This is a genomic window from Burkholderia sp. 567, from assembly GCF_040545115.1.
Classification (GTDB): Bacteria; Pseudomonadota; Gammaproteobacteria; order Burkholderiales; family Burkholderiaceae; genus Burkholderia; species Burkholderia ambifaria.
Genome location: NZ_JBEPLG010000011.1, coordinates 1 through 226,886 on the forward strand (window position 1 = coordinate 1; position 226,886 = coordinate 226,886).

Genomic DNA, 226,886 nt, shown 5'->3' on the forward strand with positions numbered 1-226,886 from the left:
CTTCCCATCCCGAACAGGACCGTGAAACGACTCTACGCCGATGATAGTGCGGATTCCCGTGTGAAAGTAGGTAATCGTCAGGCTCCCTAAGCCAAAAACCCCCGCCCGAAAGGCGGGGGTTTTTGCATTGGCGCGGCGGAAAGGGCCAAGGCAGCACCACAAGGATCTCATCGCCGTTGATCCTGCCCTCATCGCCCACGCAGGAACGAAATCACGCGATTTGATACGATCGAAGTGTCGTCGGCTGCTTCGTGCGTCGACGTTCGTGTTCGACCAGAGCTTGACGGAGAGAGGGCAGGGATGAATATCGGCGACGCGTCGCGCGAATCCGGCGTCAGCGCAAAAATGATCCGGTACTACGAACAGGTCGGCCTCCTTGCGCCGAGCAAGCGTAGCGACGCCGGATACCGGATCTACGGTTCGGACGAAATCCATATCCTGCGTTTCATCCGCCAAGCGCGGCGGCTCGGCTTTCTCGTCGAGGACATCCGCAAGTTGCTGATGCTCTGGCAAGACCGCTCCCGCGCCAGTGCCGAAGTGAAGTCGATCGCCCTCGAACACGTGGCCGAACTCGACAAGCGGATCGCGGAGTTGAGCGACATGCGCAATACGCTCGCCGATCTCGCCGCGCACTGCCATGGTGACGGACGCCCGGAATGCCCGATCTTGGCGCGTCTCGCCGACCCCGTCGGTGAACCAGATTAGTGCACGTCCTCGAGGTCGAAGAGGGGCCTCAATTCAATATCCTTATAAATCAATGTGTTGACGAAGATGGTTCACGAATCATTCCGAATTGGAATGGCTTCCATGCAAGCATTTCACTAGCATCTTGATGCGACATCGCTATAATTCGGGATAACCCTTACGGGAAATCCCCGAATCTCGAATTCGCCAGGGTTCCCCTTCCTTGGAGAAAGTCATGATCGCCTACATCGTCGAAAAGCTGAGCAACTGGTTCGAATCCGCAGAGCGCGAGCGCCGTGAGGCTTACCTCGCTACGTCGTCGGATATCGTCCAGCTCGAGAGCCGCATCCGTTCGCTCGAAACGAACGGCTACTCGCTGTAATCGGAGTACCGTCAGGTGCCGTGTGGCACCGAGCGAAAAAGCAAGCCCCGTATTGACGGGGCTTTGTTTTTTTGTGCGCCGGATCTGGCGAAATCGTCAGCGTGGCGCTATGGTATGCACCTGCTTTTCCATAGGAAGATTACGACCATGCGCTTGCGTCTCGATGTACGTCACGTTTCCCGTGTGCGTCTCGTTCTGGGCGCCGCGGTGCTCGTTCACGGCATCGCGGCCGGTGCGGCGACTTCGTCCAAGCCGTTGATTCTCGATACGCAACGGGGGATCCAGGATGGCCAGGGCGGCCTTGTGTTGCAAACGGCGCCGTTATCGTCCGAGCCGATTGTCGAACCCGCGGGCATGCGAATGCCGGCCGGGCAGGGACCGAATTCGTCGGTCCCGTTGTTCGTCGCGCCGTATATCAATGTGCCGGGCTGGGGTGCGTCGCGTGCGAATCAGGCAAGACCCGCCCCGAGACTGCAACCGTAACGGCACGCCTCCGCTCAGTTCCCGCGGTGCTCGATCTCGCATCGGGCGCCGCTGTCCTGTCCCAGGCGTTCGACGAGGTAGAGCAGCGCTTCGTTCATGCTCTGTGCGAGCGTGTACGGCGGATTCAGGATGAACATTCCGCTGCCGTAAAGTCCCAGGCCATCTGCCGGCGGATTCGATACCGTCAACGTCAGGTGCAGCCAGTTGTTCGGCTGCAGGCGCTTGAGCTGTTCAGGAAAACGCTGCGACTCCACCCGCGCAACCTGCGGATACCAGATCGCATAACACCCGGTGGCGAAACGCTTCAGGCATTCCGTTACGCAGGTCACCGTGCGCGCGTAATCTTTCTTGTCCTCATAGGACGGATCGATCAGCACGAGCGCGCGTCGCGGCGGCGGCGGCAGCAGCGCCTTGATGCCTTCGAAGCCGTCACCGGCGTAAATCATCGCGCGTCGCCCGGCGTCGCGGAAGTTGTGACGCAGCACGTCGATTTCCGTCGTGTGCATCTCGAACAGGCGCATCCGGTCCTGCTCGCGCATCGCGCGCCATGCGAGATACGGCGAGCCCGGATAGTAATGCAGCTCGCCGTCGTCGTTCAGCGCGCGCACCTCGTCGATGTAATCGCCGAGCGCCTCCGGCAGGTTCTTGTCGTTCCACAGCGGGCCGATGCCGGTGTCGAATTCCCCCGTCTTGGCCGCATAACCCTCGCGCAGCGAATACACGCCGGCGCCTGCGTGCGTGTCGATGTACCAGTACGACTTGTCTTTCTTGTTCAGGTAGCGCAGCAGCTGGACGACGACGGCGTGCTTGAGCACATCCGCGTGGTTGCCTGCGTGAAAACCGTGACGATAACTGAGCATGGCTGGCTGCCTGAAACGAAGGATGAATCGATGAAAACGGACGATCGCGCGCGGCCGTCGGGCCGCACGCTAATGCGGCCGCGTATTGTACGCGAGTGGACGTGAGTCGCCTTACTCGTATGCGTCGCCGACGGCCTCCTCGATGCGTTGCCTGACCTCCGGCGTCAGCTTGGCGGCGACGTCGAGCGCGCGCATGTTGTCGCCGATTTGCTCGATCCGGGAGGCGCCCGTAATGACCGAACTCACGCGCGGATTCGCGAGCACCCACGCGATCGCGAGCTGGGCGGTGCTGCAACCGAGTTCGGCCGCGATTCCGCCGAGCCGTTCGACCACATCGTTGCTGGTCGGGTCCGTCAGCCGGTCGCGGAGCCAGTCGTAGCCCTGCAGTTCCGCGCGGCTGCCCGGCGGTACGCCATTGCGGTACTTGCCGGTGAGCAGCCCCGATGCAAGCGGGCTCCAGGTCGTCAGGCCGAGGCCGTAGTCGTCGTAGAGCCGCGCGTATTCGCGTTCGACCCGGGTACGGTGGAACAGGTTGTACTGCGGCTGCTCGACGACCGGTTTGTGCAGATGGTGCCGCTCGGCAATCTCATACGCGGCGCGGATCTCGTCGGCGCTCCATTCGGACGTGCCCCAGTACAGCGCCTTGCCGCGCACGATCATGTCGCTCATCGCCCACACCGTTTCCTCGATCGGCGTGTTCGGATCCGGGCGATGGCAGTAGACGAGATCGACATAGTCGAGCTGCAGCCGGCGCAGCGAGCCGTCGATCGCGTTCAGCAGATATTTCCGGTTCAGCGTGTGGTACTGATTCGGGGCTTCCGCGAGCCCCCAGAAGAACTTCGTGGATACGAGGTAGCTGATGCGCGGCCAGCCGAGCGACTTGAGCGCCTGGCCCATGATTTCCTCGGATTTGCCGCCCGCATAGACCTCGGCGTTGTCGAAGAAATTGACGCCCGCATCGCGGGCCGCCGCGAGGCATTCGCGTGCGGCCCGCTGATCGACCTGGTTGCCGTAGGTGACCCACGAGCCGAGCGAAAGCTCGCTGATCTGGAGGCCGGAGCGGCCTAGCCGTCGATAGTGCATGAAAATCTCCCGCGACTCGGAACCGACCTTAAGCTTAGACGTTTTGCGCGCGAACGGCGGGGCCGATCGTGCACAATAGCGGCTGACCCGCCGGCACGAGCCCGCGACGAAAGCGGATGCGGCGGGGGCGCGCTTTTTCGATCCGATAACGGAAGGAGACGGACATGGCAGCAGATCTGAGCGGCAAGACCGCAGTCGTCACGGGCGCCGCAAGCGGCATCGGCAAGGAAATCGCACTGGAGCTGGCCAAGGCGGGTGCGGCCGTCGCGATCGCCGACCTGAACCAGGACGGCGCGAACGCGGTTGCCGACGAGATCAACAAGGCAGGCGGCAAGGCGATCGGCGTCGCGATGGACGTGACCAACGAGGACGCCGTGAACAGCGGCATCGACAAGGTCGCCGAAGCGTTCGGCTCGGTCGACATCCTCGTGTCGAACGCCGGCATCCAGATCGTCAATCCGATCGAGAACTATTCGTTCTCCGACTGGAAGAAGATGCAGGCGATCCACGTCGACGGCGCATTCCTGACGACGAAGGCCGCGCTCAAGCACATGTACAAGGATGATCGCGGCGGCGTCGTGATCTACATGGGTTCGGTGCACTCGCACGAAGCGTCGCCGCTGAAGTCGGCCTACGTGACGGCCAAGCACGGGCTGCTCGGCCTCGCGCGCGTGCTGGCGAAGGAAGGCGCGAAGCACAACGTGCGCTCGCACGTCGTGTGTCCGGGCTTCGTGCGCACGCCGCTCGTCGACAAGCAGATTCCGGAGCAGGCGAAGGAACTCGGAATCAGCGAAGAGGAAGTGATCAAGAAGGTGATGCTCGGCAACACGGTCGACGGGGTGTTCACGACGGTGCAGGACGTCGCGCAGACGGTGCTGTTCCTGTCGGCGTTCCCGACCGCCGCGCTCACGGGGCAGTCGGTCGTCGTCAGCCACGGCTGGTTCATGAAGTAACGGAGTCCGGCACGGGCGGTCGCCACGCGTACCGTTCGTGGCGAGCCCTCGACGGCAATGCACGAAGCCATAAAAAAACGCGCTCCGGGGGAGCGCGTTTTTTGTTTCGGCAGGGCGGGCCGGTGACGGCTGCCGCCCGCGGATGCCGACTTACTTCAGGACTGCTGCGACCGCGTTTGCGACTGCGTCGAGGTTGCGCGTGTTCAGCGCTGCCACGCAGATGCGGCCCGTGCCGACTGCGTAGATGCCGAACTCTTCGCGCAGACGATCGACTTGCGCCGAAGTCAGGCCCGAATACGAGAACATCCCGCGCTGCGCGTTGATGAAGCTGAAGTCGCGATCCACGCCGCTCGCCTTCAGGCGCTCGACGAGGCCATTGCGCATCGCACGGATGCGGTCGCGCATTTCGCCGAGTTCCTGCACCCATGCAGCATGCAGTTCCGGCGACGCGAGCACGGCTGCGACGACGGCGCCGCCATGGGTCGGCGGGTTCGAGTAGTTCGTGCGGATCACGCGCTTCAGTTGCGACAGCACACGCGTCGCTTCTTCCTTGCTCGACGTGATGATCGACAGCGCGCCGACGCGCTCGCCGTACAGCGAGAACGACTTCGAGAACGACGACGACACGAATGCATTCAGGTCGGCCGCGGCAAACAGGCGCACCGCCGCTGCATCTGCCTCGATGTTCTCGCCGAAGCCCTGATAGGCCATGTCGAGGAACGGCACGAGGTTGCGCGCCTTGACGACGTCGACGACCTGCTGCCATTGCGCTTCGGTCAGGTCCACGCCGGTCGGGTTGTGGCAGCACGCGTGCAGCACGACGATCGTGCCAGCCGCATAGCCGTTCAGCGCCGACAGCATGCCGTCGAAGTTCACGCCGTTGGTGGCGGCGTCGTAGTACGGATACGCGACGACTTCGAAGCCGGCGGCTTCGAACAGCGCGCGGTGGTTTTCCCAGCTCGGGTCGCTGATCGCGACCTTCGCGTTCGGGTTCACGGTGCGGAGGAAATCGGCGCCGATCTTCAGCGCGCCCGTGCCGCCCAGTGCCTGCGCGGTGACCACGCGGCCTGCGGCGATCAGCGGCGAATCGTTGCCGAGCAGCAGCTTCTGCACCGCTGCGTCGTAGGCGGCGATCCCGTCGATCGGCAGGTAGCCGCGCGGCAGGCCGGCGTCGACACGCGCCTTTTCTGCTTCGCGAACGGCGCGCAGCAGCGGAATCTTGCCTTCTTCGTTCGTGTACACACCGACGCCGAGATTGACCTTGGTCGGACGCGCATCGGCGTTGAAGGCTTCGTTCAGGCCCAGGATCGGGTCGCGGGGAGCAAGCTGGACAGCGGAGAAGAGCGACATGATGATTCGGCAGTTGTGAAAAGAGGGTCAGGCTTTCAGCCGGCGGGGCGGGCGCAGCGGACCGCGCGCCAGCGGGCACGGCGCCGGAAAGCGCAGCAGCCTGATATTGTAGCGAATTCATGCTGCCGGGGGCGGCGATTGCGCGGCGAATTGCGATTTCGGCCGGTGCCGCGCGTCAGGAGCCGTCAGCGGTCCGCAACGCCGCGAAGCGCTAGAATAGTCTTTTGCCCTCGCTCCGGCCGCACTCCATGTCCGAACATCACGCCGAAGTCGGCGACGCGCTCGACGAATCGAAATTCGTGACCTTCGAAGGGTCGCCATTTCAGCTATACCAGCCGTATCCGCCCGCAGGCGACCAGCCGACCGCGATCGAAACGCTCGTCGAAGGTGTCGGCGACGGCCTCGCGTTCCAGACGCTGCTCGGCGTGACGGGTTCGGGCAAGACCTTCACGATGGCGAACACGATCGCGCGGCTCGGCCGCCCGGCAATCGTATTCGCACCGAACAAGACGCTCGCGGCGCAGCTGTACGCGGAGTTCCGCGAGTTCTTCCCGCGCAACGCGGTCGAGTACTTCGTCTCGTACTACGACTATTACCAGCCGGAAGCGTACGTGCCGCAGCGCGACCTGTTCATCGAGAAGGACTCGTCGATCAACGAGCACATCGAGCAGATGCGGCTGTCGGCGACGAAGAGCCTGATGGAGCGCCGCGACGTGGTGATCGTCGCGACGGTGTCGGCGATCTACGGTATCGGCAACCCGTCCGAGTACCACAAGATGATCCTGACGCTGCGCGCCGGCGACAAGCTCGGCCAGCGCGACGTGATCGCGCGGCTGATCGCGATGCAGTACTCGCGCAACGATCAGGACTTCCAGCGCGGCACGTTCCGCGTGCGCGGCGACACGATCGACATCTTCCCGGCCGAGCATGCGGAGATGGCCGTGCGCGTCGAGCTGTTCGACGACGAGGTCGAGACGCTGCAGCTGTTCGATCCGCTGACGGGCCGCGTGCGGCAGAAGATTCCGCGCTTCACGGTGTATCCGTCATCGCACTACGTGACGCCGCGCGACACCGTGATGCGTGCGGTCGAGACGATCAAGGACGAATTGCGCGAGCGCCTCGAGTTCTTCCACCGCGACGGCAAGCTTGTCGAGGCGCAGCGCCTCGAGCAGCGCACGCGCTTCGATCTCGAGATGCTGCAGGAGCTCGGCTTCTGCAAGGGCATCGAGAACTACTCGCGGCACTTCTCGGGCGCCGCGCCCGGCGAGCCGCCGCCGACGCTCGTCGACTACCTGCCGCCCGACGCGCTGATGCTGCTCGACGAATCGCACGTGCTGATCGGCCAGCTGAACGGCATGTACAACGGCGACCGCGCGCGCAAGGAGAACCTCGTCAACTACGGATTCCGGTTGCCGTCGGCGCTGGACAACCGGCCGCTCAAGTTCCCGGAGTTCGAACGCAAGATGCGCCAGGTGGTGTTCGTGTCGGCCACGCCTGCCGACTACGAGAAGCGCGTGACGGGGCAGATCGCCGAGCAGGTGGTGCGGCCGACCGGGCTCGTCGATCCGGAAATCGAAGTGCGCCCGGCCAGCTCGCAGGTCGACGACGTGCTGACCGAGATCAACGCGCGCGTGAATGCCGGCGAGCGCGTGCTGATCACCGTGCTGACGAAGCGGATGGCCGAGCAGCTCACCGAGTTTCTCGCCGACCACGGCGTCAAGGTGCGCTACCTGCACAGCGACATCGACACGGTGGAGCGGGTCGAGATCATCCGCGACCTGCGACTCGGCACGTTCGACGTGCTGGTCGGGATCAACCTGCTGCGCGAAGGCCTGGACATTCCGGAAGTGTCGCTCGTCGCGATTCTGGACGCGGACAAGGAAGGCTTCCTGCGCGCCGAGCGCTCGCTGATCCAGACGATCGGCCGCGCGGCGCGCAACGTGAACGGCAAGGCGATCCTCTACGCCGACACGATGACCGAATCGATGAAGCGCGCGATCGGCGAGACCGAGCGGCGCCGTGCGAAGCAGATCGCGCACAACGAGAAGATGGGCATCACGCCGCGCGGCGTCGTGAAGCGCATCAAGGACATCATCGACGGCGTCTACAACGCCGACGACGCACGCGCCGAGCTGAAGGAAGCGCAGCAACGCGCGAAGTTCGAGGACATGTCGGAAAAGCAGATCGCGAAAGAAATCAAGCGACTCGAAAAGCAGATGGCCGACTACGCGAAGAACCTCGAATTCGAAAAGGCCGCGGCCACCCGCGACCAGCTGGCGCTGCTGCGCGAACGCGTGTTCGGCGCGAATGTGGGCGACCACATCAGCGGCGGCCGGTAAACCTTTCCAAAACGTCACTGAAACCTCCCGGTAACTCGGTTGTAAGCCTTGTCGCATCAGGGGTTTAGCGGGGGTCTCGTTTGTTCCAGAGCCGGTTCGGTGCTACACTTCGCAAGTATTGAGAATAGTTCGCATTAACGTTCTTCATTGCGTTAGTGTTTCCGGCGAGCCGTCCAGGAGGGCGGTTGGCAGCGTGTCAGACAAATAACAAGGAGTGTCCATGTTGGGTTCTTCGTTCATCCGCACGTCGGTTGCGGTAGCGGCGGCGCTGGCCGCGATGTCGGCCTCGGCGGCCGAATATCCGATCGGCAAGCAGCAGATCCAGGGCGGCATGGAAATCGGCGCGGTATACCTGCAGCCGATCACGATGGATCCGGAAGGGATGATGCGCAAGGCGTCGGATTCGGACATCCACCTCGAGGCGGACATCCACGCGGTCAAGAACAACCCGACGGGTTTCGCGGAAGGCGACTGGATGCCGTACCTGCAGGTCACGTACAAGCTGACGAAGCAGGGCGACACGAAGTGGAAGGCCGAAGGCGACCTGATGGGCATGGTCGCGAGCGACGGCCCGCACTACGGCGACAACGTGAAGCTGGCCGGCCCGGGCAAGTACCACCTGACGATGATCGTCAAGCCGCCGATGCAATCGGGCCACATGGCGTTCGGCCGTCACGTCGACAAGGAAACCGGTGTGGGTCCGTGGTTCAAGCCCGTCACCCTCGAATACGACTTCCCGTTCGCCGGCATCGGCAAGAAGGGCGGGTACTGATCGGTGGCATCACGGACGGCGCGCTTCGGCGCGCCGTCAGCGTAGAGAACCCAGAATGAAATTTCCCCAGAAAATCGCCGCTGCAGCCGCCGCGCTGTGGCTCGCCGGCACGGCGCATGCCGCCGATCTGCCGACGTTCAAGCTCGAGATGACGGACGGCAAGCTGAATCCCGCCCGCATCGAAGTGCCGGCCGGTCAGCGCTTCAAGATCGAGATCCGGAATACCGGCAAGGGCGCCGCCGAATTCGAGAGCGTGCAGTTGCGCAAGGAGAAGGTGCTCGCGCCGGGCGCCGATTCGTTCGTGGTCGTCGCCCCGCTGTCGCCGGGCGAGTACAAGTTTTTCGACGATTTCCACCAGCAGGCACAGGGCGTGATCGTCGCGAAGTAATGCGTTTTATCTGCGTACGGGCGCACGAGTGCCGTGCCCCGCACGTCAGGAGGATTCAATGGGTCAGATCTTGTTCATCGTCTGGCGGGAGAGCGTCGAAGCGCTGCTCGTCGTCGGCATCCTCTATGCGTGGCTGAAGAACGGCGACGACGACGCGCGCCGCGGCCTGCCCTTTCTGTGGACGGGTGTGGCAGTCGGCCTGCTGATGGCCGTCGGTCTCGGCGCCGCACTCGTCGGCTTCACCGAAGTGCTGTCCGGCGACGCACAGGACTATTTCCAGACCGCGATGGTGCTGATCGCCTGCGTGCTGATCGTGCAGATGGTGCTGTGGATGCGCCGGCACGGCCGCACGCTGAAGCGCGACATGGAGCAGTCGCTGCAGCAGAGCACGCGCGATTCGAACTGGTGGGGCGTTGCCGTGCTGGTCGCGCTCGCGATCGCCCGCGAAGGCAGCGAGACGGTGATCTTCCTGTACGGCCTCGGTTTCGGCCAGTCGGGGCACGTGGACGCGAGCCAGATGCTCGCGGTCGTGATCGGCCTCGGCCTCGCGTTCCTCACGTTCTATCTGCTGCAGCTCGGCGGCAAGTACTTCTCGTGGCGGCATTTCTTCCGCGTCACCGAAGTGATGCTGCTGTTCCTCGGCGCGGGCCTGTTCCAGACCGGCGTCGACAAGCTGATCGACAAGGAAATCCTGCCGCTCGGCATCTCGCAGCTGTGGGACACGTCCGCGATCCTCGATGATTCCGGCACGTTCGGTTCGCTCGTCGCGACGCTGACCGGCTATCGCGCGCATCCGGCACTGACCAACCTGGTCGCCTATGCGGTGTACTGGGCGGTCGTCTGGCTGCTGATGAAGCGCGCGAGCCGCCGTCCGGCCGTCACAGCGGGTCGCACGGCATGAGCGTGGCCGCCGCAGCCAAGCCGGGCTGGCTCGCACAGGCCGGCCAGTGGATGCAGCGCCACGGCGCGGTGATCCGCGGTATCCAGTGGGTCGTCGTCGCCGTCTATGCATTCCTGATCATCGTGCCGGCGGTGTTGCCGCTGCCGGACGATTCCGCGCACCTGTGGAACAACCTCACGCTGATCGCGCAGTTCGTGTTCTGGGGCATCTGGTGGCCGTTCGTGCTGCTGTCGATGGTGATGCTCGGCCGCGTCTGGTGCGGCGTGCTGTGCCCGGAAGGCGCGCTCACCGAATACGCGAGCCGGTTCGGCCGCGGCGGCGCGATTCCGCGCTGGATGCGGTGGGGCGGCTGGCCGTTCGTCGCGTTCGGGCTCACGACGATCTATGGGCAGATGGTCAGCGTGTACCAGTACCCGCTCGCCGTGCTGTTCGTGCTCGGCGGCTCGACCGTCGGCGCGATCGTGATCGGCCTGCTGTACGGCCGCGAGAAGCGCGTGTGGTGCAAGTACCTGTGCCCGGTCAACGGCGTGTTCGGATTGCTGTCGCGGCTCGCGCCGATGCGCTACAAGGTCGACGAGGATGCGTGGCGCCGCTCGTACAAGAACGGCGAGCACGGACATCGCGTGATTCCGATCAACTGCGCGCCGCTCGTGCCGTTGCGCAACATGAAGGGCGCCGCCGCATGCCACATGTGCGGCCGCTGCAGCGGGCATCGCGATGCGATCGAACTGTCGTGGCGCTCGCCGTCCGACGAGGTCGTGAACCTCGGCGCGCAACAGGCGAACCCGTGGGACACGGCGCTGATCCTGTACGGCCTGCTCGGCGTCGCGATCGGCGCGTTCCACTGGACCGTCAGCCCGTGGTTCGTGCAGATCAAGCAATTCCTCGCGGGCTGGCTGATCGACCGCGACATCACGTGGCCGCTCGAGACCAATGCACCGTGGTTCCTGCTCACGCATTACCCGGATCGCAACGACGTGTTCTCGTGGCTCGACGGCGGTTTGGTCGTCGGCTATATCGTCGGCACGGGGCTCGTGTACGGTACCGCGCTGCTCGTGCTGCTGGCCGGCGCGACGCTGATGCTCGGCCGTTTCGATCGCGTGCGTCTTCATCATCTCGCGCAGGCGCTGATCCCGATCGCGGGTGCGGGCGTGTTCCTCGGGCTGTCGGCGACGACGTTGTCGCTGCTGCGGGCCGAGCATGTGCCGCTCGGCTGGGCGACGGATGTGCGCATCGCGATTCTGGTTTGCGCGAACGCGTGGAGCGCGTGGCTTGCTTGGAAGGTGACGGGGCGCTATGCCGCGTGGCCGCGCCGGCTGGCTGCATTCGCGTGGTTCGCGGCCGGCCTGGCCGTGATCGATAGCGCGTGGTGGTTGATGTTCTGGGGGTTCTGATGCGGGATTGAAGGCCTTGCGGCCGCGCGCCGGAGTAGCAGGCGAGGTATTCTGTCGCCGGGCTCCGGAGTGCGGTGAAACTGCAGCGCCGATAGCCGCGATGCCTGTTCCGTTGTCTGCGGACGCACAAACAAAAAGCGACACGTCTTTCGACGTGTCGCTTTTTTTCTTCCATGTGCGAGAACCAAAAAAGTGGCTTGGCTTGCTGCAACGGCTGCTTGAGTGTATTTGCACGAAGGGGTCTAGATCTCGCGTGCAAGCCGTTACGCTGGCTACTGCCCAACACCTCTCAGGGAGGTGGTCCCCACAATACTCTGTCGTTACTTCGTCAGGATCAGTTTGCCGAGCCGCGTGGCACGCAACTGATAGGTTTCTCCGTTATGCGCGATGCTGATGTGGCTGTGACCTTGCAGCAGCGCATCGCTGCTGAGGGTCCGTGTGCCGGCATCGCGGCTTCCGGCGGGTTTCGCCGGCGTCGTGACCGCTGCCGTCTTCTGACGGTTGCCGCTTGCGGTGCCGGTCGTGCGGCGCAAGGTCAGCGTGGTCGGGCGCGTGGTGTCGGTCATTCGGTTGATCGGTAACAGTCGATGCGATGGAATGAATTCTAAATGATAACTATTCCCATTTACAAAAACTCTTTATCGATCGATGCAACAACCCCGATAGCGTGAGTCAAAGAGGCGGCCCGCAGGCCGCCGCCGACTTCAGTGGAGCGGATCCGGGTCCTTGCGCCCTTGTGCGTATTCGCGGATCAGGCGCACCGTGTCGATGTCCGACGTGCGATACGCTTCCTTGACGATACCGTGCGTGTGACGCGCTTCCTCGCTGTCGTCCGTGACGGTCAGCGTCGTGCGGTATTCGAAACGCAGGAACAGCTCGTGATCGTCGCGCTCCTCGATCGTCATCGTCAGCGAGCCGCCGATTTCACCGCCGGCCGCATGGATGTCGTAGCGCACTTGCTCGTTCGGGATGAACGTCACGCGGTCGCGCACGATCGCATGCCCGTAGTGCAGCTCGCGTTCGAGCGTCGTGTCCGTCCGTTCGAGGACGACACAGCTGTCGAGACCGATCAGGAACAGCTGCGGCTGTTCGGCGCGCAGCACGAGGCCTTCCCAGAGCTGGTCGCGGGTCAGGGACGGCACGGCCGGATCGTCGGAGTTGATCTGGATCAGATGTTCGAAGTTCAAGGGGACGGGTTCCTTCTGGTGGCGGGCAGCCACATGGATCAAGAAGTTATTGTGACGCAAAACAAGCCGTTTCGCGGCAGCTGCGGCCCCGATTGCACGTCACGCTTCGATGCGGCCCATGCGGCCCGTCTGGTAGTCGACGACGGCCTGCCGGATCTCTTCCTCGGTATTCATCACGAACGGGCCATAGCGGACGATCGGCTCGTTGAGCGGGACGCCGCCGATCAGCAGCAGGTCGAGCGGCGTATCGCCGGCTTCGAAGGTTACCGCGTCGCCATCGTCACCGTAGACGACCATCTGCCGTGCGTCGACGGGTTGCCTGTCGGGCCCGTAGCGGCCCGCTCCGTCGAGCGGGTAGGCGAACACGCGATAACCTGGCGGCACCGGCTGCGTGACCATTGCGCCCGGTTGCAGCGTGAAATGCTGGTAGAGGATCGGCGTGCGCGTCTCGATCGCCGCACGCACACCGAACGCTTCGCCGGCAATCACGCGGACCTGCGCACGGCCGTCCGGCGACGTGGCGATCGGGATGCGGTCGGCCGGGATTTCCTGGTAGCGCGGTGCGATCAGCTTGTCGCGGCGCGGCAGGTTCACCCACAGCTGGAAGCCGTGCGAGCGGCCGCCCGCCTGCGCGAATTCGGGGTCCGGCATTTCGCTGTGCACGACGCCCGCGCCGGCCGTCATCCACTGCACGTCGCCGGGCCCGAGCGTGCCGGCATGGCCGGCCGAGTCGCGATGGCGAAAGCGCCCGTCGAGCACGTAGGTCACCGTCTCGAAGCCGCGATGCGGATGGTCGGGCGCGCCCTTGGCTTCGCCGGGCGCATAGTCGACGGGGCCCATTTCATCGAGCAGCAGGAACGGATCGAAATCCATCAGCAGCCGGGTCGGGAACGGGCGGTGAACCACGAAGCCGCCGCCTTCGGTCGTGCGAAGCGCGGGGTAGGTGCGGTCAAGCGAGCGAGCGGTCGTCATGCAGAAGCCCTCGAAATCATCGGAATAGCGTTATTTTTGAAACATAGCGCTATTATATTGGGCGTTTTGCGGTCCGATTTGCGGCGGTTCGCAATGGATTGTTCTGAAATTGGAACGATGAAATGAACATCGATGCACACAACCTGAACGACCTGATGTACTTTTCGCAGGTCGTCGAACACGGCGGGTTCTCGGCTGCGGAGCGCGTGCTGGGTATCTCGAAATCGCGCCTGTCGCGGCGCCTGACGGAACTCGAAGCGGCGCTCGGCGTGCGGCTGCTGCAGCGTTCGACGCGCAAGCTCGCGCTGACCGAGGCGGGGGAGCTGTTCTACCAGCATTGCCAGGCGATGCTCGCCGAAGCCCAGGCCGCGATGAACGCCGTGCAGCAGTTGCGCTCGTCGCCGCGCGGCTCGGTGCGCGTGAGTGTCCCGGTCACGCTGTCGCAGACGATGCTGTCGCGCATCCTGCCCGAATTCCTGCACCGCTATCCCGAGGTGAAGGTGCACATCCGCGTGACGAACCGCGTGATCGACCTGTTCGAGGATTCGGTCGATGTCGCGTTGCGCGTGCGCTCGGAGCCGCCGCAGAACGCGAACATCGTCGTGCGGCCGTTGTGGCGGACCGAGCAGATGCTGGTCGGCGCGCCGAGCCTGTTGAGCCAGAATGCGCCGCCGCTCGTGCCGGACGATCTGGCGCGCTTCGAGACGCTCGATACGCCGAGCGTCGACGGACGGCACGTGTTCAACCTGATCGCGCCGGACGGCACGCGTCACTTGCACGAGCACGATCCGAGGCTCGTGACGGCGGACCTGATGACGATCCGCGAGGCCGTGCTCGACGGCCTCGGCATCGCGGCGCTGCCGGAGATGATGTACGGCAATGCATTGCGCGCCGGACAGTTGTCGCCCGTGATGCCGGGCTGGACGCTGCCGGTGCCGCAACTCTATGCGGTGTTCGTGTCGCGGCAGGGGATGCCGCCCGCGGTCCGAGCGTTCGTCGACTATTTGGTCGAGAAGCTCGATCACGGCGATTACAAGCAGCCGAGCTGCCCGGAGCGCGACAAGAAGGAAGCCGCGGCGGCCGATGCTTCGTCCACCTGAATGCAAACTGCGCGTCGTGGCAAATTTGTTTTGTCATTGAAGTGCCGCCGGCAATCGCAAGTTTCAATCGCAGGGGCCTTGAATGCGTTCGCGCGCGGGCCTATATTGAAATCCCATTTCGCGAAGGAAGTTCTGAGCGGAATCAGGTGGCCGCATATATTGCGAGCCAGATAGGGCAGAACGCGCAGTCCGTGCAGACCACGGTAGCCGCATTGCGTTGCTCGAGGCGCAACCGATACCGCCGAAGAGCCCGCCGCCCGAAGGCGCCCGCGTGCGCATGAAAAAAGGCCTTCATCTGGCGATGAAGGCCTTTTACTTTGTGGGGCCGGCGAGGCGCGGCCGCCGACCGGCCAAACGCGCGTGCGTTACTTCGCCTTCGCGCTCGGCTCGGTCACGAAGCCGAGCTTCGTCAGGCCGCCGGCCTGCGCATCGGACATCACTTCCGCCACACGCTCATAGGCAACCTTGCGATCGGCGCGCAGGTGCAACTCCGGTTGCGGCTGATGCTGTGCCGCTTCCGCGATGTGTGCCTGCAGCTGCTCGCGCGTGACCGTCTGGTCGTTCCACAGGATCGTGCCGTTGCCCTGGATCGCGACGTCGACCGTTTGCGGCTTTTCGTCGACGGGCTGGCTGCTCGCGTGCGGCAGGTCGATCTTCACCGCGTGCTGCATCGCCGGGATCGTCACGAGAAAGATGATCAGGAGTACGAGCATGACGTCGACGAGCGGCGTCATGTTGATCTCGCTCATCACGCCATCGTCGTCGTCATCGCTGAAGCCGGTGTTCATTGCCATGGTTCACCTCGTCTCAGCTGGCGCGCGTCGCGAGACGCAGGCCGTCGCGGGGCGACGACGACGCGAGGCGCGCGCCCGTCACGAAGTAGGCGTGCAGACCGTGTGCGAAGCGGCGCAGCTTGCTGACGACACCCTTGTTCGCGCGCGTCAGTGCGTTGTAGCCGAGCACGGCGGGAATTGCGACGAACAGGCCGAAGGCCGTCATGATCAGCGATTCGCCGACCGGACCCGCGACCTGGTCGATCGACGTCTGGCCGGTTGCGCCGATCACGAGCAGTGCGTGATAGATGCCCCAGACCGTGCCGAAGAGGCCGACGAACGGCGCCGTGCTGCCGATCGACGCGAGAATCGCGAGGCCGGCCTGCATGCGCGAGATGCCTTCGTCCATCGTGTCCTTCAGGCAGCGCGTGACCCAGTCGGACACGTCCATGCGGTCGTGCAGGTGCGGCTGCGTCTGATGGTGGTGATCGGCGGCTTCCTTGCCCGACAGCGCGAGCGCGAGGAACGGGTTGTCGCTCGGCGTCGATGCGGTGAGACCGAGCTTCTTGATGCCGTCGTCGAAGTCGTCCGAATGCCAGAACGCCTGTTCCGCGTTCTTCGTGAGGCGGTTCAAGCGAATCACGTTCCAGCCCTTGACGATGATCACGATCCACGACAGGACCGACATCACGAGCAGCGTGATCGCAATGGCGCGCGTGACGAAATCACCTTGCGCCCAGACGTGCGCGATACCGTAGCTTTGCATTTTTGTTTCCTTTGAATCTTCCGGATGAGGCAGGTTAGTCGGTGAGCCCGAAGTTGTAGGGCTGTGTGCGGGCGGCGCGGATCGCCTGGCCGTTCTCGATATACGGACGGCAGGTAGTCGAGCGCATCGCGTCGAGTGCGGCATCGTCGAGGCGCGGATAACCGCTGCTTTTCTGCAGCTCGACGCTTTCGATCTTGCCGGTCACGCCGACGACGAAGTGAACATAGGCGGTGCCCGATTCGCCGCGGCGACGCGACATCGACGGGTAGTCGGGTTTCACGAAGTTGCATTGAAGCGTCGGCACGTTCTTCGGCGCGCTGACCTGCATCGTTTCGCGAGCCGGGCTGGGCGTTGCGGCCGGCGCTGCAGCGGCGGGCGCGGCGGGCGCCGGCGTCGGATCGGCAGCCGGCGCGGGCGTCGGCGATGGGGCAGGCGATTGCGCAACCGGCTGAGGCGCGGGCTTGGCCGCCTTCTGCACCGGCTTCGGCTCGACCTTCGGTTTGACGCGCGGGGTGGGCTTCGGCGGCGCGGGTTGCGGGATCGATTCGGCCGCGACCTGCTGGGCGATCGGCGCAGGCGTGATGAGCTGCGCGGTGATCGACTGCACTTCGACCGATTTCGGCGGCGGCGCGTTGCGATGGAGCCACGCAGCCGTCAGCATGATCGCGTGTGCGGCAAGCACACCGACCGCGACCGTGATGACCCGGGGATTCATACGTGGAGCAGCCGGCAGGATGCCGGCAGGAGCGGATTGCGAAGCCTGCATGTTAGCTTGAAAGAACGACGTCGCACCCGGGGCGCGGCGGGTGAATCGGCACTACTTGCGGAAGATCAGCAGCGAGATGCAAACGGTGGTCACAAATCCGATCAGCAATTCCATGACAGGCTCCTTGGCAGGTAAGCCGCTGGCTCGCGTGGAAAATGGCTTGCTGACGGTTGGACATAAAATGCGGCGGCGGCCGCATGCGCACGCTCGGCGCCGCTCAGGCGGCCTTGCGGTCGTAGAACGTGACCGGGATCGGATGAGCGTGGTGCTCGACGCCGCACCGGCTCGCGCAGACGCCTTGCTCGGCCATGAGGTCGCGTACGGACTCCTCGCACTTGCCGCAGCACGTGGCCACGCCGAGCTCGAACTGGAGTTCGTCGAAAGAACCCACGCCCTCGGCGAGGGACGCGCGAATCTTGCGATCCGAAACTGACTTGCACACGCAGACGATCATGATGAGTTGCGATAGCTAACGGTAATGCGAATTATTATCATTAAATTTGCGGAGGTTGACAAGCCTGGGTTCGGCTTTTTTTAAGGTCATCGGACCCTTCAAACGGCGGGATAGCAGGAGAGGGCGTGCCGGCGGTGTGCCGGCGCGCGTCAGGCGGTCGCGCAGGCGCGCGCGTTCGGCGAGGAAATGGTGACGGATTCGACCGGCGCGTCGAGGCCGAGCAGCGTCGACGCGAGTGCGTGCAGTTGCAGGCCGTCGCCAGTCGAGCAAAAGCGCGGCGGCGCGGCACGCGTGCCGGCCGGCGCGCGCAGGCCGCGTTCGTCGAGCACCCGCGCGAGCTGGCGGGCGATGGCATCGCTCGTGTCGACGATCGTCAGGCGGTCGCCAACAATGTCACGAATCGTTTCTGTGAAGAACGGATAGTGCGTGCAGCCGAGCACCAGCGTATCGGCACCGTCGTCGAGCATCGGCTGCAGATAACGCTCGAGCAACGTGCGCAATGCGGGCGAGTTCGTGTCGCCGCGTTCGATCGCTTCGACGAGCCCGTGGCCCGGCTGGCAGATGAAGCGGCGGCCGGCGCCGTAGCGGTCGAGCAGCGCCTGGAAGCGCGGACTGTTCAGCGTCGATTGCGTCGCGAGGACGCCCGCGACGCCGGTCGTGGACAGCGCGGCGGCCGGTTTGATGCCCGGTTCGACACCGACCAGAGGTATCGACAGGCGTTCGCGGATCGCCGCGATCGCTCGCGCCGTTGCCGTGTTGCACGCGATCACGAGCGCTTTCGCCCCTTCGCGGGCGAGCCACTCGCCGATGGCCAGCGTGCGTTCCGTAATGAACGCCTCGTCGCGCGGCCCGTACGGCGCGTGCTGCGAATCGGCGACGTAGACGAACGACTCGCCGGGCAGGTGCGCGCGCACGGCGCGCAGCACCGACAGGCCGCCGAGCCCCGAATCGAAGATCCCGACGGGGGTGGCGGGGCTGGCCCCGGAAGCGGCTGGCTGGTGCGTCATCGTCATGCGGACGGCGAGGTAGCGGGCGTGGCGGCGGTGGCCGTGATGGCGCTTACTCGGGCGAACCCATCATCGTCTGCTGGTAGTTCTGCAGGCCGACCTTGCCGATCAGGTCGATCTGCGTTTCCAGCCAGTCGATGTGCTCTTCGGTGTCGTCGAGAATCTTTTCGAAGATCTCGCGCGACACGTAGTCACGCACCGATTCGCAGTAGGCGATCGCTTCCTTGCAGGTGTTCTGCGAGATCTGCTCGAGCTTCAGGTCGCACTTCAGGATCTCCTCGGTTTCCTCGCCGACGAGCAGCTTGTGCAGGTCCTGCAGGTTCGGCAGGCCGTCGAGCATGAACACGCGCTCGATCAGCCAGTCGGCGTGCTTCATTTCGCCGATCGATTCGTCGTATTCATGCTTGCCGAGCTTGTCGAGGCCCCAGTGCTTGTACATGCGCGCATGCAGGAAGTACTGGTTGATTGCCGTGAGTTCGTTCTTCAGTTGGGCGTTCAGATATTCGATGACTTTCTTGTCGCCTTGCATGGCTGTTCCTTGTTCAGTGGGGCTTCAGAAACCGAACGATAATCGCTCGACCGAGAAAAGCCAAGCCTCGAAGCCTTGCCGGGCCTGCCTTTTGCGTGTAATGAGAATCAGCCTTGCGTAACCGGCCGCGCGCGAGAATGAGAATGGGAAGTAAAAAGGCCGGACGCTTGTCCGGCCTTTCGTTCGATCGCGCTTAAGCGGTTGCGACCGGGATCTTGCCGATCTTTGCCTGCCATTCCTTCGGACCGGTCTGGTGCACCGACGTGCCCGACGAATCGACGGCCACCGTCACCGGCATGTCCTGCACGTCGAACTCGTAGATCGCCTCCATGCCGAGGTCTTCGAATGCGAGCACCTTCGCGCCGCGGATCGCCTTCGACACGAGGTACGCCGCACCGCCGACCGCCATCAGGTAGGCCGCCTTGTGCTTCTTGATCGCATCGATCGCGACCGGGCCGCGTTCGGCCTTGCCGACCATCGAGATCAGACCCGTCTGAGCGAGCATCGTCTCGGTGAACTTGTCCATCCGCGTGGCCGTCGTCGGGCCTGCCGGGCCGACCACTTCGTCACGCACCGGATCGACCGGACCCACGTAGTAGATCACGCGGTTCGTGAAGTCGACCGGCAGCTTCTCGCCCTTCGCGAGCATGTCGGCGATGCGCTTGTGCGCGGCGTCGCGGCCCGTGAGCATCTTGCCCGACAGCAGCAGCGTCTGACCCGGTGCCCAGCTCGCGACTTCTTCCGGCGTCAGCGTGTTCAGGTCGACGCGCTTGCTGGTTTCCGTGTTCGGTTCCCACTGGACCTTCGGCCACGCGTCGAGCGACGGCGCTTCCAGCTTGGCCGGGCCGGAGCCGTCGAGCACGAAGTGCGCGTGGCGCGTGGCCGCGCAGTTCGGGATCAGCGCGACCGGCTTCGACGCCGCGTGCGTCGGAGCAGCCATGATCTTCACGTCAAGCACGGTCGCGAGGCCGCCGAGGCCCTGCGCGCCGATGCCGAGCGCGTTGACTTTCTCGTGCAGCTCGACGCGCAGTTCCTCGACCCAGTCCTTCGGACCGCGCGCGATGATTTCCTGAATGTCGATCGGCTCCATCAGCGATTCCTTCGCCATCAGCATCGCCTTTTCAGCGGTGCCGCCGATGCCGATCCCGAGCATGCCCGGCGGGCACCAGCCGGCGCCCATCGTCGGGACCGTCTTCAGCACCCAGTCGACGATCGAATCCGACGGGTTCAGCATCACGAACTTCGACTTGTTCTCCGAGCCGCCGCCCTTCGCCGCGACCTGCACGTCGACCTTGTCGCCCGGTACGATCTCGTAGTGGATCACGGCCGGCGTGTTGTCCTTCGTGTTCTTGCGGGCGCCTTCCGGCGGGTTGACGATCGATGCGCGCAGCACGTTGTCCGGGTGTGTGTAACCGCGGCGCACGCCTTCGTTGATCATGTCGGTGAGGCCCATCGTCGCGCCGTCCCAGCGCACGTCCATGCCGACCTTCACGAAGATCGTGACGATGCCGGTGTCCTGGCAGATCGGGCGGCGGCCTTCCGCGCACATGCGGCTGTTCGTGAGGATCTGCGCGATCGCGTCCTTCGCGGCCGGGCTCTCTTCCAGCTCGTACGCGCGGCCGAGGGCCTGGATGTAGTCGAGCGGGTGGTAGTAGCTGATGTACTGCAGCGAATCCGCGATGCTCTGGATCAGGTCTTCCTGTTTGATGACGGTCATGGCTGAGACTCTGTGGGGACAGTGGGGAATGCGTTTATGCGTTGACGGCTGCTTCGGCCGGCTTGCGGGACTCGTTCGCTGCCGGCGCGTGCGTCTCGTGGAAATGGGCCGGGTGCGTATGGGTCGTCAGGCGGTCGACCCACGCCATCACGAGCGCCGATACGAGGAACGACACGTGGATGATCACCTGCCACATGATCGCGTGCGTCGTGTGCTGGTCCGGGTTGATGAAGGTCTTCAGCAGGTGGATCGACGAAATGCTGATCAGCGCCATCGACAGCTTGACCTTCAGCACGCCCGCGTTCACGTGGTCGAGCCACTCGGGCTCGTCCGGATGGCCCTCGATGCCGAGGCGCGACACGAACGTTTCGTAGCCGCCGACGATCACCATGATCAGCAGGTTCGAGATCATCACGACGTCGATCAGGCCCAGCACCGCGAGCATCACGCTGATCTCGTCGAGGCTGGTCGCGTGCGACAGCAGATGCCAGACTTCTTTCAGGAACAGGAATACATAGACGGCCTGCGCGACGATCAGGCCCAGATAAAGCGGAACCTGGAGCCAGCGGCTCATGAAGATCAGCGCGGGAAGGGGGCGTAGCGAGCGACGGGTGTGGCCGGGCGAATGCGAGGCAGACATGATGGAGGTACGGGGGCGCTGTGCGCAGGTATCGGGGGTAATCTTGAAAAGGCGCGCTATTGTAACGCGTCGGCCGGCGCGACTGCAGCGACGCGCCGGGAGAGCAGGGGACGGATCAGGAAGCCGCGGCCGGCGCGCGTTTGACGCGCAGGCTCGCGAGCACGATGCCGGTGACGACGCACGCGAGCGCGACGCCGTGGGCGAGCGTCGGGCGTTCGCCGAGGAACGCGATGCCGTATGCGGCGGCCGCGACCGGCAGCACCGCGCTGAACACGCCGGCGAGGCTGCCCGGCACGTGCCGGATGCCCTTCATCCATAGCCAGAACGAGAAGATGCTGGCCGACAGCCCGTACCAGACGACGAGCGCCCACGTACCGGCCGGCACGCTCGCGTAATCGAACTGCCACAACGCCGACGCGCCGAGCGGCAGCATCAGGAACAGGCCGAACAGGTGCGTGTACGCGCAGATGTCGATCGGCGCGAGCGTCTGCGTGAGCCGGCGCGACAGGATCACGTAGATCGATTCGCAGCAGACGGCGCCGAGGATCAGCAGGTTGCCGGTCAGCGAGCCTGACGAGGCGGCGCCGGCGTCATGCGCGGACGCGCCGCCGTTCGCGAGATTGATCGTCACGACGCCGGCGATCGCGAGTGCGATCGACACGAGCGCACGGCCGTTCGGTTTTTCACGCAGGATCAGCCACGCGAACAGCGCGACGATGGCGGGGATCGTGCTGGTGATCACGCCGGCCGCGACCGCGCTCGTGCGCTGCACGCCGTTGAGCATCAGCAACGTGAACATGAAGGTGCCGAAGAACGCCTGCAGGAACAGGTTCAGCCATTCCGCGCGCCGGACCGCGCGCATCTTCACCGGGCTGAACAGCGGCCACAGGACGGCGATCGCGATCACGAAGCGCAGCGTGGCGAGGATGGCGACCGGGACGAAGACGACGATGGATTTACCGATACCGACGTTGCTGCCGACGAACAGCATCGACAGAATGAGGAAGAGGGCGTAGCGATTCAAGCTGGAGTCCGGGGGGCGAGTTCAGTTACGATTGTAGGGTCGCAGTTGTAACAGCGTAAAGCCGACGGCCAAGCGCCGACCGTGGCGCGGCGGCGTGCGAAACGGCGAGGCCGCGTAAGTGATGGGTAAGTTCGAGCGCTTATCGTGGAAATCGCCGGGCCGTACGCTCACCGTCGCGTGACGTGGTGCGGCGCAGCATCGTGCGGGCCTTCGAGGCGCGCGCAGGTGGTGGGAGACAGCGGCGCACGCGTGCGCCGGCCAAGACGCGGTGCGCACGATCGCGCCGCCATGCAGAGGATTCATGTTCACCAAGGGGTAGTCGATGTCTGCGATTGAATCGGTTCTTCACGAAACCCGTCAGTTTGCGCCGCCCGAGGCGCTTGCGAAGGCGGCAACCATTTCCGGCATGCCGGCCTATCAGGCGCTGGCTGCCGAAGCCGAGCGCGATTACGAAGGCTTCTGGGCGCGTCTCGCCCGCGAAGGCCTTTCGTGGCACAAGCCATTCACGAAGGTGCTCGACGAGAGCGACGCGCCGTTCTACAAATGGTTCGACGACGGCGAACTCAACGCGTCGTACAACTGCCTCGACCGTCACGTCGAAGCCGGCAACGGCGAGCGCGTCGCGGTGATCTTCGAGGCCGACGACGGCACCGTCACGCGCGTCACCTACGCCGATCTCCTCGCACGCGTGTCGCGCTTCGCGAATGCGCTGAAGAAACGCGGGATCGCGAAGGGAGACCGCGTCGTCATCTACATGCCGATGTCGATCGAAGGCATCGTCGCGATGCAGGCCTGCGCGCGCATCGGCGCGACGCACTCGGTCGTGTTCGGCGGCTTCTCCGCGAAATCGCTGAACGAGCGGCTCGTCGACGTCGGCGCGGTCGCGCTCGTCACCGCCGACGAGCAGGCGCGCGGCGGCAAGACGCTGCCGCTCAAGAGCATCGCCGACGAGGCGATCGCGATGGGCGGCTGCGAGGCGGTGAAGAGCGTGATCGTCTATCGCCGCACCGGCGGCAAGGTCGACTGGCACGCCGGGCGCGACCTGTGGATGCACGAACTCGCGGACGCCGAGTCCGACACGTGCGCGCCGGAATGGGTCGGCGCCGAGCATCCGTTGTTCATCCTGTATACGTCCGGCTCGACCGGCAAGCCGAAAGGCGTGCAGCACAGCACGGGCGGCTACCTGCTGTGGGCCGCGCAGACGATGAAGTGGACCTTCGACTGGAAGCCCACCGACGTCTTCTGGTGCACGGCCGACATCGGCTGGGTCACGGGCCACACGTACATCACGTACGGCCCGCTCGCGTGCGGCGGCACGCAGGTCGTGTTCGAGGGCGTGCCGACCTATCCGGACGCCGGCCGCTTCTGGAAGATGATCGGCGATCACAAGGTCAGCGTGTTCTACACCGCGCCGACCGCGATCCGCTCGCTGATCAAGGCCGCCGAAGCCGACGACAAGGTCCACCCGAAGAGCTACGACCTGTCGAGCCTGCGCATCATCGGCACCGTCGGCGAGCCGATCAATCCGGAAGCGTGGATGTGGTACCACAAGCACGTGGGCCAGGAGCGCTGCCCGATCGTCGACACGTGGTGGCAGACCGAAACCGGCGGCCACATGATCACGCCGCTGCCGGGCGCGACGCCGACGGTGCCGGGTTCGTGCACGCTGCCGCTGCCGGGCATCATGGCCGCGGTGGTCGACGAGACCGGCCAGGACGTGCCGAACGGGCAAGGCGGGATCCTGGTCGTCAAGCGGCCGTGGCCGGCAATGATCCGCACGATCTGGGGCGATCCGGAGCGGTTCAAGAAGAGCTATTACCCGGAGGAACTCGGCGGCCGGTTGTATCTCGCCGGCGACGGCACGGTGCGCGACAAGGACACCGGCTACTTCACGATCATGGGCCGCATCGACGACGTGCTGAACGTGTCAGGCCACCGGCTCGGCACGATGGAGATCGAGTCGGCGCTGGTCTCGCATGAGCTGGTGGCGGAAGCGGCGGTGGTCGGCCGTCCGGACGACACGACGGGCGAGGCGGTGGTCGCGTTCGTGGTGCTGAAGCGTTCGCGTCCGGAAGGCGAGGAAGCGGCGGCGCTCGCGAAGACTTTGCGCGACTGGGTCGGCAAGCAGATCGGGCCGATCGCGAAGCCGAAGGACATCCGCTTCGGCGACAACCTGCCGAAGACGCGCTCGGGCAAGATCATGCGGCGCCTGCTGCGCTCGCTCGCGAAGGGCGAGGCGATCACGCAGGACACGTCCACGCTCGAGAACCCGGCGATCCTCGATCAGCTCGCCGAAGTGCGCTGATCGAACCCGTTGCGCACATCGTGCGCACGAGCCCCCGCGCGGCAGTCCCGATTGTCCGCGCAGGGGCTTTTTGCTAAATAACGGCATGACCGTTCCGTCCCGTCCGGCGCGTGCCGCGCCGCCGCCCGTTCCCGAGCCGCTCGCGCGCGCTCATGCCCGCTATTGGCGCTTCAACGTCGCGCTGATCCTGGTGCTGATGGCGATCGGTTTCTCGGTGTCGTTCGTCGTGCCGTTCTTCGCGCCCGCGCTCGCGGGCATCCGCTTCGCCGGTTTCAGCCTGCCGTTCTATGTCGGCGCGCAGGGCGCGATTCTTGTGTATCTCGTGTTGATCGTCGTCTATATCGGCCTGATGCAGCGCGCGGACCGCGCGCTGCGGCGTGCGTACGACGAGCATGCCGCGCACGCGGGCAATCCGAACCATGCCCGCTGAGCCATGCTGACGCATCGACTGATTCGCGCGTACGCGCTCTACACGCTCGGCTTTCTGGGCTTCGTGCTGCTGCTGTGGCGCATCGAGCGCGCGGCCGGCTCCGGCGTCTGGATCGGCTATGTATTCCTGTTCGTGCCGATCGCCGTGTATGCGGTGATCGGGCTGCTGTCGCGCACGTCCGATCTCGTCGAATACTACGTGGCCGGGCGGCGCGTGCCGTCCGCGTTCAACGGGATGGCGACCGCGGCCGACTGGCTGTCGGCGGCGTCGTTCATCGGTCTCGCCGGCTCGCTTTACGCAACCGGCTACGATGCGCTCGCCTACGTGATGGGGTGGACGGGCGGGTTCTGCCTCGTCGCGTTCCTGCTCGCGCCGTACGTGCGCAAGCTCGCGCGCTACACGATTCCCGATTTTCTCGGCACGCGCTTTTCGAGTACGGCCGTGCGCGCGCTGGCGGCCGGTGCGGCGATCCTGTGCTCGTTCGTTTATCTGGTCGCGCAGATCCAGGGGATCGGGCTGATCGCGACGCGCTTCATCGGCGTCGACTTCGCGATCGGCATCTTCTGCGGGCTCGCGGGCATTCTCGTGTGCTCGTTTCTCGGCGGCATGCGCGCGGTCACGTGGACGCAGGTCGCGCAGTACATCATCCTGATCAGCGCGATCCTGATCCCCGTGTCGCTGATCGCGATGAAGAACGGGCTCGGGCCGGTGCCGCAGTTCAATTACGGCAAGCTGATGGAGCGCGTGGCGGCGCGCGAGGCGCAGGTGCGCGACGCGGCCGAGGAGCAGCAGGTGCGCGATGCGTATCGGCGGCAGGCCGCGCTCGTCCAGGCGCAGCTCGATCGCTTGCCCGGATCGTATGCGGACGCACGCCGGCAACTCGTCGACCAGCTTGCGGACCTGCGGCGCCACAACGGGCCGCTGCGCGAGATCAACCAGCGCGAGCGCGAGCTGGCCGACTTCCCGCGCGACCCGACGGGCGCGCGCGTGATCTGGACGCAGGCGCGCGACGACCTGCTGGCACGCGCCGAGCCGCCCGTACCGATGCACGAGCCGTTTCCTGCCGCGAGCGATGACGAGCGCAAGCCGCGCGAGCGGAATTTCCTGGCGCTGCTGCTGTGCCTGTCGCTCGGCACCGCGAGCCTGCCGCACATCCTCACGCGCTACAACACGACGACGTCGGTGGCGTCCGCGCGGCGCTCGGTCGGCTGGACGCTGTTCTTCATTGCGTTGTTCTACCTGAGCGTGCCGGTGCTCGCGGTGATGATCAAGTACGAGATTCTCACCAGCCTCGTGGGGCGGCCGATCGCCGAACTGCCCGCGTGGGTCACGCAGTGGCATCACTTCGAACCGGATCTGATTAGCGTCGTCGAGGTGATTCGCGACGGCATCGTCCACTGGTCGGAAATCCAGATGCAGCCGGACATGGTCGTGCTGGCCGCGCCGGAGATCGCGGGGCTGCCGTATGTCGTGTCGGGGTTGATCGCGGCCGGTGCGCTGGCCGCGGCGCTGTCGACCGCGGACGGATTGCTGCTGACGATCGCGAATGCGTTGTCGCACGACGTCTATTACTGCATGGTCGCGCCCGATGCATCGAGCCAGCGGCGCGTGACCGTGTCGAAGGTGCTGCTGCTCGGCGTCGCGCTGTTCGCGTCGTATGTCGCGTCGCTCAATACGGGGAAGATTCTGTTTCTCGTCGGTGCTGCGTTTTCGCTCGCGGCGTCCAGTTTCTTTCCGGTGCTCGTGCTGGGGGTGTTCTGGAAACGGACGACGACGCGCGGCGCGATCGCCGGGATGGTGACGGGGCTTGCGGTGTGCGTGTACTACATCGTGTCGACGTATCCGTATTTCACGCAGTTGACGGGATTTGCGGGGCGGACGTGGTTCGGGATCGAGCCGATCAGTTCAGGTGTGTTCGGGGTGCCGGCGGGGTTTGTGGTGGCGATCGTGGTCAGTCTGGTCGATCGGGAGCCGGATGAATATACAAGGGCGTTGGTGGATTATATTCGGCATCCGTGAGGGGAGTCGCTTGGGACGGCCAACCGGGGGCGGTTTGGGAGGGGCGGGGTGGCGGGCCACAAACGAAAATGCCCGCTTGCGCGGGCATTTGAATTCTGGCGGAAAGAGGGGCCGCCGTTGCGGGCGACATACCGGCCGTCGAATCGCATCGTCGTAAAACCAGTGTCGACTTTGCCTCCGTGGTCGGTGCCATCTCCTACGCGAATTGAATTCATCATATCAGCCCACTATTTCACGAGAAGTGTTTTCAAATAATCGACTCGTTGTTTGGTTATCGTGGCTAGACAATCTTTCGTAATTAGACCGGGGCCGGCACCTTGGGATTGCGATGCCTCGGCTGCGATATATCCGTTACACTGCTTGTCCCGGTAATTGAGCCAAGCCCTCTGAGATTGCTCAAACTCGTTTTTGTACTGTGTGGAAGAGTACAATTTTTGATAGATTGTATTGAGTTCTTTTTTTTGAATTATCCAGGGTTTGATTGGTGCACGACAAGTCGTCGTATACGTTTCCGCTATTGGCGCACGCATCGGCAAAAGCGGTGAGGGGTAAGAGAAAAAATACGAGTGGGATGATTTTTTTCATGGCTCTATTAAAAATTACTGATTTTCTGATTCCGGCAGTGCTATGGTGAAACGGTCCGGTCAAAAAGGAATTAGACCTTGGATTGTTCCATGCACGTGAATCGCGCGTCCCTTTCCGTACCTGTATCCAGTGATGCTTGCTTGACGAACAACATCCTCAACCCATGCTCTTGTTGCGTCCGTTGCCTCGTCTAAGACATAGGGATTTGCATAGCTCCGATTGTTGCCCACGAGGGACGGGTCGCCGTTTGCCCTATCTTGCAAATGAGCGATAACCATGGCCCTTACCCTTGCAGGGACTCTACTCTCGGGAACATCTTGTACGCATCCGTAAGCGCCTACCCTTCTGGTATTAATGTCTGAAAACTGCCGTCTATCATTAATTACGCCCCTAAAGATACTCTAATTTTTGATGCCCGACATCGCTCGATTTATGATGGTATCGACAACTGCACCAAACGGCGGACGCACGCCGGTCAACTGACTCCACCAGTCCAAGGTAGTTGGCAAGAACAACGAAGCTCCGGGCCCTATCCGAACGCGAGCACGGGCCTGGATCGCGTCCCATCGCCTGATAGAGGTTGCACGCATAGCCGGCAACGTGCTAACACCCTAAGCTTGTGAAGCTTGCCGATTCCATTGCAATGGCGTTGGTGCGGGCAAGCTGATCAAAAGGAACATGACATGAATAAGACGGGGATCTATGTGACGCTCGCGGCGGCAATTCTGCTGACCGGTTGCGCGACGAAGAACTACGGCCGCGAGGGGCAATTGACCGGCTTCGAGAAATCCACCATGACCTGCCGAGAAATTGACCTTGAAACCGCCAAGGTCGACGGCTTTGTTCAGCACGTTGACGAGGAAAGTCGTTTCGACGGTCGGTCGATCTTGTCGTTTCTTGGCGACTTTGGGATCGGCAATGTGATGGAGAAGGACGCGGCGCTCAAAAGCGCGAACGATCGTCGTGCTGCTCTTTCCAACCTGCGTGCGTCGAAGAACTGTGGCGTCCACACCGATTCTGCGGCCGCAACGCAATAGGGGAGTGACGATCTGTGCGTTTGCAAGTGTCCGGTGCCGCCATTGCTCATCGCGTCGCAGCACGTCATGTCGGTCGATGTGTGACGGCGGCGTGATTCACGAATCAGATGCGATGGGGATAGCAGATGCAGTTCGCGATCGTTGAAAATCAGCGCCGAGAGGCGTTTCCAGGCGGCCACGGCGTGTGTCCGACATGCGGAGCAGCAACCATTGCGAAATGCGGCCCGCGGGTCATGCATCATTGGGCGCACGCTAGCCGCCGCGACTGTGATCCGTGGTGGGAGAATGAAACGCCGTGGCATCGCGAGTGGAAAAACCTGTTTCCAGCGGCCTGCCGAGAAATTTCACACGTCGCACCTGACGGTGAAATCCATCGGGCAGATATCAAGACACCGACAGGCATTGTTATCGAAGTTCAACATTCCGCCATGACCGGCGCCGAGCGAACTTCCCGCGAATCGTTCTACGGCAACCTCGTGTGGGTTATCGACGGGCGCGGATTTCGGCAGAATTTTGACATTTACCACGCGCTGCCCGACCCGGCGTCGGAGCTGGCTCGCGATCTGGTTTGGGCGAAGGCTCGGCGAGAGTTGCGCGGTGCAGCGGGCGGGATGTTTTTTAGGCTAACAGAGTGCCACGTACACAATCCGAACGCGACCAAGGCGGATTTGGGCGACGGCTTGCATCGAATTCACTGGATCGACGAAATCGATGCGGACCTAGCGCGCGCGTACAGTGGGCACCACCAATACGATTGGGTCCGGCCGCGAAGTACGTGGCTTGATGCAGCGTGCCCGGTCTACATCGACTTCGGCGAGGACTGGCTTGCACAACTCATGACGTACGATGAATCGGGGCTGCGCTGCATGCGGTACGTTGCAAAGAGGAAATTTGTCCACGATGTCATGGTCGAGACGGATGCCCGCGCTATCGCAACGAGTTTCTATCCGATCCGTTAGATGCTTGCAGGCCGGATATGCCGAGCGACGCATGTTGACGGCTGCGCAACGCGGAAATTAAAGCGAAGTCGGCGTCAGGTGTTACGGCGCGCGGGGCCCTGCTGCGACCGCTCGACGTGGCCCGGCCTTCGGAATTGAAAACTTCGTTCCTTACAAGCCAAGCCCCCCGGACCTTGGGGTCGCAAATTGCTCCGGCTCCTTGCCGAGCGGAAAGGCGACTACGTACAGCACGTTGATGGGCATCGGCTTGCTGTTCTCGTCTGCCCCGAACTTCACCTGCATCTTCCGTTCTGCGTAGCGTAGCGAGACACCGAGTGTCTTGAGCGCGTCGATGTGAGACTGCAACTCGTCGTACACATCAAATTTTTGGGTTTCGCTGAATGCATCGGCGCAATCCCGGAAATCTCGTAAATAGTCCACAAGCATGGCAAAAGTCTCATCTGCTTCGCGGGTCAACTCGAAAGCCGGTTCAGATAAGTCCGCGTGGCAGGTTTCCGCGAGCTTCGCCAATTGCTTGCCCGTGGTCAAGGGAAGTGCCGTCAAGGTGACATGCTCCCGGTCAAACTTTTCCTTCTCTGCCTTGAATTCTTCTTCGGATGGGATCGAGAACGGCTTGTTGAGCGCATCGATATCTTCGAACTCGAATGCACTGGCGAGCGCGCGCCGGGTATCGAGGCTGGCGGACAAGCCTTGCTCGACACGCTGGACCGTGCGCACGCTCAGTCCCGAAATCGCCGCCAGTTGTTCTTGTGACCATTGCCGTGTCTCCCGGAACAACTTGATGCACACGGCCAGTTCGGCCGGGGTGAGCATGCGGCTTTGTTGAGAGTTTCCGGTACCGTTCATTTCGTAGCTCCATCGTGTTGATTGATGTAGCGAAGTATGGGGAGCGAAACGCCGACGCAACACGACAGGAACCCGACAGTCCACCGACAGACGCAAGCAGTCTGATGTCACATGGCCGTCAAGGCCGATGTCCGGCGTACCACCAACCGAAGCTTGCGGGTCGGAGATCGGAGAAAGTTTTTCGGTCGCGATGAATTGGGCTAGGCGCGCGTGAGCCGACGCTACCACGTGGGCGGTCGTGCTCGCGAGTCGCTGATCGTGCATCAGTAGGATGTGCTCGACAGCAGCGCGACCACTGGCCAGAATTTCGAACGCTTCAGCTTTCTTTCCTGCTTCTAGACGACGGCGGCCCGACAACGCCGCGTTTCATGGACCGATGTGTACAACTGTCGATGCCGTTATGAAATCTGTATCGGGCTTGCCGTGTTCGTCGAGCGTGCCGTTATGGGCTTCCATGTCGGCCGTCAGCGCTCCGGTACTGCCGACTTTCAGGACAATAGTGCGCATGTCGTCCATTTCTGCATTGGGTGCGAACTCATACTCACCTCCAGTGTCTGCCAGCAGGTCTATATCGAGTTTGCGCTGCGCACCGAACCTGACGGTGAGCCGTGGTTCATTGCGCGTGACGTAGTGGGAACGGACAACTACTGTGGGTATGAGAAGCAGCGAAGTTCAGTGACCCGGCTGGGTTTTGGCCGGATGATGGGTCAAAAAAGAAAAAGCCCCGCAGATCATTGATCTTGCGGGGCTTTCGCACTGATTCTGGCGGAGAGAGGGGCCGCCATGAAATCACCTCGCCAGTTCCGAGCGATTCTTAAATCACGCACTGAATCAATGGGTTGTAAGTCATCTTGGTCTATAATCGTCCACTTGGTTCCGGGTCAAGCCGGATATTTTTGATGGGCTGGATGATGGGCTGAAAATGGCGCTGACCGACAGACAAGCTAGAGCGTTGCAGCCGGGGGATAAACCGGTGTTTGACGGCAAGATTACGGGGTTGTTGCTGACCCCGACCAGAAATGGATGTAAGTGGACGCTCCGCTTCACGAGCCCGGTATCGGGCAAGCGCCGGGACGCGGGACTCGGCACTTACCCACAGACGACGATCGCCGAGGCTCGCGACAAAGCGCAGACGATGCGAAAGTTGATCGAAAGCGGGATCGATCCCATCGATCATCGGAACAGTGAACGAGAAGCAGCGGCGCTAGGCATCGGCACGCTGACATTCGAGAAAGCCGCGCGCAAGGTTCACGACGAACTGAAGCCTGGCTGGAAGAATGCGAAACATGCCGCCCAATGGATCAACACGCTCGAAACCTACGTGTTTCCCAGCATCGGAAACAAGAAACTCGATGCGATCACCCCCAGAGATTGCGCGGACGCGCTGCGGCCAATCTGGATCGAGAAACCTGAAACCGCCAGCCGGACGAAGCAGCGCATGCACGCCGTCATGCAATGGGCGTGGGCACACGGTCACGTGACCGCTAACCCCGTTGCCGTTGTCGACCACTTACTTCCCAAGCAAAACGCAAAGAAAGAGCACCAGCCAGCAATGCCGTGGCGCGATATCCCGAAGTTTGTGCAAGCGCATCTGATCGAACGACTTCCGGCCGATTGCACGCGCGCCGCGCTCGAAATCGCCATCCTAACAGCGGTCCGTAGCGGCGAGGTTCGTGGAGCAACGTGGGACGAACTCGATCTGCGTGAAAAAATCTGGAGCATCCCCGCAGAACGCATGAAGGCGAAAGACCCTCATCGCATCCCTCTGTCCGATCGCGCAGTCGAAATCATCAGGGACTTGCAATCGCAAAATCTCCACGAAACGCTCGTGTTCCCATCGCCGCGGGGCAAGATTCTCAGCGACATGACGTTGACTGCCTTGCTCCGTCGAGCAAAAGCACCTAGCGATACTCCGGGACGGATTGCAACTGCGCACGGCTTTCGATCAAGCTTTCGCGACTGGGCCAGCGAAAACGGGTATGCGCGTGATCTCGCGGAGCGGGCACTGGCGCATACGATCGCGAATCAGGTCGAAGCCGCCTATCATCGCACTGACTTGCTAGAGCAGCGTCGTCCAATGATGCAGGCGTGGGCCAATTTCCTGCAAGCGCCGCCATCAGCATGACGGGGACGGTGGGGGCACATCGACATCTTCTGTCTGATAACAACGGAGAATGTCGCTTTCGTACGGGGTACACATCCTATGGCAACAACTCAACAACCGAAAAAGCGGCGACTTCCCAATGGTCACGAAGAAGTTGACTACAAGGGCTTTGACGAATGGAGCCTCCACCGCTGGGCCTGGGAATTCTTGTGCCGAAACGAAGAATTTGCCAATGCTTGCCGTAATCCTGCTAGGACACCGGGCGAAGAGCTTTCGGCGCGAACGCGCATCGCGCGTCAATTTCATCTGAAGAAGTTCAAGCATTGCGACGAACCTTATCAGGTCGGCGCGAAGCCGTCGTTCAATGTCATAGGGATATGGCGTTGCACGGAACGGCAGCGAGGAATTAATTGTGAGGGTGTGTCGATACGACAGGGGGAAGTTCTCATCCGCTTCAACCCCGAAGCTGCGTTGCATAGCAGTAACGCCCTTGCGGCACAGCTTCTGATGGCAGAGAAGACTCTGAAAGAGCATGCACGCATGCTTGCTCGTCTGCAAAATACTAGGCTACCGAGAAACAAAGCCAGGATCGGCACGGTAGGCGAGCGAATTCGCTGGCTTCGCATGCTGGACGCCAAGCGTCACGCGCAGTCTGCCGAGGCACGATCTCAAGGCGAAGCATGGTCGCAGCCGGAAATTTATCGAAATCTATTTCCGACCGTCGCGAAGCGACTGGGACGTGACGAACTCCGGGCCAAGTTCAAAAACGCTCTCCGAACGGCGGAAAAATACGCTCAGCATACCTACCTTGAAATGGCACTCGCCGGGCAGAAAGAGAACGCCAGCCGCAATGTCAGGGCTGGCGCAGCTGCCGAACTGTAGCTCTCTGCACTCGAACCGACACAACGTCTTTTCCTTTCCCAAGTTGGCCTGTCTGCCGTGGGAGGGTTCACGAGTCCCGCCCGACTCGTGAACCCTGTTGCACGAGTCATCTTCCAATATTGCTCCTTACAGCATTTGCGTCGTTATGGTCTTATGTTCATGCAGGATTTCACTGCACAAACATGGGAGAGTTGGGATGTACGCAAAGAATCACCGCGCCGACCCGTCGACGGCAAAGAACCACAACTTGCCGATGGACGGCAAGGCGAGTGCACTAGTCGTATTCCTCCGCCGCAAGGTAGTCGAGAAGCGCACGGGTCTGTCCCGTTCGTCGCTGTATGCTGCTATCGCCAAGAACGAGTTCCCGAAGCCGGTTCCGATCGGTGCAAAGTCGGTCGCGTGGGTGGAAGCCGAAGTCTCGGCATGGATGCTCGAGAAAATCAGCCAGCGCGTGTAGTCGACAAATTGGCAGAAGGAGGAGCGAGAGGTTTTCCCACTCTCGTCTTCCCGCCGTCGTGTAATTACATACTATTAATACTCAATATGACACCCTCCTAGTTACGTAGGTCTACTAATGGAAAATGCCTTGATTCATGTACAACCGTCGAAAGACAAATTGGCATACCGCGCGGACGCTCTCATCCCCCAATTGTTGGTTTCACCTACTGAGCATGCCTGATGAAGATTCGTCCGAGCCAAATTGTCAGCCCGCCCCTGAAAGCGACTACCAAGACGCTCGCGCAGATCGGCATGGCGTTCCGCCCGGTTGACTGCGTGAACGTCGATACGGTCGAGTTCACGGTCACCGGCATCGAGTGGGACGTGTCCAATCAGACACGCTGCTTGGTTAGCAACGCCGATGGCGAGGTCCTTTTCAACAGCACGAATCGCTTGCCGGTAATCGGCAAGTACGGCATGCATAACTTGCAGGTTCGATACAACCCGATCACCAAGACGTTGCGCGTGGAGGGCTCGCTCTTCGGGTTCATCCTCGGTCAGAACGTGTTCACGTCGCAGCGCTTGGCGAAAGGACTGATCTGGGTAATCTCGCACCTCAAAAAGAAGTTGGGCTTCTCGTTTGCCGTGCCGATGCAGAAACTGATCGACGAGCATGTGACGTTGCACCGCGTCGATCTGGCCGTGAATCTGCAGTTCGGCTCGGGTCGTTTCGTGAAGACGTGTTTGCGTCAGATCGCCCGGCAACTGATCGAACAGGATTGCATGGTGCGGAAGGCGTTCACCTCGGTCTACTGGACGCCGCAGGACGGCCGCTACTACAGCATCATCTTTTACGACAAGGGCGAAGCCGTACGCCGTAAGTGTCTCTCGAAGGTGAAGCGCGCGGGCAACGATGAGCAGGATTTCTTCGAAACCCTGTGCAACGAGTGTGATGGCCTGCTGCGCATCGAAGTTCGCTTGAAGAGCTCGGAATTGAAGAAGAAGGGTTTGCAGAGCGTCAAGGCTTGGAGCGGCGAAGCACCGAAGGAGATTTTCAACCGCTACTACCGCAACGTGCCGGTCCTCAATGTTGTGTCGTCGGGGATGAGCCGTGCCGACTTCGATGGCGTGCCGGATCGCCTTCGACCCGTCGTCGCGCTGCACAAGCTGAACGCGCCGATGCAACTGGTGTATTCCGAGCGCACTATGGCTCGGCATCGCACGACGTTCCGCAAGCAGAAGATCGACCTGAAGTCCCCCGCGCGCGCCAAAGTCGTGCCGCTGGCGAAAGTGCTGACCGCTTCGCGTATCAAACCGACACCGACGCGGTTGATCGATGCACGGTTCGCACCGCTGCCCTGTGAAGCAAGCGCATTTCCGTCTCCCGTAAAGGGGCGTGTGTCTAGCATCGCGTAGAACTGTACGAATAGGCATGACGCAATTTTCAACTGCGGCCCGCGCTATCACGAGGCAGCGCGGGCGGCAAATGGAACACCAAACAATATGAACCTTACTGACGTTGAAAGTGTGGCGCTCAACGCGCCCCCTGACGTGTGGAAGTTGCCGTGCTCGGAAATGAGGTACATCGCCAAAGTAGTCAATGCGGACGGCGGCCACCCCGCGTACCTGGTGGAAATCAAGGGCACGGGTGACGCCTGGAAGGAGGTCGAGATTCCGGTCACCTTGATCCTGAGCCCGATGCAGCTTGCGCGTCACCTGATCGAACACGGTGTCGATCTGCACTCGAACGATGCGCCGAAGCACGTTGCGGATTTCCTGCGCACCTGCCGCGGCGGCACGACGATTCTGCGTGTAGAGCGCGACGGATGGATCGACCACGGCCAAGAGCTGAGCTACGTCTTCGGCAACGAACGTTTTTCCGATCGTGTCGAGCGCGTAGTCCGTGTTCAGGCGAACGTGCGCCCATCGGCGGGTACGCTCGCGGACTGGAACGCTGTGACAGCCCTGTGCAGAGGCAATGCACTCATGATCGTCGCACTTTGCTTCGCCTTCGCGTCGGCGCTCCTGAAGCTGTTCGGTCAGAGCGGCGTTTGCGTGAATCTGGTCGGCAGCTCCAGCACTGGAAAATCGACAATCCTGCGCCTCGTGCAAGCACTGACTGGTTCTCCGGAGTTCCTTGCTAACTGGGAGGCGACCGCGAACGGTTTGGAAGCGTACGCGGCGCAGCACAAGGATTTGCCGCTCATCATTGACGAACTGGGCCAGTCAGATATCGCGTCTTTCGGGCAGTCGATGTATCGTTTGACGAACGGAAGCGGCAGACTGCGCGCGAAGACGAACGGCGGTCTTGCGGACCAGGCTCAGTTGTCAACCGTGATTATCTCGGCGGGCGAAGAAAGCCCGGCTGAGCGTATTCGTCGTAGCGGCGAGCAAGTTGTGGCTGGTCAATTCGCACGCTTCATTACGCTACCGATCAGAAGCGAGCACGGTGCGTTCGATAACCTGCACGGTGAAAGGAACGGCGCGGCGTTCTCGGCAGTGGTTCGGTCGAAACTGCGTGAAGTACATGGGGTCGCATGGCGGTCGTTCGGCCAGTACGTGGCTGCGAACATTCCGGCGGTTCGTCAAAGGCGCGAAGACTACTATGCCGGTCTGAAGGGGGCCATTAGCGAGGGCTGCAACGTCGATGCTGCAGACGGTGTTCAGGAGCGCGTGCTTGAGCACTTCGCGTTTGCAGCCGTTGCGGGCTTCGTTGCTATCGATGCGGGCGTGGTTGGCGTTACAACGGGGGACGTCGCCTCCGCCATGTGCTCCTGTTTCGCCGACTGGTTGCGGCAATATCGCGCGGACACGCACGCGCCGGAAGACGAAATTGCAGAGGCGGTACGCGACCTCGTGTTGAAACACCGGAATCGCTTGCCGCCGTACTCGGCGTTTTGCGATGCCGATCGCGACACGCAGATCGGGTTCACGCATACTGCAAAGGGCATCGATCTGGTGCTGCTGCTCCCCGATGCCTTGCGTAAGATCAACGAGAAGTACGGCAAGAAGGCGGTAAAGAGTGCTCTGGTTCGCAAGGGGCTGCTGATCCTCGGGTTAGAAGGCAGGCCGACGAATCAGTTCGTCGTGCCCAATCATTCCAACGTGAAGCCAAGCACGTATGCGTTGCACAAGAATGCAATTTTTGTAGAGTAGGCACGATTAGGCCGCAGTATGATGCTGCGGCCTTCGATCTACAAATCTGCAAATCTACGTAGCCTTGAACTAAATGACGGAACGGAGGCTTCGATGGCGATCAGCATGAGGTCTTCGGAGACGATCAACCTGTATATGAACGTGGTCACGACTGGTTGCGGAGACGGTTCGGCACTACGCCATGCGCCATCATGAGGCGACCGATTTCAAATACGGCAGCAATGCGTGGATTGCTGACTGGAGCGATTTTGCGGCCAGTCGTAACCTCATGATAGTTCCGTCCATCACAGTGGACCCTGTCCAACATGGCAGACATGTCATAGACGGCTTCCGGTACCAGCTCACCTTCACCAGACACAATCCCCGCTGTCAGTGAATGATTGCCGCCTGCGACAAACGCAATGCCCCACGGCAGCCAGAGCAACACACAGTGATTGTTGAAATCCTGTTCCCATGGACCTGCCGCTTTGCCGGTGCCGATTGATGAGAGCGTATTTGCAATGCGCTGACGATTCCACGGCCAAGGGAGCACAACGTCTGTCGACAGCCGTATGCGAAACTGCTCATTGGGTAGCTCGCGCTCGTAAAGTTCACCGGTTCGAAAATTATTGTCGGTGAAGAAAAACGTCGGGCCTTCAATGTCAGCCGGTGCCTCATGCTCGGCATTCTCCGCGACACCAAGCATTGCCTCAGCCTGAATTGGTCGGAGAATCAATTTGACAAGATCGTATAGCGCGTCCGGATTTTTATCTGCGACAGCATGGGCCATGTCGATAATATTTTCGAAGGGCGTTTTGCGCTTTATGCGCTTGCGGGGCCTGAGTTGTCGAAGTATTTTGAAACGCCAGCGTTCCAAGAGGCTCATTCCAATGGTTTGTGGGTCCACCACCTTCAAATCGCCCAGATTTCCCGACATCGTTGTTCCTTTTTTCTTTGTTCCTATGAGGCACCGAACTTGATGGAGGCGCCGTCGCTGCGATGGCACAGGCGCCTCGATTATCGATCAACCGGACTGCATCTACCCTTATGTCAGTTGTCGCGAGGGGTGCGCCTATGTGTTTCGTCAAGCGTTAGAGGCTGACTTGGGTTGGTAAATGGTGCCGTCGCGCAGCATGGCGAACAGAACGCCGCAGCGTCGCTGTGCGAGCACGATGAGCGCATGGTTGTGGCGCTTATTCGCGCTGGCATATCACGATTTGCGCGCTTGAAATGAAAACTTGAGTGCGCCGATTGCTTTAAGCTTGGCCTCGATGGCTGCGTGAAACTCTGGGTCCGATTCACGGTGATCCACCATTACCTGCTGAATGTGCCGGGCGGTCGTTATACGCCCGGCAAAATTCCAGAGGTCTTGGTTTTCGACGGTTAGTTCTGTGCTTTTGACTCGTTCGACGACCTTGCTCAATGCCTCCTGATAAGCTTGACCGATCAACTTCATCGCTTCACTGAAGGTCCCCCAGAACAGCAAGGAATCACCGTTCCATAAACCCGAGTTGCGCATGTACCAGTCATCAAGCGACGGAAGTTCGTCGTTCGAGAGGCCGACTTCGAGGCGCAAACGAAGGGCATGACGATAGAAAAGGCGAAAATCTCCGTCCTCTGCTTCTGCTAGTTCAGACCATGCATCGTAGTGGTCAACATCGGATTTGAGCCTTTCGTACATGGCATGGAACGGAGGAATCTCTCGCAACATTGCATCACCGGCGCGAGCTGTGAACCAAGAATCGAGGTAAGCACGAAGGGGTGAGAGACCGTGCCGAAGGTCATTCGATTCATCGAATTTAACGGAAAATGAAGATGCTCCCGGTCTAGGGTGATGTGCCAGCGCAGGGGTCCAGTAAGCGGTTCCAGAGGAGGTGTCAACGTGGAACAAAATTGTAATAGTTGGGGTCGCTTTCCATAGGTTGTACGTCGAAGTTTTGACGGACACTGACGACTCGCCATCCTTAAACGTGATCATCTTGCTAGATTTGACCTGACATTTCGCGATGCGCCCGGTGACCTTGTTGCGTTCAACAATTTCGATTTCGCCGTCAATGCCAAAATCGTCGTCCCCCGCTTGACGTCGAAAAATCCAACCCTCTTTCTCGAAGATGACCTGAAGCTGGCTTACACCTAGGCGGCCCGTTTGATTATTTTCGTCGGAAGTAGGAAGGTTAGAGTCCATAGGGAGGTATGTAAAGAGTTCGAATAACGTTGCATCGCTCCTCGCTTCCATTGCGCGGTAGCGAACGCGCCACTGGCGATATTTCAGTGCTTGTGCAGGCCAAGCTTGTCGAAGAGTACTCTATTCCGTCGTTTGGCATCTCGAAGTAGCTTATCGTACGAGATAATTTCGATCGAGCCATTCCCACCGGGCAGGGTGTAGAAGTACCCTTCGTTGTCAGCGGTCCTGTGGTAACGCATAGCGACCTGCCGTTGCAGCGTCGGGGTCAAATCGGCTATGAGGTAACCCGTATATCTCAAGCGTTCGGAATTTATCGGTCGGCCGTCGATGTCTTTAACCCCGCCTTGGTCGATCTCTACGAAACGCTGGATGATTTGGTCGGCAGGGTCTTTGTCATAGTTGTCCCGGCCTGGCCGTTTGAACTCGACGATTACGACTCCGCCACCGGGCAGATTGTCTGGTTCAGCAACTCCAATGGGGGTGTCGTAGAAGAATGCAAATATATCTGGCTCCTTGCCGGACGTCTGGCCTAGGCCGGGCACCTTGTTCAGTTTCTTGTCGGAAGTCAACAGCGTATGAAAGCACAGACGTTCGTCAATGAGCCAAAGATTTTGCTGGTCGAGAAAGATGTCTTTTGACGAAACGCCCATTGGGAAGATCATTTTGTGCAACACCTTCTCGAAGGGGTACTTCTCGTCGTTTTGTACTCGCTTAAGGCTTTGATCAACCAAGTCCAGGATTGTGCGCCGATGCGCAACATAGTCGGCCAGTTTAGCTTTGCCAACATCATTCATTTCTTCCATCAGGCCTTTGATGCGCTCCTGATACGCATCAAACGATTCCTTTTCGATAAGCGCCGCGACATGGCGCTCTTCGACCCGAATACTGTCTTCAATTTCGCGGCGAATATGAAGGAGGGCTTCGTCAAGTTGTTCATCCTTGAGGCCAGGCTGCACTCGCTGCTCAAGGATCGGACGATATTTTTCATGAGTGAGAACTCGGTACTCAGGTGCTCGCTCAACGAAGCGACCGATTTGAGCGATCTTCTCCTCGTTGGTAACCTTGAGATCGGCGGCAAGGACAGACCGTAGCGCTGCCGCAAGTCCTTTGTTAAGCGCCTGACGCGAAACCAGGGTTTCCTCAAGTTCGGGCTCTTCCTCGGATTGAAATGCAATCTTTGTACGTTCCTGATTGGCGTGGTCGTCGAGATACTTCCCCGTCACAAGCACTATCAGTGTGTAGGCTTCCTGCGCGTCGTCCACCAGTCGCTCCGGAAGTTCGGGGAGCAGATCGCGCAACTTGTACGTCATCACGTCGCGGCCGTTCGCGCACAAGTGATAGTCGTGACGCGAGCGACCGTCACGGTGTCGGAATGCTTGGAGCGCGAACGTGTGTCCATGCACGTCAAAGAAACGATCTTCAATGTGCGGCTGCACGGTGGATTGGAAAAGCTTATGGAGGTCTATTGGTTCGTGCCTGGGAGCTTCAAGCGTCATGCGGGGGCAAGAGCGCGCAGCAAAGCGAATGAGAAAATGTGCAACGATACGTGCGGCAAGTATCGCGGGATCGGTCGGCCACGCCGCGCGGTATCGGTCTGCTAAACCGCGCACACGAACCGTCGTGCCAGTCGGAGCGCTGGTCGGGGTGACCTTGTCCGCCCCATTAAGCTCTTCTGTGATCGAGAAACTGAAGTTGCGTGCGAAATGCTTGCCGTCGCGCTCGTAGACGCTACGTATTTCGCAATGGTTGAAGACCTTGAGGAAGGTGAATCTGCCGACGCCCTTGCCGCCGAGCTTAACCTTCGAGAGTGTGTATGCCTCTCCGAAAGAAGCGATGTTGAGTTCATTGAACCCGACGCCATCATCAACTACGTCGAAGCCGTCCGTAATCAGCGTGTCGTCACCGCCTTTCTGAGCAAGGTCGTCGGACGGGAGCAGCTTGATTTTAATTGAACCGGCTGCAGAGCTGCCATGCTTATCCTCGATCGCGTCCATCGCGTTCGATACCGCCTCAAAGAGCGGCATGAGACCGCGCGACGGCGCTAAATCGAGTCTATCGACAAGTCCCCGGATGTTGGTAAGCATGGCATCCCTCGTTCTGTATTTTTTGTCGCACTGGTACGAGTCACCTCGTCACGGAATCTCGATTCTAATGCACGCTTGAGCATTTGCACCGACCGGCTTGCATGTCGGAAACTGACGGAGCGGGGCACCCCGTCATGTTCAATTGCCGTCCGCGCACGCTCGCTTGACCGTCGCAGTGCCGACCCCGAAGTGCTCTGCCGTCCCTCGAATGCTCGCGCCGTTCTCAGCGCGCCACTCCTTGATCGCTGCGTAGTCGTTCGATCGCGCTCGCCCCTTGTACTTTCCATCGGCCTTGGCAATTGCGATGCCCCGACGCTGCATCTCGGCGCGGTTCAGGTAGTCGGCTTCGCCCTGCGCGGCCATGAATGCAAGGATCGCGTCGCGCGTTGCTTTCTCGATGGGGTCCTTTGCTTTCCCATCGAACACCATCCCGTTGAGCGTGCATTCGACACGCACGCCCAGTTGCATGAGTCGGCGCATGGTCGCGTGTAGCTCGTCGTAGCGGCGGCTGATCCGGTCCAGCCAGCGCACGATGAGAATGCCTCCGTGACGCAGATCGTGTTCGGCTCTGCCCCACTGTTCCCGTGCGTCAGGAGCCACGTGATAGCCGCTCACGCCCTCGTCAATGAAAACGTCCTTGTCCTGCACGCCGTGGGCTCTGGCGTCCTCGTACTGGCTCGCGGATGACTGGCCGTCCGTGGTGGAAATTCGCCCGTAGTAGAGCTTGCGCATGATATTTGGGTGGATCGTTTGAATTAATGGATCAATTTTACCATGGATCAAACAACCGGTTGACCCTGTTGATCCACGTCCAGATGATCCGGTGCATGGCCCGTTACGGTCTACCCATTTGATCCAATGCATAGTCGCAATGGCGATCGCCGCATGGGTCAGCGTTCACCGTCCGAGTACCAACCGATCGCTTGAGACGAGTGACATAAATTGGCGGTCCGAGCTCGCTACTACCGACTTTGGTCCACGATTTTTGCGCGAACCTTTGAGTGTCGGCCACAACAACCGAACATCGGGTGTTCATGTACATACTCGGCCGAGCAAGTCGTCCGCCATCGTGGAATTTCGTGCCGCTCTATTCGATATCGCGTTCAACCGGAGCGGACATGTCAATCAAAGTGTTGGCATCACAAAGGATTTCTGCTCGAACAGTGGCGAGTCCAGAGCACGGTTGCTTCGGCATAGACCTTCGATGAAGGCTGGTGTAGATTGCCAGGCTATTCAATGATGCGAAGCTTGCCTAATCGACCATGTTTGAGATCACGGGTGACGACATTGCCGCGCTGAACGACGAAGACTTGCGCACGCTGGTGGGCCGTCTTTGTGAAGCGGAACTGCGCCGGCGGAACTTGTCTCCGTCGGCGGTGACATGGGGTGGCAATCAAACCGCGAAGGATGGTGGTCTTGACGTTCGGGTGGCGCTTCCGCTTGGAACGGCAATAGACGGTTTCATTCCCAAGACAGCCACGGGTTTTCAGGTCAAAAAGCCTGATATGCCGCGTGCAGCGATCATCGACGAGATGAGGCCGAAGCCGAGCGGTGCGCTGCGTCCTGTAATCATAGAATTGGCTAAGGCATCCGGCGCCTACATTATCGTAAGCGCGACTGGCTCGACGTCGGACTCTGCGCTCACGAACAGGAAAGAGGGAATGGCAGAAGCGGTGCGGGATATTTCCGACGCTGCGAGCATTACCTTGGATTTCTACGACCGCAATCGCGTTGCAACTTGGGTGCGCGATCACGCAGCCTTAATCCCGTGGGTCCGCTCAAGGATCGGTAGGTCGATTCCGGGTTGGTTCTCCTATGGTGCTTGGTCCCATCCGCCCGAAGACTCGGATCGAGCCTATCTCGTCGATGACGCGGCGCGCATCAAAACGGGCTCCAAAGATGAAGAAGACGGACTTTCGGTAACGGACGGAATTAACAGGATTCGAGATGTGCTTCGGACGCCGGGCCATGTGGTACGCCTTGTCGGACTATCGGGCGTCGGCAAGACCCGGCTTGTCGAGGCGCTCTTTGATCCGGAGGTTGGCGTGAACAGTCTCGATCCGGCACTCGCAATCTACACCAATGTGGCTGAAGGACCCGACCCGCAGCCTGCTGGCCTAGCCTCTGATTTGATTGCGGCGCGAGTTCGCGCGATCTTGGTCATCGACAATTGTCCGCCGGACGTCCACCGGCAATTGTCGGACATTGCCCGCTCGGCTGAATCAACTGTAAGTATCGTCACGATCGAATACGACATTCGGGAAGATCAGCCGGAAGGCACAGACGTGTTCGTGCTGGATACGTCATCGCTGGCGCTGATTGAAAGGCTCGTCTCGAATCGATTTCGCAACCTTTCGCAGATTGATGCACGAACGATTGCGGAGTTCTCGGGCGGTAACGCGCGCATCGCCTTGGCGCTCGCTGGTACCGTCCAGAAAAACGATACGGTCGCGGGCCTAAGCGATGCGGAGCTATTTCGGCGACTCTTTCATCAGCGCCACGATCACGATGCATCGCTACTGTCGATCGCGCAAGCATGCTCACTCTTGTATTCGTTCGAGGGTGAAAAGCTCTCCGGGGAAGGTGCCGAGTTATCAATACTCGGCGGCCTTATTGGGAAGTCGGGCGAAGAAGTGTTCGGAGGCGTTGCGGAGTTGAAGCGGCGCGATCTGCTACAGGAGCGCGGACCATGGCGAGCGGTTCTTCCGCATGCTATTGCGAACCGACTAGCTGTCACGGCGCTTCAAAATATTCCCCGCTCGAAGTTGTTGTCGGGACTTGTTGAGAACGCATCGACGCGCGTTCTCCGGTCATTCTCGCGGCGGCTCGGCTATCTCGATGGTAGCAAGGAAGCACGGGCCATTGTTCAGAGCTGGCTTGCCTCCGATGGGTTGCTGGCCGATATCCCTAACCTCAACGAGCTCGGCCGAGCAATGCTCGGCAACGTAGCGCCTGTCGTGCCGGAAGGGGTGCTCTTTGCGCTTGAGAATGCTCTCGCGGCGGTCGGCGAGGACGTACTCGCGAAGTGCAATCATTTCATCCGTCTACTGCGTTCGCTTGCCTACGATGAGGCGTACTTTGAACGAGCCGTTTCGCTTCTCGTGAAGTTTGCTCGAATTCCAGGCAAGAAGCAGTCGGACGGAGATGCGGGGAATGTTGTTGAATCACTCTTTCATATAGTTTTGTCCGGCACTCACGCGCCGCTTGAATTGCGTCTGAAAGTCGTCGATGGGCTTCTGCGGTCAACCGATGCCGCCGAACAGGACATCGGCGTTAACGCGCTGCGAGCGACGCTTAAGACGGGGCATTTTGCATCTACGTACGGCTTTGAATTTGGCGCGCGCTCGCGCGACTATGGATATCATCCGAGGACAGACCAGGACGTGCGCGACTGGTTTTTGGCAGCATTGAGTTTGGCCGAGCCATTTGCGCTCTTGGAGACAGGTCTTGGCGAACGGGTGCGAGAAGCGATCGCGGCGGAGTTTCGTGGATTGTGGGCCGAGGCGACAGTGGTGGACGAACTGGATAGGCTCTCCCGCGCAATTGCCGCACAGCGGTTTTGGCGTGAAGGCTGGATCGCTGTGCGCCGCACACGCATCTACGATGGTGCTGGGCTGCCAGCGGAAATACGCACGCGGCTGATCGATTTGGAGGAGTTCCTCCGGCCGAAGGATTTGATCGATAAGGTTCGTGGTGTCGTATTGGACTCTAACGGCGACAGCGTCGATCTTGACGATCCAAACGATTTTGAGAGTGACCGGTATGCGGAGGCGGCGGCACGCGCAGCCGCCGCGGTCGAACATCTTGGACGGGATGTTGCTGCGGATGAGGGAGCGTTCCGGGCACTCCTACCTGACTTGATTGGGAAGAATAGTCACAAGGTTGCTGGTTTCGGTCGCGGCCTAGCGCTTGCTGCGGACAAGCCGAGCGAGGTATGGAGCGCCATGGCCGACCATGTGGCAATTACGGAGAAGCCCAGCATAGGTCTCCTTTGCGGCTTTCTTGATGCAGTTCAGCGCCGTGATCGAGCGGAGGCGGACGCCATCCTTGATGAGGCACTGGATGATCCGCGGCTCGCTGAGTGGTTTCCGGCTCTTCAAGCCAGTGCCATAATCGACGATAAAGCGCTGGTGCGACTGCACCGCGCGCTGCAGGATAGTAAGGCGCCGATCGAACGGTTTTTTAACCTAGCGTACGGGCGGACTTGTGACGTAATCCCGGGGCCAGCATTGAAACACCTTGTGCTTGCGATCGGAGCGAGACCGGGTGGCACTGCCGTTGCCATAGAAATTCTATCTATGCGGCTGCATTCCGACCATAGCGAAAGGAAAACGTCCGTGCCAGAAGTTGCTGAAGCAGGCAGGGAACTGTTGGCAGCCTACCGGTTTCATCGTGGGAACGGCCGTGCAACAATGGAAGATCACGAACTGGCTGTCGTTGTGCGAGAGGCGCTTGTCGACGACAAAGGAAAGTCGACTGCGCGGCAATTGTGCCGCGATTTATTGGCTGCAATCGCGAGCTATGAAACGGATATCCACGAGCACAGCGAGTTGGTGGGTGCTCTCTTTCAGGTACGCCCAGTAGACGTGCTTGACGAGTTTTTCTCGGGCGATGATAAGTCGAACACCAGTAGCATTCGACTGTTGAGAGACCTTCCGCGTTTCCATAAAAACCCGATGAATGTAGTGCCGGACGACGTCGTTCTCGGATGGTGCGATAGGGACCCAGCAACCCGCTACCCATTGGTGGCGGCTTTCGCGCTCTTGTTCAGGCGGCCAGATGAGAAGGAGCCGCATGAATGGACAAATTTGACTCGCCAGCTTCTCCTTAGGGCTCCCGATCCAGAGGCGGTACTGAACGAAATTGTTAGTCGCCTACATTCATCGAGCTATAGCGGATCACTTGCAACTAAACTGGAGTCCCGCCTTACGCTCCTCAATCAGCTTGATTCCAGTGCGGTTCCTGCGCTGGCTGCTCCGCTTGGCAAGGCGAAGGGGGAGTTGGAGAAAAGAATCCAAATGGAGCGCCGTCGAGAGACCGAAGAAGGTCGGGCGCTTAGCGGACGTTTTGAGTAGCATGTAGTCAACCACATCTCCCAATTCTCATCCCGACGCGCTGATATTCTGCGTGCAGAGTCTGCGGTCGAATCACGCAGCCGCCAATCACCCAAAGGGGCTCGCCGAATTCCCGATGCACATTGGAAGCGGCCATTGATGTAGCACAAGGCCGATGTCCGCCATCCGCGCGCCGCTGAACCTAGCCGAAAACACAAAAAACGGGAACTCATATGACTGAGGCAATATTCGACCAGCGCATACTCGACGAGTTAAGGGCAGCCGCGTCTGAACACATCGCGTCTGGGCGATTACCCGCACCAAACTGGATCGACGAGGAGACTAAGCTATTCCGCGACACCTTCGGCCCGGACATCTTGCAGCAGCTCGATGGCGCTGCGTTATTGCAACTGATGCACGGGCGTCAGGGCAACGATACCCGTTGCCTAGCATATTGGCTCGAATTCAAGAACGACGATGAATTTGCCAGCAATCAGTTCGGCGGAATTCGTGGCGGCTCCGCCCTAAAATTCGGTATTTTTCAGCGGGACAGTGACGGCGCTTGGATGGCGGGTTCCCCGCAGCAACAAGTCACTCTCTCGCTCGACGATGCCATCGCAATCGCACAAAGCCAGCGGGATGAACTAGTGGCCGGAGCAGGTGTTCTTGCCGCCTTTGATCCAACCGAGGCGTCAGACGCGGCCTATGCGCAACTCCAGGACGCAATGCGAAACGCGGCACCCAAGCTCTTCAGCTTTGGCTGGTCGCACAAATACTGGTTTCTGAACTTCCCTGATCGACTCGACGGTTATCACAATCCGCGTTATCAGCGTTTCCACCTGCTTAAACTGTTGCAATTGCCGCCCGATAACGTAGGCATTCGCGATACGTATTCGCCGACGTTCGTCTGCGCTGGCCGCTTCGTCAAGATTAGCCGGCAGCTCTCGCTGCCGGTTGCCGCACTCTGTGTGATGCTGCATCAGAGGAATGGGACCGTTCACCGCTATTGGAAGGTCGGTACGACAGCGGGCAGTGATGGGGACAGTGAATGGGCAACGATGCGAGATGGCAACTTCGTTTCGATTGGATGGCCGAAGCAGGTGCCGAACCTGTCAGGTCTGCTGGCTGAAGACAAATCGGCAATAAAGGACCAGATTAAGCGATGGTTGTTGCCGTCGTACGCGACCAATGTTGCGTCTCGCAAGGCAGGCGAGATCACGAACTTCGCACATGAAATCTCTGAGAACGATATCGTGCTCGCGTGCGAGGGGCAATCAGTGCTCGGCATCGGCCGGATCACGGGGTCATACGAATACGAAGCCGGGCTTGAGTTTCCGCATAAGCGACCTGTCGAGTGGCTTTCGCTTGCTGCGTGGAGCATGCCGGAATTGGAAGGTCCACGCACGACCGTCTTCGAACTTGGAAAGAGCGCGAAAAATATTCTCGCGATTGAGCAGGTGTTGGCCGGAAATTCGCTTCCCGAACCTCAGATTGCGACGGGGGTTAGGGAACAGCCTGCTGACAAGAGCTACGCATTGCCTCCTCTCGATCCCTTTGCATCTAGAGTCGACAACATTCTTCGTCGCAAGGGGCAAATCGTGCTGTACGGCCCACCGGGAACTGGCAAAACATATCGTGCGCTTCAGGTCGCTCGTGAACTGGCGGCACGCCACACCTTCCGCAAAAGCTACTCGGCGCTGAGCGAGACCGAACTGGCACAAGTCAACGGGGCCGACGGTCTCGTGCGCATTTGCACATTTCATCCGGGATGGGGCTACGAGGACTTCGTCGAAGGGCTACGGCCGAAGACTAACGGCAACGGGCTGATGGTGTTCGAGCCGCAAGATGGTACATTCAAGCGCCTCTGTCAGAGCGCGACCGACAAACCAGAGCGGCAATTTTTCCTCATCATCGACGAAATCAATCGAGGAGATTTGCCTCGCATTTTCGGGGAGCTGCTCACGACAATCGAAATCGACAAACGAGACACGCCCGTAACGTTGCCCGTGACCCGCGCGCCTTTCGCCGTGCCGCGCAACGTGTTCATACTCGGGACCATGAACACTGCCGACCGCTCGATTTCGCTGATGGATGTGGCGCTACGCCGTCGCTTCGGATTTATTGAGCTGATGCCGGACAGCTCACTATTAGCAAACCGCCGTGTCGGCGGACTCTCGCTCGGCGCCTGGCTCGATGCGCTTAATGCTCGGCTGCGTCAGTCCCTGAAGCGTGATGCCCGAAACCTGCAAATCGGGCATGCGTATCTCCTGCCGTCTACACCGATCACCTCGATTGCCGATTTTGCTCGCGTGCTACGTGACGACATCATTCCGCTTCTCGAAGAATACTGTTACGACGACTTCGGAACACTAAGGGACATCTTGGGCAGCGAACTGGTTGATGTGGATGCGTGCCGTATCCGTGAGGAGATGTTCCTGCCGAACCGAGATAACGATCTTATCGAGGCAGTCTCGTTCAAGGAAATGCAGCCCTTGGTGTTGTATCAGGATAACGACGATGCCCTCGACAGCGCCGAGGATGAAGACGATGCAGTTCGTTCCCAGTGAAGACTCGGCACGCCTGACTATCCGGCTCTCCGAGTGGGACTGGACTGACCCATCGCGCGATCCACGCTTGAAGGATATGTCACTTGCGGGTGACGCCGCATGGCGTCGGCTTGCCGACAGTCTGCGCGGGAGGATTGATATACACGAGCGCTACGATGGCGTTACGATCGAAACTTCATCATTTGTCGGCCGCGTCGATGTCGGGCCGTTGCGCATAGTGGTTCAGCCGAAGTTACCTGCCATGCCGCTCACACGGCTATTGCGCTATGCCTACGGATTGCGTGACTTGACGTCGATGGCTGAAACGCGCTCCCCGATGGACGAACGCGGCATGCATGATTTGCTGATCGCATTGCTGGCCGGGGAGGTCGAAGAGCTGTTGCATCGCGGTCTACCACGTCACTACGTCGCACGGGAAGGAAGGCTCGACAGCCCGCGCGGCCAGATTCTGATCGACCAGATCATCCGACGGGGAGGCGTGCTTGAGCCAACGCTTCCGTGTCGGCAATACGAACGTCGCGCCGACTGGAGCCTGAACCGTGTGCTGCGCGCTGGGCTCGATCACGCTGCACGATTGACTGAGGACCGCGAGTTGCGCCGACACGTGCAAAAGCTTTCAACGATGTTTGGCGACGTCCGCGGAATGCCCCGACTGCGCACTGACGATATCGACTTAGCTACACGAAACTTGACCCGGCTCACGACTGCCTGCCGACCTGCTCTCACGCTGATCCGATTGCTGCACGAGATGCAGGGAGTTGAACTCGAGACGGACATCACACCGAGTAGGACGCCTGGATTCCTGTTCGACATGAATCTCTTTTTCCAGCGCCTGCTGTCACGGTTTCTTCGCGAGAATCTCGTCGATGCTCGGATCGTCGACGAGCACTCCATTCGGGGTATGTTTGCGTTTGCTTCTGGCTCGAATCTTAAGCGGCGCAGAGCACCCTCACCGCGGCCTGACTATGCTCTATTTCACGGAAGGCGTCTAAATCGCTTCCTCGACGCAAAATACCGCGATTTGTGGCGGAAAAGCCTACCGGTCGAATGGCTTTATCAGCTAACCATCTATGCGCTCGCGTCGCCAGACGAGGTTAGCGTACTTCTATACGCGTCGATGTCCGAGTCGGCACATGATGAAGAAGTTGAAATTCGGCAACCGGTGCCGTGGTCGAATAGAGCGCCCGCGTCGGTCATTTTACGTCCAGTACCACTCGGAATGCTCGCGGCGCTCGTCGGTTCTGGTGCGACCACTGAGGTAGTTGGACGGAGGCAGCAATTGGCACAGCGACTTGTCGCGAGTCGCACGAATAGGGCCTACCTTAGGGACACCTCAACTACAGGTTTCGCAGTGCCAAGCACATAAAATGCTCCAATTTGCTTAAAAAATGAGCAAAATGCGCCGATCCGGCCCCCGAAACGCCCCGGGAATGTCGATTATTGCGGCGCATCACACATTACAAAACTTACTATTCGAGAAATGCGGCCCTGATACCGGCCGACGGGTCCGGGCCATCAATTGACCCCCACCCCTTTGGTCGAAGCCGCCAGCGGGCCGGAAAACGGACAGGAAAGGGATTCCCGGTGTCGGAAGAGCGGGCGAAAGTCACTGAAGGGGGCAAAGATGGTAAAAATTGCCGATTCGCATGATTTCGGTCTTCCCCCTTTGGCTCGTTCGGCCGATCTATGCTACATTTTTTCTGCCAGACCAGCGCTTTCGGGTGATTTCTGCCCATTTTCGGATCAAACTCCGCTCCCGACACGTCGACCTGACCGTTGCCTGCGTGATTTTCTCCGCGGCATGAGTGGTACGCACCTACGCGCCTTGAGAATCACACCCGCAGCATCTTCACGTTCCTGAAACGCACCGCAGTAGCCTCGCGCTTCAGCTTTTTTACCCGCTGAGCTTTCTACCGGATATCCATCCGGGGATGGACTTCGCCTGAATAATTTAGGACGCCTGATCATGAACGGAAAAAATCCTACACCGCTTTTCTCTCTCGGCCAAACGGTAGCGACGCCCGGCGCGCTCGACCTTCTGGATCGAACCGGTACCGATGGCACCGACCTGTTGAACCGGCATATGTGCGGCGATTGGGGCGTCGTCTGTCCTGCCGATGCGGAGTCAAATGATAGGGCGATTACCGACGGAACTCGCATTCTCAGCGCCTATGAACTTGGCGCTAGACGTGAGCAGTTGTGGATCATCACCGAGGCTGATCGGCGCGTAACCACTTTGCTGTTGCCGAGCGAATACTGATGGAATTCACCGTGCAGAAACTTCTTCCTAAATTGCGGTCCGGTCGGCGCCTCACGATTGTTGGCTCAAATGTTCCCGCGTTTAGTTTTCAGGGAGCTTGGGACGGCGGTTGCGCTCTCCACGCCACTGCGATGGCAATTGCGATGCTTGGCCGCCTTTCCGATCCCCTTCGCGTGTCGTCACGTCGACGCGGCCCGGAAGCAGCATTCTGGGAACTTGCCTGGCCATTCTATCTATCGGGCGTCACGTTGGAGGAACTGGAAAACCTGATTTTGGAGCTTGGCTGGGGACTCCGGCCAACGCTATTCGAAGGAGCACATGCAAATGTCTTTCGTTTCTGCGAACAAGAGGTTTTGTGCGGTCGGCCGGTGATTGTGACGTGGCGACAATTGCGGCGTGCGGCGCTGCACGCGACGCTTATCGTTGGCATCGAAGGACGACAAGTCGGCCGAGACTTCGAAGGGCACACGCTGCTGGTGATTGATTCTGCAGAGACCGAACCGCTGTTGGCCGCCCACAACGCACGATTGACGTGGTCAACGGAACGGCACAGCAGGCAAAGCGGATATGCGCGATACGTCACGGCATTCGATGAGCGGAAGATCGTGCTCGTAGGGGCGATGTCGATTCGAGCAGGAAAGCCGCCGTAGTTTCCGCGGTGAGTTGCATCTCGGTCTTGGCGCGCGAGCGTCAGTAAAGACTCAGGGGCGCTCAAACAATCGAGCTGGATCAACATCAAGGGCAATCGCTAAACGTTCGATGTTATCGATTGATACGTTGACTCGCGCACGCTCGACCTGGCTAATGAAAGTACGGTCCAATCCAGCAGCAAAGCCTAGCTCTTCCTGAGACAGCGACTTCTCGACCCGATTGGCGCGGACGTTGTAAGCCAGCACGTCTCGAAGTGAGACGAGTTTGGCTTTGGGATCGGGGCCTCGGAGCGGTGCGGACATGCCCTGATCATTACGATATGATGCGTTTCCATCTACGGACTTTGCATCACATATCAGACGTCAACGCTCCCGCTGCAAATGCAAAGTCTGACTGTACTGATCAACCCTACATCGAAATTTCTCAAACCCGACGTGCGGTCAGCCGGAGATACCCACCGCACGCGCAAACCGCAAGGAACAAAAACCATGAAAATCATCGCGCATCCGCGCTACCTTCTCGCGCTGTCCGCCGTCACGTTGTTAACCCTCGGCGCATGCTCAAAACAGTCGTCGCAAACGGACACCAGCCCGGCAAGTGCGCCGGGAGCTGTTGCATCATCTCCGGCAGCGCAGCAACCAGCTTCAGCCGACAAAGCGATGGATAAGCCTGATGAAGCTGGCGAGAACGGGGGAGCCAAGCCTCAGCCTCAGCAATCGGCAGCCAGTTCCTATGGTCCACGGATCAAGGGCATTGCCCTCGGGGAGTCGCCAGACGAAGTGCGTCAGGCACTGGGCGCATTACTTCCGGTAGGCAATCCGTGCCAAGTCAGCACCGATGCTGTCCGTGTAGTTTGCGAAGGCACTGCGCAACGTCTACAGGGTAGCTTCACCTACGAATCCGGCAAACTGTCCAGCTTCAAGTTCTATTCCGCCCTGACAAGTCTGGCATTCGGCCAGATGCCGTTCAATGACTTTACGCAGAACTTCATGAAGGCGTACGACATCCCGCGCATGGACACAGTGCAGGACAACCCGGCGCTGAGTCAGTACCTGCGATATCGCGACGATAGTGGATGGGAAGCTGGCATCTATCCCGACAACACGTTCTACGTTAAGGGCGTTGCGACGGCGAGCCAGCAGGCGAAGAGCTTCAACTAGCGGTACGGCACACTCTGACAATCCACTGAGTCCGGAGCCTACCAAGTGGCTCCGGTATCAGGATACCTCGCTACACTTGTTGGAAGTTCGCGCTTTTATGCCTTCGTGCCCGTGAACTTGCTTCTAGAAAGGACCGTAATCTGATCGACGAAGGTACTCGGAGCGGTGTTGGCGATGATGATCTTACCTTTCCGCAATGCAACACAAGATATGGATCAACAAATACACATCAACACCACATATTGTGTGGTAGATTCCTCGTAACCTAGGGGAGGTCTCCACATGGACGAGATCGATCGAGAAGCAATCGCCAAAGAGTGCTGGCGTTTCCAGTATGAAGTCTGGCAACGCGCGGGGCGGACACACAACACCATTCCGCACTTGTTGCAATTGTTCCGGCCAGACCATGCCGCAAGCGTTCATGGTTACGAATACGAAGTCGCCGCCGGATCACTCGGGGTCCACGGCGTCGGGAAGGAGCAATACCAGGTTGCGGGACTTGTCGATGTGGAGCGCGGCATCATCAAGGTCGCCGGTAACTTCTCGTACGAGGTCCAACGCTTCACGGGCTCACACGAACTCGGACACATGGTCCTGCACCCGGGGTTGACACTGCATCGGGACCGCCCGCTATTGGGCGAAACGACGTCGCTCGATAAGCGCGAGCGGGAGGCGAATTACTTTGCGGCATGTTTCCTTGCCCCTGAAAAGCTGGTCCGCAAGGCGTTCAAGCAGCGCTTTGGTACAGACATCCTGCACCTTGATGACAATGTGGCGTTCGCCCTCGTGGGCAGCAACATGATGCAGGACCTTCTTCGCGCAAAGACCGGTTCGATGGAGTTTCCTCGAGCGGTCGCGACGGCAAAGAAGTTCGGCCCCGGCAACAACTTCAAGTCGCTTGCGAACGAATTTGGCATGTCACCGACGGCGATGGCGATCCGCATCAAGGAGCTGGGCCTCGTCAACTACTAGCTCCGTATCCGTATCGAGTGGCACTAGCACCAACTAGATGGGGCCGCTTGAATCAACGATGTGCGCCATCCGTATGAACAGCTCGACGTGATGGGCTGAGCGATGGGCCACAAAACAAAAGCCCCGCAAACCATTGATTTTGCGGGGCTTTTATAGCACGTCTGGCGGAGAGAGGGGGATTCGAACCCCCGATAGGCGATTAACCTATACACGCTTTCCAGGCGTGCGACTTAAACCACTCATCCATCTCTCCGGAAGACCGAGAGTATAGCAAACTCCCGCGGCCTCCCGCCAGCCCCTTCGACGAGCGGCTGTAAGCTGCCGGAAATCCGGTTTCCGTGGCCCGCGCGTCCGTGCCGCCGTGCGCGATCGTTGCGGCGATCGACGCGCTCGCCGCGTTCGACGTGACCGGGGATGACCGCCCCCGCCCCCGAGTCTGCTATCTTCCCCCGCATCTCATCGCTTCCCCACCTCTCCATGACTGACCGTATCGTCGCCGCGTTCGATTTCGATGGCACCATCACGACCACCGACAGCTTCCGCCATTTCGTCCGCTACGCGGTCGGCACGCCGCGCTTCGCGTGGGCCGGGCTGCGCGCGCTGCCGTGGATAGTCGCGATGAAAGCCGGGCTGCTGTCGCGCGGCGATGCGAAGGCGAAGTTCGCATGGTTTGCATTCGGCCCGATGGGCGACGACGCGCTCGATGCGCTCGCGCGCCGGTTCGTCGACGGCTATCTGCCGAACCTCGTGCGTCCGGACATGCTGGAACGGGTGCGCGAGCATCGCGCGCGCGGGCACGAAGTCGTGCTGGTCAGCGCATCGCCGTCGCTGTATCTGGAGAAGTGGGCGAAGACGGCGGGCATCGACACGGTGCTCGCGACGCACCTTGCGTTCGAGCGCGGCAGGTTCACCGGGCGGCTGAACGGCGAGAACTGCTGGGGCCCGCAGAAAGTCGTGCGCTTGCGCGGCTGGTGGGGAAATCGGACGCCCGCGAAACTGTTCGCCTACGGCGACAGCCGCGGCGACAAGGAAATGGCCGAACTCGCGAACTGGGCATGGATCCGCGGGCACGGACCGATGCCGCCGATCGGCGATTGATGAACTGACGGGGGCGCCGAGCCGCGCCGGCACGCCGCCGTCACGCGTCGGCCCGCTGCACGCTGCGCATCCCGTGATTCGGACGATACGCGCCCCAGCGATTCGCCCGCCTGAACGTGCCGACATCGTTGAATCGCACGCCGACTTCACGCAGCGCCGCATGCGCGGTGCGCGCGGTCAACTGCCGGATGTAGAACGGGTCGCGCACCACGAAGTGATGGATCGCGTGCGTGCTGCCGAAGTTGAAGCAGAACAGCTGGAACGGCAGCATCCACCACGGGTTGAGCACCTGAGTCTGCTGGATCACGTTGCGCGAATCGATGTCGCCGAAGTAATGCATGTTCGAGCTGACGAAGTTGATGCAGAAGCTGCGCACGAAGTTCGGCCCGAGCCACACGACCGCAAGGAAATCGACGGCGTGCATCGCACGCTCGACGACGCCCGGCGCGGTGATCGGATGGCCGAACGCATGCAGTGCGAACAGCCCGACGTGATAGACGATGAACGCGTGCCACAGCGCGTAGTACGCGTGACCGATCGGCATGTAGGACGACACCTGCTCGACGCGCAATTGCGCGCGTTCGGACGTATCCTGCACCGGCTGCGCGGCGACGTACTGCCTGACCTTGCGGCGCATCGCATCCGGCCGCAACACGACGGCGAGCATCCCGTCCGCGATCATCAGCAGCCGCTTCACGCCCCAGCGTTCACCGTTGGTGATACCGAATTCCTCGAGATCCGATTCGCCGCCCGATACCTTGTGGTGATGCAGGTGCATGCGTCGGCGCGTCCACGGGTTGATCGTGCCCGGCCGCGTGAGCCAGCACAGCGCCATCATCAGGTGATAGGCCCACGGCGTCTTCTTGAAGTACATCAGGTGGATCAGGTCGTGCTCGAGTTCGTGGATCAGCGACGTGACGAACGCGGCGAGCGGCAGCGCGACGTACCACGCGATTGCGCCGTGCGCATACAGCCACGCGATCGCGAGCATCGCGCTGACCGACACGGCCATCACGCTCGCGCCGACGAGGTTCTGGTTGTCGAGCAGCGGAAAGCGCGCGCGGATCGCGTCGCTCGCGGCGTTCACCTCGCGGCGGACATACGCGACCTTGTCGGCGTCGTGTCGAAAGACGGTTGGTGCGGGTTGGCTCATCGACCGGAATCCGTGCGGAAAGAGTGGGGCGCAATGCCGATGTGACAAGCATAGGTGCACGCCGTCGCGCACACGAGGGCCGCCGGTGCCAATCATGGTGTCATTTCGGGCCACGGTCGCCGGCGCGACAGCGCCCGATGCGGCCCCGCGCGGCTAGAGCGCCGCCGTGGTGTCATTGCGGGCCAGCGACGCTACAATCCGCCGAAACCGCACCGGAGTCCGCCGCATGGCCCTGTCCGTCCCGGATGCCGCGGCCAGCTGAACAAGGCGACGGTATCGTCCGCGTATGCGCTGTTCATGCTGATGCTCGCCGAGGAGCGCGGCATCGACGGCGAGCGCATTCTCGCCGGCTCGGGCGTCGCGCGCGAGCGGCTCGCGCAGCCTGACGCGCGCATCACGCCTCTGCAGCAGGCGGCGATTGTCTTCAACCTGCTCGACGCGACGAACGATCCGTCGATCGCGATCGAGATCGGCCTGCGCAGCAGCCTGACGAAATCCGGGCTGATCGGCTTCGGGCTGATGAGTTGCGCGACGCTCGGCGAAGCGATCGCGCTCGGCATCCGCTACCTGCCGACGCGCGTGCCGTTCTTTTCGGTGCGGCTCACGCAGCGCGACGGGATCGTCGACATCGACGTGCTCGAGGCGTTTGCGCTCGGCCGGCTGCGCCAGTTCGCGGTGGAAAACTTCCTGGTCGAGACGGCGATCCTGTTCAACTCGCTGCTCGATCCCGCGCCGGGGCGCACGCTGCAGTCGCGTGCGGAGCTGCATTTCGAATGGCCGGAGCCGCCGTGGTTCGAGCGCTATCGCGCGCGGCTGCCGCGCTGTCATTTCGACGCGAGCGCGAACCGCATCCGCTGCGACGCCGCGCTGCTCGACGAGCCGATCGGTACCGCGAACGCGCAGACCGCGCAGATGATCGTCCAGCAGTGCGAGGCCGAACTCGCGCGGCTCGGCTATGCGGAAAGCATCGTCGAGCGCGTGCGCAACCTGCTGATCTGCGGTGACGCCGGCTATCCGTCGGTGGACGACGTCGCGCGCGAACTGCACGTATCGGCGCGTACGTTGAAACGCAAGCTCGCGGAATTCGGTGCGACGTATTCGGCGCTGCTCGACGAGATCCGGCTGCGCGATGCGCTCCGGTTGCTGGAGGGCACGCGCCTGCCGGTCGACGAGATCGCGGCGCGGGTCGGCTATACCGACCGCGCGAATTTCACGCGCGCGTTCAAGCGCTGGACCGGCGTCGCGCCGAGCGAGCGGCGCTGACGGCGCGCCGGGCGGCGCGATCCGATGCCGGCCATGCGCACGGCATCGATCCATCGGTCATTCGACAATCAGAATCAGACGATCGCAACCCAGTTCGCGCCGCGCCCACCGGGCACGCGCGCATGCAACGCCAGCGTGCCGTCGTCCGGCGCGATCGCGTAGACCGACACGTGTTCCGACTGTTCGCCGCACGCGACGAGCCAGCGTCCCAACGGATCGATCGCGAAGCCGCGTGGCTGCGTTTCGGTGAGCGTCGCGTGCGCGGGTTCGAAGCTGCCGTTCGCGGCGCGGCGATAGCAGAGCAACTGGCTCGACGTGCGTTCGCTGACATACGCGAAGCGCTCGTCGGGCGTGAGATGAAGATCGGCGGCCCACACGGCGGGCCCGGTCGGCGCGGGCGGGCGCGCATGGCCTGGCGGCAGGTCGGCGACGGCCGGGTGCCGCGCGCTGACCTGCGCGTCGCCGAGGCGGCCGCTGTCGGTGTCGCGTGCGAAGGTCGCGAGCGTGGCCTGGAATTCGCTGACCGCGACGAGCGCGCGGCCGTCGCGCGCGAAGCGCAGGTGACGCGGCCCGAAGCCGCCCGGCACGCGCGTTTCGCCGTGTTCGAGCGCACGCAGGCCGCCGGCATCCTCGACCAGCGCGAACGTGAAGATCCGGTCCGAGCCGAGCGAACTCACATACGCGAAGCGGTTGTCGGGCGACACGACGACGGCATGCGCGTTCGCGATGCCGTGCGCGACCTGCAGCGGCGCGCCGTCGCCGTCACGCACGCGTGCGGCGTCGTAGAGGCTCAGCGAATTGCCGCCGTACGACGCGCCGAGCAGCCAGCGGCCGCTGCGGTCGAGCGACAGGTACGCAAGGCTAGCGTCGATCGCGGTCGCGCCGATGCGGGCGAACGCGCCGGTGCCCGCCGCGACGCGGAACGCGACGATCGTCGGCTGCTCGCCGCGCGTCGCGACGTACAGCCGCGCGCGATCGGGCTGCACGGCGATGGGCATCGCGGCGTCGCCGGCCGGGTAGCGGGCGAGCGGCGCGAGCGCGCCGTCGGACGTGAGCGAGAACGTGGCGAGGTCGCCGTCGACGGCATTCGAGACGACGACGGTCAGGCGATCAGTGTTCGGCATGGCGGAGCATCGCGGTGTTCGTGAAGGACTCGTCGGCCGGCAGGCCGCGCGGCGGATCGCTGCGCCGGTGCGTGCGCGCGAACAGCGCGGCGACCGCCGCGACGAGGGACGCAATCGCGAGCGCATACAGGCCGCCCGTGATCGAACCCGTATGTTGCTTCAGATAGCCGAATGCCGTCGGCGCGACGAAGCCGCCGAGGTTGCCGATCGAGTTGATCAGCGCGATCACGGCCGCGGCCACGCGCGTGTCGAGGTAGCCCTGCGGGATCGGCCAGAACAGCGCCGACGCGGCCTTGAAGCCGAGCGCGGCGAAGCAGATCGACGCGAACGACCAGACGGGATCGTGCGACGTCGACGCGAACAGCCCGCAGGCGGCCAGCACCAGCGCGAACGACAGCCAGCGCTGCGGATGCTTCCACTTCGCGGACAGCACCGCGAAGCCGTACATCGCGCCGATCGCGATCATCCACGGAATCGTGTTGTAGAGGCCGACCTGGAAGTCGGTGAGGCCGCCCATCTTGCGGATGATCGTCGGCAGCCAGAAGGTGGCCGCGTAGATCGTCAGCTGGATCGCGAAATACAGGAAGCAGAACAGCATGATCTGCGGATCGCGCAGCAGCGTGGTGGCCGACACGTGCACCTTCGAGCGCACGTCGCGTGTCGCGCGTTCTTCGTCGAGGGCGTTCTGCAGCGCCGCGCGTTCGTCGGCGGTGAGCCACGTCGCGTCGCGGATGTGCGATTTCAGCAGCAGCCAGCTCGCGCCGCACAGCGCGACCGAGAACATCCCTTCGATCAGGAACATCCACTGCCAGCCCTGCAGGCCGAAGCCGTGGATCGACAGCAGCGCGCCGGTGACGGGCCCGGACAGGACCGACGCGAACGCGGAACCGCCGAGGAAGATCGCCATCGCCTTGCCGCGTTCCTGCGGCGGCAGCCATTGCGACAGATACAGCACGACGCCGGGGAAGAAGCCGGCCTCGGCCGCGCCGAGCAGGAAGCGCAGCGCATAGAACGACGTGTCGTTCCACACGAACGCCATCGCGGCCGCGACGACGCCCCACGTCGCCATGATCCGCGCAAGCCAGATGCGTGCGCCGTAGCGCTGCATCAGCAGGTTCGACGGCACTTCGAACAGCGCGTAGCCGACGAAGAACAGGCCGGCGCCGAGCCCGTAAGCGGCCGCGCCGATTCCGATCGACGCTTCGAGGTGGCGGTCGACGAAGCCGACGTTCACGCGGTCGATGTAGTTCGCGATGAACATGATCAGCACGAGCGGCAGCACGTGCCACTTCACTTTCGAAACGGCGGACGCGAGCGGGTCGCGGCCGGGCAGGGCGGGTGAGGTCAAGGGTGTGTCTCCGGTCGGGCGGCGAACGGGGGCGGCGGCCCGCGTCGGCGTCGGGATGGTGGTTTAAGTAGTATGTCGTCGTATGACATGGTACGCCGGAGCTCCGGGCGTGGCGTCGCGGGTTTAACCGGAATACGCCCAAATATTGGGGAATATCACGAGGATGCCGCTCCGTTCGACCACATCTGATGACGTATGACGTGGGATGGCGAGCGCCGGCTGACCACTGGCGGCGTCTCATGCGACGTGCTGAAGGTGGCGTACCGCCATCGCCGAGCGCGCGTAATGCCGGCAGCTCGCGCCGCAGGCGATCGAGCGCTTCGGCCGGAATCGACGCGCTCGTGAACAGCGCGTTCGTGCACGGCACGTTTCCGGAGGCCGTCGAGGACGCCGATCTCGACGGCTGGCGCGCGGTGTTCGACACCAACGTGTTCGGCAACGATGACGCTCACGCAGGAAATCGTGCCGCACATGAAGCTGCAGAAGCGCGGCGCGATCGTGATGATCAACACGCAGGCGACGCGCAAGCCATTTGCAGGGGAATCGGGCTACGCTGTATCGAAGGGGGCGCTCGCGGTTGCGGCAAAATATCTGGCGCGCGAGCTCGGCGTGCACGGGATCCGCGCGAACAGCATCCACATGGGGTGGATGTGGAGCGTGCCGACGCAGACGTATTTCCGGCAAGCGGCAGCCGAGTACGGGATGACGGAGGCGGAGATCATCGCGCCGATCGCGTCGAACATCGCGCTCGCGAAGCTGCCGACCGACGACGACTGCGCGCGCGCGGCGCTGTTCCTTGCGTCGGATTACGCGAACGCGGTGACCGGCGCGACGCTGGATGCGAACGGCGGCGATTTCATGCCCTGAGGAGGGAGCAGCGAATCATGCAGGAAACTCGACAGGCACGGCATTTCTTCGCGTTCAACGGCGACGCGGACGGCCTCTGCGCGCTGCAGCAGCTGCGGCTCGCGGAGGGCGCGGGCGGCACGCTCGTGACCGGCGTGAAGCGCGACATCAAGCTGCTCGAGCGAATCGACGCGCGGGCCGGCGATCGCGTGACCGTGCTCGACGTGTCGCACGACCAGAACCGCGACGCATGCGCGCGGCTGCTGCGCGACGGCGCGGTGGTTCGCTACTTCGATCATCACTTCGCGGGCGCGTTGCCCGGCGATCCGCGTTTCGATGCGTATATCGACACGGCCGCCGACATCTGCACGAGCGCGCTCGTGAACCGCTATCTCGGCGGGCGGCACGTGCGCTGGGCGATCGTCGCGGCGTTCGGCGACGAACTGCCGGCGCTCGGCGACGCGCTCGCCCGCGAATACGGAATCGATGAAGCCGAGCGCTGCACGCTGGCCGAGCTCGGGCTCTACCTGAACTACAACGCATACGGCGACTGCGTCGGCGACCTGCATTTCGATCCGGCGGTGCTGGCCGATGCGATGCTGCCGTGCGCCGATCCGCTCGACTTCGTGCGCGACACGCCGGTGTTCGCCGCGCTGCGCGACGGCTATCGCGACGACATGGCGCGGGCATGCGCGCTCGTGCCGCTGCGCGACGTTCCGGGCGCGACGCTGATCAGGATGCCGGATCAACCGTGGGCGCGGCGCGTGTCGGGGATGCTTGCGAACGAACGGATGCGCAATGCGCCGCATGCGGCGCTCGCGGTGCTGTCGCCGCGTGCGCAAGGCGGGTTCGTGGTCAGCGTACGTGTGCCCGACGGCAGGCCGCTTTGCGCGGACGAGTTCTGCCGCGGTTTCCCGACCGGCGGCGGACGCAAGCGCGCGGGTGGCATCAATCATCTGCCGGAAGCCGAGTTCGACGCGTTCGCCGAGCGGTTCGAAGCGGCGTTCCGGCTGGACTGAGCCGCGGCCCGTGCGCCGCGCGCGTGGCGCCGCTCCGGCCGGTTGCGTCGGCGAGCCCGGCACGCGCGAGTCGATCGCGTCACGCGTGAACCTCGACGAAGAATCGTCGGAATGGACTAAGGCGTTTCACCGGGCCGGCGATCCGGCGATCCGGCGTCGGCACCCGATGCGCGCGCACGCGCCGCTGCGTGGCGAGCGTCGACATCGCGCGAGCCTGCCGCGACAATACGCATCACTTTTCCGTTTCCTGCCGCGAGGTGCCCGTGTCAGCCAAGTCGTCCGTTGCTCCTGCCGTCGTGTGGTTCCGCGACGATCTGCGCGTGACCGACCAGCCCGCGCTGACGCGCGCAGTCGCGTCGGGCCGGCCGCTCGTGTGCGTGTATGTCGACGACACGGGCGAGGGTGCGGGACGTGCGCTCGGCGGCGCGGCGCGCTGGTGGCTGCACGGCTCGCTCGCCGCACTCGACGCGGCGCTCGCGCGTCATGGCGGACGCCTGCTGCTGTTGCGCGGCGATGCGCAGCGTGAGATCGAGCGCGTCGTGCACGACACGGGCGCGGCGGCCGTGTACTGGAACCGCCGCTACGCGCAGCCGCAGCGCGATGCCGATGCGGCGTTGAAGGCGACGCTGAAGGCGCGCGGTCTCGAGGTCGAGAGTAGCAACGGCAGCCTGCTGAACGAACCGTGGGAAGTGATGACGGGCGCCGGTACGCCGTTCCAGGTGTTCACCGCATACTGGCGCGCGGTGCGGCGCGATCGCACGGTGACGGCGCCGCTGCCCGAACCGGAGCGGATCGCGTTTCATCCGTGGCCGGCCGCCGTGCGCGAACGCGCGCTGGCGCTCGACACACTCGCGTTGCGCCCGCACGCGCCGGACTGGGCGGGCGGTCTGCGCGACGCGTGGCCGGCACCCGACGAAGCCGGCGCGCATGCGCGGCTCGACGCGTTCGTGCACGCGTCGCTGGCCGGCTACGCCGACACACGCGATCGACCCGGCGAGCCCGCGACGAGCCGGCTGTCGCCGTTCCTGCGCTTCGGCAACGTGTCGCCGCGACAGGTGTGGCATGCGGTGCAGGGTGCGGCACAGGCGGGCGGCGCGGCGTGCGCGGCCAGCGCCGAGAAATTCCTCAGCGAGCTCGGCTGGCGCGAATTCAGCCACGTGCTGCTGTATCACTTCCCGGCGCTCGCGACCGACAACTTCCGCGCGCAGTTCGACGCGATGCCGTGGCGCGACGATCCCGCTGCGCTGCGCGCGTGGCAGCGCGGCCTGACCGGCTATCCGCTCGTCGACGCGGGAATGCGCGAGCTGTGGACGACCGGCTGGATGCACAACCGCGTGCGGATGGTCGTCGCGTCGTTCCTCGTCAAGCATCTGCTGATCGACTGGCGGGCGGGCGAGCGCTGGTTCCACGACACGCTCGTCGATGCGGACGCCGCGAACAACCCGGCGAACTGGCAATGGGTGGCTGGCTGCGGGGCCGACGCCGCGCCGTATTTCCGCATCTTCAATCCGGTGACGCAGGGCCGCAAGTTCGACCCGCAGGGTGAGTACGTGCGCCGCTGGGTGCCGGAACTCGCGGGCCTCGACGCGGCGGCGATCCACGCGCCGTGGGAGGCATCCGCGGCGCAGTTGGCGGCGGCCGGCGTGCGGCTCGGGCTCGACTATCCGGCGCCGATCGTCGATCACGACGGCGCGCGCCGTCGTGCGCTCGATGCGCTGGCCACGTTGCCGAAGCCGGGTGCCGCCGGCCGTTCGCGCGCGGTGTAACTTGCCGCGTCAGTTGCAGAACGCCGCGTGCTCGAGCAGCGCGAGCGCGATGCCCGAATCGAAGTAGGTCGCGCCGCACCACGCGACGAACGCAAGCACGCCGGCGGCCAGCGCCGCACGGATCATGCCCATGCGGCCTTGGCCGAGCCGGGGCGCGCGATGCGCGCGTCGTCGATCGGCAGGTGCAGCAGCGCGGCCAGCACGCCGAGCGCGATCGAGCCGATCCATAGCGGCAGGTACGAATGCGTCGCGTCGTACACGAGCGCGCCGAGCCACACGCCGAAGAAGCTGCCGAGCTGGTGCCCGAAGAACACGAAGCCGAACAGCGTCGCGATGTAGCGCACACCGAACACCTGTGAGATCACGCCGTTGGTCAGCGGCACCGTGCCGAGCCACGTGAAGCCCATCACGGCCGCGAACACGTAGACGCTCACGGGTGACAACGGCGCGGCAACGAACGCGGCCATCGCCAGCGCGCGCACGAGGTACAGCACGGACAGCACGTACTTGCGCCGCAGCAGGCCGCCGAGATGACCGCACGCGTAGGTGCCGGCCACGTTGGTCAGCGCGATCAGCGCGAGCGCGACGCTGGCATGGCGCGCGGCCAACCCATGATCGAGCAGGTAGGCCGGCAGGTGGGTCGCGATGAACGCGAGCTGGAACCCGCATGCGAAGAACCCGGCGTTCAGCAGCCAGAAGCCGCGGTGCGCGAACGCTTCGCGCACGGCCGCCGCGATCGACTGGTCGGTGCCGTCGGCACGGCTCGCGGCCTGCGCGGGCCGGTCGCGCACCAACGCGGCGAGCGGCGCGAGCAGCGCGGCGACGAGCGCGAGCGCGACGAATGCATGCTGCCAGCCGATGCCGCCGATCAGGACCTGCGCGACCGGCACCATGCAGAACTGGCCGAGCCCGCCGATCGCGCCGGCGACGCCGAGCGCCCAGCCGCGCCGGTCGGGCGGAAACAGCCGGCTCAACGCGCCGTAGATCGACGCGAACGCCGACCCCGACAGCGCGATGCCGATCACGAGCCCCGCACCGGCCGTGAACACGCCGATCGACGCCGCCAGCGCCATCGTGACGAGCCCGGCCGCGTACAGCAGCATGCCGGCGACGATCACGCGCACCGACCCGAAGCGGTCGGCGATCATCCCGGTCAACGGCTGCGCGATGCCCCAGACCAGGTTCTGCAGCGCGAGCGCGAGACCGAACGCTTCGCGCGACCAGCCGTGGTCGAGCGTGACCGGCGCGAGGAACAATCCCTGCACGTGGCGGATGCCGAGTGCGGCGCCCATGATCAGGCCGCCTGCGAGTACCGGCAGCCAGCGCCGCCGGGCGTCTCGTTCGATCGGGGTCATGCATGTCTCCGGATGAATGCGTGCGGCGCGACGGCCGCGTTCGATCCGATTAGACGATCCGGTCGCGGTGTCGCTCAAGCGATCATTCGGTCGGGTTCGCATGCGTGCAGGGAATGCGACGTGAGGTCGGGAGGGATGTCGGCGAGAAGGGTGAGGGGGCGAGGGGGCGAGAACGGCGAGAAGGGTGAGAAGGGTGAGAAGGGTGAGAAGGGTGAGAAGGGTGAGAAGGGGGAGAAGGGGGAGAAGGGGAGAAGGGGGAGAAGGGCGAGAAGGGCGAGGACGGCGGCGCGGGCCGGGTGCGCGGAGTCGCTGCCGCGCAGGCTCCCGGCGTGACACGTGGCCGATGCACTGTTACGTCGTCGGTCCATCGTCTGCAGTGGCGCGATCCGTCGCGCAACGATCGCCGCTGCGCGCAGGCACCGGCATCGGCTCAACGCGAAAAATCGCGCGCGGCTACCGCTGCTCCACGTCGTACGCGCGCATCGCCGCGTCGCACTCGGCCGCTTCGGCGAGAATCCAGTCGCGCACGTCGGCGACTTCGCGGCGCGGTGCCGGATCGTGCCGGAACAGCCAGTAGCCATAGGCATCCGACGCCGCCTGCGAGCGCGGGCCGAGCACCGCGAGCCGGCCGTCGGCGAGCATCGGCGCGACGAGCGCGAGCCGTCCGAGCGCGACGCCCTGGCCGGCGATCGCCGCGTGGATCACCTGGTCGTACTGGTTGAAGCGCAGCACGCCCTTGGGGCGCGCGTCGCCGAGCCCGGCCGCGTGCAGGTGCGCACGCCATTGCAGCTGCGTTTGCGGCGGCCCGTCGAATTCGAGCAGCACGTGGTCCGCGATCGCGGCCGCGTCGGTGACGGGCCGGGCGGCCAGCGCGGGGTGCGCGACCGGCACGACGATCTCGTCGAACAGCCGCACCGCGCCAGCCGGCGCGCGCTCGCGCGGGCAGTAGCGGATCCCGAGGTCGATGCCTTCCGCGCGCAAATCGAGTACCTTGTCGTTCGCGGCGACGCGCAAGTCGACCTCGGGCAGGCGCGCCTGCAGGCGTCCGAGTCGCGGCAGCAGCCACAAGGCGGTCACGCCGATGCTCGCGGTAATCGTGACGGGCTGGCGCTCGCGCGCGGCGGCGAGCGACGCGACGGTGTCCTGCAGGCTGAGCAGCGCCGCATCCGCGGCGCGGAACAGCCGCTCGCCTTCGGGCGTGAACGCGATTTTCCGATAGCCGCGCTGCAGCAGCGCGACGCCGAGATGCGCTTCGAGCGCATGCACCTGGCGGCTGACGGCCGACTGCGTGACGCACAAGTCCTGCGCGGCGAGCGTGATGCTCATGCGCCGGCCGACGGCGACGAAGCCGCGCACGAGATCCAGCGACGGGAGACGGACGAGCGGCGTTGACATGCGTAGGGCTCATGCGAACGGAGCAGCAAGATTGGTTGAGAACGCCGGGCGCGTCAAGTTCAATGGAGGCTGGCCGACGGGCAGGCGCCGGCTCGGGTGATGCCGCACAGGAGACAGGATGACGATTTCGAACGAAGCAGGCGGGACGGCTCGCGCGGCCGAGCAAGCGCCCGCGCGAGCGGCGGACGCATTGCCGCCGCAGCCCGTGACGCTGACCGCGGCCGACGGCTACGCGTTGCGCGGCTACGTGTGGCGCCATCGCGGCGGCGGCGGTGGCACCCCGCGGCCCGTGACGGTCATCAATTGCGCGACGTCGGTGCGCTGCGACTATTACTTCCGATTCGCCGCGTGGCTGTTCGCGCAGGGGCGCGACGTGCTCGTCTACGACTATCGCGGCATCGGCGGATCGCGCCCCGCGCGGCTCGCGACGCTGCGCGCGAACTGGCTCGACTGGGGGCGGCTCGATTGCGAGGCCGCACTGCAGTACGCGCGCGACGCGTTTGCGGGCCAGCCGCTCGACGTCGTCGCGCACAGCATCGGCGGCTGCGTGCTCGGGCTCGCGGCGTCGAACGCGTGCGTGCGTCATGTGGTGACCGTCGGCGCGCAGTATGCGTACTGGCGCGACTATCGGCCGCAAGAGCGGCGGCGCATGTGGTTGAAGTGGCACGTCGCGATGCCGGCGCTCGCGGCCGTGTTCGGCTATGTCCCCGCGAAACGGCTCGGCTGGATGGAAGACACGCCGCGCGGCGTCGCGCTGTCGTGGGTGCGCGCGCAACCGCGCTTCGAGGATGCGTACACGCACGGCCCGCTCGCCGAAACCGCGGCGAGCCGCGCCGCGTTGCCGGCCCGCTTCGCGCGGCTGTCGGCGCCGATGCTGGCGATCGGCCTCGAAGACGACGGCTTCGGCACGATCGCCGCGATCGAACGGCTGGCCGGCTACTACACGGGCAGCGACGTCACGCATCTGCGGATCGCGCCGCGCGACATCGGCGTCGATGCGATTGGCCACTTCGCGTTCTTCCACAGCCGCTTCACCGACACGCTGTGGCCCGTCGCGTTGTACTGGCTGCAGCACGGCGCGCTGCCAGCCGATGCGCCGGGCCACGTCCACGCGCGCCATCCGGCGCAGCGTGCGCGGCGGGCGGAAAGCGGCGTCCCGGGTGCCGTCGCGCAAGGCTGACCGCGCCTGCAACCAAGCCGTTGCGTCGATCAGGCGGCCGCGCCGGCTGCCGCTGCCGACGATGCCCGTCGCGACACATCGATCCGCGTGCCACGCGATCGATTAACATCGGACGTTTGATTCGACTGCCTGCTGCGTGCCGATGTCCGTTCCGCCCGATTCCGAGATTTCCGCCGACCTGTCGCGCGCATGGCGCGTGCACCTGCTCGACCTGCCGCCTGCCGCGTCGCGTGCCGGCGTGCAGGTTGCGCGCATCGATTTCGACTGGCGCGTGCCGCTCGCGTCGCCCGCCTATGCGGCATTGAGCGACGCCGAGCGCGCGCGTGCCGCGCGCTATCTCCGACACGAGGATGCGGTGCGTAGCGCCGCGACGCGCGCCGCGCTGCGCGACGTGCTCGGCGCGGCGCTCGACATCGCGCCGAACGATATCGCGATCGTCGTCGATGCAACGGGGCGGCCGTCGCTGGATCCCGCGCATCGCGCATCGCTCGATTTCAACGTGTCGCACGCGGGCGATCACGCGCTCATCGCATGGGCAGGGACGGGGCGCGTCGGCGTCGATATCGAAAGCTGCAACCGCACAACCGACTGGCGCGCGCTCACGGCCGAAGTGTGCGCGGCCGCCGAAGCCGCGTATCTCGACGGCCTGCCGCCCGGCGCGCGTGCCGACGCATTCATGCGCGTGTGGTCCGCGAAGGAGGCGCTGCTCAAGGCGCTCGGCATCGGCATCGGCGGTGGGCTGCGCGCGTTCGCCGTCGTGCCGCCGCGCGATGCGGCGACGCCTGCGACGACGATCATCGAGCCGGCCGCGCCGGCGGCCGGCGTGGACGCGTTCGACGCGCGCTGGCTCGACGCGGCGCCCGGCTACGCGGCGTGCGTCGCGTGGACGCGCGCATGAGCCGATGTCACCGCGCGATGCTCACTCGAGCGGCGCGTCGTTCGGCGCCGCGTAGCGCGTCCTGATCACGTCGCTCATCGGGAAGTCGAACGCGAGCCCCTTCGGCGGCACCGGCTTCATGAACCACTTGTCGTACAGCGCATTGATCTCGCCGCTCTTCATCAACTGCACGAGCACGCCGTCGACGAGCGCCTTGAACTGCGGATCGTCCTTGCGCAGCATGAACCCGTACGCTTCCGACGACTGCGGCGTGCCGACGATCGCCCAGTCGGCCGGTTTCGCCGCGAGCTGGCGCACGCCGGCGAGCAGCACGTCGTCCATCATGTAGGCGGCCGCGCGGCCCGATTCGAGCGTGAGGCGTCCTTCGCCGTAATCCTTCGCGCTGATGATCTGCATGTTCAGCTTCTTTTCCTCGTTCATCTTGCGCAGCAGGCGTTCGGACGTCGTGCCCTGGTTCGTCACGACCGTCTTGCCGGCGAGATCGGGGAAGTCGCGGATGCCCGAGCTCGTGCGCGTGAGCAGGCGCGTCGTCGCGACGAAGAAGGTGGTCGAGAACGCGACCTGCGCGTGGCGCGCGGCGAGGTTGGTGGTCACCCCGCATTCGAGATCGACGGTGCCGTTCTGCACGAGCGGGATGCGGTTCTGCGACGTGACCGGGATGAAGCGCACCTGCAGGTCGGGCTTGCCGGTGCGCACCTTCACGGCGGCGATCACGCGATCGCACAGGTCCTGCGAGAAGCCGATCACCTTGCCGCTCGCGTCGACATAGGAGAACGGCACCGACGTTTCGCTGTGGCCGATCGAGATCAGGCCGGTCTGCCGGATCTTCTCGAGCGTGCCGGACAGCGGCTGGGCGGCGAGCGACGCGCCGCACGCGAGCGCGCAGGCGACGACGAGCAGGCTGCGGCCGAAAAGGGCGGTCAACCGGGGCGGGATGGTCATGGCAGGTCTCCGAATGCGGATGGCGGGAAGGTGCGGATCCGTATGTTGCCAAAAACAAAATAATTGCAACATATGTTAATTCACGGGCCTGGCCGGCTACTCCCGCGGGGCGCGCCCGACATCAGGGAAACTCCCGAGTCGAAATCATTAAAAACGGGGTTGTCTAGACAAGTTCCGATGGCTACACTGCAATCCATCCCGAACTTGTCTAGACAGGATTGCTCACATGATTACGTTGACCCCCGGCCACCTGACCCTTCCGCAACTGCGCAAGATCGCTCGCGAATCCGTGCAGCTCACGCTCGATCCGGCGAGCTTCGCGAAGATCGACGCCGGCGCGAAGGCCGTCGCCGACATCGCGGCGAAGGGCGAGCCGGCATACGGTATCAACACGGGCTTCGGCCGCCTGGCCAGCACGCACATCCCGCACGACCAGCTCGAGCTGCTGCAGAAGAACCTGGTGCTGTCGCACGCGGTCGGCGTGGGCGAGCCGATGGCGCGCTCGTCGGTGCGCCTGCTGATGGCGCTGAAGCTGTCGAGCCTCGGCCGCGGCCACTCGGGCATCCGCCGCGAGGTGATGGATGCGCTGATCACGCTGTTCAACGCCGACGTGCTGCCGCTGATCCCGGTGAAGGGCTCGGTCGGCGCATCGGGCGACCTCGCACCGCTCGCGCACATGTCGGCCGTGCTGCTCGGCGTCGGTGAAGTGTTCATCCGCGGCGAGCGCGCGAGCGCGCTGGACGGTCTGCGCGTCGCGGGCCTCGCGCCGCTGACGCTGCAGGCGAAGGAAGGCCTCGCGCTGCTGAACGGCACGCAGGCGTCGACGGCGCTGGCGCTCGACAACATGTTCTCGATCGAAGACCTGTACCGCACCGCGCTCGTCGCGGGTGCACTGTCGGTCGATGCGGCGGCCGGCTCGGTGAAGCCGTTCGACGCACGCATCCACGAGCTGCGCGGCCATCGCGGCCAGATCGACGCGGCCGCGGCGTACCGCGACCTGCTCGACGGCTCGCCGATCAACCAGTCGCACCGCGACTGCGACAAGGTGCAGGATCCGTACAGCCTGCGCTGCCAGCCGCAGGTGATGGGTGCGTGTCTGGACCAGATGCGCCACGCGGCCGACGTGCTGCTGATCGAAGCGAACGCCGTGTCGGACAACCCGCTGATCTTCCCGGATACCGGCGAAGTGCTGTCGGGCGGCAACTTCCACGCTGAACCCGTCGCATTCGCGGCCGACAACCTCGCGCTCGCCGCAGCGGAAATCGGCGCGCTGGCCGAGCGCCGCATCGCGCTGCTGATCGACGCGACGCTGTCGGGCCTGCCCCCGTTCCTCGTGAAGGACGGCGGCGTGAACTCGGGCTTCATGATCGCCCACGTGACGGCTGCCGCGCTGGCCTCGGAAAACAAGACGCTCGCGCACCCGGCATCGGTCGACTCGCTGCCGACCTCGGCGAACCAGGAAGACCACGTGTCGATGGCGACGTTCGCCGCGCGCAAGCTCGCCGACATCGCGGACAACACGAAGTACATCCTCGCGATCGAACTGCTGGCCGCCGCGCAGGGCGTCGACCTGCGCGCGCCGTACCACACGAGCCCGAAGCTTGCGCCCGTGATGGAAACGATCCGCGGCCATGTTGCGCACTACGAGCTCGACCACTACTTCGCACCGGACATCGCGGTGATCGCGAAGCTCGTCAGCGAGCGCGCGTTCGCGAAGGTCGCGCCGTTCTCGTTCGCATCGGAACAGTAAGCCCATGAGCGCGCCGGTCTACCAGGAGATCAAGGATTTCATCCTGGGCCGCATTCACGCCGGCGAGTGGGCGGAGGGCGACCAGGTGCCCTCCGAGAACGAACTGGCCCGCGAGTTCAAGGTCGCGCGCATGACCGTCAACCGCGCGTTGCGCGAGTTGACGGCCGAGCAGGTGCTCACGCGCATGAAGGGCGCGGGCACCTACGTCGCGCGGCCGAAGTACGAGTCGACGCTCGTCGCGATCCGCAGCATTTCGGAAGAGGTCGACGCGCGCGGGCATGCGTACCGCGCCAGCGTGCTCGGCCTCGACACGATCCGCGCCGACGAGGCGCTCGCCGACGAGATGCAGATGGCCGTGCGCGCCACGCTGTTTTATTCGCAGGTGTTGCACTTCGAGAATGACGAACCCGTCCAGCTCGAAGAACGATGGGTGAATCCGGCGGTCGCGCCGGATTATGCCGAGCAGGATTTCACGAACACGACGCCGAACCTGTACCTGATGCGCGCGGCCCCGCTGCAGCGCGTCGAGTACCGGATCGAAGCGGCGGCTCCGGCGCCCGAGCGGCGCGAGCAGCTGCGAATGGACGACGTCGAGCCGTGTCTGGTTTTACATCGGCGTACCTGGTCGCAGGGCGTCGTCGCCTCGGTGGCGAACTTGTGGCACCCGGGCAGTCGTTATCGCTTCACCGGGCATTTCTGATTCCAATTGATCTTCACTTTCCTTCGGGAGCAGTTGTCATGAACCATCCGAAACACATCGATCCCCGTCTCGATCCGACGCGCACGATCCGCGCACCGCGCGGCAGCGAGAAGGTCTGCAAGACCTGGCTGGCCGAAGCGGCCTACCGGATGATCCAGAACAACCTGGATCCGGAAGTCGCCGAGCATCCGCACGCGCTCGTCGTGTACGGCGGCATCGGCCGCGCGGCGCGCAACTGGGAATGCTACGACCAGATCCTCGCGTCGCTGAAGGATCTCGAGGACAACGAAACGCTGCTGATCCAGTCGGGCAAGCCAGTCGGCGTGTTCCGCACGCACCCGGATGCGCCGCGCGTGCTGCTCGCGAACTCGAACCTCGTGCCGCACTGGGCGAACTGGGATCACTTCCACGAGCTCGACCGCAAGGGCCTGATGATGTACGGCCAGATGACGGCCGGCAGCTGGATCTACATCGGCAGCCAGGGGATCGTGCAGGGCACCTATGAAACGTTCTTCTCGGTCGCGAACCAGCACTTCAACGGCGACCCGTCGGGCCGCTGGATCCTGACGGGCGGCCTGGGCGGCATGGGCGGCGCACAGCCGCTGGCCGCGACGATGGCGGGTTTCTCGATGATCGCGGTCGAATGCGACGAGACGCGCATCGACTTCCGCCTGAAGACCCGCTACGTCGACAAGAAGGCGACGACGCTCGACGAAGCGCTCGGCATGATCGACGAAGCGAAGCGCACCGGCAAGCCGGTCTCGGTCGGCCTGCTCGGCAACGCGGCCGACGTGTTCGCGGAACTCGTCAAGCGCGGCGTCACGCCGGATTGCGTGACCGACCAGACGAGCGCGCACGACCCGATCAACGGCTACCTGCCGCAAGGCTGGACCGTCGCGCAATGGCGCGAGGCGCAGAAGGTCGATCCGCAAAGCATCGTGAAGGTCGCGAAGCAGTCGATGGCCGAGCAGGTGCGCGCGATGCTGACGCTGCAGGAACGCGGCGCGGCCACGCTCGACTACGGCAACAACATCCGCCAGATGGCGCTGGAAATGGGCGTCGAGAACGCGTTCGACTTCCCGGGCTTCGTGCCGGCCTATATCCGCCCGCTGTTCTGCGAAGGCAAGGGTCCGTTCCGCTGGGTCGCGCTGTCGGGCGATCCGGAAGACATCTACAAGACCGACCAGAAGGTGAAGGAGCTGATCCCCGACGACGCGCACCTGCACAACTGGCTCGACATGGCACGTGAGCGCATCGCGTTCCAGGGCCTGCCGGCGCGGATCTGCTGGGTCGGCGTGAAGGATCGCTATCGCCTCGGCCAGGCGTTCAACGAGATGGTGAAGAACGGCGAACTGAAGGCGCCGATCGTGATCGGCCGCGACCACCTCGACACCGGTTCGGTCGCGAGCCCGAACCGCGAGACGGAATCGATGAAGGACGGTTCGGACGCCGTGAGCGACTGGCCGCTGCTGAACGCACTGCTGAACACCGCGGGCGGCGCATCGTGGGTGTCGCTGCACCATGGCGGTGGCGTCGGGATGGGCTTCTCGCAGCACTCGGGCGTCGTGATCGTCGCCGACGGTACCGCCGAAGCGCACGAGCGTCTCGGCCGCGTGCTGCTGAACGATCCGGCGACGGGCGTGATGCGCCATGCGGATGCCGGCTACGAACTCGCGCAGCAGACGGCCCGCGAAGTCGGCCTGAAGCTGCCGATGCTCGGCCGCTGAGCATGACGGCGCTCGACCAGGCGCCGGTGCACGCAACGCTGGCCGCCGCGATGATTCGCGCAGCGGATCTCGTTGCGTCGCCGTGGAAGAACGGCGGCGGCGTGACGCGCGAAATCGCGGCATTTTCTCCGCGGGGAACGTCCGCCGGGGCGCCGCCCGGCGCCGCGCTCGATGCGTTCGCATGGCGCGTGAGCGTCGCGGACGTCGACGCGGCCGGGCCGTTCTCGCGTTTCGACGGCATCGATCGCACGCTGGTGCTGCTGTCCGGCGCGGGCATGACGCTCACGGAAGCGGGCGGCGCGCGCCGTGTGCTCGATGCGCCGCTCGCCCGTGCGGATTTCGCCGGCGAAACGGCGATCGACGCGACGCTGCACGACGGCCCGACCCGCGACTTCAACCTGATGACGCGCCGCTCGGCCGCGCGCGGGACCGTCGACGTGTGGCGCGCAGGCACGCACCGCGTCGAGCGCGCCGATACCGTGCTGCTGTTCTGCGCGAGCGGCACGGTCGGCGTCGAGATCGACGGCGCGCATTACGCGCTGCACGAAATGGACACGCTGCGGCTCGACGGGCCGCGGCGTGCGTTTGACGTCGTCGTGAGCGGAGGCGGCGCGCTGCTCGCCGTGTCGCTCGCCGTCGGCGCACGAGACTGAACGCATGAAACCGACTGTCTGGCATCACCTGAGGCTGTGTCCGCACGGCCACCCCGACGAAACCCTCGACGACGCGGCGATCGCCGTCGACGAAACCGGCACGATCGTGTGGCTCGGCGCGTTCTCCGCGCTGCCGCACGGTTACGCGCACTGGCAGCGGGAAGACCTGCACGGCGCGTGGGTGACGCCCGGCCTCGTCGACTGCCACACGCACCTCGTGTACGGCGGGACGCGCGCCGACGAGTTCGCGCAGCGCCTCGCCGGCGTCAGCTACGAGGAGATCGCGCGGCAGGGCGGCGGGATCGTGTCGACGGTGCGCGCGACGCGCGCGGCCGACGAGACGACGCTGTTCGTGCAGGCCGCCGCGCGTCTGCAGCCGCTGCTCGCGGAAGGCGTGAGCGCGATCGAGATCAAGTCGGGCTACGGGCTCGACCTCGCGAGCGAGCGCAAGATGCTGCGCGTCGCGCGCCAGCTCGGCGAGCGCTTCCCGGTCAGCGTCTACACGACGTTCCTCGGCGCGCACGCGCTGCCGCCGGAATATGCGGGCCGCGCGGACGCATACATCGACGAAGTGTGCGAACGGATGCTGCCGACGCTGGCCGACGAAGGTCTCGTCGATGCGGTCGACGTGTTCTGCGAGCGCATCGGCTTTTCGCTAGCGCAGACCGAGCGCGTGTTCGAAGCCGCGACGCGGCGCGGCCTGCCGGTGAAGCTGCACGCGGAGCAGTTGTCGAACGCGGGCGGCACCGCGCTCGCCGCGCGTTATCGCGCGCTGTCCGCCGATCACCTCGAATTTCTCGACGAAGCCGGCATCGAGGCGATGAAGGCGGCCGGCACGGTCGCCGTGCTGTTGCCCGGCGCGTACTACTTCATCCGCGAAACGCAATTGCCGCCGATCGAGCTGCTGCGCAAGCATGGCGTGCCGATCGCGCTCGCGACCGATCACAACCCCGGCACGTCGCCGCTCGAATCGCTGCTGCTGACGCTGAACATGGGCTGCACGCTGTTCCGGATGACGGTGCCCGAGGTGGTGCAGGCCGTGACGCGCCATGCGGCCGCGGCGCTCGGCCGTGCTGATCGTCACGGTGCGCTCGAGATCGGTCGCCAGGCCGATTTCGCGGTCTGGTCGGTCGGCTCGCTGGCGGAGCTCGCTTACTGGATCGGCCGCCCGCTGTGCGAGCAGGTCGTGCGCGGCGGTGCGACGGTGTTTCGCCGGATGAACGGCTAGCCTTGCAGGAGACGAGACTCACCATGACCGAAATGACGTTGTTCGCGGACCATGCCTACCTGCCCGACGGCTGGCGCCGCAACGTGCTGCTACGCTGGGACGCGGCCGGCACGCTGACCGACGTGACGCCCGACACCGATGCGCCGGCGGGCGTTGCGCGCGCGGCCGGGCCCGTGCTGCCCGGCATGCCGAACCTGCATTCGCACGCGTTCCAGCGCGCGATGGCGGGGCTCACCGAATACCGCGCGAATCCCGCCGACAGCTTCTGGAGCTGGCGCGACCTGATGTACCGCTTCGCGCTGAAGATCACGCCCGACGCGCTCGCGGCGATCGCGCGCTGGCTGTACGTCGAGATGCTCAAGTGCGGCTATACGTCGGTGTGCGAATTTCACTACGTGCATCACGCGCAGGACGGCTCGCGCTATCCGCAGCTCGCGGAGCTCGGCACGCGCGTGATCGACGCGGCGCGCTCGGCCGGCATCGGCATCACGATGCTGCCCGTGTCGTACCAGTTCGCCGGCTTCGGCAACAAGCCGCCGCGCGACGACCAGCGCCGCTTCATCAACACGCCGGACGGCCTGCTCGAACTGCTCGACGCGATGCGCCGCGTCGCGCCCGAGCATGGCGGGCTGCGCTACGGCGTCGCGCCGCACTCGTTGCGCGCGGTGTCCGAGAACGGGCTGCGCGTGCTGCTCGACGGCCTGCCCGACGACGCGCCGGTGCATATCCACATCGCCGAGCAAACAGCCGAAGTCGACGACTGCGTGCGTGCGTACGGCGCGCGGCCCGTGCAATGGCTGCTCGATCGCTTCGACGTCGACGCGCGCTGGTGCCTCGTGCACGCGACGCACGTCGATGCGGCCGAAACGGCGGCGCTCGCGCAGCGTCGCGCGGTGGCGGGCCTCTGCCTGACCACCGAAGCGAACCTTGGCGACGGCGTGTTCCCGGCCGTCGACTATCTCGCGCAGGGCGGCGTGATCGGTGTAGGCTCGGACAGCCATGCGTCGGTCGACTGGCGCTCGGAGCTGCGCTTGCTCGAATACGGGCAGCGGCTCGTGCATCGCGCGCGCAACGTGCTCGCGAGCGACACGCACGCGCATGTCGCCGACCGGCTGTTCGACGCGTCGCTCGCCGGCGGCGCGCAGGCAAGCGGGCGGCGCATCGGTGCGCTGCGCGAAGGCTGCCGCGCCGACTGGCTCGTGCTCGATCCCGATCATCCCGCGATTGCCGAACACGGCAGCGCGTCCTGGCTGTCGGGCGCGGTGTTCGCCGAGCATGGCGACACGCCGGTGCTCGACGTGTACACCGGCGGCGAACGCGTCGTGAGCGGCCGCCGCCATCGCGACGAAACCGCTGCTTATGCCGACTACCGCGCCGCGCTGGCGCAACTGCTGCGCTGACGCGCGGCGTCCGGCGCACGCCGCGCGCGTGCGCCGGCAGACTTTTACGGTGAGGCGACATGACTGAACAACCGGCTGTATTCACGCTGAAGCAGGGCACGCTGCCGCTGCTGATCTCGATCCCGCACGCAGGCACCCGCATCCCCGACGACATCGCCGCGACGATGACGCCCGATGCGCGCTTCGTCGACGATTGCGACTGGCATCTCGAGCGGCTGTACGGGTTCGCGGCGACGCTCGGCGCATCGATCCTCGTGCCGTCGCATGCGCGTTACGTGATCGACCTGAACCGTCCGCCCGACAACGAGAACCTGTACCCGGGGCAGGATACGACCGGGCTCGTGCCGGTCGACACGTTCGACAAGGCGCCGCTGTATCCGCCGAATGCGCTGCCCGGCAACGACGAGATCATGCGCCGTCGCGATCGCTACTGGCGCCCGTATCACGACGCGCTGCAGGGAGAGATCGCGCGCCTGAAGCGCGAGCATGGCCGCGTGCTCGTGTGGGAAGCGCATTCGATCCGCTCGCACGTGCCGCGTTTCTTCGAAGGCCGCCTGCCGGACTTCAACTTCGGCACGTCGAGCGGCGCGAGCGCCGCGCCCGGCCTCGCCGAGGCGCTCGCCGCATGCGTGAACGCGCACGGCGGTTATACGGCGGTCGCGAACGGCCGGTTCAAGGGCGGCTACATCACGCGTCACTACGGCGTGCCGGCCACCGGCGTCGAAGCCGTGCAGCTCGAACTGTCGCAGATCACCTACATGGAAGAGACGCGTCCATACGCATACGACGAAGCGCGCGCCGCGCGGATCGTGCCGCTGCTGCACACGCTCGTCGAAACCGCGCTCGCGCATCGTTGATCCGTCGGCATGCTGCGTGCGGCGGTGCGGTGATACTTTCCGCGCCGGCTTGACGGCACGCGGTGCGGGCACGCTGATGCAGCGCACAAAAACGGCATCGATCCGAACGGTCGATGCCGTTTTTTTTGTCTGATCGATGTCGGGGATCGGCACCTGGAAATTTGACGCAATTTTTAGGTGATATAAGCTGAATGTCAGGAAGTCGTCACGCGCGCACCGGCGACGACGGCGTCGATTGGCGCCGTACCAAGCCGGAATCCGTCGCGAGACACCTTCCCGACGTGTCGCCGCACGGCCTTGCCGCCTGCGCTTCACCGCGACACGTGTCCTGTCTTCATCAGTCAGTCGAGTACGATCGTGAAAGCCGCCAGCCCTTCGATACGCCGGACCCGAAGTCCGTCGGCGGGCGCGCCGCCTCAGGCCGGGCCGATCCGGCATGCTGATCGCGGCACGCGCGCCGCCCTCATACGCGAGCCTGGTTTCTTCGCTGTGTCCCATCGCGGCCTGCGCCGCTTCAACCTCGTGACCGCGCACCTGTTCAGCGCGGTGCAGCGCGACGGCAGCGCTTCATTGTTGCCCTAGTGTCCTTTTCCGTTTTCGCTTCGGGTCACACTGCCGGTTGCCGCATCGTGCGCGCGGCATGATCGCGCACGCGCGCAATCCACGCCACGGCGGGCTTCCATCGTCCTGCGCGTCCGCACGCGTCGCGCGCTTATCGCGGAGGCGATCATGCGAGCGCGCCCGATCGTAGCCGTCACCGCCGACCGCATCCTGCGCGGCGCCCATCCGAACCACACGGCCGGCGAGAAGTACCTCGTCGCGCTGGTCGACGGCGCCGGCGCGCTGGCGTTCGTGCTGCCCGCGCTGGGTGAGCGGCAGCCGGTCGACGCGATCGTCGCGTCCGTCGACGGGCTGCTGCTGACCGGCAGCTATTCGAACGTCGAGCCGCATCACTACGGCGGCCCGGCGAGTGCGCCCGACACGCTGCACGACCCCGCGCGCGATGCGACCGCGCTGCCGCTGATCCGCGCGGCGATCGATGCCGGCGTGCCGGTGCTCGCGATCTGCCGCGGCATGCAGGAGTTGAACGTCGCGTACGGCGGCACGCTGCATCAGCGGCTGCATGCGAGCCCCGGCTTTCACGACCATCGCGAGCGCGACGGCGATCCGCTCGAGCGACAGTACGGCCCCGCACACCGCATCCAGCTTGCGCCGGGCGGCCTGCTGCAGCGGATCGCGCGCGGCGCGCACGACGCGATGGTCAATTCGCTGCACGACCAGGGCATCGCGCGGCTCGGCGCCGGGCTCGCGGTCGAAGCGAGCGCGCCCGACGGGCTGATCGAGGCCGTCAGCGTGCGCGGCGCGCGCGCGTTCGCGCTCGGCGTGCAGTGGCATCCCGAATGGCGTTTCGCGGAACAGCCACTGTCGCGCGACATCTTCGCGGCATTCGGCGCGGCGTGCCGCGCGCGCATGACCCACCGCATTCGTGCGACCGGCGGCACCATGCCGTCGCCGGCCGCATCCGACATCGACTGAACGAGGCCGATCATGCAACCCGAACTGAGCGAATTCCTGCGTCAGCACCGCATCACCGAAGTCGAGGCGATCATTCCCGACATGGCCGGCATCGCGCGCGGCAAGATCATTCCGCGCAACAAATTCGAATCCGGCGAATCGATGCGCCTGCCTCAGGCCGTGATGGTGCAGACCGTCACCGGGGACTATCCGGAGGACGGCACGCTGACTGGCGTGACCGATCCCGACATGGTGTGCGTGCCCGATCCATCGACGATCTGCCTGGTTCCGTGGGCCGTCGATCCGACCGCGCAGGTGATCCACGATTGCGTGCATTTCGATGGCTCGCCGGTCGAGATCTCGCCGCGCTACGTGCTGCGCCGCGTGCTCGACCTGTACAAGGCGAAGGGCTGGCAGCCCGTCGTCGCGCCCGAGCTCGAGTTCTACCTCGTCGACATGAACGCGGATCCCGACCTGCCGCTGCGTCCGCCGATCGGGCGCACCGGCCGCGCCGAAACCGGCCGGCAGTCGTATTCGATCGAGGCGGTCAACGAGTTCGATCCGCTGTTCGAGGACATCTACGAATACTGCGAGATGCAGGGGCTCGACATCGAGACGCTGATCCACGAAGTCGGCGCCGCGCAGATGGAGATCAACTTCGTGCACGGCGACGCGCTGTCGCTGGCCGACCAGGTGTTCCTGTTCAAGCGCACGGTGCGCGAGGCGGCGCTGCGCCACAACATGTACGCGACGTTCATGGCCAAGCCGATGGAAGGCGAGCCGGGCTCCGCGATGCACATCCACCAGAGCCTCGCCGATGTGCACACCGGTCGCAACCTGTTCGCCGAAGAAGACGGGGTCGTGTCGCCGATGTTCCACAGCTATCTCGCGGGGCTGCAGAAGTACACGCCCGCGCTGATGCCGATCTTCGCGCCGTACATCAACTCGTATCGCCGTCTGTCGCGTTTCATGGCTGCACCGATCAACGTGCAGTGGGGCTACGACAACCGCACGGTCGGCTTCCGCATCCCGCAGTCGACGCCGGTCGCGCGGCGCATCGAGAACCGGATTCCGGGCGTCGACTGCAATCCGTACCTCGCGTTCGCGGCGACGCTCGCGGCCGGCTATCTCGGCCTCACGCAGCAGCTCGCGCCGACCGAACCGATCGCGTCCGACGGCTACGACCTGCCGTATCAGCTGCCGCGCAATCTCGAGGAGGGCATCTCGCTGATGGCCGCGTGCACGCCGCTCGCCGGCATTCTCGGCGACAAGTTCGTGAAGGCGTACCTGGCGCTGAAGGAAACCGAATACGAAGCGTTCTTCCGCGTGATCAGCTCGTGGGAACGCCGCCATCTGCTGCTGCATGTGTAAGCGCGCGGCGCTGCTTTACGGAGGAAACATGACCGAACGAAACGAAGCCTTCCCGCCGCACTCGACCGCCGAATACCGCGCGCTCGACGCCGCGCACCATATTCACCCGTTCTCGGACATGGGCGCGCTCAATCGCGCGGGCAGCCGCGTGATCGTGAAGGCCGACGGCGTCTACCTGTGGGACTCCGACGGCAACAAGGTGATCGACGGGATGGCCGGACTCTGGTGCGTAAACGTCGGCTACGGCCGCAAGGAGCTCGCCGACGCCGCGTATCGCCAGTTGCAGGAACTGCCGTTCTACAACACGTTCTTCAAGACCACGCACCCGCCGGTGATCGAACTGTCGGCGCTGCTTGCCGAAGTCACGCCCGCGGGCTTCAATCACTTCTTCTATTGCAACAGCGGCTCGGAAGGCAACGACACCGTGCTGCGCGTCGTGCACCAGTACTGGCGCGTGCAGGGCCAGCCGCAGAAGAAGTTCGTGATCTCGCGCAAGAACGGTTACCACGGCTCGACGATCGCGGGCGGCACGCTCGGCGGGATGGGCTACATGCACGAGCAGATGCCGTCGAAGGTCGAGCACATCGTGCACATCGACCAACCGTATTTCTTCGGCGAAGCGCAAGCCGGCGAGACGCCCGAAGCGTTCGGTCTGGCACGCGCGCAGCAGCTCGAGGCGAAGATTCTCGAACTCGGCGCGGAGAACGTCGCCGCGTTCATCGGCGAGCCGTTCCAGGGCGCGGGCGGCGTGATCTTCCCGCCGTCGACGTACTGGCCGGAAATCCAGCGAATCTGCCGCAAGTACGACATCCTGCTCGTCGCCGACGAAGTGATCGGCGGCTTCGGGCGCACCGGCGAATGGTTCGCGCACCAGCACTTCGGCTTCGAGCCGGACCTGATCACGATGGCCAAGGGCCTGACGTCGGGTTACGTGCCGATGGGTGCGGTCGGCATTCACGAGCGCGTCGCGCGGCCGATCATCGACAACGGCGAATTCAATCACGGCCTCACGTACTCGGGGCACCCGGTGGCGGCAGCCGTGGCGGTCGCGAACCTGAAGCTGCTGCGCGACGAAGGAATCGTCGAGCGCGTGAAGCGCGACATCGGGCCGTATTTCCAGCGTCGGCTGCGGGAAGCGCTCGGAGATCATCCGATCGTCGGCGAGATCGCGGGAGCGGGGCTGGTCGCGGGTGTTCAGCTGGCGCGCGATCGGAGCCGGCGCGAGCGATTCGGCGCGGACGTCGATATCGGCACGATCTGCCGCGACTTCTGCTTCAACGGCAACCTGATCATGCGCGCGACCGGCGACCGGATGTTGCTGTCGCCGCCGCTCGTGATCCGGGAGGCGGAAGTCGACGAGATCGTCGACAAGGCGCGGCGTGCGTTTGATGCGACGGCGGAGCGGGTGAAGTGAGCGGTCGCGGCGCTTCGATCAGTGCCGTCGAAGCGCCGACTCGTGAACGCGCTGGGCGAGCCCGAAGCATGCAGCAGCAGAGGAGGGGCGCGGAAAAGCGACCGCAAAACGAAAAGGGCCTGCGTCGTGAGACGCAGGCCCTTGAATTCTTTGGTGGGCGGTACTGGGATCGAACCAGTGACCCCTGCCGTGTGAAGGCAGTGCTCTACCGCTGAGCTAACCGCCCAAAGAAGCTGAAATTATGTCAGAGCTTTTGGGGTTCGTAAAGCCCTTTCTGCAAATATTTTTCAGGTGCGTGCACAGGTCGATCAGTCGGCCGTCAACGGCTCGACGAAGTCGACTACTGCTTCCGGCGGCGTCGCGCGGCGCTCGGCCTGCCGGCGCCGGCGTTCCGGATGCGCGGCTTTCCGCTGCTGGCGCTGCTCTGCGCCGCGCTGATGCTCGCGGTGATGGTGACGACCTACTTCACTGCCGAATTCCACATGACGCTGATCTTCGGCATTCCGTTCCTGATCGCGCTGTCGGTCGTATACGCGGGTACCGGCGCGCGCAGCCGGTGCTGCAGCCGGACGCGAAGTAGCGGTGCCTGCTCACCCCGCGAGCGCAGGCAGCGCGTCGATCGACGCGCGCACGTAGTCGGCGAAGCGCAGCGCGACCGGTTCGGCGGTGCCGCTGCGCTTCAGTTCCAGCGTGCGCGATTCGAGCGACGCATCCTTCAGCGGCCGGAACGCGAGCCGGTCGCTCTTCACCTGCTGCAGCACGCGCGGCACCAGCGCGATGCCCATCCCGAACTCGATCATCGACAGGATCGTCTGCCACAGCCGCGCCTCGTGACGGATCAGCGGGCTGAAGCCGGCGTTTACGCATTGCGCGATGATCAGGTCGTGATAGTGCGGCGCCGCGTCGCGCGGAAACAGGATGAACGGTTCCGCGGCCAGCGCGGCGAGCGCGACCTGCCGGCGCCGCGCGAGCGGATGCGCGGCCGGCAGGCAGCACACGAACGGTTCCGCGTAGACGGGCGTCGATTCGACCTCGGGCGGGCAGTGGCCCCAGTGCGCGTAACCGAGATCGATCTGGCCGCGCTGGACCGCCTGCACCTGCGCGTGCGTGTTCATCTCGCTCAGCACGATCTCCACGCCCGGATAGTCGGCCTCGAAGCGCTGCACCGCATCGGGCAGCCCGCGATACAGCATCGAATGGACGAAGCCGATCCGCAGCCGACCCGCGAGGCCGGACGCCGAGCGCACCGTGAGACGCTCGGCCTCGCTCGCCTGCAGCAGCAGCCGGCGCGCTTCGCCGAGCAGCACCGCGCCCGCGTTGGTCAGCGCGACCGTCTTGTTGGTGCGTGAAAAGAGCTGCACGCCGAGCGCTTCCTCGAACTTGCGGATATCGAAGCTCAGCGCCGGCTGTGAGATGAACAGGCGCTTCGCCGCGCGCCCGAAATGCAGTTCCTCGGCGACCGCCACGAAGTAACGCAACTGCCGCAGTTCCATGGTGTCTCCTCCCGGCTTCGGCATCGATAAGTGCCGTCTATCGTACCGGACAAATCCTGTATTGGACGCTTATCGATCACGCGCCTAGTCTCTGCGTAACGCCTGGCATCGGCCGCCGCGCCGCCACGCTGCGGGCGCCGGCCGGCAGCCGGGCCACCATGGAGACGCATGCATGAACGACACCGCTCGCACGCCGGACGCCGGCGCATCCGGCAACATCCCCGACAGCCGGGGCATCAATTTCTTCACGGCCGATCCCGATCTCGGCGCGTTGCTGAAGCTGCATCTCGGCGCCGACCAATACGCACGACTCGAACCGCAACTGCATGCACTCGGCGCGCGCGTGTCCGGCGAGCTCGACGAATGGGCGTCGCGCGCGGACAAGCATCCGCCCGTGCTCGAACATCGCAACCGGCGCGGCGAGGCGGTGCAGCGGATCGACAAGGACCCCGCGTATGTCGCGCTCGAACGCGTCGCGTATGCGGAACTCGGGCTCGCGGCGCTGAGCCACCAGCGCGACGCGGTGGCGCCGCTCGTCAAGTACGCGCTGACGTTCCTGTTCGTGCAGGCGGAATTCGGGCTGTGCTGCCCGGTCAGCATGACCGACTCGCTCACGCGCACGCTGCGCCGTTTCGGCGAACCGGCGCTCGTCGAGCACTACCTGCCGAGGCTCGCGTCGCGCGATTTCGACACGCTGTTCCAGGGCGCGATGTTCATGACCGAGCAGGCGGCCGGCTCCGACGTCGGCCGCATCGCGACGCGCGCGGTGCGCGAAACGCACGCGCCGGGCGAAGCGGTGTGGCGCCTGTACGGCGACAAGTGGTTCTGCTCGAACGCCGACGCCGATCTGGCGATGGTGCTCGCGCGGCCCGACGGCGCGCCGGACGGCATCAAGGGGCTCGCGCTGTTCCTGCTGCCGAAGACGCTGCCGGACGGCACGCGCAACCGCTACCGGATCGTGCGGCTGAAGGACAAGCTCGGCAGCCGGTCGATGGCGAGCGGCGAGATCGCGCTCGAAGGCGCGCAGGCCTACCTGATCGGCGAGATCGGCCGCGGTTTTCACCAGATGGCCGACATGATCAACATGTCGCGGCTGTCGAACGGCGTGCGCGCGGCGGGGCTGATGCAGCGTGCGCTGAACGAGTCGCTGCACGTGGCCGCGCACCGCACGGCGTTCGGCCGGACGCTGATCGAGATGCCGCTGATGCAGCGCCAGTTGATGAAGATGCTGCTGCCCGCCGAGGCCGCGCGGGCGATGTTCATGCAGATCGCGCTGTTGCTGCCGCAGGCGGATGCGGGCGACGAGCAGGCCGCGCGCTGCGTGCGCATCCTGACGCCGCTGATCAAGTTCCGCGCGTGCCGCGATGCGCGCCGCGTGACGGGCGACGCGATGGAGGTGCGCGGCGGCACCGGCTACATCGAGGAATGGAGCGATGCGCGCATCGTGCGCGACGCGCATCTCGGCTCGATCTGGGAAGGCACCAGCAACATCGTCGCGCTCGACGTCGCGCGCGCAGCGCAGCGCGAGCAGGCGCTGGACGCGCTGCGCACGTTCCTCGGCGATCGGCTCGGCGCGGCGCCGCTGCCCGACGCGAGTCGCGCGGCGCTGCGGCGCATTCTCGCGCGCGCGTGCGATGCGCTCGCCCGGGTTGCGGCGGCAGGCGACGACGCGTGCGTGCGGCAGGCCGCGTCGTCGCTGTACTACGCGAGCGCGGCCGTGCTGATGGCGTGCGAGGGCGTGGGGCTCGCACCCGACTACCGGCGCCTCGCGCTTGCGCACCTGATCGTGCGTCACAAGCTGCTGCCGATCGATCCGTTCGCGCCGGCGTCGCGCGACGACGAAGCGATGGCGTTCGACGCGCTGGTGCGCGGCACGCCGGTGCCGCTCGACATGGCGCTCGACCTGCTGCCGGAGGTCGAACGATGAACGAGACGAACGCGACTAACCCGACGAAAGCGACACGCGGCGCACTGGACGGCCTGAAGGTCGTCGACCTGAGCCGTGTGCTCGGCGGCCCGTACTGCACGCAGGCGCTCGCCGACCACGGCGCGACGGTGATCAAGATCGAGCCGCCGGACGGCGACGAGACGCGGGGCTGGGGGCCGCCGTTCCTCGGCGACACCGCGTGGTATTTCATGGGCGTGAACCGCAACAAGGAAGGGCTCGCGCTCGATCTGTCGCGCGACGAAGGGCGCGCGATCCTGTGGCGCCTGCTCGCCGATGCCGACGTGCTCGTCGAGAACTTCAAGCCCGGCACGCTCGGGCGCTGGGGGATGGACTACGCGCGCGACCTGCGGCCGCGCTTTCCGCGCCTGATCCACTGCGCGGTGACCGGCTTCGGCGCAGACGGTCCGCTCGGCGGGCTGCCCGGCTACGACGCGGTGATCCAGGCGATGGCCGGGCTGATGAGCGTCAACGGCGAGCGCGACGGCGACGCGATGCGCATCGGCTTGCCGATCGTCGACATGGTGACGGGGCTCAACGCGCTTGCCGGCATCCTGCTCGCGCTCGCGGAGCGCGAGAAGAGCGGACAGGGCCAGTCGATCGACATCGCGCTGTACGACTGCGGCGTGTCGCTGCTGCATCCGCACCTGCCGAATTTCTTCGGCTCGGGGCGCGTGCCCGGGCGCAGCGGCAACGCGCATCCGAACATCGCGCCGTACGACAGCTACCGCACGGCGACGGTGCCGATCTTCCTCGCGGTCGGCAACGACCGGCAGTTCGCACGGGTCGTCGCGCATCTCGGTGCACCGGCGCTCGCCGGCGATCCGCGCTTCGTCGACAACCGCAGCCGCTGCGCGCACCGGCCCGAGCTGAAGGCCGAGCTCGAGGCGCGGCTCGCCGCCCATCCGTGCGAGCCGCTCGCGCGCGACCTGATGGCGGCGGGCGTGCCGTGCGGGCCGGTGCGCACGGTCGCCGATGTCGCGCGCGACCCGCATGCGCTGCACCGCGAGCTGTTCGTCGAGATCGGCGCATATCGCGGCACCGCATCGCCGGTGAAGCTGTCGCGCACGCCGGCGACCTATCGCTCGCCGCCACCGGCGCTCGGCCGCGACACGCGCGCGGTGCTCGATCGCCTCGGCGTCGATCCCGCGCTCCGGCAGCAACTGCTCGACGCTGGCGTGCTGAAGGTCGCGCCCGATGAGACGTGAACGGCAGACGTGGCGCGCGGGTGAGCATCCGCGGCCGACGAAGCGGAACGTAAAGCAGCAGAACGCAAAGCAGCAGAACGTAAAGCCGTAAAACAACCCGCCAGCCGGCGGCGCAAGGCCGGCCATCCGGCAAGGCGCGCGACAGTCGCGCCGCCGATCACGAACATGGAGACATCGATGAGCCGTCCGCAATCCCCGTCCGCCGTGCCGCCGAGGCCCGGCCGCGCCGCTCTCGCGGCCTTCGTCGGCACCACGATCGAGTGGTACGACTTCTATATCTACGGCACCGCCGCCGCGCTCGTGTTCGGCAAGGTGTTCTTTTCCAGCACGATGGATCCCGGCGTCGCGACGCTGCTCGCATTCGTCACGTTCTGGGCCGGTTTCGCCGCGCGGCCGCTCGGCGGGATCGTGTTCGGGCATCTCGGCGATCGCGTCGGTCGCAAGACCGCGCTCGTGATCACGCTGATCATGATGGGCCTTGCCACGACCGGCATCGGCCTGTTGCCCGGCTATGCGTCGATCGGCGTGTGGGCGCCGGCGGGCCTCGTCGTGCTGCGCGTGCTGCAGGGCATCGCGGTCGGCGGCGAGTGGGGCGGTGCGGTGCTGATCGCGAGCGAGAACGCGCCGAAGCACCGCAGCATCCTGTATGCGGCCTTCGCTCAGCAGGGCTCGCCCACCGGCAACCTGCTCGCGACGATCGCCTTCTTCGCGTTGAGCGCGTTGCCGACGCCGTCGTTCCTGATGTGGGGCTGGCGCATTCCGTTCCTGCTGTCGGCGGTGCTCGTGATCATCGGGATGGTGATCCGGCTGCGGCTCGAGGAATCGCTCGACATGCAGCTGGTGCTCGCGCGCAAGCGGACGGTGAAGCTGCCGCTGCGCGACGTCGTGCGCGACCACTGGCCCGTCGTGCTGCTCGCGGCCGGCACGCTGCCGGTGATCAACGTCACGTATTTCCGCAGCACGTTCGCGCTGTCGTGGGCGACCAAGGAACTCGGCTACGCGCAGGGCACGTTCCTCGGCATCCTGTCGATCTCGCTCGTCGTGCAGTTCCTGATGCAGCCGATCGGCGCGTGGTTCGTGTCGAAGATCGACATGCGCCGCGCGATGTGCTGGATCCTGATTCCCGAGATCGTGCTGATGCCGGTGATGTTCCATGCGCTCGCGACGCGGTCGTACTGGGTCGCCGTCGTGGGAATGTGCATCTCGACGATCCCGTCGGCGATGTTCTACGGTGCGGTCGGCGGCGTGCTCGCGCGCGTGTTTCCGGCCAACATCCGCTACACGGGCCTGTCGCTCGCGTATCAGCTGAGCGCGCTCGTCGTCGGCGGCGGCACGCCGGTGCTCGCGCAGGCGATCCTGAACGCGACCGGCAGCATCGTCGGCGTCGCGATCGCGTCGGGGCTGTACGCGCTCGTGTCGCTCGCCTGCATGCTCGCGCTGCTCAATCGCACTGGCTACCGTGCGGATGAGCTGTCGAGCGCCGAGCGCAGCGATGCGGCCGAATGGGGCACCGCAAGCGCGAGTGTCGACGCCGCGGCCGGCGAGTCCGCGCAGCCGGACGAGCGCGGCACGTTGAAACCGGCGGGGCAGGCCGGCGCGACCTGACCTGGCGGCATCGAACGCGCCGGGCCGCCTCGCATCGGCTCGATTTGCCCGCCCCAAAAGCAAACGGCACCGTGCGATGCACGGTGCCGTTTGCGTTGCTTCGCGCGAGGCCGGTACGACCGGCCCGCGCGATCCGCGATGCTCAGCCTTCCGTCGGCGGCACGAAGCCGGACGCCTGGTCCGCGCCGTCGCCGAAGAAGTACTTCTCGGTCTGCTTCATCAGGTACTGGCGTGCGCGCGGGTCGGCCATGTTCAGGCGGTTCTCGTTGATCAGCATCGTCTGCTGCTTGAGCCAGCCTTGCCACGCTTCCTTCGACACGCTTTCGTAAATGCGCTTGCCGAGTTCGCCCGGCAGCGGCGGGAAATCGAGAGCCTCGGCTTCCTTGCCGAGCTTCGCGCATTGAATCATTCGAGCCATCGTGTACTTCTCCTGTAATCGGACTGGGGGAGGGCAGTCGTGCCTGCGCTCAGAGCTGCTTCATCAGCACGAGCGACTTGCGCTGCCAGTTATAGAGTTTGCGGCGGTCTTCCGGCAGGTCGTCGACGCTGACCTTGACGAAACCGCGCTTGAGGAACCAGTGCTCGGTGCGCGTCGTGAGCACGAAGATATGCGTGAGGCCGCGCGCGCGGGCGCGCTGCTCGATGCGCTTGAGCAGGCGTTCGCCGTCGCCCGAGCCCTGCGCTTCCGGCGCGACCGTCAGGCACGCCATCTCGCCGATCTTTTCCTGCTGGTACGGATACAGCGCCGCGCAGCCGAACAGCACGCCATCGTGCTCGATCACCGAGAAGTGGTCGATGTCGCGTTCGATCTGGTGACGGCCGCGCCGCACCAGCGTGCCGTCCGACTCGAGCGGCTCGATCAGCGACAGGATGCCGCCGACGTCGTCCGGCGTCGCTTCGCGCAGGCTCTCGAGATTCTCGTACGAGATCATCGTGCCGACGCCGTCGTGCAGGAACAGTTCGAGCAGCATGCTGCCGTCGAGCGATTGCGGGATCAGGTGGGCACGGGTCACGCCGCCGCGGCACGCGCGGATCGAGTGCTTCAGGAAGAACGCGTCGTCGCCCTGGACGTTGCCGGAATCGAGCAGCTCGGCGGCCGCGTCGAGCGACATTTCACGGACCAGCGCGCCTTCGTCGTCGACGATGCCGGGCGCTTCGGTCAGGAAGATGATCTTGTCGGCGCGCAGCGCGATCGCGGCCGCCGACGCGACGTCTTCCATCGACAGGTTGAATGCTTCACCGGTCGGCGAGAAACCGAGCGGCGACAGCAGCACGAGCTTGCGGCTCGCGAGCGAATGACGGATCGATTCGGCGTCGATCTTGCGCACGATGCCCGTGTGCGCGAAATCGACCCCGTCGAGAATCCCCACCGGCCGTGCGGTCACGAAGTTGCCGGACACGACGCTGATGTGCGCGTGCGCCATCGGCGAGTTCGGCAGACCCTGGCTGATCGCGGCCTCGATGTCGAGACGCACTTCGCCGGCCGCTTCCTTCGCGGATTCGAGCGCGCGCGCATCGGTGATGCGCAGCCCGTGCGAAAACTCGGATTCGACACCATGCAGGCTCAGCTGCTCCTCGACCTGCGGGCGCGAGCCGTGCACCAGCACGATCTGGATGCCCATCGCCTGAAGCAGCGCGATGTCGGACACGAGCGCGTTCAGGAGCCCCTGCTGCACCACCTCGCCGCCGAACCCCACGACGAACGTGCTGTTGCGGAACTTGTGGATATAGGGCGCGACGGAGCGCATCCAGTCGACGAACTGCGCGTGGCTGGCGGCCGAATCGTCGGCAGCCGGCGGCGTCGCGGCGCCGGTCTGGGCGGGAGGGAGGTCGGTTTGGGAATTCATGGGCGGGATTATAATGCGCCCCCATGTCGAATGTACCTAAAAGTCCCGCGCCGACGCGGGCCAAAGCGCCGTCGGCCCGGCACCCGGATGGTGCGGCCGACGCGCGCGAGCAGCAAGGCCAGCCGCAGCAACAGCCGCCGCGCCAGCCGCAGCAACAGCAGGCGGGCAAGCCGCCGCGCGGTGAAGAGCGGCGCAGCGAGGCGCGCCAGCCGGCCGCGGCGACGGACGCACCGCGGGCGGAGGCGCGCACCCCGCGCCGCGAGCGTGCGCCGCGCGCGGTCGTCGCCCCGAATCCCGTTCCGCCGATCACGTATCCCGAAAGCCTGCCCGTATCGGGCAAGCGCGACGAAATCGCGCGCGCGATCGCCGATCATCAGGTCGTCATCGTCTGCGGCGAAACGGGGTCGGGCAAGACCACCCAGCTGCCGAAGATCTGTCTCGATCTCGGCCGCGGCCTCGGCGCCGGCGGCACAGGCCTGATCGGCCATACGCAGCCGCGGCGCCTCGCCGCGTCGTCGACCGGCCGGCGGATCGCCGAGGAACTCGGCACGCCGTTCGGCGAGGTGGTCGGCTACAAGGTGCGCTTCACCGACAATCTCGCGCCGGGCGCGTCCGTGAAGCTGATGACGGACGGCATCCTGCTCGCCGAGACGCAGACCGACCCGCTGCTGAAGGCGTACGACACGCTGATCATCGACGAGGCGCACGAGCGCAGCCTGAACATCGACTTCCTGCTCGGCTACCTGAAGGAGATCCTGCCGAGGCGGCCGGACCTGAAGCTGATCGTCACGTCCGCGACGATCGACGCCGACCGCTTCGCGCGCCATTTCGGCAGCGACGCGCGTCCGGCGCCGGTGATCGAGGTGAGCGGGCGGCTGTATCCGGTCGAGATGCGCTACCGCCCGGTGGCCGAGGATCGCCCGGCCGTGAAGAACGCCGAGGGCACGGGCGGGCGCGATCGCGTGAAGACCGCGCGCGAGGCCGAACGCGACCTGATGGACGCGATCGTCGACGCGGTCGACGAACTGTGCCGCGAAGGCCCCGGCGACGTGCTGGTGTTCCTGCCCGGCGAGCGCGAGATTCGCGAGGCGGCCGAGGCGCTGCGCAAGCACCATCCGCCGCATACCGAGATCCTGCCGCTGTTCGCGCGACTCTCGGCGGCCGACCAGGACAAGGTGTTCAAGGCGTCGAACGCGCGCCGCATCGTGCTCGCCACCAACGTGGCCGAAACGTCGCTGACGGTGCCGGGTATCCGCTACGTCGTCGACACCGGTCTCGCGCGCGTGAAGCGCTATTCGTACCGGAACAAGGTCGAGCAGCTGCAGGTGGAGTCGATCTCGCAGGCCGCCGCGAATCAGCGCGCGGGTCGCTGCGGCCGGGTGGCCGATGGGGTCTGCATCCGCTTGTACGAGGAAAGCGACTACCAGGCGCGCGCACGCTTCACCGATCCGGAAATCCTGCGCTCGTCGCTCGCGTCCGTGATTCTGCGGATGAAGTCGCTGCACCTGACCGAAATCGAATCGTTCCCGTTCCTCGAGCCGCCGCCCGGCCGCGCGATCGCGGACGGCTACCAGTTGCTCAACGAACTCGGCGCGGTCGACGACGACAACGCGCTGACCCCGCTCGGCCGCGAGCTCGCGCGACTGCCGCTCGATCCGCGCGTCGGCCGGATGATCCTCGCCGCGCGCGACCAGCAGTCGCTGCGCGAGGTGCTGATCATCGCGAGCGCGCTGTCCGTGCAGGACCCGCGCGACCGTCCGATCGAAGCGCAGGAGCAGGCCGACCAGGCGCACCGCCGGTTCGCCGACGAGCGCTCCGAATTTCTGCAGTGGCTGAAGATCTGGGCGTGGTTCGAAGAGGCCGTCGCGCACAAGAAATCGAACCGTCAGCTGATCGACGCGTGCCGGCAGAACTTCCTGTCGCATCTGCGGCTGCGCGAATGGCGCGACGTCCATTCGCAACTGCTGACGGTCGTGCGCGAGCATGGCTGGCGGCTCAACGAAGTCGAGGCGACCTACGAGCAGATCCATCTGGCCCTGTTGACGGGCCTGCTCGGCAACCTCGGCATGAAGGCCGACGACGATCCGCACTATCTCGGCGCGCGCGGGATCAAGTTCTACCTGTGGCCGGGCTCCGCGCTCGCGAAGAAGGCCGGCCGCTGGGTGATGGCGGCCGAACTCGTCGAGACGAGCCGGCTGTACGCGCGCTGCCTCGCGAAGATCGAGCCGGAGTGGATCGAGAAGGTCGGCGCGCACCTGCTGAAGAAGTCGCTGTCGGAGCCGCACTGGGAAAAGCGTCCCGCGCAGGTCAGCGCGTTCGAGCGCGCGACGCTGTACGGGCTGCCGATCTACCACCGCCGGCGCGTCGCGTTCGGCCGGCAGGATCCGGCGCGCGCGCGCGAGCTGTTCATCCGCGGCGCGCTGGTCGAGGGCGAGTTCGACACGAAGCTGCCGTTCTTCGCGCACAACCGCAAGCTGCTCGCCGACATCGAGCAGCTCGAGCACAAGTCGCGCCGGCAGGACGTGCTGGTCGACGACGAACTGATCTACGCGTACTACGACCAGGCGATTCCGGAGGGCATCCACACGGGCGCCGCGTTCGAGCGCTGGTATCGCGACGAGGTGAGCAAGGGCGGCCGGGCGGAGGACAAGCAGCGGCTGCTGTACCTGTCGCGCGACGACCTGATGCGCCACGAGGCGGCCGGCGTGACGACCGAGCTGTTCCCGAAGCGCGCGACGATGGCCGGCGTCGAGATGGCGCTCACGTACCACTTCGAGCCCGGCACGCCGCGCGACGGCGTGACGCTCGCGGTGCCGCTGTATGCGCTGAACCAGGTCGACGCGCGCCGCTGCGAATGGCTCGTGCCGGGGATGCTGAAGGAGAAGGTGCAGCTGCTCCTGAAGTCGCTGCCGCAGAAGCTGCGCCGGCACTGCGTGCCGCTGCCCGAGTACGCGGCCGGCTTCGTCGAGCGCATGGGGCGCGAGCGCTTTGGCGCGGGTGGCCTCGTCGAGGCGCTGATCGCCGACGTGCGCGGCGAGACGCAGGTCGCGATGAAGACGGCCGACTTCAAGCTCGAGACGCTGCCCGCGCACCTGTTCATGAACTTCAAGGTGATCGACGAGCACGGCCGCCAGCTCGCGATGGGGCGCAATCTCGCGCAGCTTCGACAGGAGCTGGGCGCGCAGGCGCAGCAGCAGTTCCAGAAGATCGCGGCGGCGTCGACGATCGCGCCCGGCGGCAACGCTGGCGCGGGCGACGCGGGCAATGCTGGCGACACGCCGGCGCCCGCTGCCGCACCGGGTTCGGCGGTGAAGGGCGGCAAGGCCGGCAAGGGCGCGGCGCCGCACACGGGCGCCGCGGCGGAAGCCGGCGCGACCGCGCTGTACGAGAACCTGACGACGTGGAACTTCGGCAAGCTCCCCGAGCTGCTGGAGATCCGCCGGCGCGGCCAGACGCTGTACGGCTATCCGGCGCTCGTCGATCGCGGCACGCATTGCGACGTCGAGGTGTTCGACTCGCCGGAGGAGGCCGCGCGGATTCACCGGGCCGGCCTGCGGCGGCTGTTCGCGCTGCAACTGAAGGAGCCGATCAAGTTCCTCGAGAAGAACCTGCCGGGGCTGCGCGAGATGGCGATGCAGTACATGTCGCTCGGCACGCAGGACGAGCTGCGCGACCAGCTGATCGACACGGCGCTCGACCGCGCGTGCCTGCAGGATCCGCTGCCCGACGACGACGCGAGCTTCCATGCGCGCCGCGACGAGGGCCGCAGCCGCCTGAACCTGCTCGCGCAGGAGATCGCGCGGCTGGTCGGGCAGATCCTCGCCGAATACGCCGGGCTCGTGAAGAAGCTCGCGCAGGCGAAGCCGTTCGCGCAGGCCCACGCGGATCTCCAGCAGCAGCTCGGGGCGCTGGTCGGCAGGCGCTTCGTGATCGACACGCCTTACACGCAGCTTGCGCACTTCCCGCGCTATCTGAAGGGCATCGCGTTGCGGATCGACAAGCTGAAGGCCGACCCGGCGCGCGACGCGAAGCAGTCCGGCGAGCTGCTGCCGCTCGTGCAGCAGTACCAGCGCGCGGTGTCGCAGCGCGGCGGCGTGGCCGATCCGCGGCTCGCGGAATTCCGCTGGTTGCTGGAAGAATTGCGAATTTCGCTGTTCGCGCAGGAACTGCGCACGCCGATGCCTGTCTCTGTCAAGCGTCTGCACAAGGTGTGGGAGTCGATGCAGCGCTAGCGCCACGGCGGGCTCGCCGGCCCCGCGCCGGCGGTCGGCCGCGGCCGCCCCGTGGCGCCTGCCGCAGTCGGCCGCCCGGCCGCCGCGGCGTGCGTCAATGTGGCGCAACCCGGGCTTGCGTCAACCGGCGGGGCCGGTCGAACGTTCTACAATGACTGCTGTTCCACGACGTGAGTCTTCATGCGCACTTTCCTTTCCCTCGGCCGAGCACTCGCGCTGGCCGCCGCCGTGCTGGCGCCGGCCGCACACGCGAATAACGTGATCATCCTCAACTCGGCCGAAGCGACGCTTTCCCTGATCGATCAGCAGACCCGCGAGGTCGTCTCCACGCTGCCGACCGGCAAGGAGCCGCACCATCTGATGGCGACGCCCGACAATTCGTCGCTGATCGTCGCAAATTCGATCTCGAACAGCCTGATGTTCCTCGATCCGAAGACGGGCAAGCTGCAGCGCACCGTCGAGGGGATCGACGATCCGTACCAGCTCGGCTTCTCGCCCGACCGCAAGTGGTTCGCGGCGGCGGGGCTGCGGCTCGACCGCGTCGACATCTACAGCTACGACGGCCACGACGTGCACCTCGCGAAGCGCGTGCCGCTCGCGGTGATGCCGAGCCACCTCGCGTTCACGAAGGACAGCAAGACGCTGCTCGTGTCGCTGCAGGTGTCCGGCGAGATCGCGGCGATCGACCTGCCGACGCAGACGGTCAAGTGGAAGATGAAGGTCGGCAAGGTGCCGGCCGGCCTGTGGCTCACGCCGGACGACAAGTTCCTGCTGGTCGGCATGACCGGCGCGGATTATGTCGCGGTCGTCGACTGGCGCAACCAGAAGGTCGTCAAGCAGATCTACACGGGCAAGGGTGCGCACAACTTCCGCTCGCTCGCCGACGGCACGCACGTCGCCGTCACGAACCGGGTCGCGAACACGATCAGCATCCTCGACGAGAACACCCTCACCAACGTCGGCGACATCACCGGCCTGCTGCCGGGGCCGGACGACATGGAGCTGTCGGCCGACAAGAAGACGCTGTGGGTGACGTTCCGCTTCGCGAAGAAGGTCGGTATCATCGATCTGGCATCGCGCAAGCTGGTGCAGACGATCGCCGTCGGCCGTTCGCCGCACGGGATCTACTTCTACGACCGCGCGCCGTGGAAGGCCGCGAACGGCGCGTGACGGGCGGAGGCGAACGATGCTGCACCTGATCGATGCGTTCGTGTCGGACATCCAGACCTGGCTGTACGTCGACGTCGTGCAGCCGCTCCTCTTCAAGTTCAACCTGATGGACTATGACGAGGACACCTACGACGCACTGTACTGGGTGATCATCGGCGCGCTGCAGATGGTGCTGATGTTCGCGCTGCTGCGCCCGCTCGAGGCGCTCGCGCCCGTCGAGCGCTGGAAGAACCGCCGCGCGGTGCGGGTCGACGTGATCTACACGGCGATCTCGAAGCTCGGCATCTATGCGCTGTTCTTCTTCTTCGCGCTGCAGCCGGTGTTCGACCAGTTCCAGTCGTGGCTGCGCCTGCACGGCATCGCGAACTTCAACCTCGACTATCTGTGGCCCGGCGTGACCTCGCAGCCGATCGTCGCGTTCGCGATCTACCTCGTCGTGCTCGACTTCGCCGGCTACTGGTATCACCGCTGGCAGCACAAGTTCGGGATCTGGTGGGAGCTGCACGCGGTCCATCACAGCCAGCGGCAGATGTCGCTGTGGTGCGACGACCGCAACCATCTGCTCGACGACGTGCTCCAGTCGTGCTTCTTCGCGGCGATCGCGCTCGTGATCGGCGTGACGCCGTCGCAGTTCGTCGTGCTGACCGCGGTCACCAACTTCCTGCAGAGCATCCAGCATACGAATGCGCGACTATCGTTCGGCCGGCTCGGCGAGCGCCTGCTCGTGAGCCCGACCTTCCACCGGCGCCACCACGCGGTCGGCTACGGCCATGAAGGCACCAAGTACGGCTGCAACTTCGGCGTGCTGTTCCCGTGGTGGGACGTCATGTTCGGCACCGCGTCGTGGAACCGCACGGTCGAGCCGACCGGCATCCGCGAGCAGGTCGACGGCGTGTCCTACGGCGACGGCTTCTGGGCGCAGCACGGCCTCGCGTTCGTGCGGATCTTCCGGCGCCTCGTTCCCGCGAAGCGCGGCGCGGCGTCGGCCTGAGCTCGTCACCGTCCCGTTGAACCGCTTCCTCACACGGCCCGCATGCGCTTTGGCGCATGCGGGCCGTGTGGTTTATCCTTTCCCCGTTTTTCTCCGTCGATACAGGTTCGCATGAACGACTTGCTGCGCTCCTTCATCCGGGCGCTCGCCAGCGCGCTGCACCCGCGCATGCTGTGGCTGACCCTGATGCCGTTCGTCGTCTCGGCGCTGCTGTGGGGCGTGTTGCTGTGGTTCTCGTGGCAGACGCTGATCGATGCCGCGCGCGGCGCGCTCGACGGCTTCGTGCTGACCGCCGCGCTGTACCGCGCGTTCGACGCGATCGGGATGTCGCAGCTGCATGCGGTCGTCGCGCCGTTCGTCGTCGTGTCGCTCGCGATCCCGCTGATCGTGCTGACCGTGCTGCTGCTGATCGCGACGATCTCGATGCCGGTCGTGATCAAGCACCTGTCGAACCGCCAGTTCGCCGCGCTCGAGGCGAAGCGGGGCGGCACCTTCGTCGGCAGCGTGGTCAATTCGCTCGGCGCGGCGCTCGTCGGCGTCGTGCTGCTCGTCGTCACGATCCCGCTGTGGCTGATCCCGCCGTTCTTCGCGCTGCTGCCGCCGGTGATCTGGGGCTGGCTCACGTACCGCGTGATGACCTACGACGCGCTCGCCCAGCACGCGAGCCGCGACGAGCGCCGCGCCCTCGTGCGCCAGCATCGCTGGCCGCTGATCGGCATTGGCGTCGCGACCGGGTTGCTCGGCACCGTGCCGACCTTCGTGTGGGTGTCGTCGGTCTGGATGATGGTGCTGTTTCCGTTCGTGGCGGCGGCCATGATCTGGGTTTACGCTTTCATCCTGGTCTTCTCGGCGCTGTGGTTCGGGCACTATTGCCTGCGCGCGCTGGACGACCTGCGCGCGCGTTCGCGCGCCACCGCAATCGACATGGGGCAGGCATGAGCATCGGCATCATCATCATCGGCGACGAAATTCTCTCGGGTCGCCGACAAGACAAGCATCTGGCGAAGGTCATCGAGCTGCTCGGCGCGCGCGGCCTCGCGCTCGACTGGGCCGAATACGTCGGCGACGATCCGGCGCGGATCACCGCGACGCTCGCCCGCGCGATCGCGTCCGGCGACATCGTGTTTTGCACGGGCGGGATCGGCGCGACGCCGGACGACCATACGCGCCAGTGCGCCGCCGCCGCGCTCGGCGTGCCGCTCGCGCTGCATCCGGAAGCGAAGGCGCTGATTTCGGAGCGCATCCGCGAGACGCACACCGATCCGGCCACGCCGGTCGACTTCGATTCGCCGGAGAACCGGCACCGCTTCAACATGGGCGTGTTTCCGGTGGGTGCGACGATCATCCCGAACGGCTATAACCGGATTCCCGGTTTCTCGGTCGGCGAGCTCCATTTCGTGCCCGGCTTCCCGGTGATGGCGTGGCCGATGATCGAATGGGTGCTCGATACGAAGTACCAGCATCTCCATCATGTGACGCCGCACGCGGAGCGCTCGCTGTTCGTGTTCGAACTGCCCGAATCGACGTTGACGCCGCTGATGGAGAGCATCGAGCGCGACTTCCCCGGCGTGCGGGTCTTCAGCCTGCCGAGCGTGGGCGACGCGGAGCGCGGCGGGATCTACGCGCGCCGGCATATCGATCTCGGCGTGAAGGGCGAGCCGGAAGCGGTGGCGGCCGCGTTCGTGAAGCTGCGCGAAGGCGTGCACCTGCTCGGCGGCGACGTCGTCGAGCCGGATGCGCCGCGCGCCTGAGCGGCCCGCGATCCTTCACGCAAACGGGCCGCGCAAAAACCACGGGCCGCGCAACGCGGCCCGTCATCGGGATGTCATCGCCCGGCTCGACGATGTGGCAGTCGGGCGTGCCTGAACGGATGCGCGCTCAGGCGCCGATCCACGGCAGTTTCCGAAAGCACCAGCCGTCGACCGTCTTGCGGTGGCCTTCGCCGTCCTTGCCGCCTTCGAAGCCTTCGAGCAGGTCGAACGCCTTCGTGAAGCCGGCCTGCGCCGACGCGACCGCGGCGAGCTTCGAGCGCGCGGCGCTGCGGCACAGGAACAGGATCGGCGTATCGGCCGGCAGGGCCGCCTTCAGTTCGTTGACGAATTCGGCGTTCGGCACGCCGCCCGGGTAGCGCGTCCATTCGAGGTGCAGGTACTGGCCGTCGCCGACGAGCGGGCGGCCGACCCAGTCGAGCTCGGCGCGGGTGCGCACGTCGACGAGGCGCGCCGACGGGTCGAGCTGCAGCAGTTCGAATGCCTCGACCGGCAGCAGCGCGCCGGCATAGTTGAGCGCGCCTTGGGTGCGGCGTTCTTCGGCCTTCGCGTAAAGCTGGTCGAGCGTACTCATGGCAGGAGGTCTCCGTATGGTTCGGTGAAACGAACATTCTAGCGCGGCGGCGCCGCGCGGATGTGCGCGTAGCCTGACGCGCATGCACCGCCCCATGTTCACCAAAAGAGTGCAGAATGGTGCGCATGCACCAGAATGATTCCGTCGCGCTGGCGTCTCTCGTCGATTGCACCATATCGGTGCGATCCCGCGAGCACCGGTGCGGCGCCCGGCCCCGGAATCGCGCAGCAGGGCCCCGTGGTGGCGCGGGCTGGCGCGATTCATGTCGCTTCTGTGTATGGCTGGCACGGATGCTGCTATATAGAATTCGGTCGACCCGGGGCGCGCTGCGCCAAAGCCAGACTCCGGGCAGCTCGGTAAACGAGGCGGTTCCCAGTCCGCCGGAATTGTTCAATCAGGAGAAGAGGTTATGAGTAAAACCGTCGCCGACGTCATGCAGCTCGTGAAGGACGAGGACGTCAAGTTTGTCGATTTCCGCTTCACGGATACGCGCGGCAAGGAACAGCACGTGTCGGTGCCGGTTTCGGCGTTTGACGAAGACAAGTTCGAAAGCGGCCATGCATTCGACGGCTCGTCGATCGCCGGCTGGAAGGGCATCGAGGCGTCGGACATGCTGCTCATGCCGGACCCGAGCGCTGCCTTCGTCGACCCGTTCTATGAAGAGTCGACCCTCGTGCTGACCTGCGACGTGGTCGAACCGGCCGATGGCAAGGGCTACGAGCGCGATCCGCGTTCGCTCGCGAAACGCGGCGAAGCGTACCTGAAGAGCACGGGCATCGGCGACACGGCCTACTTCGGTCCGGAACCGGAATTCTTCATTTTCGACTCGGTCCAGTGGAACACGGACATGTCGGGCTGCTTCGTGAAGATCAACTCGGAAGAAGCACCGTGGTCGGCAGGCAAGGAATTCGAAGGCGGCAACACGGGCCACCGTCCGGGCACGAAGGGCGGCTACTTCCCGGTCGCGCCGGTCGACACGTTCCAGGACATGCGTTCGGAAATGTGCCTGCTGCTCGAACAGCTCGGCATCCCGGTCGAAGTGCACCACCACGAAGTGGCGGGCCAGGGCCAGAACGAAATCGGCACCAAGTTCTCGACGCTGGTTCAGCGCGCCGACTGGACGCAATGGTCGAAGTACATCATCCATAACGTCGCGCACTCGTACGGCAAGACGGCGACGTTCATGCCGAAGCCGGTCGTCGGCGACAACGGTTCGGGCATGCACGTTCACCAGTCGATCTGGAAGGACGGCCAGAACCTGTTCGCGGGTAACGGCTATGCCGGCCTGTCGGAACTGGCGCTGTTCTACATCGGCGGCATCATCAAGCACGCCCGTGCACTGAACGCGATCACGAACCCGACGACGAACTCGTACAAGCGTCTGGTCCCGCACTTCGAAGCACCGGTCAAGCTCGCTTACTCGGCGCGTAACCGTTCGGCATCGATCCGCATTCCGCACGTGTCGAACCCGAAGGGTCGCCGTATCGAAACGCGCTTCCCGGATCCGATGGCGAACCCGTACCTGTGCTTCACGGCGCTGATGATGGCCGGCCTCGACGGGATCCAGAACAAGATCCATCCGGGCGAAGCCGCGGACAAGAACCTGTACGACCTGCCGCCGGAAGAGGATGCAAAGATCCCGACCGTCTGCGCGGGCCTCGACCAGGCACTGGAAGCGCTCGACAAGGATCGCGAGTTCCTGACGCGTGGTGGCGTGTTCACCGACAGCATGCTCGATGCGTACCTCGCGCTGAAGGAGCAGGAGCTGGCGAAGTTCCGCATGACGACGCATCCGATCGAGTTCGAGATGTACTACTCGCTGTAATCGGCGATGGCGCTTCGAGTGAGCGCCGTCATGCCGGTTCGTTCCCGTCGCGCGGCTAGCGGCGGGAACCGCGGAGTCTGAAAGGGGACGGCGTCCAGCCGTCCCTTTTTTGTTCCGCCAATTTTCATGTTCCCACCCGGTGAGGCGCGACGATACGCAAGATGGCTCTGAAAAATCTGATCAAGGCGAAGACGGGGCAGCCCGAGCGACTGACGGAAGACGAGCGGCTCGCGCGCTCGGGCCTGCTTGCGGGGCTGGAAGCACTGCCGACGGTCGTGATCGTGCTCGACCGCAAGACGCTCAGGGTCGCGTTCGCGAACCCGTCCGCGGAGGCGATGCTCGACATCTCGCGGCGGCAGCTCGCGCAGCGGCCGTGGGGCGAGATTTTTCCGAACGCGAACGAGCTCGCGGCGACGATCACCGCGATCGGCCAGCAGCGCTTTCACGCGACGCATCTCGACACGGTACTCGACCGGCCCGGCCACGAGGCGCTGCACGTGCATGCGATCGTCGGCTTCCTCGAGACCGCGCCCGATTTCGTGCTCGTCGAACTGTTCGAGAACGAACGGCAATCGCGCACCGATCGCGAGGAACGGATCCACGACCTGACCGCGGTCAACAAGCAACTGATCCGCAATCTCGCGCACGAGATCAAGAACCCGCTCGGCGGCATTCGCGGCGCAGCCCAGCTGCTCGAATTCGAGCTGAGCGAGCGCGAGCGCGGCGAGTTGCGCGAATACACGCAGGTGATCATCAAGGAGTCCGACCGCCTGCAGACGCTCGTCGACCGCTTGCTGGAGCCGCACCGGCATCCGCACATCGTCGGCGACGTGAACATTCATGAAGTGTGCGAACGCGTGCGCGCGGTGATGCTCGCGGAATTTCCGCGCGGGCTCACGATCGAGCGCGACTACGACGTCAGCGTGCCCGACCTGCGCGGCGACAAGGAGCAACTGATCCAGGCGCTGCTGAACATCGTGCGCAACGCGGCACAGGCGCTGCGCGAACGGATCGCGCAGGGCGACGCGAAGATCGAGCTGCGCACGCGCGTCGCGCGCAAGGTGACGGTCGCGAAGCGCCTGTACAAGTTGGCACTGGACTTGCATGTAGTCGACAACGGGCCCGGCATTCCGGAAGAGATCCGTGACCGGATCTTCTATCCGCTCGTGTCCGGGCGCGACGACGGCAGCGGCCTTGGCCTCACGCTCGCGCAGACCTTCGTGCAGCAGCACGACGGGATGATCGAGGTCGAGAGCCGGCCGGGACGTACCGAATTTCAGATCCTGCTGCCGCTCGACCATTGAGCGGCGGTATGGCGATTCACCGGATTCACCAATACTGACCGACCTATGAAGCCGATCTGGATAGTAGACGACGACCAATCGATCCGCTGGGTGCTCGAAAAGGCACTCGCCCGGGACAGCTTCGCGACGAAGAGCTTCGCGAACGTGCGCGACGCGCTGGCCGCGCTCGACCACGAGACGCCGCAGGTGCTCGTATCCGACATCCGGATGCCGGGCGGCTCCGGCCTCGAGCTGCTGCAGGCGGTGCACGAGCGTCTGCCTGACCTGCCCGTCATCATCATGACGGCGTTCTCCGATCTCGACAGCGCCGTCGCGGCGTTCCAGGGCGGCGCGTTCGAATATCTCGCGAAGCCGTTCGACGTCGACAAGGCGGTGGAGCTGATCCGCCGCGCGGTCGAGGAAAGCCTGCGCGGCGGCGCGCCGCAGGACGAGCGCGTGGCCGAGGCGCCCGAGATGCTGGGGCAGGCGCCCGCGATGCAGGACATGTTCCGCGCGATCGGCCGCCTGTCGCATTCGGCCGCGACCGTGCTGATCACCGGCGAATCGGGCACCGGCAAGGAGCTCGTCGCGCGGGCGCTGCACCGGCACAGCCCGCGGGCGAACGGACCGTTCATCGCGCTGAACACCGCGGCGATTCCGAAGGACCTGCTCGAATCCGAACTATTCGGCCATGAGCGCGGCGCGTTCACCGGCGCGCAGACGACGCGCCAGGGCCGCTTCGAACAGGCCGAGAACGGCACGCTGTTCCTCGACGAAATCGGCGACATGCCGTTCGACCTGCAGACCCGCCTGTTGCGCGTGCTGTCGGACGGGCAGTTCTACCGCGTCGGCGGCCACAACCCGCTGCGCGCGAACGTGCGCGTGATCGCCGCGACGCACCAGAATCTCGAGTCGCGCGTGCGGCAGGGGCTGTTCCGCGAGGACCTTTACCACCGGCTCAACGTGATCCGGCTGCGGCTGCCGCCGCTGCGCGAACGCAGCGAGGACATCGCGCTGCTCACGCGCCACTTCCTGCAGAAGAGCGCGCGCGATCTCGGCGTCGAGCCCAAGCGCGTGTCCGACGACGCGCTGGCGTACCTGACGTCGTTGTCGTTCCCCGGCAACGTGCGGCAGCTCGAGAATCTCGCGAACTGGCTGACCGTGATGGCACCCGCGCAGACGGTCGAGATCAAGGATCTGCCGCCCGACCTCGTGCCGGCCGGTGCGCCGGTGACTGCGACGGCCGATGGCATCGATGCGCACGGCGGCGCGAGCCTCGGCGGTGGCGAAGGGCTGCGCGTGCAGCCGGCGCCCGGTGCGGCGCCGTTGACGGCGGCGCCCGTCGCGGCCGCGCCGAACGGTGCGCCGGCCGGCTATCCGATGTGGGAAAACGGGCTGCGCACCGAAGTCGCGCGGCTGTTGCGCGAGAACTCGGCCGACGTGATGGACGAGCTCGCGCGCCGCTTCGAGGCGGCCGTGATCCGCGAGGCGCTCGACTTCACGCGCGGCCGCAAGGTCGAGGCGGCGGAGCGGCTCGGCATCGGCCGCAACACGATCACGCGCAAGATCCAGGAACTGCATCTGGAGCCTTGAGCCGCCGTCGCGGCATGCGCGGGCATCGCGCATGCCGCGATCGGACATAATCTCGGTTTGCCGTCACGTGCGATCCACCATGTCCGATTCCTTCCGCTGGCCCGCCGGGGCCGATCCCTTTCGTTTTCTCGAATCGCTCGACAGCAAGCGCGCCCGCGCGTGGGTCGACGAGCAGAACGCGCGCACGCGTGTCGCGCTGCGCGACGACGATGCGTATCGCGCGCTCACCGCGCGGCTCGCACAGGCGTATCTGCCGCGCGAACGCCCGGTGATTCCGACCCGCTGGCGCGAGTGGGCGTACGACCTGTGGCAGGACGATCTCCACCCGAAGGGACTGTGGCGCCGCGCGCGCTGGGACGACTGGCGCGCGGGCCGGCCCGAATGGGAAACGCTGCTCGACGTCGACGCGCTCGGCGCGCAAGAGGGCGAGTCGTGGGTGTTCGAGCAGGACGCGATCCTGTATCCGGACGGCGACCGCGCGCTGCTGTCGCTGTCGCCGGGCGGCGCCGATGCGGTCGTCGTGCGCGAGTTCGATCTCGTGCAGCGCCGTTTCGTCGACGACGGGTTCACGATCGACGAGCCGGGACATCACACGGTCGGCTGGATCGACCGCGATACCGTCTACGTGAGCTGGGATCGCGGCGAGGCGCACGCGACCGCGGCCGGCTATCCGTACGACGCGCGCCGCTGGGTACGCGGCACGCCGCTCGCCGATGCGCCGGTCGTGTTTCGCGGCGAACCCGACGACATCAGCGCGGGCGCGGCATTCGATCCGATCGACGGCCGCCACGTCGCGTGGCGCAGCGTGGATTTCTTCGACGCGCACGCGTACTGGCTGAACGACGCGGGCGAGTGGGTGCGCTACGACGTGCCGACGCATGTCGAGGTCGGCTTCTGGGAGGGCTGGCTCGTGCTGGAGCCGCGACTCGACTGGGACTGCGGCGGCGTGCGTCACGCGGGCGGCTCGCTGCTCGCGATCCGCGAGCAGGCATTCCTCGCCGGCGCGCGTGAACTCACGACGCTGTTCGAGCCGCGGCCGTCGACGTCCGCATGCACGTGGACGCATACGCGCACGATGCTGATCGCGAGCTGGCTCGACGACGTGCAGAACCGCACGATGCTGTGGCAGCCGCGCCAGGGCGAGGACGGCGCATGGACGTGGCACGCGCGGCCGTTCGAGTGGCCGGGCGACGCGCAAGTCGACCTCGAGCCGGTCGAGTCGACGCTGAACGACGACGTGTACGTGGACGTCGACACCTATCTCGATCCGCCCGAATGCTGGCTTGCCGATCTGGCCGATCGCGCGGACGATGCCGCGTCGCGCCGCGTGCTGCTCGACCGGCCGCCGGTGCGCTTCGACGCGGCCGGGCTCGTCGTGCGGCGTGCCAATGCCCGCTCGCGCGACGGCACGGTGGTGCCGTACACGCTGATCGGGCCGCGTGACGCACTCGATGGGCTCGATCAACCCGATGGCGTCACCCGCGTCGCGCGACCCTGCCTGCTGTCAGGCTATGGCGGCTTCGCGATTCCGAACCTGCCGGGCTATAGCGATGCACTGGGCATCGCATGGCTCGAACGCGGCGGCGTCGCGGTGTTCGCGCACATCCGCGGCGGCGGCGAATTCGGGCCGGGCTGGCACGTCGACGCACAGCGCGAGCATCGGCAACGTGCGTTCGACGACTTCATCGCGGTGGCCGAGGATCTGATCCGCAGCGGCGTGACCACGGCCGCGCAGCTCGGCATCGAGGGCGGCAGCAACGGCGGGCTGCTGGTCGCCGCGTGCATGGTGCAGCATCCGGAGCTGTTCGGCGCGGTGCTGTGCCGCGTGCCGCTGCTCGACATGCGGCGCTATCCGAAGCTGCATGCGGGCGCCGCATGGCTCGACGAATACGGCGATCCGGACGATTCGCGCGAGGGCGCGGCGCTGGCTGCCTATTCGCCGTATCACCGTGTGCGCGAAGGGGTCGTGTATCCGCCGCTGTTGCTGACGACGTCGACGCGCGACGACCGCGTGCATCCCGCGCATGCGCGCAAGATGGCCGCGCGCATGCATGCGCTCGGACACGAACGGGTGTGGTATTGGGAGAACACGGACGGCGGCCACGGCAGCGCCGACGATCTGGAGCGTGCCGAAGCGGATGCGGCGGAATTCGGCTTCCTGTGGGCCCATCTCGGGCCCGCGCCCGCACCCGCGCGCGGTTGAGCGCGGGCACGAGCGGGAAGGGGGCTCAGCAGACGACCGCGACGACGGGCGTATGGTCGGACGGCTGTTCCCACGTGCGCGGCAGGCGGTCGACTTCGCACGACGTGCAGTTGGCGGCGAGTGCCGGCGACAGCAGGATGTGATCGATGCGCAGCCCCGCGTTGCGGCGGAACGCGAGCATCCGGTAGTCCCACCACGTGAAGGTCTTCTCGGGCTGCTCGAAACGGCGGAACGCGTCGACGAAGCCGAGCTCGAGCAGCTTCGCGAAGTGCGCGCGCTCCTGCGGCGACACGAGGTTCTGGCCTTCCCATTTCGCCGGATCGTGCACGTCGCGGTCTTCCGGCGCGATGTTGTAGTCGCCGAGCAGCGCGAGCTTCGGATAGCGCTGCATCTCGGCGCTCAGCCACGCATGCAGTGCTTCGAGCCACTGCATCTTGTAGACAAACTTGTCGGACTCGGGCGACTGGCCGTTCGGGAAATAGGCGGATACGATGCGCACGCCTTCGACCGTCACGGCGATCACGCGCTGCTGCGGATCGTCGAAGCCGGGGATGTTGCGCACGATGTCCGATTCGTCGACGGCGAGCGTGTCGCGCGCGAGAATCGCGACGCCGTTGTAGGTCCGCTGGCCCGTGAACCAGCTGCGGTAGCCGATAGCCTCGAGATCGGCGCGCGGATACTTCTCGTCCGGCAGCTTCAGTTCCTGCAGGCACAGCACGTCGGTTCCGCTGTGCGCGATCCAGTCGAGCACGTGCTGCTTGCGGACGTTGAGCGAGTTGACGTTCCAGGTGGCGATTTTCATGAACGGGAATGCGTGCGGGGTGAATGCGAAGGCCGCCATCTTACCGCGAGCACGGGGCGCGAACGCGCGCGACACGCGATGCGAAGCACGCACCGCGCATCGCGATATCGACGGTCCGCGAAGAAATTGTGACAAAGGTGTTGACGTGAGTACTTCCTCACCCTATAATTTATTTCTCTGACGCGGGGTGGAGCAGTCTGGCAGCTCGTCGGGCTCATAACCCGAAGGTCGTAGGTTCAAATCCTACCCCCGCAACCAAGCACACCAGACGATGTGCAGCGCATATGACCGATGCGCGCTTTCGTCGACAGGAACCCGGCCTCGTGCCGGGTTTTTTGTTTTCAGCGTCCGAATGTCATTTCGGCGCGCCGGGGCTCCCCGGCAGGAAGCCGTTCTCGATCAGGTAAGTCGACGTGTTGACGAGCGTGGCCCGCGCGTTCGGCGTGCCGGCCACCGCCGCGCATTTGTCCTTGCCCGTATTCAGCCGGATCGACCGTTCGGTCGTCGGGTAATCGACGTCCTTCAGATAGAAATGCGGCAGCGACGTCGTGTAGCGGACGTACGGCACGCACGGCCGCTGCATCGGGTCGCTCGACGCGCTGTTGAACGGGAAGAACTCGTCGAACACGGAAGCGCTGTTCGACAGTCCACCCCAGTCTGCCGGCACCGCGATGCTGCCGGTCGGCGTCGTGACGCCGGTTGCGACGTCCGTGATGAAGCCTTCGATGGTCGAGCGTCCGTCGGGGCGATTGCCCTGCGCATGGACCATTTGCAGCCGGTAGGCATGGCCCGTTTTCCACGCATAGCCGATCGAGCACGAGGTGCCCGAGCCGCCGTCGGCACCGCCGCGGCAATTCGCCGACAGCGGCGTCGTGCCGGTGCCGAACGCGCTGAAGATCACGACGTTGGTGCTTTGGGTGCGCGGCTGGATGCCGGTGTAGATCGGGTGGCCGCCATGTTCGGACCACACCTGATTGGCCCAGTAGTAACTGGCGTTGATATTGGTCGGCACGACCTCCGGTGTAATGTCCCACGTCATGCGATCGAAACCGCCGCTGGGCGTCGTCGAGGCTGAGGCGTTGATGGTGGGGTCGGCATGTGCGCCGAGCATGGTCGACATGGCGAGCATCGCAGCGACCGTGGACTTGAGTCGTTTCATGTTCCGGTTTCCCGTTGGTGGAAAGAGAGCACACGAGCAGCACCGCTTGCAGCGATCCCGCCCGAATACCAATTTGCGCCCACTTTATTACCAATGGATAACCAGTTGAAGCGACGACGCCGCGCGACACGCGTCGCCCGATTCGCGGACCATTCCCCTCGGCCCCCATGGCGCGGGGGAGAGCGGGGCGTCGGGCGCGACGCGATGTGACGGGCAAGATAACGATTCCTGCCGGGTGGAATAATCCGGCCTTCAAATCGCGGTGAGGGTGGCCGGAGAGCGCGCCGGCCTCGGGCCAATGTCGACCTCGCGGCGGCGCGCGATGGTCAGCCCGCCGCCCACTCGACCGCCGCCTTCGCATGCAGCGCGGTCGTATCGAAAACCGGCAGCGGCGAATCGTCCGCGCCGATCAGCAGCGTGATTTCCGTGCAGCCGAGAATCACGGCTTGCGCCCCCCGTTGCGCCAGTTCGTCGATGATCGCCACGTAGGTTGCGCGCGACCCCGCATCGATCACGCCGTGACACAGCTCGTCGTAGATGATCCGGTGCACGTCGCCGCGTGCGGCTTCGTCCGGCACCAGCACGTCGAGGCCGAACTTGTCGCGCAGGCGCTCCGCATAGAACGGCAACTCCATCGTGTAGCGCGTGCCGAGCAGCGCGACGCGCTCGACGCCCGCGGCGCGCAGCGCGGCGCCGGTCGGATCGGCGATGTGCAGGAACGGCAGCGCCACTGCCGCTTCGATCGCGTCGTGCACACGGTGCATCGTGTTGGTCGTCAGCACGACGAGATCGGCGCCGGCCGCTTCGAGCTGGCGCGCGGCGTCGGCCATCCGTTCGCCGAGCGCGACCCAGTCCTGCGCGCGCTGCAGCGCTTCGATCTCGGCGAAATCGACCGTGACCAGCACGCTCTTCGCGTTGTGATGGCCGCCGTGCAGCGCCTTCGAATGGCGATTGATCATCCGGTAGTACTCCGCCGACGATTCCCAGCTCATCCCGCCGATCAGTCCGATCGTCTTCATCCGTCACCTGTGCGTTTCGTATGTCGTGGCAGACGAGTATAGGGGCCGCCCCGTGCGCGCGGCGGTACGATCCGTGCGAAGCGCGCCGGTACGGGGCGACCGAACAAGGCAGTACGCGACAGTTGAAACCGGCACTGTGTTTTTGTACAGTATCGGCACCGTGAATCCGACCATCATCCCGCCTGCCGATTCTCCGCGCGAGCCGCCGCCCGGCGATGCGCCGCCGCGCGTGCGCAAGATCATCCACTGCGACTGCGACTGCTTTTACGCATCGGTGGAGATGCGCGACGACCCGTCGCTGCGCAACCGGCCGCTCGCGGTCGGCGGCCGGCCCGACCAGCGCGGCGTGATCGCGACCTGCAACTACGAGGCGCGGCGCTACGGCGTGCATTCGGCGATGTCGTCGGCGCTGGCGATGCGCAAGTGTCCGGACCTGCTGATCCTGCCGTCCGCGATGGACAAATACCGCGCCGCATCGCGGCAGATCATGGCGATCTATCGCGATTACACGCACGACGTCGAGCCGCTGTCGCTCGACGAGGCTTATCTCGACGTCAGCGGCTCCGAACTGTGCCAGGGCAGCGCGACGCTGATCGCGCGGGAGATCCGCCAGCGTGTGTACGACACGGTGGGCGTGACGGTGTCGGCGGGCGTCGCGCCGAACAAGTTCATCGCGAAGATCGCGTCCGACTGGAACAAGCCCGACGGCCTGTTCGTCGTGCGCCCGCATGAAGTCGATGCGTTCGTCGCGGCGCTGCCCGTGCGCAAGCTGCACGGCGTCGGCAAGGTGACGGCCGCGCGGCTCGAGCGGCTGGGTATCCAGACCTGCGCGCAGTTGCGCGACTGGTCGCTGATCGATCTGCATCGCGATTTCGGTGCGTTCGGTCGACGGCTGTACCAGCTGGCGCGCGGGATCGACGAGCGGCCGGTGCAGGCCGACCAGGAGCGCAAGTCGGTCAGCGTCGAGACGACCTATGTGACCGACCTGACGACGCTCGAACAATGCGCGGACGAGATCCGCCGCCTCGTCGTGCAGCTCGACGCGCGGATCGCGCGTGCGGGGGCGGCGCGTGCGATCCGCAAGCTGTACGTGAAGATCCGCTTCGCCGATTTCCAGCGCACGACGGTCGAATGCGTGGCCGACGCGACGAATGCGCAGACGGCGGTCACGCTGCTCGCGAAGGGGCTGCAGCGGCGCGCGCAGGCCGTGCGGCTGCTGGGCGTCGGCGTGCGCATCGACGAGGACACGGCCGAGCGGCGCGGGCAGTTCTCGTTGTTCGACGATGAAGTCGACCAAGTTGACCACGCCGACGATGCTGCCAACGCCGCCAACGACGCCAACGACGCCAACGACCAAACCCCCGCGCCATGAAAAAAAGGCACCGCCGAAGCGGTGCCTTCCGATGCAGCGGGCCGAACCGGCCAGCGCGTGCTCAGTGCGTGGCGGAGGTCATTCCGTTGTGGCGCAGCAGCGCGTCGATTTCCGGCTCGCGGCCGCGGAACGCCTTGAACGAATCCATCGCCGGGCGGCTGCCGCCGACTTCGAGGATCTCGCGGCGATAGCGCGTGCCGGTCGCCGCGTCGAGCACGCTGCCGCCTGCGGCGGCCGCTTCCTCGAACGCCGCGTACGCGTCGGCCGACAGCACCTCGGCCCACTTGTAGCTGTAGTAGCCGGCCGCATAGCCGCCCGCGAAGATGTGGCTGAACGTGTTCGGCCAGCGCGAGAACGCTGCCTGCGGGATCACGTGGTAGCGCTCGTTGATCTCGCGCGCGAACGCGTTCACGCCGGTCGCGCCGGCCGGGTCGAAGTCGACGTGCAGCAGCATGTCGAACATCGAGAACACGATCTGGCGCAGCGTGCCGAGGCCGCTCTGGAAGTTCTTCGCGGCGATCATCTTGTCGAACAGCTCGCGCGGCAGCGACGCGCCGGTATCGATGTGCGACGACATCGACGACAGCACGTCCCATTCCCAGCAGAAGTTTTCCATGAACTGCGACGGCAGTTCGACCGCATCCCATTCGACGCCGTTGATGCCCGACACGCCGAGCTCGTCGACGCGCGTGAGCATGTGATGCAGCCCGTGGCCGAATTCATGGAACAGCGTGATGACTTCGTCGTGCGTGAAGCACGCGGGCTTGCCGCCGACCGGCGCCGAGAAGTTGCAGGTCAGGTACGCGACCGGCGTCTGCACGGTGCCGCCGCGCTTCGCGCGCGCCCGCGCATCGTCCATCCACGCGCCGCCGCGCTTGCCTTCGCGTGCATACAGGTCGAGATAGAACTGCGCGACGAGCGAGCCGTCACGGTTCTCGACGCGGAAAAAGCGCACGTCCCGGTGCCAGACCGGCGCGTCGTCCGGCTTGATCCGCACGCCGAACAGCGTTTCGGTGACGGTGAAGAGGCCCTTCAGCACGGCCGGTTCCGGGAAGTACTGCTTGACCTCGTTTTCCGAGAACGCGTAGCGCTGCTGGCGCAGCCGCTCAGCCGCGAACGCCACGTCCCACGGCGCGAGTTCGGTCAGGCCGAGTTCCTTCGCGGCGAACGCGCGCAGTTCGTCCCAGTCCTTGTCGGCGTGCGGGCGCGCGCGCGTCGCGAGATCCTCGAGGAACGCGATGACCTGCTGCGGCGACTCGGCCATCTTCGGCGCGAGCGACACTTCGGCGAAGTTGCGGTAGCCGAGCATCTGCGCCTCTTCGCGGCGCAGCTTCAGCTCGTCGGCGACGATCGCCGTGTTGTCCCATTCGGCCTTGCCGCCGCCGTATTGCGGCCCGAGTTCGGACGCGCGCGTCGCATACGCGCGATACAGCGTCTCGCGCATCGCGCGGTTCTCGGCGTATTGCAGCACCGGGAAGTAGGACGGGAAGTGCAGCGTGAATTTCCAGCCTTCCTTGCCTTCCTTCTCCGCGGCTTCGCGGGCCGCTTCGATCGCGTCGCCCGGCAGGCCGGCGAGTTCGGCCTCGTCCTGCGCGAAGTACGCATACGCGTTGGTCGCGTCGAGCACGTGGTCGGAGAACGCCTTCGACAGCGCGGCCTGCTGCTCCTGCAGTTCCGCGAAGCGCGGCTTCTGGTCTTCCGGCAGCTCGGCGCCCGACAGGCGGAAATCGCGCAGCGCGTTGTCGAGGATCTTCTTGCGCTCGGCCGACAGCGTCGCGTATTCGGCGCTCGCGGCGATTGCCTTGTACTTCTCGTACAGCGCGAGGTTCTGGCCGACGCTCGACCAGAATTCGGTCACGCGCGGCAGGTTTTCGCCGTAGGCGGCCCGCAGTTCCGGCGTATCGGCGACGGCGTTCAGATGGCCGACGACGCCCCATGCGCGCCCGAGCGGCTCCGTCGCCTGCTCGACCGTCTCGACGATCGTGGCCCAGGTCGCCGGCGTCGCGGGTGCGCTCGCGGTGTCGACCGCGCGGTTGGCGGTGTCGAGCAGCGTGTCGAGCGCGGGCGTCACATGTTCCGGACGGATCTCGCCGAAGCGGGGCAGGCCGGAGAAATCGAGGAGCGGATTGGTATTGGCGCTGGCGGACATTAAGACTCCCTGTCTGTTGCCGGATGAACCGGGGTGAAAAGGGTGAGGCGCGAAGCAGCGGCGCCCGATATCGACATTATTGGGGCGCATCGCGCGCTTTCCAATCGTTAGTTTCTAACGACGCGATTGGATACGCGCGACGCGGGGTCGGATTCGGGCGAAACGCGGCGAGGTGTGGCGGTATGACGCGCGGCCGCGACGGCGACCGGCGAGATGCCGGCGCGCGAATGCGCGCCGGCTGGGCAGGCAGCGCGATCAGGCGGCCGCGGCGGCGCGCTCGGCGGCTTCGATCGTGTTGATCAGCAGCATCGTGATCGTCATCGGGCCGACGCCGCCCGGCACCGGCGTGATGTGGCCGGCGACTTCCTTCACGCCGGCGAAGTCGACATCGCCGCACAGCTTGCCCGCGTCGTCGCGGTTCATGCCGACGTCGATCACCGTCGCGCCGGGCTTGACCATGTCGGCCGTCAGGATGTTGCGCTTGCCGACCGCGGCGACCACGATGTCGGCCTGGCGCGTGTGCGCGGCGAGGTCGCGCGTCTTGCTGTGGCAGATCGTCACGGTCGCGCCGGCTTCGAGCAGCAGCATCGCCATCGGCTTGCCGACGATGTTCGAGCGGCCGATCACGACCGCGTTCGCGCCTTGCAGCGGGATGTCATGCGCTTCGAACATCTTCATCACGCCGTACGGCGTGCACGGACGGAACAGCGGCTTGCCCGTCATCAGCGCGCCGGCGTTCGCGACGTGGAAGCCGTCGACGTCCTTCTCGGGCGCGATCGCCTCGAGCACCTTGTGGCTGTCGATGTGCGCGGGCAGCGGCAGCTGGACCAGGATGCCGTGGATCTTCGGATCGCGGTTCAGTTCGTCGATGCGCGCGAGCAGGTCGGCTTCCGACAGCGTGTCCGGGTACGCATCCTTGTGCGAGAAGAAGCCGTTGTCCTCGCACGCCTTGATCTTGTTGCGCACATAGACTTCGCTCGCCGGGTTGGCGCCGACGAGGACCACCGCGAGACCGGGCTGGTGGCCGCGGGCGGTGAGGGCGGCGGCGCGTTGGGCGGCCTGCGTGCGCAAGGTCTTCGAGAGGGCGTTGCCGTCGATGAGGAGGGCTGTCATGGTGGTGGTCCTGCCGGGAAGTTGGAATGCGGGTGTGCGGCGCACGAAACGCCGCAGCAAAGCACGCAATTATACCGGTCGCCTGCTGTCGTCCGACAGCGAATGCAAGGAAAGCGTCATGGCGGCGATGCCGGCGCCCGGGAGCAAGCGCCGGGCCGCGCCGCCCGAGTGGGCCGCATTGCGCGGCCCGAGGGTGCGAGAGTGCGTGCGTGCGGCTAGCCGGGCAGGTGCCCGCGGCCGCACGCCACGTTCAGGCCTGCTTCTTCGACAGCGCGAGGCGCAGCAGGTCGGCCACCGTGTTGACGTTGAGCTTTTCCATGATGTTCGCGCGGTGCGCTTCGACCGTCTTGATGCTGATCCCGAGATCGTCGGCGATTTGCTTGTTCAGGCGGCCGGCAATGATCCGCTCGAGCACCTGCTGCTCGCGCGCGGTCAGCTTCGACAGACGCTCGCTCGCGGCGCGCTGCTCCTGGACGCTCTTGCTTTCGCTTCGGGCCTTGTCGAGCATCCGCTCGACGAGTTTGCGCAGCTCGGCCTCGTCGAACGGTTTCTCGATAAAGTCCATCGCACCCTTTTTCATCGTCGACACCGCCATCGGCACGTCGCCGTGGCCCGTGACGAAGATGATCGGCAGCGCGGCGTTGTCGGCGATCAGGCGCTCCTGCAGCTCGAGGCCGCTCATGCCCGACATCCGGACGTCGAGGATCAGGCAGGCGATCTGGCCGGCCTGCTGCGCCGGCTGGTAGGCATCGAGGAACTGCTCCGCGCTCGAGAAGCATTGCACGCGATAGCCGTTCGCCTCCAGCAGCCAGCGCAGCGAGTCCCGTACGGCCTCGTCGTCGTCGACGACGAAGACGGTTTCCTGAGTGGTGGTGACAGGGCTATTCATAGTTCTCCCGTAACGGTATGTGATGCCGATGCCTCGCGCCCCCCTTGGCCGAGATCAGCGGGTTCCCCAATGGGCAGGCTGCAGTGGAATGTCGCGCCGGAAATGCGGCCGTCCGGTTCGACATTGTTGACCACCCACAGACGCCCCCGATGCGATTCGATGATCGAACGGCAGATGTTCAGCCCCATGCCCATGCCGTCGGACTTGGTGCTGTAAAACGGTTCGAACAGGCGTTCGGCGGTTGCCTCGTCGACGCCCGGACCCTGGTCGATCACGCGGATGTCGACGAAACCCGCGTCGATGTCGGCGACGACGCGGATCACGCCGTCCACCGTCGCCGGCTTCACGTCGGCCATCGCCTCGGCCGCGTTCTTCATCAGGTTCATCAGCACCTGCTCGATCAACACGGGGTCGACATAAATAATAGGCATTCTTGCGAGGATTTCCGTGACGATCCGGATCCTGCGCTTCCTGGCCTCGATTTCGGCGAGCCCGACCGCGTCGGCGACGATGTCCGCGACCCGCGCCGGCTGGCGCTTCGGCTCGCTGCGCTTCACGAATTCGCGGATCCGCTTGACGATCATCCCCGCGCGCAGCGCCTGCTGCGCGGTCTTTTCCAGCGCGGGCTGCAGCGTCTCGGGCGTGCCGCGGCCGCTCTTCACGAGCGCGAGCGTGCCCGAGCAGTAGTTGTTGATCGCGGCGAGCGGCTGATTCAATTCGTGAGCAATCGACGACGCCATTTCACCCATCGTCATCAATCGGCTCGTGAACTGCAGCTTCTCTTCCTGCTGGTGCGCGAGTTCCTGCGCCTTCTTGCGGGTCGTGATGTCGGTCGCGATCTGCATCTGCGCGAGGTGGCCGTCCACCCACTGGATGTACTGGCGGCGCACCTCGAACCATTTCTGGATGCTCTCGACGTACACCTCCTGCGCGTCGGCCGTGCTGCTCGTCAGCGCGGCGGCCGGCAGGCCCGCGAACGTGTCGACCATGTCGATCGAGTCGGACGACGCCTGCGCACGGTCGAAGCCGCCGCCCGACAGCTCGAGATGGCCGTCGGGGCGAATCCCGAACAGGTGGCGGTAGTAGCGGTTCGCGAACAGCAGCTCGGCTTCGTCGGCGGCGAGCACCGACACCGCGGCGTCGAGGCTTTCGAGCACCGTCGTGAAGCGCTCGTGCGCGGCCGCGAGTTCCTCGCGGGCGCGCTTCGGCTCGGTGATGTCGGTCATCGACGACATCCAGCCGGTCTGGCGGCCTGAGCTGTCGATCAGCGGCGACACGTAGAGGCGCGCATGGAACAGCGTGCCGTTCTTGCGCCGCACGCGCAGCTCGAAGCCCGAGCTCGGCGCCTTGCCGCGCAGCGTCATGTCGAGCTGGCGCTGCATTTCCGGATACGCGTCGCGCGGCCAGTACGGGAACGGCGCGACCTTGCCGACCAGGTCGGTTTCGTCCCAGCCCGTCATCCGGCAGAACGCGGGGTTCACGTGCGTGATGCGGCCGTGCATGTCGAGCACGCGCATGCCGATCAGCACCGAATTTTCCATCGCGCGGCGGAAGAACGCCTCCGCGTACAGCGCCTGCTGCGCCTCGAAGCGCTGGCGTGTGTGCTTCCACAGGCTCCAGAGGCTCCACAGCACGAAGCACGACAGCCCGGCGACGAGCCAGACGAGCGTGTTGTTGGTCAGGTTCGTGAGCTGCGGGAACGCGTACACGCGCACGGTCAGCCCCTGGCCGGGCGGATCGAGCGGCAGGTCGTAATGGGAGTCGCGCGGCAGGCGCGGGCGCGTCGACGTGGACGACAGCTCGCGGTTGTTCGAGTCGGTGATCGAGATCTTGTACTTCGACGACAACTCCTGCGGGATGTCGTGCTTCAGGATCCCTTCGACCGAGAACACCGCGGCGATCGAGCCGAGATATTCGCGGTCGCCGCGCATCACGGGCGTCTGCAGCGTGATGAAGCCGTTGCCGAAGTCGTCGTAGATCAGCGGCGAATAGGCCTGGCGGCGCGTGCTGCGCGCTTCGTCGTACGCGCCGCGCACGGCGTCCTGCATCTGCGCGTCGCCGGGCTTCGCGAGCCGCTGGCCGAGCAGCGGCGGGTGCACGGCCGGCCAGCGCTGCACGCCGGGCGCGGTGTACCAGTTCAGATAGAGGATTTCCGGATGCGTCTGCATCACGTCCGCGACGGCCATCTGGAACGCGTTCTGGTCGAGGCGGCCCGACGCGAGATCGCGCGACAGCGCCTGCAACTGCTCCTGCGCACCCGTCATCGACAGGCGGATCTGCTGCTGCGCCCACGCGACGTTACGGAAGAGGGTGTCTTCCTGCTGCTGCTGTTCGCGGCGATTGAGGCTCCACAGAATCAGGCTCATTACCACGAGGAACACGAGGATCGACAGCAGCGGCGTCAGCAAATAGGAATTGGACCACCACGGTCCGTGGTGCCAACGGGACGGCTGCGACTCCGCCGGCGGGCCCGACGGTCGCGCCGAGCGTGCGAAAAGCCGATCGGTCAACATGGCAGGATTGTAGCGCAGCGCAATACATGGAAAACCGATACCGGATATGTTGAACGGAAACGGATTTGTGCCCGCGGCGCGCGCCGCGGAGCCCCAGCCGATGGGTGCAGCGCAGCAATATTTCGCATTACGAGAAAAGATCTCATAATTCGAAAATTCAGTTGCGCGGGCCCGTCCACGCTCATTACAATCCGTCGGAGCTTGCCCGCAGCCGGTCGCGTCGCGTCGTCTGCACGAGAGCGATCCTCACATTCCAGGACCCAGGAGACGAGAATGTCCGCTGTACCGAACGAAGTGATGAAGTATGTCGCCGCCGAACGTGACGACGACCCGCAAGAAACCGTCGAGTGGCTCGAGTCGCTCGATGGCGTGATCTCCTCCGTGGGCACCGGCCGCGCGCACTACCTGATCGAAAAGCAGATCGAGTTCGCCCGCATGCACGGCGAACACCTGCCGTTCTCCGCCAACACCCCGTACATCAACACGATTCCGGTCGCCGCGCAGGCGAAGATCCCGGGCGACCAGGACATCGAGCACCGCATTCGTTCGTACACGCGCTGGAACGCGCTGGCGATGGTGCTGCGCGCGGGCAAGGACACGAACGTCGGCGGCCACATCGCGTCGTTCGCGTCGGCCGCGACGCTCTATGACGTCGGCTACAACCACTTCTGGCACGCGGCGTCCGACCAGCACGGCGGCGATCTCGTGTTCGTGCAGGGCCACTCGTCGCCGGGCGTGTACTCGCGCGCGTTCCTGCTCGGCCGCCTGTCGGAAGAGCAGCTCGACAACTTCCGCCAGGAAGTCGACGGCAAGGGCATCTCGTCGTACCCGCACCCGTGGCTGATGCCGGACTTCTGGCAGTTCCCGACGGTGTCGATGGGTCTCGGCCCGATCATGGCGATCTACCAGGCCCGCTTCATGAAGTACCTGGAATCGCGCGGCATCGCGAAGACGGCCGGCCGCAAGGTCTGGGCGTTCCTGGGCGACGGCGAGACCGACGAGCCGGAATCGCTCGGCGCGATCGGCATGGCGAGCCGCGAGAAGCTCGACAACCTGGTGTTCGTGATCAACTGCAACCTGCAGCGTCTCGACGGCCCGGTGCGCGGCAACGGCAAGATCATCCAGGAACTGGAATCGGAATTCCGCGGCGCCGGCTGGAACGTGATCAAGGTCATCTGGGGCAGCCGCTGGGATGCGCTGTTCGCACGCGACCAGACAGGCGCGCTGATGCGCCGCATGATGGAAGCCGTCGACGGCGAATACCAGACGTACAAGTCGGAGTCGGGCGCGTTCGTTCGCGAACACTTCTTCAACACGCCTGAACTGAAGGCGCTCGTCGCCGACTGGTCGGACGACGACATCTGGGCGCTGAACCGTGGCGGCCACGATCCGCACAAGATCTACGCGGCATTCCACGAAGCGACCAACACGAAGGGCGCGCCGACCGTCATCCTCGCGAAGACCATCAAGGGCTACGGGATGGGCGAGTCGGGCCAGGCGATGAACATCACGCACCAGCAGAAGAAGCTGCCGGTCGAGCAACTGAAGAAGTTCCGTGACCAGTTCCGCCTGCCGATCGCCGACGAGCAGATCGCCGACGTGCCGTACCTGAAGTTCGAGGAAGGCTCGAAGGAACTCGAATACATGCGCCAGAAGCGCATGGACCTCGGCGGCTACCTGCCGCATCGCCGCGAAAAGGCGACCTCGCTGCCGGTGCCGGCGCTCGACGCATTCGAGCCGCTGCTGAAGGGCACGGGCGAAGGCCGCGAGATCTCGACGACGATGGCGTTCGTGCGGGTCCTGAACATCCTGTTGAAGGACAAGGCGCTCGGCAAGCGCGTCGTGCCGATCGTCCCGGACGAATCGCGTACGTTCGGCATGGAAGGCCTGTTCCGCCAGATCGGTATCTGGAACCAGGAAGGCCAGAAGTACGTGCCGGAAGATTCCGACCAGCTGATGTTCTACAAGGAATCGGAAACCGGCCAGATCCTGCAGGAAGGCATCAACGAAGCGGGCGGCATGTGCGACTGGATCGCGGCGGCGACGTCGTATTCGACGCACGGCGAGATCATGGTGCCGTTCTACATCTTCTATTCGATGTTCGGCTTCCAGCGGATCGGCGACCTCGCATGGGCGGCGGGCGACATGCGCTCGCGCGGCTTCCTGCTCGGCGGCACCGCGGGCCGCACGACGCTGAACGGCGAAGGCCTGCAGCACGAAGACGGTCACTCGCTCCTGTGGGCGGCATCGGTGCCGAACTGCGTGAGCTACGACCCGACGTTCGGCTACGAACTCGCGGTGATCATCCAGGACGGCCTGCGCCGCATGGTGCAGGAGCAGGAAGACGTGTACTACTACATCACGGTGATGAACGAGAACTACGAGCACCCGGCGATTCCGCAGGGCGAGCACGTGGCGGCCGACATCATCAAGGGCATGTACGCGTTCAAGAAGGCCGACGCCGACACGAAGGCGCCGCGCGTGCAGCTGCTCGGCGCGGGCACGATCTTCAACGAAGTGATCGCCGCCGCCGACCTGCTGAAGAACGACTGGGGCGTCGCGGCCGACCTGTGGAGCGTGCCGAGCTTCACCGAACTCGCGCGTGAAGGCCACGATGTCGAGCGCTGGAACCTGCTCCATCCGACCGAGGAGCGTCGCCTGTCGCACGTGCAGAAGTGCCTGAAGGACACGCAGGGTCCGGTCATCGCATCGACCGACTACGTGCGCGCGCTGGTCGACCAGATCCGTGGTCAGATCGATCGCCGCTTCGTCGTGCTGGGCACGGACGGCTTCGGTCGTTCGGACACCCGCGAAAAGCTGCGTCACTTCTTCGAAGTCGACCGTCACTGGGTCACCGTCGCCGCGCTCAACGCGCTGGCCGACGAAGGCACGATCGAGCGCAAGGTGGTCGCTGACGCGATCGCCAAGTACAACCTCGATCCGTCCAAGCCCAACCCGATGACCGTTTAACGCACACGCGCCGTGTGATGCCGCGCGCCGCTTCCGGGAGGGGCGCGCGCGGCCATGGAGACACAAAAAGATGAGTCAAGCGATCGAAGTGAAGGTGCCGGATATCGGCGATTACAAGGACGTGCCCGTCATCGAGGTGCTCGTGAAGGCGGGTGACACGGTCGAGCCCGAGCAGTCGCTCGTCACGCTCGAGTCGGACAAGGCGACGATGGACGTGCCGAGCCCGGCAGGCGGCACGGTCAAGGAAGTGAAGGTCAAGGTGGGCGATTCCGTGTCGGAAGGCTCGCTGATCATCCTGCTCGAAGGCGGCGCCGCGGCGCAGGTGAATGGCGCGGCAGCGCCGGCGGCGGCCCCGGCTCCGGCGGCAGCACCGGCACCGGCAGCACCGGCCGCAGCGGCACCGGCCGCCGCGCCGGCAGCGTCGGGCGGCACGCTCGAGGTGAAGGTGCCCGACATCGGCGACTACAAGGACGTCCCGGTGATCGAGATCGGCGTAAAGGTCGGCGACACGGTCGAGAAGGAACAGTCGCTCGTCACGCTCGAGTCGGACAAGGCGACGATGGACGTGCCGAGCCCGGCCGCCGGCGTCGTGAAGGAAATCAAGGTCAAGGTCGGCGATTCGGTGTCGGAAGGCACGCTGATCGTGCTGCTCGACGCCGCCGGCGCACCGGCTGCCGCCGCGCCGCAGGCGAGCGCACCGGCGCCGGCCGCGGCCGCGCCGGCACCTGCCGCCGCACCGGCACCCGCGAAGGCTGCGCCGGCACCGGCTGCCGCCGCACCGGCCGCCGCACCGTCGGGCGAGTATCGCGCAAGCCACGCGTCGCCGTCGGTGCGCAAGTTCGCGCGCGAACTCGGCGTCGAAGTCGCACGCGTGCAGGGTTCCGGTCCGAAGGGCCGCATCACGAAGGAAGACATCACGGGCTTCGTGAAGGGCGTGATGACGGGCCAGCGCGCGGCACCGGCTGCTGCAGCCGCGCCGGCAGGCGGCGGCGAGCTGAACCTGCTGCCGTGGCCGAAGGTCGACTTCTCGAAGTTCGGCCCGTTCGAGGCGAAGCCGCTGTCGCGCATCAAGAAGATCTCGGGCGCGAACCTGCATCGCAACTGGGTGATGATCCCGCACGTCACGAACAACGACGAAGCGGACATCACCGAGCTCGAAGCGCTGCGCGTGCAGCTGAACAAGGAGCACGAGAAGGCGGGCGTGAAGTTCACGATGCTCGCGTTCGTGATCAAGGCGGTCGTCGCCGCGCTGAAGAAGTTCCCGACCTTCAACGCGAGCCTCGACGGCGACAACCTGGTGTTCAAGCAGTACTACCACGTCGGTTTCGCTGCCGATACGCCGAACGGCCTCGTCGTGCCGGTGATCCGCGATGCGGACAAGAAGGGCCTCGTCGACATCGCGAAGGAAATGGCCGAGCTGTCGAAGGCCGCGCGCGACGGCAAGCTGAAGCCGGACCAGATGCAAGGCGGCTGCTTCTCGATCTCGTCGCTCGGCGGGATCGGCGGCACCAACTTCACGCCGATCATCAACGCGCCGGAAGTCGCAATCCTCGGGTTGTCGCGCGGCCAGATGAAGCCGGTGTGGGACGGCAAGCAGTTCGTGCCGCGTCTGACGCTGCCGCTGTCGCTGTCGTATGACCATCGCGTGATCGATGGCGCGGAAGCCGCGCGGTTCAATGCGTATCTCGGAGCGTTGCTCGGGGATTTCCGTCGCATCATTCTTTGATGAGTGGAGGGGCTCGCGGGGGCGTGGGGTTTATGTCGGTCATCCATGCCTCGTCGTTGAACCTGTTTCGCTAACGGTCTGCTGGCGTCGCCCCTGCGCGGGGCGGCGGTCACTTTTCTTTGTCTTCCAAAGAAAAGTAACCAAAAGAAAGGCGCGTCCTTGGGCGGACAGCAAAGGTGGTCCTGCCCAGCGTCGCGTTCTCCAGTCAGGCCGTCGTTCAGCGGTTGAGCCCTCTGCCTCTGTCAGCAGCTAATCAAGAAGGGGACAGTAATGAGTCTCATCGAAGTCAAAGTTCCGGATATCGGCGATTTCAGCGGCGTCGATGTCATCGAAGTCAACGTCAAGCCAGGCGACGTGATCGAAAAAGAACAAACGCTCATCACGCTCGAATCCGATAAAGCCTCCATGGAAGTGCCCAGCGACGTCGCCGGCACAGTCAAGGAAGTCAAGGTCAAAGCCGGCGAGAAAGTCTCGCAAGGCACCATCATCGCCATCGTCGAAGCAGCAGCAAGCGACGCCGCATCCGCGAAAGCACCCGAGGCAGCGAAACCCGCACCGGCTGCACCGGCCCCGGCACCGGCCGCAGCCGCTCCCGCAGCCGCGCCGCAAGCCGGCAGCTACAGCGGCGCCGCCGACATCGAGTGCGACATGCTCGTGCTCGGCGCCGGCCCCGGCGGCTACTCAGCCGCGTTCCGCTCAGCCGACCTCGGCATGAAGACGGTGCTGGTCGAACGCTATTCCACGCTCGGCGGCGTGTGCCTGAACGTCGGTTGCATCCCGTCGAAGGCGCTGCTGCACACGGCGCTCGTCATCGACGAAGCCGCGGCGCTCGCGTCGCACGGCATCACGTTCGGCAAGCCGGAAGTCGATCTCGACAAGCTGCGCGACTTCAAGGGCGGCGTCGTCAAGAAACTGACGACGGGCCTCGCCGGCATGGCGAAGGCGCGCAAGGTCGAAGTCGTCACCGGCGTCGGCGCATTCGTCGATCCGTACCACATGGAAGTGCAGGGCGAAAACGGCAAGAAGGTCGTCAAGTTCAAGCAGGCGATCATCGCCGCAGGCTCGCAAGCGGTGAAGCTGCCGTTCATGCCGGAAGACCCGCGCGTCGTCGATTCGACGGGCGCACTCGAACTGCGCCAACTGCCGAAGCGGATGCTCGTGATCGGCGGCGGCATCATCGGCCTCGAAATGGCCACGGTGTACGCGACGCTCGGCGCCGAGATCGACGTGGTCGAAATGATGGACGGCCTGATGATGGGCGCGGACCGCGATCTCGTGAAGGTCTGGGAAAAGTACAACGCGAAGCGCTTCGGCAACGTGATGCTGAAGACCAAGACGGTCGGCGCGGAAGCGAAGGAAGACGGCATCTACGTGAAGTTCGAGGGCGAGAAGGCGCCGGCGGAAGCGCAGCGCTACGACCTCGTGCTCGTCGCGGTGGGCCGCAGCCCGAACGGCAAGCAGATCGGCGCCGACAAGGCAGGCGTGGCCGTCACCGACCGCGGCTTCATCGACGTCGACAAGCAGATGCGCACGAACGTCCCGCACATCTTCGCGATCGGCGACGTCGTCGGCCAGCCGATGCTCGCGCACAAGGCCGTGCATGAAGGCCACGTCGCAGCGGAAGCCGCGCACGGCGAGAAGGCATACTTCGACGCGCTGCAGATCCCGTCGGTGGCGTACACCGATCCGGAAGTGGCGTGGGCCGGCAAGACGGAAGACCAGTGCAAGGCCGAAGGCATCAAGTACGGCAAGGCAGTGTTCCCGTGGGCCGCATCGGGCCGCGCGATCGCGAACGGCCGCGACGAAGGCTTCACGAAGCTGATCTTCGACGAGGAAACCCATCGCGTGATCGGCGGCGGCATCGTCGGCCTGAACGCAGGCGACCTGATCAGCGAAGTGTGCCTCGCCGTCGAAATGGGCGCGGACGCGGAAGACATCGGCAAGACGATCCATCCGCACCCGACGCTCGGCGAATCGGTCGGCATGGCCGCCGAGCTGTACGAAGGCGTGTGTACCGATTTGCCGCCGCAGCGCAAGAAGTAACTCGACCGGCATGGTCGGCCTCGCGCCGGCCATGAAAAACGCCGCCGCCCGGAACGTCCGGACGGCGGCGTTTTCTTTTGTCCGAGGCCGACGGCAGGGCGCCGTCCGTGTCACGTCGACGCATCGACGACGACCGGCCGAGCGGTGTGTCGGCGCCGGAAACGAAAAAGCCGCGCAGTGCGCGGCTTTTTCAGCAGCAGGGACGCTTACGCGGCCGGCTTGGTCGAGCGGCGCGATGCAGCAGCGCTTGCAGCCTTCGTCGCGACAGCGGCAGCCGCGTTGAAGTTCGTTTCGGCGATCTCGACGGCTTGCTTCGCAGCCTTCTGGACCGTTTCGTACGTGGTGTTCGCTGCGTTCAGCGCCGACTTCAGTGCGGCGACAGCCGTTTCCGAACCGGCCGGTGCGTTCTTCGCGACGTTGTCGACGAGAGCCTGAACCTTCTTGTTCTGCTCTTCGAATTGCGCTTCCGCAACCTTCGCGAACTCGGCTTGCGTCGACGACGCGATTTCATACAGGTGACGCGTGTACGACAGCACCTTTTCCGCGACCGGCTGCGACAGGCTCGCTTGCAGTGCGATCAGTTCCTGTGCGTCCTTCACCGACAGCAGGCGCTGTGCGTTTTCCTGGCTTTCCGTCAGCGTCGACTTCACGACCTGCAGGTTGAGTTCGATCAGCTTTTCGACGCCTTCGAACGCCTTGGTCGTCAGACCGAACAGGCTTTCGAGGTTGGCTTTCTGGGCGGCGGCGATTTGCTCGGGGGTCAGCAAGGACATGTCAAGCTCCTGAAAAGCGATCGCGTCGATCGCAGGGATATAAAGGGCACTACGCTGGGGAACCTCGGCGCCGCGTGCTTTGTGCATCGCAGCAATGAGTCATATTTTAGGGCACAGAAAAGTCTTGTCAAGCATTTTTTGTGCATTGCACAATTGCGACAAATTATCGATAAAACAATGAGTTATCGCCCGCGTGTGGAATCGGTTTCAGCCGTTTTTTCCCACATGGTGCGCACCCGGGCCGGGCAGGCGCGGCGCACCATGATCATGCACAGGTAAACCTGACAGGCATGTGGAACGTTATGCTTCTGTTCCTGTCGAAAAGCGCGCCGTTTCAATGCGCGTGCCGTGATGACGTGCCGCCCGTGGCCGAGAGCCGTGCTGGAGGCCCATCAAGCGCCGGATACGTACTTTCCCCGCTTTAATTTCCCGTCAAAGTGACGTTATCTCAATTAACCGCGTGGTAATCGGGAGGCGGGTAGTGGCGGGCAGCGCATCTCATGAATTTTTTCGATGGGAGCGGGAGGGTCGATCGATGGATCGTCGGGCGACCCTTACATTCCGGTTTAACGACGATCGGTAAGTGCCTAATATTGCTCTTTTTTTAAGCTTTAACTACACTTGCGGAAACCTCCCGCCCGCTTTGTCCAGACCCCAATGAAAGCCGAATCGTTTTCACCCCGCAGATTGTTGCAGAGCATGACGCTCGGCACGGCTGTGTCGGTCGCTGTCGCCTTGCTGGCGACCACCGCGTCCGTCACGCCGGTTGACGCCTTTGCCGCCACTGCGAAGACCCACCAGGCCGCCAAGAAAGCCGCTTCCTCTTCGTCCGCGAAGAAGTCGGTGAAGGCCGCCTCCGCCAAATCCGCCGACGTCGCGTCGGCCGACGCGCCGCGCGCGAAGGCATCGCGCAAGCGCATGACGCTCGCGGCGAACGTGCACGGCCATCGCGGCGCGGTGCGCAAGGTCGCGTTCCAGCCGCGCCGCCCGACGGTCGGCCAGGCGTTCGGCCTGCACGACACCCCGGACGCGCTCGCGCTGCGCTCGAGTGTCGCGTACGTCGTCGACCAGAACACCGGCGAGCCGCTGTTCGACAAGAATTCGCACGCCGTCGTGCCGATCGCGTCGATCTCGAAGCTGATGACGGCAATGGTCGTGCTCGACGCGAAGTCGCCGATGACCGACCAGCTCGAAGTCACCGACGAAGATCGCGACTACGAAAAGGGCACGGGCTCGCGCCTGTCGGTCGGCTCGGTCCTGTCGCGCGAAGACATGCTCCACATCGCGCTGATGGCATCGGAAAACCGCGCGGCCGCCGCGCTGTCGCGCTACTACCCGGGCGGCCGTCCGGCCTTCATCGCCGCGATGAACGCGAAGGCGAAGTCGCTCGGCATGAACGACACGCACTTCGAGAATTCGACCGGCCTGTCGAGCTCGAACGTGTCGAGCGCGCGCGACCTCGTGAAGATGGTCAATGCGGCATATCAGTACCCGATGATTCGTCAGTTCTCGACCGATCGGACGTATGACGTCTATACGGGCAAGCGCAATCTGGTCTACAACAGCACGAACGCGCTGATCCGCGGCAACGGCTCGTGGGACATCGGCCTGCAGAAAACGGGCTTCATCAACGAGGCGGGCGAATGTCTGGTGATGCAGGCGACGATCCATGGCCGGCCGATGGTGATGGTGCTGCTGGATTCGTTCGGCAAGTATTCGCGCTTCGCTGATGCCTCGCGCCTGCGCAACTGGCTCGACGCCGGCGGCGGGGAGCGCCTGACGGCGGCCAACACGGCGAACGGCGGCACGTGATCGCGTCGCGGCGGTTGCCGCCGCACCGGTCGCCGCAAAGAAAAAGCCCCGCAATCGCGGGGCTTTTTTTCGTCCGGCCGCCGTGCGGCGGGTGGCGCCGTTCATGCGTGCCGTTGCAGTCCTTCCGTATCCTTGGCGGGCGCGGGGCGGTAGCCGAGCGATTCCGAGATGGTCAGCGCGGTGCGGCTCAACTGGCCGAGCCACGCGTCCTGCAGGCGGTCGGCCGGAGCCGACAGCGACAGGCCGGCGACGAGCTTGCCCGAGTCGTCGTAGATGCCGGCCGCGATACAGCGCACGCCCAACTCCAGTTCCTCGTTGTCGCGCGCGCACGATTGCTGGCGCACGAGCGTTAATTCGCGCTCGAGCTTCGCGATGTCGGTAATGCTGTTCTGCGTATGGCCGGACAGCCCGGTGCGCGTTGCGTAGGCGCGTACGCGCGACGTTTCGTCGACCGCGAGGAACAGCTTGCCGACCGACGTCAGGTGCAGCGGCGCACGGCCGCCGATCGCGCGGACGACCTGCATCCCCGAGCGTTCCGAATACGCGCGCTCGATATAGACGATTTCGTCGCCCTGGCGTACCGACAGGTTCACGGTCTGGCCCGTCAGGCGGTGCAGCTCGCGCATCGGCATCAGCGCCGCGTCACGTACTGACAGGCGCGCCTTCACGAGATTGCCGAGCTCGAGCAGCCGCATGCCGAGCCGGTACGTGCCGGGATCGGAGCGGTCGACGAGGCGGCAGGTCACCATGTCGTTGAGGATGCGGTGCGCGGTCGACGGATGCAGCTCCGTGCGTTGCGCAAGCTCCTTCAGGCTGACGGGGTCGCTGTGCGCGGCGAGCGCGTCCAGCAACCGCATCATGCGTTCGATCACTTGGATCGACGTTTTGGAATCCGGGGTGGGTTGGCTCATGTCGGGGGAGAATCGGTTGACGCGTCAAGCGGTATTGCGTCGATTGTATCTCGTATTGTGAAAAAAGCGAACGCCGTTCGAGGAAGTCCTCGTTTCCTGACATGCATGCTTGCGCATGCACCGGCGTTGGTCTTGCCGGCCAAACGGCGGATAATGAGAGCCGTTTTCTCGAAGGAGCGCGTATGCGAGTCGGTTTGTTCGTGACCTGCCTGGTCGACCTGATGCGTCCGGAAATCGGCTTTTCCGCGCTGAAACTGATTCGCGACGCCGGCTACGAGGTGTTCGTGCCGCCCGCGCAAACCTGCTGCGGCCAGCCGGCCTACAACTCGGGCGACCGTGCGCTCGCGCGCGACCTCGCGGAAAAGACGCTACGCGAGTTCGAGCAGTTCGACTACGTCGTCGCGCCGTCGGGCTCGTGCGGCGGCATGATCCGCGCGCACTACGGCGACCTGTTCCGCGACGACCCCGAACTGATGGGGCGCTTCGCGCGGTTCCAGCAGAAAGTCTACGAACTGACCGATTTCCTCGCGAACGTCGCGAAGGTCACGCTCGCGACCGGCGAATTCGCGGGGCCCGTCACCTACCACGATTCCTGCTCCGGCCTGCGCGAACTCGGTGTGAAGGCGCAACCGCGCGCGCTGCTCGCGCAGCGCGGCGTGGCCGTGACCGAGATGAAGGACTGCGAGCACTGCTGCGGCTTCGGCGGCACGTTCGCGGTCAAGTACGGCGACATTTCGGCAGCCATCGCGGACGAGAAATGCGCGAACGTGCGCGCGTCCGGCGCGGGCGCCGTCGTGTTGGGCGATCTCGGCTGCATGCTGAACATCGAAGGGCGGTTGCGCCGCACCGGCGACCGCGACACGCGCGTGCTGCACGTCGCGCAGGTGCTGGCGGGCGACGTCTGACGCCCGGTTCCGCTCACTTTTCCCCGATACCGCGATGCAAGTCCAATCGATGCATTTCAAGGCGCGTGCCGGCCAGAAGTTGGCCGACCAGCGCCTGCAGCAGAATCTGAAGAAGCTGTCGACGAAGTTCGTGTCCGCGCGCGCCGACGCGATGACCGCGATCGACTTCCCGGCGACGCGCGCCGCGCTGAAGGCGCGCCGCAATCGTGCGCTGGAGAACCTCGACGTGTGGCTCGAGGCGTTCGAGCGCGAGGCGACGCGGCGCGGCACCACGGTGCTGTTCGCGGAAACGACCGAGGATGCCGCGCGGCTCGTCGCCGACATCGCGCGGCGCCACGACGTGAAGAAGGTCATCAAGACGAAGTCGATGGTGTCCGAGGAAATGCGCCTGAACGCGGTGCTCGCCGAGATGGGCGTGCAGTCGATCGAGACGGACCTCGGCGAATACATCCTGCAGATCAACGACAACGAGCCGCCGAGCCACATCATTGCGCCCGTCGTGCACAAGGACAAGGACGAGATCGCCGACCTGTTCGCGCGCACGCACCACCGCGAGCGGCTGACCGAGATTCCCGACATGACGCGCGAGGCGCGCGAGGTGCTGCGCCCGCATTTCCTGTCGGCCGACATGGGCGTGACGGGCGGCAACTTCGTGATCGCCGAGACGGGTTCGGTCGCGATCGTCACGAACGAGGGCAACGAAGGCATGTGCACGGTGATGCCGCGCGTGCATGTCGCGGTGACGGGCATCGAGAAGGTGCTGCCGACGCTCGAGGATCTCGCGACCGCGATGCGTCTGCTGCCGCGATCGGCCACCGGGCAGAAGACGTCGAACTACTTCTCCCTGCTCACTGGCCCGCGCGGCCCGGGCGACGAGGACGGCCCGGAACACAACTACGTGGTGCTCGTCGACGGAGGCCGCACGGGCCTGATCGGCGGCGAATTCCAGGAGATGCTGCGCTGCATCCGCTGCGGCGCGTGCATGAACCATTGCCCGGTGTACCAGAAGGTCGGCGGGCACGCGTACGGATGGGTCTATCCGGGCCCGATGGGGTCGGTGCTGACGCCGAGCTACGTCGGAATCGATCGTGCGCTCGACCTGCCGCAGGCCGCGACGCTATGCGGCGAATGCGACAGCGTGTGCCCGGCGGGGATTCCGCTGTCGCACCTGCTGCGCACGCTGCGCGAGAAACAGGTCGAGCGGCATCTGCGGCCGTGGCGCGAGCGCGCCGGACTTGCCGTGTGGGGCTTTTTCGCGCGCCGGCCGTTGCTTTACGCGTTGACGACCAAGCTCGCGGTGCGCGTGCTCGAGCGGCTGGGCGGCAGCGGCGGCATGCTGCGGCGCCTGCCGATGATGGGCGGCTGGATGGACACGCGCGACATGCCGACCCCGACCGGCCGTACGTTCCGCGAGCTGTACGCGGCATCGCAAAGCCACCTCGGCTGACGACTGTTCATCGGGCGACAACAGTGCGTTCGCTATTTATGTATTTATCTCGATAGATGCGGTCTATAGAATCTCGTCTGTAGTCCCCGGAATTGGGTTTCGGGGAATGAGGTCAAGGAGCCGCATCATGAAAAAGACAATATCGATGTACTGGCCGCTGGCAATCGTCATCCCGCTCGCCGCGCTCGCTTATCTGCACGCGATGGCCGACGCGCCGTCTCGTGGTCCGCTCGCCGTGCATCAGGCATCGGCCGAACTGGCGCGCGCGGTGTCGTTCGGGCTCGTCGACGACGCGGCGCAACCGTTGCCGGCCGCGTCCGGCAACGTCGGGCTCGCCGCACCCAAGGCGCTGTAAGGCACGCCGCCGTCGCTTTGCGCGGCGGCGCGGTTTCGGGCGCCTTTGTATAATGGCGCGTTCTTCTCCGACGCGGTTCGCCGCGGCTTTCCGATAGTGCGATGACCCGCGTTGCGATCTGTTTCGTCTGTCTCGGCAATATCTGCCGTTCGCCCACCGCGGAAGGCGTGATGCGCCACCAGGTGGACGCGGCCGGGCTGGCCGAGCACATCGCGATCGATTCGGCCGGCACCGGCGACTGGCACGTCGGCGAACCGCCCGACACGCGCGCGCAGGCGGCGGCCAGTATCCGCGGCTACGACCTGTCGGCGCTGCGCGCGCGGCAGGTGAGCGCGGCGGATTTCGAGCGGTTCGACCTGCTGCTGGCGATGGACGAAGCCAATCTCGCGGAATTGCGCCGGCGCTGTCCGCCCGAGCATCGCGACAAGGTGCGCCTCCTGATGGAATTCGCGTCGGGGGCCGCCGAGACCGAAGTGGCCGATCCTTATTTCGGCGGCGCGCAGGGTTTCGACCAGGTGCTCGATCAAGTTGAGCGCGCGTGCGCGGGCCTGCTGGACACCCTCCGGAGCCGTACCGGACGCTGATCGCGGCCAGGTATTCAGCGTGCTGCGAATACCCTGTCGCAGACATGGATACTTGACTAAATTCGTCAAATATTTATACTTGACCAAAATCGTCAAGATTGCAGTCCCCTAGACACCATGAGACTCACCACCAAAGGCCGTTTCGCCGTCACGGCGATGATTGACTTGGCACTGCGCCAGGAGCAGGGCCCGGTGACGCTTGCAGGCATCAGCCAGCGCCAGCGGATTTCGCTCTCGTATCTCGAACAGCTGTTCGGGAAGCTGCGCAGGCATGAAATCGTCGAATCCGTGCGCGGCCCGGGCGGCGGCTACAACCTCGCGCGCCGCGCGCAGGACGTCACCGTCGCCGACATCATCATCGCGGTCGATGAACCGCTCGACGCCACGCAGTGCGGCGGCAAAGGCACGTGCGACGGCTCGAAGCAGCCCGACGGCCATTGCATGACGCACGAGCTGTGGTCGACCCTGAACCAGAAGATGGTCGAATACCTCGATTCGGTGTCGCTGCAGGATCTCGTCGATCAGCAGCGGGCACGCGAGGGCGCACCCGCGGTGCTGCGCGATCGACGCACGCCGGAGCCCGTCGCGGCGCCGGCCGAACCGGTGCGCACGATGCCGCTCGGTCCCAATTCGGTGTTCAACATCGCGAGTTCGTGAGCGCCTACGCGCCGCACACCCCATAACGCACATAGTCCCTGCACAGAATACCCGGAGCGACAGATGACCCAAGAGACTCTCCACCTGCCCATCTACATGGATTACAGCGCGACGACGCCGGTCGACCCGCGCGTGGTCGACAAGATGGTGCCGTACCTGCGCGAGCAGTTCGGCAACCCGGCATCGCGCAGCCACGCATACGGCTGGGATGCGGAGCGCGCGGTCGAGGAAGCGCGCGAGCAGGTGGCCGCGCTGGTGAACGCGGATCCGCGCGAGATCATCTGGACGTCCGGCGCCACGGAGTCGGACAACCTCGCGATCAAGGGTGCCGCGAACTTCTACAAGGGCAAGGGCAAGCACATCATCACGGTGAAGACCGAGCACAAGGCCGTGCTCGACACCTGCCGCGAGCTCGAGCGCGACGGCTTCGAAGTCACCTATCTCGACGTGAAGGAAGATGGCCTGATCGACCTCGACGTGTTCAAGGCCGCGCTGCGCCCGGACACGATCCTCGTGTCGGTGATGCACGTGAACAACGAGATCGGCGTGATCCAGGATATCGAGACGATCGGCGAGATCTGCCGCGAGAAGGGCATCGTGTTCCACGTCGACGCCGCGCAGTCGACCGGCAAGGTCGAGATCGACCTCGCGAAGCTGAAGGTCGACCTGATGTCGTTCTCGGCACACAAGACCTACGGCCCGAAGGGCATCGGCGCGCTGTACGTGCGCCGCAAGCCGCGCGTGCGCATCGAAGCGCAGATGCACGGCGGCGGTCACGAGCGCGGGATGCGTTCGGGCACGCTGGCGACGCACCAGATCGTCGGCATGGGCGAAGCGTTCCGCATCGCGCGCGAAGAAATGGCGACCGAGAACGAGCGCGTGCGCATGCTGCGTGACAAGCTGCTGCGCGGCCTGTCGCAGATCGAGGAAACCTACGTGAACGGCGACATGGAGCATCGTGTCCCGCACAACCTGAACATCAGCTTCAACTTCGTCGAAGGCGAGTCGCTGATCATGGCGATCAAGGATGTCGCGGTGTCGTCGGGTTCGGCCTGCACGTCGGCGTCGCTGGAGCCTTCGTACGTGCTGCGCGCGCTCGGCCGCAACGACGAACTCGCGCACAGCTCGATCCGCTTCACCGTCGGCCGTTTCACGACGGAGCAGGACGTCGACTTCGTGATCAACCTGCTGAACAGCAAGATCGCGAAGCTGCGCGAACTGTCGCCGCTCTGGGAAATGCACCAGGAAGGCATCGATCTGTCGACGATCGAATGGGCTGCGCACTGAACATCGCATTGAGTACATTCGCGGGCGAATTTGCGCACGCAGACGTAACGAGTCAAGGAGTCTGAGTCATGTCATACAGCAACAAGGTTCTGGATCACTACGAAAACCCGCGTAACGTCGGTTCGTTCGCGAAGGACGACGACGCGGTCGGTACGGGCATGGTCGGCGCGCCGGCCTGCGGCGACGTGATGAAGCTGCAGATCCGCGTCGGCGCGGACGGCGTGATCGAAGACGCGAAGTTCAAGACGTACGGCTGCGGTTCGGCCATCGCGTCGAGCTCGCTCGTGACCGAATGGGTGAAGGGCAAGACGCTCGACGAGGCACTGTCGATCAAGAACACGCAGATCGCCGAAGAACTTGCACTGCCCCCGGTGAAGATTCACTGCTCGATTCTCGCGGAAGACGCGATCAAGGCAGCCGTGGCCGACTACAAAAAGCGCCACGACACCACGGAAGGCGATCAGGCAGCAGCCTGAGCGGTATCGAGCGGCTTGTGAAGGATCGCGGCGCACCCCAGGCGTGCCGCGGCAAGGACATCATGGCAATTACACTGACCGAAAAAGCAGCACAGCACGTCCAGAAATACCTCGTCCGTCGCGGCAAGGGTGTGGGCCTGCGGCTTGGCGTTCGCACGACCGGGTGCTCGGGGCTCGCGTACAAGCTCGAGTATGTCGACGAGCTCGCTCCCGAGGATCAGGTATTCGAGAGCCATGGCGTGAAGGTCATCGTCGACCCGAAGAGCCTCGCGTACATCGACGGCACCCAACTCGACTTCGCGCGCGAGGGCCTGAACGAAGGGTTCAAGTTCAACAACCCGAACGTGAAGGACGAGTGCGGCTGCGGGGAATCGTTCCGCGTCTGACGCGCGGTCTTCCGCGCGATGCGGGCAAGAGGCGGCACGGGCCGCCTTTTTAATGTGCGGCGTTTGCCGCGCGACGAACCGGAATTGAACGCGACGATGGTTTCGCTGAAAGACAGCCACTTCGATCTGTTTCACCTGCCGGCGCAATTCGCGCTCGACGAGGCGGCGCTCGACAGCGCGTATCGCACGGTGCAGACGCAGGTGCATCCGGACCGCTTCGCGGCGGCCGGCGATGCGCAAAAACGCATCGCGATGCAATGGGCGACGCGCGCGAACGAGGCCTACCGCACGCTGCGCGATCCGCTGAAGCGCGCGACCTATCTGCTGTCGCTGCGCGGCGTCGACATCGGTGCTGAAAACAACACCGCGATGGAGCCCGCGTTCCTGATGCAGCAGATGGAGTGGCGCGAAGGCATCGAGGATGCCGCGGCCGCCCGCAACGTCGACGCGCTCGATGCGCTGCTCGCCGAACTGCGCGACGAGAAGCGCGTGCGCCTCGAGCGCCTCGGCACGCTGCTCGACAGCGCGGCCGACCAGGCCGCCGCCGAGGCCGTGCGCCAGCTGATGTTCATCGAACGCGTCGCGTCGGAAGTGGGCGCGCAGATCGAGCGCCTCGAAACTTAACCGCGTGCCTCGCGGCACGCGCAGCAAACGGGCCGAGCGCCCGAACGAACCAAGATGGCATTACTGCAAATTTCCGAACCGGGCATGGCGCCGGCGCCGCACCAGCGGCGACTCGCTGTCGGGATCGATCTCGGCACGACGAACTCGCTCGTCGCGGCCGTGCGCAACAGCGTGCCCGAAGTGCTGCCGGACGAGGCAGGCCGCGCGCTGCTGCCGTCGGTGGTCCGTTATCTGGAGAAGGGCGGCCGCCGCATCGGCCATGAAGCGAAGGAGCAGGCCGCGACCGATCCGCGCAACACGATCGTGTCGGTCAAGCGCTTCATGGGCCGCGGCAAGGCCGAGGTCGAAGGCGCGGCGAACGCACCTTACGAATTCATCGATGCGCCGGGCATGGTGCAGATCCGCACGATCGACGGCGTGAAGAGCCCGGTCGAGGTGTCGGCCGAGATTCTCGCGACGCTGCGTTACCGCGCGGAAGACACGCTCGGCGACGAGCTGGTCGGCGCGGTGATCACGGTGCCCGCGTATTTCGACGAGGCCCAACGCCAGGCGACGAAGGACGCCGCGCGTCTCGCGGGCCTCAACGTGCTGCGCCTGCTGAACGAACCGACCGCGGCCGCGATCGCCTACGGTCTCGACAACGCGGCCGAAGGCCTCTACGCGGTGTACGACCTCGGCGGCGGCACGTTCGACCTGTCGATCCTGAAGCTGACGAAGGGCGTGTTCGAAGTGCTGGCCGCGGGCGGTGATTCCGCACTCGGCGGCGACGATTTCGATCACCTGCTGTTCGGTTACGTGCTCGCACAGGCCGGCATCGACGCGAAGGCGCTCGCGCCCGAGGACGTGCGCCTGCTGCTCGATCGCGTGCGCGTGCTGAAGGAAGCGCTGTCGTCGGCGCCGCAGGCGTCGCTCGACGTGACGCTGTCGAACGGTACGCAGCTCGTGCAGACGATCTCGCACGACACGTTCGCGTCGCTCGTCGAGCCGCTCGTGCAGCGTACGCTGACGCCCACCCGCAAGGCATTGCGCGACGCGCAGGTAACCCCGGCCGACATCAAGGGTGTCGTGCTGGTCGGCGGCGCGACGCGCATGCCGGTGATCCGCGATGCGGTCGCGAAGTATTTCGGCCAGCCGCCGCTCGTCAATCTCGATCCGGACCAGGTCGTGGCGCTCGGCGCGGCGATCCAGGCCGACCTGCTTGCCGGCAATCGCGGCGGCGGCGACGACTGGCTGCTGCTCGACGTGATTCCGCTGTCGCTCGGCGTCGAGACGATGGGCGGTCTCGTCGAGAAGATCATTCCGCGCAATTCGACGATTCCGATCGCGCGTGCGCAGGAGTTCACGACCTTCAAGGACGGTCAGACCGCGATGGCGATCCACGTCGTGCAGGGCGAGCGCGAGCTCGTCGCCGACTGCCGGTCGCTCGCACGCTTCGAGCTGCGCGGCATCCCGCCGATGACGGCCGGTGCGGCGCGCATCCGCGTGACCTATCAGGTCGATGCGGACGGGCTGCTGTCGGTGTTCGCACGCGAGCAGCATTCGGGCGTCGAGGCGTCGGTCGTCGTGAAGCCGTCGTACGGCCTCGCCGACGACGACATCGCGAAGATGCTCGAGGACAGCTTCAAGACCGCCGAGATCGACATGCGTGCACGCGCGCTGCGCGAAGCCCAGGTCGAGGCCCAGCGGATGATCGAGGCCACGCAGGCGGCACTTGCTGCCGACGGCGAACTGCTCGACGACGCCGAACGCACGCAGGTCGACGCGCTCGTCGCGGCGCTGAGCACGATCGCCCAGGGTGACGACGCGGACGCGATCGAAACCGCGACCAAGGCACTGGCCGACGGCACCGACGAATTCGCGGCGCGCCGGATGGACAAGAGCATCAAGCGCGCACTGTCGGGCCGACGGCTCGACGAGATCTGAACGAACGACCTGCGCGCGGGCCGGCGACGGCCCGTGCGTTATTGAACCGTGCGGCGCCAGCCGCCGCACCTTGACTGACGGAACGGACATGCCTCAACTGGTAGTGCTGCCTCACGTCGAACTGTGTCCGGACGGCGCAGTGATCGACGCGACGCCCGGCAAGAGTATTTGCGACAACCTGCTCGACCACGGGATCGAGATCGAGCATGCATGCGAGAAGTCGTGCGCATGCACGACCTGCCACGTGGTGATCCGCGAGGGCTTCAACGATCTCGAGCCGTCCGAAGAGGACGAAGACGACCTGCTCGACAAGGCGTGGGGCCTCGAGCCGACGTCGCGCCTGTCGTGCCAGGCGATCGTGCAGGAAGATTCGGACCTGGTGGTCGAGATCCCGAAGTACTCGATCAATCACGCGAAGGAAAATCACTGACGGTTCGGCGGGGTGGGCGGCGCGCATCATGTGCGTTCCGCCTAGCGAACTCGCTACGTACACGGGAGAGCAGGCCATGAAATGGACCGATTCGCGCGAAATCGCCATCGCGCTGGCAGACAAGCATCCGGACGTCGATCCGCAGCGGATCAATTTCGTCGACCTGCGCCAATGGGTCATCGAGCTCGATGGCTTCTCCGACGATCCCAGCCACTCGGGCGAGAAGATCCTCGAAGCGATCCAGGCTCACTGGATCGACGAATCCGACTTCGACGACGAAGACTGAGGTTCGCGCCCGGCGCCCGGTATTCGCCCGACGCCGCTCCCGCAAAAAGAAAAGGCTCGTGACGCTGTCACGAGCCTTTTTCATTTCCGGCGCGGCACAACCGCGCGGCGATTCGTCATGCGTTATGCATTACGCGCCGACCAGCGTGCCGTTCTCGATCCGCACGCGCTGACCCTGGCCGAACGGCGGCGGGCTGTGGTACGTGAACGTACGCGTCGCGCCGCTTTCCATCTGGACCTGCACCTGGTAGTCGGTTTCCGCGCGCACCTGCTTCTCGACCTGGTTGCCGGCAAGACCGCCGCCGAGCGCGCCGATAATGGTCATCGCGGTGCGGCCGTTGCCGTGACCGAACTGGTTGCCGAGCAGGCCGCCGGCTGCCGCGCCGCCGACCGCGCCGATCCCCGAGCTCTGGCCCGGCGTGCGCGATTGCGTGATCGAGACGATCGTGCCGCAGGTCTGGCAATAGGCCGCTTGAGCGGGCGCGGACTGCTGTTGCGCATATTGCGGCGGTTGCGGTGCCGGCGTGTGGCGGCGGTGCGTGGCTGCCGGGCGCGGCGCGGGCTTCGGTTCGGCTTGCGCCGCTGCCGCCTTCTCGGCCGCCGCCTTTTGCTCGGCCTTCTGCTGCGCGGCCAGTTCGGCTGCCTGCTGCTGCGCTTGCGCGGCCAGCGCGGCACTGGCTGCCGCGGCCGTATCGACGGCCGGCTGCGACGCGATCAGCGCGGCCTGCGTCTGGCCGTTCTGCGCGTTGTTGCTGCTGGCCTTCGGGAAGATGCCCGTGATCGCCGCGGTGGCGGCGAGGCTGGCGACGATGACGGCGCCTGCCGCGGTCGCGATCAGCGGGTGGAGGCGTTGTTTTTGCGGCGTGGTCTGATTCTGGTTGTCCATGTTTTTCTCCGGTGTCGATCCGGCTCCGCACATTGGCGCTGGCCGGATCCCACGCTTCGGGAGCGAGCAGACTTGGCGTTCCGGCGCCGCGTTCTGGTCCCGTGGTCATGCGTGGTGACGCAACAGGAGTGTCGTCTACCGGCGAGCGGCGCACCGTATCAAGGTGTAACGAATTGCAGCGGGGGACCGGCGCGCGCAACCGGGAAAACCCGGAGAAGGCCGGCGCCGCGAGGGGATAAAACGGGGGAGGATCGAAAGCCGGCGGACGTCGGCAGGCGGGATTTACGCGTGGTTACAAACCGCACCGCGTGCGCGCCGCGGGGCGCGGCGCACACGCAGGCACGTCAGTCTTCGCGGCGCAGGTGCGGGAACAGCAGCACGTCGCGGATCGTCGGGCTGTCGGTCAGCAGCATCACGAGACGGTCGATGCCGATCCCGCAGCCGCCCGTCGGCGGCATCCCGTGTTCGAGCGCGCGGATGTAGTCGGCGTCGAAGAACATCGCTTCCTCGTCGCCGGCATCCTTCTGCTCGACCTGCTTCTTGAAGCGCGCGGCCTGGTCTTCCGGATCGTTCAGCTCCGAGAAGCCGTTCGCGATCTCGCGGCCCGTCATGAACAGCTCGAAACGCTCGGTGATGCCCGGCGTCGTGTCCGATGCGCGTGCGAGCGGCGACACTTCGACCGGGTAATCGATGATGTAGGTCGGCTCCCACAGCTGCGATTCGGCGGTTTCCTCGAACAGCGCGAGCTGCAGCGCGCCGATGCCGGCGTTCAGGAAGGCCGGCTGCGACACGTCGACGCCGAAGCGCTTCAGTTCGGTACGCAGGAACGCATCGTCGGACAGCTGGCCGTCGGTGTATTGCGGCGCGTACTTCTGGATCGCCTGCGTGATCGTCAGGCGGTGGAACGGCTTTGCGAGGTCGAGTTCGCGGCCCTGGTACTGGATCGTCGCGGTGCCGAGCGCATCGATCGCCGCCTGGCGGATCAGCTGCTCGGTGAAGTCCATCAGCCAGCGGTAATCGGTGTACGCGGCGTAGAACTCCATCATCGTGAATTCCGGGTTGTGGCGCGGCGACACGCCTTCATTCCGGAAGTTGCGGTTGATCTCGAACACGCGCTCGAAGCCGCCGACGATCAGGCGCTTCAGGTACAGCTCCGGCGCGATGCGCAGGAACATCTGCATGTCGAGCGCGTTGTGATGCGTGACGAACGGCTTGGCCGCGGCGCCGCCCGGGATCGGGTGCAGCATCGGCGTTTCGACTTCCATGAAGTCGGCGTTGTCCATGAACTTGCGGATCGACGCGATGGTGCGGGTGCGCGCGCGGAACGTGTCGCGCGTTTCCGGCGTGACGATCAGGTCGACGTAGCGCTGGCGATAGCGCATTTCCTGATCGGCGAGGCCGTGGAACTTGTCCGGCAGCGGGCGCAGCGCCTTCGACAGCAGGCGCAGCTCCTTGCACTGGACCGACAGCTCGCCCTTGTTGGTGCGGAACAGCACGCCGCGGGCGGCGACGATGTCGCCGAGGTCCCACTTCTTGAATGCGTCGTAGGTTTCCGCGCCGACGTCGTTCGGCGTCACGAAGAACTGGATCTGGCCCGAACCGTCCTGCACCGTCGCGAAGCTCGCCTTGCCCATCACGCGCTTGAGCATCATGCGGCCGGCGACCGACACCTCGACCGGGTTCGCTTCGAGCGTGGCCTTGTCCGAGTCGGCGAAGGTGGCCTGGAGATCGGCGGCGTGATGCGTCGGCCGGAAATCGTTCGGATAGGCGACGCCTTGCTCGCGCAATGCGCGCAGCTTCTCGCGGCGCTCGGCGATGATCTGGTTTTCGTCCGCCGCGACGGCGGGCTGCGTTTGGGTCGGTTCGGTCATGATGGTCGGAATTCGGAGTGGGTGCGGCAACGCAACGGGAAGGGCGGGCGCGACCGGAGAGGCCGCGCCGCGGCGCTTACACGCCCTGTTTGAGGCTCGCGCTGATGAAGTCGTCGAGATCGCCGTCGAGCACGGCTCGCGTGTTGCTCATTTCGACGTTCGTGCGCAGGTCCTTCACGCGGCTCTGGTCGAGCACGTACGAACGGATCTGGTGGCCCCAGCCCACATCGGTCTTGCTCGATTCGAGCTTGTCCTGCTCGGCCTGGCGCTTGCGCATCTCGGCTTCGTACAGGCGCGATTTCAGCATCGCCATTGCTTCGGCACGGTTGCGGTGCTGCGAGCGGTCGTTCTGGCACTGCACGACGATGCCGGTCGGCATGTGCGTGATCCGCACGGCCGAGTCGGTCTTGTTGATGTGCTGGCCGCCCGCGCCCGACGCGCGGTACGTGTCGATGCGCAGGTCGGCCGGATTGACCTCGACTTCGATCGAGTCGTCGATTTCCGGATACACGAACACCGACGAGAACGACGTGTGGCGGCCGCCGGACGAGTCGAACGGCGACTTGCGCACGAGGCGGTGGATGCCCGTTTCGGTGCGCAGGAAGCCGTATGCGTATTCGCCCGTGACCTTGACCGTCGCGTTCTTGATGCCGGCGACGTCGCCGTCCGACTCTTCGAGCACTTCGGCCTTGAAGCCCTTGCGCTCGCAGTAGCGCAGGTATTGGCGCAGCAGCATCGACGCCCAGTCGCATGCCTCGGTGCCGCCGGCGCCGGCCTGGATGTCGATGAAGCAGTTGTTCGGGTCGGCCGGGTTCGAGAACATCCGGCGGAATTCGATGTCGCCGACGCGCGCTTCGAGCTTCTTCGCGTCGTCTTCGGATGCGACGAGGGTGTCTTCGTCGCCTTCCTCGCGGGCGAGCTCGAACAGGTCGAGCGCATCGCGCAGGTCGCTATCGAGCGCGGTGAGCGTCGTGACGACACCTTCGAGCAGCTTCTTCTCGCGGCCGAGTGCCTGGGCGTTCTTCGAATCGTTCCAGACGTTCGGGTCTTCGAGTTCCTTGTTGACTTCGGTCAGACGCGCAGATTTGGCGTCGTAGTCAAAGATACCCCCGAAGCTCGCCCGCGCGGGTGCGCAGGTCGAGCAGGGAGCTTTCGATCGCGTTGAGACGTTCCGCTTCCATGATCGTTCGCTGTTCTTGCTTCGTAAAAAAGCGGAATTATAGCCGATCGGCGGGGTTTCCCGGTGACGCGGGGTGTGCTTGCATGCGCGCCGTGGCCCCGTTCGGCGCGGCGCGCCACCCGGCCCGCCACCCGGCCCGCGAGCGCACGGGCCGGGTGGCCGGTGCTCAGCCGGCCGCGTGCTCGACGATCAGCTGGACGCGCGTCACGCCGTTCCACGTGTCGGCGACGAGGCGATACGCGATCAGCGCGCTGGCCGGCAGCGGCTCGGTGTGGTTGAACCAGATCGCGTTGAAGCGCTGGCGGCCGCGCGCGAGCTGCAGCTTCAGGTGCTTTTCTTTCACGAGCGACTGCGACACGACGTCGAACTCGCCGGAGAAAAGCGGGGCCGGAAAGCCCTGGCCCCAGACGGCTTCGTCGAGCAGCCCGACGAACTGCGGCGTGAAATACGCGTCCTCCAGTTCGCCGTCGGTCTCGATCACGCGCGCGAGCGCGTCGTCGGACAGCCACTCGCGCGCGACGGCCTCGAACGCGGCCGCGAAGCGCGGCACGTCGTCGGTGCCGAGCGTGAGGCCGGCCGCCATCGCGTGGCCGCCGAACGCGACGATCAGGTCGGGCTCGCGCTTCGACACCAGGTCGAGCGCGTCGCGCAGGTGGAAGCCGGGAATCGAGCGGCCCGAACCCTTGACCCGCGTGCCGGCTTCGTCCGCATGCGCGAACGTGAACGACGGGCGGTGGAATTTCTCCTTGAGCCGCCCGGCGACGATGCCGATGACGCCCTGGTGCCATTCGGGATTGAACAGCGTGATCGTGCATGCGTCGGCCGGATCGACGTCGGCGAGGTCGGCGAGCGCCTGCTGCTGCATGCCGGCCTCGATCTCGCGGCGCTCCCGGTTCATCACGTCGAGTTGCTGCGCGAGGTCCCACGCGCGGCCGATGTCGTCGGTGATCAGGCATTCGATGCCGAGCGACATGTCCGAGAGCCGCCCGGCGGCATTCAGGCGCGGGCCGAGGCCGAAGCCGAGGTCGAACCCCGAGGCGGTGCGCGCCTCGCGGCCGGCGGCGCGGAACAGCGCGGCGATGCCCGGCTGCATGCGGCCGTTGCGGATGCGTTGCAGCCCCTGCGCGACGAGCACGCGGTTGTTGCCGTCGAGCCGCACCACGTCGGCGACGGTGCCGAGCGCGACGAGGTCGAGCAGGCCGTCGAGGCGCGGCTCGGCTTCCTTGCTCGCGAACGCGCCGCGGCGGCGCAGCTCGGCGCGCAGCGCGAGCAGCACGTAGAACATCACGCCGACACCGGCGATGTGCTTGCTCGGGAACGCGCAGCCGGGCTGGTTCGGGTTGACGATCGCGCGCGCGGCGGGCAGTGCGTCGCCGGGCAGGTGGTGGTCGGTCACGAGCACGTCGATGCCGCGTGCATTCGCGGCTTCGACGCCCGCGACGCTCGCGATCCCGTTGTCGACGGTGATCAGCAGGTCGGGCTTGCGCGCGGCCGCGAGTTCGACGATCTCGGGCGTGAGCCCGTAGCCGTATTCGAAGCGGTTCGGCACCAGGTAGTCGATCTGCGCGCCGAACATCCGCAGGCCGCGCACCGCGACCGCACAGGCGGTCGCGCCGTCGCAATCGTAGTCGGCGACGACCAGCAGGCGCCGCTTGTCGGAGATCGCGTCGGCGAGCAGCGCCGCGGCGTCCGCGCAGCCTTTCAGTTCGGTGGGCGGCACGAGGCGCGCGAGCGCGGTCTCGATGTCGGTCAGGGACTGCACGCCGCGCGACGCATACAGCCGCGCGAGGACAGGGTGCAGGCCGTGGCGCGCGAGCGCTTCTGCATCGGCGGGCGCGACGGGGCGGGTAACGATCCGGGTCATACGAGTGGGGTCATTCGAACAGGGACGCCAGTGCGCGGCGGCGCCAGAACTTGCGCAGGTCGCCGCGCGTCGCGTGCAGCGTCACGGAGCTGGTGTCGCCGCACAGCGTGAAATCGACGCTGGCCAGCTCGCCGTTCTGCAGCGCGGCGAGGGTCGGCGCGAACCAGTCGCGCTCGAGCATGGCGAGCGCGTCATGCCAGCGTGCCCAGTCCTGTTCGATGAACGGAGCGGACAGCGCCGGCAGCTCGACGAGTGTCGCGCCGGCGCCGGCGGGCAGCGCACCGAAGGCGGCCGGCGCGGCACCGGCCTCGGCCTGCGCGGCGCGCGCGAGGCCGAGCGCCGCGGGGGAAGCGGACAGCACGCGCTCGAACGGCTTGCCGACCGGCTTCAGCGTGCCTTGCGCATGGAACCAGATCGAATTGACGGCGGGCAACCCGCGCGCTTCGCGCGCTTCGTTGACCGGGTGCTGGAACCATGCCATCTGCACTTCGTTCTGCAGCTTCATCCACATCCGTGAACGTTCGCCGGTGTGCGCCTCATGCGGCAGCCAGATTTCGATGTTGCGGCCGCTCGCGCGCAGCGGCGCGGCGCCGGCGAGGCGGGCGAGCTGTTCGCTGGACAAGTACCAGCGGGTCGGCTGCGGCGCTTCCAGCCGCACGCCGAGTTCCTCGATCAGCGGGCGTGCGACCGCCAGCAGTGCGGCCGCGTCGCCGTCGTCGAGCGCGAGGCTGGCCGGGTCGACGAGCACGAGGTGATCGTGCGCGATCTGGACGTGCACGGGCTCGACGCACGCCCAGGCCTGCGTGCCCGGGTCGCCGCCGTCCGCGAGCAGCATGTAGGGCGCGAGCGGCGCCTCGTCGGCGGCGTTGCCCCGGCTCGCGCCGAACTGGCGGGCCAGCCAGCGCTCGTGCGGCAGCGTGCGCTGGAAGTCCTCGCCGGCCACGCGCTCGACGAGGCTCGCGCGGGCCAGCAACTTTTCGAGCGCGGGGCTGTCCAGCGTGTGCAGGGACGAGGCCGCATCGGCTGCCGACGGCAGCGCGAACGGAACGAGGAAATGGAGGCGTCGGTCGTGCATGATGGTGCGCATTGTATGGCAAACTGCGCGCGTGATCGGGCCGGCGGACGGCCCGATTGCGTCCGGCGACCGTTTTTCGACCGCGCCCGGGCGGGCGGCCGCCGCCGGATGGCGCTCCCGGGCGCGGGCCGTCATCCCCGCCGTAACCAGCAGAAAGGATTCGCTTGAAACTTCCGTACGAATGGCAGATCGGCTGGCGCTACACGCGCGCCGGCAAACGCACGACCGGCAACGGCTTCATTTCCTTCATCGCGCTCGTGTCGATGCTCGGCATCGCGCTCGGCGTCGCGGCGCTGATCGTCGTGCTGTCCGTGATGAACGGCTTCCAGAAGGAAGTGCGCGACCGCATGCTGTCGGTGCTCGCGCACGTCGAGGTGTTCTCGCCGACCGGCTCGATGCCCAACTGGCAACTGACCGCGCAAGAGGCGCGCCGCAATCCGTCGGTGACGGGCGCGGCGCCTTACGTCGACGCGCAGGCGCTGCTCACGCGCCAGGACGCGGTGAGCGGCGTGATGCTGCGCGGCGTCGAGCCGTCGCTCGAACCGCAGGTGTCGGACATCGGCAAGGACATGAAGGCGGGCCAGCTGACCGCGCTCGTGCCCGGCCAGTTCGGCATCGTGCTCGGCGATGCGCTCGCCGGCAACCTCGGCGTGACGGTCGGCGACAAGATCACGCTGGTCGCGCCCGAAGGCACGATCACGCCGGCCGGGATGATGCCGCGGCTCAAGCAGTTCACGGTCGTCGGCGTGTTCGAATCGGGCCACTACGAATACGACAGCACGCTCGCGATGGTCAACATCCGCGACGCGGAGGCGCTGTTCCGGATGTCCGCGCCGACCGGCGTGCGGCTGCGGCTCACCGACATGCAGAAGGCGCCGCAGGTCGCGGTCGAGCTGTCGCACACGCTGTCGGGCAGCCTGTACATCCGCGACTGGACCCAGCAGAACAAGACCTGGTTCTCGGCCGTGCAGATCGAGAAACGGATGATGTTCATCATCCTCACGCTGATCATCGCGGTCGCGGCGTTCAACCTCGTGTCGTCGCTCGTGATGACGGTGACCAACAAGCAGGCCGACATCGCGATCCTGCGCACGCTCGGCGCGCAGCCGGGCTCGATCATGAAGATCTTCGTCGTGCAGGGCGTGACGATCGGCTTCGTCGGCACCGCGTCGGGCGTCGCGCTCGGCTGCCTGATCGCATGGAGCATTCCGTGGCTGATCCCGATGATCGAGCACCTGTTCGGCGTGCAGTTCCTGCCGCCGTCGGTGTACTTCATCAGCGAGCTGCCGTCCGAGCTCGTCGCGGGCGACGTGATCAAGATCGGCCTGATCGCGTTCGTGCTGTCGGCCGTCGCGACGCTCTATCCGAGCTGGCGCGGCGCGAAGGTGAAGCCGGCGGAGGCGCTGCGCTATGAATGATCGCGCGACCGCATTCGCGGATTCACGACAACCCATCAGACAGGATTCGGCAGGTATGCAGGAATACGTGCTTCAGGCGCGCGGGATCACGAAGGCGTTCGTGCAGGGCGGCTTCAATGTGCAGGTGCTCAACGACACCGAGCTGACGGTGCGGCGCGGCGAGAAGCTCGCGGTCGTCGGCGCGTCGGGCTCCGGCAAGAGCACGCTGCTGCACGTGCTGGGCGGCCTCGACGAACCGAGCGCGGGCGAAGTGTCGCTGCTCGGCAAGCCGTTTACGCAGCTCGCCGAGCGCGAGCGCAACGAGTTGCGCAACCGCGCGCTCGGGTTCGTCTATCAGTTCCATCACCTGCTGCCGGAATTCACCGCGCTCGATAACGTCGCGATGCCGCTGCGCATTCGCCGGATGACGACCGAGGATGCGCGCGAGCAGGCACAGGCGATGCTCGAACGGGTCGGGCTCGGTCCGCGTGCGAAGCATCGGCCGGGCGAGCTGTCGGGCGGCGAGCGGCAGCGCGTCGCGATCGCGCGCGCGCTGGTGACGAAGCCGGCGTGCGTGCTCGCCGACGAGCCGACCGGCAACCTCGACGGCACGACGGCCGATACGGTCTTCAACCTGATGCTCGAATTGTCCGAGACGCTCGAAACGAGCTTCGTGATCGTCACGCACGACCCCGAGCTCGCCGCGCGCTGCGACCGCATCATGCGCCTGCGCGACGGCGTGCTGCACGAGGAGCCGGCGCTGCCGGTGTGAACGAGCGCTCCCGCTGTGCTGCCGGGTGAACCCCGGCGGCGCGGCGAGGGCGCAGGAAAACCGCCATGTGGATCGATACGCACTGCCATCTCGACGCCGGCGAATTCGACGCCGACCGCGACGCGGTCGCCGAGGCGGCGCGCGCGGCCGGCGTGTCGCGCATCGTGATCCCGAGCGTCGGGCGCGACAATTTCACGACGGTGCGCGAGCTCGCGCAGCGCACGCCGGGCGCGGTCTATGCGCTCGGCATCCATCCGATCTTTACACCGCACGCGCACGACGCGGATCTCGACCGGCTGCGCATGGAGATCGAGGCGAGCCTCGATGATCCGCGCTTCGTCGCGATCGGCGAGATCGGCCTCGACTACTTCGTGCCGGGGCTCGACGAAGCGCGCCAGCAATTCTTCTATCAGGGGCAACTGAAGCTCGCGCGCGAATTCGACCTGCCGGTGCTGTGCCACGTGCGCAAGTCGCAGGACCGCGTGCTCGCCGGGTTGCGCCGCTTCGGCGTGCGGCGCGGCATCGCGCATGCGTTCAACGGCAGCTTTCAGCAGGCCGATGCGTATCTCGCGCAGGGGCTGCACCTCGGCTTCGGCGGCAACGTGACGTTCGGACGCGCGTTGCAGATCCGCCGGCTCGCCACGCAGTTGCCGCTCGACGCGATCGTCGTCGAGACGGACGCGCCCGACATCGCGCCCGAGTGGGCGTACAAGTCCCGCAACACGCCCGACCAGGTGCCGCGCATCGGTGCCGTGCTCGCCGAACTGCGCGGCGTCGACGCTCACTCCTTGTGCCTATCCACAACGGCTAACGCGCTCGCCGCGCTGCCGCGCCTCGCACTTTCGTCCGCATAATCGTTGCCGGAAGGCGCCGCATCGATATCGGCGGCGCCGGGTCGACGAGGAGGCGCGATGCGGGTGGGGTGGATCGCGTTCGCGCTCGGCGTCGTCGTGCTGCAGCGGCAGGCGGCGTTGCCGGGCGCGAGCGGCTGGGTAATCGGGGCGGCGGTGCTGGCCGGTTGCGGCGCGCTGCTCGCATGGTGTGCGCGGTGCCGTCGAACCCGTGCGATCGTCGCGCTCCGGTGGATGCTGTGCGCAAGCGCCGCCTGTGCGGTCGGATTCGGCTATGCGGCCGCGCGCGCCGAATGGCGGCTGCGTGACAGTCTGCCCGTCGAATGGGAAGGGCGCGACATCGCCGTCACGGGTGTGATCCGCGGGTTGCCGGTGATCGACGATACCGGCGCGCGACTGCTGTTGGCCGTCGAATCGAACGACGCGGGCCTGGCCCGTTTCCCGCCGGTAATCCGGTTGTCATGGCGCACGTACGGCGCGCCCGCCGCGCGCGATGCGATTCCCGATCTGCGCGCGGCGCAGCGCTGGCGTCTCGTCGTGCGCTTGAAGCGCCCGCACGCCGAGGCGAACCCCGGCGTGCGCGACAGCGAGGCGGCGTGGCTCGCCGCGGGCATTCGTGCGATCGGCTATGTCGTCGCGCCCGGGCGCGCGGAATTGCTCGACGCACGCGCAGCGGGATGGCGCGCATCGATCGATCGGCTGCGCGACGCGCTGCGCACCCGTATCGGCGACGCGCTCGGCGACGGGCCCGGCGACGGGCTCGGCGACGCGCGCCATCGCGGCATCGTCACCGCGCTCGCGGTCGGTGATCAATCCGGTATCGGCGACGACGACTGGCGCGTGCTGCGCAATACGGGCACGAGCCATCTGGTCGCGATTTCGGGCCTGCACGTCGGGCTCGTCGGCGCGATCGCAGGCGGGATCGTTTCGATGGTCTGGCGGCGTCTGCGCTGGCGCGGACGTGCCGCGGCGCTCGTGATGCCGGCGCCATACGTGGCTTCCGTGGCGGCGCTGACAGCTGCCGCCGGCTATGCGGCGCTTGCCGGCTTCAACGTGCCGGCGCAGCGCGCGTGGTGGATGATCGCGGCCGGCGCGGCTGCCTATCTGGCCGGCCGCAGCGTGCCGACTTCCGCGGTGTTGTGCGCGGCGCTCGGCGGCGTGCTGATCGCCGATCCGTGGGCGGTGCTGTCGGCCGGGTTCTGGCTGTCGTTCGGGGCGGTCGCCGTGATCCTGATGGCGGTGGCGGGCTGGCGCGCGGTGTGTGAATTCGACGGCGGCGACGACAGTGCGCCCGACGGCGCCGCCGCGGTCGACCGCCGGCGCCGGCTGCGCGCATGGTGCGCGCGTGCCGGGCGCCGGATCGCGGAGGCGACGCGCGTGCAGTACGCGGTGACGCTCGGCCTCGCGCCGCTCACGGCCGCGTGGTTCGCGCAGATCTCGGTATCGGGCCCGCTCGGCAATGCGTTTGCGATTCCGTGGGTCAGTTCCGTCGTGACGCCGATCGTGCTCGCCGGTATCGGGTTGCCCGCGCCGTTGGACGCATATGCATTCCGGCTCGCGCATGCGGCGCTCGAACCGATGATGGCGCTGCTCCGGCACCTCGCCGACTGGCCGGCCGGCGTGTTCTGGCTGCCCATGCCGGACTGGCCGGTGCTGGTGCTGGCGTGCGTGGGTGTCGGGTGGGCGTTGATGCCGCGCGGCTGGCCGCTGCGCTGGGCGGCGCCGCTCACATGGCTGCCGCTGGTCGCACCGGCGCCCGAGGCGCCGCCGTCGGGCGGTTTCCGGCTGACCGTGCTCGACGTCGGGCAGGGCGCGTCGGTGCTGGTCGAGACCGCGCGCCGGGCCCTGCTGTTCGACGCAGGGCCGGGGGCGGAGTCGACTCATGCCGGCACGCGGATCGTTGCGCCGGCGTTGCGCGCACGCGGAATCCGGACCATCGATGCGCTCGTGCTCAGCCATGCGGATGCCGATCACGCGGGCGGCGCGGCGGCCGTCTATGCGGCGGCCGAGGTCCGCCAGCTGCTCGCCGGCATTGCGCCGCGGCACCGGCTGTGGCGCGACGCGCAGGCGGCCGGCGTGGCCGATCGGCTGCCGTGCGCGGCCGGGCAGCGGTGGACCTGGGACGGTGTCGTCTTCACGATGCTGTGGCCGCCCGGCGTGGCGGGCGCCGGCCCGTCGAACGAGCAATCGTGTGTGTTGCGCATCGACGCGGGCGGCACGTCGGCACTGCTGACGGGCGACATCGAGGCACGCGCCGAACGGCGGCTGGTGGCCGACGCGCGCGACGCACTGGCCGCGCAGATCCTCGTCGTTCCGCATCACGGCAGCCGCACGTCGTCGGTCGAGCCTTTCCTCGATTCGGTCGAGCCGCGCGTCGCGGTATTTCCTGTAGGCTATCGCAATCGCTTCGGGCATCCGCACCGGACGGTCCTCGCGCGCTACGAGGCGCGCGGGATTCCGCTGCCGCGCACCGATCGCGACGGGGCCGTGCGGTTCGACGTCGCGCCGGCGGGCGGCGGGTTCGCTTTCGAGCGTTATCGCGATGCGCAGCGACGGTACTGGATGGACCGGTGACCGACACAGGAGACATTGGCGTTTGAAGGACATCATCCACTTCTCGCATGCGAACGGGTTTCCGGCGTCGACGTACCGGACGATCTTCGCCGAGCTGGCAGACGACTACGAGCTGCGCTACATCGAACGCATCGGTCACGATCGCCGCTACCCGGTGACGCGCGACTGGCCGCATCTCGTCGAACAGCTGCTCGACGACATCGGCGGCCGCTACGAGCGCCCGGTCTGGCTCGTCGGCCATTCGCTCGGCGGCTACCTGTCGCTGATGGCCGCGCTGAAAAAGCCGCACTGGGTGCGCGGCGTGGTGATGATCGATTCGCCGATCATCGCGGGCTGGCGCGCCGGCGCGCTGCGCGCGAGCCAGTGGGCCGGGCTCGACGAGCGGCTGTCGCCGGCGGCCGCGACCCGCAACCGGCGCACGCGCTGGACGAGCCGCGACGAAGTCTGGCGGCACTTCCACGAGAAACCGGCGTTCGCCCGCTGGGACGAACGGATGCTGTCCGACTACATCGACTACGGCATTCCGCAGGCGGGCGCCGACGGCGAACGCGCGCTCGCCTTCGACCGGCAGGTCGAATACCTGATCTACCGGACCTTGCCGCACACGCTCGGCCCGCGGCTCGCGCACGGCGCGCCGGTGCCGCTCGGCTTTCTCGCGGGCACGCGCTCGCGCGAAGTGCGGCAGGTCGGGCTCGATGCGACGCGCCGCGCGGCGCGCGGGCGCATCGAATGGCTCGAGGGCAGCCACCTGTTCCCGATGGAGCGGCCGATCGAGACGGCCCGCGCATTGCAGCGGATGCTGAATTCGCTGAAGGCGGCGGAAGGCGGCGTGCCGCGCGACAGCGTGGCGCTCGCGAAGCGCGCCTGACGCAACGCCCGGCGCACGCGGTGCACATGCGTGGTGCACCGACCGGCCGGTCGGTTCGCGTCGGCCCGCACGGCCGGTGCGGCAATGCGCGAAGGGGCGCGATCATCGCGCCAATTGCTGAGAGAAGGGCGGGCTTTACGGTATAATCCGTTTTTCCCGCGAGCATCCAGCGATGACCAAATATGTTTTCGTCACCGGCGGCGTAGTTTCTTCCCTCGGCAAGGGTATTGCCGCCGCCTCTCTCGCCGCGATCCTTGAATCGCGCGGTCTGAAAGTCACCCTCCTCAAACTCGATCCCTACATCAACGTCGACCCCGGCACGATGAGCCCGTTCCAGCACGGCGAAGTGTTCGTGACGGAAGACGGAGCGGAGACCGACCTCGACCTCGGCCACTATGAGCGCTTCATCAGCACGAAGATGCGCAAGGCCAACAACTTCACGACCGGCCAGATCTACGAATCGGTGATCCGCAAGGAACGCCGCGGCGACTATCTCGGCAAGACCGTGCAGGTGATCCCGCACATCACGAACGAAATCCAGGCATTCATCGAGCGCGGGGCGGCATCGGCCACCTGCGGCGAGCCGGACGTCGCGATCGTCGAGATCGGCGGCACCGTCGGCGACATCGAGTCGCTGCCGTTCCTGGAAGCCGCGCGCCAGATGAGCCTGCGCCTCGGCCGCAACAGCGCGTGCTTCGTGCACCTGACGCTCGTGCCGTACGTCGCGACGGCCGGCGAGCTGAAGACGAAGCCGACCCAGCACAGCGTGCAGAAGCTGCGCGAGATCGGCATCCTGCCGCACGTGCTGCTGTGCCGTGCGGATCGCCGCATCCCCGACGACGAATCGAAGAAGATCTCGATGTTCTCGAACGTGCCGGAAGACGCCGTGATTTCGGTGTGGGACGCCGACAGCATCTACAAGATTCCGCAGATGCTGCACGACCAGGGCCTCGACCGGATCATCTGCGAGGAGCTGAAGCTGTCGCCGAAGGACGCCGACCTGAGCATGTGGTCGGAGCTCGTCGAGAAGCTGGAAAACCCGAAGCACGAAGTCACGATCGGCATGGTCGGCAAGTATGTCGATCTGACCGAGTCGTACAAGTCGCTGATCGAGGCGCTGCGCCACGCATCGCTGCATACGTCGACCAGGGTCAACATCGAGTACATCGACTCGGAAGAGATCGAGGCGAACGGTGTCGACAGCCTGAAGCACCTGGATGCGGTGCTCGTTCCGGGCGGTTTCGGCCGTCGCGGCACGGAAGGCAAGATCGCGGCGATCCGCTATGCGCGCGAGTCGAAGGTGCCGTACCTCGGCATCTGTCTCGGCATGCAGCTCGCGGTGATCGAATTCGCACGCGACGTCGTCGGCCTGAAACAGGCGAACAGCACGGAATTCGATTCGGAAACGCCGGAACGCGTGGTCGCGCTGATCACCGAGTGGTACGACCGCGACGGCAAGGTCGAGACGCGCACCGAAGAGTCGGATCTCGGCGGCACGATGCGCCTCGGCTCGCAGCGCTGCCCGATCAAGCCGGGCACGATGGCCGAAGAGATCTACGGCAAGGACGTGAACGAGCGCCATCGCCACCGTTATGAAGTCAATAACCGCTTCGTGCCCCAGCTCGAAGCCGGCGGCCTTATCATCAGCGCCCGTACCCCGAGCGAGGATCTGCCGGAAATGATGGAGCTGCCGCGTTCGATGCACCCGTGGTTCGTCGGCGTCCAGTTCCACCCGGAATTCACGTCGACGCCGCGTGACGGCCATCCGCTGTTCAAATCGTTCGTCGAAGCCGCGTTTGCCAACAAGCAAGCGCGCGGAGTGAAAGCATGAAGCTGTGCGATTTCGAGGTCGGTCTCGACCAGCCTTTCTTCCTGATCGCGGGTACCTGCGTCGTCGAATCGGAGCAAATGACGATCGACACGGCGGGCCGCCTGAAGGAGATCTGCGAGAAGCTGAACGTGCCGTTCATCTACAAGTCGTCGTATGACAAGGCGAACCGCAGCTCGGGCAAGTCGTTTCGCGGCCTCGGAATGGACGAGGGGCTGCGGATCCTCGGCGAGGTGAAGCGCCAGCTCGGCCTGCCGGTGCTGACCGACGTGCATTCGATCGACGAGATCGAGCAGGTCGCGTCGGTCGTCGACGTCCTCCAGACGCCCGCGTTCCTGTGCCGCCAGACCGACTTCATCCATGCGTGCGCGCGCTCGGGCAAGCCCGTCAACATCAAGAAGGGCCAGTTCCTCGCGCCGCACGACATGAAGAACGTGATCGACAAGGCGCGCGAAGCGGCGCGTGAAGCCGGTCTGTCGGAAGACCGCTTCATGGCGTGCGAGCGCGGCGTCTCGTTCGGCTACAACAACCTCGTGTCCGACATGCGTTCGCTCGCGATCATGCGCGAGACGAGCGCGCCGGTCGTGTTCGACGCGACCCACTCGGTGCAGCTGCCGGGCGGGCAGGGCACGAGCTCGGGCGGCCAGCGCGAATTCGTGCCGGTGCTCGCGCGTGCCGCGGTCGCGACGGGCGTCGCGGGCCTGTTCATGGAAACGCATCCGAATCCGGCCGAAGCGAAGTCGGACGGCCCGAACGCGGTGCCGCTGAACCGGATGGGCGCGTTGCTGGAGACCCTCGTCACGCTCGACCAGGCGGTGAAGCGCCATCCGTTCCTGGAAAACGATTTCAACTAAAGATCGAATGAACCTTGCGGCGGCTTCGCGCGTCTGTAGCGAAAGCGGTTTCGGCACGCGTGCCGTCGCAGTTTGAAGAATCCATCGTCATTCTCAGAGGAAACCCATGAGTGCAATCGTAGATATCATCGGCCGCGAGATTCTGGATTCGCGCGGCAACCCCACCGTCGAATGCGACGTGCTGCTCGAATCGGGCACGATGGGCCGCGCGGCGGTGCCGTCGGGCGCGTCCACCGGCTCGCGTGAAGCGATCGAACTGCGTGACGGCGAAGCCGGCCGCTACAACGGCAAGGGCGTGCTGAAGGCGGTCGAGCACATCAACACCGAAATCTCCGAAGCCATCATGGGCCTCGACGCGTCGGAACAGGCGTTCCTCGACAAGACCCTGCTCGAACTGGACGGCACCGACAACAAGTCGCGCCTCGGCGCGAACGCGATGCTGGCCGTCTCGATGGCCGTCGCGAAGGCAGCGGCCGAAGAAGCCGGCCTGCCGCTGTACCGCTACTTCGGCGGCTCGGGCGCGATGCAGCTGCCGGTCCCGATGATGAACATCGTCAACGGCGGCGCGCACGCGAACAACAGCCTCGACATCCAGGAATTCATGATCGTCCCGGTCAGCCAGCCGACGTTCCGTGAAGCCCTGCGTTGCGGCGCGGAAGTGTTCCACGCGCTGAAGAAGATCCTGAGCGACCGCGGCATGAGCACGGCAGTCGGCGACGAAGGCGGCTTCGCACCGAACTTCGGCAGCAACGACGAGTGCCTGTCGACGATCCTGCAGGCGATCGAGAAGGCCGGCTACCGTGCGGGCGAAGACGTCCTCCTCGCGCTCGACTGCGCGGCCTCCGAGTTCTACCACGACGGCAAGTACCAGCTCGCTGGCGAAGGGCTGCAACTGTCGTCGGCCGAATTCACCGACTACCTCGCGACGCTCGCCGACAAGTTCCCGATCGTGTCGATCGAGGACGGCATGCACGAAAGCGACTGGGAAGGCTGGAAGCTGCTGACCGAGCGCCTCGGCAAGAAGGTGCAACTCGTCGGCGACGACCTGTTCGTCACGAACACGCGCATCCTGAAGGAAGGCATCGAGAAGGGCATCGCGAACTCGATCCTGATCAAGATCAACCAGATCGGTACGCTGACCGAAACGTTCGCGGCGATCGAAATGGCGAAGCGCGCGGGCTACACGGCCGTGATCTCGCACCGCTCGGGCGAAACGGAAGATTCGACGATCGCGGACATCGCGGTCGGCCTGAACGCCGGTCAGATCAAGACGGGTTCGCTGTCGCGCAGCGACCGCATCTCGAAGTACAACCAGCTGCTGCGTATCGAGGAAGATCTCGGCGATATCGCAAGCTACCCGGGCAAATCGGCTTTCTATAACCTGCGCTAACGCGCTACTATCGGGTTCGTCACCTCGACGCCGCTCTGCGCATTCGCGCGAAGCGGCGCTTCTTATATCTGCGTCTCTTACATGCGGCTTGTCACTGTCGTCCTGATTGCCTTGCTGGCGCTCATTCAGTACCCCCTATGGTGGGGACACGGCGGCTGGTTGCGGGTGCACGAATTGCGTCAGCAACTCGGCGATCAGCTGCAGAAGAACGCGGACGAGAAGCTGCGCAATGAACGGATCGCGGGGGAAGTGCAGGATCTGCAAAGCGGCACCGCGGCCATCGAGGAGCGTGGGCGCTACGAGATGGGCATGGTGAAGGACGGCGAAGTATTCGTGCAGTTCGTGTCGCCGAACACGCCGGCCGGGCCGCTGAACACCACGCCGTCGAACACGTCGACGCGTGGCGCCGTATCCGCGGCGCCCGTGCGTGTCGTGCCGAACCCGCAGTCGATTGCAAAGCCGTCGCGGCATCACGGCGGCGAGAAGGGCAAGCCCGCGCATCATTGAGCACGTCACTGAGCACGGCAGTCCGAACCATTGAAAAAGCGCGGGAAATGCCGCGCTTTTTTATTTCCTGCCGGTTTTCAATCGGGTCGATCGGCGCGTTCGCGCATCACCACCACCAGCCCGGATAGCCATAGCTGATGCCGGTGCCCCAGCGGTTTCCCCAACCGCCGTAACCGCCGTAATAGCCGCCGTAGACGGTCACGGGCGGCGGCGCGTAATACGCCCACGCGCGCGCGGCTGCCTCGGCTGCCATGGCATCGTTCTGCTCGCGCAGCACCTGCCGGTCAATTTCGTCGTAGCGTTTGCGTTCCGCACTCGACAGCGCGGGCGGCTGGCCGCCCGATGCGCCCGGTTCGGGCAGGCGGCTGAGGATCGTCGACGAAGGCGGCTGTACCGCGCAGCCGGCGAGGGCCAGCGTGCCGGCGGCGACGCTGGTCAGGACGAGGATGCGGAACGGGCGATTCATGTGTCTCTCCAGCAGCGCGCCGACAGCGAAAAGCGGCTTGCACCGAAGGCCGGGCCTGCGGCGACCGAGCCGCGCATGCGACGCTCATGCGTTCATTATGCGCCCGCGCCCGCATCGCGGGCACGGGCGCGCGGCTCAGTGACGCTGGCCGGCCGCGGGCGTGATGCCGGTTGCGAGTTCCGGCGCGGCGAACAACTGCGCGACGTCGACGGGGTCGAACTCGTAGCGCTGGTTGCAGAACTCGCAGTGAATCTCGACGTGACCGCGCTCGACGATCACGCTGTCGACCTCATCGCGACCGAGCATGCGCAGCATCGCGCCGACTTTCTCGCGCGAGCACGAGCACTGGAAGCGCGTACCGGCCGGTTCGAAGTGCTGCACGTTTTCCTGCCAGAAGAGCCGGCGGAATACGACTTCCGGCTCGACCTCGAGCAGTTCCTTCGCGGACAGCGTGCCGCCGAGCGTGCACACACGCTCCCAGGTATCGATGTCCGTCTCGGCGTTGCGCGGCACGATGCCGCCGTCGCCCGGCAGCTTCTGCAGCAGCATGCCGACCGCGCGGTCGCGATCGGCCGCGAGCCACAGCCGCGTGTCGAGCTGCTCCGAGTGATGCATGTAGTGCTCGAGCACCTGCGACACCGATTCCAGCGGACCGTCGACGCCGTTCAGCGGCACGATGCCCTGGTACGGCTGCTGGCCCGGCAGCTTCTCGGCCGGGTCGAGCGTGATCACGCAACGGCCGTGGCCGCTTGCATTGACGAGCGACGCGAAGCTCGTGTCGTCGCCGATCGTCTGCGCCGCGTCGCCGGCGAACTTGGCCGTGGCGCGCATCGACAGGTCCGAGCTGCACTGGACGACCAGCATCTGGACCGGCCCGTCGCCGAAGATCTGCATGATCAGGGTGCCGTGAAATTTCAGGTTCGCGGACAGCAGCGCACACGCGGCCATCATCTCGCCGAGCACCGTGCGCACCGGAGCAGGGTAGTCACGGCGGGAAAGCACCTCTTGCCACGTGTTGCGCAGCGACACGATCTCGCCGCGCACGGGTGCCGAATTGAACATGAATTTCTGTAACTGGTCGCTCACTCTTCTTCCTTGAAATCGCGCGAATCACCCGATCCGCACGAGTTGCTCCTTGAAATGCGCACGTCGCTCGACGTACGTCTTCGCATTGGCGCGCAGTCGCGCGATATCGTCCGCCGACAGCTCGCGCACGACTTTCGCCGGGGCGCCGAGAATCAGCGAGTTGTCCGGGAACACCTTGCCTTCCGTCACGACCGCGCCGGCACCAACCAGACAGTTGCGGCCGATGACCGCACCATTCAAGACCACCGCCTGAATCCCGATCAGCGAACCTTCGCCGATCGTGCAGCCGTGCAGCATCGCCTGGTGCCCGATCGTCACGTTTTCGGCGATCGTCAGCGGAAAACCGGGGTCGGTGTGCAGGACCGCGCCTTCCTGGACATTGCTGCCGGTGCCGACCGTGATCGTCTCGTTGTCGCCGCGAATCGTCGCGCCGAACCAGACGCTCGCGTTTTCCTCCAGCACGACCTTGCCGATGATGGCCGCCGTATCGGCGACGAATACGCTTTCGTGGATCGTCGGGGCCGTCTCGCCCAGTTTGTAGATCGTCACGGAGTCTCCTGATCTCTTCGATGATGGGCGCCGGTAGAATGGCGCGTCTGGCGTGCCGGGCGTATTGCATTGCATTGCGTCGCGGCACAAACGCATATTGTAAACCGTCGTGTGCTTGCGCTCCCGCGACGCGCACGGATGGTGCCCCCGTTTGATGAGCATGGTGCCTTCTTCTTTCAACGCCGCGCCGCGCTGTGTGCGCCGCGCCGCGCTCGACGCGCTGCGAATGTCCGAGCCGGCCGCGAAGGCCGCGCAGGTCCGCGCGCTGTACGACGCACTGCTGGCCGGGCAGGCCGCGATCGCGCCGGCGCTCGACCTGGACGAACCGGCCGACCTGCCGGGCCGTCCGGCGCGCCCGCCGCTCGTCGAGCCGCGCCAGCTCGAGCGTCGCAGCATGCGCTCGCCCGCGGGGCGCGCGGTGCTGCTGCACGCGCTCGCGCATATCGAATTCAATGCGATCAACCTCGCGCTCGACGCCGTGTGGCGCTTCGCCCGGATGCCGGACGCGTTCTATGCGGACTGGCTGAAGGTCGCGGCCGAGGAGGCTTATCACTTCACGCTGCTGTCCGACCGGCTGGCCGGGTTCGGGCATGCGTACGGCGATTTTCCCGCACACAACGGGCTGTGGGAGATGTGCGAGCGGACCAAGGCCGACGTGCTCGCGCGGATGGCGCTCGTGCCGCGCACGCTCGAGGCGCGCGGGCTCGACGCGTCGCCGCCGATCCGCGCGCGGCTCGTGCAGGCCGGCGACGACGCCTCCGCGGCGATCCTCGACGTGATCCTGCGCGACGAGATCGGCCATGTCGCGATCGGGAACCGCTGGTTCCGGCATTTGTGCGACGCGGCCGGCCGCGATCCGGTGCCTGCCTACCGCGAGCTGGCCGAGCAGTACCATGCGCCGCGGCTGCGCGGTCCGTTCAATTTCGACGCGCGCCGCACCGCGGGATTCGAGCAGGCGGAGCTGGACGAACTGGCCGCGCAGGACGCGGCGGACGGCAAGGCGGCGGGTTAGGGCTGCTGCGGGCGGCGGGCTGTCGCGGTGCGAAAGCTGCCGGAGGCCGGCCGTAACGTCTGCCCCGGGCCTCCAGTGCACCGGGGGCGCGCGCCTCGGCCCCCTGTCGCTAGAGAGCGGCCTCGACTGCCGCCCGCCGGAACGCCAGCCCCACCGCTATAATCGAACGATCATTCTTTTTTCTGGCGGCTGCAATGAGTGCGTCGAGTTCTGTTTCCGATTTCGTCACGGTGCGCGGCGTCAAGCTGCATGTGCGGCGCTGGGGCCGGCCCGATGCGCCGACGCTGTTCATGCTGCACGGCTGGATGGACGTCGCGGCGTCGTTCCAGTTCGTCGTCGACGCGCTCGCGGGCGACTGGCAGGTGATCGCGCCGGATGCGCGCGGCTTCGGCCTGTCCGACTGGCCGGTCGCCCGGCACGGCGGCGGTCATTACTGGTTCCACGAGTATCTGGGCGATCTCGATGCGCTCGTCGATCACTATGCGCCGGCCGGCGAAGTCAACCTGGTCGGGCACAGCATGGGCGCGAACGTCGTGTGCCTGTACGCGGGCGCGCGGCCGGAGCGCGTGCGGCGCGTGGTCGATCTCGAAGGGTTCGGGCTCGCCCCCGCGCGGGCCGAGCAGGCGCCGCGCCGGCTGCGCGGCTGGCTCGACGAGCTGCGCGAGCCGCCGGTGCTGCGCCCGTACGCGTCGCTCGACGACGTGGCGGCCCGGCTGATCAAGACCAATCCGCGGCTCGAGCCGCGCCGCGCGGCGTTTCTTGCCGCCCACTGGTCGAAGCGCGGCGACGACGGCCTGTACCACCTGCTGGCCGACCCCGCGCACAAGATGGCGGGCCCGATGCTATACCGGCTCGACGAGGTGATGGCCGTCTGGAAGCAGGTGCGCGCGAAGGTGCTGCACGTCGAGGCCGTCGCTTCACCGACCCTCGCGTACCTCGCGGGCGACATCCCGCTGCCGGAGTTCAAGGCGCGCTTCGGCGCGTTCCCCGACTGGCGCGAAAAGCTCGTCGAGGATGCCGGCCACATGGTCCATCACGACCAGCCGGAGCAGATCGCGGCGCTGATCGAGGCCTTCTGCGCGTAGGGCCGCGGCGGTATCGGCAGGGCAGGCGGGCGGCGGAATTGCCGCATTGCAGTAGAATGAAGCTTCACCTGCCATACCGACAATGAACGCCGATCTCCACTGCCATTCGAATGTTTCCGACGGGTTGCTGTCGCCTGCCGACGTCGCGCGCCGCGCTCATGCCGGCGGCGTGACCCTGTGGGCGCTGACCGACCACGACGAGATCGGCGGCCAGGCGGCGGCGCGCAGCGAGGCCGAGGCGCTCGGCATGCGCTACCTGAGCGGCGTCGAGATTTCGGTCACGTGGGCGTCGCGCACCGTGCACATCGTCGGGCTGCACATCGATCCGTCGAACCCGACGCTCGTCGAAGGCCTCTATCGCACGCGCCACGGCCGTGCCGCCCGCGCCCAGGCGATCGCCGCGCAGCTCGAGACGCTCGGCATCCCCGGCGCTTACGAAGGCGCGCTGAAGTACGTATCGAATCCCGACCTGATCTCCCGCACCCACTTCGCGCGCTTTCTGGTCGAGCACGGCCATGCCGAATCCACTTCCGACGTGTTCGACCGCCTGCTCGGCGACGGCAAGCCCGGATTCGTCCCGCACCGCTGGGCGACGTTGTCCGATGCGGTTTCGTGGATTCGCGCGGCGGGCGGCGAGGCCGTGGTCGCGCACCCGGGCCGCTATCGCTATACGCCGGTCGAATTCGATGCGTTCTTCGGCGAATTCATCGATCTCGGCGGCCGCGCGATCGAGGTCATCACGGGCAGCCACACGCCCGACCAGTACCGCGAATACGCGGACGTCGCCCGCCGCTTCGGCTTCGAGGTGTCGCGCGGTTCGGATTTCCACGCGCCGGGCGAGGGCCGCGTCGAGCTCGGCGGCCTGCCGCCGTTGCCGCCCGACCTGAAACCGGTCTGGGAACGCTGGCTCTGACGCGCGGCGGCCGCTTGCCGCACGCGGCGCCCGTCGCGCCCGCATCCGACTTTTCCCCCTTTACGTGCCTCCATGTCCCAGTTCTTCAGGATTCACCCGGATAATCCGCAGCCGCGCCTGATCAAGCAGGCCGCGGACATCGTCAGCAAGGGCGGCGTGATCGCGATGCCGACCGATTCGAGCTACGCGCTCGCGTGCCATCTCGACGACAAGGACGCGGTCGAGCGTGTGCGCCGCATCCGCGGCCTCGACGACAAGCAGCACCTGTCGCTGCTCGTGCGCGACCTGTCTGAGCTGGCCAACTTCGCGATGGTGGACAACCGCCAGTACCGGCAGATCAAGTCGGTGACGCCGGGCCCGTACGTGTTCATCCTGCAGGCGACGAAGGAAGTGCCGCGCCGGCTGTCGCACCCGTCGCGCAAGACGATCGGGCTGCGCGTGCCCGATCACGCGATCACGCTCGCGCTGCTCGAATCGCTCGGGCAGCCGCTGCTCGGTACGACGCTGATCCTGCCGCCGGACGACGAGCCGCTCAACGATCCGGAGGACATCCGCGCGCGGCTCGAGAAGCAGGTCGATCTCGTGATCGACGGCGGTGCGTGTCCGCGCGAGCCGTCGACGGTGATCGACCTGACGGGCGACGAGCCGCAGCTCGTGCGCGCGGGGCGCGGCGCGCTCGAACCGTTCGGGCTCGTGGCCGCGTAAGCGCACGCCGTTCATTTTTGCGCGAGTGCGCTTGTTACAATAACGCGATATGGATGCTTCCCTGATACAGACCATCGCCGTCTACGCGCTGCCCGTGATCTTCGCGATCACGCTGCACGAGGCCGCGCATGGCTATGCCGCGCGCCTGCTCGGCGACAACACCGCCTACATGATGGGGCGCGTGTCCTTCAATCCGATGCGCCACATCGATCCGCTCGGCACGATCGCGATTCCGCTCGCGATGTATTTCCTGACCGGCGGCGCGTTCCTGTTCGGCTATGCGAAGCCGGTGCCGGTCTCGTTCGGCAACCTGCGCAATCCGCGCTGGGGCAGCCTGTGGGTCGCGCTCGCGGGCCCGGCCTGCAACTTCGTGCAGGCGTTGATCTGGGGCGTGCTGACCATCGTGCTGCCCGCGGCCGGCGTCGACGAGCCGTTCTTCACGCGGATGGCCTATGCGGGCGTCAGCGCGAACCTGGTGCTCGGCGTGCTGAACCTGTTTCCGCTGCCGCCGCTCGACGGCGGCCGTATCCTGGCGGCGCTGCTGCCGCCGAAGCAATCGATCGCGCTGTCGCGCATCGAGCCGTACGGTTTCATCATCGTCCTCGCGCTGGTCGCGACGGGCGTGCTGACGAATTTCTGGCTGCGTCCGCTCGTGAACGCCGCGGCCGGCGTGCTGAGCGCCATCCTGTCTCCCTTCGCCTCGCTTTTCTAACGACAATCATGTTCCCAGATCGTATTTTCTCCGGCATGCGACCCACCGGGTCGCTGCACCTCGGCCACTACCACGGCGTGCTGAAAAACTGGGTGAAGCTGCAGTCCGAGTACCCGTGTTTCTTCTGCGTGGTCGACTGGCATGCGCTGACGACGCACTACGAGACGCCCGAGGTCATCGAGAAGAACGTGTGGGACGTGCTGATCGACTGGCTCGCATCCGGCATCGATCCGGCGCAGGCGACGCTGTTCATCCAGAGCAAGGTGCCCGAGCACGCGGAACTCGCGCTGCTGCTGGGCATGAGCACGCCGCTCGGCTGGCTCGAGCGCGTGCCGACCTACAAGGAGCAGATGGAGAAGCTGAAGGACAAGGATCTGTCGACCTACGGCTTCCTCGGCTACCCGGTGCTGATGGCCGCCGACATCCTGCTGTATCGCGGCTCGCTCGTGCCGGTCGGCGAAGACCAGGTGCCGCACGTCGAGATGACGCGCGAGATCGCGCGCCGCTTCAACTACCTGTACGGCCGCGAGCCGGGCTTCGAGGAGAAGGCGCTCGAAGCCGCGAAGAAGCTCGGCGGCAAGCGCGCGAAGCTCTATCACGAGCTGCGCAATGCTTACCAGCAGGAGGGCGACGACGAGGCGCTCGAACAGGCGCGCGCGATGCTGCAGGAGTCGCAGAGCCTGTCGATGAGCGACCGCGAGCGCCTGTTCGGCTATCTCGAAGGCGCGCGCAAGATCATCCTGGTCGAGCCGCAGGCGCTGCTGACCGAAGCGTCGCGGATGCCGGGCCTCGACGGCCAGAAGATGTCGAAGTCGTACGGCAATACGATCGGCCTGCGCGAAGACGCGGAGACGATCACGAAGAAGGTCCGCACGATGCCGACCGATCCGGCGCGCGTGCGCCGCACCGATCCGGGCGATCCCGACAAGTGTCCGGTGTGGCAGCTGCACCAGGTCTATACGGACGCAACGACGCACGAGTGGGTGCAGCACGGCTGCCGCTCGGCGGGCATCGGCTGCCTCGACTGCAAGCAGCCGGTCGTCGAAGGGATCCTGCGCGAACAGCAGCCGATGCTCGAGCGCGCGCAGAAGTACATGGATGATCCGTCGCTGCTGCGCGCGATCGTCGCGGATGGCTGCGACAAGGCGCGCAAGCACGCGGTCGAGACGATGCGCGACGTGCGCGAGGCGATGGGCCTGTCGTACACCTGAGCCGACGGCATGCGTGAATCCGTCATTGTCGCCGCGGGCGGCCACGTCGCCCAGACCGAGCCGTCGCGCTGGGTCGCCCGGTGGTCGCGGCTCGTCCCGGCCGGCGGTGCGGTGCTCGACGTCGCAGCGGGCGGCGGGCGCCATGCGCGCTGGTTCGCGTCGCACGGGCATCCGGTCGTCGCGCTCGACCGCGATCCGGCCGCGCTGGCCGCATTGCGGGCGATCGCAGGCGTCGACGCGCGCGACGCCGATCTCGAAGGCGCACCCTGGCCGCTACCGGCCGGAGCATCGTTCGCGGCCGTGATCGTCACCCATTATCTGCATCGTCCGCTCTGGCCCCATCTGCTCGATGCGGTGGCGCCCGGCGGCGTGCTCATCTACGAAACCTTCGCGCAAGGAAACGAAACGGTCGGCAAACCGTCCAACCCCGCGTTCCTGCTCGCTCCGGGCGAGTTGCTGGACGCTGTGCGCGGCCGCCTGCGGGTGATCGCTTACGAGGACGGATTCGTCGCCGGGCCGCGCGAGGCGTTCGTGCAGCGTATCTGCGCGGTACGTGAGGGCGCGACCCCGACGGCGGGGGCGGGAATTCCACGTTACGAACTGCCCGGCTAATCCGCTACAATCCAACGTTTACCGGTACATCAATCAATCGCGTTTCATGGCTAACGGCACCCAAGACGGCATTCAAATCCGCGGCAGCATCCCCGCGATCGTCACTCCGATGCTCGAAGACGGCAGTCTCGATCTGCCGGCGTTTCGCAAACTGATCGACTGGCACATCGCGGAAGGCACCGACGCAATCGTCGTGGTCGGCACGAGTGGCGAGTCGGCAACGCTCAACGTCGAAGAGCACATCCTGATGATCCGCACGGCGGTCGAGCATGCGGCGAAGCGCATCCCGATCATCGCGGGCGCGGGCGGCAATTCGACCGCGGAGGCGATCGAACTGACGAAGCACGCGAAGGCCGTCGGCGCCGACGCGACGCTGCAGGTCGTGCCGTACTACAACAAGCCCACGCAGGAAGGGATGTACCGGCACTTCAAGTCGATCGCCGAAGCGGTCGACCTGCCGGTGATCCTGTACAACGTGCCGGGCCGCACGGTCGCGGACATGGCGCACGAGACGACGCTGCGCCTCGCACAGGTGCCGGGCATCATCGGCGTGAAGGAAGCGACGGGCAACATCGATCGCGCCGCGCACCTGATCAAGGCCGCGCCGAAGCATTTTGCGATCTACAGCGGCGACGATCCGACCGCGATCGCGCTGATGCTGCTGGGCGGCCACGGCAACATCTCGGTGACGGCGAACGTCGCACCGCGCGCGATGAGCGACCTGTGCCGCGCGGCGCTGGCCGGCGACGTCGCCACGGCGCGCGCGCTGCACATGAAGCTGCTGTCGCTGCACAAGAACCTGTTCATCGAGGCGAACCCGATTCCGGTGAAGTGGGCGCTGCAGGCGATGGGCAAGATGCAGGGCGGCATCCGCCTGCCGCTTACGCCGCTCGACGAGCGCTGTCACGATGTCGTGCGTTCGGCCCTGGTCGAGGCCGGCGTCCTCGCCTGATGCACAGGCGGCCGCGTCCTGCGGCCGCCGGCACTCCTCATCAACCCGCACCGGCCGGCTCCGTCCGGCGCCGCTCCTGACGAGCGCTCTAGCAAGACGAAGGATTTCATGAAACGTTTCGCCTTTTCATCTCGCGCCATCCAGGTTTCGGTGGTGGCGCTGGCGCTGGGCGCGCTCGCCGGCTGCGATACGCTGAACGACTATCTGGCGCCTGACCGCGTCAACTACAAGAACACGGGTTCGGCGCCGCCGCTCGCGGTGCCGAGCGACCTGAAGCCGGTGCCGACGACTCAGCAGTTTGTCGCGCCGCCGAGCAACGCAGGTCTCGGCACGCTGCCGCCGCGGGCGACGACGGCCGCCGGCAACGCGACCGACGGCGTCCCGAGCGCACAGGATCCGCTCGGCATGCATATCGAGCGCGACGGCGATCGCCGCTGGCTCGTCGTCGACGGGCGCACGCCCGAGCAGCTGTGGCCGATCCTGAAGGAATTCTGGCAGGAGAATGGCTTCTCGCTGAAGACCGATGCACCGTCGACCGGCATCATGGCCACCGACTGGGCCGAGAACCGCGCGAACATTCCCGACGACTGGTTCCGGCGCACGATCGGCAAGGTCATCGACTTCGCGTACTCGTCCGGCACGCGCGACCGTTTCCGTACGCTCGTGAACCGCACGTCGAACGGCAACACCGACATCTCGATCACGCACAGCGCGATGGAGGAAATGATGGTCGGTCCGCAGGGCGGTACGTCGTCGCGCTGGGAAGAGCGTCCGCGCAACCCGGTGCTCGAGGCCGTGTTCCTGTCGAAGCTGATGCAGAAGTTCGGCCTGAGCGACGCGCAGGCGAAGCAGCTGCTGACGGACGCGCGTCCGGCGACGGCGCCGGCGCAGGTCGGCGACGCGAGCAGCGGCGCCGCGACGCTGCAACTGGCTGAATCGTTCGACCGCGCATGGCTGCGCGTCGGTCTCGCGCTCGACCGCACCAATTTCGCTGTCGACAATCGCGATCGCGAGAAGGGCCTGTACACAGTCCGCTACGCGAACACGATGGAAGAGCTCAAGCGCGACGGGCTGTTCGGCAAGCTGTTCTACGGCGGCCCGGCGGCGGCCAAGCCCGGCAAGGAATACCTCGTCAACGTGCGCGCCCAGGGCAGCGGCACGCAGGTCGCGGTGGTCGACGCGAGCGGCAAGGTCGACAACTCGTCGGACGCGCAGCGGATCATTTCGCTGCTGCACGCCGAACTGAACTGAACACGTGCGCTTCGCCAGCCTCGGTAGCGGCAGCGAAGGCAACGCACTGGTCGTCGAGGTCGCGAGCGGCACGACGACCACCCGCGTGCTGCTCGACTGCGGTTTTTCAGCGAAGGAGGTCGAGCGCCGCCTCGGCCGCCTGAATCTCGGCATCGACGATCTCGATGCCATCCTCGTTACCCATGAACACAGCGACCACGTCGGCAGCGCGCTGACGCTCGCGCGGCGCGGGTCGCTGCCGCTCTACATGAGCTGGGGCACCGCGCGCGCGGTGGGCGCGGACGAGGCCGATGTCGATCTCCACGTGTTGTGGGGCGACGAGACGGCCGCGATACGCGATCTGGCCGTGATGCCCTATACGGTGCCCCACGACGCGCGGGAGCCGCTCCAGTTCGTCTTTATGGACGGTTGCCGCCGGCTCGGCGTGCTGACCGACGTCGGAATGGCCACGCCGCACATCACGTCCGTCCTGAGCGGCTGTGACGCGCTGGTGCTCGAATCCAACCACGATACCGCGATGCTGGCCGGCAGCCGCTATCCGCAGTCGCTGAAGGCGCGGATCGGCGGCAATCACGGCCACCTGAGCAACGATGCCGCTGCCGGCATCCTCGCGTCGCTCGAACGCAGCCGTCTCCAGCATCTGGTCGCGGCGCACCTGAGCCAGCAGAACAATCGGCCCGAGCTGGCCCGCCAGGCGTTTGCCGGCGTGCTGGGAACGGACGGGGAAGAGGTGGTCGTCGCCACGCAGGACGCGGGCTTCGACTGGCTGACGCTCGGCTGAGCGGCCGCGCACGGGGCGCAAGAGGGCGGTCTTGGCCGTCCTGGCTGCCGGGCGCGCGATGCGGAACCGACGGACATAAAAAAACCGGCCCAGAGGGCCGGTTTTTTTTTCAGCTGATGCTGAGGCTTACTGGCTTGCGCCCGAAGCCGGAGCAGCCGTCGCTGCCGAAGCAGCCGACGCCACAGCAGCAGCTGCATCGCTCGCAGCAGCCGAAGCCGACGAAGCAGCAGCCGAAGCGTCGCTCGCAGCACCAGCAACTGCCGAAGCAGCCGACGAAGCAGCAGCCGATGCGTCGCTAGCAGCCGACGAAGCAGCTTGATCAGCGCTCTTGTTGCAAGCAGCCAGTGCAACAGCAGCCAACAGGGAAGCTACGAGGAGGGATTTCTTCATGATCACGTCCTTTTATGGTTAAAGGTAAGCAACAGCGCGAAACAATACCGGTAATGTGCTCCAACACCGACCTGGGCCGCTGGTGGAGACGCACTTCTAGAGCGTGAATCTTCCCTACGGCTTGGGCGGAAATTATATGCACTTTCCTATCGACCGTCGACAAATGCGGGGTCAATACGTTGTCTTTCCCATACAGAATTTGATCTGCATGGGCATACGGGGCAACTCACTAAATCCGGTTTCCGACCCGTATCCAGCCCGCACAATACCACTCGTGCAGCAAGGCTGTCATGGAGGGAGCCCGGGAGAGTGTTACAAACCGTTTCGCCTCCATATAGCGCAGATTGGCCAGTTCGGGCAGCCATTCGCCGGCTTGCTCGAGCGGTTCTTCTTCACCATTAATGAAGTACGATCGCGCGTTATACATCAATGCGGCCCTTCTGTCGAGATATACGCCACGGCGAGAAGCCTGCGTGACGAACGCCGCCTCGGACAGCGGGCGTGCCGGCGGCTCGAATACCACGCTCGATTTCGGCTCGCTCAGGTAGCAGCCGAGGAATTCGGCGACGTCGCGCTTGCGCCAGCGGATCGCATCGACGATCTCGGCGACGCGCTCGACCATCGCTGGCGGCAGTTGTGCCGGCGTGTCGACCGCCGGCTGCTTCGGGTCGCGGTAGAGCGCGTCGCCGCGCCCGTCACGCAGGCCGCCGCGTTCCGCGAGGTAGTACAGGAATTGCGCGCCCAGCTCGCCCGCGGACGGTGCCCGAAAGCCGATCGAGCAGGTCATGCATTCGCCTTCGGCCACGCCGTCGTGCGCGATGTGCGGCGGCAGGTACAACATGTCGCCCGGCTCCAGCACCCACTCGTCGCTCGGCTCGAAATGCTCGAGGATCTTCAGCGGCACGTCCGGCTGCAGCGACAGATCTTTCTGCGCGCCGATGCGCCAGCGGCGCCGGCCCTCGACCTGCAGCAGGAACACGTCATACGAGTCGAAGTGCGGGCCGACGCCGCCGCCGTCCGTCGCGTACGAAATCATCAGGTCGTCGAGGCGCGCGTCCGGGATGAAGCGGAAGCGGTCGAGCAGCGCGCGGGCCGCGTCGACGTGCAGGTCGAGCCCCTGCACGAGCAGGGACCAGGATTTGCGCGACACGGCGGGCAGCGCGCCCGGCTCGAAGGGGCCGTGCGCGAGTTGCCACTTGTTACGAAAATGGGTGATCAGTCGCGATTCGGCGTCATAGTCGGCTGCCAGTTCGAACAGCGCGTCGCGCGTGACCGGCGGCTTCACGCCAGGGATCGCCTGACGGATCAACAGCGGCTTTTTCTGCCAGTAGCGGCGCATGAATTGCGCCGGGGAGAGACCGCCGAGCAGCGGTGTGGGAAGATCGGAAGGAGGCGCGCCGAGCGGGGCGGCAGCGGCATCCCGCGGTTCGGCTTGAGACCGGTTGCGCATCGTATAATGAGACTTGTATTTGGGAGAATTGGATGAAAATCGCAAAAAACACCGTCGTGTCTGTCACTTACAAGTTGTCGGATGCACAAGGCAACCTGATCGAGGAAAGCGACGAGCCGATGGTCTATCTGCACGGCGGCTATGATGGCACGTTCCCCAAGATCGAGGAACAGCTCGACGGCCACGAGCCCGGTTACCAGGCGCAGGTTCAGCTCGAGCCGCAGGACGCGTTCGGCGACTACGATCCCGAACTCGTGAAGATCGAGCCGCGCGATCGTTTTCCCGAGCCGCTCGAAGTGGGCATGCAGTTCGAAGGCACGCCGGAAGACGGCGACGAGGAAGTGGATTCGCTGATCTACACGGTCACCGACGTCGCCGAAGACAAGGTCGTGCTCGACGGCAACCACCCGCTCGCGGGCATGGCGCTGCGTTTTGCGCTCACGGTCAAGGACGTTCGCGAAGCGACCGAGGACGAGATCGAGCATGAGCACGCGCACGGCGCGGAAGGCCTCGAAATCGTCGACGAGGACGAAGACGAGGACGGCGACGGCGACACGCCGTCAGGGCGGACTCTGCACTGAGCTGGCGGGGAAGCCGGGCGCCGGCCCTGAAGGAGAGGGCGGCGCACCCGGCGTCGTGCCGTCGCCTTGCAGCGGCGGCGCAACCGACGATGAGTCGGGCAATGCCGGCAACGCCGGAATTTCCGGCATCTGCGGCAGCGGCACATCGTCGCGCGGCGCGGCCGGCAGCGCGGGCGGGATCGGCAGGTTCTTCGGTACGTCCTGCAGGCTCACGTTGAAGATCGTCTGTCGTGCCGGCGACACGCTCACCTTTACCCACTGATTTGCCGGATGACGCGGTCCGATCGCGACGCGCGTCACATTTCCCACCAGCACACCGTCGTCCGCATGCAGCGGGCGATCGATCAGGAAGCCGTTCGCAAGCGGCTCGCTGCTCGCGTGCATCACCAGGATCGGCCCGCGGAAAGTCGCCGCCGCCTTCACCAGCGTTCGTTTCAGCTCGCGGAAGCCATCACGGACGCGCGGCCGGTTGAAGCGCAGCCACGCAAAGCGTTCGGCTCGCTCATAGCGATCGAACTGCGGATCGCCTTCGAAAATCACCACCATCGCGCGCGCTTCGCGCCGCTTCGCATATTCGGCCGCATGGTCGATCCAGAAGCCGTTCGCGATGATGCGGTCCTCGAATTCACCGTTGCGGCCGCCGGCCGTCAGGTAATGGTTGTTCGGCGCCGGTGCGTTCAGCGCGACGTAGACGACGTCGTCATGCATCCAGCGCGCGTTTTCGCGATATGGCCGGAACCGGGCGACTTCGCTTTCGCGCGTGATCTGCAGCGCGCCGGGATCGGGCAGCGCCGCGTCGGCAAGCAGCGTCTGCCGCAGGAAGTCCAGACGTTCGACCGGATCGTAGCCGCCGCCGGCCGCGGTATTGCACGTCACCCAGTCGTCGTGGCCGGGAATGAATACGAGCGGCACGCGCGACGCGTCCAGGATCGCGCCGCGCTGCGTATACAGCGCGTCGCGGCACGCTTCCTTCGTGCCCTTGATGTCGCCCGCATAGACGACGAAAGCCAGATTGCGCTCGCGCGCGATCGATTCGAACAGTCGCTGCGCGGCCGGTTCGTCGGCCGGCGCGGCGATCACGCCCGATACGATCGCGAACGAGTAGGGTGCGGCGGAACGCTTGGGTGGCGCGGCCAGCGCACCGGCCTGCGCCAGGACGAGCACCGCCGCGATCAGCGCGGCGGCGGCGCGGGCCGGCCGGCCCGACGGGAGGCGTTTATGCGTGCCCGTCGGCATCGTGCGAGCGGACGAGCGTGCGCAGTTCGTACAGCAGGTCGAGCGCGTCGCGCGGCTTGAGGTCGTCGGGATCGATGTCGCGCAGCTTTTCGACCGCCGGGTGCGGGATGGCGGACACCGCCGGCGCATCCGCGCATTCGAGTTCGTCGGCCGCGGCGGGCGGTGCGCTGAAGAGATCGAGCTGCGGCGTGTTCTGCGTGGCCGACTGCTGTTCGAGATACGCGAGATGCTTGCGTGCGGCACGGATCACCGGCGCCGGTACGCCCGCGAGCTGCGCAACTTGCAGCCCGTAGCTCTGGTTCGCCGGACCTTCGTTGACCGCGTGCAGGAACACGATGCCGTGGCCGTGCTCGATGGCCGACAGGTGGACGTTCGCCGCTTGCGGGAATTCGGCCGGCAGTTGCGTCAGCTCGAAGTAGTGCGTCGCGAACAGCGTGTAGCAGCCGTTTTGCGCGAGCAGGTGACGCGCGATGGCCCATGCAAGCGCGAGGCCGTCGAACGTCGACGTGCCGCGACCGATTTCGTCCATCAGCACGAGGCTTTGCGGCGTCGCGTCGTTGAGAATCGCGGCGGCTTCGGTCATCTCGACCATGAAGGTCGAGCGGCCGCCGGCGAGGTCGTCGGCCGCGCCGATCCGCGTGAAGATGCGGTCGATCGGGCCGAAGCACGCCGACTTCGCGGGCACGTAGCTGCCGACATACGCCATCAATGCGATCAGCGCCGTCTGGCGCATGAACGTCGACTTACCGCCCATGTTCGGGCCGGTGATCAGCAGCAGCTTGCGCTCGGCGCCGAACCGGCAGTCGTTCGCGATGAACTGCTCGACCTGCGCTTCGACGACCGGATGGCGACCCTGTTCGATCTCGATGCCGATTTCGTCGGTGAAGCTCGGTGCGACCCAGTCGAGCGTGCGGGCACGCTCGGCGAACGCGGCGAGCACGTCGAGCTCCGCGAGCGCCGACGCGACGCGCTGGCATTCGGGAATGAACGGCAGCAGCGCCTGCAGCACGCCGTCGTACAGCGCGCGCTCGCGGGCCAGGGCGCGCTCCTGCGCGGACAGCGCCTTGTCCTCGAAGGTCTTCAGTTCGGGCGTGATGTAGCGCTCGGCATTCTTCAGCGTCTGGCGGCGGCGATAGTCGTCGGGCACCTTGTCAGTCTGGCCGCGCGTGACCTCGATGTAGAAGCCGTGCACCTTGTTGTATTCGACGCGCAGGTTCGCGATGCCTGTGCGGGTGCGCTCGCGCGCTTCGAGATCGATCAGGAACTGGCCGCAGTTCTCGGAGATGTCGCGCAGCTCGTCGAGCTCCGCGTCGTAGCCGCGCGCGATCACGCCGCCGTCGCGCACCATCGCGGCCGGTTCGGGGGCGATCGCGCTCGTCAGCAGGTCGAGGCATTCGGCGGGCGGTGCGAGCGCCGCGTCGACGCGCGTGAGCGCATCCGCGTTCGCGACGATCGCGCTGATGCGCTCACGCAGTGCCGGCAGCGCGGCGAACGTATCGCGCAGGCTCGACAGGTCGCGCGGCCGCGCGGACAGCAGCGCGAGACGCCCGGTGATCCGTTCGACGTCGGCGATCTGGCGCAGCGCGCTGCGCAGTGCGTCGAGGCTCGCGTCCGCGGGCGCATCGAGCAGTGCGCCGATCGCTTGCTGGCGCGATTGCGCGGCGACCGACGCGCGCGGCGGGTGATGCAGCCAGTGACGCAGCAGGCGGCTGCCCATCGTCGTGCAGCACGTGTCGAGCAGCGAGTACAGCGTCGGCGATTCGGTGCCGCGCAGCGTTTCGGTCAGCTCGAGGTTGCGGCGGGTCGCCGGATCGAGCCCGATGTATTCCGTTTCGTTCTCGACCTTCAGGCTGCGCACGTGACGCAGTTGCTGGCCCTGCGTGGCCGCCGCGTACAGCAGCAGCGCGCCCGCGGCGCCGCATGCGCTCGTCAGCGAATGCGCGCCGAAGCCGTCGAGGCCGGCGACGTCGAGCTGGTCGCACAGGCGCTGCGTGCCCGAGGCGATGTCGAAGTGCCATGCCGGTACGCGCTTGATCGCGCCGGCGCCTGCTGGCACCGCGTCGGTTGCGCCGTCCGCCGTCAGGATTTCCGCCGGCCGGATGCGTTCGAGCGCGGCGCCGAGCTGGTCGGGTTCGATTTCGGCGAGCCGCAGTGCGCCGCTCGCGAGGTTCAGCCATGCGAGGCCGATGTTGACCGCGACGCCGCGCTTGTTGTGGCCCGTGCACATTGCAAGCAGGTAGACATCGTTCTTGTCGGACAGCAGGGCGGCATCGGTCAGCGTGCCGGGTGTGACGACGCGCACGACCTTGCGCTCGACCGGCCCCTTCGACGTGGCCGGGTCGCCGATCTGCTCGCAGATCGCGACCGATTCGCCCATCTTCACGAGCTTCGCCAGATACTGTTCGACCGCGTGGTGCGGGACGCCGGCCATCTTGATCGGCGTGCCGGCCGACGCGCCGCGTTGCGTGAGGGTCAGGTCGAGCAGGCGCGCGGCTTTCTCCGCGTCTTCGAAGAACAGCTCGTAGAAGTCGCCCATCCGGTAGAAGACGAGCGTGTCGGGGTGATCGGCCTTGATGCGCAGGTACTGCTGCATCATCGGGGTGTGGCCAGCAAAGGCCTCGGGCGACAGCGTGGTCATAGATCCGGCGTAAAGTTGTTGCTTGAGTTGCCCGAGTTTACCAGTGGCCCGGACGGGGACGCGGGAAGTTCGCCGTTTGGCCAGTTGCGAATCGGGGAATCGGCCGCGACGAGGGGGCTGCCATCAGATATCGGCCAACCTGGTTCGTTCTGTCGGCGATCGATCCGGATCTGCTGTACCCGTGCCTCGAGATTCGATTCCGACAATAAATCGTCATCTCTTACGCGCGATCAAGGTTTTGATTCGTCGAAGCGATTGCTCGGAGCCATCTTTGTAAGGAAGAATCACGCTGCATAAACTTGAAAGCCGATCATCTCAATCAAAAGGGAAGTGACGGCAGAGGGCAACGTCAGGAATGCGGCGTGGCTTACCGGGTGGCTTTTGAGTTAAAGCCTTAACTATTAAGGCGCAGGTACGCCGCGAAAAATCGCTTCGGTGGGCGAGCTTATCCCTGCTTTGACGGGTAACCACGAAGTTCGCTTTGACATTGGTTCCGGCACATTGGCAGTAGCAGCTTCGCGCGCGTCCGCCCGTCCGCTGGAGAGACAAAGTTCTGCTGAGTTCACAGGATAGCGGGCATTCGACGGCCGGATTATGCGTCGCTTGCCATGTAATTGCGCCGGTCCCCGGTATTCACTTAATATCGCGCAAGTACGACAGAAGCACCCGTCGGTCATTCTGTATGAGGGGCGACATGCGTCTAGCTGATTTCATTGTTAGGAACATAGAGCCGATCCTGGTGCAGTGGGAAGCGTTTGCCGCCACACTGCTACCAGCCGCCAGGAGCATGGACTCGCTCGCGCTGCGGGACCACGCGCGCCAGATCCTGGAGGCCGTAGCGAAGGACATAACGACCCCGCAAACAAGGGAAGAGCAACATGACAAATCGTTGGGGCGCGCGCCCCAGCCGGTGAAGGCCACGGAGACGGCCGCGCAGACGCATGCCGTTCTGCGCGCCCGGCGGGGCTTCAACATCAACCAGTTGGCGGCCGAGTATCGGGCGCTGCGTGCCAGTGTGCTGCGCTTATGGATCGACGAGTGCAAGCCGAGCCCGCCTGATCTGGACGACATGATTCGCTTCAATGAAGCGATAGATCAGGCGCTGGCGGAATCACTTGCTTTCTTCGCCGAACAAGTCGAGCAGTCTCGCAACTTGTTGCTCGGTATGCTGGGTCATGACATGCGGACGCCGCTGCAGACCATTCACGTCACAGCCTCCTATCTTGCCGCGCTCAATGCGGGGGAGGCGGTATCGGACGCTGCCGCCCGGCTGATCAGAAGCGGCAGCCGCATGCAGGGTCTCCTTGACGATCTCTGCGATTACAACCGGACCCAGCTCGGCGTAGGTATCAACGTCGTTCCACGCAATATCGATCTCGCCCGTGTGCTCGCCAATGTGGTCGATGAATTGCAGGTGGCTCATCCCGATCGCGAGATCAATCTCGATGTAAGCGGCGATCTCCGAGGGGACTGGGACGATCAGCGAATGCAGCGGTTGCTGAGCAATCTCGTGGGCAACGCCGTCAAGTACGGAACGCCCGAGACACCGGTATGGGTGATGGCAGCATCGGCTGATGCGGAAGTGCTCATCGAGATCAGGAACAGTGGGCCGGCCATGGATCGGTGCACGCTGGACCGCATCTTCGACCCGCTTCAGCGCGGAGCGCATCAACCAGACGTGCCCAGTGACGATGTTGGCTTGGGGCTTGGCTTGTTCATCGCCAGCGAAATCGCAAAGGCACACCACGGCAGTATTGACGCACGGTCCGATCAGACCGAAACGATATTCGCGGTACGCCTGCCGAAAGGCGTGTGAGGGCAGGGTGCTGCTGACCGAAGGCGAGTGCGGGGCGTAGGCCGTGGCGACGGCATTGATGGGAATGCATCATGTCAATCGAGTGGAAGCACCGCGTCGGACTGTTTATCCAGCGTTTCTGGCAGCCAACCAGTGCGTGCATGACCTGCATGCCGGGGAGCTGGGGCAATATCGCGAGCGTTGCCCACTGGACTATTGCATTTCATACGGGTCTGCTTACGGGACTCCTGGCGGTGCTTTTGACGTTCACGCCCGCGGCGAAACTCTATGGGCATCGATACGGCAATGCGCTGATCGTTGGCGTCCTGACAACGTTGGGCGACGCCTACTCGCACACGAGTCACTACCGTATCCCCTATGTCGAGCACATCGTGACGGGTGCAATTTCAGGTCTGTTGACGCTGGCGGCCTCATATCTCTTCGAAGACCGCGCGCGACGCCTCCGGGTAGTATGGGCTCGGGTTTTCGGATAGCTTATCCGCTGACTTTCTGAACCCACCGGGTCGACTCCGGGTGTGGCTACGCTTCATGATTGGGCGGCTGCGCATGGACAACGGGGACTCGCGACCGTCACATGCGTCAGCGTCAGGGCGCGGCCATCAAGAGCCACTGCTCTTTTCGCCCTCAATGGCCAATCAGCGCCGCGTTCCGGCCGTTCGGCGCTCAAGGTAGCCCCTCCCCAGACACGAGGAGTTGCCGGTTCTGACATATTGGTCGACGTAACCTGTCAGCTTGCCGGATTGCGTGCCATGACGATCCACGCCGCGCCGTTGATCATCACCGACCGGTCGCCGGGGAGGCCCGCGAAGGCGGCACGAACCGCGGCCGAGGCGCGGGCGCGGATGTCGTCGGGCTGATCAGCGAGCGCACGCGACAGCGGGCCGACCTCAAGCGTCATCTTCACTGCGTCGTCGATCGCAGCGTCCCGCGTTTCGCCCTCGCCGAATCGGACGGCCGCGTCGAAGGGCGAGATAGCGATATCGGTAAAGCCGGCCGCCGTCAGGATGCGTGCCACGCGCTCCCGGTCGCCGAACGAAAACGGGCCGGGCGCTTCGGGATCGGGCAGCGCACTCGGCGGGAGGATGCCCTTGAGCGCGCCCACCGGCAGGCGCATCCAATCGTTCTCAGCCGCACCGCGCCAGCAGACGAAGGCGACCCGGCCGCCCGGCCGGAGTGCGCGTCGCATATGGGCGAACGCCGTTGTCGGATCGTCGAAGAACATCACGCCGAAACGCGAGAACAGGATATCGAACGCGCCCTCGGGCAGCTCTGCGCTACTGGCGTCGGCCACCTCGAACAGGGCCGGCGTATCGTGTCGCGCAAGCGCGCGCGCTCGGTCGATCAGCGGTTCGGATATGTCCACGCCCAGCACTTGGCCCCCCGCGCCGACGCGGGCTGCCAGAGCCAGAGTCGACGCGCCCGCGCCGCAGCCGATGTCTAGCACGCGCTCGCCCGTCGCGGGCGCGGCGGCTTCTATCGCGGCCTGGCCGAACACCGCCACCAGAGCGTCGAGCCGGGCCTGGTTGGCGACCCAGCGCTCGCCGCTTTGACCATTCCAGTCACCCACCTGATCCGCACGTTGCTTTGCCATGTCATCTCCTTGACTCGACGATCCACCGCGTCGATCTACGCCAACCTTTTCGAAGGCGGCGACGCAACAAGAGAAGGGAATCTGTGCTCTCAAACCACCATCGACTGCTGGGCGAAGATGCCCGCCATCGCGCCCTGCGAGGATGCCTGGGTAACCGATGGCAAGAAGGGCGTGGCGAGGTCGCCAGCGGCGTAGATGCCGGGCATGCTGGTTTGGCGGCGCTCGTCAACCTTGAGAACGATGCCGGTGGGCGTATCCACCGTGGCGAGGCCCAGTGATTCATGCAGGCTTGCCGACGGCTTGTTGCGCGGATTGGCGAACAGGACGTCGACCGCCACGTTGCGACCGGTATCGAGATTGACGGTGGTGATATGGCCTTTCCGGTGGGCGACCTCGATGATCCGGCCATCGACGAGAGGTATGTTGCGGCGCGCCAGCTCGGCCTGGATATCGGGCGCAATGTCATGCCCATCGGGGAAGACAGTCAACTTGTCAGTCCAATCGCGGAACAACTTGGCAGACTGGTACGACTGCGGGCTGGACCAGACGAGGCCCCAATGCTGGCCGGCGACTTCAAAGCCGTCGCAATAGGGGCAGGGCACGATGGACGTGCCCCAGCTTTCGGCAAAGCCCGGAACATCAGGCATCTGGTCGGCGACGCCATAGCTCAGGATCAGGCGGCGCGCCCTAAGGCTTTCGTTATCGTCGGTGACGACGCAGAAATCGTCGATGGCGCCAGAGACGCTCTCCGCCCGGGCATCGACCAGCCTGATTGTTGGATAGCGCGCCAGCTGCTGGCGCGCCTCGACCAGGATGTCCAGCGGCGGCTTGTGATCGTGGCCGAGCAGGCCATGCGAGTGGCCGGCAAAGCGGTTGCGCGGCCGGCCGGTATCGAGAACGGTGACCTTGCGGCGGGCGCGGCCGAGCTGCAGGGCGGCGGCCAGGCCGGCAAAGCTGCCGCCGATGATGATGACGTCGTTCATGGTGAGGACTCCGTATTGTGGATGGAGGCGGGCTGCGCGCGGTGTGCAATATCGTCCGGCGATACGCGCTTCAGACGGTCAGCGAGCTGGGCTTCGGCATTGGCGAGAAAGTTGCCCATGGTGTATTGACCGGCCCGACAATGCCGCTCGATATCGCCGGGCGGCCCGGGGAAACCGGATCTGGACAACCGGGTGAAACCTGCCCTTGGCTTGCACATTTCGATACTGAATGGTATCGTAATGCGTCAATTTGAATACTGTCAAGTACTGGAATTGTCGTGACCGAAAATATCGTGACCGAAAATAGCCAGGGCCGGCGTGGCCGGCCCGCCAACGAGGCGCTTCGCCAAACGATCGTCGACGCGGCCTGCGAACTCTTTGTGGAATTGGGTTTTCAAGCGACGACCATGGACAAGGTCGCGCAGCGGGCGAAGATATCCAAGCTGAGCATCTATCGGCACTTCGAGAACAAGGAGGCGCTGTTCAGCGCGGCCATGGTGGCGCGCTGCGATCAATTTGCACCGCAGGCCCTTTCTGAAGGCGTTGACGGTTCGGCCGAAGATCAGCTGGTGGCGGTCGGGGCCTCGCTGCTTCGCACGCTGTTGAGCCCGGACGTCCGCAGTGTCGAAGCCATGGTTTTGGCCGACAAGACGAATCAAAAGGCGTTAAGCAAGCTCCATTACGAAGCCGGGCCGGCCCATGTCATCGCCCACATCGAGGCCGTGTTGCGTCAGTTGCACGCTAAAGGGATGCTGAACGTGCCCGATGCTCTCCAGTCCGCCCGCTTGTTTGGCGCGCTCTTCAAAGGATGCGATCTGCTGCTTATCGCACGCTTCGATGAGGGGCGGGCAACTGACGACAACGAAATCGAGTCCTATTGCCGGTCGGCCGTCGCCATGTTCATCGCCGCGCACGGTGGCATCTGAAGGTGCGCTATCGCGGCCGATGAAGAACACGCAGCAATTACATACGCTGTTCGCCCCGAGCAACTTCTGGATGATGCGTGGACGAATGATGGGCCACGCTCATTGCATGAGCGCAAAAGCCGCCCGCGCGGGCAGGCAGAGGCCGCTTTACACACGATAGCGGTCGCTACGGCGGCCTGAGTGGAACGAGAGAGAAGGGTCGGTAACGGCCGATCTCCCAACGGGCAGCGTAGGTCTTGGCGTAGGCTTGCGCTCAGCGAACAAGCGCGACGTTCCCCGTTCAGCCAGTAGCCGAAGATCGCCATCGGTAGCCGCCGACCCAACCCAACGATTCGATCCGCTTCCCGGACCGGATTTGAAAAGCCGGCTTAACCCGGCGCACGCGACCCGCCTGCGCCGAGTCTCCCCAACCAATCAGGACCCGCGCCCCGACACCAGATCGAGCGCCACCGCCTGCGCGACTTCGATCCCGTCGATCGCCGCCGAGTAGATGCCACCCGCATACCCCGCGCCTTCGCCGGCCGGATACAGCCCTTCGACGTTCACGCTCTGGTAATCGTCCTTGCGACGGATCCGGATCGGCGACGACGTGCGCGTCTCCACGCCGGTGAGCACCGCATCGTGCATCGCGAAGCCGGCGATCTTCTTGTCGATCTGCGGCAGCGCTTCACGAATGGCTTCGATCACGTAGTCGGGCAGCGCGGTGCTGAGATCGGTCGGGCGCACACCAGGCTTGTACGACGGCACCACGGAGCCCAGCGACGTCGACGGCCGGCCCGCGATGAAGTCGCCGACCAGCTGGCCCGGCGCGCTGTAATCGCCGCCGCCGAGTTCGAACGCGCGCTCTTCCCACTTGCGCTGGAACGCGATGCCCGCGAGCGGGCCGCCCGGATAGTCTTCCGGCGTGATGCCGACGACGATGCCCGCGTTCGCGTTGCGCTCGGCGCGCGAATACTGACTCATGCCGTTGGTGACCACGCGGCCCGGCTCGGAAGTCGCCGCGACCACCGTGCCGCCCGGGCACATGCAGAAGCTGTAGACCGCGCGGCCGTTGCTGCAGTGGTGGACCACCTTGTAGTCGGCCGCGCCGAGTTGCTTGTGGCCCGCGAACTTGCCGAAGCGGCTGCGATCGATCAGCCCCTGCGGATGCTCGATCCGGAAGCCCAGCGAGAACGGCTTCGCTTCGACGTAGACGCCGCGATCGTGCAGCATCTGGAACGTGTCGCGCGCGCTGTGGCCCACGGCCAGCACGACGTGGTCGCAGCGCAGCGTTTCGCCGTTCGACAGCTTCAGCGAGCGCACCTTGCCCTGATCGATCTCGATATCCTCGACCCGGCTTTCGAAGCGCACTTCGCCGCCCAGTTCATGGATGGTCGCGCGCATCTTTTCCACCATGCTGACGAGGCGGAACGTGCCGATGTGCGGCCGGCTCAGATAAAGGATGTCCTCCGGCGCGCCGGCCTTGACGAATTCGTCGAGCACCTTGCGGCCGTAGTGGTGCGGATCCTTGATCTGGCTGTACAGCTTGCCGTCGGAGAACGTCCCGGCCCCGCCTTCGCCGAACTGCACGTTGGACTCGGGATTGAGGACGCTCTTGCGCCACAGGCCAAAGGTGTCCTTGGTACGCTCGCGCACGGCCTTGCCGCGCTCGAGGATGATCGGACGGAACCCCATCTGCGCGAGGATCAGGCCGGCAAACAGGCCGCACGGCCCCATGCCGATGACGACGGGGCGCAGGAAGTTGCCGTGCTCGGGCGCCTTCGCGACGAAGTGGTACGCCATGTCGGGCGTCACGCCGCAATGCGGCGTGGCGGCGAGGCGCGGAAGCACGGACGCTTCGTCCTTGACCTCGACATCGACGATATACGTGAGCTTGATGTCGGAGCGCTTGCGCGCATCGTGCGCACGGCGGAACACCGTGTAACGGAGGAGCCCGTCAGCCGCCACGCCAAGCTCCTCGAGGCGCGCGCGAATCGCGGCTTCGAGGGCGCTCTCGGGGTGATCGAGCGGGAGTTTCAGTTCGCTTAGCCGTAACATGAGTATTCGGATACGGTCGCCACGCAGTCGTGGCGGTGTTGAGACAGGCGGGGGCCGGCGCGCCGGCGGCGGCGTGCGCTGCCGGGCATTCCCGAAGCCGATCATCCGGCATCGGAAAGCGCGGCACGCGCGGCGGTACACCGGGCCACTCGGGCAAGGTCGGGACGGCCGCTCGAAGCGTCCGCTCCGTGAAGAAGATTACTTCGCTCCCCGGACAACGGAAAGGCAACGAGCGCTCCATCATGACGCTGCCAGCGCGTGGTGATGCGCTAGCCGTGCCGCGCGGGCGCGGCCCGGGCTTATTCCGCTGCCGGATGCACGCGGCTGTAGCGGTTCAGGATCGGGATCATTTGCGCATAGATCTTCGGGTTCGCCGCGACGATCTCATGGCGATGCAGGAAGTCGGCGTCGCCCGTGTAGTTGCCGACGAGGCCGCCGGCTTCGGTGATCAGCAGGCTGCCTGCCGCCATGTCCCACACGTTGATGCCTTGCTCGAAGAATGCGTCGAGACGGCCGGCCGCGACGTTCGCGAGATCGAGCGCGGCCGCGCCCGGACGACGCAGGCCCGTGCAGGCCTGGGTCATTTCGGTGAACAGGCGCGCGTAGGCGTCGAGGCCGTCCTTCTCGCGGAACGGGAAGCCGGTGCCGACCAGCGCGTCCGCCAGGCGGTCGCGACGGCCGACGCGGATGCGGCGGTCGTTCAGGTACGCGCCGCGGCCGCGGGTTGCCGTGAACAGGTCGTTCTTGTTCGGATCGTAGACGACGGCCTGCGTGACGACGCCCTTGTGCTCGAGCGCGATCGACACGCAGTAGTACGGGAAGCCGTGGATGAAGTTGGTCGTGCCGTCGAGCGGATCGATGATCCACTTGAATTCGGATTCGTTCTCGGATTCGCCCGATTCTTCCGCGAGGATCGCGTGGTCGGGGTAGGCGGTCTTCAGCGTCTCGATGATCGCCTCTTCGGCGGCCTTGTCCACTTCGGTGACGAAGTCGTTCTGCTGCTTCTTGCGGATCTCGATCAGGTCGAGGTCGAGGGAGGCGCGATTGATGATCTGTCCGGCGCGGCGCGCAGCCTTGACAGCAATATTGAGCATGGGATGCATGAGCTGGATCCTGTAGCCGGCGGCACGGGCCGCCACGAAGTGGAACACACCGCCTGGAACGGCGCAAAACGTGCCGGGCGAGATGAGACGCGAATTGACAAAGAGCGGGGTACGACCCGCGTCGCACGGGATGCGACGCGTAAGCGCATGATTTTACCCGATTTTCGAGCGTTTCAGGTGACCGGGATGCGGGGAAACCCCACTGGCCGTCCGGACGGGTGGGTTTGGCGGGGCGATGGCGCTACCATACGGCCATTCCGATGAACCGAGTCACATGTAGTGGAAACTCCGCTGAACCCCGCCGCGCCGTCCGAATCCGGCGCGGCCTCGTCCCCGCCGCCGTCCGGCGGCTTCACGTCCACCCGTTTCGTGCTCGTCGAGCCGAGCCATCCCGGCAATGTCGGGGCGGCCGCCCGCGCGTTGAAGACGATGGGTTTCTCCAGGCTCGTGCTGGTCGCGCCGCGCGTGCCGAACGTGCAGGACGACCCCGAGGCGATCGCGATGGCGAGCGGCGCCGACGACGTCCTGGCGTCCGCGCATGTCGTGCCCTCGCTCGGCGACGCGCTGTCCGGCGTCCACTGGTCGATCGCGCTGACCGCCCGCACGCGCGAATACGGGCCGCCGCGGCTGGCGCCGCGCGCGGCCGCCGAGCAGGCGTGCATGCAGGTCGGCGCCGGCGACATCGCGCTCGTGTTCGGCAACGAGCGCACGGGCCTCGCGAACGAGCACGTCGAGCAATGCAGCGCGCTCGCGCACATCCCGGCGAATCCGGCCTACAGCTCGCTGAATCTCGCGCAGGCCATACAGGTGCTCGCGTACGAGCTGCGCGTCGCGTTCCTGGAGCGGGGGAGCGAGCTGCGCCACGCGCAGGCCGAAGTCGGCACGCTCGCGCAGAGCGACGAGATCGAGCGGATGTACGCGCACCTCGAGAACGCGCTGGTCGCACTGGATTTCCTCGACCCGCGCAATCCGAAGAAGCTGATGCCGCGGCTGCGGCGCCTGTTCGCGCGCACGGGCCTCGAGCGCGAGGAAGTCAACATCCTGCGCGGCATCGCGAAGCACATCCTGCTGAAGTCCGGGACGCCTGCCGGCGACGCGTAAACGGCCGGTACGCCGGCGGCCGGTCGCTCAGGCGTTCGGTGGCTGCGTTGCGTCTGAAAAAGGCCGCGCTGCGTTGGCCGTCCGCCCGACCTGCGTCCCGGCCCGCGCGAATCCACCGGCGGGTCGTGTCGCTCGGCGACAACACGCGCCCCGCGTAAATACCCGCGCCGGCGGCGGGGTGAACGCGCGACGTTGTGCGGCCTTACCCGACTGGCCCTACAATCGCCGGACATCATAAGCAAATGACCCGGCGCGATAACGCCCGGCCTTTTCCCCAGCCCAGACCAGATCATGTTCACTAGACTGCGCGAAGACGTTGCGACGATTCGCGAGCGGGATCCCGCCGCTCGCAGTGCCTGGGAAGTGCTGACCTGTTATCCGGGGCTGCACGCGCTCGTGCTGCATCGGTTCGCCCATGCGTGCTGGCGCGCGAAACGCTACTGGCTCGCACGCTTCGCGTCGCAGGCCGGGCGCTTCCTGACGGGGATCGAGATTCACCCGGGCGCGACGATCGGCCGGCGCGTGTTCATCGATCACGGGATGGGTGTGGTGATCGGCGAAACCGCGATCATCGGCGACGACTGCACGATCTATCAGGGCGTGACGCTCGGCGGCACGTCGCTCACGCGCGGCGCAAAGCGCCATCCGACGCTCGAGGCCGGCGTGATCGTCGGCGCGGGCGCGAAGGTGCTCGGCGGTTTCACGGTCGGCGCGGGTGCGAAGATCGGTTCGAACGCGGTCGTCGTGAAGCCGGTGCCGGCAGGCGGCACCGCGGTCGGCAATCCGGCGCGCATCGTGATGCCGGCGCAACCGAAGCCGCAGCCCGAGCGCGCCGCGTTCTGCGCATACGGGATCACGCCGAACGCGGACGACCCGATGTCGCTCGCGATTCACGGGCTGATCGATCACGCGGCGAAGGAAAGCCGGCGCGTCGACGAGATCGTCGCGGCGCTCGAGCAACTCGGCACGCATCTGGAAACGCTGCAGGGCGCGGACGCGGCGCGTCTCGATTTGCGCAGGCTGTCGGCGGTGCTGGAAGGCAAGGCGGTCGAGCGCCAGTCGTAACGCGGCGTGTGCCGGCGGCTGCCGGCGGCGACACTCGCGCCGATCGTACCAATCGCGTCAGTCGAGCGGCATCGCGTGGATGCCTTCGGCGTCGACGCGCAGATAGCCGCCGCGCCGCGGGCCGTGGTCGAGATCCCAGTCGGGCAGTACCCAGCGAATCCCGCCCGGTTCGAGGTGGCGCGCGGGGCGATGCGTGTGGCCGTGAATGATTACGCTCGCGCGGCTCTTCTTGAACAGCGCGGCCACGCCTTCACGCGTGACATCGTAGATCGCCGAAACGGGGCGCATCCGGCCCGCTTCGCTGTTCGAGCGCATCCGCTCGGCGAGCGCACGGCGCCAACGGAACGGCCATACGAGAAACAGCGCCTGCGCGACGCGATTGCGAGCGAACCGCCGGAACACCTGATAGCCGCGATCGGCGGTGCATTGCGCGTCGCCGTGCGCGAGCACGATGCGCTGGCCAAACGCCATGATCAGCGCCGGGTCGGGCAGCAGCATCGCGCCGGCCGCCTTCATAAAGCGCCGGCCGAGCAGGAAATCGCGATTGCCGTGCATCACGTAGAGCGCGATGCCGCGCTCCGAGAACGTATGCATCAGCGCGGCCATGCGTGCCGCAAACGGATCGTCGTCGAGCACGTCGTCGCCGATCCAGTATTCGAACAGGTCGCCGAGGATGAACACCGAGTCGGCGCTGTCGGCCGTGTATTTCACGAAATGCTCGAACGCGGCGACCGTCTTCGGAATCGCCTCGCTCAGGTGCAGATCGGACAGAAACAGGAACGGGCGTGCGGCTTGCGCGTATTCGCGCTCGCCCGGCACGCCCGCGGAGACGCTTCGCGGCGGACTCTCCTGCAACATCGAAGTGCCTCCGTAACAACCGTGCGTCAGACCACCACGGCCTTTTCGATTACGACGTCGTCGGTCGGCACGTCCTGGTGGAAGCCCGCGTTGCCCGTCTTGACGCCCTTGATCTTGTCGACCACGTCCTGACCTTCGACGACCTTGCCGAACACCGCGTAGCCCCAGCCCTGCGGCGTCGGCGACGAGTGGTTCAGGAAGTCGTTGTCGTTCACGTTGATGAAGAATTGTGCGGTGGCCGAGTGCGGATCGTTCGTGCGCGCCATCGCGACCGTGTAGTTGTCGTTCTTCAGGCCGTTGTTCGCTTCGTTGTCGATCGGCGCGTCGGTCGGCTTCTGCTTCAGGCCCGGCTCGAAGCCGCCGCCTTGAATCATGAAGCCGTTGATCACGCGGTGGAACACCGTACCGTCATAGTGGCCCTTCTTCACGTAGTTGAGGAAGTTCTCGACCGTCTTCGGTGCCTTCGCGGCGTCCAGTTCGAGCTTGATCACGCCGTGGTTCGTGTGCAGTTCAACCATGATGAATTCCTTCGGTAAGGCGGTTTAAATGGCACGCGGCCGGTCGTGGGACGCGGCCGCGTGTGGCGCCGGACGTGCCGGCAAGTGCTTATTTCGAGACGATGCTGGCCGATTCGATCAGGATCGGCTGGGCCGGCACATCCTGCATCGGGCCGCGCGAGGTCGTCGCCACGCCTTCGATCTTCTTCACGACGTCGAGGCCGGACACGACCTTGCCGAACACCGCATAGCCGTTGCCGTCCGGGTTCGGGTAGTCGAGGCCGCTGTTGTCGACCGTGTTGATGAAGAACTGCGCGGTGGCCGAGTTCGGATCGCTGGTACGCGCCATCGCGATCGTGCCCGTCAGGTTCTTCAGACCATTGCGGCTTTCCAGCGGGATCGGCGCGCGGGTCGGCTTCTCCTCGAAGTTGGTCTTGTAGCCGCCGCCCTGGATCATGAAGCCCTTGATCACGCGATGGAAGATCGTGCCGTTGTACTGGCCGGCCTTCACGTAATCGAGGAAGTTGGCGACCGTCTTCGGCGCCTTCTCCGGGTAGAGCTCGACGCGGATGTCGCCCTGCGAGGTCTTCAGCTGCACGACGGGGTGCGTGGTAGCCGATTGCGCGAAAGCAGGCGCGGTCGCGAGAAGGGCGGCGCCGCCAAGCGCCAGCAACAGACGTTTCATTGCGATCCTCAGGTTGGGAGGGAAAGAAGGCCGCGCCGCTTATTTCGACGGCGCGACGTACGGCGCCGCCAGTGCGCCCGACGGACCGCTGAACTGGAACGTCGGCGACATCGGCAGCGTGGTGGTGCTCACGTTCGCGGCGGCGCGATCGGTGTACTCGCGCGTGGCGGGCTTCTCCGCGCGGGCGTTCGGCGCGGCCTTCGGCGGCGACACGATCTTCTGCAGATCGGCGAGGCGCTGCGCGGTCGCGCCGCTCGTGCGGCCGAGCGATTGCGCACGCTTGTACGATTCGGCCGCGAGGCGCAGGTAGAGATCGCCGAGGTTCTCGTATGCAAGCGAGTAGCTCGGATTCGATTGCGTCGCGGTGACGAGCGCGCTGCGCGCTTCGTCGTAGCGGCCGTGCTTCGCGTAGAGCGCCGCGAGGTTGTTGTACGGCTCGGGCAGTTCGGGGTAGGCCTGCGTGATCGCGACGAACTGCTGGATCGCGTCGTCGTCGCGGTTCAGGCGGGCGAGCACGGTGCCGCGCTTGAACTGCGCCTGCACGTCGTGCGGATTCGCCGCGATGCGCGCGTCGAGTTGCGCGAGCGCCTGCTTCCACTGCTTGCCGGTGATCGACGCGTCGATTTCGGGCGTGCCGTCGGCGGTGGCCGGGGCCTTCTGCGCATGTGCCGCGGGGGCCGCGAAAAGCGTCAGTGCGACGCCCATGACGGCGGTCGCAACGAGGGTCGCAGCGCTCGGCGCGCGGCCGCGATGAGGTTTCATAGGCGTAAATCGGAATGTTATACTCCGAGCCATTCTAACAAAACGTCTGCGCGTTCCGGCGAGCCGTAGACAGTCTTTCTTTGCCTCTCGTGGCCGTCACCGCTGTGCTTGCAGCCTGACCGCCCCATGTGATACCGAGGACACCCGGCGTCGTGCCGCAGCAGGTGGTGCTCCCGTTTCGCATGCTGGGCGAGCTTCGCCAGGGCGGTTTCCTTCGGCTCACGGTTCATCTCTATGGAATCACTGCGCATCTACAACACGCTCGCGCGTGACAAGCAAGTCTTCGTGCCGCGCCAGTCCGGCGAAGTGCGGATGTACGTATGCGGGATCACCGTCTACGACTATTGTCACGTGGGCCACGCGCGCATGCTGGTCGTGTTCGACCTCGTCCAGCGCTGGCTGCGTGCGATCGGCTATCGGGTCACGTACGTGCGCAACATCACCGACATCGAGGACAAGATCATCCGCCGCGCAGTCGAGAACGGCGAGACGATCAAGTCGCTGACCGACCGGTTCATCGGCGCGATGCACGAGGATGAAGCCGCGCTCGGCATCCAGCGGCCCGACCTCGAGCCGCGCGCGACGCAGTTCATTCCGCAGATGCTCGGGATGATCGAGAAGCTCGAGACGAACGGCTACGCGTACCAGGCGGCCGACGGCGACGTCAATTATTCGGTGCGCAAGTTCGCGAACTACGGGAAGCTCTCGGGCAAGTCGCTCGACGACCTGCGCGCGGGCGAGCGCGTCGCCGCGAACGACGCGAAGGAAGATCCGCTCGATTTCGTGTTGTGGAAGCGCGCGAAGGCGGACGATCCGCCAGGCGCGACGTGGGCATCGAAGTACGGGATGGGCCGGCCGGGCTGGCACATCGAGTGCTCCGCGATGGGCTGCACGCTGCTCGGCGAGCATTTCGACATCCACGGCGGCGGGCAGGATCTGCAATTCCCGCACCACGAGAACGAAATCGCACAGAGCGAAGGCGCGACTGGCCAGACGTTCGTCAATTACTGGATGCACAACGGCTTCGTGCAGGTCGACAACGAGAAGATGTCGAAATCGCTCGGCAACTTCTTCACGATCCGCGAAGTGCTCGAGCGGTACGACGCCGAGGTCATGCGCTTCTTCATCGTGCGCACGCACTACCGGTCGCCGCTCAATTACAGCGACGTGCATCTCGACGATGCGCGCGCGTCGCTCACGCGCCTGTACACGGCGCTGAAGGATGTCGAGCCCGACGCGCTCGCGCTCGACTGGAACGAGCCGCACGCGCAGCGTTTCGCGGCCGCGATGAACGACGACATCAACACGCCGGTCGCGGTGGCGACGCTGTTCGAGCTGGCGGGCGAGATCAACCGCACGCGCGATGCGTCGCTCGCGCGGCAGCTGAAACAACTGGCGGGCCTGCTGGGCCTGCTCGGCCGCGAACCGCGCGCGTTCCTGCAGCAGGCCACCGGTGCCGCGCAGGCCGGCGGGCTCGCAGCCGACGAGATCGAAGCGAAGATCGCCGCGCGTGTCGCGGCGAAACAAGCGAAGGACTATGCCGAAGCGGACCGGATTCGGGCGGAACTGCTCGACGCCGGCATCGCTCTTGAAGACAAACCGGGCGGATCGACCGAATGGCGTCGCGTATGAGCGCGGCGCGTTCCACTGACCGATCCGTCAGGTAGGAGGCAAGATGGCAACGGCAAGAAAAGCGCCGGTCAGGCGCGCGACCCCGGTCGCCGCGCGTCCGGCAGCCAGGCGCGCGCCGGCGGCGAAGACGGACGCGACGCGCGCCGTGCCGAACGGCGCGCTCAACGGTCATGCGAGGCCCGCGCGCACGAAGGGCGCGGACGCTGCGCAGCCGGAGGCCGCGATGGCGGCCGGCGACGCGGCGCGCAAGGTGCGTGCATCCGAGGCGGCAGCCGACGGCGCCGATGGCGTCGTGCGTCCTGCCTACTGGGACAAGGCGTGCGCCGATCTCGTCAAGCGCGACCGCATCCTGAAGAAACTGATCCCGAAGTTCGGTCCCGCGCATCTCGTGAAGCGCGGCGACCCGTTCGTCACGCTCGCGCGTTCGGTCGTCGGCCAGCAGATCTCGGTGCCGTCCGCGCAGGCGCTGTGGGCGCGCATTGAAGATGCATGTCCGAAACTCGCGCCGCAGCCGGTCATCCGGCTCGGCGCGGACAAGCTGATCGCATGCGGGCTGTCGAAGCGCAAGACGGAATACATTCTCGATCTCGCGCAGCACTTCGTGTCCGGCGCGCTGCACGTCGACAAATGGACGTCGATGGACGACGAGGATGTGATCGCGGAACTCACGCAGATCCGCGGCATCAGTCGCTGGACGGCCGAGATGTTCCTGATCTTCAACCTGTCGCGGCCGGACGTGCTGCCGCTCGACGATCCGGGCCTGATCCGCGCGATCAGCGTCAATTACTTCAGCGGGGAGCCCGTCACGCGCAGCGAGGCGCGCGAGGTGGCCGCCAACTGGGAGCCGTGGCGTACCGTCGCGACCTGGTACATGTGGCGCAGCCTCGACGCGCCCGACGCCGATTGATGGCTATCGGGTTTTAAACATCAATAGTTGAGAGCCGGTTTTGCACATCGCCCGCGCGGGTAGAATACGCGCTGCCGCAAGACCCAAGGATTCGAACACATGAAGACCACGTTTCTGGATTTCGAACAGCCGATCGCCGAACTCGAGGCCAAGATCGAGGAGTTGCGATTCGTGCAGGACGACTCGGCTGTCGATATTTCGGAAGAAATCGAGCGGCTGTCGAAGAAGAGCCAGCAACTGACGAAGGACCTCTACGCGAACCTGTCGCCGTGGCAGGTCTCGCAGATCGCGCGTCATCCGCAGCGCCCGTACACGCTCGATTACGTTGCGGAACTGTTTACCGATTTTCACGAACTGCATGGCGACCGCGCATTCGCGGACGACCTGTCGATCGTCGGCGGTCTCGCGCGCTTCGGCGGCCATCCGTGCATGGTGATCGGCCACCAGAAGGGCCGCGACACGAAGGAGCGCGCGGCGCGTAACTTCGGGATGCCGCGTCCGGAAGGCTATCGCAAGGCCGAGCGCCTGATGCGCCTCGCCGAGAAGTTCGGGCTGCCGATCTTCACGTTCGTCGATACGCCGGGCGCCTATCCGGGCATCGGCGCGGAAGAGCGCGGCCAGTCGGAAGCGATCGGCCGCAATCTGTACGTGATGGCCGAACTGAAGACGCCGATCATCACGACCGTGATCGGCGAGGGCGGTTCGGGCGGTGCGCTCGCGATCGCCGTGGCCGACACCGTGATGATGCTGCAGTTCTCGACCTACTCGGTGATCTCGCCGGAAGGCTGCGCGTCGATCCTGTGGAAGAGTGCCGCGAAGGCGCCCGAAGCCGCGGAAGCACTGGGCCTGACCGCCCATCGCCTGAAGGCGCTCGGCCTGATCGACAAGATCATCAACGAGCCGCTCGGCGGCGCGCACCGCGATCCGAAGGGTATGGCCGCGCTGTTGCGCCGCGCGCTTGCCGATTCGCTGCGCCAGTTCCAGGGCATGAGCATCGATGCGCTGCGCGAGCGCCGCTTCGAACGCCTGATGGCCTACGGCAAGTTCAAGGAAACCACGCCCGGCGCATGACCGGCGTGTTCACATCGCGCGCCGTCCGGCGCGCGTCCGTCTCGTGATCCCCCCGACCGAACTCTTCGCCGACCGCGTCGTACTCGATGCGGTCGGCGCTGCGCTTGCCGATCTGCCGGCCGATGCGCGTATCGCGATCGCGTACAGCGGCGGCCTCGACTCGACCGTGCTGCTCGATGCGGCCGTGCGCGTGGCCGGCGCGTCGCGCTGCGTCGCGCTGCACGTGCATCACGGCCTGAGCCCGAACGCCGACGCGTGGGTCGCGCATGCACAAGCGACGGCCGGGCGGCTCGGTGTCACGTTCGAATCGGAGCGTGTCGACGTGCCGCGCGACAGTGGCCTCGGCATCGAGGCGAGCGCCCGCGAGCGTCGCTATGCGGCGCTCGATGCGATGTGCGAGCGTCACGGCGTGGCGGCGCTCTGGGTCGCGCAGCACGCGGACGACCAGGCCGAGACCGTGCTGCTGCAACTGTTGCGCGGCGCGGGGATCGCGGGCCTGGCCGCGATGGCGCCGCGCTATCGTCCCGACGGCGCGAGCGTCGAGCGCGTGCGGCCGTTCCTGCGATTGTTGCGTGCCCAACTGGAGCGCTACGCGGCGCAGCGTGAGCTCGCGTGGATCGACGACGAATCGAACGCCGACACGCGCTACGCGCGCAATGCGTTGCGCATCGACGTGCTGCCCCCGCTCGCCATGCATTTCCCGGGCTTTCGCGATGCGCTGGGCCGTGCGGCCCAGCATGCGGCCGCCGCGCAGCGGCTGCTCGACGACCTGGCCGAACTGGATTTCGCCGGCGCCGCGCGCGACGACGGCCGCGCGCTGTCGCGCGATGCGCTGGTTGCGTTCGACGACACGCGCGGCGCGAACCTGCTGCGTTTCTGGATGCGGCGGCTCGGCTTGCCCGGTGCGTCGGCTGGCCGGCTCGCGAACATGATGCGGCAACTGCGCGATGCGCACGACGCGCATGCGCTGCGGGTCGATCACGCGGGGCAGTGCCTGCGACTCTATCGCGATGTCGTGTACTGGGAGGCCGGCGACAGTGCCGACCCGGCCGACGATGGCACCGGGATGCCGCGTCCCGAATCCTCGCTCGCATGGGACGGACAGGAAGTCTGGCACGTGCCGGCGTGGCGCGGCACGTTCGTGTTCGCGCCGGCCGAGGCCGGCAGCGACGGGGCGGTGCCGGAGGCCTTGCTGCGCGGTGCGACGCTCGTCGTGCGCGCCCGGGCGGGCGGCGAGCGGCTGCGTACGTCGCCCGGCGGCCCGGGACGCACGCTGAAGAACCTGTTCCAGGAGCGCGGCGTGCCGGCGTGGCAGCGCGACGTGCCGCTGCTGTTCGCGGGCGACCGGCTCGTCTACGTGCCGCGGCTCGGCGTGAATCATGGCGACGGGCTGGCCGGCGAAGCGCTCTCCGGCAACGGTGGGTGGCGCCGGATCGAATGGCGTCCCGACTTGCTGATCGCGTAGCGGCGGCGTGCTTGCGGCTGCGCGATCGCGCGCCGGTTTTCACCATTTGGTAAACAGCGCCGGAACGCCTGCCAAACGGGCGGGCGGCTTGTCAAGCGGGCCTCTATCGGGTACGCTCGGACGTTTGCTCGGCTCGATTTTTGAGCGTTTTGTGCAGGTTTTCCGCGTGACGTACCCGGTTTGCGCGGCCTGATCGGCCTTCCGGGCAAAATCGTCACGCTTGCGTGTTGCGTCCCAGCCGTCCCCCTCGTCGTCCGTCCACAGCCACAAGCCGCGTGACCGAACGGCAACGCGGCCTGCCCAGCGCGCCCGTGCGGCTTCTCCTCCAGTTCAGAACGACAATGGCACTCATCGTACACAAATACGGCGGCACTTCGATGGGCTCGGTCGAGCGCATCAAGAACGTCGCGAAACGCGTCGCAAAATGGCATCAGGCCGGGCACCAGATGGTGGTCGTGCCGTCCGCGATGTCCGGCGAAACCAACCGTCTGCTCGGTCTCGCGAAAGAGATTTCGAGCCAGCCGAGCCCGCGTGAGCTCGACATGATCGCGTCGACCGGCGAGCAGGTCAGCGTCGGCCTGCTGTCGATCGCGCTGCAGGAAATCGGCGTCGAAGCCGTGAGCTACGCCGGCTGGCAAGTGCCGATCAAGACGGACAACGCGTACACGAAGGCGCGTATCCACTCGATCGACGACGAGCGGGTGAAGGCCGATCTGAACGCCGGCAAGGTCGTGATCATTACGGGTTTCCAGGGCGTTGATCCGGACGGCCACATCACGACGCTGGGCCGCGGCGGCTCGGACACGTCGGCGGTGGCGGTCGCGGCCGCGCTGGATGCCGAAGAGTGTCTGATCTACACGGACGTCGACGGCGTCTACACGACCGACCCGCGCGTGGTCGAAGAGGCGCGACGCCTCGACCGCGTGACGTTCGAGGAAATGCTGGAAATGGCCAGCCTCGGCTCGAAGGTCCTGCAGATCCGCTCGGTCGAATTCGCCGGCAAATACCAGGTGAAGACGCGCGTGCTGTCGAGCCTGACCGATCCGCTGATTGCGCTCGACGAAGAAATGCGCTCGGGCACCCTGATTACTTTTGAAGAAGACGAGACCATGGAAAAGGCAGTCATTTCCGGCATCGCGTTCCAGCGCGACGAAGCACGCATTGCGGTGATGGGCGTGCCCGACAAGCCGGGCATCGCGTATCAGATCCTCGGCCCGGTCGCCGACGCGAACGTCGACGTCGACATGATCATCCAGAACCAGAGCGTCGAGGGCAAGACCGACTTCACGTTCACGGTCGGTCGCGGCGACTACCAGAAGGCGATGGACATCCTCACCAACCAGGTGAAGGGCCATGTGAGCGCCGAGCGCGTGCAGGGCGACCCCAAGGTGTCGAAGGTGTCGGTGGTCGGCGTCGGCATGCGTTCGCACGTGGGCGTCGCGAGCAAGATGTTCCGCACGCTGTCGGAAGAGGGCATCAACATCCAGATGATCTCGACGTCCGAAATCAAGATTTCGGTGCTGATCGACGAGAAGTACATGGAGCTGGCCGTCCGCGCGCTGCACAAGGCATTCGAACTCGAGCAGGCGGCGTGAATTATTTGTGATGCATTGAAGAAAATGCATCACGGAAATTGACGAGCGGTTCGAAACCCTATATTATTTCGTTCTCGTCGCACTGCCTCCCTGGTGCGAGCGAAAGTTTGGGAGACGTGGCCGAGAGGTCGAAGGCACTCCCCTGCTAAGGGAGCATCTGGGCCAAAACCTGGATCGAGGGTTCGAATCCCTCCGTCTCCGCCAAAAGCGGTGACAAAGCCCCGCAAGTTCTCGGACTTGCGGGGCTTTTTCTTTTTCGGCCGCCTTTTCGAGCGTGCCGTTTGGGCATTCCGTACTGACCATCCTTTCGGATCGACCCCTGTTGATCGGTTCGCCGACGCGGCGACCTCCGAGGTCGCGAATCATTGCGACCGGCGCTCATTGAAATAAAAATGAAAGTGACCCTGTAAGGATCGAGTCGCTCTCATCCATCGCTCCCCACATTCTGTCGTTGCGCACCGACTCGCAGCGCTTCCGAAAAAAATGCGGCATCGCACCGCTCGGTGCGATCGACACTGCTCCGCACTACAAAAAATTACTCATAAAAATCAAAGGCCTACCTGCAGAACGCAAAACAAAGCTCTGTTGCGCTGCAAAAAATAATTAACCGCCTTATGCTGGTTAACCCGATAGCGTTTGAGCGGCATCAAGCTTTGCCCTGATTCCGCTTTACATTTTGCCAACATTGGCGATCCACGAAATCTAGCTGTCGATTTGATTTCGTTCCCATCGTCACGTCTGTTCCCACTACAGCGCGCGACCCTCTCAAGGCCTGTTGACATGCATGATTTCCCCTTTCTGAGCCTGGCGATCTGGGTTCCGATCCTGTTCGGCGCGTGCCTGCTGCGTGCCGGCTCCGACCATCATCCGCATCGCACGAGACTGATCGCGCTCGTCGGCGCACTCGCGGGGCTGGCCGCCGTCGTGCCGCTCGTCACCGGTTTCGATTCGCACTCGGCCGCGATGCAGTTCGCCGAAACCCGCGACTGGCTCGCGGCCTTCAACGCCGGCTGGCGCGTCGGGATCGACGGCGCGTCGCTGTGGCTCGTCGTGCTGACCGCCTTCACGACGCTCGTCGTCGTGATCGCGTCGTGGGAATCGATCACGGTGCGCGTCGCGCAGTACTACGCGTCGTTCCTGATCCTGTCGGGGCTGATGGTCGGCGTGTTCGTCGCGCAGGACGGCCTGCTGTTCTTCATCTTCTTCGAGGCCACGCTGATTCCGCTGTACCTGCTGATTGGCACGTGGGGCAGGGAGCATCGCGTCTACGCGGCCGTGAAATTCTTCTTCATCTCCTTCGCGGGTTCGCTGCTGCTGTTGATGGCGATGCTGTACCTGTTCGCGAAGTCGCACACGTTCGACATGAACGCATGGCGCACGCTGCAGCTTGGCTTCGCGCCGCAATTGCTGGTGTTTCTCGGCTTCTTCGCCGCGTTCGCGGTCAAGGTGCCGATGTGGCCGGTGCATACGTGGCTGCGCGACGTCTACACGGACGGCCCGACGGGCGCCGCGCTGATGCTCGCGATGCTCAAGCTCGGCGGTTACGGCTTCCTGCGCTTCGCGCTGCCGATCACGCCGGACGCGAGCCACTTCTTCGCGCCGGCCGTGATCGCGTTGTCGCTGTTCGCGATCGTCTACGCGAGCCTGATCGCGCTCGCTCAGACCGACCTCGGCAAGCTGCTCGCGTATTCGACGGTCGCGCACATGGGGATCGTCACGCTCGGGCTGTTCCTGTTCAACCAGATCGGCGTCGAAGGCGCGATCGTGCAGCTCGTGTCGTACGGCTTCGTCGCGGGCGCGATGCTGCTCTGCGTGAGCGTGCTGGTCGACCGCACGAAGCAGCGCGAGATCGGCGCATACGGCGGCGTGGCGGGCGTGATGCCGCGCTTCGCGACGTTCGCGCTGCTGTTCGCGATGGCCAACGTCGGCCTGCCGGGCACGTCGGGTTTCGTCGGCGAGTTCATGGTCATCATGGGCGCGATCCGCGTCAACTTCTGGATCGGCGCAATCGCGGCGCTCACGCTGATTCTCAGCGCGTCGTACACGCTGTGGATGGTCAAGCGCGTCGTGTTCGGCAAGATCGCCAGCCCGCGCATCGCGAAGCTCGCCGACTTGAGCCGCCGCGAGATCGTGATGTTCGCATCGCTCGCACTGATTGTGCTGATGGTCGGCGTCGATCCGAAGCCGTTCACCGACGCGATCGATCCGACCGTCGCACGGCTGATCGAAGACGCCAGCCGTTCGAAGCTGCCGGCCGGGGACGGCGTCGCACCGGCGCAGCCGGCGTTCATGGCATCGGCGCACGGCTGAATCGCGTGACATCGCGCACGACGGCTGCATCGCACGACGATGCGGTTGTTGTGCGCGCATCCATCTGTGCGGGCGCGAACGCTCGAACGTTGTCACCCGGTCTTCGGCCGGCTTCCGGCTGCGTGAAATTGCCCCGCGACAATCTGTCTCACAACAGATTCTGCAATGATGATTTGCCGCATCCACCGGTTTTTCATCGCACTCGCGCGACGTATGATTCGGCCACTTTCGTGGATCGAATGCGCATCGGGCATACGCAACGGATTCAATGACCCTCGGGCTGTGTGATGAAAAGAAGAGCTTCAAAAGGCTGGACGGCGCTGATATCGATCGGCGCGGCGCTGAGCCTGTCAGGTTGTAATTTAGATGTACTAAATCCGAAAGGTAGCGTCGGCGCCGCCGAAAAGGCGCTGATCGCGACTTCGACATGGGCGATGCTGGTCGTCGTCGTGCCGGTGATCCTGCTCACGCTGTGGTTCGCGTGGCGTTACCGCGCATCGAACCGCAACGCCACCTACGCGCCGAACTGGTCGCACTCGACCGCGATCGAGGTCGTGATCTGGACGGTGCCGACGCTGATCATCCTGTTCCTCGGCGTGCTCACGTGGAAAACCACGCACGAGCTCGATCCGTACAAGCCGCTCGAGTCGTCGGTGAAGCCGATCGACGTCGAGGTCGTCGCGCTCGACTGGAAGTGGCTGTTCATCTATCCGGAACTCGGCATCGCGTCGGTGAACCAGCTCGCGATTCCGGTCGGCACGCCGGTGAACTTCCGCATCACGTCGGATTCGGTGATGAACTCGTTCTTCATTCCGCAGCTCGGCGGCCAGGTCTACGCGATGGCCGGCATGCAGACGCGCCTGCACCTGATCGCCGACGAAGCCGGCGACTACGCGGGCACGTCCGCCAACTTCAGCGGCCGCGGCTTCTCCGACATGAAGTTCCGCACGCTCGCCGAGCCGCGCGAGCAGTTCGACGCATGGGTGCAGAAGGTGAAGGCCTCGCCCGAGCGGCTCGACGCGACCGTGTACGGCACCGTCGCGCAGCCGAGCGAGAAGGCGCCCGTGCGCTACTTCTCGTCGGTCGATCCGCGGCTCTTCCACAACATCATCGCGAAGTACAACGATGGCCACGTTCTCGACCTGAAGGACGCCGCCTGCGGCACGAAGGGGTAACGCATGTTCGGAAAACTCACACTATCGGCGATCCCGTTCGATCAGCCCATCATCATGGTGGCCGGCGCCTTCATGGGGCTGGTCGTGCTGGGCATCCTCGCCGCGCTGACGATCACCGGCCGCTGGAAGTGGCTGTGGACGGAATGGCTGACGACGGTCGACCACAAGAAACTCGGCGTGATGTACATCATCGTCGCGCTGATCATGCTGCTGCGCGGCTTTGCCGACGCGATCATGATGCGCATGCAGCTCGCGCTCGCGTACAACGCGCCCGGCTACCTGCCGCCGCACCACTATGACCAGATCTTCACGGCACACGGCGTGATCATGATCTTCTTCATGGCGATGGTGTTCATGGTCGGCCTGATGAACCTGATCGTGCCGCTGCAGATCGGCGCGCGCGACGTCGCATTCCCGTTCATCAACTCGCTGTCGTTCTGGATGACGGCGGTCAGCGCGATCCTGATCAACGTGTCGCTCGTGATCGGCGAGTTCGCGCAGACGGGCTGGCTCGCGTATCCGCCGCTGTCGGAGCTGCAGTACAGCCCGGGGGTAGGGGTCGACTACTACCTGTGGGCGCTGCAGATCTCGGGCGTCGGCACGCTGCTGACCGGCGTGAACTTCTTCGTGACGATCATCAAGATGCGCGCGCCCGGCATGACGCTGATGAAGATGCCGGTGTTCACGTGGACGGCCCTCTGCACGAACGTGCTGATCATGGCGTCGTTCCCGATCCTGACCGCGACGCTCGCGCTGCTCGGCCTGGACCGTTACCTCGGCATGCACTTCTTCACGAACGAAGCCGGCGGCAACGCGATGCTGTACCTGAACCTGATCTGGGCGTGGGGCCATCCGGAGGTGTACATCCTGATCCTGCCGGCGTTCGGCATCTTCTCGGAAGTCATCGCGACGTTCTCGAAGAAGCCGCTGTTCGGCTACAAGACGATGGTGTACGCGACCTGCGCGATCATGGTGCTGTCGTTCCTCGTGTGGCTGCATCACTTCTTCACGATGGGGTCTGGTGCGAACGTGAACGCGTTCTTCGGCATCATGACGATGATCATCGCGATCCCGACCGGCGTGAAGGTATTCAACTGGCTGTTCACGATGTACCGCGGCCGGATCGAATTCACGACGCCCGTGCTGTGGACGATCGGCTTCATGGTCACGTTCACGCTCGGCGGCATGACCGGCGTGATGATGGCGATCCCGGGCGCGGACTTCGTGCTGCACAACAGCCTGTTCCTGATCGCGCACTTCCACAACGTGATCATCGGCGGCGTGCTGTTCGGTTATCTCGCGGGCTTCAACTATTGGTTCCCGAAGGCGTTCGGCTTCAAGCTGAACGAGAAGCTCGGCAAGGCCGCGTTCTGGTTCTGGCAGGTCGGCTTCTACGTCGCGTTCGTGCCGCTCTACGTGCTCGGCTTCATGGGCATGACGCGTCGCCTGAACCACTACGACAACCCGGCGTGGCATCCGTGGCTGCTGGTCGCCGCGTTCGGCGCGGTGCTGATCGCGATCGGCATCGCATGCCAGCTGCTGCAACTGGTCGTCAGCATCCGCAACCGCAACTTGCCCGCGTATCGCGACACGACGGGCGATCCGTGGGGCGGCCGCACGCTGGAATGGGCGACGTCGTCGCCGCCGGCCGACTACAACTTCGCGGTGCTTCCGCACGTGCGCACGCTGGACGCGTACGCCGACATGAAGGCACGCGGCGACGGCCGGCCGAACCCGGCGACGATTCGCGACATCCACATGCCGTCGAACACGTGTGCGGGTCTCGTCATCGCGGTCTTCAGCCTGGTGCTCGGCTTCGCGCTGGTATGGCACATCTGGTGGATGGCGATCGGCGGACTGGTCGGCATCATCGCGACGCTCGTGATCTACAGCTCGCGTGACAACGACGGCTATTACATCCCGGCGTCGAAAGTGCGCAAGATCGAAGAGAAGCAACCGGCGGCGCGCGTGGCCACGCGTGTCGACGACGTGGAACTGGAGGCCAACTGATGTTGCAGAAAACCTTGAGCGCAACCCTGCTCGAGCACGACGACCATCCGCCGTCGCACTCGGTGTTCGGCTTCTGGCTGTACCTGATGACCGACTGCGTGATCTTCGCGGCGCTGTTCGCGACGTTCGCGGTGCTCGGCAACCAGTACGCGGGAGGTCCGACCGCGAAGGACCTGTTCGACATTCCGGGCGTCGCGGTCGAAACCGCCGCGCTGCTGCTGTCGAGCATCACCTACGGCTTCGCGATGCTGGCCGCGTACAAGCAGCGGCGCGGCGCGCTGCTCGCGTGGCTCGCGGTGACGTTCGTGCTCGGCGCGGCCTTCCTCGCGATGGAACTGCGCGAGTTCTCGCACCTGATCGCGGACGGCGCAGGCCCGCAGCGCAGCGCATTCCTCTCCGCGTTCTTCACGCTGGTGGGCACGCACGGGCTGCACGTGACGGCCGGCCTGCTGTGGATGATCGTGCTCGCGGCGCAGATCGTATTGCGCGGCGGTGACCTGACCGACCGCGACCTGCGGCGCCTGACGTGCCTGAGCCTCTTCTGGCACTTCCTCGACATCGTGTGGATCTGCGTGTTTTCCTTTGTCTATCTCGCGAGCGTGATCTAAATGGCCCATTCGCATTCGTCTCAACTCGAAGAAGGGCACGGCAGCGTCGGCGGCTATGTCGCCGGGTTCATCCTGTCGGTGCTGCTCACGGCCGCGTCGTTCGGCCTCGTGATGGGCGGCGTGCTGTCGCCGCATGCATCGCTGATCGCGCTGGCCGCGCTCGCGTTCGTGCAGATCGTCGTGCACCTCGTGTACTTCCTGCACATGAACGGCTCGTCCGGCCAGCGCTGGAACGTGATGGCGTTCAGCTATACCGTGCTGACCGCGGCGATCCTGATCGTCGGCACGCTGTGGGTGATGCACAACGTCAGCATGAACATGATGTCGCGCTGAGTGGTGTCGCGGCGCAGCGGACGATCTCCATGCGCATTCATGCAGGAAAGGCGGCACGCGAGTGCCGCCTTTTTTCATTTCGGCGCGCGGCGCACGCCGGTCAGTGCGTGTCCGTGCGCGCGTCCGCCGTCAGTGCATGCGTGCAGTCCGCGCGATATTCGGCGGCGAGCCGCTGCTGCGCGCCGTCGAGATCGTCGGGATAGTAGGGGCTGTTGTGCGAGGGGTCGTAGCCGACCTGCTCGAGTTCGGTCAGCTCGCGCACGAGATCCGCATGCGTGACTTCGTGCCGCGTATGAACGAACGGGTAGGCGTTGCATTCCTGCGGCGTCAGGTGAGGCGCCGCGAACGCGGCGGTGCTGACGCATGCGCTCAGCATGCAGGCGACGGTAATCGACAGTTTCATCCGATGGCTCCTGAGTTCGCGGCCCGATGCCGCATGACGTCAGCGTAGGCAGCGCGCGGAGCCAGGCGGGCGACGCACGGATGAAACATGTTTCACCCGCATGCGCCCGATGCCGAATGAAGCTATTTTCATCTAACGCCGGACGGCGATCGACATCGCTAAGATAGTTGCGCGTGCATCTATGCGCGCGTCGTGACAGCCATTGCGAGGACGGACATGCGAGTACTGACGGTCGAAGACGATGCGGTGACCGCGAACGAGATCGTTGGCGAACTGACCGCGCGCGGATTCGAGGTCGACTGGATCGACAACGGCCGCGAAGGCATGATGCGCGCGATGAGCGCCTCGTACGATGCGATCACGCTCGACCGGATGCTGCCCGGCGCTGACGGGCTCGCGATCCTGACCGCGATGCGCACGGTCGGCATCGATACACCGGTGCTGATGCTGAGCGCGCTCGGCGACGTCGACGAGCGCATCCGCGGGCTGCGCGCGGGCGGCGACGACTACCTGACCAAGCCGTTCGATTCCGGCGAACTGAGCGCGCGCATCGAAGTGCTGTTGCGCCGCCGGCAGGCCTCGGGCGTACCGCAGCAGACGCTGTTGACGGTCGGCGCACTCGAACTCGACCTCATTTCGCGCTGCGCGCGCCGCGGCGTCGACGAGATTCCGTTGCTGCCCACCGAGTTTCGCGTCCTCGAATTCATGATGCGCAACGCGGGGCAGACGATCACGCGCACGATGCTGTTCGAGGCCGTGTGGGGCTATCACTTCGACCCGGGCACCAACCTGATCGATGTCCACATGGGGCGGCTGCGCAAGAAGATCGACCCGCCGGGCGCCGTGCCGATGATCCAGACCGTGCGCGGCTCGGGCTACATGCTCCGATGACGGAGGCACGGATGGATGCGGACCGTGCGGCGAACTTCACGCGTCGCTGGCATACGACGACGTTTCGCTGGCTGTGCGCATACGCGGCGATCTTCTCGGTTTCGCTGCTGCTGCTCGCGGGCGTGATCAACATCGCCGCGACGCACACGATGGCGCGCGACACCGACGAGGTGCTCGCGTGGCAACTGATCTACTTCGATTCGATCCCCGACGCCGAGCTGCCGCTTGCGATTCACCGCCGGCTCGAGCACGAGCACATGCATACGAATTTCTACGGGCTGTTCGACGCGAACGGGCGCCGCGTGGCGGGCGACATCGCGACGCCGCCCGTGCTGCGCACGGATCGCCGCGGACGCACGCTTAACCGTACGCTCGTGCCGCTCGACGGCCAGCCCGCGCCGATCACGCGCGCGATGGCCGTGCACCGCGATGACGGGATGACGCTGGTGGTCGCGCGCGACCTGTCGCATTTCATCCAGATTCGTGAAGTCGCGATCCGCGGACTCGTGATCGGCGGTGTACTGATCCTGATCGCGGGCATCGCGGGCGGCAGCATGCTCGGCATGCGGCAGATCCGCCGCGTCGCCGCGATCCGGCGCGTCACGCGACAGATCGCCGAGGGCGATCTCGGCAAGCGGTTGCCGGTGGGCCGCTACGACGAGCTCGACTTGCTCGCGCATCTCGTGAACCACATGCTCGACGAAGTCGAGCGGCTGATGGGCGAGGTGCGTCACACCTGCGACGGCATCGCGCACGATCTGCGCACGCCGCTCGCACGCGTGCATACGATGCTGGCGCGGCTCGCCGAACAGCCGCATTGCGCGCACGATCCGGCGTCGGCGCAACTGCTGGCGTCGGCGCGCGATGAAACCGACCGGTTGCTCGAGCGCTTTCGCGCGATGCTGCGCATCTCCGAGATCGGGACGCTGAGCCGGCGCGGCGGGTTCGCCGCGGTGGACGTCGCGGCATTGCTGCGCGACGTGTGCGAACTGTACGAGCCGCTCGCCGAAGCGGGCGGCGTCGCATTCGGGCTCGACGCGATGCCGGTCGACGGCATTCATGGCGACCGCGCGTTGCTGTTCGAGGCGTTCAGCAATCTCGCGGACAACGCGATCAAGTTCACGCCGCCCGGCGGTCGCGTGCGCGTTGCGCTCCACGCGACGCCGAACGGCCCGCTCGTGCGGTTCGAGGACACCGGGCCCGGGATCGCACCGGGCGAGCGCGACGCGGTACTCGAGCGCTTCTATCGCGGCGAGCGCACGCGTCACGTGAACGGCTCGGGGCTCGGGTTGAGCATCGTGTCGGCGGTGATGCGCGTGCACGGCTTCGCGCTGCGGATCGGCGATGCGCAGCCGGCCGGTGCGGCGATCACGGTCGAATGCTGGCCGCGCTCGCTCGGATGAGCGCGCGGGAAAACGGTCGATGCGCATCCTGCTGATTTCCCCGCCGACGCCGGAGGCGGCGCGGCTCGACAAGGCGTTCCGCGAAAGCACGCACGGTGTGGAGCGCGTCGACGAGTGGCGCGACGGCTGCTTCGCGGCGACGCAGGACCGCTTCGACGCGATCGTGCTGGTCGAACCCGATGCGGCTGCCGGGGCCGTGCTGCTCGACATGTTGCCGCGGCTTGCCCCGTCGGCCGGCGGCGCGACGATCGCAGTACTCGTCGTCGGTGCGACGCCCGCACGACGTGCGCGGATGCTGCAGGCCGGCTGCGACGTGTGTCTTGCCCAGCCGTGTTCGTTCGTGGAACTACACGAACGCCTGCGCGCGCTGTGGCGTCGCGCGGGCGTCATCGCGTTGCGCGAGTCGGTGCGGCTCGACGCGGCCACGCGTGCGCTCGAGGAGCGCGGCCGCAGGCTCGCACTCAGCGCACGAGAATTCCGTGTCGTCGAATGCCTGCTGCGCGAAGCCGGGCGGCCGGTCGGGCGCGATGCCGTGCTGCGTTACGCATGGGGCGAAGCCGACATCGAACCGGAAACCGTCAATGCGCTGGTCGTGCGGCTGCGGCGCAAGCTCGTCGCGCACGCGTTTTCCGCGCGCATCGAGACGGTTGCGCGATTCGGATTCAGGTTCGATGCCGGCGGTTGATAACGCGGTATCGGTCGGGCGTGAGAACGCCGAACGCCGAACGGACGCCGGCGGCATCGCGCGCGGCGTCGCCGTTGCGGCGCGATCAGTGCGAATAAAGCTCGCGGTTGAGCTGCGCGAGCTGGCCGTCGCGTTGGGCGCGAACGAGGTCGCGATAGACCTGGGCGCGCGTGAGCGGCGTCGCCGGCGGCGCCGTCCACGCATCGCGCGATGACGCCCGCGCGGGGGCGGTCGATGCAAGCGTCTGCGGCGCGGTCGCGGCAGCGGATTGCGATGCGGCGGCACGGCCGGGCAGCGCGACACAGAGGGCGCAGAGCAGGGTGACGAACAGCAGTGTCTTCATGGCGTGATCCTTTGCGAAGGGCGGAGACTGGCGCCGCGGATGCGAAGCCGGCAGGTCACACGTTATCGGGCGCGCTCCGTCAGGCGCCGGGCGCGCCGATGAAGAAACGTTCATGAACGCGCGTCGCGCCAGCCGCCGCCGAGCGCGCGTACGAGCGCGACGGACGCCTGCAGGCGTCGGGCATCGACGTCGAGCGACGCGATCTGCGTATCGAGCTCGGTCGTCTGCGCGGTGACCACGTCGAGATAGCTGACGGCGCCGTCGCGATAGCGCGACATCGCAAGCGCGAGCGACTGCCGCGCCGCGACGAGCGCGGCGTCGTCCTGCGCCGATTCGTCTCCGAGCCGGTGCAGCAGCGCGAGATCGTCCTCGACTTCGCGGAACGCCGCCAGTACGACGCTTCGGTAACGTGCGCCCTGTTCGGCGAACTGCGCGCGCGCGTGGCGTACGCTCGCCGCACGCAGGCCGCCGTCGAACAGTGTCGTCGCGAGGCGCGGCCCGATCGACCAGATTTCGTTCGGTGCGGCGAGCCACGGCGAGAACGTGTCGCTCTGGAAGCCCGCGTCGAGGCCGAGCGACAGGTCCGGGAAGTACGCGGCGCGCGCGACGCCGATCCGTGCGTTCGCGGCCGCGACGCGGCGTTCCGCGGCGGCGATGTCCGGGCGGCGTTCGAGCAGCGTCGACGCGAGCCCGGTCGGGATCGACGGCACGGCGGGCAGCGCGGCGGCGGCCGGCAGCGAGAACGTCGACGCGGATACGCCGACGAGCACGGCGATCGCATGCTCGTCGAGCGCACGGCGCGCGGCGATGTCGGATGCGCGCGCCTGCGCGAGCGCGAGCTGCGTCTGCGCGCGCGATACGTCGAGCCCCGATGCGAGGCCGCCGCGATGGCGGCTGACCGTCAGTTGCCACGCACGGCGATACGCATCGATCGTCTGCGCGAGCGAGTCCGCTTCGCGATCGAGTCCCGCGAGGTCGAAGTAGGTGCTGGCGACGCGGGCCTGCAGGCTGAGCTGGACGGACGCGAGATCATCGGCCGCGGCTTGCGCGTTGTCGCGGCCGGCGGCGACCGTGTTGCGGACCTTGCCCCACAGATCGATGTCGTAACCGAGGCCGGCGTCGAGCGTGTTCGACTCGTAGACGTCGGGCTGCCCGCTGCCGCGCAGCGGCCGGCGCGCCGACTGCCGATCACGGTCGGTCTCGGCGCCGATGCCGAGGGTCGGCAGCAACGCAGCGTGCGCCTCGTCGAACAATGCGGCCGCCTCGTCGTGCCGTGCGACGGCGGCGGCGAGGTCCGGATTCGCGCGTGCGACGAGCGGCTCGAGCCGGTCGAGTGTCGCGTCGCCGTACACGCGCCACCAGCCGTCGCGCGGCAGGCGATCGGCCGGGGCGGCATCGACCCACGGGCCGGTTTCGCGAAACGTGGCCGGCACCGGCACGGCCGGCGCGTGATACGTCGGCGCGAACGAACAGCCGGCGAGCAGCGCGACGCTGCCGACCCATGCAGCGAGCGTACGGTCAGCCATGCGCAGGCTCCTTCGTCGCGGTGGCGGCGATGCGCACCGGGTCGCCATCCGCGAGCGAATCGGGCGGATTGTCGATCACGCGGTCACTCGCCGCGAGCCCCGACGCGATCTCGACGCGCGTACCGAGATCGGTCGCGATCGACACGTGGCGCAAGCGCGCATGCCCGGTCGCGTCGAGCACGGCGACCTGCAATCCGTCGTGGCGGAAGATCAGCGTGCTCGCCGGAATCGTCAGCGCGTGCGCGGCGTTGGCCACCGCGATCCGCACCTGCGCGTATTCGCCCGGGAACAGCGTGCCTGCCGGGTTCGCGATCGAGAACTGCGCGAGCAGCGTGCCGGAAGCCGGATCGATTGCCTGGGCGGAATCGGCAAGCGTCGCATCGAACGTCATGCCGGGACGCTCGGGCACGGTCAGCGCGACATGCATGCCCGCATGGATCGCGCCCGCATCGTCCTGCGGAATATGGACGTAGAGCCGCAGCCGCCGTGCATCCGAGACGGTGAAGAGTTCGGCGCCGTTGCCGCTGCCTGCGTCGATCAGCGCGCCGACATCGGTCTTGCGCGCGGTCACGACGCCGTCGAACGGCGCGGTGAGGCGCTTGAACGATTCGAGCGCCTCGAGCCGCCGCACGTTTGCGGTGCTGGCGGCCACGGCCGCGCGTTTCGCATCGAGATCGCTGCGCTTCTCGTCGGCCTCCTGCCGCGACACCGAATCCTGCGCGAGCATCTCGGACCAGCGCGCGGCGGTGACGGCCGCGAGCCGTTCGTTCGCGGTCGCGCTTTGCAGGTCGGCGCGCGCCTGCTGCAGCTGCTGGTCGAGGTCGGGCGTGTCGATCGACGCGAGCAACTGGCCGGCCTTCACGTGCGCGCCGATGTCGACGTACCACGCGTGCAGGTAGCCGGGCACGCGCGCGTAGATCGGCGCGTCGACATACGCGTCGAGGCGGCCTGGCAGCACCAGCGCATCGGCCGCGGCCGGCTGCGGCGTGATCGTCGCGACGGTCGGGATCGCCTGGCTGGCGGTCCACGCGGCGACTTCACGCGCATCGTGCGTGCGTTCGACGACGCCGGCTGCTGCTGCGGCGAGTGCCGCGATCACGCCGGCAATCGCGAGCGGTTTCAGGTAACGCGGCGTGGCGGGGGGACGGACGTCGAATTCAGTGGACATGCTGTTCTCCCGGAGTGAGGGACGGGGATTCGGAGTGCGGCGCGCGATCGCGCCGATGGACGAGGCTGAACACGACGGGCACGAACACGAGCGTCGCGACGGTCGCGCAGAGCAGGCCGCCGACCACCGCGCGGCCGAGCGGCGCGTTCTGTTCGCCGCCGTCGCCGAGGCCGAGTGCCATCGGCGCCATGCCGATGATCATCGCGAGCGCGGTCATCATCACGGGCCTGAAGCGCGTGAAGCCGGCCTCGAGCGCGGCGACGGTCGCGTCGGCCGTATGCGCGAGCCGCTCGCGCGCGAACGTGACGACCAGGATGCTGTTCGCGGTCGCGACGCCCATGCACAGGATCGCGCCCGTCAGCGCCGGCACCGACAGCGGCGTGCGCGTGACGAACAGCATCCACACGATGCCGGCGAGCGCCGCGGGCAGCGCGCTCACGATCACGAACGCGTCGCGCCACGAATGGAAGTTCACGACGATCAGCAGATAGATCAGCAGCACCGCGCCGGCGAGGCCGGCGAGCAGCCCGCCGAACGCGCTGCTCATCGTCTGCACCTGGCCGCGCAGGGTCACGCGCGACCCCTTCGGCAGGTCGGCCGCGCTTGCGTGGAGCACGCGCTCGATGTCGGCGCTGACCGCGCCGAGATCGCGGTCCTGGGTCGTCGCGAAGATGTCGTCCAGCGGCGCGATGTCGTAGTGCGACACGACCGCGTCGGTCTGGCCGCGTACGATCGTCGCGAGGCCGCCGAGCAATTGCGGCGCGCCCGAGCGGCCCGTGACGGGCAGCGCGCGCAGGTCCGACAGCGACGTCATCCGGTATTGGGGTGTCTGCGCGACGATCGGGTAGGACACGCCGTTGTGCGGATCGAGCCAGTAGGTCGGCGATACCTGGCTCGTGCCGGACAGGCTTGCGACGACGGCATTGGTGACGTCCTGCTCGGTGATGCCGAGCTGCGCGGCGAGCGCGCGGTCGACCGACACCGTGAACTGCGGATAGGTCGACGCCTGCTGCACGCGCGCGTCGGCGACGCCCGGCACCGTGCGGATGCGCCGCAGCAGCTCGGTCGCATACGCGCGGTTCGCCGCCAGATTGGGGCCCGTCACCTGCACGTCGATCGGCGCGGGCGCGCCGAAGTTGAGGATCTGGCTGACGATGTCGGCAGGCAGGAACGAGAACGTGACGCCGGGGAACGCGCGCGGCAGCACGGTGCGCAGCTGCTTCACGTAGTCGGCGGTCGGCGCGTGCTCGCCGGTGAGCGACACGAGGATGTCGCCGTCCTGCGGGCCGATCGTGCCGCTGTTGCTGTACGTGAGGTTGATCCCGCTGTTCGGCAGCCCCATGTTGTCGACGATGCTCGCGAGCGCGCGCGGCGGCACGACGCCGCGCACCGTGCGCTCGACGCGATCGAACAGCGCGGCCGTCTCCTCAATGCGCGTACCGATCGGCGCGCGCACGTGCAGCGCGATTTCGCCCGCGTCGACCGACGGGAAGAAGTTGCGGCCGAGCCCCGGCACCAGGACGAACGACAGCGCGACCGCCGTGAGGAACAGCACGACGAAGCGCGCGCGGTGCGCGAGCGCGAGGCCGAGCACCGCACGGTAGCCGGTGCGCAAGGCCGCGAAGCGGCGCTCGAAGCCCTGCTGAAACGCGACGAGCGGATTGCGCGATCGCGGTGTCGGGAATGGCGCGCCGTGCGGCGCGAGCACGGCCGCCGGATGGGCTGCATGCGGGCGCAGCAGGTAGCGCGCCATCATCGGCACGAACGTGCGCGACAGCACGAACGACGCGATCATCGCGAAGATCACGGCTTCGGCCATCGGCACGAACAGGAAGCGCGCGACGCCGTCGAGCAGCAGCATCGGCACGAACACGATGCAGATGCACAGCAGCGACACGAACGCGGGCGCGACGATCTGCGACGCGCCGTCGAGGATCGCGCTGCGCACGTCCTTGCCTTGTTCGAGATGCCAGTTCACGTTCTCGATCGTGACGGTCGCATCGTCGACGAGAATGCCGACCGCGAGCGCGAGCCCGCCGAGCGTCATCACGTTGAGCGTCTCGCCCGCGGCGGCGAGCGCGGCGATCGCCGCCAGCACCGCGAGCGGAATGGATGCGGCGATGATCAGCGTCGAGCGCCAGCTGCCGAGGAACAGCAGGATCATCGCGGACGTGAGCGCGGCGGCGATCAGCCCTTCGCGCGCGACGCCGCTCACCGCGCCCTTGACGAACACCGACTGGTCGCCCATCACGACGAGCCTGAGCGACGGCGGCAGCGTCGCCTCGATGCGCGGCAACTGCGCCTTCACGCCGGCGATGATGTCGAGCGTCGACGCCGAGCCGCTTTTCAGTACGCTCATCAGCACCGCGCGGCGGCCGTCGACGCGCACGATGTTGCCTTGCGGCGGAAAGCCGTCGCGCACGTGCGCGACGTCGCGCATGAAGATCACCGCGCCGTTGACGGTCCGGATCGGCAGCGCGTTGAGCTGGTCGATGGTGAGCGGGCTGTCGTTGAGGCGGATGTTGTACTCGAAGCGGCCGATCTTCTGCGTGCCGGCCGGGATGATCTGGTTCTGCTGCGCGAGCGCGGTCGCGACGTCCTGCGCGGACAGCCCCTTCGCCTGCAGCGCTTGCGGATCGAGGTCGATCTGCACCTGGCGCACCTTGCCGCCATACGGCGACGGAATCGCGACGCCGGCGACCGACAGCAGCTGCGGCCGGATCACATTGGTCGCGTAGTCGCCGAGCTGCTGCTCGTTGAGCGTGTCGCTCGTCAGCGCCAGCTGCAGCACGGGCACGGTCGACGCGTTGTAGTTGAGGATCTGCGGCGGCGTGGTGCCGGGCGGCATCTGCTTGAGCACGGTCTGCGAGATCGACGTGACCTGCGCGGTCGCGGTGCGGATGTCGACGCTCGGCTGGAAGAAGATCTTGACGATCCCGTAGCTGCGGAACGACTGCGACTCGATGTGCGCGACGTCGTTGACCGTCGTGCCGAGCGTGCGTTCGTAGTACGTGACGATGCGCCCGGCCATGTCGGCCGGCTGCAGGCCCGCGTAATTCCATACGACGCTGATGACCGGAATCCGGATGTCGGGGAAAATGTCGGTCGGCGTGCGCAGCGCCGCGAGCGGTCCCGCGATCAGGATCAGCAGCGCAAGGACGATGAACGTATAGGGGCGCGCGAGCGCGAGTCGGACGAGTTTCAGCATCGGCGAGGTCTCCGCCGGCGCGGGGCGCCGGCCTGTCAGCGAGGTGCCGAAGCGCGGCGTGAACCCGCATCGGCTCGCGCAGTGTGCGTGGCGCCGCTTAACGCCGGGCGCGGGCCAGGATGAAAGATGTTTTAGGAACGGGCGGAAAGGATGAAGAGGGCGGCCGGCCGATGCGGCAAGGCGGGCCGGGCAGGCGAGGTAAGGCGGCGAGCCGCCAATTGTTACAAGACGTTAGCTGCGCTTCCGGTTGCCATCCCGCGCATCAGTTCTTACAAACTTGAAATATGCGGGCACGGCGCTTGCCGCTATAGTCGAATCACACATGAAACAACTCGAAGAGGAATCCATGAAGACTTTGCGTGTTGCCTCGCTCTTGACCGGTATGACGGCCTTGCTCGTGTCGGGCGCAGCAATGGCGGGAGTCAATGTCGGGATCAACGTCGGCGTGCCGGCTCCGGTCTACGTCGCGCCTGCGCCCGTGTATGCGCCGCCGCCTCCGCCGGTCATCTACCAGCCGGCGCCCGTGTATGCACCTGCGCCCGTTTATGCGCCGGCACCGGCGATCGTGATCGGCTGGCACGGCGATCGCTACTGGGACGGCCGCCGCTACTGGGGGCGCGACGAGTGGTATCGCCATCACGGCCGCGGCTGGGGCGACGAGCGTCGTCACGGTCACTGGGATAACGGCCGCCACAACGGCTGGCGCTGATCGACGAACAGTACACATGGCGCAGGGCTGACGCATGCGCCGCATCAACAGAAAACCGCCCGCGTGGCGGTTTTCTTTTGCCCGCGCCGGCCGCACGCGGAGGCCGCGGCGCGGTGACGTCACGCACGCGCGCGAGCAAGTTGGCTCGGCGTCGAATTGAATGGGTAGAATCGACCTACATTCCATCCCCCAATCGACCCACAGGGCCTCTATGACGAAGGGTTCGCCCCGGACCGCCGCCGCGCGCATCCGTTCCGGCGCCGCGCAAACGATCCGCGCCGCCGGCCGCACGGCGGCGGTATGGACAATACAGGCGGTACTGGCCGCGACGGCCGCGCATGCGGCATATGCGATCGCGCAGTACGGCGAGCCGAAATATCCGCCGGGCTTCAAGCATTTCGACTACGTGAACCCGGATGCGCCGAAGGGCGGCACGCTCGTGCTCGCGAATCCGAGCCGGCTGACGTCGTTCGACAAGTTCAATCCGTTCACGATGCGCGGCAATGCCGCGCCGGGCATCGACATGCTGTTCGAGAGCCTCACGACCGGCAGCTTGGACGAGCCGGCGTCCGCCTACGGGCTGCTCGCCGACGACATCGAGATCGCCCCGGACCGCCGCTCGGTCACGTTCCACCTGAACCCGCGCGCGCGCTTCTCGAACGGCGACCCGGTCACGGCCGACGACGTCAGGTTTTCGTTCGACACGCTCAAGAGCAAGCAGGCCGCGCCGCAGTTCGGCGCGTATTTCGCTGAAATCGCGAAGGCCGTCGTGATCGACCGCGCGACCGTGCGGTTCGAATTCCGCAGCCCGAACCGCGAGCTGCCGCTGATCGCCGGCGGCGTGCCGGTGTTCTCGCGCAAGTGGGGGCTGCGCGCGGACGGTTCGCGGATTCCGTTCGACCAGCTCGCGTTCGAGCAGCCGATCGGCAGCGGCCCGTATCTGATCGAGCGCCACGACAACGGCCGCACCATTACATATAGGCGCAATCCCGCGTACTGGGGCGCCGACCTGCCGGTGCGGGTCGGCACCCACAACTTCGAGCGAATCGTCTACAAGCTGTACGGCGACGGCGTCGCGCGGCTCGAGGCGTTCAAGGCCGGCGAGTACGACGTGCTGGTCGAATACATCGCGCGCAACTGGGCGCGGCGCGACGTCGGCAAGCGCTTCGACAGCGGCGAGCTCGTCAAGCGCGAATTCCGCCAGCACAACGGCGCGGGCATGCAGGGTTTCTTCATGAACCAGCGCCGGCCGCTGTTTCGCGACGTGCGCGTGCGCCAGGCGCTCGATCTCGCGTTCGACTTCGAATGGCTGAACCGCCAGTTGTTCTATGGCGCATACACGCGCCTCGACAGCTATTTCGCCGACACCGACCTGCAGGCGACCGGCACGCCGGGCCCGGGCGAGCTGAAGCTGCTGGAGCCGCTGCGCGCGCAGCTCGATCCGGCCGTGTTCGGCCCGATGGTCTCGCAGCCGAGCACGAACCCGCCGGGCTCGCTGCGCGCGAACCTGCTGAAGGCGCGCGAGTTGCTCGCGCAGGCCGGCTGGACCTACCGCGACGGCGCGCTGCGCAACGCGCAGGGCGAGCCGTTCGAGTTCGAGATCCTCGACGATTCGGGCGCGGCGATGGAAGGCATCGTGACGGCCTTTCGGCGCAATCTCGCGAAGCTCGGCATCGAAGCGCGCTTTCGGACGGCCGATTACGCGCTGCTGCAAAAGCGGCTCGACGCGTTCGACTACGACATGACGACGGTCCGCCTGCCCGGCGTGCAGGTGCCGGGTGCCGAGCAGTTCTCGCGCTACGCCAGCAAGTTCGCCGACGAGCCGGGCTCCGACAACCTCATCGGTCTTAAGTCGCCGGCCGTCGACGCGTTGCTGCATGCACTCGGCACCGCGCAGACGCGCGACGAGCTGCTCGACGCGACCCATGCGCTCGACCGCGTGCTGATGCACGGCTATTACGCGGTGCCTCAGTGGTACAGCACGACGCACCGGATCGCGTACAAGCGCACGCTCGGCTATCCGCAAACGCTGCCGCTGTACTATTCGGCCGAGGGCTGGGTCGTGTCGACCTGGTGGGCCAAGCCCGGCCACTGAAGCACGCCGGCCCTTCGTTCAACCCAGCCTATCGATCGCGAGTCGCCACCTATGTGGAGCTACATCCTCAAACGCCTGCTGCTGATGATCCCGACGCTCATCGGCGTGCTCACGCTCACGTTCGCCGTGATCCAGTTCGTGCCGGGCGGCCCGGTCGAACAGGCCGTGCAGGAACTGCGCAAGGGCGCGACGGAGCAGGGCGCGACGCCGTTCGGGATGCGTGCGCATACCGGCGTCGACGCGCAGCAGCTCGCACAGCTCAAGGCGCTGTACGGCTTCGACAAGCCGCCGCTCGAGCGCTACTGGCTGATGCTCGAGCGCTTCGCGCGCTTCGATCTCGGCGACAGCTACTTCCGCCACCAGAGCGTGTGGTCGCTGATCGTGCAGAAGCTGCCGGTGTCGATCAGCATCGGATTGTGGACGTTCTTCGTCACCTACCTGATCTCCGTGCCGCTCGGCATCGCGAAGGCCGTGCGCAACGGCTCGCCGTTCGACGTCGCGACGAGCCTCGTCGTGCTGGTCGGCTATGCGATCCCGGGCTTCGTGCTCGGCGTGCTGCTGCTCGTGCTGTTCGGCGGCGGCTCGTTCTGGCAGCTGTTCCCGCTGCGCGGGCTCACGTCGGACAACTTCGCGCAGCTGTCGGTCGCCGGCAAGGTGCTCGACTATCTGTGGCACATCGCGCTGCCGATCACGGCGTCGGTCGTCGGCAGCTTCGCGGTCGTCACGATGCTCACGAAGAATGCGTTCCTCGACGAGATCCGCAAGCAGTACGTGCTGACCGCGCGCGCGAAAGGGCTCGCCGAGCGCACCGTGCTGTGGAAGCACGTGTTCCGCAACGCGATGCTGCCGCTGATCGTCGGCTTTCCGGCCGCATTCATCGGCGCGTTCTTCACGGGCAGCCTGCTGATCGAGACGCTGTTTTCGCTCGACGGCCTCGGGCTGCTGTCGTACGAGTCGGTCGTGCGGCGCGATTACCCGGTCGTGCTCGGCACGCTGTACCTGTTCACGCTGATCGGGCTCGCGACCAAGCTGGTCTCCGATCTCTGCTACGTGTGGGTCGACCCGCGCATTCAATTCGACAACCTGGAGCGCTGACATGAAACGAGCCATCCGCATGCCTGGCGTGATCGGGCGAGGATCGCGATGAACCGGGCCGTCGTGTCGTCCCGCGTCGACGCCGCGCGTGCGCGCGTGTCGCCGTCGCCCGCTCGCCGCGTCTGGCAGCGCTTTCGCCAGCAGCGCCTCGGCTACTGGAGCTTCGTGATCTTCTTCGTCGCGTTCGCCGCGAGCCTCGCGGCGCCGCTGTGGTCGAACGACAAGCCGCTCGTCGTGCGCTACGACGATCACTACTATTTCCCGATGTTCCATGCGTACCCGGAGACGACCTTCGGCGGCGACTTCCCCGCGCAGGCCGACTATCTCGATCCGTACGTGCGCAAGCGGCTCGAGGCGCCGGGCAACTTCGTCGTCTATCCGCCGAACCGTTACTACTACGACACGCTGAACTACTTCTCGAGCGTGCCGAACCCGGCGCCGCCGTCGCGCGAGAACTGGCTCGGCACCGATGCGCAGGGGCGCGACTTGCTCGCGCGGCTCGTGTACGGGTTCCGTGTATCGGTCGAGTTCGGGCTGATCCTGACCGTGATCGGCACGCTGCTCGGGATCGCCGCGGGCGCGGTGCAGGGTTTCTTCGGCGGGCGCATCGACATCGTCGGACAGCGGCTGATCGAGATCTGGAGTTCGCTGCCGGAGCTGTACCTGCTGATCATCTTCGCGTCGATCTTCGAGCCGAGCTTCCTGCTGCTGATCGTGCTGCTGTCGCTGTTCGGCTGGATCGGCCTGGCCGACTACGTGCGCGCCGAATTCCTGCGCAACCGTACCCAGGACTACGTACGCGCGGCTCGCGCGATGGGGCTCACGAACTGGCAGATCATCTGGCGCCACGTCTTGCCGAACAGCCTGACGCCCGTGATCACGTTCCTGCCGTTCCGGATGAGCGGCGCGATCCTCGCGCTCACGAGCCTCGACTTCCTCGGGCTCGGCGTGCCGCCGCCGACGCCGAGCCTCGGCGAACTGCTCGCGCAGGGCAAGGGCAACCTCGACGCGTGGTGGATCTCGCTGTCGACGTTCGGCGTGCTGGTCACGACGCTGCTGCTGCTGACCTTCATGGGCGACGCGCTGCGCAACGCGCTCGACACGCGCATCGCCGACTCGGTGCGCGCGGCGGGAGGCCAGCGATGAGCGACACGGTCGTATCGAAATCGGGCGAACCGCTGCTGTCGCTCGAGCATCTGCATGTGCGCTTCGGCGACACGGTGGCCGTCGACGACGTGACGCTCGCGATCGGTCGCGGCGAGCGCGTCGCGCTCGTCGGCGAGTCGGGCTCGGGCAAGAGCGTGACCGCGCTGGCGATCCTGCGGCTGCTGCGCGATGCCGACGTGAGCGGCACGATCCGCCTGGCCGGACAAGACCTCGCCGGCAAGAGCGAGCGCGAGATGCGCGGGCTGCGCGGCTCGGACATCGCGATGATCTTCCAGGAGCCGATGACGGCGCTCAACCCGCTGTATACGATCGGCGCGCAGATCGGCGAGACGATCGTGCTGCACGACGGCGTGACGGCGGCCGAGGCGCGCAAGCGCGCGATCGCGCTGCTCGCGCGCACGGGCATCGCGGAGCCGGAGAAGCGCGTGGACAGCTACCCGCACCAGCTGTCGGGCGGCCAGCGGCAGCGCGCGATGATCGCGATGGCGCTCGCGTGCCGGCCGCGCCTGCTGCTCGCGGACGAGCCGACCACCGCGCTCGACGTGACGATCCGCGCGCAGATCGTCGACCTGCTGCTCGAACTGCAGCGCGAGGAGGCGGAAAAGCGCGGGATGGCGATCCTGCTGATCACGCACGACCTGAACCTCGTGCGGCACTTCGCCGATCGGGTCGCGGTGATGGAGCGCGGCAAGCTGGTCGAAAGCGGGCCGGTCGAGCGGATCTTCGCGCAGCCCGAGCATCCGTATACGCAGCGGCTGCTGAACAGCCGCCCGCAGCGCGCGGTCGTGCCGGTGATGCCCATTGCGCCCGTCGTGCTCGACGCGCGCCACGTCAGCGTGCAGTTCGCGCGCATGCGGCCGGGCTTTGCGGGCTGGTTCGGCACGGTGCCCGTGACGGCGGTCGCGGATGTATCAGTGTCGGTGCGGCAGGGCGAGACGCTCGGCATCGTCGGCGAATCGGGGTCCGGCAAGTCGACGCTCGCGATGGCGCTGCTCGGGCTGCAGAAGACGACGCACGGCGAAATCGAATTCCAGGGGCGCGCGCTGTCGACCTATCGCGGCCGGGAACAGACCGCGCTGCGCTCGAACATGCAGGTCGTCTTTCAGGATCCCTTCAGTTCACTTTCTCCGCGTCACACGATCGAGCGGATCGTCGGCGAGGGGCTCGAACTGCATCGACCGGAACTGACGCCGGACGCACGCCGCGCGAAGTCGCTGGCCGTGCTGCGCGAAGTGGGGCTCGACCGCACGGTGCTGCACCGTTATCCGCATGAATTCTCGGGCGGCCAGCGCCAGCGGATCGCGATCGCGCGCGCGCTCGTGCTGGAGCCGCGCATCCTGATCCTCGACGAACCGACGTCCGCGCTCGACGTGTCGATCCAGCAGCAGGTGCTGAAACTGCTCGCGAATTTGCAACAGAAATACAACCTGGGCTATGTGTTCATCAGCCACGACCTGGAGGTGATCGGCGCGATGGCGCACCGCGTCGCGGTGATGCAGGAGGGGGTCGTCGTGGAGTCGGGAGAGGTCGCCGAGATCTTCGAAAGACCGTCACATCCTTACACACAAAAGCTGTTGAAAGCGGTCTGGAAAGCGTGATAGGCCGCCAATGGTCTGATCATCTCGATTGTATTTATTAATTTGTTTTGACAAACGATTACGCGCTGGCTAGTATCGACCGAAATTTTCCGCCAATCAGCTGATTTTTAAGCAAATTCCATCGCCCAATGCAGCATCGATCCTTGACCCAGGCATGCGCGCGCACCATCGCCGGGCTCTTCATCGGCGCCCTGTTCGCAGCAGCCCCCGGCGCGTTCGCCGACGAAGTCAGCAGTTTTAGTCAGAATGCCAGCAATTCGACTCAAATCGGGTCGAGTTCCTCCCTCCAGCAGACCAGCGCGCAGCCGTCCAGCGGCGGTGCGAAGTCGTTCCTCGCCGGCATGGCGGGCAAGGCAGGCGACGTGGTCGTCGGCGCGCTCAACATGATCGGCGTGCGCTATCGCTGGGGCGGCAACTCGCCGGATTCGGGCCTCGACTGCAGCGGCTTCGTGCGTTACGTGTTCCAGGACACGCTCGGCATGTCGCTGCCGCGCCGTGCGGAAGAAATGAGCCGCGTGGGCGAGAAGGTCAGCATGAGCAACCTCAAGCCGGGCGACCTCGTGTTCTTCAACACGATGCGCCGTACGTTCTCGCACGTCGGCATCTATATCGGCGACAACAAGTTCGTGCATTCGCCGTCGACGGGCAGCACCATTCGCGTCGACGATCTCGACAACGGCTACTGGGAAAAGCGGTTCACCGGCGCGCGCCGGCTCGAATCGGAGTTTCCGATGAAGGCCGACGACCTGCGCCAGCGCGTGCGCGCGACGATCGGCGACGACGCGAACGGCAGCAACTGACGCTCGCCGGCGCTCCGCCGAATCGAAAAAACCCTGTCACCGAAAGGCGGCAGGGTTTTTTGTTTTGACGCGCGCGGAACCGGCGGGGCGGCAGTGTGCCGTCACGCGCCGCGCACCCCGCTGAGTTCGCTTACACCGCCGCGACGCCGCGGGCCGCCGCGAGCTTGCGCTGCAGCTCCGGCATGATGCGCGCGACGGCTTCCTCGCCCGCGAGGATGGCCGCGTTGCGCTGGTTGAAGTCGCTGCCGCCCATCGCCGCGAGGTTCGGGCGGATCACGACGTCTGCGTACTTGTCGAGCTCGTAGGACTTGATCGTCTGGCCCATGATCGTGAAGGTCTGCAGCAGCATCTCGATCGGGTTGTTGGTCGCCGCGCCGTCCGGCCGTGCCGAGATGTCGACCGCGATCACGAAGCTCGCGCCCATCTTGCGCGCGAACGACGCGGGCACCGGGCTCACGAGGCCGCCGTCGACGTACTCGCGGTTGCCGATTCTCACCGGTTCGAACACCGACGGCACGCTGCACGACGCGCGCACCGCGAGCCCCGTATTGCCCTGCTGGAACAGGATCGGCTGGCCGCTCTGCAGATCCGTCGCGACGATGCCGAGCGGCTTCGCCATCTTCTCGATCGGCCGGTTGTTGAGCGTCTTGTTCAGGAAGTTCTGCAGCGCGACGCCCTGCAGCAATCCGCGCGAGCGGAACGGCAGCGCCCAGTCGCTGATCGCCGCCTGATCCATGTCGAGCGCGATCTTGTTGATCTGCAGTGCGGTCATCCCGGACGCGTACAGCGCGCCGACCACCGAGCCCGCGCTCGTGCCCGCGACGAGCTCGACCGGGATGCCGCGGGCCTCGAGCGCCTTCAGCACGCCGATGTGCGAGAAGCCGCGGGCGGCGCCGCCGCCGAGCGCGATGCCGATCTTCACGGGTTTTTCCTGCGACTGCGCGGGACGGGATTTGTCGCCGAACGACGTACAGGCGGCGAGGCTGGCGGACGCGCACGCGATCGTGAAGTGACGGCGCGACAGGCGAGGGGACGACATCGATTGATTCTCCGGCGGCTTGGCGGCGGGCCGTGCGGCCCGCGGCGGCGATAGGTTCCGAGCGGCCGTGCGGCGGAATCCGGGCGGCCGGCGCGGCGCCGGCTGGCGGCCGCGGCGCGCACATCATAAAGCAAGCGGCGCGCTTGGCGCGAAGACCGGCGCGAGTATAATTCCGGCTTCTTTCCCGTTCCGGGCGCGGCCGGCCCCATCGCTGTCCGGGCTGCCGCCGTCGATCCCGCGTCGAATCATTCATGCGCCCCAGGCGTTCGAGTTACCGTTTATGACCCGTCCTGTCCGTACCCGCTTCGCGCCGAGTCCCACCGGCTTCATCCACCTCGGCAACATCCGCTCCGCGCTCTATCCGTGGGCGTTCGCCCGCAAGATGAAGGGCACGTTCGTGCTGCGTATCGAGGATACCGACGTCGAGCGTTCGTCGCAGGAAGCCGTCGACGCGATCCTCGAAGGGATGCAGTGGCTCGGCCTCGATTTCGACGAAGGCCCGATCTACCAGATGCAGCGGATGGACCGCTATCGCGAGGTGCTCGCGCAGATGCTCGAGCAGGGCCTCGCGTACCCGTGCTACATGTCGGCCGAGGAACTCGACGCGCTGCGCGAACGCCAGCGCGAGGCCGGCCTGAAGCCGCGCTACGACGGCACGTGGCGTCCGGAGCCGGGCAAGGTGCTGCCCGAGCCGCCGGCCGGCGTGAAGCCGGTGCTGCGTTTCCGCAACCCGCTGACCGGCACGGTCGTGTGGGACGACGCGGTGAAGGGCCGTGTCGAGATCTCGAACGAGGAACTCGACGACCTCGTGATCGCGCGCCCGGACGGCACGCCGATCTACAACTTCTGCGTCGTCGTGGACGACATGGACATGAACATCACGCACGTGATCCGTGGCGACGACCACGTGAACAACACGCCGCGCCAGATCAACATCCTGCGCGCGCTCGGCGGCGAGCCGCCCGTCTATGCGCACCTGCCGACCGTGCTGAACGAGCAGGGCGAGAAGATGAGCAAGCGGCATGGCGCGATGAGCGTGACGGCTTACCGTGACGCCGGCTTCCTGCCGGAGGCCGTCGTCAACTATCTCGCGCGTCTCGGCTGGTCGCACGGCGACGCTGAAATCTTCACGCGCGAACAGTTCGTCGAATGGTTCGACCTCGAGCATCTCGGCAAGTCGCCCGCGCAGTACGACCACAGCAAGCTGAGCTGGCTGAACGCCCACTACATCAAGGAAGCCGACAACGCGCGCCTCGCCGCGCTGGCCAAGCCGTTCCTCGACGCGCTCGGCATCGAGGACGCGGCGATCGCGACGGGCCCCGCGCTCGACGCGGTGGTCGGCCTGATGAAGGATCGCGCGACGACGGTCAAGGAGATCGCCGAAGGCGCCGCGATGTTCTACCGTGTGCCGGCGCCGGACGCCGATGCACTCGCGCAGCACGTGACCGATGCGGTGCGTCCGGCGCTGGCCGACCTCGCCGCCGCACTGAAGGCGGCCGACTGGACGAAGGAAGCCGTGTCTGCCGCGCTGAAGGCGACGCTCGGCACGCACAAGCTGAAGATGCCGCAGCTCGCGATGCCGGTGCGCCTGCTGGTGGCGGGCACGACGCATACGCCGTCGATCGATGCGGTGCTCGTGCTGTTCGGTCGCGATGTCGTGGTGTCGCGTATCGAGGCCGCGCTGGCCTGAGGTTGGGGCGCGAGCGAGGCCGTCCGCGCGTGAGGGCGGCGCGGCTTCGCAAAAAATTTCGCTCCAATCGCGAAAAGGGTATTTACAAGTTCAAAATCGGTCCATATAATCTCATTTCTGTTCTGCAAGGGGGTATAGCTCAGCTGGGAGAGCGCTTGCATGGCATGCAAGAGGTCAGCGGTTCGATCCCGCTTACCTCCACCATCAGAGCAGAATGGATTGAGTTGTGAAGCAGCGGCAGTAGTAATAAATGCTTCACAAAATGATTTAAAGCAGTTAGAATTTCGGCCTTCGCTGTTGCGGTGAATGAATAGCGAAAGTCAGACAGATCTGAAAAGATTATGTCCCCTTCGTCTAGAGGCCTAGGACATCACCCTTTCACGGTGAGTACAGGGGTTCGAATCCCCTAGGGGACGCCAGATTCAGCGGCGTTTCGTAGAAGTGTCGCGAGGCTTGCAGGTCGTAACCGACGTCCTGCAGGTAACGGTGCAGAAAGTTGGAGCGGTAGTTCAGTCGGTTAGAATACCGGCCTGTCACGCCGGGGGTCGCGGGTTCGAGTCCCGTCCGCTCCGCCAGAACGAAGCCCGTTCAAGACGTTTTTGAGCGGGCTTTTGTATTAAAGATGTAAGCAGTACGCTGTCCCCTTCGTCTAGAGGCCTAGGACATCACCCTTTCACGGTGAGTACAGGGGTTCGAATCCCCTAGGGGACGCCAGGATTCAGCGGCGTTTCGTAGAAGTGTCGCAACGCTTGCAGGACGTGAACGTGGTCCTGCGGGTGGTGGTGAAGAAAGCTGGAGCGGTAGTTCAGTTGGTTAGAATACCGGCCTGTCACGCCGGGGGTCGCGGGTTCGAGCCCCGTCCGCTCCGCCAGAACAAGCCCGTTCAAATGAACGTTTTGAACGGGCTTTTGTATTAAAGATGTAAGCAGTACGTTGTCCCCTTCGTCTAGAGGCCTAGGACATCACCCTTTCACGGTGAGTACAGGGGTTCGAATCCCCTAGGGGACGCCAGATTTCGGCGTCGTTCGAACAAACGATGCGCCGGCAGGAAGTGACCGACGCCTGCCAGGCAAGAAGCAAAACTGGAGCGGTAGTTCAGTTGGTTAGAATACCGGCCTGTCACGCCGGGGGTCGCGGGTTCGAGTCCCGTCCGCTCCGCCAGAAAATGAAGAAGCCCGCCTTGTGCGGGCTTTTTCATTTGCATCACCCGTTGCGCGCCGCTACGAGAAATTCGCGATTGCATCCGCCCGCGACTGCGCTATCGTGGCGGGATGCGTTCTTGACCCCCGCGCGATGCTCGATCCGACCGACCTGCGATTGCTGTATCAGCTCCGGCCCGCGGAGCCTGGCGATTTTCCGTTTGCCGAGGCGCTCACGCACGGCAACATGGGCGGCTATTACAAGCGCCATGGACTCGTCTGGCGCAGCGACCTGTTCTATGCGAGCTGGCGCGAATCCGAAAACTTCATCCTGGAAGCCGACGGCGAACGCATCGGCGTGCTGCGCGTGACCGAGGAAGGCGATTCGCTGCACATCCGTGACGTGCAGATTGCAGCCGGTCATCGCGGTCAGGGCGCCGGCACCTACATGCTCGACATGTCGCTGCGCTGGGCGCGCGCCCGCGGGCTGCACGAACTGCAGTTGCGCGTGTTCGTCGACAATCCGGCCGCGCGGCTCTACCAGCGCATGGGCTACCGCGTCACCGGGCCGAGGCTGGCGCAGCTCGGCTCGATCCGCCACATGGTGCGTACGGTCTGAGCGAATAACGGTGCAGCGCGGAGAGCGTCAGCGGGCGGTGCCGAACGCGTCGTCGTCGTCGAGTGCGTCGTCCGTCGCGAGGCCGTCTTCCGCGCCGCGGTGCTCGTAGCCGCGCAGCATGAACGCGCGCGGGCTTTCGCCGAACGCGCGCCGGAACATCGCTGAAAACGCACTCTGGCTCTGGTAGCCGAGCTCGCGTGCGATATGCGACAGCGGACGCCCCTGGTTCAACAGCGGAATCGCGCGCGCGAGCAGCGCCTGCTGCCGCCACTGCGAAAAGCTCACGCCCAGTTCCTGCTTGAAGAGCCGCGAAATCGTGCGCGTGCTCGCGCCGACCTCGCTTGCCCAGTGCTCGAGCGATTCCGCATGCGCCGGTTGCGCGAGCACCGACTCGCACAGCATGCGCAGCCGTTTCTCGTCGGGCATCGGCACCGCGAGCGGCAGCGGTTCGGCGCGGCTCAGCTCGTCGAGCACGAGCCCGCACAGCAGCCGCTCGCGCGCATCGCTCAGGTCGCGCGCATCGAGCGCGACGATCAGTTCGCGCAGCAAGCCCGTCACCTCAACCACCCGGCATGCATCGAGCCCGTCCGGCACGATCGACTCGTCGATATACAGCGTGCGCAGATACGCGTCCTCGACGATCACGACTTCATGCGTGACGTGCGGCGGCACCCAGATCGCGCGGGACGGCGGCACCATCCACGTCGTCCCGGTCGTCGCGACGCGCAGCACGCCGCGCGACGCGTACGCGAGCTGCGCCCACGCATGCGTGTGCAGCGGGATCCGGCGCCCGGCATCCACCTGCCGCGCCCGGACGCGCATCGGGTGGACGCGGGTCGGCGCGAACTCGGGCGGGATGTCGATGACGTCGTAGGGGTTCGATGTGTCGGCTTGGGCTGGCGGATTCATGGACGACTCGGTCGGCGCGGCGGCGATGCCGTTATTTTAGAAGGCGCCGCGCAGGCGCATGCGGCGGTTTTTCGGCCGATAATGCACCGTTCAAATGAACTTTGTATGGGGCCGCGCGCATTCCGGCCACGCGCAAGTTTGGGCCTGCACGACGCGCGGGGCCAAAAAACATCGGGCCGCGATCGCGGTCTACCGATGCGGGCGCGTTGTCGCGCGAGCGGCGCCCGAAGACATCGGTGCCCGCGGCGCGACCGCGACGGCCCGGCATGGCAATACCTGAATCGAAGAGGAGAACAAAGATGCGCTACGTATTCGTCTACGGCACGTTGAGAGCGGGAGAAGCCAACGACATCGGCCATGCGGCCGCGCGGCACGGGATCGCCGCGCCGACGCTGCTCGGTGCGGCCGCGCTGCCGGGCGAACTGTACGATTTCGGCACGTACCCGGGCATGATCGCCGGGCCGGCCGGCCAGTCGCTCGTATGGGGCGACGTCTACGAGATTGACGAGCAGTTGATGCCCGTGCTCGACGAGATCGAGCGCGTCTATCCGGGCGTTGACACGCTGTTCCGGCAGGAGCCGGTGACCGTCCAGCTCGGCGGCCGTACGTACGCGTGCGTCTACTATCCGGTCGCCGCGCATGCGGCAGCCGAGCGTCCGCGCATCGCATCGGGCGACTGGGTTCAGCACCGGCGCGAGCGGGAAGCCGCCTGAGCGTCCGCGCGGCAAACCGCTGCGTCGCAAAGAAAAAGCGCCCTGGCTGAACTGCACCTCAAAAGTTGGATGCGAATCCAACCTTTGGGGTGTTTTTCATGGCGGGCGCTGTTCATGCCACCGGCCGGTGCGACCGCCGGCGGGCAGGTTGGGCACGACGAGGGCCGGCAGGACCCGGCCCGCGTCGTCAGATTTCCTCGTACAGCGGCAGCGTCAGGAATTCGGTGAAGCCTTCCGACGTCGACATCTGTTCGAAGATCGCCGCCGCACGCTCATAGGGCTGCGTGTTGCCGCCGACGGAACGCTTCACGTTGTCGAGCTCGGCCTTCGCGAATTCGCGCACGAGTTCCGCCGTGACCTTGCGGCCGTCGTCGAGCACGCCCTTCGGCGAGCGGATCCACTGCCATACCTGCGAGCGGGAGATTTCGGCGGTGGCCGCGTCTTCCATCAGGTTGTGGATCGGCACGCAGCCGTTGCCGTCGAGCCACGCGCCGAGATAGTGGATGCCGACGTTGATGTTGTTGCGCAGGCCGGCTTCGGTGATCGGCGCTTCAGGCTGGAAGTCGAGCAGGTTCTTGCCTTCGATCTGCACGTCGTCGCGCTGCTTGGCGATCTGGTTCGGCTTGTCGCCGAGCACCTTGACGAATTCCTCCATCGCGATCGGCACGAGGCCCGGGTGCGCGACCCAGCCGCCGTCGTAGCCGTCGGTCGCGTCGCGCTGCTTGTCCGAGCGCACGCCGCCCATTGCCTTCTCGTTCGCTTGCGGATCGTTCTTGATCGGAATCAGCGCGCTCATCCCGCCGATTGCCGGTGCGTTGCGCTTGTGGCAGGTCTTCAGCAGCAGCAGCGCGTACGCGCGCATGAACGGCACCGTCATCGTGATCTTCGCGCGGTCGGCCAGGCAGAAGTCGCGATCGTTCTTGAACTTCTTGATCGCCGAGAAGATGTAGTCCCAGCGGCCGGCGTTCAGGCCCGAGCTGTGTTCGCGCAGCTCGTACAGGATCTCGTCCATCTCGAACGCGGCGAGGATCGTCTCGATCAGCACCGTCGCGCGGATCGTGCCGCGCGGCACGCCGACCGCTTCCTGTGCCGCGACGAAGATGTCGTTCCACAGGCGTGCCTCGAGATGGCTTTCCATCTTCGGCAGGTAGAAGTACGGGCCCGAGCCGCGCGCGATCAATTCCTTCGCGTTGTGGAACAGGAACAGCGCGAAATCGAAGATGCCGCCGGACACGCGCTGGCCGTCGACCGTCACGTGCTTCTCGTCGAGATGCCAGCCGCGCGGACGCACGATCAGCGTCGCCACCTTGTCGTTCAGCCGGTACGACTTGCCGTTCTGCTCGAGCGAGATCGTGCGGCGCACCGCGTCCTTCAGGTTGATCTGGCCGTCGATCTGGTTCGTCCAGCTCGGCGCGTTCGAGTCCTCGAAGTCCGTCATGTACGAGTCGGCGCCTGAGTTCAGCGCGTTGATGATCATCTTGCGCTCGACGGGGCCCGTGATCTCGACACGGCGGCATTGCAGGTCGGCCGGCAGCGGCGCGACCTTCCAGTCGCCTTCGCGGATCGCCTTCGTGTCGGCCAGGAAATCGGGGCGTTCGCCGGCGTCGAGGCGCTTGGTGCGTTCGACGCGGGCCTGCAGCAGCGCCTGGCGGCGCGGCTCGAACGTGCGATGCAGCGCCGCGACTAGCGCGAGCGCGTCAGGCGTCAGGATTGCTTCGTAACCCGGCTTGATTTCGCCGGTGATCGCCATGCCTTGCGGCAGCGTGATCGGGGTGCTCATGAGTCTCATCTCCTTGGTCGGTCAGTTGCGGTTTCGGTGAAGGGGGAAGGCGGCAGCGCCGCGATCGTCATGCGCCCGGGCCGGGGCGCGCGCGGTTCGCGGGTCTGCCGGACGGAGCCGGGGTGGCGAGGAAGCCGAGCAGATCGGCCATGCCGCTGCCGGTGCCGTCGGGCGGCGCGCCGAGTTCCTCGGCGGGTGCGCCCGTGCGGTTGAGCCAGAACGTCGTGTAGCCGAACCAGGCGGCCCCCGCGACGTCCCACGCGTTCGACGACACGAACACGATGTCGCGCGCGTTCGCGCCGAACGCCGCGGTGCCGAGTGCGTAGACGGCGGGGCTCGGCTTGTACTCGCGCACGGTGTCGGCCGACAGCACGCGATCGAACAGGCCGGTCATGCCGGCGCTCTTGATCGCGATGTCGAGCATCTGCGGGTTGCCGTTCGACAGGATCGCGAGGGGCGGGCGCGGCTCGAGCGCGCGCAGCTTGCGCAGCGCGGGCAGCGTGTCGGGGTAGGTGGACAGGCACGCGTATTCGTCCATCAGGCGTTTCTCGGCCGCGCTGTTCAGCGTGAGGCCAAGCACGCGCGCGGAGAAGCGCAGCGCGTCGAGCGTGATGTCGCGAAACGGGCGATAGCGGGCGCCGGCCGGATCGGCGAGCGTGCGCAACTGCGAGTATTCGATTTGCTTGCGTCGCCACAGCTGCGACAACCGCTCCCCGTGACCGGGAAACATCTGCTCCGCCGCGGCCACGACCGCATGCACGTCGAACAACGTGCCGAATGCGTCGAAGAGGATTGCGTCGGGAGAGGAGAGTGTCGTTGTGGCCGACATAGCCTTGCGCTCCAGTTTCAGAGGTCGAGTCGATTCTATTCGTGATCACATGTACTAAAAAAGACGCTAATCATCACTTGATCTTTTACTTTCATATACATAATCTTGACCGGCTTAAGCTATTTGAAGGGCGGGATGGCCGTCCTTTCCAGTCATGGACCGGTTCAAACAGATCGAAACGTTCGCCGCGGTCGCGGCGAAGGGCAGCCTGTCGGCGGCCGCGCACGCGGAAGGCGTCGCGCCGGCGATCATCGGCCGCCGCCTCGACGCGCTCGAGGAGCGGCTCGGCGTCAAGCTGCTGGTGCGTACCACCCGCAAGCTCACGCTGACCTTCGAGGGGTCGGCCTTCCTCGAGGATTGCCAGCGGATCATCAACGACATGCAGAACGCGGAGGCGAGCGTGTCCGCCGGCGGCGTGAAGGCGAGCGGCCACCTGCGCATTTCCGCGCCGGCCGGCTTCGGGCGGCGCCACGTCGCGCCGCTCGTGCCCGAATTCAGCGGCGCGCATCCGGACGTGTCGGTCACGCTCGACCTGTCCGACCGGATGGTCGACCTCGTCAACGAAGGGTTCGATTGCGCGGTACGGCTCGGCGAGCTGCCCGATTCGTCGCTGGTGTCGCTGAAGCTTGGCGAGAACCGGCGCGTGTGCGTCGCGTCCCCGGCGTATCTCGCGCGGCGCGGCACGCCGGCCACGCTCGCCGAACTCGCGCGCCACAACTGCCTCGCGCTGGCCGCGAACGCGAACCAGCAGCGCGGCTGGGCGTTCCAGGAGGGCGACAAGGTTGTGTCGATCCGCGTGAACGGTACGATGGAATGCTCGGACGGCGCGGTGCTGCACGAGTGGTGCCTCGCCGGCTACGGCCTGGCATGGCGATCGTGGTGGGAGGTCGGCGGCGACATCGCGGCCGGCCGGCTCGTCAGCGTGCTCGATGCGTTCGCGGCGCCGCCGATCGGCATCCACGCGGTGTTTCCGCAGCGGCGCCACCTGCCGCTGCGCGTGCGGCTGTTTCTCGATTACCTGAAACATACCTACGAGCGGCCCGGGTATTGGGGCGAGTAGCGCGCGGCCGCCCGCGCGTTTCCGATATGAGGGCGAACCCGCTGACGGCGCCGGCCGCCCGGTTTCGCGCACTACAATCGAAACTGGCATGCGCGACACGCCGGGGCCGGCTCGCATGGGTTCGCGGCGCGCGCGGTGCGTCTGACGCAGGAGGGCGCGATGTTCCGGCACATCCTCGTTCCAACCGACGGTTCCGAACTGTCGCAGAAGGCGATCGACGGCGCGATCGACCTGGCGCGCGCGGTCGGCGCGCAGGTCACGGCCTACGCGTGCCTGCCGCAGTATCCGTACTCGCCGTTTTCCGAAGTGATCATCGAGCCGCCCGCCGATTTCCGGGCGCGCAGCGAGCGCGAGGCGCGCGCGCACCTCGACGAGGTACAGGCGGCCGCGAAGGCGGCCGGCGTCGTCTGCGACAGCTGGACGAGCGTGCATCCGTCGCCGTATCTCGGCATCATCGAGGCGGCCGAACGCGGCGGCTGCGACGTGATCTTCATGGCGTCCCACGGACGCCGCGGGCTCGGCAGCCTGCTGATCGGCAGCGAGACGCAGCGCGTGCTGACCCATACGAAAATTCCGGTGATCGTCTATCGGTAGCGGCGACGTCGTCCGCGGCCGCGCGGGCGGCGGCACGGCAGCGCCGCTGAAAAAGGGCGCGCCGGACGAAGCCGGCGCGCGTCGTTGCAGGCGGCCGAAGGCCGCGTGCGGCGGGTCGCGCGGGTCACCGCGCGCCTGCCGTCTCCTCCCTGATTTTTGTTCGGTGCCGCTGATGCCGCGCCGTCGCGTGACGGGCGGGCATCGGCGTGACGCTTGCGCGCGTTACGCGACCTTCTTGCCGTCGAAGAACTGTTCGTCCTCGGTCGAGCCGTGCAGCGCGGTCGTCGATGCTTCGCGCTCGACCGTCTGCGTCACTGCGTCGAAGTAGCCGGTGCCGACTTCGCGCTGGTGCTTGACGGCTGTGAAGCCCTTGTCGGCCGCCGCGAACTCGGCCTGCTGCAGTTCGACGAACGCGCTCATCTGCGTGCGGGCATAGCCGTGCGCGAGGTTGAACATCGAGTAGTTCAGCGCATGGAAGCCGGCCAGCGTGATGAACTGGAACTTGTAGCCCATCGCGCCCAGTTCCTTCTGGAACTTCGCGATGGTCGCGTCGTCGAGGTTCTTCTTCCAGTTGAACGACGGCGAGCAGTTGTACGACAGCATCTTGCCCGGGAACTGCTTGTGGATCGCTTCCGCGAACTTCTTCGCGTACTCGAGATCCGGCTTGCCCGTTTCGCACCAGACGAGGTCGGCGTACGGCGCATACGCGAGGCCGCGGGAGATCGCCTGTTCGATGCCCGGCTTCGTGCGGAAGAAGCCTTCGACCGTACGCTCACCCGTCAGGAACGGCTTGTCGTTG

Annotated in this window: 196 protein-coding genes, 11 tRNA genes, 1 rRNA gene and 4 pseudogenes (1 of these 212 running past the window's edge); 135 read left to right on the forward strand and 77 right to left on the reverse strand. The window is 65.6% G+C overall.

All coding sequences use genetic code 11. From position 1 onward, the window contains the following. The 4 genes from rrf to ABIC50_RS27240 form a co-directional block, all read left to right on the forward strand. A 5S ribosomal RNA gene (gene rrf / locus ABIC50_RS34025) occupies positions 1-83 on the forward strand; the annotation flags it as partial. 217 nt (positions 84-300) lie between these two features. After that, positions 301-705, forward strand: coding sequence for a Cu(I)-responsive transcriptional regulator (gene cueR, locus ABIC50_RS27230; protein ID WP_105832843.1), 405 nt, complete (start codon positions 301-303; stop codon positions 703-705). A 214-nt stretch (positions 706-919) separates the two neighbouring features. Continuing rightward, positions 920-1,066, forward strand: a complete 147-nt coding sequence (locus ABIC50_RS27235; protein ID WP_006478295.1) for a DUF3563 family protein — start codon at positions 920-922, stop codon at positions 1,064-1,066. Positions 1,067-1,180: 114 nt separating this feature from the next. Then, complete coding sequence (locus ABIC50_RS27240; protein ID WP_175696834.1) at positions 1,181-1,549, forward strand: hypothetical protein; 369 nt, start codon at positions 1,181-1,183, stop codon at positions 1,547-1,549. Between the two features lie 14 nt (positions 1,550-1,563). On the opposite strand, the gene ABIC50_RS27245 is transcribed toward ABIC50_RS27240, so the two are convergent. Together ABIC50_RS27245 and ABIC50_RS27250 are read right to left on the reverse strand one after the other, a co-directional pair. Further along, the gene (locus ABIC50_RS27245) at positions 1,564-2,409 is read right to left on the reverse strand and encodes a 23S rRNA (adenine(2030)-N(6))-methyltransferase RlmJ (protein ID WP_354168054.1); all 846 of its coding nucleotides are present in this window, start codon (positions 2,407-2,409) and stop codon (positions 1,564-1,566) included. Positions 2,410-2,520: 111 nt separating this feature from the next. Next, a complete protein-coding gene (locus tag ABIC50_RS27250) occupies positions 2,521-3,492 on the reverse strand; it encodes a potassium channel beta subunit family protein (RefSeq protein WP_012364295.1) in 972 nt (323 codons plus the stop codon). 164 nt (positions 3,493-3,656) lie between these two features. On the opposite strand from ABIC50_RS27250, the gene ABIC50_RS27255 reads away from it, so the two are divergent. Continuing rightward, positions 3,657-4,445, forward strand: a complete 789-nt coding sequence (locus ABIC50_RS27255; protein ID WP_175662630.1) for a 3-hydroxybutyrate dehydrogenase — start codon at positions 3,657-3,659, stop codon at positions 4,443-4,445. A gap of 150 nt (positions 4,446-4,595) precedes the next feature. Here the strand turns inward: ABIC50_RS27255 and ABIC50_RS27260 are convergent, their stop codons facing one another. Beyond that, positions 4,596-5,795 (reverse strand): amino acid aminotransferase, encoded by a 1,200-nt coding sequence (locus tag ABIC50_RS27260; protein ID WP_011657455.1) that lies wholly within the window; start codon positions 5,793-5,795, stop codon positions 4,596-4,598. Between the two features lie 248 nt (positions 5,796-6,043). Between ABIC50_RS27260 and uvrB the strand changes: the two genes are divergently transcribed. The 5 genes from uvrB (at position 6,044) to ABIC50_RS27285 (ending at position 11,589) form a co-directional block, all read left to right on the forward strand. Continuing rightward, entirely contained in the window at positions 6,044-8,134 is a 2,091-nt protein-coding gene (gene uvrB, locus ABIC50_RS27265) for an excinuclease ABC subunit UvrB (protein ID WP_126228210.1), read from the forward strand. Between the two features lie 220 nt (positions 8,135-8,354). After that, complete coding sequence (locus ABIC50_RS27270) at positions 8,355-8,906, forward strand: iron transporter (protein ID WP_011657453.1); 552 nt, start codon at positions 8,355-8,357, stop codon at positions 8,904-8,906. 55 nt (positions 8,907-8,961) lie between these two features. Then, positions 8,962-9,294 carry a cupredoxin domain-containing protein gene (locus tag ABIC50_RS27275; RefSeq protein ID WP_354168055.1) on the forward strand — a complete coding sequence of 111 codons (333 nt, stop codon included), beginning with the start codon at positions 8,962-8,964 and terminating at the stop codon, positions 9,292-9,294. A 58-nt stretch (positions 9,295-9,352) separates the two neighbouring features. Beyond that, complete coding sequence (locus ABIC50_RS27280) at positions 9,353-10,195, forward strand: FTR1 family iron permease (RefSeq protein WP_006760847.1); 843 nt, start codon at positions 9,353-9,355, stop codon at positions 10,193-10,195. Beyond that, positions 10,192-11,589 carry a 4Fe-4S binding protein gene (locus tag ABIC50_RS27285; protein WP_354168057.1) on the forward strand — a complete coding sequence of 466 codons (1,398 nt, stop codon included), beginning with the start codon at positions 10,192-10,194 and terminating at the stop codon, positions 11,587-11,589. Before ABIC50_RS27280 ends, ABIC50_RS27285 begins: the two co-directional genes overlap by 4 nt. A gap of 320 nt (positions 11,590-11,909) precedes the next feature. Here the strand turns inward: ABIC50_RS27285 and hemP are convergent, their stop codons facing one another. The 3 genes from hemP to ABIC50_RS27300 form a co-directional block, all read right to left on the reverse strand. Continuing rightward, positions 11,910-12,155: a hemin uptake protein HemP gene (hemP, locus tag ABIC50_RS27290; protein ID WP_006760849.1), complete on the reverse strand. Its 246-nt coding sequence runs from the start codon at positions 12,153-12,155 to the stop codon at positions 11,910-11,912. A 138-nt stretch (positions 12,156-12,293) separates the two neighbouring features. Further along, the gene (locus ABIC50_RS27295) at positions 12,294-12,776 is read right to left on the reverse strand and encodes an SRPBCC family protein (RefSeq protein WP_175676801.1); all 483 of its coding nucleotides are present in this window, start codon (positions 12,774-12,776) and stop codon (positions 12,294-12,296) included. Positions 12,777-12,875: 99 nt separating this feature from the next. After that, on the reverse strand, positions 12,876-13,748 hold the full coding sequence (locus ABIC50_RS27300) for a pirin family protein (protein WP_175696828.1): 873 nt from the start codon (positions 13,746-13,748) through the stop codon (positions 12,876-12,878). A 122-nt stretch (positions 13,749-13,870) separates the two neighbouring features. Here ABIC50_RS27300 and ABIC50_RS27305 point away from each other — a divergent pair, with 122 nt between their 5' ends. Further along, on the forward strand, positions 13,871-14,848 hold the full coding sequence (locus ABIC50_RS27305) for a LysR family transcriptional regulator (protein WP_105832435.1): 978 nt from the start codon (positions 13,871-13,873) through the stop codon (positions 14,846-14,848). A 365-nt stretch (positions 14,849-15,213) separates the two neighbouring features. Here ABIC50_RS27305 and ABIC50_RS27310 read toward each other — a convergent pair whose 3' ends face one another. The 9 genes from ABIC50_RS27310 to ABIC50_RS27350 form a co-directional block, all read right to left on the reverse strand. After that, entirely contained in the window at positions 15,214-15,642 is a 429-nt protein-coding gene (locus ABIC50_RS27310; RefSeq protein WP_041491221.1) for an ExbD/TolR family protein, read from the reverse strand. 13 nt (positions 15,643-15,655) lie between these two features. Continuing rightward, the gene (locus ABIC50_RS27315) at positions 15,656-16,387 is read right to left on the reverse strand and encodes a MotA/TolQ/ExbB proton channel family protein (protein ID WP_011657446.1); all 732 of its coding nucleotides are present in this window, start codon (positions 16,385-16,387) and stop codon (positions 15,656-15,658) included. Between the two features lie 34 nt (positions 16,388-16,421). After that, positions 16,422-17,153 (reverse strand): energy transducer TonB, encoded by a 732-nt coding sequence (locus ABIC50_RS27320; protein ID WP_011657445.1) that lies wholly within the window; start codon positions 17,151-17,153, stop codon positions 16,422-16,424. A 217-nt stretch (positions 17,154-17,370) separates the two neighbouring features. After that, positions 17,371-17,607 (reverse strand): (2Fe-2S)-binding protein, encoded by a 237-nt coding sequence (locus ABIC50_RS27325; protein WP_006755389.1) that lies wholly within the window; start codon positions 17,605-17,607, stop codon positions 17,371-17,373. A gap of 149 nt (positions 17,608-17,756) precedes the next feature. After that, positions 17,757-18,620, reverse strand: coding sequence for a glutamate racemase (murI, locus tag ABIC50_RS27330; RefSeq protein WP_354168058.1), 864 nt, complete (start codon positions 18,618-18,620; stop codon positions 17,757-17,759). Between the two features lie 46 nt (positions 18,621-18,666). Further along, positions 18,667-19,143, reverse strand: a complete 477-nt coding sequence (bfr, locus tag ABIC50_RS27335) for a bacterioferritin (RefSeq protein ID WP_011657443.1) — start codon at positions 19,141-19,143, stop codon at positions 18,667-18,669. Between the two features lie 193 nt (positions 19,144-19,336). Further along, on the reverse strand, positions 19,337-20,860 hold the full coding sequence (locus ABIC50_RS27340) for a fumarate hydratase (RefSeq protein WP_011657442.1): 1,524 nt from the start codon (positions 20,858-20,860) through the stop codon (positions 19,337-19,339). A gap of 34 nt (positions 20,861-20,894) precedes the next feature. Next, positions 20,895-21,500 (reverse strand): TIGR00645 family protein, encoded by a 606-nt coding sequence (locus tag ABIC50_RS27345; RefSeq protein ID WP_011657441.1) that lies wholly within the window; start codon positions 21,498-21,500, stop codon positions 20,895-20,897. A 115-nt stretch (positions 21,501-21,615) separates the two neighbouring features. Further along, positions 21,616-22,524 (reverse strand): DMT family transporter, encoded by a 909-nt coding sequence (locus tag ABIC50_RS27350; protein ID WP_175662636.1) that lies wholly within the window; start codon positions 22,522-22,524, stop codon positions 21,616-21,618. A 322-nt stretch (positions 22,525-22,846) separates the two neighbouring features. Here ABIC50_RS27350 and acs point away from each other — a divergent pair, with 322 nt between their 5' ends. From acs to ABIC50_RS27365, 3 genes are all read left to right on the forward strand, one after another. Further along, positions 22,847-24,829, forward strand: coding sequence for an acetate--CoA ligase (gene acs, locus ABIC50_RS27355; protein ID WP_354168060.1), 1,983 nt, complete (start codon positions 22,847-22,849; stop codon positions 24,827-24,829). Positions 24,830-24,914: 85 nt separating this feature from the next. Continuing rightward, positions 24,915-25,259, forward strand: a complete 345-nt coding sequence (locus ABIC50_RS27360) for a DUF4212 domain-containing protein (protein ID WP_212087305.1) — start codon at positions 24,915-24,917, stop codon at positions 25,257-25,259. A 3-nt stretch (positions 25,260-25,262) separates the two neighbouring features. Next, positions 25,263-27,278, forward strand: coding sequence for a sodium:solute symporter family protein (locus ABIC50_RS27365; protein WP_175696824.1), 2,016 nt, complete (start codon positions 25,263-25,265; stop codon positions 27,276-27,278). Positions 27,279-27,391: 113 nt separating this feature from the next. Here the strand turns inward: ABIC50_RS27365 and ABIC50_RS27370 are convergent. Both ABIC50_RS27370 and ABIC50_RS27375 read right to left on the reverse strand, forming a co-directional pair. Further along, a pseudogene (locus ABIC50_RS27370) lies at positions 27,392-27,496 on the reverse strand (PAAR domain-containing protein); the annotation flags it as partial. A 9-nt stretch (positions 27,497-27,505) separates the two neighbouring features. Continuing rightward, positions 27,506-27,808, reverse strand: a complete 303-nt coding sequence (locus tag ABIC50_RS27375) for a lysozyme inhibitor LprI family protein (RefSeq protein ID WP_354168062.1) — start codon at positions 27,806-27,808, stop codon at positions 27,506-27,508. A gap of 738 nt (positions 27,809-28,546) precedes the next feature. Between ABIC50_RS27375 and ABIC50_RS27380 the strand changes: the two genes are divergently transcribed. Further along, on the forward strand, positions 28,547-28,900 hold the full coding sequence (locus ABIC50_RS27380; protein ID WP_012364277.1) for a hypothetical protein: 354 nt from the start codon (positions 28,547-28,549) through the stop codon (positions 28,898-28,900). A 125-nt stretch (positions 28,901-29,025) separates the two neighbouring features. Then, on the forward strand, positions 29,026-29,859 hold the full coding sequence (locus ABIC50_RS27385; RefSeq protein WP_175734825.1) for a competence protein CoiA: 834 nt from the start codon (positions 29,026-29,028) through the stop codon (positions 29,857-29,859). A 150-nt stretch (positions 29,860-30,009) separates the two neighbouring features. Here the strand turns inward: ABIC50_RS27385 and ABIC50_RS27390 are convergent, their stop codons facing one another. Further along, positions 30,010-31,062 carry a helix-turn-helix domain-containing protein gene (locus ABIC50_RS27390; protein WP_435521207.1) on the reverse strand — a complete coding sequence of 351 codons (1,053 nt, stop codon included), beginning with the start codon at positions 31,060-31,062 and terminating at the stop codon, positions 30,010-30,012. A 66-nt stretch (positions 31,063-31,128) separates the two neighbouring features. On the opposite strand from ABIC50_RS27390, the gene ABIC50_RS27395 reads away from it, so the two are divergent. The 6 genes from ABIC50_RS27395 (at position 31,129) to ABIC50_RS27420 (ending at position 37,285) form a co-directional block, all read left to right on the forward strand. Continuing rightward, positions 31,129-31,443, forward strand: a complete 315-nt coding sequence (locus tag ABIC50_RS27395) for a hypothetical protein (RefSeq protein WP_354168063.1) — start codon at positions 31,129-31,131, stop codon at positions 31,441-31,443. A 184-nt stretch (positions 31,444-31,627) separates the two neighbouring features. Then, positions 31,628-32,830 carry a tyrosine-type recombinase/integrase gene (locus ABIC50_RS27400; RefSeq protein WP_212105158.1) on the forward strand — a complete coding sequence of 401 codons (1,203 nt, stop codon included), beginning with the start codon at positions 31,628-31,630 and terminating at the stop codon, positions 32,828-32,830. Positions 32,831-32,908: 78 nt separating this feature from the next. Further along, entirely contained in the window at positions 32,909-33,691 is a 783-nt protein-coding gene (locus ABIC50_RS27405) for a hypothetical protein (RefSeq protein ID WP_212105155.1), read from the forward strand. Between the two features lie 196 nt (positions 33,692-33,887). After that, positions 33,888-34,148 (forward strand): helix-turn-helix transcriptional regulator, encoded by a 261-nt coding sequence (locus tag ABIC50_RS27410; protein WP_212105152.1) that lies wholly within the window; start codon positions 33,888-33,890, stop codon positions 34,146-34,148. A gap of 221 nt (positions 34,149-34,369) precedes the next feature. Further along, entirely contained in the window at positions 34,370-35,545 is a 1,176-nt protein-coding gene (locus tag ABIC50_RS27415) for a phage/plasmid replication domain-containing protein (protein WP_212105149.1), read from the forward strand. A gap of 87 nt (positions 35,546-35,632) precedes the next feature. Further along, the gene (locus ABIC50_RS27420) at positions 35,633-37,285 is read left to right on the forward strand and encodes a DUF927 domain-containing protein (RefSeq protein ID WP_212105146.1); all 1,653 of its coding nucleotides are present in this window, start codon (positions 35,633-35,635) and stop codon (positions 37,283-37,285) included. A 145-nt stretch (positions 37,286-37,430) separates the two neighbouring features. Here ABIC50_RS27420 and ABIC50_RS27425 read toward each other — a convergent pair whose 3' ends face one another. From ABIC50_RS27425 to ABIC50_RS27440, 4 genes are all read right to left on the reverse strand, one after another. Then, positions 37,431-38,201 carry a DUF6710 family protein gene (locus tag ABIC50_RS27425; RefSeq protein WP_212105143.1) on the reverse strand — a complete coding sequence of 257 codons (771 nt, stop codon included), beginning with the start codon at positions 38,199-38,201 and terminating at the stop codon, positions 37,431-37,433. 273 nt (positions 38,202-38,474) lie between these two features. Next, positions 38,475-39,449, reverse strand: a complete 975-nt coding sequence (locus tag ABIC50_RS27430; RefSeq protein WP_354168065.1) for a DUF4365 domain-containing protein — start codon at positions 39,447-39,449, stop codon at positions 38,475-38,477. Between the two features lie 83 nt (positions 39,450-39,532). After that, on the reverse strand, positions 39,533-41,533 hold the full coding sequence (locus tag ABIC50_RS27435; protein WP_354168067.1) for an ATP-binding protein: 2,001 nt from the start codon (positions 41,531-41,533) through the stop codon (positions 39,533-39,535). 138 nt (positions 41,534-41,671) lie between these two features. Then, positions 41,672-42,265: a recombinase family protein gene (locus tag ABIC50_RS27440; RefSeq protein ID WP_212105136.1), complete on the reverse strand. Its 594-nt coding sequence runs from the start codon at positions 42,263-42,265 to the stop codon at positions 41,672-41,674. Positions 42,266-42,795: 530 nt separating this feature from the next. Here ABIC50_RS27440 and ABIC50_RS27445 point away from each other — a divergent pair. From ABIC50_RS27445 to ABIC50_RS27465, 5 genes are all read left to right on the forward strand, one after another. Beyond that, positions 42,796-46,608, forward strand: a complete 3,813-nt coding sequence (locus tag ABIC50_RS27445; RefSeq protein ID WP_212105134.1) for a hypothetical protein — start codon at positions 42,796-42,798, stop codon at positions 46,606-46,608. A 212-nt stretch (positions 46,609-46,820) separates the two neighbouring features. Next, positions 46,821-49,154, forward strand: a complete 2,334-nt coding sequence (locus ABIC50_RS27450; RefSeq protein ID WP_212105132.1) for an McrB family protein — start codon at positions 46,821-46,823, stop codon at positions 49,152-49,154. Next, positions 49,135-50,520 (forward strand): McrC family protein, encoded by a 1,386-nt coding sequence (locus ABIC50_RS27455; protein ID WP_354168068.1) that lies wholly within the window; start codon positions 49,135-49,137, stop codon positions 50,518-50,520. Before ABIC50_RS27450 ends, ABIC50_RS27455 begins: the two co-directional genes overlap by 20 nt. A 600-nt stretch (positions 50,521-51,120) precedes the next feature. Next, positions 51,121-51,414, forward strand: a complete 294-nt coding sequence (locus tag ABIC50_RS27460; RefSeq protein WP_212105128.1) for a hypothetical protein — start codon at positions 51,121-51,123, stop codon at positions 51,412-51,414. Then, positions 51,414-52,064 (forward strand): hypothetical protein, encoded by a 651-nt coding sequence (locus tag ABIC50_RS27465; RefSeq protein WP_249192400.1) that lies wholly within the window; start codon positions 51,414-51,416, stop codon positions 52,062-52,064. The genes ABIC50_RS27460 and ABIC50_RS27465 overlap by 1 nt, the downstream gene beginning before the upstream one ends. Before the next feature lie 51 nt (positions 52,065-52,115). Here ABIC50_RS27465 and ABIC50_RS27470 read toward each other — a convergent pair whose 3' ends face one another. After that, on the reverse strand, positions 52,116-52,367 hold the full coding sequence (locus ABIC50_RS27470) for a helix-turn-helix domain-containing protein (protein WP_212105125.1): 252 nt from the start codon (positions 52,365-52,367) through the stop codon (positions 52,116-52,118). A 186-nt stretch (positions 52,368-52,553) separates the two neighbouring features. Here ABIC50_RS27470 and ABIC50_RS27475 point away from each other — a divergent pair, with 186 nt between their 5' ends. Next, positions 52,554-53,225 carry a hypothetical protein gene (locus tag ABIC50_RS27475; RefSeq protein ID WP_354168070.1) on the forward strand — a complete coding sequence of 224 codons (672 nt, stop codon included), beginning with the start codon at positions 52,554-52,556 and terminating at the stop codon, positions 53,223-53,225. A 282-nt stretch (positions 53,226-53,507) separates the two neighbouring features. After that, positions 53,508-54,197, forward strand: coding sequence for an ImmA/IrrE family metallo-endopeptidase (locus ABIC50_RS27480; RefSeq protein WP_212105119.1), 690 nt, complete (start codon positions 53,508-53,510; stop codon positions 54,195-54,197). 162 nt (positions 54,198-54,359) lie between these two features. Here the strand turns inward: ABIC50_RS27480 and ABIC50_RS27485 are convergent. After that, a tRNA-Ser gene (locus tag ABIC50_RS27485) sits at positions 54,360-54,450 on the reverse strand. A 224-nt stretch (positions 54,451-54,674) separates the two neighbouring features. On the opposite strand from ABIC50_RS27485, the gene ABIC50_RS27490 reads away from it, so the two are divergent. Beyond that, positions 54,675-55,295 carry an HAD family hydrolase gene (locus ABIC50_RS27490; protein ID WP_105833502.1) on the forward strand — a complete coding sequence of 207 codons (621 nt, stop codon included), beginning with the start codon at positions 54,675-54,677 and terminating at the stop codon, positions 55,293-55,295. Positions 55,296-55,335: 40 nt separating this feature from the next. Here the strand turns inward: ABIC50_RS27490 and ABIC50_RS27495 are convergent, their stop codons facing one another. Continuing rightward, positions 55,336-56,448 (reverse strand): fatty acid desaturase, encoded by a 1,113-nt coding sequence (locus ABIC50_RS27495; protein ID WP_354168071.1) that lies wholly within the window; start codon positions 56,446-56,448, stop codon positions 55,336-55,338. A gap of 226 nt (positions 56,449-56,674) precedes the next feature. On the opposite strand from ABIC50_RS27495, the pseudogene ABIC50_RS27500 reads away from it, so the two are divergent. After that, positions 56,675-57,711: pseudogene (locus ABIC50_RS27500) on the forward strand (AraC family transcriptional regulator). Positions 57,712-57,785: 74 nt separating this feature from the next. On the opposite strand, the gene ABIC50_RS27505 reads toward ABIC50_RS27500, so the two are convergent. After that, positions 57,786-58,835, reverse strand: coding sequence for a lactonase family protein (locus ABIC50_RS27505; protein ID WP_354168073.1), 1,050 nt, complete (start codon positions 58,833-58,835; stop codon positions 57,786-57,788). Further along, positions 58,822-60,183, reverse strand: a complete 1,362-nt coding sequence (locus tag ABIC50_RS27510) for an MFS transporter (RefSeq protein ID WP_175662643.1) — start codon at positions 60,181-60,183, stop codon at positions 58,822-58,824. The genes ABIC50_RS27505 and ABIC50_RS27510 overlap by 14 nt, the downstream gene beginning before the upstream one ends. A 441-nt stretch (positions 60,184-60,624) precedes the next feature. Between ABIC50_RS27510 and ABIC50_RS27515 the strand changes: the two genes are divergently transcribed. Beyond that, complete coding sequence (locus ABIC50_RS27515) at positions 60,625-61,050, forward strand: SDR family oxidoreductase (RefSeq protein ID WP_354168075.1); 426 nt, start codon at positions 60,625-60,627, stop codon at positions 61,048-61,050. Between the two features lie 17 nt (positions 61,051-61,067). Then, the gene (locus ABIC50_RS27520) at positions 61,068-62,048 is read left to right on the forward strand and encodes an acetyltransferase (protein ID WP_175696814.1); all 981 of its coding nucleotides are present in this window, start codon (positions 61,068-61,070) and stop codon (positions 62,046-62,048) included. A gap of 79 nt (positions 62,049-62,127) precedes the next feature. Here the strand turns inward: ABIC50_RS27520 and ABIC50_RS27525 are convergent, their stop codons facing one another. Next, positions 62,128-62,253, reverse strand: a complete 126-nt coding sequence (locus tag ABIC50_RS27525) for a hypothetical protein (RefSeq protein WP_279608373.1) — start codon at positions 62,251-62,253, stop codon at positions 62,128-62,130. 58 nt (positions 62,254-62,311) lie between these two features. Here ABIC50_RS27525 and ABIC50_RS27530 point away from each other — a divergent pair, with 58 nt between their 5' ends. Further along, positions 62,312-63,814 carry a cryptochrome/photolyase family protein gene (locus tag ABIC50_RS27530; RefSeq protein ID WP_354168077.1) on the forward strand — a complete coding sequence of 501 codons (1,503 nt, stop codon included), beginning with the start codon at positions 62,312-62,314 and terminating at the stop codon, positions 63,812-63,814. A 9-nt stretch (positions 63,815-63,823) separates the two neighbouring features. Here ABIC50_RS27530 and ABIC50_RS27535 read toward each other — a convergent pair whose 3' ends face one another. The 3 genes from ABIC50_RS27535 to ABIC50_RS27545 all read right to left on the reverse strand — a co-directional run bounded on the left by ABIC50_RS27535 (position 63,824) and on the right by ABIC50_RS27545 (position 66,564). Next, positions 63,824-63,946, reverse strand: coding sequence for a hypothetical protein (locus tag ABIC50_RS27535; protein ID WP_258169235.1), 123 nt, complete (start codon positions 63,944-63,946; stop codon positions 63,824-63,826). Beyond that, the gene (locus ABIC50_RS27540) at positions 63,937-65,169 is read right to left on the reverse strand and encodes an MFS transporter (protein ID WP_354168079.1); all 1,233 of its coding nucleotides are present in this window, start codon (positions 65,167-65,169) and stop codon (positions 63,937-63,939) included. The genes ABIC50_RS27535 and ABIC50_RS27540 overlap by 10 nt, the downstream gene beginning before the upstream one ends. A gap of 453 nt (positions 65,170-65,622) precedes the next feature. Beyond that, positions 65,623-66,564: a LysR substrate-binding domain-containing protein gene (locus ABIC50_RS27545; protein WP_354168081.1), complete on the reverse strand. Its 942-nt coding sequence runs from the start codon at positions 66,562-66,564 to the stop codon at positions 65,623-65,625. A 118-nt stretch (positions 66,565-66,682) separates the two neighbouring features. Here ABIC50_RS27545 and ABIC50_RS27550 point away from each other — a divergent pair, with 118 nt between their 5' ends. Together ABIC50_RS27550 and ABIC50_RS27555 are read left to right on the forward strand one after the other, a co-directional pair. Beyond that, complete coding sequence (locus ABIC50_RS27550; protein WP_354168082.1) at positions 66,683-67,744, forward strand: alpha/beta hydrolase family protein; 1,062 nt, start codon at positions 66,683-66,685, stop codon at positions 67,742-67,744. A gap of 142 nt (positions 67,745-67,886) precedes the next feature. Continuing rightward, positions 67,887-68,642, forward strand: a complete 756-nt coding sequence (locus ABIC50_RS27555; protein ID WP_354168084.1) for a 4'-phosphopantetheinyl transferase family protein — start codon at positions 67,887-67,889, stop codon at positions 68,640-68,642. A 21-nt stretch (positions 68,643-68,663) separates the two neighbouring features. Here the strand turns inward: ABIC50_RS27555 and ABIC50_RS27560 are convergent, their stop codons facing one another. After that, the gene (locus ABIC50_RS27560; RefSeq protein ID WP_354168086.1) at positions 68,664-69,584 is read right to left on the reverse strand and encodes a glutamate/aspartate ABC transporter substrate-binding protein; all 921 of its coding nucleotides are present in this window, start codon (positions 69,582-69,584) and stop codon (positions 68,664-68,666) included. A 226-nt stretch (positions 69,585-69,810) separates the two neighbouring features. Between ABIC50_RS27560 and hutH the strand changes: the two genes are divergently transcribed. The 10 genes from hutH (at position 69,811) to ABIC50_RS27610 (ending at position 82,199) form a co-directional block, all read left to right on the forward strand. Next, positions 69,811-71,334, forward strand: coding sequence for a histidine ammonia-lyase (gene hutH, locus ABIC50_RS27565; RefSeq protein WP_011657420.1), 1,524 nt, complete (start codon positions 69,811-69,813; stop codon positions 71,332-71,334). A 4-nt stretch (positions 71,335-71,338) separates the two neighbouring features. After that, positions 71,339-72,034 carry a histidine utilization transcriptional repressor HutC gene (gene hutC / locus ABIC50_RS27570; RefSeq protein WP_011657419.1) on the forward strand — a complete coding sequence of 232 codons (696 nt, stop codon included), beginning with the start codon at positions 71,339-71,341 and terminating at the stop codon, positions 72,032-72,034. A gap of 38 nt (positions 72,035-72,072) precedes the next feature. Further along, entirely contained in the window at positions 72,073-73,761 is a 1,689-nt protein-coding gene (gene hutU / locus ABIC50_RS27575) for a urocanate hydratase (RefSeq protein ID WP_011657418.1), read from the forward strand. Positions 73,762-73,763: 2 nt separating this feature from the next. Continuing rightward, positions 73,764-74,414: a HutD/Ves family protein gene (locus ABIC50_RS27580; RefSeq protein WP_354168088.1), complete on the forward strand. Its 651-nt coding sequence runs from the start codon at positions 73,764-73,766 to the stop codon at positions 74,412-74,414. Positions 74,415-74,418: 4 nt separating this feature from the next. Further along, positions 74,419-75,642: an imidazolonepropionase gene (hutI, locus tag ABIC50_RS27585; protein WP_354168090.1), complete on the forward strand. Its 1,224-nt coding sequence runs from the start codon at positions 74,419-74,421 to the stop codon at positions 75,640-75,642. 23 nt (positions 75,643-75,665) lie between these two features. Beyond that, complete coding sequence (locus tag ABIC50_RS27590; protein WP_354168091.1) at positions 75,666-77,042, forward strand: formimidoylglutamate deiminase; 1,377 nt, start codon at positions 75,666-75,668, stop codon at positions 77,040-77,042. A gap of 59 nt (positions 77,043-77,101) precedes the next feature. Then, positions 77,102-77,899 carry an N-formylglutamate deformylase gene (gene hutG / locus ABIC50_RS27595; RefSeq protein WP_354168092.1) on the forward strand — a complete coding sequence of 266 codons (798 nt, stop codon included), beginning with the start codon at positions 77,102-77,104 and terminating at the stop codon, positions 77,897-77,899. A gap of 729 nt (positions 77,900-78,628) precedes the next feature. Beyond that, complete coding sequence (locus ABIC50_RS27600) at positions 78,629-79,435, forward strand: gamma-glutamyl-gamma-aminobutyrate hydrolase family protein (RefSeq protein ID WP_354168094.1); 807 nt, start codon at positions 78,629-78,631, stop codon at positions 79,433-79,435. Between the two features lie 12 nt (positions 79,436-79,447). After that, positions 79,448-80,785, forward strand: a complete 1,338-nt coding sequence (locus ABIC50_RS27605; protein ID WP_175709294.1) for a glutamine synthetase family protein — start codon at positions 79,448-79,450, stop codon at positions 80,783-80,785. A gap of 28 nt (positions 80,786-80,813) precedes the next feature. Next, a complete protein-coding gene (locus tag ABIC50_RS27610) occupies positions 80,814-82,199 on the forward strand; it encodes an aspartate aminotransferase family protein (RefSeq protein ID WP_354168095.1) in 1,386 nt (461 codons plus the stop codon). 151 nt (positions 82,200-82,350) lie between these two features. On the opposite strand, the gene ABIC50_RS27615 is transcribed toward ABIC50_RS27610, so the two are convergent. Then, positions 82,351-82,425: transfer RNA gene (locus ABIC50_RS27615), tRNA-Val, on the reverse strand. A gap of 115 nt (positions 82,426-82,540) precedes the next feature. Between ABIC50_RS27615 and ABIC50_RS27620 the strand changes: the two are divergent. Then, positions 82,541-82,779 (forward strand): annotated as a pseudogene (locus tag ABIC50_RS27620) (amino acid permease); the annotation flags it as partial. 10 nt (positions 82,780-82,789) lie between these two features. Here the strand turns inward: ABIC50_RS27620 and ABIC50_RS27625 are convergent. Beyond that, on the reverse strand, positions 82,790-83,692 hold the full coding sequence (locus ABIC50_RS27625; RefSeq protein ID WP_165751692.1) for a LysR family transcriptional regulator: 903 nt from the start codon (positions 83,690-83,692) through the stop codon (positions 82,790-82,792). A 172-nt stretch (positions 83,693-83,864) separates the two neighbouring features. Here ABIC50_RS27625 and ABIC50_RS27630 point away from each other — a divergent pair, with 172 nt between their 5' ends. The 3 genes from ABIC50_RS27630 to ABIC50_RS27640 all read left to right on the forward strand — a co-directional run bounded on the left by ABIC50_RS27630 (position 83,865) and on the right by ABIC50_RS27640 (position 88,450). Next, a complete protein-coding gene (locus ABIC50_RS27630; RefSeq protein ID WP_354168096.1) occupies positions 83,865-85,619 on the forward strand; it encodes an acyl-CoA dehydrogenase family protein in 1,755 nt (584 codons plus the stop codon). After that, on the forward strand, positions 85,616-86,845 hold the full coding sequence (locus tag ABIC50_RS27635; protein ID WP_354168097.1) for a CaiB/BaiF CoA transferase family protein: 1,230 nt from the start codon (positions 85,616-85,618) through the stop codon (positions 86,843-86,845). The genes ABIC50_RS27630 and ABIC50_RS27635 overlap by 4 nt, the downstream gene beginning before the upstream one ends. 177 nt (positions 86,846-87,022) lie before the next feature. Beyond that, complete coding sequence (locus tag ABIC50_RS27640; protein WP_354168098.1) at positions 87,023-88,450, forward strand: MFS transporter; 1,428 nt, start codon at positions 87,023-87,025, stop codon at positions 88,448-88,450. Between the two features lie 142 nt (positions 88,451-88,592). Here ABIC50_RS27640 and ABIC50_RS27645 read toward each other — a convergent pair whose 3' ends face one another. Both ABIC50_RS27645 and argA read right to left on the reverse strand, forming a co-directional pair. Next, the gene (locus ABIC50_RS27645) at positions 88,593-88,868 is read right to left on the reverse strand and encodes an oxidative damage protection protein (RefSeq protein ID WP_006755553.1); all 276 of its coding nucleotides are present in this window, start codon (positions 88,866-88,868) and stop codon (positions 88,593-88,595) included. A gap of 49 nt (positions 88,869-88,917) precedes the next feature. Next, positions 88,918-90,297: an amino-acid N-acetyltransferase gene (gene argA, locus ABIC50_RS27650; RefSeq protein WP_006755554.1), complete on the reverse strand. Its 1,380-nt coding sequence runs from the start codon at positions 90,295-90,297 to the stop codon at positions 88,918-88,920. Between the two features lie 23 nt (positions 90,298-90,320). Here argA and hrpA point away from each other — a divergent pair, with 23 nt between their 5' ends. From hrpA to ABIC50_RS27675, 5 genes are all read left to right on the forward strand, one after another. Beyond that, the gene (gene hrpA / locus ABIC50_RS27655) at positions 90,321-94,529 is read left to right on the forward strand and encodes an ATP-dependent RNA helicase HrpA (RefSeq protein ID WP_354168100.1); all 4,209 of its coding nucleotides are present in this window, start codon (positions 90,321-90,323) and stop codon (positions 94,527-94,529) included. 180 nt (positions 94,530-94,709) lie between these two features. Next, positions 94,710-95,699, forward strand: coding sequence for a YVTN family beta-propeller repeat protein (locus tag ABIC50_RS27660; protein WP_006755029.1), 990 nt, complete (start codon positions 94,710-94,712; stop codon positions 95,697-95,699). Between the two features lie 16 nt (positions 95,700-95,715). Then, positions 95,716-96,690, forward strand: coding sequence for a sterol desaturase family protein (locus ABIC50_RS27665; protein WP_175676771.1), 975 nt, complete (start codon positions 95,716-95,718; stop codon positions 96,688-96,690). Between the two features lie 111 nt (positions 96,691-96,801). Next, the gene (locus tag ABIC50_RS27670) at positions 96,802-97,629 is read left to right on the forward strand and encodes an EI24 domain-containing protein (protein ID WP_006755027.1); all 828 of its coding nucleotides are present in this window, start codon (positions 96,802-96,804) and stop codon (positions 97,627-97,629) included. Next, the gene (locus tag ABIC50_RS27675; protein WP_011657399.1) at positions 97,626-98,441 is read left to right on the forward strand and encodes a competence/damage-inducible protein A; all 816 of its coding nucleotides are present in this window, start codon (positions 97,626-97,628) and stop codon (positions 98,439-98,441) included. The genes ABIC50_RS27670 and ABIC50_RS27675 overlap by 4 nt, the downstream gene beginning before the upstream one ends. A 127-nt stretch (positions 98,442-98,568) precedes the next feature. Here the strand turns inward: ABIC50_RS27675 and ABIC50_RS27680 are convergent, their stop codons facing one another. Continuing rightward, the gene (locus ABIC50_RS27680) at positions 98,569-99,033 is read right to left on the reverse strand and encodes a rhodanese-like domain-containing protein (RefSeq protein ID WP_012364237.1); all 465 of its coding nucleotides are present in this window, start codon (positions 99,031-99,033) and stop codon (positions 98,569-98,571) included. Positions 99,034-99,442: 409 nt separating this feature from the next. Between ABIC50_RS27680 and glnA the strand changes: the two genes are divergently transcribed. The 4 genes from glnA (at position 99,443) to ABIC50_RS27700 (ending at position 105,937) form a co-directional block, all read left to right on the forward strand. Beyond that, positions 99,443-100,858, forward strand: coding sequence for a type I glutamate--ammonia ligase (gene glnA, locus ABIC50_RS27685; RefSeq protein ID WP_006758924.1), 1,416 nt, complete (start codon positions 99,443-99,445; stop codon positions 100,856-100,858). 161 nt (positions 100,859-101,019) lie between these two features. Next, positions 101,020-102,162 (forward strand): nitrogen regulation protein NR(II), encoded by a 1,143-nt coding sequence (gene glnL / locus ABIC50_RS27690; protein WP_164714828.1) that lies wholly within the window; start codon positions 101,020-101,022, stop codon positions 102,160-102,162. Between the two features lie 45 nt (positions 102,163-102,207). Continuing rightward, a complete protein-coding gene (gene ntrC, locus ABIC50_RS27695; protein ID WP_175660464.1) occupies positions 102,208-103,734 on the forward strand; it encodes a nitrogen regulation protein NR(I) in 1,527 nt (508 codons plus the stop codon). A gap of 79 nt (positions 103,735-103,813) precedes the next feature. Further along, entirely contained in the window at positions 103,814-105,937 is a 2,124-nt protein-coding gene (locus ABIC50_RS27700) for a prolyl oligopeptidase family serine peptidase (RefSeq protein WP_354168102.1), read from the forward strand. Positions 105,938-105,962: 25 nt separating this feature from the next. Here the strand turns inward: ABIC50_RS27700 and xth are convergent, their stop codons facing one another. Next, positions 105,963-106,739: an exodeoxyribonuclease III gene (gene xth, locus ABIC50_RS27705; RefSeq protein WP_354168104.1), complete on the reverse strand. Its 777-nt coding sequence runs from the start codon at positions 106,737-106,739 to the stop codon at positions 105,963-105,965. 181 nt (positions 106,740-106,920) lie between these two features. Here xth and ABIC50_RS27710 point away from each other — a divergent pair. Continuing rightward, positions 106,921-106,997, forward strand: a tRNA-Met gene (locus tag ABIC50_RS27710). 97 nt (positions 106,998-107,094) lie between these two features. Here ABIC50_RS27710 and ABIC50_RS27715 read toward each other — a convergent pair. Then, positions 107,095-107,898 carry a DUF3472 domain-containing protein gene (locus ABIC50_RS27715; RefSeq protein WP_354168106.1) on the reverse strand — a complete coding sequence of 268 codons (804 nt, stop codon included), beginning with the start codon at positions 107,896-107,898 and terminating at the stop codon, positions 107,095-107,097. A gap of 326 nt (positions 107,899-108,224) precedes the next feature. Continuing rightward, complete coding sequence (locus ABIC50_RS27720; RefSeq protein ID WP_354168108.1) at positions 108,225-108,917, reverse strand: aspartate/glutamate racemase family protein; 693 nt, start codon at positions 108,915-108,917, stop codon at positions 108,225-108,227. Between the two features lie 136 nt (positions 108,918-109,053). Between ABIC50_RS27720 and dinB the strand changes: the two genes are divergently transcribed. Continuing rightward, entirely contained in the window at positions 109,054-110,289 is a 1,236-nt protein-coding gene (gene dinB, locus ABIC50_RS27725; protein ID WP_354168110.1) for a DNA polymerase IV, read from the forward strand. A gap of 61 nt (positions 110,290-110,350) precedes the next feature. Here the strand turns inward: dinB and ABIC50_RS27730 are convergent, their stop codons facing one another. From ABIC50_RS27730 to fixL, 4 genes are all read right to left on the reverse strand, one after another. Beyond that, the gene (locus tag ABIC50_RS27730; RefSeq protein ID WP_354168112.1) at positions 110,351-112,438 is read right to left on the reverse strand and encodes a M3 family metallopeptidase; all 2,088 of its coding nucleotides are present in this window, start codon (positions 112,436-112,438) and stop codon (positions 110,351-110,353) included. 255 nt (positions 112,439-112,693) lie between these two features. Beyond that, positions 112,694-113,551, reverse strand: coding sequence for a bifunctional methylenetetrahydrofolate dehydrogenase/methenyltetrahydrofolate cyclohydrolase FolD (gene folD / locus ABIC50_RS27735; RefSeq protein WP_105833467.1), 858 nt, complete (start codon positions 113,549-113,551; stop codon positions 112,694-112,696). Between the two features lie 250 nt (positions 113,552-113,801). Next, the gene (gene fixJ, locus ABIC50_RS27740) at positions 113,802-114,440 is read right to left on the reverse strand and encodes an oxygen response regulator transcription factor FixJ (RefSeq protein ID WP_006493245.1); all 639 of its coding nucleotides are present in this window, start codon (positions 114,438-114,440) and stop codon (positions 113,802-113,804) included. After that, positions 114,437-116,953, reverse strand: a complete 2,517-nt coding sequence (gene fixL, locus ABIC50_RS27745) for an oxygen sensor histidine kinase FixL (protein WP_011657389.1) — start codon at positions 116,951-116,953, stop codon at positions 114,437-114,439. The genes fixJ and fixL overlap by 4 nt, the downstream gene beginning before the upstream one ends. Before the next feature lie 273 nt (positions 116,954-117,226). On the opposite strand from fixL, the gene aceE reads away from it, so the two are divergent. The 3 genes from aceE to lpdA all read left to right on the forward strand — a co-directional run bounded on the left by aceE (position 117,227) and on the right by lpdA (position 123,692). Further along, complete coding sequence (gene aceE, locus ABIC50_RS27750; RefSeq protein WP_175676764.1) at positions 117,227-119,923, forward strand: pyruvate dehydrogenase (acetyl-transferring), homodimeric type; 2,697 nt, start codon at positions 117,227-117,229, stop codon at positions 119,921-119,923. A gap of 70 nt (positions 119,924-119,993) precedes the next feature. Beyond that, complete coding sequence (gene aceF, locus ABIC50_RS27755; RefSeq protein ID WP_175729179.1) at positions 119,994-121,649, forward strand: dihydrolipoyllysine-residue acetyltransferase; 1,656 nt, start codon at positions 119,994-119,996, stop codon at positions 121,647-121,649. Positions 121,650-121,919: 270 nt separating this feature from the next. Continuing rightward, entirely contained in the window at positions 121,920-123,692 is a 1,773-nt protein-coding gene (gene lpdA / locus ABIC50_RS27760) for a dihydrolipoyl dehydrogenase (protein WP_354168114.1), read from the forward strand. Between the two features lie 206 nt (positions 123,693-123,898). Here lpdA and ABIC50_RS27765 read toward each other — a convergent pair whose 3' ends face one another. Next, positions 123,899-124,465, reverse strand: coding sequence for a phasin family protein (locus ABIC50_RS27765; protein WP_006755449.1), 567 nt, complete (start codon positions 124,463-124,465; stop codon positions 123,899-123,901). 657 nt (positions 124,466-125,122) lie between these two features. Here ABIC50_RS27765 and pbpG point away from each other — a divergent pair. Next, positions 125,123-126,277, forward strand: a complete 1,155-nt coding sequence (pbpG, locus tag ABIC50_RS27770; protein WP_011657385.1) for a D-alanyl-D-alanine endopeptidase — start codon at positions 125,123-125,125, stop codon at positions 126,275-126,277. Between the two features lie 101 nt (positions 126,278-126,378). Here the strand turns inward: pbpG and ABIC50_RS27775 are convergent, their stop codons facing one another. Continuing rightward, on the reverse strand, positions 126,379-127,188 hold the full coding sequence (locus ABIC50_RS27775) for an IclR family transcriptional regulator (RefSeq protein ID WP_006754125.1): 810 nt from the start codon (positions 127,186-127,188) through the stop codon (positions 126,379-126,381). Between the two features lie 182 nt (positions 127,189-127,370). Between ABIC50_RS27775 and ABIC50_RS27780 the strand changes: the two genes are divergently transcribed. The 12 genes from ABIC50_RS27780 to iscX all read left to right on the forward strand — a co-directional run bounded on the left by ABIC50_RS27780 (position 127,371) and on the right by iscX (position 136,548). Continuing rightward, complete coding sequence (locus ABIC50_RS27780; RefSeq protein WP_354168116.1) at positions 127,371-128,093, forward strand: (Fe-S)-binding protein; 723 nt, start codon at positions 127,371-127,373, stop codon at positions 128,091-128,093. A gap of 34 nt (positions 128,094-128,127) precedes the next feature. After that, a complete protein-coding gene (locus ABIC50_RS27785; RefSeq protein ID WP_354168118.1) occupies positions 128,128-129,540 on the forward strand; it encodes a lactate utilization protein B in 1,413 nt (470 codons plus the stop codon). A gap of 127 nt (positions 129,541-129,667) precedes the next feature. After that, on the forward strand, positions 129,668-129,895 hold the full coding sequence (locus ABIC50_RS27790) for a hypothetical protein (RefSeq protein ID WP_105834253.1): 228 nt from the start codon (positions 129,668-129,670) through the stop codon (positions 129,893-129,895). A 101-nt stretch (positions 129,896-129,996) separates the two neighbouring features. Beyond that, entirely contained in the window at positions 129,997-130,479 is a 483-nt protein-coding gene (locus ABIC50_RS27795; RefSeq protein WP_354168120.1) for a low molecular weight protein-tyrosine-phosphatase, read from the forward strand. A 117-nt stretch (positions 130,480-130,596) separates the two neighbouring features. Continuing rightward, complete coding sequence (gene iscR / locus ABIC50_RS27800; protein WP_009691731.1) at positions 130,597-131,136, forward strand: Fe-S cluster assembly transcriptional regulator IscR; 540 nt, start codon at positions 130,597-130,599, stop codon at positions 131,134-131,136. 63 nt (positions 131,137-131,199) lie between these two features. Then, a complete protein-coding gene (locus ABIC50_RS27805; RefSeq protein WP_011657379.1) occupies positions 131,200-132,423 on the forward strand; it encodes an IscS subfamily cysteine desulfurase in 1,224 nt (407 codons plus the stop codon). Positions 132,424-132,491: 68 nt separating this feature from the next. Next, the gene (gene iscU, locus ABIC50_RS27810) at positions 132,492-132,899 is read left to right on the forward strand and encodes a Fe-S cluster assembly scaffold IscU (RefSeq protein WP_006754131.1); all 408 of its coding nucleotides are present in this window, start codon (positions 132,492-132,494) and stop codon (positions 132,897-132,899) included. Between the two features lie 62 nt (positions 132,900-132,961). Then, a complete protein-coding gene (gene iscA, locus ABIC50_RS27815) occupies positions 132,962-133,285 on the forward strand; it encodes an iron-sulfur cluster assembly protein IscA (protein WP_006754132.1) in 324 nt (107 codons plus the stop codon). Positions 133,286-133,381: 96 nt separating this feature from the next. Next, the gene (gene hscB / locus ABIC50_RS27820) at positions 133,382-133,909 is read left to right on the forward strand and encodes a Fe-S protein assembly co-chaperone HscB (RefSeq protein WP_034176899.1); all 528 of its coding nucleotides are present in this window, start codon (positions 133,382-133,384) and stop codon (positions 133,907-133,909) included. A gap of 54 nt (positions 133,910-133,963) precedes the next feature. Beyond that, positions 133,964-135,832: a Fe-S protein assembly chaperone HscA gene (gene hscA, locus ABIC50_RS27825; RefSeq protein ID WP_354168122.1), complete on the forward strand. Its 1,869-nt coding sequence runs from the start codon at positions 133,964-133,966 to the stop codon at positions 135,830-135,832. 88 nt (positions 135,833-135,920) lie between these two features. Further along, positions 135,921-136,262 (forward strand): ISC system 2Fe-2S type ferredoxin, encoded by a 342-nt coding sequence (fdx, locus tag ABIC50_RS27830; RefSeq protein ID WP_011657374.1) that lies wholly within the window; start codon positions 135,921-135,923, stop codon positions 136,260-136,262. 76 nt (positions 136,263-136,338) lie between these two features. Then, positions 136,339-136,548, forward strand: coding sequence for a Fe-S cluster assembly protein IscX (gene iscX, locus ABIC50_RS27835; protein ID WP_006754136.1), 210 nt, complete (start codon positions 136,339-136,341; stop codon positions 136,546-136,548). A gap of 129 nt (positions 136,549-136,677) precedes the next feature. Here the strand turns inward: iscX and ABIC50_RS27840 are convergent, their stop codons facing one another. The 5 genes from ABIC50_RS27840 to ABIC50_RS27860 all read right to left on the reverse strand — a co-directional run bounded on the left by ABIC50_RS27840 (position 136,678) and on the right by ABIC50_RS27860 (position 143,435). After that, positions 136,678-137,433: a glycine zipper 2TM domain-containing protein gene (locus tag ABIC50_RS27840; protein ID WP_012364217.1), complete on the reverse strand. Its 756-nt coding sequence runs from the start codon at positions 137,431-137,433 to the stop codon at positions 136,678-136,680. A gap of 344 nt (positions 137,434-137,777) precedes the next feature. Next, positions 137,778-139,304: a lysine--tRNA ligase gene (gene lysS, locus ABIC50_RS27845; protein WP_105787639.1), complete on the reverse strand. Its 1,527-nt coding sequence runs from the start codon at positions 139,302-139,304 to the stop codon at positions 137,778-137,780. 76 nt (positions 139,305-139,380) lie between these two features. Next, a protein-coding gene (gene prfB / locus ABIC50_RS27850) for a peptide chain release factor 2 (RefSeq protein ID WP_098143590.1) occupies positions 139,381-140,485 on the reverse strand; the annotation gives its coding sequence in 2 pieces (ribosomal slippage) (positions 139,381-140,403 and positions 140,405-140,485; 1,104 coding nt in all). 165 nt (positions 140,486-140,650) lie between these two features. Then, positions 140,651-142,348, reverse strand: coding sequence for a single-stranded-DNA-specific exonuclease RecJ (recJ, locus tag ABIC50_RS27855; RefSeq protein WP_354168124.1), 1,698 nt, complete (start codon positions 142,346-142,348; stop codon positions 140,651-140,653). Between the two features lie 10 nt (positions 142,349-142,358). Next, complete coding sequence (locus tag ABIC50_RS27860) at positions 142,359-143,435, reverse strand: regulator (protein ID WP_165751672.1); 1,077 nt, start codon at positions 143,433-143,435, stop codon at positions 142,359-142,361. Between the two features lie 152 nt (positions 143,436-143,587). On the opposite strand from ABIC50_RS27860, the gene ABIC50_RS27865 reads away from it, so the two are divergent. The 9 genes from ABIC50_RS27865 (at position 143,588) to ftsB (ending at position 154,464) form a co-directional block, all read left to right on the forward strand. Further along, positions 143,588-144,841, forward strand: a complete 1,254-nt coding sequence (locus ABIC50_RS27865; protein ID WP_105834248.1) for a lipoprotein-releasing ABC transporter permease subunit — start codon at positions 143,588-143,590, stop codon at positions 144,839-144,841. Further along, positions 144,834-145,592, forward strand: coding sequence for a lipoprotein-releasing ABC transporter ATP-binding protein LolD (lolD, locus tag ABIC50_RS27870; protein WP_011657367.1), 759 nt, complete (start codon positions 144,834-144,836; stop codon positions 145,590-145,592). The genes ABIC50_RS27865 and lolD overlap by 8 nt, the downstream gene beginning before the upstream one ends. A 65-nt stretch (positions 145,593-145,657) precedes the next feature. Further along, on the forward strand, positions 145,658-146,446 hold the full coding sequence (locus tag ABIC50_RS27875; RefSeq protein WP_165751670.1) for a TatD family hydrolase: 789 nt from the start codon (positions 145,658-145,660) through the stop codon (positions 146,444-146,446). A gap of 57 nt (positions 146,447-146,503) precedes the next feature. Then, positions 146,504-149,017: a DNA internalization-related competence protein ComEC/Rec2 gene (locus tag ABIC50_RS27880; protein WP_354168126.1), complete on the forward strand. Its 2,514-nt coding sequence runs from the start codon at positions 146,504-146,506 to the stop codon at positions 149,015-149,017. 22 nt (positions 149,018-149,039) lie between these two features. Beyond that, positions 149,040-149,885 carry an alpha/beta fold hydrolase gene (locus ABIC50_RS27885; protein WP_011657364.1) on the forward strand — a complete coding sequence of 282 codons (846 nt, stop codon included), beginning with the start codon at positions 149,040-149,042 and terminating at the stop codon, positions 149,883-149,885. A gap of 172 nt (positions 149,886-150,057) precedes the next feature. Next, entirely contained in the window at positions 150,058-151,716 is a 1,659-nt protein-coding gene (pyrG, locus tag ABIC50_RS27890; protein WP_011657363.1) for a CTP synthase, read from the forward strand. Continuing rightward, positions 151,713-152,567, forward strand: a complete 855-nt coding sequence (kdsA, locus tag ABIC50_RS27895) for a 3-deoxy-8-phosphooctulonate synthase (protein ID WP_006761902.1) — start codon at positions 151,713-151,715, stop codon at positions 152,565-152,567. Before pyrG ends, kdsA begins: the two co-directional genes overlap by 4 nt. A 106-nt stretch (positions 152,568-152,673) precedes the next feature. Next, positions 152,674-153,957, forward strand: coding sequence for a phosphopyruvate hydratase (gene eno, locus ABIC50_RS27900; protein ID WP_006751590.1), 1,284 nt, complete (start codon positions 152,674-152,676; stop codon positions 153,955-153,957). Between the two features lie 81 nt (positions 153,958-154,038). Beyond that, positions 154,039-154,464 (forward strand): cell division protein FtsB, encoded by a 426-nt coding sequence (gene ftsB, locus ABIC50_RS27905; RefSeq protein WP_006751591.1) that lies wholly within the window; start codon positions 154,039-154,041, stop codon positions 154,462-154,464. A gap of 106 nt (positions 154,465-154,570) precedes the next feature. Here ftsB and ABIC50_RS27910 read toward each other — a convergent pair whose 3' ends face one another. The 3 genes from ABIC50_RS27910 to ABIC50_RS27920 all read right to left on the reverse strand — a co-directional run bounded on the left by ABIC50_RS27910 (position 154,571) and on the right by ABIC50_RS27920 (position 156,565). Continuing rightward, positions 154,571-154,930: a hypothetical protein gene (locus ABIC50_RS27910; protein ID WP_175655495.1), complete on the reverse strand. Its 360-nt coding sequence runs from the start codon at positions 154,928-154,930 to the stop codon at positions 154,571-154,573. Between the two features lie 135 nt (positions 154,931-155,065). Next, the gene (gene hslO, locus ABIC50_RS27915; protein ID WP_011657361.1) at positions 155,066-156,016 is read right to left on the reverse strand and encodes an Hsp33 family molecular chaperone HslO; all 951 of its coding nucleotides are present in this window, start codon (positions 156,014-156,016) and stop codon (positions 155,066-155,068) included. Between the two features lie 24 nt (positions 156,017-156,040). Continuing rightward, complete coding sequence (locus ABIC50_RS27920; RefSeq protein WP_006761906.1) at positions 156,041-156,565, reverse strand: gamma carbonic anhydrase family protein; 525 nt, start codon at positions 156,563-156,565, stop codon at positions 156,041-156,043. Positions 156,566-156,719: 154 nt separating this feature from the next. Between ABIC50_RS27920 and ABIC50_RS27925 the strand changes: the two genes are divergently transcribed. The 11 genes from ABIC50_RS27925 to ABIC50_RS27975 all read left to right on the forward strand — a co-directional run bounded on the left by ABIC50_RS27925 (position 156,720) and on the right by ABIC50_RS27975 (position 166,098). Further along, on the forward strand, positions 156,720-157,577 hold the full coding sequence (locus ABIC50_RS27925; protein WP_354168128.1) for a ferritin-like domain-containing protein: 858 nt from the start codon (positions 156,720-156,722) through the stop codon (positions 157,575-157,577). A 194-nt stretch (positions 157,578-157,771) separates the two neighbouring features. Next, positions 157,772-158,662 carry an alpha/beta fold hydrolase gene (locus tag ABIC50_RS27930; RefSeq protein ID WP_175660483.1) on the forward strand — a complete coding sequence of 297 codons (891 nt, stop codon included), beginning with the start codon at positions 157,772-157,774 and terminating at the stop codon, positions 158,660-158,662. A gap of 82 nt (positions 158,663-158,744) precedes the next feature. Beyond that, entirely contained in the window at positions 158,745-159,575 is an 831-nt protein-coding gene (locus ABIC50_RS27935) for a 3',5'-nucleoside bisphosphate phosphatase (protein ID WP_354168130.1), read from the forward strand. A gap of 72 nt (positions 159,576-159,647) precedes the next feature. Continuing rightward, positions 159,648-160,280 (forward strand): L-threonylcarbamoyladenylate synthase, encoded by a 633-nt coding sequence (locus ABIC50_RS27940; RefSeq protein ID WP_006762218.1) that lies wholly within the window; start codon positions 159,648-159,650, stop codon positions 160,278-160,280. A gap of 49 nt (positions 160,281-160,329) precedes the next feature. After that, positions 160,330-160,992 carry a site-2 protease family protein gene (locus ABIC50_RS27945; protein ID WP_011657356.1) on the forward strand — a complete coding sequence of 221 codons (663 nt, stop codon included), beginning with the start codon at positions 160,330-160,332 and terminating at the stop codon, positions 160,990-160,992. Positions 160,993-161,000: 8 nt separating this feature from the next. Next, positions 161,001-162,203, forward strand: coding sequence for a tryptophan--tRNA ligase (locus tag ABIC50_RS27950; RefSeq protein ID WP_011657355.1), 1,203 nt, complete (start codon positions 161,001-161,003; stop codon positions 162,201-162,203). A 9-nt stretch (positions 162,204-162,212) separates the two neighbouring features. Then, positions 162,213-162,815, forward strand: coding sequence for a class I SAM-dependent methyltransferase (locus ABIC50_RS27955; protein WP_175731002.1), 603 nt, complete (start codon positions 162,213-162,215; stop codon positions 162,813-162,815). A gap of 46 nt (positions 162,816-162,861) precedes the next feature. Then, positions 162,862-163,767 (forward strand): 4-hydroxy-tetrahydrodipicolinate synthase, encoded by a 906-nt coding sequence (dapA, locus tag ABIC50_RS27960; protein ID WP_006751602.1) that lies wholly within the window; start codon positions 162,862-162,864, stop codon positions 163,765-163,767. Between the two features lie 108 nt (positions 163,768-163,875). Next, complete coding sequence (gene bamC, locus ABIC50_RS27965; protein ID WP_006751603.1) at positions 163,876-165,018, forward strand: NlpB/DapX family lipoprotein; 1,143 nt, start codon at positions 163,876-163,878, stop codon at positions 165,016-165,018. A gap of 4 nt (positions 165,019-165,022) precedes the next feature. Next, entirely contained in the window at positions 165,023-165,799 is a 777-nt protein-coding gene (locus tag ABIC50_RS27970) for an MBL fold metallo-hydrolase (protein ID WP_165751659.1), read from the forward strand. A 116-nt stretch (positions 165,800-165,915) separates the two neighbouring features. Further along, complete coding sequence (locus tag ABIC50_RS27975; protein ID WP_011657351.1) at positions 165,916-166,098, forward strand: hypothetical protein; 183 nt, start codon at positions 165,916-165,918, stop codon at positions 166,096-166,098. A 20-nt stretch (positions 166,099-166,118) separates the two neighbouring features. On the opposite strand, the gene ABIC50_RS34030 is transcribed toward ABIC50_RS27975, so the two are convergent. Beyond that, entirely contained in the window at positions 166,119-166,364 is a 246-nt protein-coding gene (locus tag ABIC50_RS34030; RefSeq protein ID WP_011657350.1) for a hypothetical protein, read from the reverse strand. 54 nt (positions 166,365-166,418) lie between these two features. Beyond that, positions 166,419-167,639 (reverse strand): cupin domain-containing protein, encoded by a 1,221-nt coding sequence (locus ABIC50_RS27980; RefSeq protein WP_175664941.1) that lies wholly within the window; start codon positions 167,637-167,639, stop codon positions 166,419-166,421. A gap of 32 nt (positions 167,640-167,671) precedes the next feature. Here ABIC50_RS27980 and ABIC50_RS27985 point away from each other — a divergent pair, with 32 nt between their 5' ends. Further along, positions 167,672-168,220 (forward strand): FKBP-type peptidyl-prolyl cis-trans isomerase, encoded by a 549-nt coding sequence (locus tag ABIC50_RS27985; RefSeq protein ID WP_006751606.1) that lies wholly within the window; start codon positions 167,672-167,674, stop codon positions 168,218-168,220. Here ABIC50_RS27985 and ABIC50_RS27990 read toward each other — a convergent pair. Next, positions 168,200-169,456, reverse strand: a complete 1,257-nt coding sequence (locus ABIC50_RS27990) for a hypothetical protein (protein WP_354168132.1) — start codon at positions 169,454-169,456, stop codon at positions 168,200-168,202. The genes ABIC50_RS27985 and ABIC50_RS27990 overlap by 21 nt on opposite strands. Beyond that, on the reverse strand, positions 169,437-172,094 hold the full coding sequence (mutS, locus tag ABIC50_RS27995) for a DNA mismatch repair protein MutS (RefSeq protein ID WP_354168134.1): 2,658 nt from the start codon (positions 172,092-172,094) through the stop codon (positions 169,437-169,439). The genes ABIC50_RS27990 and mutS overlap by 20 nt, the downstream gene beginning before the upstream one ends. Before the next feature lie 694 nt (positions 172,095-172,788). On the opposite strand from mutS, the gene ABIC50_RS28000 reads away from it, so the two are divergent. Both ABIC50_RS28000 and ABIC50_RS28005 read left to right on the forward strand, forming a co-directional pair. Beyond that, positions 172,789-173,910, forward strand: coding sequence for a sensor histidine kinase (locus tag ABIC50_RS28000; protein ID WP_165751655.1), 1,122 nt, complete (start codon positions 172,789-172,791; stop codon positions 173,908-173,910). 71 nt (positions 173,911-173,981) lie between these two features. Next, positions 173,982-174,383 (forward strand): hypothetical protein, encoded by a 402-nt coding sequence (locus ABIC50_RS28005; protein ID WP_354168136.1) that lies wholly within the window; start codon positions 173,982-173,984, stop codon positions 174,381-174,383. Positions 174,384-174,637: 254 nt separating this feature from the next. Here ABIC50_RS28005 and ABIC50_RS28010 read toward each other — a convergent pair whose 3' ends face one another. After that, on the reverse strand, positions 174,638-175,501 hold the full coding sequence (locus ABIC50_RS28010) for a class I SAM-dependent methyltransferase (protein WP_354168137.1): 864 nt from the start codon (positions 175,499-175,501) through the stop codon (positions 174,638-174,640). Between the two features lie 89 nt (positions 175,502-175,590). Continuing rightward, positions 175,591-176,484 carry an NAD(P)/FAD-dependent oxidoreductase gene (locus ABIC50_RS28015; protein WP_354168139.1) on the reverse strand — a complete coding sequence of 298 codons (894 nt, stop codon included), beginning with the start codon at positions 176,482-176,484 and terminating at the stop codon, positions 175,591-175,593. 293 nt (positions 176,485-176,777) lie between these two features. Between ABIC50_RS28015 and ABIC50_RS28020 the strand changes: the two genes are divergently transcribed. Then, on the forward strand, positions 176,778-177,410 hold the full coding sequence (locus ABIC50_RS28020) for a TetR/AcrR family transcriptional regulator (RefSeq protein WP_354168189.1): 633 nt from the start codon (positions 176,778-176,780) through the stop codon (positions 177,408-177,410). A gap of 414 nt (positions 177,411-177,824) precedes the next feature. Here ABIC50_RS28020 and ABIC50_RS28025 read toward each other — a convergent pair whose 3' ends face one another. Then, positions 177,825-179,447, reverse strand: coding sequence for an NAD(P)/FAD-dependent oxidoreductase (locus tag ABIC50_RS28025; protein WP_165751653.1), 1,623 nt, complete (start codon positions 179,445-179,447; stop codon positions 177,825-177,827). Between the two features lie 299 nt (positions 179,448-179,746). After that, positions 179,747-180,550: an inositol monophosphatase family protein gene (locus ABIC50_RS28030; protein ID WP_006751612.1), complete on the reverse strand. Its 804-nt coding sequence runs from the start codon at positions 180,548-180,550 to the stop codon at positions 179,747-179,749. A gap of 279 nt (positions 180,551-180,829) precedes the next feature. Here ABIC50_RS28030 and ABIC50_RS28035 point away from each other — a divergent pair, with 279 nt between their 5' ends. Continuing rightward, entirely contained in the window at positions 180,830-181,651 is an 822-nt protein-coding gene (locus ABIC50_RS28035) for an RNA methyltransferase (RefSeq protein WP_354168141.1), read from the forward strand. Between the two features lie 291 nt (positions 181,652-181,942). Then, positions 181,943-182,716 (forward strand): serine O-acetyltransferase, encoded by a 774-nt coding sequence (cysE, locus tag ABIC50_RS28040; protein WP_006751614.1) that lies wholly within the window; start codon positions 181,943-181,945, stop codon positions 182,714-182,716. A gap of 57 nt (positions 182,717-182,773) precedes the next feature. Here the strand turns inward: cysE and ABIC50_RS28045 are convergent, their stop codons facing one another. The 4 genes from ABIC50_RS28045 to ABIC50_RS28060 all read right to left on the reverse strand — a co-directional run bounded on the left by ABIC50_RS28045 (position 182,774) and on the right by ABIC50_RS28060 (position 185,518). Further along, a complete protein-coding gene (locus ABIC50_RS28045; RefSeq protein WP_012364187.1) occupies positions 182,774-183,574 on the reverse strand; it encodes a UDP-2,3-diacylglucosamine diphosphatase in 801 nt (266 codons plus the stop codon). A gap of 26 nt (positions 183,575-183,600) precedes the next feature. Further along, complete coding sequence (locus tag ABIC50_RS28050) at positions 183,601-184,092, reverse strand: peptidylprolyl isomerase (protein ID WP_006478428.1); 492 nt, start codon at positions 184,090-184,092, stop codon at positions 183,601-183,603. Positions 184,093-184,180: 88 nt separating this feature from the next. After that, positions 184,181-184,756 carry a peptidylprolyl isomerase gene (locus tag ABIC50_RS28055; protein WP_105834228.1) on the reverse strand — a complete coding sequence of 192 codons (576 nt, stop codon included), beginning with the start codon at positions 184,754-184,756 and terminating at the stop codon, positions 184,181-184,183. Positions 184,757-184,795: 39 nt separating this feature from the next. Beyond that, the gene (locus ABIC50_RS28060; RefSeq protein ID WP_041491212.1) at positions 184,796-185,518 is read right to left on the reverse strand and encodes a tetratricopeptide repeat protein; all 723 of its coding nucleotides are present in this window, start codon (positions 185,516-185,518) and stop codon (positions 184,796-184,798) included. A gap of 234 nt (positions 185,519-185,752) precedes the next feature. Here ABIC50_RS28060 and cysS point away from each other — a divergent pair, with 234 nt between their 5' ends. The 4 genes from cysS (at position 185,753) to tilS (ending at position 190,593) form a co-directional block, all read left to right on the forward strand. Next, positions 185,753-187,150: a cysteine--tRNA ligase gene (gene cysS / locus ABIC50_RS28065; protein WP_011657338.1), complete on the forward strand. Its 1,398-nt coding sequence runs from the start codon at positions 185,753-185,755 to the stop codon at positions 187,148-187,150. A 43-nt stretch (positions 187,151-187,193) separates the two neighbouring features. Next, positions 187,194-188,057 (forward strand): DNA-3-methyladenine glycosylase family protein, encoded by an 864-nt coding sequence (locus tag ABIC50_RS28070; RefSeq protein WP_354168143.1) that lies wholly within the window; start codon positions 187,194-187,196, stop codon positions 188,055-188,057. A 99-nt stretch (positions 188,058-188,156) separates the two neighbouring features. Continuing rightward, a complete protein-coding gene (locus ABIC50_RS28075) occupies positions 188,157-189,128 on the forward strand; it encodes an acetyl-CoA carboxylase carboxyltransferase subunit alpha (protein WP_006478433.1) in 972 nt (323 codons plus the stop codon). 43 nt (positions 189,129-189,171) lie between these two features. Continuing rightward, positions 189,172-190,593 (forward strand): tRNA lysidine(34) synthetase TilS, encoded by a 1,422-nt coding sequence (gene tilS / locus ABIC50_RS28080; RefSeq protein WP_354168145.1) that lies wholly within the window; start codon positions 189,172-189,174, stop codon positions 190,591-190,593. Positions 190,594-190,715: 122 nt separating this feature from the next. Here tilS and ABIC50_RS34035 read toward each other — a convergent pair. After that, positions 190,716-190,952, reverse strand: a pseudogene (locus tag ABIC50_RS34035) (hypothetical protein); the annotation flags it as partial. On the opposite strand from ABIC50_RS34035, the gene ABIC50_RS28085 reads away from it, so the two are divergent. The 7 genes from ABIC50_RS28085 (at position 190,935) to cyoD (ending at position 198,624) form a co-directional block, all read left to right on the forward strand. Then, positions 190,935-192,188 carry an aspartate kinase gene (locus ABIC50_RS28085; RefSeq protein WP_006753708.1) on the forward strand — a complete coding sequence of 418 codons (1,254 nt, stop codon included), beginning with the start codon at positions 190,935-190,937 and terminating at the stop codon, positions 192,186-192,188. The pseudogene ABIC50_RS34035 and the gene ABIC50_RS28085 overlap by 18 nt on opposite strands. 110 nt (positions 192,189-192,298) lie before the next feature. Further along, positions 192,299-192,392, forward strand: a tRNA-Ser gene (locus ABIC50_RS28090). A 576-nt stretch (positions 192,393-192,968) separates the two neighbouring features. Further along, the gene (locus tag ABIC50_RS28095; RefSeq protein WP_354168147.1) at positions 192,969-194,498 is read left to right on the forward strand and encodes a complex I subunit 4 family protein; all 1,530 of its coding nucleotides are present in this window, start codon (positions 192,969-192,971) and stop codon (positions 194,496-194,498) included. A gap of 287 nt (positions 194,499-194,785) precedes the next feature. Next, a complete protein-coding gene (cyoA, locus tag ABIC50_RS28100; protein ID WP_011657333.1) occupies positions 194,786-195,673 on the forward strand; it encodes a ubiquinol oxidase subunit II in 888 nt (295 codons plus the stop codon). A gap of 3 nt (positions 195,674-195,676) precedes the next feature. Then, positions 195,677-197,683 carry a cytochrome o ubiquinol oxidase subunit I gene (gene cyoB, locus ABIC50_RS28105; protein ID WP_011657332.1) on the forward strand — a complete coding sequence of 669 codons (2,007 nt, stop codon included), beginning with the start codon at positions 195,677-195,679 and terminating at the stop codon, positions 197,681-197,683. Then, a complete protein-coding gene (gene cyoC, locus ABIC50_RS28110) occupies positions 197,683-198,291 on the forward strand; it encodes a cytochrome o ubiquinol oxidase subunit III (protein WP_175655510.1) in 609 nt (202 codons plus the stop codon). The genes cyoB and cyoC overlap by 1 nt, the downstream gene beginning before the upstream one ends. After that, positions 198,292-198,624: a cytochrome o ubiquinol oxidase subunit IV gene (gene cyoD, locus ABIC50_RS28115; protein ID WP_006759069.1), complete on the forward strand. Its 333-nt coding sequence runs from the start codon at positions 198,292-198,294 to the stop codon at positions 198,622-198,624. A gap of 100 nt (positions 198,625-198,724) precedes the next feature. On the opposite strand, the gene ABIC50_RS28120 is transcribed toward cyoD, so the two are convergent. Then, entirely contained in the window at positions 198,725-199,027 is a 303-nt protein-coding gene (locus ABIC50_RS28120; RefSeq protein WP_126228124.1) for a DUF4148 domain-containing protein, read from the reverse strand. A 216-nt stretch (positions 199,028-199,243) separates the two neighbouring features. Between ABIC50_RS28120 and ABIC50_RS28125 the strand changes: the two genes are divergently transcribed. The 3 genes from ABIC50_RS28125 to ABIC50_RS28135 are packed head-to-tail and all read left to right on the forward strand — an operon-like array spanning position 199,244 to position 202,006. Beyond that, positions 199,244-199,918, forward strand: coding sequence for a response regulator transcription factor (locus ABIC50_RS28125; protein WP_059679325.1), 675 nt, complete (start codon positions 199,244-199,246; stop codon positions 199,916-199,918). An 11-nt stretch (positions 199,919-199,929) separates the two neighbouring features. Continuing rightward, on the forward strand, positions 199,930-201,321 hold the full coding sequence (locus ABIC50_RS28130) for a sensor histidine kinase (protein ID WP_354168148.1): 1,392 nt from the start codon (positions 199,930-199,932) through the stop codon (positions 201,319-201,321). 19 nt (positions 201,322-201,340) lie between these two features. Then, entirely contained in the window at positions 201,341-202,006 is a 666-nt protein-coding gene (locus ABIC50_RS28135; protein WP_354168150.1) for a response regulator transcription factor, read from the forward strand. A gap of 85 nt (positions 202,007-202,091) precedes the next feature. On the opposite strand, the gene ABIC50_RS28140 is transcribed toward ABIC50_RS28135, so the two are convergent. The 4 genes from ABIC50_RS28140 to ABIC50_RS28155 all read right to left on the reverse strand — a co-directional run bounded on the left by ABIC50_RS28140 (position 202,092) and on the right by ABIC50_RS28155 (position 208,251). Then, positions 202,092-202,349 carry a DUF4148 domain-containing protein gene (locus ABIC50_RS28140; RefSeq protein WP_354168152.1) on the reverse strand — a complete coding sequence of 86 codons (258 nt, stop codon included), beginning with the start codon at positions 202,347-202,349 and terminating at the stop codon, positions 202,092-202,094. A 110-nt stretch (positions 202,350-202,459) separates the two neighbouring features. Next, positions 202,460-203,875 (reverse strand): efflux transporter outer membrane subunit, encoded by a 1,416-nt coding sequence (locus ABIC50_RS28145; protein WP_354168153.1) that lies wholly within the window; start codon positions 203,873-203,875, stop codon positions 202,460-202,462. Next, complete coding sequence (locus ABIC50_RS28150) at positions 203,868-205,043, reverse strand: efflux RND transporter periplasmic adaptor subunit (RefSeq protein ID WP_354168155.1); 1,176 nt, start codon at positions 205,041-205,043, stop codon at positions 203,868-203,870. Before ABIC50_RS28150 ends, ABIC50_RS28145 begins: the two co-directional genes overlap by 8 nt. Next, positions 205,033-208,251: an efflux RND transporter permease subunit gene (locus ABIC50_RS28155; protein ID WP_354168157.1), complete on the reverse strand. Its 3,219-nt coding sequence runs from the start codon at positions 208,249-208,251 to the stop codon at positions 205,033-205,035. Before ABIC50_RS28155 ends, ABIC50_RS28150 begins: the two co-directional genes overlap by 11 nt. A 346-nt stretch (positions 208,252-208,597) precedes the next feature. On the opposite strand from ABIC50_RS28155, the gene ABIC50_RS28160 reads away from it, so the two are divergent. The 6 genes from ABIC50_RS28160 (at position 208,598) to ABIC50_RS28185 (ending at position 215,715) form a co-directional block, all read left to right on the forward strand. After that, positions 208,598-208,960 (forward strand): hypothetical protein, encoded by a 363-nt coding sequence (locus tag ABIC50_RS28160; RefSeq protein WP_126228116.1) that lies wholly within the window; start codon positions 208,598-208,600, stop codon positions 208,958-208,960. Between the two features lie 211 nt (positions 208,961-209,171). After that, positions 209,172-211,055: an extracellular solute-binding protein gene (locus tag ABIC50_RS28165; RefSeq protein WP_354168159.1), complete on the forward strand. Its 1,884-nt coding sequence runs from the start codon at positions 209,172-209,174 to the stop codon at positions 211,053-211,055. Between the two features lie 51 nt (positions 211,056-211,106). Next, positions 211,107-212,150 (forward strand): microcin C ABC transporter permease YejB, encoded by a 1,044-nt coding sequence (locus ABIC50_RS28170; protein ID WP_354168161.1) that lies wholly within the window; start codon positions 211,107-211,109, stop codon positions 212,148-212,150. Positions 212,151-212,198: 48 nt separating this feature from the next. Then, positions 212,199-213,296 (forward strand): ABC transporter permease, encoded by a 1,098-nt coding sequence (locus ABIC50_RS28175; protein ID WP_011657319.1) that lies wholly within the window; start codon positions 212,199-212,201, stop codon positions 213,294-213,296. Further along, entirely contained in the window at positions 213,293-214,915 is a 1,623-nt protein-coding gene (locus ABIC50_RS28180; protein ID WP_354168162.1) for an ABC transporter ATP-binding protein, read from the forward strand. The genes ABIC50_RS28175 and ABIC50_RS28180 overlap by 4 nt, the downstream gene beginning before the upstream one ends. Before the next feature lie 128 nt (positions 214,916-215,043). Continuing rightward, positions 215,044-215,715 (forward strand): C40 family peptidase, encoded by a 672-nt coding sequence (locus ABIC50_RS28185; RefSeq protein ID WP_175730979.1) that lies wholly within the window; start codon positions 215,044-215,046, stop codon positions 215,713-215,715. 130 nt (positions 215,716-215,845) lie between these two features. On the opposite strand, the gene ABIC50_RS28190 is transcribed toward ABIC50_RS28185, so the two are convergent. After that, the gene (locus tag ABIC50_RS28190) at positions 215,846-216,754 is read right to left on the reverse strand and encodes a patatin-like phospholipase family protein (RefSeq protein WP_175664922.1); all 909 of its coding nucleotides are present in this window, start codon (positions 216,752-216,754) and stop codon (positions 215,846-215,848) included. A 280-nt stretch (positions 216,755-217,034) separates the two neighbouring features. On the opposite strand from ABIC50_RS28190, the gene gltX reads away from it, so the two are divergent. From gltX to ABIC50_RS28235, 9 genes are all read left to right on the forward strand, one after another. Then, positions 217,035-218,444: a glutamate--tRNA ligase gene (gene gltX / locus ABIC50_RS28195; RefSeq protein WP_105834210.1), complete on the forward strand. Its 1,410-nt coding sequence runs from the start codon at positions 217,035-217,037 to the stop codon at positions 218,442-218,444. Between the two features lie 128 nt (positions 218,445-218,572). Continuing rightward, positions 218,573-218,648, forward strand: a tRNA-Ala gene (locus tag ABIC50_RS28200). 139 nt (positions 218,649-218,787) lie between these two features. Continuing rightward, positions 218,788-218,863 (forward strand) — tRNA-Glu (locus ABIC50_RS28205). Positions 218,864-218,942: 79 nt separating this feature from the next. Next, positions 218,943-219,019: transfer RNA gene (locus ABIC50_RS28210), tRNA-Asp, on the forward strand. A 63-nt stretch (positions 219,020-219,082) separates the two neighbouring features. Further along, a tRNA-Glu gene (locus ABIC50_RS28215) sits at positions 219,083-219,158 on the forward strand. Between the two features lie 80 nt (positions 219,159-219,238). Continuing rightward, a tRNA-Asp gene (locus ABIC50_RS28220) sits at positions 219,239-219,315 on the forward strand. A 64-nt stretch (positions 219,316-219,379) separates the two neighbouring features. Further along, positions 219,380-219,455: transfer RNA gene (locus ABIC50_RS28225), tRNA-Glu, on the forward strand. 73 nt (positions 219,456-219,528) lie between these two features. Next, a tRNA-Asp gene (locus tag ABIC50_RS28230) sits at positions 219,529-219,605 on the forward strand. 132 nt (positions 219,606-219,737) lie between these two features. Then, positions 219,738-220,202 carry a GNAT family N-acetyltransferase gene (locus ABIC50_RS28235; RefSeq protein WP_006762691.1) on the forward strand — a complete coding sequence of 155 codons (465 nt, stop codon included), beginning with the start codon at positions 219,738-219,740 and terminating at the stop codon, positions 220,200-220,202. A gap of 27 nt (positions 220,203-220,229) precedes the next feature. Here ABIC50_RS28235 and ABIC50_RS28240 read toward each other — a convergent pair whose 3' ends face one another. Further along, complete coding sequence (locus ABIC50_RS28240) at positions 220,230-221,111, reverse strand: AraC family transcriptional regulator (RefSeq protein WP_354168164.1); 882 nt, start codon at positions 221,109-221,111, stop codon at positions 220,230-220,232. A gap of 299 nt (positions 221,112-221,410) precedes the next feature. Between ABIC50_RS28240 and ABIC50_RS28245 the strand changes: the two genes are divergently transcribed. After that, positions 221,411-221,824, forward strand: coding sequence for a gamma-glutamylcyclotransferase family protein (locus ABIC50_RS28245; RefSeq protein ID WP_105787000.1), 414 nt, complete (start codon positions 221,411-221,413; stop codon positions 221,822-221,824). Positions 221,825-222,011: 187 nt separating this feature from the next. Here ABIC50_RS28245 and aceB read toward each other — a convergent pair whose 3' ends face one another. After that, on the reverse strand, positions 222,012-223,604 hold the full coding sequence (gene aceB / locus ABIC50_RS28250; protein WP_011657313.1) for a malate synthase A: 1,593 nt from the start codon (positions 223,602-223,604) through the stop codon (positions 222,012-222,014). A gap of 67 nt (positions 223,605-223,671) precedes the next feature. Further along, the gene (locus ABIC50_RS28255) at positions 223,672-224,433 is read right to left on the reverse strand and encodes a haloacid dehalogenase type II (protein ID WP_354168165.1); all 762 of its coding nucleotides are present in this window, start codon (positions 224,431-224,433) and stop codon (positions 223,672-223,674) included. A 154-nt stretch (positions 224,434-224,587) separates the two neighbouring features. Here ABIC50_RS28255 and ABIC50_RS28260 point away from each other — a divergent pair, with 154 nt between their 5' ends. Continuing rightward, positions 224,588-225,493, forward strand: a complete 906-nt coding sequence (locus ABIC50_RS28260; RefSeq protein ID WP_012364159.1) for a LysR family transcriptional regulator — start codon at positions 224,588-224,590, stop codon at positions 225,491-225,493. Positions 225,494-225,652: 159 nt separating this feature from the next. Then, positions 225,653-226,087 carry a universal stress protein gene (locus tag ABIC50_RS28265; protein ID WP_006755353.1) on the forward strand — a complete coding sequence of 145 codons (435 nt, stop codon included), beginning with the start codon at positions 225,653-225,655 and terminating at the stop codon, positions 226,085-226,087. Positions 226,088-226,309: 222 nt separating this feature from the next. Here ABIC50_RS28265 and aceA read toward each other — a convergent pair whose 3' ends face one another. Beyond that, positions 226,310-226,886, reverse strand: the end of a protein-coding gene (gene aceA / locus ABIC50_RS28270; RefSeq protein ID WP_354168166.1) for an isocitrate lyase. 731 nt of this gene lie beyond the right edge of the window; the window shows 577 of its 1,308 coding nt (coding positions 732-1,308); its start codon lies beyond the right edge, outside the window; the stop codon is at positions 226,310-226,312.

What these genes read in the sequence shown, in the direction of transcription:
- cueR (WP_105832843.1), top strand. Translation starts at nt 301, where the DNA reads ATGAATATCGGCGACGCGTCGCGCGAATCCGGCGTCAGCGCAAAAATG.
- ABIC50_RS27235 (WP_006478295.1), top strand. Translation starts at nt 920, where the DNA reads ATGATCGCCTACATCGTCGAAAAGCTGAGCAACTGGTTCGAATCCGCA.
- ABIC50_RS27240 (WP_175696834.1), top strand. Translation starts at nt 1,181, where the DNA reads ATGCACCTGCTTTTCCATAGGAAGATTACGACCATGCGCTTGCGTCTC.
- ABIC50_RS27245 (WP_354168054.1), bottom strand. Translation starts at nt 2,409, where the DNA reads ATGCTCAGTTATCGTCACGGTTTTCACGCAGGCAACCACGCGGATGTG.
- ABIC50_RS27250 (WP_012364295.1), bottom strand. Translation starts at nt 3,492, where the DNA reads ATGCACTATCGACGGCTAGGCCGCTCCGGCCTCCAGATCAGCGAGCTT.
- ABIC50_RS27255 (WP_175662630.1), top strand. Translation starts at nt 3,657, where the DNA reads ATGGCAGCAGATCTGAGCGGCAAGACCGCAGTCGTCACGGGCGCCGCA.
- ABIC50_RS27260 (WP_011657455.1), bottom strand. Translation starts at nt 5,795, where the DNA reads ATGTCGCTCTTCTCCGCTGTCCAGCTTGCTCCCCGCGACCCGATCCTG.
- uvrB (WP_126228210.1), top strand. Translation starts at nt 6,044, where the DNA reads ATGTCCGAACATCACGCCGAAGTCGGCGACGCGCTCGACGAATCGAAA.
- ABIC50_RS27270 (WP_011657453.1), top strand. Translation starts at nt 8,355, where the DNA reads ATGTTGGGTTCTTCGTTCATCCGCACGTCGGTTGCGGTAGCGGCGGCG.
- ABIC50_RS27275 (WP_354168055.1), top strand. Translation starts at nt 8,962, where the DNA reads ATGAAATTTCCCCAGAAAATCGCCGCTGCAGCCGCCGCGCTGTGGCTC.
- ABIC50_RS27280 (WP_006760847.1), top strand. Translation starts at nt 9,353, where the DNA reads ATGGGTCAGATCTTGTTCATCGTCTGGCGGGAGAGCGTCGAAGCGCTG.
- ABIC50_RS27285 (WP_354168057.1), top strand. Translation starts at nt 10,192, where the DNA reads ATGAGCGTGGCCGCCGCAGCCAAGCCGGGCTGGCTCGCACAGGCCGGC.
- hemP (WP_006760849.1), bottom strand. Translation starts at nt 12,155, where the DNA reads ATGACCGACACCACGCGCCCGACCACGCTGACCTTGCGCCGCACGACC.
- ABIC50_RS27300 (WP_175696828.1), bottom strand. Translation starts at nt 13,748, where the DNA reads ATGACGACCGCTCGCTCGCTTGACCGCACCTACCCCGCGCTTCGCACG.
- ABIC50_RS27305 (WP_105832435.1), top strand. Translation starts at nt 13,871, where the DNA reads ATGAACATCGATGCACACAACCTGAACGACCTGATGTACTTTTCGCAG.
- ABIC50_RS27310 (WP_041491221.1), bottom strand. Translation starts at nt 15,642, where the DNA reads ATGGCAATGAACACCGGCTTCAGCGATGACGACGACGATGGCGTGATG.
- ABIC50_RS27315 (WP_011657446.1), bottom strand. Translation starts at nt 16,387, where the DNA reads ATGCAAAGCTACGGTATCGCGCACGTCTGGGCGCAAGGTGATTTCGTC.
- ABIC50_RS27320 (WP_011657445.1), bottom strand. Translation starts at nt 17,153, where the DNA reads ATGCAGGCTTCGCAATCCGCTCCTGCCGGCATCCTGCCGGCTGCTCCA.
- ABIC50_RS27325 (WP_006755389.1), bottom strand. Translation starts at nt 17,607, where the DNA reads ATGATCGTCTGCGTGTGCAAGTCAGTTTCGGATCGCAAGATTCGCGCG.
- murI (WP_354168058.1), bottom strand. Translation starts at nt 18,620, where the DNA reads ATGACGATGACGCACCAGCCAGCCGCTTCCGGGGCCAGCCCCGCCACC.
- bfr (WP_011657443.1), bottom strand. Translation starts at nt 19,143, where the DNA reads ATGCAAGGCGACAAGAAAGTCATCGAATATCTGAACGCCCAACTGAAG.
- ABIC50_RS27340 (WP_011657442.1), bottom strand. Translation starts at nt 20,860, where the DNA reads ATGACCGTCATCAAACAGGAAGACCTGATCCAGAGCATCGCGGATTCG.
- ABIC50_RS27345 (WP_011657441.1), bottom strand. Translation starts at nt 21,500, where the DNA reads ATGTCTGCCTCGCATTCGCCCGGCCACACCCGTCGCTCGCTACGCCCC.
- acs (WP_354168060.1), top strand. Translation starts at nt 22,847, where the DNA reads ATGTCTGCGATTGAATCGGTTCTTCACGAAACCCGTCAGTTTGCGCCG.
- ABIC50_RS27360 (WP_212087305.1), top strand. Translation starts at nt 24,915, where the DNA reads ATGACCGTTCCGTCCCGTCCGGCGCGTGCCGCGCCGCCGCCCGTTCCC.
- ABIC50_RS27365 (WP_175696824.1), top strand. Translation starts at nt 25,263, where the DNA reads ATGCTGACGCATCGACTGATTCGCGCGTACGCGCTCTACACGCTCGGC.
- ABIC50_RS27375 (WP_354168062.1), bottom strand. Translation starts at nt 27,808, where the DNA reads ATGCGTGCGCCAATAGCGGAAACGTATACGACGACTTGTCGTGCACCA.
- ABIC50_RS27380 (WP_012364277.1), top strand. Translation starts at nt 28,547, where the DNA reads ATGAATAAGACGGGGATCTATGTGACGCTCGCGGCGGCAATTCTGCTG.
- ABIC50_RS27385 (WP_175734825.1), top strand. Translation starts at nt 29,026, where the DNA reads ATGCAGTTCGCGATCGTTGAAAATCAGCGCCGAGAGGCGTTTCCAGGC.
- ABIC50_RS27400 (WP_212105158.1), top strand. Translation starts at nt 31,628, where the DNA reads ATGGCGCTGACCGACAGACAAGCTAGAGCGTTGCAGCCGGGGGATAAA.
- ABIC50_RS27405 (WP_212105155.1), top strand. Translation starts at nt 32,909, where the DNA reads ATGGCAACAACTCAACAACCGAAAAAGCGGCGACTTCCCAATGGTCAC.
- ABIC50_RS27410 (WP_212105152.1), top strand. Translation starts at nt 33,888, where the DNA reads ATGTACGCAAAGAATCACCGCGCCGACCCGTCGACGGCAAAGAACCAC.
- ABIC50_RS27415 (WP_212105149.1), top strand. Translation starts at nt 34,370, where the DNA reads ATGAAGATTCGTCCGAGCCAAATTGTCAGCCCGCCCCTGAAAGCGACT.
- ABIC50_RS27420 (WP_212105146.1), top strand. Translation starts at nt 35,633, where the DNA reads ATGAACCTTACTGACGTTGAAAGTGTGGCGCTCAACGCGCCCCCTGAC.
- ABIC50_RS27425 (WP_212105143.1), bottom strand. Translation starts at nt 38,201, where the DNA reads ATGTCGGGAAATCTGGGCGATTTGAAGGTGGTGGACCCACAAACCATT.
- ABIC50_RS27430 (WP_354168065.1), bottom strand. Translation starts at nt 39,449, where the DNA reads ATGGACTCTAACCTTCCTACTTCCGACGAAAATAATCAAACGGGCCGC.
- ABIC50_RS27435 (WP_354168067.1), bottom strand. Translation starts at nt 41,533, where the DNA reads ATGCTTACCAACATCCGGGGACTTGTCGATAGACTCGATTTAGCGCCG.
- ABIC50_RS27440 (WP_212105136.1), bottom strand. Translation starts at nt 42,265, where the DNA reads ATGCGCAAGCTCTACTACGGGCGAATTTCCACCACGGACGGCCAGTCA.
- ABIC50_RS27445 (WP_212105134.1), top strand. Translation starts at nt 42,796, where the DNA reads ATGTTTGAGATCACGGGTGACGACATTGCCGCGCTGAACGACGAAGAC.
- ABIC50_RS27450 (WP_212105132.1), top strand. Translation starts at nt 46,821, where the DNA reads ATGACTGAGGCAATATTCGACCAGCGCATACTCGACGAGTTAAGGGCA.
- ABIC50_RS27455 (WP_354168068.1), top strand. Translation starts at nt 49,135, where the DNA reads ATGCAGTTCGTTCCCAGTGAAGACTCGGCACGCCTGACTATCCGGCTC.
- ABIC50_RS27460 (WP_212105128.1), top strand. Translation starts at nt 51,121, where the DNA reads ATGAACGGAAAAAATCCTACACCGCTTTTCTCTCTCGGCCAAACGGTA.
- ABIC50_RS27465 (WP_249192400.1), top strand. Translation starts at nt 51,414, where the DNA reads ATGGAATTCACCGTGCAGAAACTTCTTCCTAAATTGCGGTCCGGTCGG.
- ABIC50_RS27470 (WP_212105125.1), bottom strand. Translation starts at nt 52,367, where the DNA reads ATGTCCGCACCGCTCCGAGGCCCCGATCCCAAAGCCAAACTCGTCTCA.
- ABIC50_RS27475 (WP_354168070.1), top strand. Translation starts at nt 52,554, where the DNA reads ATGAAAATCATCGCGCATCCGCGCTACCTTCTCGCGCTGTCCGCCGTC.
- ABIC50_RS27480 (WP_212105119.1), top strand. Translation starts at nt 53,508, where the DNA reads ATGGACGAGATCGATCGAGAAGCAATCGCCAAAGAGTGCTGGCGTTTC.
- ABIC50_RS27490 (WP_105833502.1), top strand. Translation starts at nt 54,675, where the DNA reads ATGACTGACCGTATCGTCGCCGCGTTCGATTTCGATGGCACCATCACG.
- ABIC50_RS27495 (WP_354168071.1), bottom strand. Translation starts at nt 56,448, where the DNA reads ATGAGCCAACCCGCACCAACCGTCTTTCGACACGACGCCGACAAGGTC.
- ABIC50_RS27505 (WP_354168073.1), bottom strand. Translation starts at nt 58,835, where the DNA reads ATGCCGAACACTGATCGCCTGACCGTCGTCGTCTCGAATGCCGTCGAC.
- ABIC50_RS27515 (WP_354168075.1), top strand. Translation starts at nt 60,625, where the DNA reads ATGACGCTCACGCAGGAAATCGTGCCGCACATGAAGCTGCAGAAGCGC.
- ABIC50_RS27520 (WP_175696814.1), top strand. Translation starts at nt 61,068, where the DNA reads ATGCAGGAAACTCGACAGGCACGGCATTTCTTCGCGTTCAACGGCGAC.
- ABIC50_RS27525 (WP_279608373.1), bottom strand. Translation starts at nt 62,253, where the DNA reads ATGTCGACGCTCGCCACGCAGCGGCGCGTGCGCGCGCATCGGGTGCCG.
- ABIC50_RS27535 (WP_258169235.1), bottom strand. Translation starts at nt 63,946, where the DNA reads ATGGGCATGATCCGTGCGGCGCTGGCCGCCGGCGTGCTTGCGTTCGTC.
- ABIC50_RS27540 (WP_354168079.1), bottom strand. Translation starts at nt 65,169, where the DNA reads ATGACCCCGATCGAACGAGACGCCCGGCGGCGCTGGCTGCCGGTACTC.
- ABIC50_RS27545 (WP_354168081.1), bottom strand. Translation starts at nt 66,564, where the DNA reads ATGTCAACGCCGCTCGTCCGTCTCCCGTCGCTGGATCTCGTGCGCGGC.
- ABIC50_RS27550 (WP_354168082.1), top strand. Translation starts at nt 66,683, where the DNA reads ATGACGATTTCGAACGAAGCAGGCGGGACGGCTCGCGCGGCCGAGCAA.
- ABIC50_RS27555 (WP_354168084.1), top strand. Translation starts at nt 67,887, where the DNA reads ATGTCCGTTCCGCCCGATTCCGAGATTTCCGCCGACCTGTCGCGCGCA.
- ABIC50_RS27560 (WP_354168086.1), bottom strand. Translation starts at nt 69,584, where the DNA reads ATGACCATCCCGCCCCGGTTGACCGCCCTTTTCGGCCGCAGCCTGCTC.
- hutH (WP_011657420.1), top strand. Translation starts at nt 69,811, where the DNA reads ATGATTACGTTGACCCCCGGCCACCTGACCCTTCCGCAACTGCGCAAG.
- hutC (WP_011657419.1), top strand. Translation starts at nt 71,339, where the DNA reads ATGAGCGCGCCGGTCTACCAGGAGATCAAGGATTTCATCCTGGGCCGC.
- hutU (WP_011657418.1), top strand. Translation starts at nt 72,073, where the DNA reads ATGAACCATCCGAAACACATCGATCCCCGTCTCGATCCGACGCGCACG.
- ABIC50_RS27580 (WP_354168088.1), top strand. Translation starts at nt 73,764, where the DNA reads ATGACGGCGCTCGACCAGGCGCCGGTGCACGCAACGCTGGCCGCCGCG.
- hutI (WP_354168090.1), top strand. Translation starts at nt 74,419, where the DNA reads ATGAAACCGACTGTCTGGCATCACCTGAGGCTGTGTCCGCACGGCCAC.
- ABIC50_RS27590 (WP_354168091.1), top strand. Translation starts at nt 75,666, where the DNA reads ATGACCGAAATGACGTTGTTCGCGGACCATGCCTACCTGCCCGACGGC.
- hutG (WP_354168092.1), top strand. Translation starts at nt 77,102, where the DNA reads ATGACTGAACAACCGGCTGTATTCACGCTGAAGCAGGGCACGCTGCCG.
- ABIC50_RS27600 (WP_354168094.1), top strand. Translation starts at nt 78,629, where the DNA reads ATGCGAGCGCGCCCGATCGTAGCCGTCACCGCCGACCGCATCCTGCGC.
- ABIC50_RS27605 (WP_175709294.1), top strand. Translation starts at nt 79,448, where the DNA reads ATGCAACCCGAACTGAGCGAATTCCTGCGTCAGCACCGCATCACCGAA.
- ABIC50_RS27610 (WP_354168095.1), top strand. Translation starts at nt 80,814, where the DNA reads ATGACCGAACGAAACGAAGCCTTCCCGCCGCACTCGACCGCCGAATAC.
- ABIC50_RS27625 (WP_165751692.1), bottom strand. Translation starts at nt 83,692, where the DNA reads ATGGAACTGCGGCAGTTGCGTTACTTCGTGGCGGTCGCCGAGGAACTG.
- ABIC50_RS27630 (WP_354168096.1), top strand. Translation starts at nt 83,865, where the DNA reads ATGAACGACACCGCTCGCACGCCGGACGCCGGCGCATCCGGCAACATC.
- ABIC50_RS27635 (WP_354168097.1), top strand. Translation starts at nt 85,616, where the DNA reads ATGAACGAGACGAACGCGACTAACCCGACGAAAGCGACACGCGGCGCA.
- ABIC50_RS27640 (WP_354168098.1), top strand. Translation starts at nt 87,023, where the DNA reads ATGAGCCGTCCGCAATCCCCGTCCGCCGTGCCGCCGAGGCCCGGCCGC.
- ABIC50_RS27645 (WP_006755553.1), bottom strand. Translation starts at nt 88,868, where the DNA reads ATGGCTCGAATGATTCAATGCGCGAAGCTCGGCAAGGAAGCCGAGGCT.
- argA (WP_006755554.1), bottom strand. Translation starts at nt 90,297, where the DNA reads ATGAATTCCCAAACCGACCTCCCTCCCGCCCAGACCGGCGCCGCGACG.
- hrpA (WP_354168100.1), top strand. Translation starts at nt 90,321, where the DNA reads ATGTCGAATGTACCTAAAAGTCCCGCGCCGACGCGGGCCAAAGCGCCG.
- ABIC50_RS27660 (WP_006755029.1), top strand. Translation starts at nt 94,710, where the DNA reads ATGCGCACTTTCCTTTCCCTCGGCCGAGCACTCGCGCTGGCCGCCGCC.
- ABIC50_RS27665 (WP_175676771.1), top strand. Translation starts at nt 95,716, where the DNA reads ATGCTGCACCTGATCGATGCGTTCGTGTCGGACATCCAGACCTGGCTG.
- ABIC50_RS27670 (WP_006755027.1), top strand. Translation starts at nt 96,802, where the DNA reads ATGAACGACTTGCTGCGCTCCTTCATCCGGGCGCTCGCCAGCGCGCTG.
- ABIC50_RS27675 (WP_011657399.1), top strand. Translation starts at nt 97,626, where the DNA reads ATGAGCATCGGCATCATCATCATCGGCGACGAAATTCTCTCGGGTCGC.
- ABIC50_RS27680 (WP_012364237.1), bottom strand. Translation starts at nt 99,033, where the DNA reads ATGAGTACGCTCGACCAGCTTTACGCGAAGGCCGAAGAACGCCGCACC.
- glnA (WP_006758924.1), top strand. Translation starts at nt 99,443, where the DNA reads ATGAGTAAAACCGTCGCCGACGTCATGCAGCTCGTGAAGGACGAGGAC.
- glnL (WP_164714828.1), top strand. Translation starts at nt 101,020, where the DNA reads ATGGCTCTGAAAAATCTGATCAAGGCGAAGACGGGGCAGCCCGAGCGA.
- ntrC (WP_175660464.1), top strand. Translation starts at nt 102,208, where the DNA reads ATGAAGCCGATCTGGATAGTAGACGACGACCAATCGATCCGCTGGGTG.
- ABIC50_RS27700 (WP_354168102.1), top strand. Translation starts at nt 103,814, where the DNA reads ATGTCCGATTCCTTCCGCTGGCCCGCCGGGGCCGATCCCTTTCGTTTT.
- xth (WP_354168104.1), bottom strand. Translation starts at nt 106,739, where the DNA reads ATGAAAATCGCCACCTGGAACGTCAACTCGCTCAACGTCCGCAAGCAG.
- ABIC50_RS27715 (WP_354168106.1), bottom strand. Translation starts at nt 107,898, where the DNA reads ATGAAACGACTCAAGTCCACGGTCGCTGCGATGCTCGCCATGTCGACC.
- ABIC50_RS27720 (WP_354168108.1), bottom strand. Translation starts at nt 108,917, where the DNA reads ATGAAGACGATCGGACTGATCGGCGGGATGAGCTGGGAATCGTCGGCG.
- ABIC50_RS27730 (WP_354168112.1), bottom strand. Translation starts at nt 112,438, where the DNA reads ATGTCCGCCAGCGCCAATACCAATCCGCTCCTCGATTTCTCCGGCCTG.
- folD (WP_105833467.1), bottom strand. Translation starts at nt 113,551, where the DNA reads ATGACAGCCCTCCTCATCGACGGCAACGCCCTCTCGAAGACCTTGCGC.
- fixJ (WP_006493245.1), bottom strand. Translation starts at nt 114,440, where the DNA reads ATGAATAGCCCTGTCACCACCACTCAGGAAACCGTCTTCGTCGTCGAC.
- fixL (WP_011657389.1), bottom strand. Translation starts at nt 116,953, where the DNA reads ATGTTGACCGATCGGCTTTTCGCACGCTCGGCGCGACCGTCGGGCCCG.
- aceE (WP_175676764.1), top strand. Translation starts at nt 117,227, where the DNA reads ATGTCCGCTGTACCGAACGAAGTGATGAAGTATGTCGCCGCCGAACGT.
- aceF (WP_175729179.1), top strand. Translation starts at nt 119,994, where the DNA reads ATGAGTCAAGCGATCGAAGTGAAGGTGCCGGATATCGGCGATTACAAG.
- lpdA (WP_354168114.1), top strand. Translation starts at nt 121,920, where the DNA reads ATGAGTCTCATCGAAGTCAAAGTTCCGGATATCGGCGATTTCAGCGGC.
- ABIC50_RS27765 (WP_006755449.1), bottom strand. Translation starts at nt 124,465, where the DNA reads ATGTCCTTGCTGACCCCCGAGCAAATCGCCGCCGCCCAGAAAGCCAAC.
- pbpG (WP_011657385.1), top strand. Translation starts at nt 125,123, where the DNA reads ATGAAAGCCGAATCGTTTTCACCCCGCAGATTGTTGCAGAGCATGACG.
- ABIC50_RS27775 (WP_006754125.1), bottom strand. Translation starts at nt 127,188, where the DNA reads ATGAGCCAACCCACCCCGGATTCCAAAACGTCGATCCAAGTGATCGAA.
- ABIC50_RS27780 (WP_354168116.1), top strand. Translation starts at nt 127,371, where the DNA reads ATGCGAGTCGGTTTGTTCGTGACCTGCCTGGTCGACCTGATGCGTCCG.
- ABIC50_RS27785 (WP_354168118.1), top strand. Translation starts at nt 128,128, where the DNA reads ATGCAAGTCCAATCGATGCATTTCAAGGCGCGTGCCGGCCAGAAGTTG.
- ABIC50_RS27790 (WP_105834253.1), top strand. Translation starts at nt 129,668, where the DNA reads ATGAAAAAGACAATATCGATGTACTGGCCGCTGGCAATCGTCATCCCG.
- ABIC50_RS27795 (WP_354168120.1), top strand. Translation starts at nt 129,997, where the DNA reads ATGACCCGCGTTGCGATCTGTTTCGTCTGTCTCGGCAATATCTGCCGT.
- iscR (WP_009691731.1), top strand. Translation starts at nt 130,597, where the DNA reads ATGAGACTCACCACCAAAGGCCGTTTCGCCGTCACGGCGATGATTGAC.
- ABIC50_RS27805 (WP_011657379.1), top strand. Translation starts at nt 131,200, where the DNA reads ATGACCCAAGAGACTCTCCACCTGCCCATCTACATGGATTACAGCGCG.
- iscU (WP_006754131.1), top strand. Translation starts at nt 132,492, where the DNA reads ATGTCATACAGCAACAAGGTTCTGGATCACTACGAAAACCCGCGTAAC.
- iscA (WP_006754132.1), top strand. Translation starts at nt 132,962, where the DNA reads ATGGCAATTACACTGACCGAAAAAGCAGCACAGCACGTCCAGAAATAC.
- hscB (WP_034176899.1), top strand. Translation starts at nt 133,382, where the DNA reads ATGGTTTCGCTGAAAGACAGCCACTTCGATCTGTTTCACCTGCCGGCG.
- hscA (WP_354168122.1), top strand. Translation starts at nt 133,964, where the DNA reads ATGGCATTACTGCAAATTTCCGAACCGGGCATGGCGCCGGCGCCGCAC.
- fdx (WP_011657374.1), top strand. Translation starts at nt 135,921, where the DNA reads ATGCCTCAACTGGTAGTGCTGCCTCACGTCGAACTGTGTCCGGACGGC.
- iscX (WP_006754136.1), top strand. Translation starts at nt 136,339, where the DNA reads ATGAAATGGACCGATTCGCGCGAAATCGCCATCGCGCTGGCAGACAAG.
- ABIC50_RS27840 (WP_012364217.1), bottom strand. Translation starts at nt 137,433, where the DNA reads ATGGACAACCAGAATCAGACCACGCCGCAAAAACAACGCCTCCACCCG.
- lysS (WP_105787639.1), bottom strand. Translation starts at nt 139,304, where the DNA reads ATGACCGAACCGACCCAAACGCAGCCCGCCGTCGCGGCGGACGAAAAC.
- recJ (WP_354168124.1), bottom strand. Translation starts at nt 142,348, where the DNA reads ATGACCCGGATCGTTACCCGCCCCGTCGCGCCCGCCGATGCAGAAGCG.
- ABIC50_RS27860 (WP_165751672.1), bottom strand. Translation starts at nt 143,435, where the DNA reads ATGCGCACCATCATGCACGACCGACGCCTCCATTTCCTCGTTCCGTTC.
- lolD (WP_011657367.1), top strand. Translation starts at nt 144,834, where the DNA reads ATGAATGATCGCGCGACCGCATTCGCGGATTCACGACAACCCATCAGA.
- ABIC50_RS27875 (WP_165751670.1), top strand. Translation starts at nt 145,658, where the DNA reads ATGTGGATCGATACGCACTGCCATCTCGACGCCGGCGAATTCGACGCC.
- ABIC50_RS27880 (WP_354168126.1), top strand. Translation starts at nt 146,504, where the DNA reads ATGCGGGTGGGGTGGATCGCGTTCGCGCTCGGCGTCGTCGTGCTGCAG.
- pyrG (WP_011657363.1), top strand. Translation starts at nt 150,058, where the DNA reads ATGACCAAATATGTTTTCGTCACCGGCGGCGTAGTTTCTTCCCTCGGC.
- kdsA (WP_006761902.1), top strand. Translation starts at nt 151,713, where the DNA reads ATGAAGCTGTGCGATTTCGAGGTCGGTCTCGACCAGCCTTTCTTCCTG.
- eno (WP_006751590.1), top strand. Translation starts at nt 152,674, where the DNA reads ATGAGTGCAATCGTAGATATCATCGGCCGCGAGATTCTGGATTCGCGC.
- ftsB (WP_006751591.1), top strand. Translation starts at nt 154,039, where the DNA reads ATGCGGCTTGTCACTGTCGTCCTGATTGCCTTGCTGGCGCTCATTCAG.
- ABIC50_RS27910 (WP_175655495.1), bottom strand. Translation starts at nt 154,930, where the DNA reads ATGAATCGCCCGTTCCGCATCCTCGTCCTGACCAGCGTCGCCGCCGGC.
- ABIC50_RS27925 (WP_354168128.1), top strand. Translation starts at nt 156,720, where the DNA reads ATGAGCATGGTGCCTTCTTCTTTCAACGCCGCGCCGCGCTGTGTGCGC.
- ABIC50_RS27930 (WP_175660483.1), top strand. Translation starts at nt 157,772, where the DNA reads ATGAGTGCGTCGAGTTCTGTTTCCGATTTCGTCACGGTGCGCGGCGTC.
- ABIC50_RS27935 (WP_354168130.1), top strand. Translation starts at nt 158,745, where the DNA reads ATGAACGCCGATCTCCACTGCCATTCGAATGTTTCCGACGGGTTGCTG.
- ABIC50_RS27940 (WP_006762218.1), top strand. Translation starts at nt 159,648, where the DNA reads ATGTCCCAGTTCTTCAGGATTCACCCGGATAATCCGCAGCCGCGCCTG.
- ABIC50_RS27945 (WP_011657356.1), top strand. Translation starts at nt 160,330, where the DNA reads ATGGATGCTTCCCTGATACAGACCATCGCCGTCTACGCGCTGCCCGTG.
- ABIC50_RS27950 (WP_011657355.1), top strand. Translation starts at nt 161,001, where the DNA reads ATGTTCCCAGATCGTATTTTCTCCGGCATGCGACCCACCGGGTCGCTG.
- ABIC50_RS27955 (WP_175731002.1), top strand. Translation starts at nt 162,213, where the DNA reads ATGCGTGAATCCGTCATTGTCGCCGCGGGCGGCCACGTCGCCCAGACC.
- dapA (WP_006751602.1), top strand. Translation starts at nt 162,862, where the DNA reads ATGGCTAACGGCACCCAAGACGGCATTCAAATCCGCGGCAGCATCCCC.
- bamC (WP_006751603.1), top strand. Translation starts at nt 163,876, where the DNA reads ATGAAACGTTTCGCCTTTTCATCTCGCGCCATCCAGGTTTCGGTGGTG.
- ABIC50_RS27975 (WP_011657351.1), top strand. Translation starts at nt 165,916, where the DNA reads ATGCTGAGGCTTACTGGCTTGCGCCCGAAGCCGGAGCAGCCGTCGCTG.
- ABIC50_RS27980 (WP_175664941.1), bottom strand. Translation starts at nt 167,639, where the DNA reads ATGCGCAACCGGTCTCAAGCCGAACCGCGGGATGCCGCTGCCGCCCCG.
- ABIC50_RS27985 (WP_006751606.1), top strand. Translation starts at nt 167,672, where the DNA reads ATGAAAATCGCAAAAAACACCGTCGTGTCTGTCACTTACAAGTTGTCG.
- ABIC50_RS27990 (WP_354168132.1), bottom strand. Translation starts at nt 169,456, where the DNA reads ATGCCGACGGGCACGCATAAACGCCTCCCGTCGGGCCGGCCGGCCCGC.
- mutS (WP_354168134.1), bottom strand. Translation starts at nt 172,094, where the DNA reads ATGACCACGCTGTCGCCCGAGGCCTTTGCTGGCCACACCCCGATGATG.
- ABIC50_RS28000 (WP_165751655.1), top strand. Translation starts at nt 172,789, where the DNA reads ATGCGTCTAGCTGATTTCATTGTTAGGAACATAGAGCCGATCCTGGTG.
- ABIC50_RS28005 (WP_354168136.1), top strand. Translation starts at nt 173,982, where the DNA reads ATGTCAATCGAGTGGAAGCACCGCGTCGGACTGTTTATCCAGCGTTTC.
- ABIC50_RS28010 (WP_354168137.1), bottom strand. Translation starts at nt 175,501, where the DNA reads ATGGCAAAGCAACGTGCGGATCAGGTGGGTGACTGGAATGGTCAAAGC.
- ABIC50_RS28015 (WP_354168139.1), bottom strand. Translation starts at nt 176,484, where the DNA reads ATGAACGACGTCATCATCATCGGCGGCAGCTTTGCCGGCCTGGCCGCC.
- ABIC50_RS28025 (WP_165751653.1), bottom strand. Translation starts at nt 179,447, where the DNA reads ATGTTACGGCTAAGCGAACTGAAACTCCCGCTCGATCACCCCGAGAGC.
- ABIC50_RS28030 (WP_006751612.1), bottom strand. Translation starts at nt 180,550, where the DNA reads ATGCATCCCATGCTCAATATTGCTGTCAAGGCTGCGCGCCGCGCCGGA.
- cysE (WP_006751614.1), top strand. Translation starts at nt 181,943, where the DNA reads ATGTTCACTAGACTGCGCGAAGACGTTGCGACGATTCGCGAGCGGGAT.
- ABIC50_RS28045 (WP_012364187.1), bottom strand. Translation starts at nt 183,574, where the DNA reads ATGTTGCAGGAGAGTCCGCCGCGAAGCGTCTCCGCGGGCGTGCCGGGC.
- ABIC50_RS28050 (WP_006478428.1), bottom strand. Translation starts at nt 184,092, where the DNA reads ATGGTTGAACTGCACACGAACCACGGCGTGATCAAGCTCGAACTGGAC.
- ABIC50_RS28055 (WP_105834228.1), bottom strand. Translation starts at nt 184,756, where the DNA reads ATGAAACGTCTGTTGCTGGCGCTTGGCGGCGCCGCCCTTCTCGCGACC.
- ABIC50_RS28060 (WP_041491212.1), bottom strand. Translation starts at nt 185,518, where the DNA reads ATGAAACCTCATCGCGGCCGCGCGCCGAGCGCTGCGACCCTCGTTGCG.
- cysS (WP_011657338.1), top strand. Translation starts at nt 185,753, where the DNA reads ATGGAATCACTGCGCATCTACAACACGCTCGCGCGTGACAAGCAAGTC.
- ABIC50_RS28070 (WP_354168143.1), top strand. Translation starts at nt 187,194, where the DNA reads ATGGCAACGGCAAGAAAAGCGCCGGTCAGGCGCGCGACCCCGGTCGCC.
- ABIC50_RS28075 (WP_006478433.1), top strand. Translation starts at nt 188,157, where the DNA reads ATGAAGACCACGTTTCTGGATTTCGAACAGCCGATCGCCGAACTCGAG.
- ABIC50_RS28085 (WP_006753708.1), top strand. Translation starts at nt 190,935, where the DNA reads ATGGCACTCATCGTACACAAATACGGCGGCACTTCGATGGGCTCGGTC.
- ABIC50_RS28095 (WP_354168147.1), top strand. Translation starts at nt 192,969, where the DNA reads ATGCATGATTTCCCCTTTCTGAGCCTGGCGATCTGGGTTCCGATCCTG.
- cyoA (WP_011657333.1), top strand. Translation starts at nt 194,786, where the DNA reads ATGAAAAGAAGAGCTTCAAAAGGCTGGACGGCGCTGATATCGATCGGC.
- cyoB (WP_011657332.1), top strand. Translation starts at nt 195,677, where the DNA reads ATGTTCGGAAAACTCACACTATCGGCGATCCCGTTCGATCAGCCCATC.
- cyoC (WP_175655510.1), top strand. Translation starts at nt 197,683, where the DNA reads ATGTTGCAGAAAACCTTGAGCGCAACCCTGCTCGAGCACGACGACCAT.
- cyoD (WP_006759069.1), top strand. Translation starts at nt 198,292, where the DNA reads ATGGCCCATTCGCATTCGTCTCAACTCGAAGAAGGGCACGGCAGCGTC.
- ABIC50_RS28120 (WP_126228124.1), bottom strand. Translation starts at nt 199,027, where the DNA reads ATGAAACTGTCGATTACCGTCGCCTGCATGCTGAGCGCATGCGTCAGC.
- ABIC50_RS28125 (WP_059679325.1), top strand. Translation starts at nt 199,244, where the DNA reads ATGCGAGTACTGACGGTCGAAGACGATGCGGTGACCGCGAACGAGATC.
- ABIC50_RS28130 (WP_354168148.1), top strand. Translation starts at nt 199,930, where the DNA reads ATGGATGCGGACCGTGCGGCGAACTTCACGCGTCGCTGGCATACGACG.
- ABIC50_RS28135 (WP_354168150.1), top strand. Translation starts at nt 201,341, where the DNA reads ATGCGCATCCTGCTGATTTCCCCGCCGACGCCGGAGGCGGCGCGGCTC.
- ABIC50_RS28140 (WP_354168152.1), bottom strand. Translation starts at nt 202,349, where the DNA reads ATGAAGACACTGCTGTTCGTCACCCTGCTCTGCGCCCTCTGTGTCGCG.
- ABIC50_RS28145 (WP_354168153.1), bottom strand. Translation starts at nt 203,875, where the DNA reads ATGGCTGACCGTACGCTCGCTGCATGGGTCGGCAGCGTCGCGCTGCTC.
- ABIC50_RS28150 (WP_354168155.1), bottom strand. Translation starts at nt 205,043, where the DNA reads ATGTCCACTGAATTCGACGTCCGTCCCCCCGCCACGCCGCGTTACCTG.
- ABIC50_RS28155 (WP_354168157.1), bottom strand. Translation starts at nt 208,251, where the DNA reads ATGCTGAAACTCGTCCGACTCGCGCTCGCGCGCCCCTATACGTTCATC.
- ABIC50_RS28160 (WP_126228116.1), top strand. Translation starts at nt 208,598, where the DNA reads ATGAAGACTTTGCGTGTTGCCTCGCTCTTGACCGGTATGACGGCCTTG.
- ABIC50_RS28165 (WP_354168159.1), top strand. Translation starts at nt 209,172, where the DNA reads ATGACGAAGGGTTCGCCCCGGACCGCCGCCGCGCGCATCCGTTCCGGC.
- ABIC50_RS28170 (WP_354168161.1), top strand. Translation starts at nt 211,107, where the DNA reads ATGTGGAGCTACATCCTCAAACGCCTGCTGCTGATGATCCCGACGCTC.
- ABIC50_RS28175 (WP_011657319.1), top strand. Translation starts at nt 212,199, where the DNA reads ATGAACCGGGCCGTCGTGTCGTCCCGCGTCGACGCCGCGCGTGCGCGC.
- ABIC50_RS28180 (WP_354168162.1), top strand. Translation starts at nt 213,293, where the DNA reads ATGAGCGACACGGTCGTATCGAAATCGGGCGAACCGCTGCTGTCGCTC.
- ABIC50_RS28185 (WP_175730979.1), top strand. Translation starts at nt 215,044, where the DNA reads ATGCAGCATCGATCCTTGACCCAGGCATGCGCGCGCACCATCGCCGGG.
- ABIC50_RS28190 (WP_175664922.1), bottom strand. Translation starts at nt 216,754, where the DNA reads ATGTCGTCCCCTCGCCTGTCGCGCCGTCACTTCACGATCGCGTGCGCG.
- gltX (WP_105834210.1), top strand. Translation starts at nt 217,035, where the DNA reads ATGACCCGTCCTGTCCGTACCCGCTTCGCGCCGAGTCCCACCGGCTTC.
- ABIC50_RS28235 (WP_006762691.1), top strand. Translation starts at nt 219,738, where the DNA reads ATGCTCGATCCGACCGACCTGCGATTGCTGTATCAGCTCCGGCCCGCG.
- ABIC50_RS28240 (WP_354168164.1), bottom strand. Translation starts at nt 221,111, where the DNA reads ATGAATCCGCCAGCCCAAGCCGACACATCGAACCCCTACGACGTCATC.
- ABIC50_RS28245 (WP_105787000.1), top strand. Translation starts at nt 221,411, where the DNA reads ATGCGCTACGTATTCGTCTACGGCACGTTGAGAGCGGGAGAAGCCAAC.
- aceB (WP_011657313.1), bottom strand. Translation starts at nt 223,604, where the DNA reads ATGAGCACCCCGATCACGCTGCCGCAAGGCATGGCGATCACCGGCGAA.
- ABIC50_RS28255 (WP_354168165.1), bottom strand. Translation starts at nt 224,433, where the DNA reads ATGTCGGCCACAACGACACTCTCCTCTCCCGACGCAATCCTCTTCGAC.
- ABIC50_RS28260 (WP_012364159.1), top strand. Translation starts at nt 224,588, where the DNA reads ATGGACCGGTTCAAACAGATCGAAACGTTCGCCGCGGTCGCGGCGAAG.
- ABIC50_RS28265 (WP_006755353.1), top strand. Translation starts at nt 225,653, where the DNA reads ATGTTCCGGCACATCCTCGTTCCAACCGACGGTTCCGAACTGTCGCAG.